226 protein-coding genes, 2 tRNA genes, 3 rRNA genes, 1 other RNA gene and 2 pseudogenes (2 of these 234 only partly in view) are annotated in these 226,291 nt (G+C 62.9%); 122 read left to right on the top strand and 112 right to left on the bottom strand.

Going from position 1 to position 226,291, the window contains the following annotated elements:
* The 3 genes in view from BJP62_RS05745 to BJP62_RS05735 are tightly spaced (each overlapping or abutting the next) and all read right to left on the bottom strand, a layout consistent with a single transcriptional unit that may run on beyond the window.
* Window positions 1–871, bottom strand: the 5' portion of a protein-coding gene (locus BJP62_RS05745) for a StlD/DarB family beta-ketosynthase (protein ID WP_070527639.1). Its footprint begins 1,013 nt before the window's first position; only the first 871 of its 1,884 coding nucleotides appear in the window; its start codon is at window positions 869–871; the stop codon falls past the left edge of the window.
* Complete coding sequence (locus tag BJP62_RS05740; protein WP_205700968.1) at window positions 855–1,754, bottom strand: fatty acid desaturase; 900 nt, start codon at window positions 1,752–1,754, stop codon at window positions 855–857. The genes BJP62_RS05745 and BJP62_RS05740 overlap by 17 nt, the downstream gene beginning before the upstream one ends.
* Entirely contained in the window at window positions 1,717–2,481 is a 765-nt protein-coding gene (locus tag BJP62_RS05735; RefSeq protein WP_070527633.1) for a sterol desaturase family protein, read from the bottom strand. Before BJP62_RS05735 ends, BJP62_RS05740 begins: the two co-directional genes overlap by 38 nt.
* A 172-nt stretch (window positions 2,482–2,653) precedes the next feature.
* On the opposite strand from BJP62_RS05735, the gene BJP62_RS05730 reads away from it, so the two are divergent.
* The 3 genes from BJP62_RS05730 to BJP62_RS05720 are packed head-to-tail and all read left to right on the top strand — an operon-like array spanning window position 2,654 to window position 4,585.
* Window positions 2,654–3,430: a TatD family hydrolase gene (locus BJP62_RS05730; protein WP_070527630.1), complete on the top strand. Its 777-nt coding sequence runs from the start codon at window positions 2,654–2,656 to the stop codon at window positions 3,428–3,430.
* Entirely contained in the window at window positions 3,427–4,218 is a 792-nt protein-coding gene (locus BJP62_RS05725) for an MBL fold metallo-hydrolase (RefSeq protein WP_070527628.1), read from the top strand. The genes BJP62_RS05730 and BJP62_RS05725 overlap by 4 nt, the downstream gene beginning before the upstream one ends.
* On the top strand, window positions 4,211–4,585 hold the full coding sequence (locus BJP62_RS05720; protein WP_070527625.1) for a DUF2237 family protein: 375 nt from the start codon (window positions 4,211–4,213) through the stop codon (window positions 4,583–4,585). Before BJP62_RS05725 ends, BJP62_RS05720 begins: the two co-directional genes overlap by 8 nt.
* 81 nt (window positions 4,586–4,666) lie before the next feature.
* On the opposite strand, the gene BJP62_RS05715 is transcribed toward BJP62_RS05720, so the two are convergent.
* From BJP62_RS05715 to BJP62_RS05685, 7 genes are all read right to left on the bottom strand, one after another.
* Window positions 4,667–5,269 carry a membrane integrity-associated transporter subunit PqiC gene (locus tag BJP62_RS05715; RefSeq protein WP_070527622.1) on the bottom strand — a complete coding sequence of 201 codons (603 nt, stop codon included), beginning with the start codon at window positions 5,267–5,269 and terminating at the stop codon, window positions 4,667–4,669.
* On the bottom strand, window positions 5,266–6,921 hold the full coding sequence (locus BJP62_RS05710) for an intermembrane transport protein PqiB (RefSeq protein WP_070527619.1): 1,656 nt from the start codon (window positions 6,919–6,921) through the stop codon (window positions 5,266–5,268). The genes BJP62_RS05715 and BJP62_RS05710 overlap by 4 nt, the downstream gene beginning before the upstream one ends.
* Window positions 6,905–7,549, bottom strand: coding sequence for a paraquat-inducible protein A (locus BJP62_RS05705; protein WP_070527617.1), 645 nt, complete (start codon window positions 7,547–7,549; stop codon window positions 6,905–6,907). The genes BJP62_RS05710 and BJP62_RS05705 overlap by 17 nt, the downstream gene beginning before the upstream one ends.
* A complete protein-coding gene (locus tag BJP62_RS05700) occupies window positions 7,546–8,172 on the bottom strand; it encodes a paraquat-inducible protein A (RefSeq protein WP_070532364.1) in 627 nt (208 codons plus the stop codon). Before BJP62_RS05700 ends, BJP62_RS05705 begins: the two co-directional genes overlap by 4 nt.
* A gap of 152 nt (window positions 8,173–8,324) precedes the next feature.
* A complete protein-coding gene (locus tag BJP62_RS05695; RefSeq protein WP_070527614.1) occupies window positions 8,325–9,098 on the bottom strand; it encodes a MetQ/NlpA family ABC transporter substrate-binding protein in 774 nt (257 codons plus the stop codon).
* A 64-nt stretch (window positions 9,099–9,162) separates the two neighbouring features.
* Window positions 9,163–9,843: a methionine ABC transporter permease gene (locus BJP62_RS05690; RefSeq protein ID WP_070527611.1), complete on the bottom strand. Its 681-nt coding sequence runs from the start codon at window positions 9,841–9,843 to the stop codon at window positions 9,163–9,165.
* Window positions 9,844–10,854 (bottom strand): methionine ABC transporter ATP-binding protein, encoded by a 1,011-nt coding sequence (locus tag BJP62_RS05685; protein ID WP_205700967.1) that lies wholly within the window; start codon window positions 10,852–10,854, stop codon window positions 9,844–9,846.
* A 270-nt stretch (window positions 10,855–11,124) separates the two neighbouring features.
* On the opposite strand from BJP62_RS05685, the gene guaA reads away from it, so the two are divergent.
* Window positions 11,125–12,693, top strand: a complete 1,569-nt coding sequence (gene guaA, locus BJP62_RS05680; protein ID WP_070527609.1) for a glutamine-hydrolyzing GMP synthase — start codon at window positions 11,125–11,127, stop codon at window positions 12,691–12,693.
* A 148-nt stretch (window positions 12,694–12,841) separates the two neighbouring features.
* Here the strand turns inward: guaA and BJP62_RS05675 are convergent, their stop codons facing one another.
* Entirely contained in the window at window positions 12,842–13,738 is an 897-nt protein-coding gene (locus BJP62_RS05675; RefSeq protein ID WP_070527606.1) for a LysR family transcriptional regulator, read from the bottom strand.
* A gap of 116 nt (window positions 13,739–13,854) precedes the next feature.
* Between BJP62_RS05675 and BJP62_RS05670 the strand changes: the two genes are divergently transcribed.
* Window positions 13,855–15,048: a serine hydrolase gene (locus tag BJP62_RS05670; RefSeq protein WP_070527603.1), complete on the top strand. Its 1,194-nt coding sequence runs from the start codon at window positions 13,855–13,857 to the stop codon at window positions 15,046–15,048.
* Entirely contained in the window at window positions 15,045–16,226 is a 1,182-nt protein-coding gene (locus BJP62_RS05665; protein ID WP_070527600.1) for an MFS transporter, read from the top strand. Before BJP62_RS05670 ends, BJP62_RS05665 begins: the two co-directional genes overlap by 4 nt.
* Before the next feature lie 61 nt (window positions 16,227–16,287).
* Here BJP62_RS05665 and BJP62_RS05660 read toward each other — a convergent pair whose 3' ends face one another.
* Window positions 16,288–17,187: a LysR family transcriptional regulator gene (locus BJP62_RS05660; RefSeq protein WP_205700966.1), complete on the bottom strand. Its 900-nt coding sequence runs from the start codon at window positions 17,185–17,187 to the stop codon at window positions 16,288–16,290.
* 2 nt (window positions 17,188–17,189) lie between these two features.
* Between BJP62_RS05660 and BJP62_RS05655 the strand changes: the two genes are divergently transcribed.
* The 5 genes from BJP62_RS05655 to BJP62_RS05635 all read left to right on the top strand — a co-directional run bounded on the left by BJP62_RS05655 (window position 17,190) and on the right by BJP62_RS05635 (window position 21,215).
* Window positions 17,190–17,780, top strand: coding sequence for a cupin domain-containing protein (locus BJP62_RS05655; RefSeq protein ID WP_205700965.1), 591 nt, complete (start codon window positions 17,190–17,192; stop codon window positions 17,778–17,780).
* A 6-nt stretch (window positions 17,781–17,786) separates the two neighbouring features.
* On the top strand, window positions 17,787–18,080 hold the full coding sequence (locus tag BJP62_RS18825; RefSeq protein ID WP_070527594.1) for a hypothetical protein: 294 nt from the start codon (window positions 17,787–17,789) through the stop codon (window positions 18,078–18,080).
* 178 nt (window positions 18,081–18,258) lie between these two features.
* Window positions 18,259–19,407 (top strand): sigma-54-dependent Fis family transcriptional regulator, encoded by a 1,149-nt coding sequence (locus BJP62_RS05645; protein ID WP_070527592.1) that lies wholly within the window; start codon window positions 18,259–18,261, stop codon window positions 19,405–19,407.
* Between the two features lie 113 nt (window positions 19,408–19,520).
* Window positions 19,521–20,726 carry an MFS transporter gene (locus BJP62_RS05640; protein ID WP_070527589.1) on the top strand — a complete coding sequence of 402 codons (1,206 nt, stop codon included), beginning with the start codon at window positions 19,521–19,523 and terminating at the stop codon, window positions 20,724–20,726.
* A 153-nt stretch (window positions 20,727–20,879) separates the two neighbouring features.
* The gene (locus BJP62_RS05635) at window positions 20,880–21,215 is read left to right on the top strand and encodes a DUF2325 domain-containing protein (RefSeq protein WP_308417869.1); all 336 of its coding nucleotides are present in this window, start codon (window positions 20,880–20,882) and stop codon (window positions 21,213–21,215) included.
* Window positions 21,216–21,259: 44 nt separating this feature from the next.
* Here BJP62_RS05635 and BJP62_RS05630 read toward each other — a convergent pair whose 3' ends face one another.
* On the bottom strand, window positions 21,260–21,652 hold the full coding sequence (locus BJP62_RS05630) for a VOC family protein (RefSeq protein WP_070527586.1): 393 nt from the start codon (window positions 21,650–21,652) through the stop codon (window positions 21,260–21,262).
* A gap of 214 nt (window positions 21,653–21,866) precedes the next feature.
* Here BJP62_RS05630 and BJP62_RS05625 point away from each other — a divergent pair, with 214 nt between their 5' ends.
* Entirely contained in the window at window positions 21,867–22,271 is a 405-nt protein-coding gene (locus BJP62_RS05625; protein WP_070527583.1) for a VOC family protein, read from the top strand.
* A 156-nt stretch (window positions 22,272–22,427) separates the two neighbouring features.
* Here BJP62_RS05625 and BJP62_RS05620 read toward each other — a convergent pair whose 3' ends face one another.
* From BJP62_RS05620 to BJP62_RS05585, 8 genes are all read right to left on the bottom strand, one after another.
* The gene (locus BJP62_RS05620) at window positions 22,428–24,437 is read right to left on the bottom strand and encodes an alkyl/aryl-sulfatase (RefSeq protein WP_070527581.1); all 2,010 of its coding nucleotides are present in this window, start codon (window positions 24,435–24,437) and stop codon (window positions 22,428–22,430) included.
* A 362-nt stretch (window positions 24,438–24,799) separates the two neighbouring features.
* The gene (locus tag BJP62_RS05615) at window positions 24,800–25,903 is read right to left on the bottom strand and encodes an AI-2E family transporter (RefSeq protein WP_070527578.1); all 1,104 of its coding nucleotides are present in this window, start codon (window positions 25,901–25,903) and stop codon (window positions 24,800–24,802) included.
* 254 nt (window positions 25,904–26,157) lie between these two features.
* A complete protein-coding gene (locus BJP62_RS05610) occupies window positions 26,158–26,637 on the bottom strand; it encodes a hypothetical protein (RefSeq protein WP_070527576.1) in 480 nt (159 codons plus the stop codon).
* 15 nt (window positions 26,638–26,652) lie between these two features.
* Window positions 26,653–27,435, bottom strand: a complete 783-nt coding sequence (locus BJP62_RS05605) for a DUF2092 domain-containing protein (protein ID WP_083300728.1) — start codon at window positions 27,433–27,435, stop codon at window positions 26,653–26,655.
* 193 nt (window positions 27,436–27,628) lie between these two features.
* On the bottom strand, window positions 27,629–28,429 hold the full coding sequence (locus BJP62_RS05600) for a hypothetical protein (protein ID WP_145927116.1): 801 nt from the start codon (window positions 28,427–28,429) through the stop codon (window positions 27,629–27,631).
* A 56-nt stretch (window positions 28,430–28,485) separates the two neighbouring features.
* Window positions 28,486–29,679: an OmpP1/FadL family transporter gene (locus tag BJP62_RS05595; protein WP_205700964.1), complete on the bottom strand. Its 1,194-nt coding sequence runs from the start codon at window positions 29,677–29,679 to the stop codon at window positions 28,486–28,488.
* Window positions 29,680–30,707: 1,028 nt separating this feature from the next.
* Window positions 30,708–31,625: a TauD/TfdA family dioxygenase gene (locus tag BJP62_RS05590; protein ID WP_070527574.1), complete on the bottom strand. Its 918-nt coding sequence runs from the start codon at window positions 31,623–31,625 to the stop codon at window positions 30,708–30,710.
* A 214-nt stretch (window positions 31,626–31,839) separates the two neighbouring features.
* Window positions 31,840–32,805: a TauD/TfdA family dioxygenase gene (locus BJP62_RS05585; protein WP_070527572.1), complete on the bottom strand. Its 966-nt coding sequence runs from the start codon at window positions 32,803–32,805 to the stop codon at window positions 31,840–31,842.
* Window positions 32,806–33,148: 343 nt separating this feature from the next.
* Here BJP62_RS05585 and BJP62_RS05580 point away from each other — a divergent pair, with 343 nt between their 5' ends.
* The 19 genes and pseudogenes from BJP62_RS05580 (at window position 33,149) to BJP62_RS05490 (ending at window position 52,114) form a co-directional block, all read left to right on the top strand.
* A complete protein-coding gene (locus BJP62_RS05580) occupies window positions 33,149–34,582 on the top strand; it encodes a hypothetical protein (protein ID WP_145927115.1) in 1,434 nt (477 codons plus the stop codon).
* A gap of 23 nt (window positions 34,583–34,605) precedes the next feature.
* The gene (locus tag BJP62_RS05575) at window positions 34,606–35,667 is read left to right on the top strand and encodes an ABC transporter substrate-binding protein (RefSeq protein WP_070527570.1); all 1,062 of its coding nucleotides are present in this window, start codon (window positions 34,606–34,608) and stop codon (window positions 35,665–35,667) included.
* 18 nt (window positions 35,668–35,685) lie between these two features.
* Window positions 35,686–36,516 carry an ABC transporter permease gene (locus BJP62_RS05570; protein ID WP_070527568.1) on the top strand — a complete coding sequence of 277 codons (831 nt, stop codon included), beginning with the start codon at window positions 35,686–35,688 and terminating at the stop codon, window positions 36,514–36,516.
* Window positions 36,517–36,529: 13 nt separating this feature from the next.
* Complete coding sequence (locus tag BJP62_RS05565; protein WP_205700963.1) at window positions 36,530–37,393, top strand: ABC transporter permease; 864 nt, start codon at window positions 36,530–36,532, stop codon at window positions 37,391–37,393.
* Window positions 37,394–37,419: 26 nt separating this feature from the next.
* A complete protein-coding gene (locus BJP62_RS05560) occupies window positions 37,420–38,226 on the top strand; it encodes an ABC transporter ATP-binding protein (RefSeq protein WP_070527566.1) in 807 nt (268 codons plus the stop codon).
* A 581-nt stretch (window positions 38,227–38,807) separates the two neighbouring features.
* Window positions 38,808–40,342: ribosomal RNA gene (locus BJP62_RS05555) — 16S ribosomal RNA — on the top strand.
* Between the two features lie 61 nt (window positions 40,343–40,403).
* Window positions 40,404–40,480: transfer RNA gene (locus tag BJP62_RS05550), tRNA-Ile, on the top strand.
* Between the two features lie 35 nt (window positions 40,481–40,515).
* A tRNA-Ala gene (locus BJP62_RS05545) sits at window positions 40,516–40,588 on the top strand.
* A gap of 267 nt (window positions 40,589–40,855) precedes the next feature.
* Window positions 40,856–43,747 (top strand): 23S ribosomal RNA (locus BJP62_RS05540).
* A gap of 125 nt (window positions 43,748–43,872) precedes the next feature.
* Window positions 43,873–43,985 (top strand): 5S ribosomal RNA (gene rrf / locus BJP62_RS05535).
* Together the 16S, 23S and 5S rRNA genes with 2 tRNA genes alongside form the textbook arrangement of a ribosomal RNA operon.
* Window positions 43,986–44,260: 275 nt before the next feature.
* Window positions 44,261–45,559 carry a lytic polysaccharide monooxygenase gene (locus BJP62_RS05530; RefSeq protein WP_070527563.1) on the top strand — a complete coding sequence of 433 codons (1,299 nt, stop codon included), beginning with the start codon at window positions 44,261–44,263 and terminating at the stop codon, window positions 45,557–45,559.
* A 140-nt stretch (window positions 45,560–45,699) separates the two neighbouring features.
* Window positions 45,700–46,248 (top strand): GbsR/MarR family transcriptional regulator, encoded by a 549-nt coding sequence (locus tag BJP62_RS05525; protein WP_145927114.1) that lies wholly within the window; start codon window positions 45,700–45,702, stop codon window positions 46,246–46,248.
* Window positions 46,245–46,472 carry a cytochrome oxidase putative small subunit CydP gene (gene cydP, locus BJP62_RS05520; protein ID WP_145927113.1) on the top strand — a complete coding sequence of 76 codons (228 nt, stop codon included), beginning with the start codon at window positions 46,245–46,247 and terminating at the stop codon, window positions 46,470–46,472. Before BJP62_RS05525 ends, cydP begins: the two co-directional genes overlap by 4 nt.
* Entirely contained in the window at window positions 46,456–48,027 is a 1,572-nt protein-coding gene (locus tag BJP62_RS05515) for a cytochrome ubiquinol oxidase subunit I (protein WP_070527559.1), read from the top strand. Before cydP ends, BJP62_RS05515 begins: the two co-directional genes overlap by 17 nt.
* A gap of 10 nt (window positions 48,028–48,037) precedes the next feature.
* A pseudogene (cydB, locus tag BJP62_RS05510) lies at window positions 48,038–49,173 on the top strand (cytochrome d ubiquinol oxidase subunit II).
* A gap of 12 nt (window positions 49,174–49,185) precedes the next feature.
* A complete protein-coding gene (cydX, locus tag BJP62_RS05505; RefSeq protein ID WP_070527556.1) occupies window positions 49,186–49,344 on the top strand; it encodes a cytochrome bd-I oxidase subunit CydX in 159 nt (52 codons plus the stop codon).
* Between the two features lie 89 nt (window positions 49,345–49,433).
* Window positions 49,434–50,207: an alpha/beta hydrolase gene (locus BJP62_RS05500; protein WP_070532333.1), complete on the top strand. Its 774-nt coding sequence runs from the start codon at window positions 49,434–49,436 to the stop codon at window positions 50,205–50,207.
* A 21-nt stretch (window positions 50,208–50,228) separates the two neighbouring features.
* Window positions 50,229–51,374, top strand: a complete 1,146-nt coding sequence (locus tag BJP62_RS05495; protein ID WP_070527555.1) for an HPP family protein — start codon at window positions 50,229–50,231, stop codon at window positions 51,372–51,374.
* Window positions 51,375–51,505: 131 nt separating this feature from the next.
* Window positions 51,506–52,114 (top strand): hypothetical protein, encoded by a 609-nt coding sequence (locus BJP62_RS05490; protein WP_145927112.1) that lies wholly within the window; start codon window positions 51,506–51,508, stop codon window positions 52,112–52,114.
* A gap of 71 nt (window positions 52,115–52,185) precedes the next feature.
* Here BJP62_RS05490 and BJP62_RS05485 read toward each other — a convergent pair whose 3' ends face one another.
* From BJP62_RS05485 to BJP62_RS05460, 6 genes are all read right to left on the bottom strand, one after another.
* A complete protein-coding gene (locus BJP62_RS05485; protein ID WP_070527551.1) occupies window positions 52,186–53,406 on the bottom strand; it encodes an EAL and HDOD domain-containing protein in 1,221 nt (406 codons plus the stop codon).
* Between the two features lie 66 nt (window positions 53,407–53,472).
* Complete coding sequence (locus BJP62_RS05480) at window positions 53,473–55,323, bottom strand: chemotaxis protein CheA (protein WP_070527541.1); 1,851 nt, start codon at window positions 55,321–55,323, stop codon at window positions 53,473–53,475.
* 27 nt (window positions 55,324–55,350) lie between these two features.
* On the bottom strand, window positions 55,351–56,118 hold the full coding sequence (gene cheZ / locus BJP62_RS05475) for a protein phosphatase CheZ (RefSeq protein WP_070527539.1): 768 nt from the start codon (window positions 56,116–56,118) through the stop codon (window positions 55,351–55,353).
* Window positions 56,119–56,161: 43 nt separating this feature from the next.
* Complete coding sequence (gene cheY / locus BJP62_RS05470) at window positions 56,162–56,551, bottom strand: chemotaxis response regulator CheY (protein WP_070527536.1); 390 nt, start codon at window positions 56,549–56,551, stop codon at window positions 56,162–56,164.
* Between the two features lie 47 nt (window positions 56,552–56,598).
* A complete protein-coding gene (locus tag BJP62_RS05465) occupies window positions 56,599–57,522 on the bottom strand; it encodes a chemotaxis protein (protein WP_070527534.1) in 924 nt (307 codons plus the stop codon).
* A gap of 44 nt (window positions 57,523–57,566) precedes the next feature.
* Window positions 57,567–58,517: a chemotaxis protein gene (locus BJP62_RS05460; RefSeq protein WP_070527531.1), complete on the bottom strand. Its 951-nt coding sequence runs from the start codon at window positions 58,515–58,517 to the stop codon at window positions 57,567–57,569.
* A 210-nt stretch (window positions 58,518–58,727) separates the two neighbouring features.
* On the opposite strand from BJP62_RS05460, the gene BJP62_RS05455 reads away from it, so the two are divergent.
* From BJP62_RS05455 to BJP62_RS05400, 12 genes are all read left to right on the top strand, one after another.
* Entirely contained in the window at window positions 58,728–59,900 is a 1,173-nt protein-coding gene (locus tag BJP62_RS05455) for a PAS domain-containing sensor histidine kinase (RefSeq protein ID WP_168163801.1), read from the top strand.
* Window positions 59,901–59,930: 30 nt separating this feature from the next.
* On the top strand, window positions 59,931–60,278 hold the full coding sequence (locus BJP62_RS05450) for an STAS domain-containing protein (protein ID WP_236943671.1): 348 nt from the start codon (window positions 59,931–59,933) through the stop codon (window positions 60,276–60,278).
* Window positions 60,279–60,288: 10 nt separating this feature from the next.
* The gene (locus BJP62_RS05445; RefSeq protein ID WP_070527523.1) at window positions 60,289–61,977 is read left to right on the top strand and encodes a fused response regulator/phosphatase; all 1,689 of its coding nucleotides are present in this window, start codon (window positions 60,289–60,291) and stop codon (window positions 61,975–61,977) included.
* 29 nt (window positions 61,978–62,006) lie between these two features.
* Window positions 62,007–62,621 (top strand): chemotaxis protein CheB, encoded by a 615-nt coding sequence (locus BJP62_RS05440; protein WP_070527521.1) that lies wholly within the window; start codon window positions 62,007–62,009, stop codon window positions 62,619–62,621.
* A gap of 20 nt (window positions 62,622–62,641) precedes the next feature.
* Window positions 62,642–63,973: a sigma-54 dependent transcriptional regulator gene (locus tag BJP62_RS05435; RefSeq protein ID WP_070527517.1), complete on the top strand. Its 1,332-nt coding sequence runs from the start codon at window positions 62,642–62,644 to the stop codon at window positions 63,971–63,973.
* 57 nt (window positions 63,974–64,030) lie between these two features.
* Window positions 64,031–64,351: a flagellar hook-basal body complex protein FliE gene (fliE, locus tag BJP62_RS05430; RefSeq protein ID WP_070527514.1), complete on the top strand. Its 321-nt coding sequence runs from the start codon at window positions 64,031–64,033 to the stop codon at window positions 64,349–64,351.
* A gap of 86 nt (window positions 64,352–64,437) precedes the next feature.
* On the top strand, window positions 64,438–66,150 hold the full coding sequence (fliF, locus tag BJP62_RS05425; protein WP_083300724.1) for a flagellar basal-body MS-ring/collar protein FliF: 1,713 nt from the start codon (window positions 64,438–64,440) through the stop codon (window positions 66,148–66,150).
* 39 nt (window positions 66,151–66,189) lie between these two features.
* Window positions 66,190–67,146: a flagellar motor switch protein FliG gene (gene fliG / locus BJP62_RS05420; protein WP_374749750.1), complete on the top strand. Its 957-nt coding sequence runs from the start codon at window positions 66,190–66,192 to the stop codon at window positions 67,144–67,146.
* A gap of 3 nt (window positions 67,147–67,149) precedes the next feature.
* Window positions 67,150–67,911 carry a FliH/SctL family protein gene (locus tag BJP62_RS05415; protein WP_070527509.1) on the top strand — a complete coding sequence of 254 codons (762 nt, stop codon included), beginning with the start codon at window positions 67,150–67,152 and terminating at the stop codon, window positions 67,909–67,911.
* On the top strand, window positions 67,904–69,301 hold the full coding sequence (gene fliI / locus BJP62_RS05410) for a flagellar protein export ATPase FliI (protein WP_070527507.1): 1,398 nt from the start codon (window positions 67,904–67,906) through the stop codon (window positions 69,299–69,301). The genes BJP62_RS05415 and fliI overlap by 8 nt, the downstream gene beginning before the upstream one ends.
* An 8-nt stretch (window positions 69,302–69,309) precedes the next feature.
* Window positions 69,310–69,735 (top strand): flagellar export protein FliJ, encoded by a 426-nt coding sequence (fliJ, locus tag BJP62_RS05405; RefSeq protein WP_070527505.1) that lies wholly within the window; start codon window positions 69,310–69,312, stop codon window positions 69,733–69,735.
* Between the two features lie 95 nt (window positions 69,736–69,830).
* Window positions 69,831–70,781: an IS481 family transposase gene (locus BJP62_RS05400; RefSeq protein WP_070525350.1), complete on the top strand. Its 951-nt coding sequence runs from the start codon at window positions 69,831–69,833 to the stop codon at window positions 70,779–70,781.
* Window positions 70,782–70,793: 12 nt separating this feature from the next.
* Here the strand turns inward: BJP62_RS05400 and tssE are convergent, their stop codons facing one another.
* From tssE to tssJ, 4 genes are read right to left on the bottom strand one after another with little or no spacing between them, the layout of a single operon-like run.
* Window positions 70,794–71,267: a type VI secretion system baseplate subunit TssE gene (tssE, locus tag BJP62_RS05395; RefSeq protein ID WP_236943670.1), complete on the bottom strand. Its 474-nt coding sequence runs from the start codon at window positions 71,265–71,267 to the stop codon at window positions 70,794–70,796.
* Between the two features lie 8 nt (window positions 71,268–71,275).
* Entirely contained in the window at window positions 71,276–71,971 is a 696-nt protein-coding gene (gene icmH / locus BJP62_RS05390) for a type IVB secretion system protein IcmH/DotU (RefSeq protein ID WP_070527500.1), read from the bottom strand.
* A gap of 22 nt (window positions 71,972–71,993) precedes the next feature.
* Window positions 71,994–73,343 carry a type VI secretion system baseplate subunit TssK gene (gene tssK, locus BJP62_RS05385; RefSeq protein ID WP_070527497.1) on the bottom strand — a complete coding sequence of 450 codons (1,350 nt, stop codon included), beginning with the start codon at window positions 73,341–73,343 and terminating at the stop codon, window positions 71,994–71,996.
* A gap of 46 nt (window positions 73,344–73,389) precedes the next feature.
* Entirely contained in the window at window positions 73,390–73,953 is a 564-nt protein-coding gene (gene tssJ / locus BJP62_RS05380) for a type VI secretion system lipoprotein TssJ (RefSeq protein ID WP_070527494.1), read from the bottom strand.
* A 161-nt stretch (window positions 73,954–74,114) separates the two neighbouring features.
* Between tssJ and BJP62_RS05375 the strand changes: the two genes are divergently transcribed.
* From BJP62_RS05375 to tssH, 15 genes are all read left to right on the top strand, one after another.
* Window positions 74,115–74,927: a M15 family metallopeptidase gene (locus tag BJP62_RS05375; protein WP_236943669.1), complete on the top strand. Its 813-nt coding sequence runs from the start codon at window positions 74,115–74,117 to the stop codon at window positions 74,925–74,927.
* Between the two features lie 34 nt (window positions 74,928–74,961).
* Window positions 74,962–78,711 carry a type VI secretion system membrane subunit TssM gene (tssM, locus tag BJP62_RS05370; RefSeq protein WP_070527493.1) on the top strand — a complete coding sequence of 1,250 codons (3,750 nt, stop codon included), beginning with the start codon at window positions 74,962–74,964 and terminating at the stop codon, window positions 78,709–78,711.
* A gap of 8 nt (window positions 78,712–78,719) precedes the next feature.
* Window positions 78,720–79,736 (top strand): type VI secretion system-associated protein TagF, encoded by a 1,017-nt coding sequence (tagF, locus tag BJP62_RS05365; RefSeq protein ID WP_070527490.1) that lies wholly within the window; start codon window positions 78,720–78,722, stop codon window positions 79,734–79,736.
* A gap of 54 nt (window positions 79,737–79,790) precedes the next feature.
* Window positions 79,791–80,300 carry a type VI secretion system contractile sheath small subunit gene (gene tssB, locus BJP62_RS05360; protein ID WP_070527487.1) on the top strand — a complete coding sequence of 170 codons (510 nt, stop codon included), beginning with the start codon at window positions 79,791–79,793 and terminating at the stop codon, window positions 80,298–80,300.
* A 16-nt stretch (window positions 80,301–80,316) separates the two neighbouring features.
* Window positions 80,317–81,795, top strand: a complete 1,479-nt coding sequence (tssC, locus tag BJP62_RS05355; RefSeq protein WP_070527484.1) for a type VI secretion system contractile sheath large subunit — start codon at window positions 80,317–80,319, stop codon at window positions 81,793–81,795.
* 46 nt (window positions 81,796–81,841) lie between these two features.
* Entirely contained in the window at window positions 81,842–82,339 is a 498-nt protein-coding gene (locus tag BJP62_RS05350) for a type VI secretion system tube protein Hcp (protein WP_070527481.1), read from the top strand.
* A 23-nt stretch (window positions 82,340–82,362) separates the two neighbouring features.
* Window positions 82,363–82,866, top strand: coding sequence for an OmpA family protein (locus tag BJP62_RS05345; protein ID WP_083300722.1), 504 nt, complete (start codon window positions 82,363–82,365; stop codon window positions 82,864–82,866).
* Between the two features lie 4 nt (window positions 82,867–82,870).
* Window positions 82,871–85,501 carry a type VI secretion system Vgr family protein gene (locus BJP62_RS05340; RefSeq protein ID WP_070527475.1) on the top strand — a complete coding sequence of 877 codons (2,631 nt, stop codon included), beginning with the start codon at window positions 82,871–82,873 and terminating at the stop codon, window positions 85,499–85,501.
* Window positions 85,502–86,293 (top strand): DUF4123 domain-containing protein, encoded by a 792-nt coding sequence (locus BJP62_RS05335; protein WP_070527471.1) that lies wholly within the window; start codon window positions 85,502–85,504, stop codon window positions 86,291–86,293.
* A gap of 78 nt (window positions 86,294–86,371) precedes the next feature.
* Window positions 86,372–86,947, top strand: a complete 576-nt coding sequence (locus tag BJP62_RS17915; protein ID WP_168163799.1) for a DUF3304 domain-containing protein — start codon at window positions 86,372–86,374, stop codon at window positions 86,945–86,947.
* A gap of 61 nt (window positions 86,948–87,008) precedes the next feature.
* Complete coding sequence (locus BJP62_RS17910; RefSeq protein ID WP_083300720.1) at window positions 87,009–87,575, top strand: DUF3304 domain-containing protein; 567 nt, start codon at window positions 87,009–87,011, stop codon at window positions 87,573–87,575.
* Complete coding sequence (locus tag BJP62_RS17905; protein ID WP_083300719.1) at window positions 87,566–89,599, top strand: DUF2235 domain-containing protein; 2,034 nt, start codon at window positions 87,566–87,568, stop codon at window positions 89,597–89,599. The genes BJP62_RS17910 and BJP62_RS17905 overlap by 10 nt, the downstream gene beginning before the upstream one ends.
* A gap of 15 nt (window positions 89,600–89,614) precedes the next feature.
* Window positions 89,615–91,474, top strand: a complete 1,860-nt coding sequence (gene tssF / locus BJP62_RS05325; protein WP_070527465.1) for a type VI secretion system baseplate subunit TssF — start codon at window positions 89,615–89,617, stop codon at window positions 91,472–91,474.
* On the top strand, window positions 91,438–92,457 hold the full coding sequence (tssG, locus tag BJP62_RS05320) for a type VI secretion system baseplate subunit TssG (RefSeq protein ID WP_070527462.1): 1,020 nt from the start codon (window positions 91,438–91,440) through the stop codon (window positions 92,455–92,457). The genes tssF and tssG overlap by 37 nt, the downstream gene beginning before the upstream one ends.
* 40 nt (window positions 92,458–92,497) lie before the next feature.
* Window positions 92,498–95,131: a type VI secretion system ATPase TssH gene (gene tssH / locus BJP62_RS05315; protein WP_070527459.1), complete on the top strand. Its 2,634-nt coding sequence runs from the start codon at window positions 92,498–92,500 to the stop codon at window positions 95,129–95,131.
* A 66-nt stretch (window positions 95,132–95,197) separates the two neighbouring features.
* On the opposite strand, the gene tssA is transcribed toward tssH, so the two are convergent.
* The 14 genes from tssA to BJP62_RS05260 form a co-directional block, all read right to left on the bottom strand.
* On the bottom strand, window positions 95,198–96,298 hold the full coding sequence (gene tssA, locus BJP62_RS05310; protein ID WP_070527456.1) for a type VI secretion system protein TssA: 1,101 nt from the start codon (window positions 96,296–96,298) through the stop codon (window positions 95,198–95,200).
* Window positions 96,299–96,305: 7 nt separating this feature from the next.
* Window positions 96,306–96,569 (bottom strand): PAAR domain-containing protein, encoded by a 264-nt coding sequence (locus tag BJP62_RS05305; protein WP_070527453.1) that lies wholly within the window; start codon window positions 96,567–96,569, stop codon window positions 96,306–96,308.
* Window positions 96,566–98,002 carry a hypothetical protein gene (locus tag BJP62_RS05300; RefSeq protein WP_070527450.1) on the bottom strand — a complete coding sequence of 479 codons (1,437 nt, stop codon included), beginning with the start codon at window positions 98,000–98,002 and terminating at the stop codon, window positions 96,566–96,568. Before BJP62_RS05300 ends, BJP62_RS05305 begins: the two co-directional genes overlap by 4 nt.
* A gap of 836 nt (window positions 98,003–98,838) precedes the next feature.
* Complete coding sequence (locus tag BJP62_RS05295; RefSeq protein ID WP_145927111.1) at window positions 98,839–99,402, bottom strand: hypothetical protein; 564 nt, start codon at window positions 99,400–99,402, stop codon at window positions 98,839–98,841.
* Window positions 99,392–101,269, bottom strand: a complete 1,878-nt coding sequence (locus BJP62_RS05290; protein ID WP_083300718.1) for a DUF927 domain-containing protein — start codon at window positions 101,267–101,269, stop codon at window positions 99,392–99,394. Before BJP62_RS05290 ends, BJP62_RS05295 begins: the two co-directional genes overlap by 11 nt.
* Window positions 101,266–102,318, bottom strand: a complete 1,053-nt coding sequence (locus BJP62_RS05285) for a toprim domain-containing protein (RefSeq protein WP_083300717.1) — start codon at window positions 102,316–102,318, stop codon at window positions 101,266–101,268. Before BJP62_RS05285 ends, BJP62_RS05290 begins: the two co-directional genes overlap by 4 nt.
* 19 nt (window positions 102,319–102,337) lie before the next feature.
* Complete coding sequence (locus BJP62_RS18640; RefSeq protein WP_168163798.1) at window positions 102,338–102,481, bottom strand: hypothetical protein; 144 nt, start codon at window positions 102,479–102,481, stop codon at window positions 102,338–102,340.
* Entirely contained in the window at window positions 102,474–102,701 is a 228-nt protein-coding gene (locus tag BJP62_RS05280; protein ID WP_070527441.1) for a hypothetical protein, read from the bottom strand. The genes BJP62_RS18640 and BJP62_RS05280 overlap by 8 nt, the downstream gene beginning before the upstream one ends.
* The gene (locus tag BJP62_RS05275; protein WP_070527438.1) at window positions 102,694–102,939 is read right to left on the bottom strand and encodes a hypothetical protein; all 246 of its coding nucleotides are present in this window, start codon (window positions 102,937–102,939) and stop codon (window positions 102,694–102,696) included. Before BJP62_RS05275 ends, BJP62_RS05280 begins: the two co-directional genes overlap by 8 nt.
* Window positions 102,932–103,087: a hypothetical protein gene (locus BJP62_RS18635; RefSeq protein ID WP_168163797.1), complete on the bottom strand. Its 156-nt coding sequence runs from the start codon at window positions 103,085–103,087 to the stop codon at window positions 102,932–102,934. Before BJP62_RS18635 ends, BJP62_RS05275 begins: the two co-directional genes overlap by 8 nt.
* A 302-nt stretch (window positions 103,088–103,389) precedes the next feature.
* Entirely contained in the window at window positions 103,390–103,602 is a 213-nt protein-coding gene (locus tag BJP62_RS18310; RefSeq protein WP_145927110.1) for a hypothetical protein, read from the bottom strand.
* Window positions 103,589–103,837: an AlpA family transcriptional regulator gene (locus BJP62_RS05270; RefSeq protein WP_070527435.1), complete on the bottom strand. Its 249-nt coding sequence runs from the start codon at window positions 103,835–103,837 to the stop codon at window positions 103,589–103,591. The genes BJP62_RS18310 and BJP62_RS05270 overlap by 14 nt, the downstream gene beginning before the upstream one ends.
* The gene (locus BJP62_RS05265) at window positions 103,834–104,040 is read right to left on the bottom strand and encodes a hypothetical protein (RefSeq protein WP_070527432.1); all 207 of its coding nucleotides are present in this window, start codon (window positions 104,038–104,040) and stop codon (window positions 103,834–103,836) included. Before BJP62_RS05265 ends, BJP62_RS05270 begins: the two co-directional genes overlap by 4 nt.
* Window positions 104,041–104,106: 66 nt before the next feature.
* Window positions 104,107–104,940 (bottom strand): hypothetical protein, encoded by an 834-nt coding sequence (locus BJP62_RS05260; RefSeq protein WP_070527429.1) that lies wholly within the window; start codon window positions 104,938–104,940, stop codon window positions 104,107–104,109.
* A gap of 372 nt (window positions 104,941–105,312) precedes the next feature.
* Between BJP62_RS05260 and BJP62_RS05255 the strand changes: the two genes are divergently transcribed.
* From BJP62_RS05255 to BJP62_RS17885, 7 genes and pseudogenes are all read left to right on the top strand, one after another.
* Entirely contained in the window at window positions 105,313–105,537 is a 225-nt protein-coding gene (locus BJP62_RS05255; RefSeq protein WP_070527426.1) for an RHS repeat domain-containing protein, read from the top strand.
* A 426-nt stretch (window positions 105,538–105,963) separates the two neighbouring features.
* A complete protein-coding gene (locus tag BJP62_RS17900; protein ID WP_168163796.1) occupies window positions 105,964–107,721 on the top strand; it encodes a DUF6531 domain-containing protein in 1,758 nt (585 codons plus the stop codon).
* Between the two features lie 341 nt (window positions 107,722–108,062).
* A complete protein-coding gene (locus BJP62_RS17895; RefSeq protein WP_168163795.1) occupies window positions 108,063–110,036 on the top strand; it encodes a DUF6531 domain-containing protein in 1,974 nt (657 codons plus the stop codon).
* Between the two features lie 33 nt (window positions 110,037–110,069).
* The gene (locus tag BJP62_RS17890) at window positions 110,070–112,454 is read left to right on the top strand and encodes an RHS repeat domain-containing protein (RefSeq protein ID WP_083300713.1); all 2,385 of its coding nucleotides are present in this window, start codon (window positions 110,070–110,072) and stop codon (window positions 112,452–112,454) included.
* 35 nt (window positions 112,455–112,489) lie between these two features.
* Window positions 112,490–112,864, top strand: a pseudogene (locus BJP62_RS19295) (carbohydrate-binding protein); the annotation flags it as partial.
* A gap of 402 nt (window positions 112,865–113,266) precedes the next feature.
* Window positions 113,267–115,447: an RHS repeat-associated core domain-containing protein gene (locus BJP62_RS05230; RefSeq protein ID WP_070527411.1), complete on the top strand. Its 2,181-nt coding sequence runs from the start codon at window positions 113,267–113,269 to the stop codon at window positions 115,445–115,447.
* 6 nt (window positions 115,448–115,453) lie between these two features.
* Window positions 115,454–115,930: a DUF4265 domain-containing protein gene (locus tag BJP62_RS17885; protein ID WP_083300712.1), complete on the top strand. Its 477-nt coding sequence runs from the start codon at window positions 115,454–115,456 to the stop codon at window positions 115,928–115,930.
* A 949-nt stretch (window positions 115,931–116,879) separates the two neighbouring features.
* On the opposite strand, the gene BJP62_RS05225 is transcribed toward BJP62_RS17885, so the two are convergent.
* Window positions 116,880–118,097: an integrase arm-type DNA-binding domain-containing protein gene (locus BJP62_RS05225; RefSeq protein ID WP_205700962.1), complete on the bottom strand. Its 1,218-nt coding sequence runs from the start codon at window positions 118,095–118,097 to the stop codon at window positions 116,880–116,882.
* Between the two features lie 457 nt (window positions 118,098–118,554).
* Here BJP62_RS05225 and BJP62_RS05220 point away from each other — a divergent pair, with 457 nt between their 5' ends.
* The 6 genes from BJP62_RS05220 (at window position 118,555) to BJP62_RS05200 (ending at window position 122,994) form a co-directional block, all read left to right on the top strand.
* Window positions 118,555–119,151 carry a DUF6088 family protein gene (locus BJP62_RS05220; protein WP_070527405.1) on the top strand — a complete coding sequence of 199 codons (597 nt, stop codon included), beginning with the start codon at window positions 118,555–118,557 and terminating at the stop codon, window positions 119,149–119,151.
* Window positions 119,144–120,232: a nucleotidyl transferase AbiEii/AbiGii toxin family protein gene (locus tag BJP62_RS05215; protein WP_070527403.1), complete on the top strand. Its 1,089-nt coding sequence runs from the start codon at window positions 119,144–119,146 to the stop codon at window positions 120,230–120,232. The genes BJP62_RS05220 and BJP62_RS05215 overlap by 8 nt, the downstream gene beginning before the upstream one ends.
* Window positions 120,233–120,354: 122 nt before the next feature.
* Window positions 120,355–120,825 carry a hypothetical protein gene (locus tag BJP62_RS05210; protein WP_070527400.1) on the top strand — a complete coding sequence of 157 codons (471 nt, stop codon included), beginning with the start codon at window positions 120,355–120,357 and terminating at the stop codon, window positions 120,823–120,825.
* A 148-nt stretch (window positions 120,826–120,973) separates the two neighbouring features.
* The gene (locus BJP62_RS05205; protein WP_257785853.1) at window positions 120,974–122,284 is read left to right on the top strand and encodes a recombinase family protein; all 1,311 of its coding nucleotides are present in this window, start codon (window positions 120,974–120,976) and stop codon (window positions 122,282–122,284) included.
* 30 nt (window positions 122,285–122,314) lie between these two features.
* Window positions 122,315–122,539, top strand: a complete 225-nt coding sequence (locus tag BJP62_RS18820; RefSeq protein WP_205700960.1) for a hypothetical protein — start codon at window positions 122,315–122,317, stop codon at window positions 122,537–122,539.
* On the top strand, window positions 122,536–122,994 hold the full coding sequence (locus tag BJP62_RS05200) for a ParB N-terminal domain-containing protein (RefSeq protein WP_205700959.1): 459 nt from the start codon (window positions 122,536–122,538) through the stop codon (window positions 122,992–122,994). Before BJP62_RS18820 ends, BJP62_RS05200 begins: the two co-directional genes overlap by 4 nt.
* 75 nt (window positions 122,995–123,069) lie before the next feature.
* On the opposite strand, the gene tnpA is transcribed toward BJP62_RS05200, so the two are convergent.
* Window positions 123,070–123,501, bottom strand: a complete 432-nt coding sequence (gene tnpA, locus BJP62_RS05195) for an IS200/IS605 family transposase (RefSeq protein WP_070527397.1) — start codon at window positions 123,499–123,501, stop codon at window positions 123,070–123,072.
* Between the two features lie 81 nt (window positions 123,502–123,582).
* Here tnpA and BJP62_RS05190 point away from each other — a divergent pair, with 81 nt between their 5' ends.
* Genes BJP62_RS05190 through BJP62_RS05180 form a run of 3 tightly spaced genes read left to right on the top strand, consistent with a single transcriptional unit; the run spans window position 123,583 to window position 126,338 of the window.
* Window positions 123,583–124,101 carry a plasmid partitioning protein RepB C-terminal domain-containing protein gene (locus BJP62_RS05190; protein ID WP_205701011.1) on the top strand — a complete coding sequence of 173 codons (519 nt, stop codon included), beginning with the start codon at window positions 123,583–123,585 and terminating at the stop codon, window positions 124,099–124,101.
* A complete protein-coding gene (locus BJP62_RS05185; protein WP_070527394.1) occupies window positions 124,098–124,976 on the top strand; it encodes a plasmid partitioning protein RepB C-terminal domain-containing protein in 879 nt (292 codons plus the stop codon). Before BJP62_RS05190 ends, BJP62_RS05185 begins: the two co-directional genes overlap by 4 nt.
* Window positions 124,977–126,338: a hypothetical protein gene (locus tag BJP62_RS05180; protein ID WP_070527392.1), complete on the top strand. Its 1,362-nt coding sequence runs from the start codon at window positions 124,977–124,979 to the stop codon at window positions 126,336–126,338.
* A 104-nt stretch (window positions 126,339–126,442) separates the two neighbouring features.
* Here the strand turns inward: BJP62_RS05180 and BJP62_RS17880 are convergent, their stop codons facing one another.
* Genes BJP62_RS17880 through BJP62_RS05165 form a run of 3 tightly spaced genes read right to left on the bottom strand, consistent with a single transcriptional unit; the run spans window position 126,443 to window position 130,255 of the window.
* Window positions 126,443–127,315: a putative molybdenum carrier protein gene (locus BJP62_RS17880; protein WP_145927108.1), complete on the bottom strand. Its 873-nt coding sequence runs from the start codon at window positions 127,313–127,315 to the stop codon at window positions 126,443–126,445.
* A gap of 55 nt (window positions 127,316–127,370) precedes the next feature.
* Window positions 127,371–128,585: a hypothetical protein gene (locus BJP62_RS05170; RefSeq protein WP_070527390.1), complete on the bottom strand. Its 1,215-nt coding sequence runs from the start codon at window positions 128,583–128,585 to the stop codon at window positions 127,371–127,373.
* Complete coding sequence (locus BJP62_RS05165; protein WP_145927107.1) at window positions 128,582–130,255, bottom strand: hypothetical protein; 1,674 nt, start codon at window positions 130,253–130,255, stop codon at window positions 128,582–128,584. Before BJP62_RS05165 ends, BJP62_RS05170 begins: the two co-directional genes overlap by 4 nt.
* Before the next feature lie 143 nt (window positions 130,256–130,398).
* On the opposite strand from BJP62_RS05165, the gene BJP62_RS05160 reads away from it, so the two are divergent.
* From BJP62_RS05160 to BJP62_RS05125, 8 genes are read left to right on the top strand one after another with little or no spacing between them, the layout of a single operon-like run.
* Entirely contained in the window at window positions 130,399–131,319 is a 921-nt protein-coding gene (locus BJP62_RS05160; protein WP_236943667.1) for a WYL domain-containing protein, read from the top strand.
* A gap of 15 nt (window positions 131,320–131,334) precedes the next feature.
* The gene (locus BJP62_RS05155; protein WP_070527385.1) at window positions 131,335–133,053 is read left to right on the top strand and encodes a DUF262 domain-containing protein; all 1,719 of its coding nucleotides are present in this window, start codon (window positions 131,335–131,337) and stop codon (window positions 133,051–133,053) included.
* 11 nt (window positions 133,054–133,064) lie between these two features.
* Complete coding sequence (locus BJP62_RS05150; protein WP_070527383.1) at window positions 133,065–135,461, top strand: class I SAM-dependent DNA methyltransferase; 2,397 nt, start codon at window positions 133,065–133,067, stop codon at window positions 135,459–135,461.
* The gene (locus tag BJP62_RS05145; RefSeq protein ID WP_070527380.1) at window positions 135,461–136,867 is read left to right on the top strand and encodes a restriction endonuclease subunit S; all 1,407 of its coding nucleotides are present in this window, start codon (window positions 135,461–135,463) and stop codon (window positions 136,865–136,867) included. The genes BJP62_RS05150 and BJP62_RS05145 overlap by 1 nt, the downstream gene beginning before the upstream one ends.
* Window positions 136,854–139,952 carry a type I restriction endonuclease subunit R gene (locus tag BJP62_RS05140; RefSeq protein WP_070527377.1) on the top strand — a complete coding sequence of 1,033 codons (3,099 nt, stop codon included), beginning with the start codon at window positions 136,854–136,856 and terminating at the stop codon, window positions 139,950–139,952. Before BJP62_RS05145 ends, BJP62_RS05140 begins: the two co-directional genes overlap by 14 nt.
* A gap of 10 nt (window positions 139,953–139,962) precedes the next feature.
* Entirely contained in the window at window positions 139,963–140,499 is a 537-nt protein-coding gene (locus tag BJP62_RS05135) for an SLATT domain-containing protein (RefSeq protein ID WP_236943666.1), read from the top strand.
* Between the two features lie 4 nt (window positions 140,500–140,503).
* The gene (locus BJP62_RS05130) at window positions 140,504–141,280 is read left to right on the top strand and encodes a nucleotidyltransferase (RefSeq protein ID WP_070527374.1); all 777 of its coding nucleotides are present in this window, start codon (window positions 140,504–140,506) and stop codon (window positions 141,278–141,280) included.
* A gap of 13 nt (window positions 141,281–141,293) precedes the next feature.
* Window positions 141,294–142,241, top strand: coding sequence for a COG2958 family protein (locus BJP62_RS05125; RefSeq protein ID WP_070527371.1), 948 nt, complete (start codon window positions 141,294–141,296; stop codon window positions 142,239–142,241).
* A 4-nt stretch (window positions 142,242–142,245) separates the two neighbouring features.
* Here BJP62_RS05125 and BJP62_RS05120 read toward each other — a convergent pair whose 3' ends face one another.
* From BJP62_RS05120 to BJP62_RS04985, 29 genes are all read right to left on the bottom strand, one after another.
* Window positions 142,246–142,536: a hypothetical protein gene (locus BJP62_RS05120; protein ID WP_070527369.1), complete on the bottom strand. Its 291-nt coding sequence runs from the start codon at window positions 142,534–142,536 to the stop codon at window positions 142,246–142,248.
* Window positions 142,537–142,615: 79 nt separating this feature from the next.
* Window positions 142,616–143,074 (bottom strand): lysozyme, encoded by a 459-nt coding sequence (locus BJP62_RS05115; protein ID WP_236943696.1) that lies wholly within the window; start codon window positions 143,072–143,074, stop codon window positions 142,616–142,618.
* A 5-nt stretch (window positions 143,075–143,079) separates the two neighbouring features.
* Window positions 143,080–143,556: a hypothetical protein gene (locus tag BJP62_RS05110; protein ID WP_070527364.1), complete on the bottom strand. Its 477-nt coding sequence runs from the start codon at window positions 143,554–143,556 to the stop codon at window positions 143,080–143,082.
* Entirely contained in the window at window positions 143,553–143,858 is a 306-nt protein-coding gene (locus BJP62_RS05105; RefSeq protein ID WP_070527361.1) for a DUF6127 family protein, read from the bottom strand. The genes BJP62_RS05110 and BJP62_RS05105 overlap by 4 nt, the downstream gene beginning before the upstream one ends.
* A gap of 67 nt (window positions 143,859–143,925) precedes the next feature.
* Window positions 143,926–144,276 carry a DUF2793 domain-containing protein gene (locus tag BJP62_RS05100; RefSeq protein ID WP_070527358.1) on the bottom strand — a complete coding sequence of 117 codons (351 nt, stop codon included), beginning with the start codon at window positions 144,274–144,276 and terminating at the stop codon, window positions 143,926–143,928.
* Between the two features lie 3 nt (window positions 144,277–144,279).
* Window positions 144,280–144,900, bottom strand: a complete 621-nt coding sequence (locus BJP62_RS05095; protein WP_236943665.1) for a hypothetical protein — start codon at window positions 144,898–144,900, stop codon at window positions 144,280–144,282.
* Window positions 144,900–147,173 carry a phage tail protein gene (locus BJP62_RS05090; protein ID WP_070527352.1) on the bottom strand — a complete coding sequence of 758 codons (2,274 nt, stop codon included), beginning with the start codon at window positions 147,171–147,173 and terminating at the stop codon, window positions 144,900–144,902. Before BJP62_RS05090 ends, BJP62_RS05095 begins: the two co-directional genes overlap by 1 nt.
* Window positions 147,173–147,388 carry a hypothetical protein gene (locus BJP62_RS05085; protein WP_070527349.1) on the bottom strand — a complete coding sequence of 72 codons (216 nt, stop codon included), beginning with the start codon at window positions 147,386–147,388 and terminating at the stop codon, window positions 147,173–147,175. The genes BJP62_RS05090 and BJP62_RS05085 overlap by 1 nt, the downstream gene beginning before the upstream one ends.
* A complete protein-coding gene (locus BJP62_RS05080; protein ID WP_009521704.1) occupies window positions 147,385–147,612 on the bottom strand; it encodes a hypothetical protein in 228 nt (75 codons plus the stop codon). The genes BJP62_RS05085 and BJP62_RS05080 overlap by 4 nt, the downstream gene beginning before the upstream one ends.
* An 18-nt stretch (window positions 147,613–147,630) precedes the next feature.
* Window positions 147,631–148,419, bottom strand: a complete 789-nt coding sequence (locus BJP62_RS05075; protein WP_070527347.1) for a DUF2163 domain-containing protein — start codon at window positions 148,417–148,419, stop codon at window positions 147,631–147,633.
* A 5-nt stretch (window positions 148,420–148,424) separates the two neighbouring features.
* Window positions 148,425–149,987, bottom strand: a complete 1,563-nt coding sequence (locus tag BJP62_RS05070) for a hypothetical protein (RefSeq protein WP_070527345.1) — start codon at window positions 149,985–149,987, stop codon at window positions 148,425–148,427.
* On the bottom strand, window positions 149,984–151,042 hold the full coding sequence (locus tag BJP62_RS05065) for a hypothetical protein (RefSeq protein ID WP_070527342.1): 1,059 nt from the start codon (window positions 151,040–151,042) through the stop codon (window positions 149,984–149,986). Before BJP62_RS05065 ends, BJP62_RS05070 begins: the two co-directional genes overlap by 4 nt.
* 5 nt (window positions 151,043–151,047) lie before the next feature.
* Entirely contained in the window at window positions 151,048–153,744 is a 2,697-nt protein-coding gene (locus tag BJP62_RS05060; protein WP_070527340.1) for a phage tail protein, read from the bottom strand.
* Complete coding sequence (locus BJP62_RS05055; RefSeq protein WP_070527337.1) at window positions 153,744–154,385, bottom strand: DUF6441 family protein; 642 nt, start codon at window positions 154,383–154,385, stop codon at window positions 153,744–153,746. Before BJP62_RS05055 ends, BJP62_RS05060 begins: the two co-directional genes overlap by 1 nt.
* Window positions 154,386–154,388: 3 nt before the next feature.
* Complete coding sequence (locus BJP62_RS18630) at window positions 154,389–154,544, bottom strand: hypothetical protein (RefSeq protein ID WP_009521710.1); 156 nt, start codon at window positions 154,542–154,544, stop codon at window positions 154,389–154,391.
* A gap of 29 nt (window positions 154,545–154,573) precedes the next feature.
* Window positions 154,574–154,975: a hypothetical protein gene (locus BJP62_RS05050; RefSeq protein ID WP_070527334.1), complete on the bottom strand. Its 402-nt coding sequence runs from the start codon at window positions 154,973–154,975 to the stop codon at window positions 154,574–154,576.
* Window positions 154,975–155,727 (bottom strand): hypothetical protein, encoded by a 753-nt coding sequence (locus BJP62_RS05045; protein ID WP_070527331.1) that lies wholly within the window; start codon window positions 155,725–155,727, stop codon window positions 154,975–154,977. Before BJP62_RS05045 ends, BJP62_RS05050 begins: the two co-directional genes overlap by 1 nt.
* A 2-nt stretch (window positions 155,728–155,729) precedes the next feature.
* The gene (locus BJP62_RS05040) at window positions 155,730–155,933 is read right to left on the bottom strand and encodes a hypothetical protein (RefSeq protein WP_070527327.1); all 204 of its coding nucleotides are present in this window, start codon (window positions 155,931–155,933) and stop codon (window positions 155,730–155,732) included.
* Window positions 155,934–155,937: 4 nt separating this feature from the next.
* Window positions 155,938–156,363 (bottom strand): hypothetical protein, encoded by a 426-nt coding sequence (locus tag BJP62_RS05035; protein ID WP_070527325.1) that lies wholly within the window; start codon window positions 156,361–156,363, stop codon window positions 155,938–155,940.
* A gap of 10 nt (window positions 156,364–156,373) precedes the next feature.
* On the bottom strand, window positions 156,374–156,652 hold the full coding sequence (locus BJP62_RS05030) for a hypothetical protein (protein WP_070527322.1): 279 nt from the start codon (window positions 156,650–156,652) through the stop codon (window positions 156,374–156,376).
* Window positions 156,652–157,656: a major capsid protein gene (locus BJP62_RS05025; protein ID WP_070527319.1), complete on the bottom strand. Its 1,005-nt coding sequence runs from the start codon at window positions 157,654–157,656 to the stop codon at window positions 156,652–156,654. Before BJP62_RS05025 ends, BJP62_RS05030 begins: the two co-directional genes overlap by 1 nt.
* Before the next feature lie 75 nt (window positions 157,657–157,731).
* Window positions 157,732–158,109 carry a head decoration protein gene (locus BJP62_RS05020; protein ID WP_070527316.1) on the bottom strand — a complete coding sequence of 126 codons (378 nt, stop codon included), beginning with the start codon at window positions 158,107–158,109 and terminating at the stop codon, window positions 157,732–157,734.
* Window positions 158,110–158,112: 3 nt separating this feature from the next.
* Window positions 158,113–159,429 carry a S49 family peptidase gene (locus tag BJP62_RS05015; protein WP_070527314.1) on the bottom strand — a complete coding sequence of 439 codons (1,317 nt, stop codon included), beginning with the start codon at window positions 159,427–159,429 and terminating at the stop codon, window positions 158,113–158,115.
* Between the two features lies 1 nt (window position 159,430).
* Window positions 159,431–160,915, bottom strand: a complete 1,485-nt coding sequence (locus BJP62_RS05010) for a phage portal protein (protein ID WP_205700958.1) — start codon at window positions 160,913–160,915, stop codon at window positions 159,431–159,433.
* A gap of 38 nt (window positions 160,916–160,953) precedes the next feature.
* The gene (locus BJP62_RS05005; protein ID WP_009521720.1) at window positions 160,954–161,175 is read right to left on the bottom strand and encodes a phage head-tail joining protein; all 222 of its coding nucleotides are present in this window, start codon (window positions 161,173–161,175) and stop codon (window positions 160,954–160,956) included.
* Window positions 161,175–161,567: a hypothetical protein gene (locus BJP62_RS05000; protein ID WP_070527309.1), complete on the bottom strand. Its 393-nt coding sequence runs from the start codon at window positions 161,565–161,567 to the stop codon at window positions 161,175–161,177. Before BJP62_RS05000 ends, BJP62_RS05005 begins: the two co-directional genes overlap by 1 nt.
* Entirely contained in the window at window positions 161,567–162,058 is a 492-nt protein-coding gene (locus BJP62_RS04995; protein ID WP_070527306.1) for a hypothetical protein, read from the bottom strand. The genes BJP62_RS05000 and BJP62_RS04995 overlap by 1 nt, the downstream gene beginning before the upstream one ends.
* 17 nt (window positions 162,059–162,075) lie before the next feature.
* Window positions 162,076–164,037, bottom strand: a complete 1,962-nt coding sequence (locus BJP62_RS04990; protein WP_070527303.1) for a phage terminase large subunit family protein — start codon at window positions 164,035–164,037, stop codon at window positions 162,076–162,078.
* Window positions 164,037–164,573, bottom strand: a complete 537-nt coding sequence (locus tag BJP62_RS04985; RefSeq protein WP_070527300.1) for an elements of external origin — start codon at window positions 164,571–164,573, stop codon at window positions 164,037–164,039. The genes BJP62_RS04990 and BJP62_RS04985 overlap by 1 nt, the downstream gene beginning before the upstream one ends.
* Before the next feature lie 118 nt (window positions 164,574–164,691).
* Between BJP62_RS04985 and BJP62_RS04980 the strand changes: the two genes are divergently transcribed.
* From BJP62_RS04980 to BJP62_RS17875, 7 genes are all read left to right on the top strand, one after another.
* Window positions 164,692–164,958: a hypothetical protein gene (locus BJP62_RS04980; RefSeq protein ID WP_070532313.1), complete on the top strand. Its 267-nt coding sequence runs from the start codon at window positions 164,692–164,694 to the stop codon at window positions 164,956–164,958.
* A 92-nt stretch (window positions 164,959–165,050) separates the two neighbouring features.
* Window positions 165,051–165,257, top strand: a complete 207-nt coding sequence (locus BJP62_RS04975; RefSeq protein ID WP_070527297.1) for a hypothetical protein — start codon at window positions 165,051–165,053, stop codon at window positions 165,255–165,257.
* A 94-nt stretch (window positions 165,258–165,351) separates the two neighbouring features.
* Window positions 165,352–165,873, top strand: a complete 522-nt coding sequence (locus tag BJP62_RS04970) for a DUF3489 domain-containing protein (RefSeq protein ID WP_070527295.1) — start codon at window positions 165,352–165,354, stop codon at window positions 165,871–165,873.
* Window positions 165,874–165,965: 92 nt separating this feature from the next.
* Window positions 165,966–166,184: a hypothetical protein gene (locus tag BJP62_RS04965; protein ID WP_070527292.1), complete on the top strand. Its 219-nt coding sequence runs from the start codon at window positions 165,966–165,968 to the stop codon at window positions 166,182–166,184.
* Between the two features lie 93 nt (window positions 166,185–166,277).
* A complete protein-coding gene (locus BJP62_RS04960; protein WP_070527289.1) occupies window positions 166,278–166,637 on the top strand; it encodes a hypothetical protein in 360 nt (119 codons plus the stop codon).
* A gap of 100 nt (window positions 166,638–166,737) precedes the next feature.
* Complete coding sequence (locus tag BJP62_RS04955; protein ID WP_070527286.1) at window positions 166,738–167,100, top strand: hypothetical protein; 363 nt, start codon at window positions 166,738–166,740, stop codon at window positions 167,098–167,100.
* A complete protein-coding gene (locus BJP62_RS17875) occupies window positions 167,100–167,324 on the top strand; it encodes a hypothetical protein (RefSeq protein WP_083300710.1) in 225 nt (74 codons plus the stop codon). The genes BJP62_RS04955 and BJP62_RS17875 overlap by 1 nt, the downstream gene beginning before the upstream one ends.
* On the opposite strand, the gene BJP62_RS04950 is transcribed toward BJP62_RS17875, so the two are convergent.
* The 18 genes from BJP62_RS04950 to BJP62_RS04865 all read right to left on the bottom strand — a co-directional run bounded on the left by BJP62_RS04950 (window position 167,284) and on the right by BJP62_RS04865 (window position 181,950).
* The gene (locus BJP62_RS04950) at window positions 167,284–168,525 is read right to left on the bottom strand and encodes a site-specific DNA-methyltransferase (RefSeq protein WP_070527283.1); all 1,242 of its coding nucleotides are present in this window, start codon (window positions 168,523–168,525) and stop codon (window positions 167,284–167,286) included. The two genes, BJP62_RS17875 and BJP62_RS04950, sit on opposite strands and share 41 nt — an antisense overlap.
* Window positions 168,522–169,943: a site-specific DNA-methyltransferase gene (locus BJP62_RS04945; RefSeq protein ID WP_070527280.1), complete on the bottom strand. Its 1,422-nt coding sequence runs from the start codon at window positions 169,941–169,943 to the stop codon at window positions 168,522–168,524. The genes BJP62_RS04950 and BJP62_RS04945 overlap by 4 nt, the downstream gene beginning before the upstream one ends.
* Window positions 169,944–170,319: 376 nt before the next feature.
* Window positions 170,320–170,733: a DUF6362 family protein gene (locus BJP62_RS04940; protein WP_070527277.1), complete on the bottom strand. Its 414-nt coding sequence runs from the start codon at window positions 170,731–170,733 to the stop codon at window positions 170,320–170,322.
* Window positions 170,726–170,935: a hypothetical protein gene (locus BJP62_RS04935; RefSeq protein WP_070527274.1), complete on the bottom strand. Its 210-nt coding sequence runs from the start codon at window positions 170,933–170,935 to the stop codon at window positions 170,726–170,728. The genes BJP62_RS04940 and BJP62_RS04935 overlap by 8 nt, the downstream gene beginning before the upstream one ends.
* Before the next feature lies 1 nt (window position 170,936).
* Window positions 170,937–171,401, bottom strand: a complete 465-nt coding sequence (locus BJP62_RS04930) for a crossover junction endodeoxyribonuclease RuvC (RefSeq protein ID WP_070527272.1) — start codon at window positions 171,399–171,401, stop codon at window positions 170,937–170,939.
* Window positions 171,402–171,526: 125 nt separating this feature from the next.
* On the bottom strand, window positions 171,527–173,818 hold the full coding sequence (locus tag BJP62_RS04925) for a phage/plasmid primase, P4 family (protein ID WP_070527269.1): 2,292 nt from the start codon (window positions 173,816–173,818) through the stop codon (window positions 171,527–171,529).
* Window positions 173,815–174,069 (bottom strand): hypothetical protein, encoded by a 255-nt coding sequence (locus tag BJP62_RS04920; protein WP_070527266.1) that lies wholly within the window; start codon window positions 174,067–174,069, stop codon window positions 173,815–173,817. The genes BJP62_RS04925 and BJP62_RS04920 overlap by 4 nt, the downstream gene beginning before the upstream one ends.
* The gene (locus BJP62_RS04915; protein ID WP_070527263.1) at window positions 174,066–174,803 is read right to left on the bottom strand and encodes a hypothetical protein; all 738 of its coding nucleotides are present in this window, start codon (window positions 174,801–174,803) and stop codon (window positions 174,066–174,068) included. The genes BJP62_RS04920 and BJP62_RS04915 overlap by 4 nt, the downstream gene beginning before the upstream one ends.
* The gene (locus tag BJP62_RS04910; protein ID WP_070527261.1) at window positions 174,800–175,300 is read right to left on the bottom strand and encodes a DUF6511 domain-containing protein; all 501 of its coding nucleotides are present in this window, start codon (window positions 175,298–175,300) and stop codon (window positions 174,800–174,802) included. The genes BJP62_RS04915 and BJP62_RS04910 overlap by 4 nt, the downstream gene beginning before the upstream one ends.
* Window positions 175,301–175,309: 9 nt before the next feature.
* On the bottom strand, window positions 175,310–175,942 hold the full coding sequence (locus BJP62_RS04905; RefSeq protein ID WP_070527258.1) for a hypothetical protein: 633 nt from the start codon (window positions 175,940–175,942) through the stop codon (window positions 175,310–175,312).
* Window positions 175,943–175,947: 5 nt separating this feature from the next.
* A complete protein-coding gene (locus BJP62_RS04900) occupies window positions 175,948–176,787 on the bottom strand; it encodes an ATP-binding protein (protein ID WP_070527255.1) in 840 nt (279 codons plus the stop codon).
* Window positions 176,787–177,548 (bottom strand): BRO family protein, encoded by a 762-nt coding sequence (locus BJP62_RS04895; protein WP_070532311.1) that lies wholly within the window; start codon window positions 177,546–177,548, stop codon window positions 176,787–176,789. Before BJP62_RS04895 ends, BJP62_RS04900 begins: the two co-directional genes overlap by 1 nt.
* A 5-nt stretch (window positions 177,549–177,553) precedes the next feature.
* Window positions 177,554–178,030 (bottom strand): hypothetical protein, encoded by a 477-nt coding sequence (locus BJP62_RS04890; RefSeq protein WP_070527252.1) that lies wholly within the window; start codon window positions 178,028–178,030, stop codon window positions 177,554–177,556.
* Between the two features lie 11 nt (window positions 178,031–178,041).
* Window positions 178,042–178,305: an AlpA family transcriptional regulator gene (locus BJP62_RS04885; protein ID WP_070527249.1), complete on the bottom strand. Its 264-nt coding sequence runs from the start codon at window positions 178,303–178,305 to the stop codon at window positions 178,042–178,044.
* An 85-nt stretch (window positions 178,306–178,390) separates the two neighbouring features.
* A complete protein-coding gene (locus tag BJP62_RS04880) occupies window positions 178,391–179,320 on the bottom strand; it encodes a hypothetical protein (protein ID WP_070527246.1) in 930 nt (309 codons plus the stop codon).
* Between the two features lie 14 nt (window positions 179,321–179,334).
* Window positions 179,335–180,759, bottom strand: coding sequence for a hypothetical protein (locus BJP62_RS04875; protein WP_070527243.1), 1,425 nt, complete (start codon window positions 180,757–180,759; stop codon window positions 179,335–179,337).
* A gap of 99 nt (window positions 180,760–180,858) precedes the next feature.
* Window positions 180,859–181,671, bottom strand: a complete 813-nt coding sequence (locus BJP62_RS04870) for an ImmA/IrrE family metallo-endopeptidase (protein WP_070527240.1) — start codon at window positions 181,669–181,671, stop codon at window positions 180,859–180,861.
* Entirely contained in the window at window positions 181,672–181,950 is a 279-nt protein-coding gene (locus BJP62_RS04865; protein ID WP_070527237.1) for a helix-turn-helix domain-containing protein, read from the bottom strand.
* A 166-nt stretch (window positions 181,951–182,116) separates the two neighbouring features.
* On the opposite strand from BJP62_RS04865, the gene BJP62_RS04860 reads away from it, so the two are divergent.
* From BJP62_RS04860 to modC, 10 genes are all read left to right on the top strand, one after another.
* Window positions 182,117–182,308: a hypothetical protein gene (locus BJP62_RS04860; RefSeq protein ID WP_070527235.1), complete on the top strand. Its 192-nt coding sequence runs from the start codon at window positions 182,117–182,119 to the stop codon at window positions 182,306–182,308.
* Entirely contained in the window at window positions 182,308–182,760 is a 453-nt protein-coding gene (locus tag BJP62_RS04855; RefSeq protein ID WP_070527233.1) for a DUF2924 domain-containing protein, read from the top strand. Before BJP62_RS04860 ends, BJP62_RS04855 begins: the two co-directional genes overlap by 1 nt.
* Window positions 182,757–184,145, top strand: a complete 1,389-nt coding sequence (locus BJP62_RS04850; RefSeq protein WP_070527230.1) for a recombinase family protein — start codon at window positions 182,757–182,759, stop codon at window positions 184,143–184,145. The genes BJP62_RS04855 and BJP62_RS04850 overlap by 4 nt, the downstream gene beginning before the upstream one ends.
* Window positions 184,145–184,516: a site-specific recombinase resolvase gene (locus BJP62_RS04845; RefSeq protein WP_070527228.1), complete on the top strand. Its 372-nt coding sequence runs from the start codon at window positions 184,145–184,147 to the stop codon at window positions 184,514–184,516. The genes BJP62_RS04850 and BJP62_RS04845 overlap by 1 nt, the downstream gene beginning before the upstream one ends.
* Entirely contained in the window at window positions 184,513–184,977 is a 465-nt protein-coding gene (locus BJP62_RS04840; protein ID WP_070527226.1) for a hypothetical protein, read from the top strand. The genes BJP62_RS04845 and BJP62_RS04840 overlap by 4 nt, the downstream gene beginning before the upstream one ends.
* Before the next feature lie 119 nt (window positions 184,978–185,096).
* A complete protein-coding gene (locus BJP62_RS04835; RefSeq protein ID WP_070527224.1) occupies window positions 185,097–185,423 on the top strand; it encodes a winged helix-turn-helix domain-containing protein in 327 nt (108 codons plus the stop codon).
* Window positions 185,424–185,581: 158 nt separating this feature from the next.
* Complete coding sequence (gene modA, locus BJP62_RS04830; protein WP_070527221.1) at window positions 185,582–186,352, top strand: molybdate ABC transporter substrate-binding protein; 771 nt, start codon at window positions 185,582–185,584, stop codon at window positions 186,350–186,352.
* 10 nt (window positions 186,353–186,362) lie between these two features.
* Window positions 186,363–187,166 (top strand): sulfite exporter TauE/SafE family protein, encoded by an 804-nt coding sequence (locus BJP62_RS04825; RefSeq protein ID WP_070527219.1) that lies wholly within the window; start codon window positions 186,363–186,365, stop codon window positions 187,164–187,166.
* Between the two features lie 9 nt (window positions 187,167–187,175).
* Complete coding sequence (gene modB, locus BJP62_RS04820; RefSeq protein WP_070527217.1) at window positions 187,176–187,853, top strand: molybdate ABC transporter permease subunit; 678 nt, start codon at window positions 187,176–187,178, stop codon at window positions 187,851–187,853.
* A 1-nt stretch (window position 187,854) separates the two neighbouring features.
* Window positions 187,855–188,922 (top strand): molybdenum ABC transporter ATP-binding protein, encoded by a 1,068-nt coding sequence (modC, locus tag BJP62_RS04815; protein WP_070527214.1) that lies wholly within the window; start codon window positions 187,855–187,857, stop codon window positions 188,920–188,922.
* A 270-nt stretch (window positions 188,923–189,192) separates the two neighbouring features.
* Here modC and ssrA read toward each other — a convergent pair.
* Window positions 189,193–189,556, bottom strand: a transfer-messenger RNA (tmRNA) gene (gene ssrA / locus BJP62_RS04810).
* Window positions 189,557–189,740: 184 nt separating this feature from the next.
* Here ssrA and BJP62_RS04805 point away from each other — a divergent pair.
* Window positions 189,741–190,721, top strand: coding sequence for an MDR family oxidoreductase (locus BJP62_RS04805; protein WP_070527211.1), 981 nt, complete (start codon window positions 189,741–189,743; stop codon window positions 190,719–190,721).
* A gap of 68 nt (window positions 190,722–190,789) precedes the next feature.
* On the opposite strand, the gene BJP62_RS04800 is transcribed toward BJP62_RS04805, so the two are convergent.
* The 6 genes from BJP62_RS04800 to BJP62_RS04780 form a co-directional block, all read right to left on the bottom strand.
* Window positions 190,790–191,443, bottom strand: a complete 654-nt coding sequence (locus BJP62_RS04800; protein ID WP_070527209.1) for an HAD family hydrolase — start codon at window positions 191,441–191,443, stop codon at window positions 190,790–190,792.
* A 175-nt stretch (window positions 191,444–191,618) separates the two neighbouring features.
* On the bottom strand, window positions 191,619–192,344 hold the full coding sequence (gene ubiG / locus BJP62_RS04795; protein WP_070527206.1) for a bifunctional 2-polyprenyl-6-hydroxyphenol methylase/3-demethylubiquinol 3-O-methyltransferase UbiG: 726 nt from the start codon (window positions 192,342–192,344) through the stop codon (window positions 191,619–191,621).
* A gap of 66 nt (window positions 192,345–192,410) precedes the next feature.
* Window positions 192,411–193,718, bottom strand: a complete 1,308-nt coding sequence (locus BJP62_RS04790) for a TRZ/ATZ family hydrolase (RefSeq protein ID WP_070527204.1) — start codon at window positions 193,716–193,718, stop codon at window positions 192,411–192,413.
* Between the two features lie 78 nt (window positions 193,719–193,796).
* Entirely contained in the window at window positions 193,797–194,003 is a 207-nt protein-coding gene (locus BJP62_RS17870; RefSeq protein WP_083300709.1) for a hypothetical protein, read from the bottom strand.
* Window positions 194,004–194,327: 324 nt separating this feature from the next.
* On the bottom strand, window positions 194,328–194,819 hold the full coding sequence (locus BJP62_RS04785; RefSeq protein ID WP_070527201.1) for a hypothetical protein: 492 nt from the start codon (window positions 194,817–194,819) through the stop codon (window positions 194,328–194,330).
* Window positions 194,794–195,912, bottom strand: coding sequence for a cupin domain-containing protein (locus BJP62_RS04780; RefSeq protein WP_070527199.1), 1,119 nt, complete (start codon window positions 195,910–195,912; stop codon window positions 194,794–194,796). Before BJP62_RS04780 ends, BJP62_RS04785 begins: the two co-directional genes overlap by 26 nt.
* 57 nt (window positions 195,913–195,969) lie before the next feature.
* Between BJP62_RS04780 and BJP62_RS04775 the strand changes: the two genes are divergently transcribed.
* Both BJP62_RS04775 and BJP62_RS04770 read left to right on the top strand, forming a co-directional pair.
* Entirely contained in the window at window positions 195,970–196,437 is a 468-nt protein-coding gene (locus BJP62_RS04775) for a peroxiredoxin (protein ID WP_070527196.1), read from the top strand.
* A 6-nt stretch (window positions 196,438–196,443) separates the two neighbouring features.
* Window positions 196,444–196,923, top strand: a complete 480-nt coding sequence (locus BJP62_RS04770) for a peptidylprolyl isomerase (RefSeq protein WP_070527193.1) — start codon at window positions 196,444–196,446, stop codon at window positions 196,921–196,923.
* Between the two features lie 67 nt (window positions 196,924–196,990).
* On the opposite strand, the gene tatA is transcribed toward BJP62_RS04770, so the two are convergent.
* Both tatA and BJP62_RS04760 read right to left on the bottom strand, forming a co-directional pair.
* Window positions 196,991–197,149: a Sec-independent protein translocase subunit TatA gene (gene tatA, locus BJP62_RS04765; RefSeq protein WP_070527191.1), complete on the bottom strand. Its 159-nt coding sequence runs from the start codon at window positions 197,147–197,149 to the stop codon at window positions 196,991–196,993.
* Window positions 197,150–197,315: 166 nt separating this feature from the next.
* Window positions 197,316–199,565: a PhoX family phosphatase gene (locus tag BJP62_RS04760; RefSeq protein ID WP_070527189.1), complete on the bottom strand. Its 2,250-nt coding sequence runs from the start codon at window positions 199,563–199,565 to the stop codon at window positions 197,316–197,318.
* A 555-nt stretch (window positions 199,566–200,120) separates the two neighbouring features.
* On the opposite strand from BJP62_RS04760, the gene BJP62_RS04755 reads away from it, so the two are divergent.
* The 6 genes from BJP62_RS04755 (at window position 200,121) to BJP62_RS18305 (ending at window position 207,696) form a co-directional block, all read left to right on the top strand.
* A complete protein-coding gene (locus BJP62_RS04755; protein WP_070527186.1) occupies window positions 200,121–202,982 on the top strand; it encodes a ribonucleoside-diphosphate reductase subunit alpha in 2,862 nt (953 codons plus the stop codon).
* 371 nt (window positions 202,983–203,353) lie between these two features.
* Window positions 203,354–203,932 carry a hypothetical protein gene (locus tag BJP62_RS04750; protein ID WP_070527184.1) on the top strand — a complete coding sequence of 193 codons (579 nt, stop codon included), beginning with the start codon at window positions 203,354–203,356 and terminating at the stop codon, window positions 203,930–203,932.
* A gap of 34 nt (window positions 203,933–203,966) precedes the next feature.
* Window positions 203,967–204,560 (top strand): hypothetical protein, encoded by a 594-nt coding sequence (locus BJP62_RS04745; RefSeq protein ID WP_070527181.1) that lies wholly within the window; start codon window positions 203,967–203,969, stop codon window positions 204,558–204,560.
* Window positions 204,561–204,617: 57 nt separating this feature from the next.
* Complete coding sequence (locus tag BJP62_RS04740) at window positions 204,618–205,706, top strand: ribonucleotide-diphosphate reductase subunit beta (RefSeq protein ID WP_070527178.1); 1,089 nt, start codon at window positions 204,618–204,620, stop codon at window positions 205,704–205,706.
* 59 nt (window positions 205,707–205,765) lie between these two features.
* Window positions 205,766–207,244 (top strand): dGTPase, encoded by a 1,479-nt coding sequence (gene dgt / locus BJP62_RS17865; protein ID WP_083300707.1) that lies wholly within the window; start codon window positions 205,766–205,768, stop codon window positions 207,242–207,244.
* On the top strand, window positions 207,241–207,696 hold the full coding sequence (locus tag BJP62_RS18305; protein ID WP_145927105.1) for a hypothetical protein: 456 nt from the start codon (window positions 207,241–207,243) through the stop codon (window positions 207,694–207,696). The genes dgt and BJP62_RS18305 overlap by 4 nt, the downstream gene beginning before the upstream one ends.
* Before the next feature lie 981 nt (window positions 207,697–208,677).
* Here the strand turns inward: BJP62_RS18305 and BJP62_RS04735 are convergent.
* From BJP62_RS04735 to BJP62_RS04725, 3 genes are read right to left on the bottom strand one after another with little or no spacing between them, the layout of a single operon-like run.
* Window positions 208,678–209,067 (bottom strand): helix-turn-helix transcriptional regulator, encoded by a 390-nt coding sequence (locus BJP62_RS04735; protein ID WP_070527176.1) that lies wholly within the window; start codon window positions 209,065–209,067, stop codon window positions 208,678–208,680.
* Complete coding sequence (locus BJP62_RS04730) at window positions 209,054–209,521, bottom strand: SRPBCC family protein (RefSeq protein WP_070527173.1); 468 nt, start codon at window positions 209,519–209,521, stop codon at window positions 209,054–209,056. The genes BJP62_RS04735 and BJP62_RS04730 overlap by 14 nt, the downstream gene beginning before the upstream one ends.
* 11 nt (window positions 209,522–209,532) lie before the next feature.
* Window positions 209,533–210,012 (bottom strand): SRPBCC domain-containing protein, encoded by a 480-nt coding sequence (locus BJP62_RS04725; RefSeq protein WP_070527170.1) that lies wholly within the window; start codon window positions 210,010–210,012, stop codon window positions 209,533–209,535.
* 259 nt (window positions 210,013–210,271) lie between these two features.
* On the opposite strand from BJP62_RS04725, the gene BJP62_RS04720 reads away from it, so the two are divergent.
* The gene (locus BJP62_RS04720; RefSeq protein WP_070527167.1) at window positions 210,272–210,613 is read left to right on the top strand and encodes an FKBP-type peptidyl-prolyl cis-trans isomerase; all 342 of its coding nucleotides are present in this window, start codon (window positions 210,272–210,274) and stop codon (window positions 210,611–210,613) included.
* Window positions 210,614–210,848: 235 nt separating this feature from the next.
* Window positions 210,849–211,331, top strand: a complete 483-nt coding sequence (locus BJP62_RS04715) for a DUF1579 domain-containing protein (RefSeq protein WP_070527164.1) — start codon at window positions 210,849–210,851, stop codon at window positions 211,329–211,331.
* A 49-nt stretch (window positions 211,332–211,380) separates the two neighbouring features.
* Here the strand turns inward: BJP62_RS04715 and BJP62_RS04710 are convergent, their stop codons facing one another.
* The 3 genes from BJP62_RS04710 to BJP62_RS04700 all read right to left on the bottom strand — a co-directional run bounded on the left by BJP62_RS04710 (window position 211,381) and on the right by BJP62_RS04700 (window position 214,598).
* Entirely contained in the window at window positions 211,381–212,589 is a 1,209-nt protein-coding gene (locus tag BJP62_RS04710) for an MFS transporter (protein WP_070527161.1), read from the bottom strand.
* A gap of 107 nt (window positions 212,590–212,696) precedes the next feature.
* Window positions 212,697–212,834 (bottom strand): helix-hairpin-helix domain-containing protein, encoded by a 138-nt coding sequence (locus tag BJP62_RS18975; RefSeq protein ID WP_374749732.1) that lies wholly within the window; start codon window positions 212,832–212,834, stop codon window positions 212,697–212,699.
* A gap of 141 nt (window positions 212,835–212,975) precedes the next feature.
* A complete protein-coding gene (locus BJP62_RS04700) occupies window positions 212,976–214,598 on the bottom strand; it encodes a mechanosensitive ion channel family protein (protein WP_070527159.1) in 1,623 nt (540 codons plus the stop codon).
* Window positions 214,599–214,749: 151 nt separating this feature from the next.
* Here BJP62_RS04700 and BJP62_RS04695 point away from each other — a divergent pair, with 151 nt between their 5' ends.
* From BJP62_RS04695 to flgL, 12 genes are all read left to right on the top strand, one after another.
* The gene (locus BJP62_RS04695; protein WP_070527156.1) at window positions 214,750–215,079 is read left to right on the top strand and encodes a DUF2325 domain-containing protein; all 330 of its coding nucleotides are present in this window, start codon (window positions 214,750–214,752) and stop codon (window positions 215,077–215,079) included.
* A gap of 174 nt (window positions 215,080–215,253) precedes the next feature.
* Complete coding sequence (flgB, locus tag BJP62_RS04690; protein WP_070527153.1) at window positions 215,254–215,658, top strand: flagellar basal body rod protein FlgB; 405 nt, start codon at window positions 215,254–215,256, stop codon at window positions 215,656–215,658.
* 8 nt (window positions 215,659–215,666) lie between these two features.
* Window positions 215,667–216,080 carry a flagellar basal body rod protein FlgC gene (flgC, locus tag BJP62_RS04685; RefSeq protein WP_070527150.1) on the top strand — a complete coding sequence of 138 codons (414 nt, stop codon included), beginning with the start codon at window positions 215,667–215,669 and terminating at the stop codon, window positions 216,078–216,080.
* Window positions 216,081–216,104: 24 nt separating this feature from the next.
* Window positions 216,105–216,776, top strand: coding sequence for a flagellar hook assembly protein FlgD (locus tag BJP62_RS04680; RefSeq protein ID WP_070527147.1), 672 nt, complete (start codon window positions 216,105–216,107; stop codon window positions 216,774–216,776).
* A 109-nt stretch (window positions 216,777–216,885) separates the two neighbouring features.
* Complete coding sequence (gene flgE / locus BJP62_RS04675; protein WP_070527144.1) at window positions 216,886–218,184, top strand: flagellar hook protein FlgE; 1,299 nt, start codon at window positions 216,886–216,888, stop codon at window positions 218,182–218,184.
* Between the two features lie 154 nt (window positions 218,185–218,338).
* The gene (flgF, locus tag BJP62_RS04670; RefSeq protein ID WP_070527141.1) at window positions 218,339–219,076 is read left to right on the top strand and encodes a flagellar basal-body rod protein FlgF; all 738 of its coding nucleotides are present in this window, start codon (window positions 218,339–218,341) and stop codon (window positions 219,074–219,076) included.
* 104 nt (window positions 219,077–219,180) lie between these two features.
* Window positions 219,181–219,966, top strand: a complete 786-nt coding sequence (flgG, locus tag BJP62_RS04665; RefSeq protein ID WP_070527139.1) for a flagellar basal-body rod protein FlgG — start codon at window positions 219,181–219,183, stop codon at window positions 219,964–219,966.
* 342 nt (window positions 219,967–220,308) lie between these two features.
* Window positions 220,309–220,923, top strand: a complete 615-nt coding sequence (locus BJP62_RS04660; protein ID WP_236943663.1) for a flagellar basal body L-ring protein FlgH — start codon at window positions 220,309–220,311, stop codon at window positions 220,921–220,923.
* A 23-nt stretch (window positions 220,924–220,946) separates the two neighbouring features.
* Complete coding sequence (locus BJP62_RS04655; RefSeq protein WP_070527137.1) at window positions 220,947–222,038, top strand: flagellar basal body P-ring protein FlgI; 1,092 nt, start codon at window positions 220,947–220,949, stop codon at window positions 222,036–222,038.
* Window positions 222,039–222,272: 234 nt separating this feature from the next.
* Window positions 222,273–223,187: a flagellar assembly peptidoglycan hydrolase FlgJ gene (gene flgJ / locus BJP62_RS04650; RefSeq protein ID WP_070527134.1), complete on the top strand. Its 915-nt coding sequence runs from the start codon at window positions 222,273–222,275 to the stop codon at window positions 223,185–223,187.
* Between the two features lie 42 nt (window positions 223,188–223,229).
* Window positions 223,230–225,185 (top strand): flagellar hook-associated protein FlgK, encoded by a 1,956-nt coding sequence (gene flgK, locus BJP62_RS04645; RefSeq protein WP_070527131.1) that lies wholly within the window; start codon window positions 223,230–223,232, stop codon window positions 225,183–225,185.
* A gap of 24 nt (window positions 225,186–225,209) precedes the next feature.
* Window positions 225,210–226,291 carry the 5' portion of a flagellar hook-associated protein FlgL gene (gene flgL, locus BJP62_RS04640; protein ID WP_083300705.1) on the top strand. The gene runs 250 nt beyond the window's last position, so the window shows 1,082 of its 1,332 coding nt (coding positions 1–1,082); its start codon is at window positions 225,210–225,212; its stop codon lies off the right edge, out of view.

The following is a 226,291-nucleotide window of genomic DNA, read 5'->3' as shown; positions in this document are numbered from 1 at the left end:
ACAGGAAGTGGTCGATCTCGCCGGATTTCACCCAGCCGGCGTCGACCAGCTTCACGTACTCGTGGATGGCGACGTCGAACAGGTGGGGCAGCAGGCGGATGTCCTGGCGCAGCGACAGTGCGCCGGCGGCTTCGGCTTCGCCGCTCGACGGAAAGTCGAGGAAGGACGTCGAGCGGTCTTCGGTCAGCCCGAGCTGCATGCAGACCGGGTAGTCGCCGGCAAAGCTCTGCTGGTGGATCCACTTGAGCTTGAGGCGTATGCCGCCGCGGCCGCTCGGTGTATCGGTCAGCAGCGCGGCGCCGGCGCCGTCCGAGAGCATCCAGCGCAGGAAGTGGGCGTCGAAGTCGCTGTCGTAGCCGCGCGGCGCGAAGCGGCTGTGCTTGAACATCCGCGACGGCAGTTCGGCGGCGACGACCATGGCCTGCCGGTGCGCGCCGAGCTCGATGCCCTGCGCGGCGTGCGCCAGCGCGGTCACGCCGGCGGCGCAGACGCCCTGGCTCGACAGCGTGCTCATTGGCGGTGCGCCGAGTTCGCCCTGGATCATGCTGGCGAAGCCCGGCATCAGCGCGTCGCCGCCGCTCGAGCCGACGGCGAGCAGCGAGACGTCGGCGAGCGTCGCCTGCGCGTGGTCGAGGCAGTCGTGCACGGCGGCGGCGGCCAGTGCGGCGTGCGACATCGTCGTGCTGCCGTCGGGGGCGATCGCGTAGTGGCGCGTGCGGATGCCGTTCTCGGCGAGGATGCGCGCCTTGATCCGCCCGGAAATGCGGTTGATCGGCGCGATGTAGGCGTCCATCTCGTCATTGCCGACCGGCGCGCCCGGCAGGTGGCTGCCGGCGGCCTCGATGTAGACGCGTTCAAAGCGGGTGGGCATGGGTGTTCTCCGTGGCGTGCATCAGCGGGCGGCTGCGCAGGCGCGGCAGCAGCAGGCTGGCGATGAAGGTGACGAACATGTAGCGGGCCAGCGGCCCGGCGTTCAGGCGGGAATCGATGCGGTCGCGGTACGCGCGGTGCAGCCGGGGCAGCTCGGACCAGTGCGCGCGCGGATGCTCGTGGTGGGCGGTGTGCAGGCCGATGTTGAACAGCAGCGGGTTGACCCAGCCCTCGAAGTTGCGCGCGTAGTTGAGGCGCGAATGGCCGTCGGCGTGCGCGTGCTGCAGGTAGTTGGTCGCCAGCAGCCAGTGCAGGCCGTGCAACTGCGGAATCAGCACCAGGACCAGCCAGCGCTGCCAGTCCAGCCAGGCGAGTCCGCCCCAGAGGGCCAGCACGGCCGCGTACTGCGCCAGGCAGTAGCGCAGCGCACCGCGGTTGCGCCGGCCGAGCTGCCGCAGCCAGCCGATGAACAGCGGGTAAAGCACCCAGGCCGCCTGCAGCGGATGCAGCAGATAGCCGCGCAGATCGTTGCGGTCGCCGCCAAAACGGTAGGTCCGCGCCGCATCCTTCGGGCCGTGCCGGTAACGGTGATGGTTGCCGACGTGCGCCGGGTAGAACACGAAGGTCGGATGGCCCTGCAGCAGCGTGAGCCAGAAGTCGGTGAGCCGGTTGAGCCGGCGGCTGCGCCACATGCGCCGGTGCGTGTGGTTGTGGTGGATGACGCCGGTGCCCAGGGTCAGGAACAGCGTCAGCGCGTAGGCGAGCCAGTGGATGCCCCAAACCCACTGCCCGGCCACCAGGGCCGGCAGGGCGATCAGGTAGGCCAGCGACTGCAGGTCGCGCCGCTTATGCAGCATCGCGGCGGGCCGGGACGATGCGTGCATCGGCCGCATCCGGCGGCAGCGCCGTGCCGAACAGCCGGTCCATGAACGGGAACATGAAGCCGTAGTTGCCGGTAAAACAGGCGTGATGCAGGTGGTGGCGGCGTGCGCCGTTCAGCCACCAGCGGTCGTGATGGGCGTCGGGCAGGAAGTCGTAGTTGGAATGGCCGATGCTGTTGAACAGCAGGCTGAACACCGGAACCGACGCCAGCGCCCAGACCGAGAAATCGTGGGCCAGCATCGGCAGCAGGATGATGTTGCCGAGCATCAGCGCCTCGACCGGATGAAAGCTGTACGTCGACCACGGCGTGGTCACCACCGAGCGGTGGTGCGGCGTATGGAAGCGCCGCAGCCAGCGCGTGTGCAACAGCCGGTGGTTGGCGTAGAAGTGGATCTCGTTCCAGACCACGAGCACGAGGATCTCGATCGCCGTCTGCCACCAAGGCGGATCGGCGGCGAGCCGCGCCCAGCCCAGCTGCAGCAGACCCCAGGGAAAGATCATCCCGCAGCCGAACAGCAGGATCGACATCGCCGACTGCCCGAGTTCGCGGCGCAGCTGGCCCGGCGGAACGGGGCGCGGGTCGAGCACGTTGCCGTAGCGGATGGCGGGCAGCAGATGGCGCGTCAGTGCCAGATTGAGCAGGGCGAAGCCGGCGTAGCTCGCCGCAAAGAAGACGCAGCCGCCGAGCATGATGTCGATTGCGCTGGCGCCAAGGATAAGGTCGCGCATCGCGGGCCCCGGAAAACGAAGCGAGCATCATAACAATGCTGACGCACGGCGAAGAAATTTGTTGATTCTGGGTAAGCAAGGTGTGACGGACGGGCAGCTGCCGAAGCGGTTGAAACTCATTTAAACTTGGGGATTGCCAAGCGCCTCGCCGCTTTGAGAGATGTCGTCCACCATGTTTGTCGATTCGCACTGCCACATCAATTTTCCCGAACTCGCCGAGCGCCGCGTCGAGCTGCTCGCGGCGATGGCGGAAAACCGCGTCAGCCATGCGCTGTGCGTGTCGGTGAACCTGCCCGAGTGGCCGAGCGTGATCGCGATGGCCGAATCGGCGCCCAACCTGTTCGCGTCGGTCGGCGTGCACCCGGACTACGAGGACGTCGACGAACCGACCGTCGAAGGGCTGGTCGAGCTGGCCAGACACCCGAAGGTGATCGCGATCGGCGAAACCGGGCTCGACTACTACCGGCTCGAGGGTGACCTCGAATGGCAGCGCGAGCGCTTTCGCGTGCACATCCGCGCCGCGAAGCAGACCGGTTTGCCGCTGATCATCCACACCCGCTCGGCGTCGGACGACACGATCCGCATCCTCAGGGAAGAGGGCGCCGACGCGGTCGGCGGCGTGATGCACTGCTTCACCGAAAGCTGGCAGGTGGCGCAGGCGGCGATGGCGCTCGGTTTCTACATTTCGTTCTCGGGCATCGTCACGTTCAAGAAGGCCGAGGAGCTGAAGGACGTTGCCCGCCGGGTGCCGCTCGAGCGGATGCTGATCGAGACCGATTCGCCGTATCTGGCGCCGATGCCGTTCCGCGGCAAGATGAACCAGCCGGCGTGGGTCCGGCACGTCGGCGAGCATATCGCCGATCTGCGCGGCATTCCGGTGGCCGAGGTCGCCGAGGCGACGACGGCCAACTTCTTCACGCTGTTCGCCCGGGCGCAGGCCGTCGCATGAGTACCGCGGTCGAGGTCGTCCTGCTCGGGGTCGGCTCCAGCGGCGGTACGCCGGCGCTCGGCTGCAGCTGCCCGACGTGCACCTCGGGCGATCCGCGCAACCGGCGCACCCGCGCGTCGGCGGTATTCCGCGCCGGCGGCCAGACCTTTCTGATCGACACCGGCCCGGACCTGCGATCGCAGGCGCTGCGCGAGAACCTGCTGCGCGTCGACGCTGTGCTCTACACGCATCCGCACGCCGACCACCTGAACGGCATCGACGACCTGCGCGCGTGGTGCTGGCTGCAGAAGGCCGCACTGCCGGTATTCGGCAACCGGCTGATGCTGACGCACATCCGCGAGCGCTTTCCCTACACGCTGTTTGCGCCGAACGAGTACTGGGACAAGCCGGTGCTGCAGTTGCACGAGGTCGGGCACGAAGCGTTCGAGTTCGGCGGCGTCGGGATCACCCCGATTCCGCTCTTGCACGGCAAGTGGCCGATCCTGGGTTTTCGCATCGGCAACGCCGCCTACCTGACCGACGTGTCCGAGATTCCCGAAGCCAGCCTGCCGCTGCTCGAAGGACTGGACGTACTGCTGCTCGACTGCCTGCGCAACACGCCGCACCCGACGCACTTCAGCGTCGACCAGGCGCTCGCCGCTGCGGCGCGGATCGGCGCGCGACGGACGGTGCTGATCCACATGACGCACGAACTCGAATACCACGCGCTGTCGGCCCGGCTGCCGGAGGGGATCGTCGTCGGCTACGATGGCATGACCCTGGTCAGCGAAGGAGAGCGCGTTGGCTGATCGCCGTTTCAACGTGTTCGGTGAACCGCTGCTGCCGTGCAGCGTCGACCCGCTGACCGGTTTCCTGCGCGACGGCTGCTGTGCCGAGCATGCCGACGATCCCGGCCAGCACACCGTGTGTACCCGCGTCACTGCCGACTTCCTGGCGTTCTCGCGCGAGCAGGGCAACGACCTGAGCACGCCGCGGCCCGAGTACGGTTTTCCGGGGCTCAAGCCCGGCGATCAGTGGTGCGTCTGCGCGATGCGCTGGATCGAGGCGCTGCTGGCCGGCCATGCGCCGCCGATCGTGCTGGCGGCGACCGACGAGGCGATCCTCGACGCGGTGTCGCTGGAGACGCTGGTCGCGTACGCGATCGACCGGCCCTAGGCGCGACCGCCGCCAGCCCGTCGCTCGTCCTGCAGTAAAAAAGGCGCCCCGCGGGGCGCCTTTTTTCGGTCCGTTGAGGACTTACTTCGCCGGAGCCGCGACCAGCGGTTTGAGTTCGGCACCGATCTGCTGCGACAGCCGGGTCACGAGTCGCCCGTGCGCGGCGACCAGCGCGTCGTAGCCGCCGTCCCTGGCCGCTTCGCTGGCGCTGAAGCGGCCGTTCTTCACCGCCTTGCCGCCGGCATCGGTGACGCGCCACAGCGCATCGAGCGTTGCGCTGCCGCCGAGCACCGAGTCGAAGCGCTGGATGTCGACGGCGACGCGGTAGCTCGCCTCGCTGGCGGCGAGTTGCGACGGCGTTGCGACCGGTGCGCCGAGCTGGCGGCCGAGCTGCTCGGCGATCGCCGCGGCCAGATCGCTGCGCAGCGGCTGGATCCAGCGGCGCTGGTCGAGGATGCGCAACTCGCCCGATTGCTGGACGACGAGCTGCGGCCGGTCAACCGCTTCGGGGATCGTCACCGCGGCGATGGCGACCGGCACGCTGGCGCTGCCGCCGAGCGCCGGCGCATCGACGAGCGCCGCGCTGCCAAGGCTGTAGAAGTATTCCTTCGGGGCGCTGGCGCAACCGGTGGCGATCAGTGCGGCCACACCGGCGGCGAGCAGGGTACGGGTAAGGCGGGTCATGGTTTTTCCTCCGGTTTGCCGCGCAGCAGCGACTCGGGGTGGCGTTCGAGATAATCGGCGAGATTGCGCAGCGATTCGGCGGCGCGACTGACTTCCTTGAGCGTATTGCCCATGTTCTGCTGCAGCGGCGAGCCGTCGGCGATCACCTGCTGTGCCGTCGCCAGTGTGGCCTTGGCCTGGGCGAGCGTCTTCGCGGCTTCGGTGGCCACGTCGCCGTCGAGGTGGTCGATCAGCTTGTTGGTCCGGTCTATCGTGCTGTCGAGGTTCTGCAGCGCCTTGCGCAGGTCCTGGCTGATGCCGTCGAACGGGATGCTGTCGACCTTCTTGAGGATGCTGGCGGCGGTGTTCTGCATGTCGCCAAAGCTGCCCGGCGTAGTCGGGATAGCCACCGGATCCTCGCTCCAGTTGACCTTGGCCTTGCCGACGTTCGGGAAGAAGTCGAGCGCGATGTAGAGCTGGCCGGTGAGCAGGTTGCCGGTGCGCAGCTGGGCGCGGAAACCGTGGTCGACAAAGGCGTCGATGATCTTGTGGTGCGGGGTGCCGCTGTCTTGCAACGGGTTGCCGCTGCCCTTGCGATAGCGGGCCTTGAGCCGGCTCGGGTAGATCAGCACTTCGACCGGGAACAGCAGGTTCTTGGCCTTGCGGTCGTATTCGAGGTTGATCGACTTGACCTCGCCGATGACGATGCCGCGGAAGTCGATCGGCGCGCCGACCGACAGGCCGCGCAGGCTTTCCTGGAAGTACATCACGAAGGTCTGGGCATCGGCTTCCGGTGTTTTCATCGCCAGCACCTGGTCGGGGAACAGCCGGAAGGCGGAGTTCTCCGGCGCGCGCGCGGTGTCGGTGTTGTCGTTCGGTTCCTGGAAGGCGATGCCGCCGGCGACGATGCTGGCGAGCGATTCGGTCCGCACCCGGAAACCGTTGGCGTCGAGACTGACGTCGAGGCCGCTGGCCTGCCAGAAGCGCGTGTTCAGCGTCACGTACTTGTCGTACGGCGCATTGACGAAGACGTTCATCGTCACGCCCTTGCCGTTCGGATTGAGCTGGTAGCCGGTAACCTGGCCGACGAGGATGCGCCGGTAGTAGATCGGCGAGCCGACGTCGAGCGAGCCGATCTCGGCGGTGTTGAGCACGAACTGCCGGCCCGGCAGGCCCGAGGTGACAATCGGCGGGGTTTCCAGCCCGGCGTAGTGGCGCTGGCTGTCCTTGCTCTTGCCGATGTCCATGCCGATGTAGGCGCCGGACAGCAGCGTATCGAGGCCGGAGACACCGCCGGCACCGACGCGCGGCCGGACTACCCAGAAGCGCGTGTCCTTGACCAGCATGCTGTCGGTGTCCTTGGCCAGCTCGGCGGTGGCGATCACCGACTGGCGATCGGGCGCGAGCACGACGCGTTTGATCAGGCCGATGTCGACGTCCTTGTACTTGAGCTTGGTCTTGCCGGCCTCGATGCCCTCGGCCGAGCGGAAGGTGATGGTGATCTCGGGGCCGCGGTCGAGCACGGCCTTGACCGCCAGCCAGCCGCCGATCAGCGCGGCGACGATCGGGATGACCCACACCAGCTGCAGCGAACGCTTTTTCGGCGGGTCTTCCTTGGCCTCGGGTAAGCGATTGATGGGATCGGGGCCGAGCGGGTCAGTGGCTTGTGTCATGGTTTTCTCCTGAAGCTTCTTGTTCTTCGTCGATCGGATCCCAGATCAGCCGCGGGTCGAAACTCATCGCCGACAACATCGTCAGCACGACGACGATGGCGAAGGCGACCGCGGCCGGGCCGGCGGCGATCGACGCGAGCGACTGCACCTGCACCAGCGCCGCGAGGATGGTGACGACGTAGATGTCGAGCATCGACCAGCGGCCGACGAATTCGACCAGCCGGTACAGTTTGATCCGCTGTTGCGGTTGCCAGCGCGAGCGGCGCTGGCAGGTGATCAGCAGCAGCAGGATGGCGATCATCTTCAGCAGCGGCACCATGATGCTGGCGAAGAACACCAGCGCCGCCAGTGGCCATTCACCGCTGGTCCACAGGTAGACGACGCCGCTCAGAATCGTGTCGGCCTGGGTGCCGACGATCGAGCCGGTGATCATCATCGGCAGCGTGTTGGCGGGAATGTAGAGGATGATTGCCGCGATCAGGTAGGCCCAGGTCTTGGCGAGGCTGGCAGGCTTGCGGAAATGCAGCGCCGCGCCGCAGCGCGGGCAGTGGCCGTGTCCGCCGGGCAGGCGCGAGAGCAGGCCGCAATCGTGGCAGTTCGCCAGACGCATCCGTTGCGCGGTGGTCATTTCAGTTGCTCCAGCCGGCGCCAGATCAGGTCGGTGTGGATCGAGCCGAGCATGGCCGCCATCAGCGGGATCAGCAGCACCAGCGCCCACAGCGAGACGCCGGGAATCACCGCGGCGTAGGCCATCAGCTTGACGACCGAGACGAGGATGCCGAGCAGATAGACCTCGATCATGCCCCACGGGCGCGACAGGTGCAGCAGCCGCAGCAGCTCGGCCGCACCGGGCGGGCGGCGCCCGAGTTGCATCAGCCCGAGCAGGTAGATCAGCAGCAGCAGCGTCAGCGACGGCACGATCAGCGTCGTCAGCGCGACCAGCACGGCGACGATGGGGACATGGGTGGTCCACAGATGCGCAACTGCGCCGAACATGCTCGTCGACAGCACATTGCCCTGCATGTCGATGGCGACGATCGGAAAGGCGTTGGCGACGATGAACAGCAGCAGCGAGGCGACCGTCAGCGCCAGCGTGCGGTTCAGCGCATCCGGATGATAGCGGTAGACTTCGGCGCCGCAGCGGCAGCAGCGGACGACGCGCGCCCTGGGCGGGTAGTGCAGCCGCTGCAGCTGGTCGCACTCGTGGCAGGCGATCAGTTCGACGGCTTCGGTGGCGCTGTCGGTGGGCACGGACAACGGTCGTCTCCAGAAGCGTAAGCGGTCAGGCCTGCTTATGCCGGATGAATCGGTATTTGGCGTAAGCATAACCGATGTGGCGTATTTGCGAGCCAGCAAAAGCCCGGCAGACGCCGGGCTCGTTTTGCGCTAGATGCGGGCGACGATCAGAACGCCGGCACCACGGCGCCCTTGTACTTGTCGAGGATGAACTTCTTGGTGGCCGGGCTGGTCAGCGCGGCGGCAAGCTTCTTCATCGCGGCGCTGTCCTTGTTGTCCGGACGGGCGACGAGGATGTTCACGTACGGCGACTGGCTGCCTTCGATCGCCAGTGCGTCCTTGGTCGGGTTCAGCTTGGCTTCGAGCGCGTAGTTGGTGTTGATCAGGGCGATGTCGACCTGGTTCAGCACGCGCGGCAGCATGGCGGCTTCGAGTTCGCGGATCTTCAGCTTCTTCGGGTTCTGCACGATGTCGCGCTGGGTTGCCGACAGGTTGGCCGAATCCTTCAGCTTGATCAGGCCGGCCTTCTCGAGCAGCAGCAGCGCGCGGCCGCCGTTGGTCGCGTCGTTCGGGATCGCCACGGTGGCGCCTTCCTTCAGCTCGGCGAGCTTCTTGACCTTGCCCGAGTAGATGCCGAACGGCTCGATATGCACGCCGGTCACGGTCACGAGGTTGGTGCCCTTGCCCTTGTTGAACTCATCGAGGTAGGGCTTGTGCTGGAAGAAGTTGGCGTCGAGCTTCTTTTCCGCGACCTGGACGTTCGGCTGCACGTAGTCGGTGAAGACCTTGACGTCGAGCGTCACGCCTTCCTTGGCCAGCGTCGGTTTGACGAACTCGAGGATCTCGGCGTGCGGTACGGCGGTGGCGCCGACGACGAGCTTGTCGGCCGCGGTGGCGTTCAGCGCGACGGCCGCCGCGATCAGAGCGAGGATCTTCTTCATTGCTTTCTCTCCTTGTGGGACTTATCTAAAACCGGCCGCATCCGGGTGGGACGGCCGGCGGGTTTCACTTGCGGGAAAAATGGGTAACGAGGCGATCGCCGGCCATCTGCAGCGCCTGCACCAGCACCAGCAGCAGGATGACGGTGACGACCATCACGTCGGTCTGGAAGCGCTGGTAGCCGTTGCGGACCGCCAGATCGCCGAGACCGCCGCCGCCGACGAGGCCGGACATCGCCGAGTACGACACGAGCGTGATCGCGGTGACCGTCGCCGCGGCGAGGATGCCGGGCAGCGCTTCGGGCAGCAGCGCGCCGAGGACGATCTGCCGCGTCGTCGCGCCCATCGCCTGCGTTGCCTCGATGATGCCGCGGTCGACTTCGCGCAGCGCGGTTTCGACCAGCCGGGCAAAGAACGGCGTCGCGCCGACGACCAGCGGCGGCACCACGCCGGCGACGCCGAACGAGGTGCCGGTGATCAGCGTCGTCAGCGGGATCATCACGATCAGCAGGATCACGAAGGGTACCGAGCGCAGCACGTTGACGACGAAGGACAGCACGCCGTAGACGAGCGGCTGGGCCAGCAGCTGGCGCCTTCCGGTCAGGAACAGCAGTACGCCGAGCGGCAGGCCGAGGACCAGCGTGAACAGCAGCGACCAGCCGAGCATCGAAAACGTGTCTTGGCAGGCTTGCCACAGGTCGATCCAGTCGACGTTCGGCAGCAGGGTGGGGATCAGGGTATCCAGCATTTAGCGCAGCGCCTCGACGGTCAGTCCTTCAGATGCAAATCGGGCCAGCGCCGCATCAACGTCGCCGCCGGTCAGCGCCAGCGTCAACTGGCCGTACGGCGTGTCCTTGATCCGGTCGATGCGGCCGGCGAGGATGGAAAAATCGACGCCGCAGTCGCGCGCGACCTTGCCGAGCACCGGTTCGTACGTCGCCTCGCCACGGAACGTCAGCCGGACGATGCGGCCCGGGACATGGGCGAAATCGTCGTTCTGTTCGTTTTCGTCGACGTGCTCGGACTCCTGCACGAAGCGCCTCGTGGTGACGTGCTTCGGGTGCAGGAACACGTCGGCCACCGGGCCGTGTTCGACGATCTTGCCGCCGTCGAGCACCGCGACGCGGTCGCAGATCGTGCGGATCACGTCCATTTCGTGGGTGATCAGCACGATGGTCAGGCCCAGCTCGCGGTTGATCTCGGCCAGCAGCCGCAGCACCGACTGCGTCGTCTGCGGGTCGAGCGCGCTCGTCGCCTCGTCGCAGAGCAGGATTTTCGGTTCGGTTGCCAGCGCGCGGGCGATGCCGACGCGCTGCTTCTGGCCGCCCGAGAGTTGGCGCGGATACTTGTCGGCATGTTCGGCCAGGCCGACGCGTGCCAGCAGTTCGGTGACGCGGGCGTCGATCTCGGCGCGGCTCTTCGTGCCGGCGAGCCTGAGCGGGAAGGCGACGTTGTCGGCAACGGTCTTGCTCGACAGCAGGTTGAAGTGCTGGAAGATCATGCCGATGCGGCGGCGCAGCGCGCGCAGTGCATCGTCGTCGAAACGGGTGATGTCGTCGCCGTCGATCAGCAGCTCGCCGCCGGTCGGGCGCTCGAGCAGGTTGATCAGCCGGACCAGCGTCGACTTGCCGGCGCCGGAGTGGCCGATCATGCCGAAGATTTCGCCGGGGTTGATCGTCAGGTCGATGCCCGACAGCGCGGGCACATCGCGTCCGCCGACGCGGTAAGACTTGTGGATATTCTTGAACTGGATGGTCACAAAGCAACCTTGTGGGTGCGCGCGGTCTTTGGATGTCTCGGCTCTTGGCCGCAAGGGCGGTATTTTAGCCAAGCGCTATATAACGGCAAAATCTTTCTGGAGATAAACAAATCTCACAAGGGAATTATGCACTTCAAATGTAATCCGCGCGGGTCGCCCGCCAGGGCCGGTCCGGACCGATCGGACGCCTGCGGGCCCGGCAGGCTCGCGGCAAGGGCTTTATCGCGTTAAAATAACAGGTTACTCGTTACCTGAAATCTGGAACCGGCAATGGATCAAGCCCTGGACAAAATCCTCATCCTCGACTTCGGCTCGCAAGTCACCCAGCTGATCGCACGGCGCGTGCGCGAAGCCCATGTCTACTGCGAACTGCATTCGTTCGACATGTCGATCGACGACGTTCGTGCGTTCAACCCGAAGGGGATCATCCTGTCCGGCGGCCCGAACTCGGTGTACGAGAGTGATTACCAGGCCGATCCTGCGCTGTTCGAACTCGGCATCCCGGTGTTCGGCATCTGTTACGGCATGCAGTGGATGGCGCAGTCGCTCGGCGGCCAGGTCGACGCCGGCCATCTGCGCGAGTTCGGTTTTGCCGAAATCCGCGCCCGCAACCACAGCAGGCTGTTCAACGGCATCGAAGACCGCGTTGGCGAGCACGGCGAGGGCTTCCTCGAAGTGTGGATGAGCCACGGCGACAAGGTGACCGCGCTGCCGGACGGCTTCAAGATGATCGCCGAAACCCCGTCGTGCCCGATTGCGGCGATGGCCGATGAGGACAAGGGCTTCTACGGCGTGCAGTTCCACCCCGAGGTGACGCACACGATCAAGGGCCGCGACATGCTCAACCGCTTCGTGCTCGACATCGCCGGCTGCAAGCCGAGCTGGACGATGCCGAACTACGTCGAGCAGGCCGTCGAGCGCATCCGCGAACAGGTCGGCAGCGACGAGGTCATCCTCGGCCTGTCGGGCGGCGTCGATTCGTCGGTCGCCGCGGCGCTGATCCACCGCGCGATCGGCGACCAGCTGACCTGCGTGTTTGTCGACAACGGTCTGCTGCGCCTGAACGAAGGCGAGCAGGTGATGAACATCTTCAACAAGCATCTCGGCGTGAAGGTCATCCACGTCAACGCGACCGCGCAGTTCATGGGCCATCTGGCCGGCGTGAGCGACCCGGAAGCCAAGCGCAAGATCATCGGCCGCGAATTCGTCGAAGTGTTCCAGGCCGAGTCGGCCAAGCTGCCGTCGGCCAAGTGGCTGGCGCAGGGCACGATCTATCCGGACGTGATCGAGTCGGCCGGCGCCAAGACCGGCAAGGCGCACGCGATCAAGAGCCACCACAACGTCGGCGGCCTGCCCGATACGCTGAAGCTGCAGCTGCTCGAACCGCTGCGCGACCTGTTCAAGGACGAAGTGCGCGAACTCGGCGTCGCCCTCGGCCTGCCGCACGAGATGGTCTACCGCCACCCGTTCCCGGGCCCGGGCCTCGGCGTGCGCGTGCTCGGCGAAGTGAAGCAGGAATACTGCGACCTGCTGCGCCGCGCCGATGCGATCTTCATCGACGAGCTGCGCGCCTTCGACTGGTACGACAAGACCAGCCAGGCGTTCGCGGTGTTCCTGCCGGTGAAGTCGGTCGGCGTGATGGGCGACGGCCGTACCTATGAATACGTGGTGGCGCTGCGTGCGGTGCAGACCAGCGACTTCATGACCGCCAAGTGGGCCGAACTGCCGTACGAACTGCTCGGCAAGGTATCGAACCGGATCATCAACGAAGTCCGCGGCATCAACCGCGTCGTCTACGACGTGAGCGGCAAGCCGCCGGCGACGATCGAGTGGGAATGATCCGGCCGCGCTTCACCGGTCGATGGTGAACGCTTAAACCCAAGAAACCCCGGGCCGATGCCCGGGGTTTTGTGTTTCCGGGTTTGACGGGCGATGCACGGAGCAGGAGCTTCCGGTCGGTCGTCCATCCCGGGCAATAGGGCGGGATTCAGCCTGGCGGCGCCGGAAACACCCGCGCGCAGAGGAAGTCGACCAGCGCGCGGACCTTGGGCGAGGGATGCTTGCTGGCGGGCCAGAGCACATGGAAGACGCCGGTGCGTTCGACATGATCGGCCAGTACGACCCGCAAGCGTCCGTTCGCCAGATGCTCCCTGACCGAGAATTCGGGCAGAAAGGCGATACCCAGCCCCTGCAGTGCAAAGCACACGCGCGTCTCGATGTTGTTGCAGATCATCGACGTGGGCAAGGGCAGCTCGGGCTCGCCGGCAGCACGGCGCAACGACCAGGTTTCCAGTTTGCCGCTGTTGGGAACGCGGTAATGCAGGCAGGCGTGCGCCAGCAGATCGGCCGGCACTTCGGGCGTCCCTCGTCGCATCAGGTAGTCGGGCGAGGCCACCAGCATCGAACCGAAGGTACCCAGCCTGCGCGCCGACAGGCGCGAGTCCGTCGGGTTGCCGGTTCTGACCACGGCATCGAAGCCTTCTTCGATCACATCGACCAAGCGGTCGGTGAAGTCCAGATCCAGTTCGATCTCCGGGTAGGCGCGCATGAACTCGCCGAGCACCGGCAGCACCAGCGAGCTGACCAGGGGCAGGCTGACCCGCAGGCGGCCGCGCGGCGCTGCCGTCGCCTGCGACAATTCCAGCTCGGCCGCCTCGATTTCGGCAAGGATGCGCCGGCTGCGTTCCAAGAACAGCGTGCCCTCGGCCGTCAGCGTGACGCTGCGGGTGCTGCGGTGGAACAGGCGCACGCCAAGCTTTTCCTCCAGACGCGCCACGCTCTTGCCGACGGCGGAGGCCGATACGCCCAGCAGCCGGCCGGCCGCGACGAAGCTGCGTGTCTCGGCAACCTGCACGAACACCATGAAGCCGCTCAGGCTGTCCACCGCGCACCTCCATTGCGGACAGAATATTCCGCTTAACGCGGAACTCTACCCCACTTTTTCTTCAATTGCGGGCTTTATATCGTGGCGGGGATGTCCACCGATGAAAGGAACTCCCCGTGTCGATTCCCGCATTTCCGCTGCGTACAGGCGTCCCGCCCGCGCAACTTTCCGCCTGCATCCGGGCTGCCGTTCAGCAGGTGCTGGACGAGCGGCGTCTGGTCGGCGCCGTGGTGCTGGTTGCCCGCGACGGCGAACTGATCCACCGCCAGGCGGCCGGCTGGGCCGACCGCGAAAGCCGCCGGACGATGACCATGGATGCGGTCTTCCGGCTGGCATCGGCGAGCAAGCCCGTCGTTTCGACGGCGGCGCTGGTGCTGGTGGCGCAAGGCCGGCTGGGTCTTGATGACGGTATCGACCGCTGGCTGCCCGGGTTCCGACCACGGCTGGCCGATGGCCGGCCTGCGCGGATTACCGCCCGGCAACTGCTCAGCCATACGGCGGGGCTGGGCTACCGCTTTTTCGAAGCCGATGCGGACGGCCCCTATGCGCGGGCCGGCGTGTCGGACGGCATGGATGCGTCCGGCATCGGCCTGGACGAAAACCTGCGCAGGGTTGCCGGCGTGCCGCTGTTGTACGAGCCGGGCACGGCCTGGGGCTATTCGCTGGCGACCGACGTGCTGGGTGCCCTGATCGAACGGGTGCATGGCGCGCCGCTGGACGCGGCCGTGCGCGCGCTCGTGACCGGGCCGCTGGGCATGGCGGATACCGGCTTTGTCGCACAGGATGCGCGGCGCGTGGCGACCGCCTACGTGAACAACGCCTCGCAGCCGCACCCGCTGGCGGAAGGTGAAACCGTTTCACCGTTCGAGGGGACGGTCGGCATTCGCTACAGCCCGGCGCGCATCTTCGATCCGCACGCGTTTCATTCGGGCGGCGCGGGCATGGCGGGGACGGCCGACGATCTGCTGCGCCTGCTGGAGACCTTGCGGCAGGACAGCGGCACGCTCCTGCCCAAAGCGCTGATCGCGGAAATGGCGCGGGACCAGACGGGGGGACAGGCGCTGCCCAATGCACCGGGCTTCGGTTTCGGACTGGGGTTCTCGGTCTTGCGCGACCCGGCGCAGGCCGCTTCGCCCGAATCGGAAGGGACCTGGCGCTGGGGTGGCGCCTACGGCCATTCCTGGTTCGTGGACCGGGCGCTGGGGCTCAGCGTCGTCGCGTTCACCAACACCTTGTACGAAGGCATGTCGGGGCGTTTCGTCACCGATCTGCGCGATGCGGTCTACGGTGCCCTGGAGGCCGCACGATGAAGCCGGCCCCGCAAAACCGCATGCCGATCGCACCGCTGCTGGCGCTGGCCATGGCGGCCTTCATTACCGTCCTGACCGAGGCGCTGCCGGCGGGGCTGCTGCCCCAGATGGCGCAGGGCCTCGCCGTTTCCGAAGCCTGGGTCGGCCAGACCGTCACCATCTATGCCATCGGCTCCCTGGTGACCGCCATTCCGCTGACGGCGGCCACGCAAGGGCTTCGTCGCCGGCCCCTGCTGTTGGCCGCCATTGCCGGCTTCGCCATCGCCAACACGGTGACGACGCTTTCCACCAGCTACGGCGTGACGATGGTGGCGCGTTTCCTGGCGGGGGTATCGGCGGGCCTGCTGTGGGCGCTGCTGGCCGGCTATGCCGCACGCATGGTGCCCGAACACCAGAAGGGCCGCGCCATCGCGATCGCCATGGTCGGTACGCCGCTGGCGCTTTCGCTGGGTGTACCGGCCGGTGCCTACTTCGGCACGCTGGTGGGCTGGCGTGCCTGCTTCGGCATCATGAGCGTGCTTGCGCTGGTCCTGCTGGTCTGGGTGCGTCTGCAGGTGCCCGACTTCGCCGGGCAGGCCAAGGGCAAGCGGCATTCGCTTGCACAGGTCATCCGGCTACCGGGCGTGCGCTCCGTGCTGTTCGCCGTGCTGGCCTTCGTGCTGGCGCACAACCTGCTCTACACCTATATCGTCCCGTTCTTGGCGACGGCTGGCATGGCCGAGCGGACGGATCTGGTGCTGCTGGTCTTCGGCATCACGTCGCTGGCCGGCATCTGGATCGTCGGAGTGCTGATCGACCGCCATCTACGGGTACTGACCCTGGCCAGCACGGGGCTGTTTGGCCTGGCGGCGTTGGCGCTGGGGGCGGCCAGCGAGACGCCGGGCATCGTCTACACGGCGGTCGGCGTCTGGGGACTGGCGTTTGGTGGTGCGGCGACGCTGTTCCAGACTGCACTCGCTACAAGCACCGGAGAGGCGGCGGACGTCGCCCAGTCCATGCTGGTGACGGCCTGGAACACCGCCATCGCGGGCGGCGGCGTCGTCGGCGGCGTGCTGCTCGAGCGGCTCGGCGTGGGTGCGTTCTCGCCGGCTTTGCTGGTGCTGCTCGGCGTGACGATGGTCGTGGTGTGGACCGCAAAGCGGTACGGCTTTCCGGCGTCCGTGGAGGGGGCCGCCTAGCGCCCGGCCGTACCCGGACAGCAAGCTTGAACGGCGGTCTTCGTGGCCTAGGACCGCTCGTTCATGCCGAGACCCGCAGAAAGCGCGTCGTGGCCTCGACCAGATGCCGGAAGACGACGGCCACGCGCCGTACGTTCCGCAGGCTTTCCGGCATCGCCAGCCACACCGCCAGATCGAAGCCGAAGCGCTCGTCCAGCACCCGGACCAGGCCATCGCGCTGCGCGATCGCATGGTGACAGGGGCCGATGCCCAGGCCCGCCCTGATCGCGGCGAGCTGTGCTAGGTGGTTGTCGGTGCGTATCGCGGTGCGGACGTGGTCGACCGGATAGCCATGCAGGGCCAGTGTTTCCCAGTCCTTCGACGACCGGTCCGGCGTGATCAGCGGCCAGTCGCCCAGCGCATCCAGCGTCGTCGGCAAGCCGTGGCGCGCAATGAGTTCGGGGGTACCGTACAAGCCGACGCGAGTGATGCCGGCACGCTGCGCGACCAGCGAATCGTGATCGGGCCGGACGGTTCGCAATGCAATGTCGGCCTCGTGCTCGATCAGGTCTTCCAGCCGGTCGGACAGCGCCAGCTCGATCCCGATCCCGGCATGGTTTGCGCGCAGCGGCGCCAGCAAGGTCGGCAACACCTCGACCCCGAGCAGCCCGCTGGTCGTCAGTCGCACCTTGCCGGCCAGCGCGCCGGCATCGGCGCTGGCGCCGCGCTGCAAAGCCGCGGCGGCCCGCTCCATCGCCTCGAGGTGGGGGAGCAGGCCGAGCGCGGTCTGCGTCGGCACCACCGCCGCCGTGCCGCGGGTGAACAGGGCCACGCCCAGGGCGGCCTCCAGCGCCTCGATACGGCGCCGGACCGTGGGCTGGCTTACGCCCAGGACGCGTGCGGCACCCAGCAGGCTGCCTTCGCGCAACACCGCAAGCAGCACTCGCTGGTCATCCCATTCGGGGGCGTTTGTGGTCATCATAAATGTTCAGTGACTGGATCAATGACGACAATATTATTCAACAACCGGGTCGGGCACCATGGCCGCTTTCTTCCGGAATCAATGCCGTGTCCCCCATCCTCAATCTTGCGGAAGTCGAACTGGCCCCGCTCCCGGCGCCGTTTGCCCCAACCGGCGCCGCCGCCGCCCATTACGCGCCGCAGCTTGCCCGGCTCGCCAGCCGCCTTGGCAGCGACCGCCTCGGTGCCAACCTGATTGCCCTGGCACCGGGCAAGCGCGCGTTTCCGTTCCACTCGCACCGGGCCAGCGACGAGCTTTTCTATGTCCTCTCCGGCTGTGGCGAGCTGCGCTACGGCACGCAAACCTATCCGATCCGCGCCGGCGACTTCATCGCCTGCCCGGCGGGCGGGCCGGAGACGGCGCACCAGATCCACAACTCGGGCGCGACGGAACTGCGTTACCTCGCCATCGGTACGAACGCGTCGCCCGACATCGTCGAGTATCCGGATGTCCGGCAGTTCAGGGCGCATGCAGGCGGGCCCGGCGAGACGGGGTTCGAGATCGTCGCCAGCCTCGATCGGACGGCAGACTACTGGGCGCTGCCCGAGGAATAAGGAGACATGCATCTGCGGGTGCCGGTCGGCGCACCGGTGCTGCCCGCAAACACCCGCTTCGGACCAAAGGGCAGACTGCCGCTGCGGCTCCGCCGTCGTTCGGCTGGTCTTGAAGCAGTTCAGTTGATTCAGTACCGGTTCGGCAGCGCGGCGCTCGGCGCCGGCCTGCTGCGCGGCAGCCTCGGCGCGTACACCGCAGCAACGTGGATTTCGGGCGGGCTGTGCCTGCTCGGCGCTGTGCTGGTGCTGCGGATCAAGCGCGGCCACCTTGCCGTTTCTCCGGCGGCACAAGCGGCCTGACGGCGGGAGGGGGCGTGCAGGGGGGGCGGGACCGGCCCGCTGACAACTTTCGCCGCATATCCCGTTTGGTGATTTTTATCTGATTTGTAATTCTTTGTTGGAATAAGAAGGGCGGGTTAAATTGCCTGGCACAACAATCGTGCCGCGCCGCAACACCGGGCGGGCCAAGGAGACCGAGATGGATGCCGCCCCGACCTTTTTGTCCTTTGCCGCAAGCGATGCGGCGCCGCTGTCGATCCGCGCCAAGGCCGCCGTGTTTGCCGATCAGGCCTCGCGTGCGCTGCTGCAGCAGCTCGAGCGGATCGCGCCGTCGACGATGCCGGTGCTGGTGATCGGCGAAACCGGCACTGGCAAGGAGCTGATTGCCCGGCACATCCACCAGCTCAGTGGCCGCCAGGGGCCGTTCGTTGCGGTCAATTGCGGCGCGATCAGTGAACAGCTGGCCGAGAGCGAGCTGTTCGGCCACGAGGCCGGCGCCTTCACCGGCGCCGTGGCGCGGCGCGAGGGCTGGTTCGAGGCCGCGCACCACGGCACGCTGTTTCTCGACGAAATCGGCGATCTGCCGCTGGCGCTGCAGGTGAAGCTGCTGCGCGTGCTGCAGGAGGGCGAGGTCGTGCGCGTCGGTGCGCGCAAGCCGATTCCGGTCGATGTGCGACTGCTGGCGGCAACCAACGTCGACCTGGCCGATGCGGTCGCGGCCGGCCATTTCCGTCTCGACCTGCTGTACCGGCTCAACATTGCCCAGCTGCGTCTGCCGCCGCTGCGCGAACGGCGCGGCGACATCCTGCCGCTGGTCGACTACTTCATCGGCCGCTACAGCCAGCGGCTGCAACAGACACCGCCGCATCTGTCCGATGGTGCCGCGCAGGCGCTGTCCGATTACGGCTGGCCCGGCAACATCCGCGAGCTCGAGAACGTCGTGCACTTTGCCTTGCTGGTCGCCAGCGGCGGCGAGATCCGCGCCGAACACCTGAAGCTGGCGGGGGCGCCGACGCGGGCGGCATCGCCGTCGGGCAGTCATTTACAAGCGCCGCTGGCGGGAGGGCATGCCCAGACGCCGCTGCTGGCGGGAGGTCATGTCCAAGCGCCGCCGCTGGCGGCGGTGGGCCAGCAGCTGCGCACGCTGTTCGCGGCCGGCCAGCCGGGGCTGTTCAACGAACTCGAACGGCTGATCCTGAACGAGGCCTACCGCCACAGCGGTTACAACCAAGTCCGCGCGGCGGCGCTGCTGGGGATATCGCGCAATGTGCTGCGCACGCTGCTCAAGCGTCACGGCATGCTGCGCGACAGCGAGCCGGCGTGGCGCGGTGATGCCGTCGCTGCCTGAGTTTGCCGGCCAGAAGATTGTTTTTTTTATTGTTTCATCGGGTAATGTGTCAACCTTGCCCGCTGCGTCGCCGTTAGGCGGGAAGCCCTTCCTGCCTTTCGTCGTCCGAGTCCATGCCAGCCGATTCCCTGCGTCACCACCGTCCCTTCCTCGCCTTCTGGTCCGCGCAGGTCATGACCGCCGGCGGTTTCCAGGTCCTGACCGTCGCCATCGGCTGGCAGATGTACACGCTGACCGGCAGCGCGCTCGACCTGGGCCTGACCGGGCTGTTCGAGTTCCTGCCGCGCGTGCTGTTCATGCTGCAGATCGGCCATGTCGCCGACAAGTACGAGCGCCGGCTGATCTGCGCGCTGACCAAGGCGCTGCAGGTGGCCGGAGCGCTGCTGCTGTTCGCCGGCAGCATCGGCGGCTGGCTCAACCGCGAGACGATCTTCGCCGTCGCCTTCCTGCTCGGCACCGCGCGGGCGTTCGAAATGCCGGCGATGCAGGCGCTGCTGCCGGGCATCGTTCCGGCGCCGTTGCTGCCGACCGCGGTCGCCGCTGCCGCGTCGGCGCGCCAGGCGGCGATCATCATCGCACCGGCGATCGGCGGCTTCCTGTACGCGGTCGGCCCGGACCTGACCTACGGGCTGTCGGCGCTGGCGTACGCGATCGCCACCGGGCTGATGTTCGCGCTGCCGCAGCAGAAGCCGCAGGGCGGGGCGCAGAAGGCGACGCTCGACAATCTGCTGGCCGGCATCCGCTTCATCCGCTCGCGGCCGGACATCCTCGGCGCGATCTCGCTCGACCTGTTCGCGGTGCTGCTCGGCGGGGCGACCGCGCTGCTGCCGATTTTCGCCAAGGACATCCTGCACACCGGGCCGTGGGGGCTGGGGCTGCTGCGCTCGGCGCCGGCGGTCGGGGCGATCGCGATGTCGGTCTGGCTTGCGCACCATCCGCTGCGCCATCGCGTCGGCCGGACGATGTTCGCCGCCGTCGCCGCGTTCGGCGTCGCGACCATCGTCTTCGGCGTGTCGACACAGTTCTGGCTGTCGCTGGCGGCGCTGGTCGTGCTCGGCGCGGCCGACATGGTGTCGATGGTGATCCGCGGCACCTTCGTGCAGCTGGAAACGCCGGACACGATGCGCGGCCGCGTCAGCGCGGTCAACGGCCTGTTCATCGGCGCGTCGAACCAGCTCGGCGAGTTCGAATCCGGCGTGACCGCGGCGCTGTTCGGGCCGATGCTGGCGGTGGTGCTCGGCGGCGTCGGCACGCTGGCGGTGGTCGTGGTCTGGATGCGGCTGTTCCCGACCCTGGCGCAGCGCGACACGCTGCATTGAACCGGCGCGCTTGCCCTGCGGCTGCCTGTACCACCCAGGCTGACAGGCTGGGTGGTTTATATTTCATTTGGAATATTGATCTGAATTGATATTCTTTGTTGTTCTATTTGCGCCCGGCTAATCTGGCCATACAGCCCGCGCAAGGACAACAAGATGACCGCTCATGCCACACAGGCCGCCGCGCGCGCCGACGCGCTGCAGGCCTACATCGTCGGTGCCGACTCGCTCGGCAACATACCCGATGTGCTCGCCGGCTACGGCATCCGCATCGGCCACCATATCACCGGCCGCAACCCGTCGCATCAGCGCCGCCCCAGCGGCATCAAGGGCATGGACATCGTGATCCTGTTCACCGACTTCCTCGGCCACAACGTGATGCGCAACTTCCGTTCGGCCGCGCAGGCCGAGAACGTGCGCTTCGTCGCCTGCCGCCGTTCGACGTGCGCGCTGGCGGCGTCGCTGGAGCGGATCGGCGCGCAGGCGCGCTGAAACGGCCACCCCGGGCGGGAATGTCGTGGCGGCCGGTGCGGGTCTCAGCCGGCCATCGGCGTGCACAGCTCGACCAGGATGCCGTCCGGGCAGCGCACGTAGGACACGGTCTGCCCCCAGGGCTTGTCGGCCGGCGCTGCCAGTTCGGTCGCACCGGCTTTGAGCGCGGCGGCATGGGCGGCGGCAACGTCGTCGGTGACCAGTGCGATCTCGAAGCCCAGCGGCTTGGGCGAATCATGCGCGGCGACGTGGCCGCCGGGGAAGTTCGTGTCGCCGAGCGCGTGGTCGGCAAACGCCAGCGCGGTTTCGCCGGTCTCGAGCTCGCCATAGCAGCCCGATTCGTGCAGGAAGCGGCGGCGCAGTCCGAACGCCGATTCGAAGAACGCCAGCGACGCCGCTACGTCCGGGACGTAGATGATCGTGTAGCCGAGTTTCATGTTGCTGCCTCGTGTTGATGACCGGTATCGGATGGTACGCGGTGGCAACCGTTCACCGTTGCCACAGCTTTCTGGCAGCCTACTCGAATTCATCTTTTAATTGCATCTGGCCTGATCTGATCGCAAGGCTGGGGAATGAAAGCGACATGACATTGTGATAAAAAGGCGCACCGGGCGTCATGGCGGCGCCCGTTCCCACCGAAAGGATGCTTCCATGGCCCAGCAAGTGTTCATCAATCTCGCGGTCGACGACCTCGAGCGGTCCAAAACCTTCTTCGCCGCGCTCGGTTACACCTTCAATCCGCAGTTCACCGACGACAACGCCGCGTGCATGGTCATCAGCGACACGATCTACGCGATGCTGCTGGTCAAGCCGTTCTTCCAGAACTTCACCGAGAAGAAGCTGGTCGACGCGCATACGCAGATCGAGACGCTGACCTGCCTGTCGTGCGACAGCCGCGAAGCGGTCGATGCACAGATCGCCAAGGCCGTCGCCGCCGGGGGCAGGACCCCTCGGCCGCCCCAGGACTACGGCTTCATGTACAGCCACGGCTTCGAAGACCTCGACGGTCACCTGTGGGAACTGATGTATATGGATCCGGCGCACGTGCAGTCGTAGGTCGCCCGCGCCGGACGACGGGTGTCCGGCGCGTTTGCGCTAGCCGTGTTCCGAAAAAAAAAGCCCCAGTCGTTCGCGACCGGGGCTTTTTGCTGCTATGAAACGTATCCCCGCCGGGGCGGGAGCGGTGGCGGTGACGCCACCCCGTTGCATCGCTTACTTGATCCGGTTTTCCGCTTGCAGCGGCAGCACCAGGTTCATGTTGTTCTTGATGCTCAGGTCGAACAGGCCCGGCAGCTTGTCGAGTGCCTTGGCATCGCCGCTCGCCTTGGCCTTGCCGTCCTTGACCAGCGTATCCATCGAGGTCTTGCCGGCGAGGAAGGCGAGCAGGTCCGGCTTGGCGATCTCGAGCGACACGTCGGCGTTCTTGGCCTGGAACTCGCCCAGCGTATTGAACACGCCGTTGTGCAGGTCGACGGTGTACTGCTTGTCGCCCTTCAGGCTCAGGTTGATCACGTGGTTGCCCACCTTCTCGGCCTTGACCTGGTCGATCGTCATGCCCAGATACGGCATCAGGCTGTCTCCCGGCAGCCCGGCGATCACTTCCGGCGACGCGGTCGACAGATTGTTCGGCACGTTGCCACCCATGCGCAGTTCCTGTGCACCGGCGAGGTACCAGTTGCGGGTCAGCGTGGTCTCGTCCTGATAACCCAGCTGCTCAAGCGCATCGGCCATCAGCAGCGCGGCCTTCTGGTTCTTCGGGTTCGAGGCGACGACGTTGTTCAGCAGCTCGGTCGTGAAGCGGTAGTCGCCCTTGTTGAAGCTCTTGAGCGCCGCATCCAGCACCTTCTGTTCGCCGCCGAAGGCTTCGACGTAACGCTTGCCGCGTTCGGCGTCCGGGTAGGTCGCCAGCTTGGCAGCATTGCCGTCATACCAGCCCAGATTGCGGATGTAGGTCGACTTCAGGTTGTTCTTGAGGTTGCCGTAGTACGGACGGTTGTCCCAGTTGTTGAACACCGACTTCGGCAGCTTGGCGTTTTCGGCGATCTCGTCCGGGCCGTAGCCGTAGTTGGCGTAGCGCAGCGTGGTGTCGTAGAGCGACTGGTAGACGTCACGCTGATTCTTGAGGTACTCGACGACGTTCTTGTTGCCCCAGGCCGGCCAGGTGTGCGGGCCGAACTGCACTTCGACCTTGTCGCCCCAGCGACCCAGCGCCTGGTTGATGTACTTGGCCCAAGCGGCGGCGTCACGGATCTGGGCGCCACGCAAAGTGTAGATATTGTGCTGCAGGTGGTTCACGTCTTCGGCCATCGACAGCGCGTTCCACTTCGGAATGTACATGACCATTTCCGACGGTGCTTCGGTGTGCGGCACCAGATAGAACACGAAGTCGACGCCGTCGATCTTGACGGTCTCGCCATCCTTGGTGATGAACTTGTTCGGAATCGGCAGCGACGACTTGTCGTTCGCCAGCGCCGGGCCGAGCGCGCCGGTCACGATGCCCTTCTCGTTGACCTTGAGCACGTTGCCGTACTGGTAGCCGGCGCGGCGGGCCATGATGTTGCCGGCCATGACGTTTTCGCTCACGGCTTCTTCAACGAAGCCTTCCGGCGCGATCACCGGCAGCTTACCGCTCTTGACGTCTTCCGGCGTGGCCAGGCCCGCGGCATAGATGCCTTCGAAGCCGCCGAAGTGGTCGGCGTGGCTGTGCGAGATGATCACGCCGACCAGCGCGCGCTTGCCGCGATTCTTTTCATACAGCTCGATCGACGCCTTGAGCGCCTTGCCCGAGTACTCGACGTCATAGAACACCATGCCCTTGTCGGTCTCGATGATGGTCAGGTTCGAGAGGTCCTGACCCCGCACCTGATAGATGTGGTCGCTGACCTTGTACAGACCGCCGCGGTTCACCAGCTGGGCATGGCGCCACAGGCTGGGGTTGACCGAGTCCGGTGCCTTCTTGTCCTGCATGTAGTTCATTGCAGTGGCGCTGAATACGCCGTCGATGTCGCCCTTGTTCAGCAGCGGCGCGATGAAGCCGCGATCGGCGTCGGCAAATGCGGTCTTGTTGTTGAAGTCGAGCTCCTTGTACACCTGTTCGTTGGCCTGCTTGGTGTACGAGGTTGCGTTCTTCGTTTGGGTATTGAAGTCATAAGCCATGACCATTTGCGAGGCCACGACCATCGAGAACAGGGTGGAATAACCCAGCATTTGCTTCATTTTCATTGATGTTGTCTCCTTTCGAAAGTTACCAACTGCATCTTGCTGCTTGAAATTTGAAGTACTTTATCATGCAAAAGTCATGAACCGAAGAGGGGTTGCTGTTGCTTTATTTCAAGATGTTCCATGCAATATTTATGCAAAATTGCGAGCGAGTAAGTTTTTGTGACTAAAGCGTGCGTTGCCTTTCTGCAACGCAGTAATTCCGTACTGGCGCCTGCCGTCTTAATGAATGTGCACTTTGGGGCACACGGCGCATGGTTGAGTCGTGTTCGGCATTGAGCAATGCGTGACCGAAGCGCTTTTTGTAATGGCCAGTACCCGTTGATCCGCATCCCGGAAGCTGCCGGGATCCGGTGCGCGACGATTTATTGCGCGTTCTCGCCGACATGAACGCCATCTGCCGGTTCTTGCAGCGCAACCCAGCGCATGAAAATGATGTAGCCCAGCGACAGCAACACCGCGCCGACGAACATCCCCAGGATGCTGGCCGCGACCATGCCGCCGAGGGCACCCAACAACACCACCGGCATCGGTGCATCGACTCCGCGTCCCAGCAGGATGGGCTTGAGCACGTTGTCGGCCATGCCGCCGAGGACCAGCAGGATCGAATACACCACCGCCATCACGGTGCCGTAATCACCACTCATCCAGATGTAAGCGATCACCGGCAGGGAAATGAGCAGCACCGGCAGTTGCGCGATCCCCAGGATCAGCACCACAACGGCCAGTACACCGGCGAACGGCACCTTGGCCACCATCAGCACGAGGCCGATGATCAAGGCCTGGATCAGCGCTACGCCAAGCACACCCTGCGCGACGGCACGGATCGTCTTGGTCGACAGCACGACCATGCCGTCGCCATGCTCGGCACCTGCCAGCCGGCGGCCGATGGCGGCCATGCTCTGCGCGCCCGACTCGCCGTAGGCCATCATCACGCCGGCAATGATCAGCGCAAACACGAACTTGAGGATGTCGCCACCGATGCCGGCCACAAACCCCAGCGCCGACTTCGACAGGTCGCCGATCTTGGGTTGCATCGAATGGATCAGCCCCGGCAAGTCCGTCGCGGCCATGTGCCAGACCGAGTAGATCTTTTCGCCAACCAGCGGCCAGGCTGCAATCCGTTCCGGCGGCAACGGCAGGTGCAGGGCGTTGTTCTGCACGGCATGCACGACACCGGTGACCGAATCCGCCAGCGAGCTGGCGAGCAATGCCACCGGAACGATGATCAATGCAAAACCGCCAATCACGATCGCCGTCGAGGCCCGCCCTGCACCCAGCTTGGGGGCCAGCTTCCGATGCAGGGGGTAGAGCGTGACAGCCATGATCAGCGCCCAGAGCATCAGCGTCAGAAAGGGCGAAAAAATGCGGTAGCAAACCACCACCAGAGAAATGATCAACGCGGCCTGAATCAGCACATCAAGCAATTGCCGCGAAAACAGTTTGCTCAATTTGTTTGGATCGAACATGGGTTCTCCCATATTTGTGGCGCTTGGCCCGGTTTCATCTGACTGCCGAATTCCGAACGAACGAGTCCTTGCACATCAGCGGCATCAAACGGGATAGCGCGTGATTGGCGCATTACGGTTAAACAAGAGACGATAATGGCAACCCGGCGGTGACGACGGACTCGAAGACGGGAGTCCTGCGCGCATTGGCATGGCATCCGCAAATCGTGCCGGGCGGAAGGCGGGGGCGCCTTCCGCCGGATCAGGCCAGGCGTTTAGCGCGGCGGGTTCACGACCACATATTGCACGGTCGTTCCGGAATATTGCGGCTGATACCAGGTGTTGCCGCACTGCTGATAGGTGATGCCCGAGTAGGCATAGGGCGCGCAGCTTGGCGGGAGTGTGCGGGTGATCGAACCGATCACCGCCGAGGTCACCGCTACGGTCGCCGTCACGGCGGCCGCGGTCGCGATCGGATGGTAATCGTCGTCGTCATACCAGCCGCCACCATGGTTGTCGACATCGACGTGCACATTGCGGTTGACGTTCACGTTGTTGTTGACGTTGACGTTTCGATTCACGTTGCGGTCACGATTGACGTTCCGGTCGTGGTTGATATTGGCGCCACGCGCATGGTTGTCGTTCACGCGGTTCACGCTGGTCCGGGCCCGGCCGTCCCGCGCCTGGGCCAGTTGCGGCACCACCAGCGATACGGTCATCAGGGCGAACATCAGCGAAGAAAGTGGTCGTTTCATCAGGGGCTCCTGTGCTTACTGCGCATCGGCGGCCGGCGCCGCGTTCAGCACGATCGGATGGGCGTTCTTCGGCGCGGTGAACTTGAACGTCGACGCCGAAAAGCGCGGGTTCAGCTTCCAGTCGTAGGTCATCACGCTTTGCGGCCGGGCCGGGTCGCCGGCGTCGACGATAGCCAGCTTGCATGGCAGGGGGCGGTCGCCCCGGGCGATCCACAGTTGCCAGTCGATCTCGCCCTGGCGGTACGCGTACTGATCGCAGACCTTGCCACCCAGCGCCGATGCGCCGACGTAGCGGGCGGCCTGAATGCGGTCGGCGGGAGCATCGTCGGTCCCCCAGAGGAACAGATCGGCCAGCGGCAGTTCGATGCCATAACGGGTGTCGAGCTGGTCAAGCAGTTCGCCGATGCTGGCCGGTGCCTTGACCGTGGCGTAGTAGTTCAGTTTCTTGCCGTAGAGGGTGAACTGCTGGCCATCGTAGAACATGTCGCGGTCGGCGCGGCCGTTGGTGATGGTGGCGCGCAGCCGGTTCGGCATGTCGACCTTGTAGACAACGTCGTTGCTGAACTTGAGCAGTTGTCCGGCACCATCCAGGCGGTCGATGTCGCTGTGCGAGGTCACCTCGAAGCGATCGAGCGTGCGCAGATTGCGCGACATGCGCTGCAGCGCCTCGATGGCACGGCCTTCCCGCACCGGCGCCGCCGCGACGCCACTTGCCGTGGTTTTTGCCTGATCGGCGTGGGCAGGCAGGGCGCCAATCAGTGCCAGTGCCCCCAAGCCCAACATCTTGCGTACAAGCATGCTTCATGCTCCTTTGAAGAATGGCCAATTGCGCCGGTGATCAAGCGATTTGAAGCACCTTAACATGGTGCCGGCACGACAAACCGTGAAATAGTTGCATTTTGCAACAATATAAGAATTTTCTGTTATTGTGATCCGTCTTCGGCGCAACGAGGCAGCATTGGATCTGAATCGTGCACCACGAGCGGAATAATCAGTTCAGGAACTGCATATTCATCCCGAAGAACACCTGCCATTCGGGCTGGTTGGCGCCCTTGTCGGCCACCGAGAATTGCGGCTCGACGAAGAAGTTGTAAACGGTCTTGCCTTGCTTGATGACCTGGCCGATCCCAAGGCCCAGCGGAATGCTGTAATTGTCGTTCTCCAGGTTGTAGAGCCAGATCGGTGCGGTACGCAGATAGGTGCCACCGCCAAGCTGATAGAAAAGAAAGGGCTGGAAGGTGGCCAGGTTTACGTCCTCGCGATTCTCCTCGCCAGCAAAACTGTGTTGCCACGACGCCAGATAACCGTATTGAAACCTGGGCGAGCTGGCGTCGAACAGGACATTGACCAGACCGGCCGACCACTTCTCGCTGCCCAGACGGTCATCGCCGGCCGTCGGCGTGGTCAGTTGCGGCCCGATCCCGAAGCTCACCGCCGGATTGCCGGTGTCGATCAGGTACGCGGCAAACAGATTCAGGTCGCCGACGGCCGTATGATGTCCGCCGGTCGGGGCAACGGGCATGGTGTTGATCGGTAACGAGGCCCGCAACAACCAGTTGCTTTCACCAATCGAGAACGGTTGGGCGTAACGCAGCCAGGCCTGATTGCCGTCGTCCGGGTTCTCGGACAGATCGCCAATGTAGTAATCCTGAATATTGAAGGCCGTCATATTGGCCAGCGGGTTGTTGGCTTGTGCCGCGCCGCCTGAGGCGTCGTCAGCATGCGCTGGAATTGCCAGGGTCCATGCCAGTCCGGCGAATGGCAAAAGGGCGTACTTGAGTATGGTATTCATGATGAGGGTTCCTGCAGGAATGCGGAATGCCGTTCTGGTTTGAAAGGGGTATCTGCTCAGTCAAAGGTGTATGCGTAATTGGCCGAGAAGAAGTAAAGATGCCCGGTCTCGAATTCGCCCTTGAACAGCGGGTTTTGCACCGAGCTGCCCTGCATGCGCAGGTATTCGAATGCGGCGCCGACCGTGGATCGGGCATCGAGCCTGTATTGGGCGCCCACGCCAAAGCGCCACTCTGCACCTGTCGGAATCGTCAGCGACGTATCGGATTGGCGCTGGTAGATCGAGGTGTCGTAGGCGATGCCGCCGTCGAAGCGCCATTTCTCGTTCGGCCGGTACTGGATGCCCAGTGCCGCATGCCAGGTGTCCTGCAGCTTGTTCCCGCTACTGACCTCGCTGCCGGCTGCCTCGATGGTGCTGTCGCCGAAACGCGACCAGTCTTGCCAGCCGAGGTTGCCCAGCACCGCCCACTGCTCGTTCAGCGCGTGATAGCCGCTGAACATCAGCTGCTGCGGCGAATTGACCATTGCTGCCAGCGGCAGGGTCCACGAGCGCGAGACGGTGACCCCGGCGCCGTCCGGAACGGGCCGGAAGGTGTGGCTGAACGACAGTTGCGGGTCGATGGCGAAATCGTACCGGGTCTCGCTGGTGTACTTGAGGCCGAAGCGCGTGCGCGCGTCGAGGTCGTACAGCACGCCCAGGTGCGCGTTCGCCGCCCAGTCGTAGTCCTTCTCCTTCTGCTCGCCACCGGCCGCATCGCGATTCAGCGAAAAATAGCCATAGCTGATGCCCAGGCCTGCGCCGACCGACCACTTGTCGTTGACGCGATATGCCACCGTCGGCTGGAGGTTGAATGCAATCAGCCCGGCATCCTTGACCAGGCCCGCGCCGGCCCAGTCGCCGTAGTGTGCAGCCAGACCGAAGTTGCCATAGGCACCGACACCGATCTTGAGCCGGTCGTCGATCGAATGGCTGTAGAAAACGCTGGCCGACGGCAGCGGCGACAGCACATTGCCCGGGTTATTCCCGTCAAGCGTCGCGTCGTCGTGCATCGCGTAACGGCTGTTCCCGGCCAGGACCTGAAAGCCGGCGCTGATCTGGTCTCCCGCCAGATGGGTCATCCCCGCCGGGTTGCCGAGAATGGTCGTGGCATCTTGCGCGCGTGCGGCCATCCCCGCGCCTGCCAGGCCGACCTCGGGTCCGCCGGTTTCGTAAAAGGAAAGGCCGCTGGCGCTGGCCGAGGGCGCGCTCAAACCGATGCTGGCCGTAGCAACAATGAGTGCGCAGTTCAGTCGTCCCGGCCATTGCCGCAGGGTGGAGGCGGTCAATCCAGGGCTGGGGAACTTGCGGTCAGGGGCGCGGTGCACGGGCTCATTTCTCCGGTGGTGGTGAATAACGGTTGTAAGCAAATCTGAAAATTCAAATCCAGTAAGGGCCCGAACCTTACCACGAGGCCAAACCCGGAGGCAGGGCAACGCTATTGCGGATTTGCCGGAGTCAGGGGCATGAAGCCGCATGCAGTCAGAAAGGCGTGGAGCAAGGCGTTCGCCCGGGATTGATGCCGCATTCTTTTTGCTGCCTGTGTATGTAAATTGTTGGTGCACATAACGCTTGCCAACGCATCTGCCCGTCCCCCGACTTCGAGTCGGCGACGCCAGCCCATTTTTTGCCGACAGGTGGATGTCATCATTAACTAACGCAAACCATGTCGCTGTCTTGCGATATTAATCTGTCATTCAGGATGATTTCTAGTGGGAGTTTAGAAATAATATTGTTTGTTTATTTCAATTTACTTCCACATTGCTGAATTTATGCGGAATTGATTGTTTGGCTTCGCCAGCGCGCCGCACCACCCGGGGCATCCGCGCCGAAATCCGGGCGGCGCCGGCGCTGCGAGCGGTAGCGGTGCAACTGCGCCGGACGTTCAAACTGGGTCTGGACGAGCAACTGGTGGCGGAGGGGGCTCGTCCCGGCGTTTGCTCGCCGGGCTCGATCGCTGCCCGCGCCGCCCCATGGCGCCGGCAGCCTGCGGGCGTTGGGACCAGGCTGCCGGCGCGCATCACCAGGCCGTTTCGGGACGACGACCCCGTGTCCATGTCGACGTCGAATACTCGCTGCACAGGCCCGACGAATCGAGTCAGCGAGCCCGGTTGTTCCGGTCATGCAGGCGGCTGCAAGGCGCGGCGAAGTGGTGCAGGCGTACGCGGCGCCCCGCAGCGACGCGTCGCCGCCACAACGGGGCAGACGAGTCCGGTAGCACGCAGGGCTTGGTCAGGCGCGCTCAGGCGACTTTTTCGGCGCTGCCGGTATTGGCCGCCGGTGCGAACCTCGGCGCCTTGCTGACGGTGCGGCTGGTCTGGCCGTCGACCGACACCGCCGGCACGCCGGCCACGGTGACCCGGTGCAGCACGCGGTGGGCGTCGCCGTAGTCGTTGATCGCGTAGTGCTGGGTCGCACGGTTGTCCCAGATCGCCACGTCGCCGGCCTGCCAGCGCCAGCGCACGGTGTTCTCGAGCCGGGTCACGTGGCTCTGCAGCACCGCGTAGATGTGCTGCGAGTCGGCGCTGGTCAGATCCTTCAGCTTCTTGAAGAAGTGGCCGAGCAGCAGGTTGCGTTCGCCGGTTTCCGGGTGGACGTGGACGACCGGGTGCTCGGTTTCGTACAGGGTCGAGGTGAACACGTTCTTGTAGCGCTCGATCGCCTCGGGGCTGACGTTCTGGCGATAGCTGGCGTAGTCGTACTCGTTGCTGTGCACGGCCCAGAGCGTGTCGGCGAGTTCGCGCAGCGGCGCCGGCAGATCCAGATACGCGGCATGGGTGTTGGCCCAGACGGTGTCGCCGCCGTGCTCGGGGATCTTGATCGCCCGCAGGATCGACGCCTTCGGATAGGCGTCGACGAAGGTCACGTCGGTGTGCCAGCTGTTGGCGCGGCCGCCGTGGGCCGAGTCGAGTTCGAGTACGTAGTCGGTGCCGGCGACGGTCGGCACGGTCGGATGCGCGACCGGATCGCCGAGCAGGCTGGCGAACGCCTGCTGGCCGGCGTCGTCGAGCGTCTGGCCGCGGAAGAACACGACCTTGTACTTGAGCAGTGCGGCGTTGATTTCGGCGACCGCGTCGGCGGGCAGCGTTCCCGACAGCTGCAGGCCGCGGATTTCGGCGCCGATGCGGCCGGCGACCGGGTGGAGAGTGATCTGGCTCATGACGAACTCCTGGTGGGTGGGGCGGCTAACAAAACCCTGCTGGCTGCGTTGTGCTCGCTTGCCGTACTCGCTTGTACTGTTGCGACTGCAAGGAGTCCCTGTGGGACGCTTCGCACGCCTTGCCAGCACCGCTTCGCTGGGTTTGCGCCCGGAGGAAGTGCCCTTGGGGCATTAGCCGCCCGGTGGGGGATCAGAAAAAAGAATCAGGACCGAATCAGAACGGGCGCGAACCGGCAAGACTGACGCGCTTGAGCACGCGGCGTTCGGTGTCCGGGAAGGCGGTGCGCGAATGCAAGGTGGCGCGGTTGTCCCAGAACACGATGTCGCCGAGCGTCCACTTGTGCTCGTAGCGGTATTGCGGCTGCTGGATGTGCGCGCGCAGCCGGGCGATCAGCGCCTCGCCCTCGGCCGGATCGATGCCGAGGACTTCATCCTCGGTATGCGTCGACAACCACAGCACCTTCTTGCCGCTGTCCGGATGCGTGCGGACCAGCGGCGCGGCAAAGCCCGGGCCGAGCGGTTCGCGATCGGGCGTGCGGTACGCCGGCCACTCGGGCGGCTGGCCGCGCTGGGCGCGACGGGCGTTGTCGACGATGCGCAGGAAGGGGTTGTAGGTGATGTGCTGCAGCCCGGCGATCTGCGCGCGGGTTTCGGCGTCGAGGTCTTCGTACGCCTGGTGGATGTTGTAGAAGCTGGTGTCGCCGCCGGAGCTCGGCAGTTCAACCGCGTACAGCAGCGAGCCGGCGGACGGGATTGGCGTCCACTGGTGGTCGGCGTGCGGCGTCAGCTCGCCGTTGCCGGTGTAGCCGCCCGGGGCGTTCGACACCAGCACCACGTCCGGCGTCCTGCCACCATCGGCCGATGCCAGCACCGGCACGTCCTCCGGCGGGTTGAACACCGAGCCGAAGTAGGTGGCGAAGGTCAGCAGCGCTTCTTCGGACAGCTGCTGGCCCTTGAAGATCAGGATGAAATGCTCGTGCTGCGCCTGCTTGAGCCGGAGGAGGGTTTCGGCCGCTTGCGGGCGGTTGGCGTCGAGGCCTTCGACAATGGCGCCGAGTGCGCCGTCGTTCTTGCGGATGGTGATTTCGCCGGGCGGCTGGATCGCATCGGGGCGGCCGGTGGCGTTGAGCGCGTGGAAGGCGCGTGAGAGCTGGCTGGTCAGCGGCGGTACGGCGGTCATGCTGTTCTCCTGTTGTGGCCCGTCCGGGCTTGCCACTGCCTCAGCGAAAAGCGTGCCAAACGCAACCAATCCAGTGCCGGTGCCGCTTGCACGGTTTTCGCTGCCGGCAGGCCGCCAGCGCACTGTTGAAATCCGTACACCGGTGCCAGCAGTACTGGTGGATTTGCAGCAGTGGTGTGCCGGTGTTGATTTCGCAGCAGGCTGCTGCGCGCCCATGTTGCAAACCGGGCAGTCCGGATTGTTTATTGCCGGTTTTTCTAATGAATTGTGTTGGCATGCATTTCGCTTATATGGATCAACGACGCCCCGGCATAGGGGCGCGCATTCATACCAGGGAGAATTCATGCAACAGCACAGATACTGGCTGGGCGCCGGGCTGCTGGCGCTGGCCAGCGCCGGCCACACCGCCGCACCGAGCAACGAGGAGCTGCAGAAGCAGATTGCCGCGCTGAAGAAGGCGGTCGAGGCGCTGCAGCAGCAGCTCGACCAGAAGACCGCCGCGCCGGCGGTACCGGCCGCGACGGCGGTCGCCGCCAGCGATACCGGGGCACCGGCGACGCGCGAAGACCTGCAGGGCGTGCAGGCCGACCTCGAGAACTTCAAGTATCAGGTCCAGCGCGACCGCGATACCGCGACGGCGACCAGCTCTCGGGCGCTCAATATCAGCGGGACGATCCAGGCGCGCGCCGCCTACTCGTCGCAGGAAACCAATACCAGCTCGAGCACGCCGGCCGGCGTCGTCAACGACCGCAACTCGAGCTTCGACGTGCCGACGGCCATTCTCGCGTTCAGCGGCAATCTATATAAGGACTACGACGAAGGCCGCAACCTCGGCTACCGGCTCTCGGCCGGCGCGTCGCAGCAGACGGCGAGCAACAACAGCTTCCTCAACCTGCTCGACGCCTACCTGACGTACTCGGTGCTGCCGACGATCGACCCGGCCACGCCACGGCTCGACCTCGCCTTCGGCCAGCAACTGCTGCCGTTCGGCCTCGAAGTGCCGGCGACCGAAGACCTGAAGCCGGTCATCCTCAATGCCCAGTTCACCACCCGGCTCGGGCTGGCGCAGCGGCAGATCGGCCTGATCGCCCGTGGCGACTTCGACCCGGTGGTCGACTACGGCTACAACTACCGCGCGCCGCTGCTCACCTACGCGTTCGGCGTCGTCAACGGCAATGGTCCGAACACCTCGGACAACAACAGCGCCAAGGACTGGGTCGGCCGGCTCGCGTTCACCGTGCCGTCCGATTACAACTCGTGGTGGCGATCGCTCACCGTCGGCGGCTCGTTCTACCGCGGCAAGGCCAACCTGTTCGTCCCGGGCAGCAGCACGCTGGTCGGCACCGGCGACCGGGTCCGCTACGGGCTCGACGTTACCTACAACCACGAGCCATTCGGCGTCACCTACGAATACATCCAGGGCCGCGACGACGCCACCAGCGGCACGACGGCGGCGAACACCAGGATTTCGTCGATCAAGAGTGATTCGCATACCGCGACGTTCTTCTACAACTTCGGCGAACAGTTCGTGAAGGGCTTCCGCGCCCAGGGCCGCTACGACGACTGGTGGCCGAAGTCCTACCAGCCCTTCTTCCGCTACGACCGCTTCGACCCGAACACCGACAAGCCGAGCGACGAGTCGACCGTCTACACGGCGGGCCTGAATGTGTTCTTCGCCCAGACGACCAAGTTCCAGCTCAACGTCAATTACACCGACGACAAGGCCAAGAACCTCTCGTACAGCGACTTCCTCGCCCAGTTCCAGTTCGGCTTCTAGTCATCCAGCTCAGGAGAACCAAGATGAAAGCACTGTTCCGTTTTGCCGCCGCCGCACTGGCGTTTGCGCTCGGCGCCGACGCGCTTGCTGCGGCCGCGCCCAAGGTCATTCGCATCGGCGTCTCGCAGGTCGGCACCGGCAACCGGCCGGTCATCGGCGGCAGCACCTTCGGCATCGTCGCCAGCCGTGGCGAGATCGAGGAAGAGTTCCGCAAGGACGGCATCAAGGTCGAGTGGAACTACTTCAAGGGCGCCGGCCCGGCCGCCAACGAGGCGCTGGCCAACAGGCTGCTCGATTTCGTCTTCCAGGGCGACATGGCCTCGCTGGTCGGCCGTGCCAGCGGGCTCAAGTCCCGGATCATCGTCGCGCAGACGCGCAACGGCCCGGGCTACATCGCCGTGCCGACCGGCGGCAGCGAGCAGAGCATCAACGATCTGAAGGGCAAGAAGCTCGCGGTGTTCAAGGGCACGGCGATTCAGCTGCAGCTGGCGCGGCTGTTCGACCAGAAGGGGCTGACCGAGCGCGATTTCCGCACCATCAACATGGATACCGCGACGACGCAGGCGGCGATCGCGACGCGGGACATCGACGGCGGGCTGTTCGGCGCCGACATCTTCCCGCTGGTCGACCGCGGCATCGCCCGGGTGATCCAGAAGACCGCGCCCGAGTTCGGGCTGACCAGCCACGTGTCGGTGACCGACGAGTTCGAGAAGCAGCATCCGGACATCGTCCAGCGCTTCGTCAACGTCATCGTCAGGACGCAGGCGTGGGTCGGCGACGAGAAGAATCGCGACCAGGTGTTCCAGCAGTGGGCCAAGTCGGGCACGCCGTACTCGGCGTTCAAGCGCGACTACGACGGCGCGTCGCTGCGTGAACGCCAGAGCCCGCTGCTCGACGAGAACTTCTACGCCCACTACCGCGATTCGCTGGCGCTGGCGAAGAAGTTCAAGCTGGTGCGCGGCGATATCGACGTCGACCAGTGGATCGAGCCGAAGTACCTCAGGCAGGCGCTCAGGGACCAGAAGCTCGAAGGCTACTGGGTCGAGCTGGACGCCGCCGGCAAGTCCAGGCTGGCGGCCCGGTGAACCGGGGAGGGATGACGGATGGCAATGACCGAAGCGATCGCGGTCCCGGCCGCGCCGGTAGCATGGGGGCCGGCGCTGGCGACGGCGGGCACCCGGCTCTGGCACGGCGCGCTGGCGCTGATCCTGCCGCTGTCGGTGCTGGTGCTGTGGCACTCGGCCACGGCCAACGGCTGGGTCGCGCAGCAGATCCTGCCGGCCCCAAAGCTGGTATGGACGACGCTGCTCGAGCTGTGGGGTACGGGCGAGCTGTGGACCAATCTGGCGATCAGCCTGACCCGCGTCGCCTGGGGTTTTTCGGCCGCGCTGGTGATCGGCCTGGCGCTCGGTGTGGCGATGGGGCTGTCGAAAACCGCCGAGGCGTATCTCTATCCGAGCTTCAAGGCGATTTCCGAAGTGCCGGTGCTCGGCTGGATTCCGCTCCTGATCATGCTCGTCGGCATCGGCGAGGCGATGAAGATCATCGTCATCGCCAAGGCCGCCGCGGTGCCGATCACGATCAACACCCAGCAGGGCATCCGCAACATCCCGCAGCAGTATCTCGAGGTCGCGCGCGTCTACCGCTTCAAGCCGGTCCAGTTGTGGCGGCGGGTGATCTTCCCGTCGACGCTGCCGAGCCTGTTCAACGGCTTCCGCTACGGCCTGACCAACGCCTGGCTCTCCCTGGTGACGGTCGAGCTGCTCGCGTCGAGCGAAGGCATCGGCTACCAGATGGTCTGGGGCCGGCAGCTGTTCCAGCTCGATGTGGTGATGGCGTGCATGGCCGTCATCGGCCTCGTCGGCCTTGCGATCGACCTGTTCCTGCAAATCACCGAAACCCGGCTGCTGCGCTGGCGGCGCACGGCGCTCTGAACGAGGAGACCGCATGACTTATCCGATGATCGAAACCGATCCGGCCGTCGTCCGTGACGAGGTGCCGACCGAGCGCCGCTTCCGGTCCCCCGGCGTGCTGTCGGGACCGTGGCGCTTCATCGCACAACGCGACTGGCGCGGCTTTGCGCTGCCGCTGGCGGTGCTGGCGCTGTGGTGGGGCGTAACCCGCTTCGATCTGGCCAATACCGAGGTGCTGGCCCCGCCACAGGCGGTGCTGGTCGAAGGGGTGAAGCAGATCGCCGGCGGCGGCTTCGTCTGGGACCTGCTCGCCAGCGTCTCGCGCGATCTGGCCGGCTTCACGCTCGGCAGCCTCGCCGGGTTCGCGCTCGGCACGCTGCTCGGTACCTCGCGACTGGCAGAGCGGCTGATCGCGCCGAGCTTCAACGCGGTCAAGCAGATCGCGCTGTTCGCGTGGATTCCGCTGATCTCGGTCTGGTTCGGCATGGGCGAGCCGGCCAAGGTCGTGTTCATTTCGCTGGCGGCGTTCTACCCGGTGGCGATCAATACCTTCGAAGGCATCCGCAGCGTCAACCGCGACTACGCCGAGGTGGCGCGCGTCTACGGCTTTACCCGGCTGCAGCTGTGGCGTCGGGTAATCCTGCCGGCGGCCAGCCCGCAGATCTTCACCGGCCTGCATCTGGCGCTGATCTATGCCTGGCTGGCGACCATCGGCGCCGAGTATTTCCTCAAGTCCGGCTACGGCGTCGGCAACTCGATGATCGACGGCCGCGAGCACTTCAACATGGGCTCGGTACTGTTCGGCCTCGTCGTCGTCGGCAGCATCGGCGCGCTGCTGAACCGGCTCGCCGTTCGCCTCGAACACCGCGCGCTCAAGTGGCGCAACCGCAGCGCCTGAGCGGCGACCGATAACAGGGAGAATCCATGAGCACCCTCAGCTTCAATCACGTCGGCAAGCAGTACCGCGTCAAGGGCGAACCGCTCGACGTGCTCGACGACATCAATCTGCACATCCAGCCCGGCGAGTTCGTCGCCATCGTCGGCAGCTCCGGTTGCGGCAAGTCGACGCTCTTACGGCTGGCGATCGGCCTCGACGACGACTACCGCGGCCAGATCCGCATCGACGGCGAGAAGATCAGCGGCACCAGCCTCGAACGCGGCATCGTGTTCCAGGAGCACCGGCTGTTTCCGTGGCTGACGGTCGAGCAGAACGTCGGTCTGGCACTCGAGAACTCGCCGCTGTCTAACGACCAGAAGAAACGGACGATCGCCGACCACCTCGACCTCGTCGGCCTCAAGGGTTTCGAGACCGCCTATCCTTATCAGTTGTCGGGGGGCATGAGCCAGCGCGTCGCCATCGCCCGCGGCCTCGTCAACCGGCCGGGCGTGCTGTTGCTCGACGAGCCGTTCGGCGCACTCGACGCGCTGACCCGCGCCAACCTGCAGGCCGAGCTGCGGCGCATCTGGCAGCAGGAGGGCATCACGATGATTCTGGTGACCCACGATGTCGAGGAAGCAACTTTCCTCGCCGACCGCATCGTCGTGCTGCAGCCACGTCCGGGGCGGATCAAGCGCATCGTGCCGGTACCGCTGCCGCATCCGCGCAACCGCGCCGACCCGGCCTTCGTCTCGATCAAGGACGACGTGCTGTCCGAGTTCGGCCACGAACCCAGGTCGCAACTGCTTGAACCAGTGTCGCGGCCGTTCGGCGACTACGTGTTCGCCTGGTAGCTCCCCACGGCTGCGGACCGCCAGGGCTGAAGTGGCATTAGCGCTATGTATATATAGAAACGGGCGGCCTTCAGGCCGCCCGTTGTGCTTTCGGGCGCGGCGAAGCGGGGACTGCCGGTACTTGGCGGGCCGGCAGCGGCGTTCGGGCTGGTTTGGGAGATTCGGCGGGGCCGAAACTGACGGATTTCATGCATTTGGCATGAATTTGTCAGCTTTGCCGCAGGGGAGGGCGGGTTGATGCGAATGCGTTGGATTCCGGTGTGCTGAAATTTCGCTGTCCGATCAGGGGTTTATCGGTTGTGCTGCGAAATTGTTGCGGCGGGGTGTTGACGGAAGGCGGGGAAGTGCTTAAAGTTGCGTTCTCTGCTGATGACGCAGCGAAAGAAACGAAGCGAAACCCGCCGAGTTTACCGAGCGAAGTGTCCTGAAGCAAGCGATCTTTAACAAATTACAGCCGATGAGTGTGAGTGCTTGATGAGTGCATCAAGTGCTTGCACTTAAATGATAGAAAGCAGTCTGGCCGCTTCGGTGGTCGGGCGAGTTTTTTTGAGTTAACGCAAGTGCGCAACTATTCAGTGATTAAACGAAAGAGTTTGATCCTGGCTCAGATTGAACGCTGGCGGCATGCTTTACACATGCAAGTCGAACGGGGTTGAGGAGCTTGCTCTTCAATCTAGTGGCGAACGGGTGAGTAATACATCGGAACGTGCCCAGTAATGGGGGATAACCTGCCGAAAGGCAAGCTAATACCGCATACGCCCTGAGGGGGAAAGTGGGGGATCGCAAGACCTCACGTTATTGGAGCGGCCGATGGCTGATTAGCTAGTTGGTGAGGTAAAGGCTCACCAAGGCGACGATCAGTAGCGGGTCTGAGAGGACGACCCGCCACACTGGGACTGAGACACGGCCCAGACTCCTACGGGAGGCAGCAGTGGGGAATCTTGGACAATGGGCGAAAGCCTGATCCAGCAATGCCGCGTGGGTGAAGAAGGCCTTCGGGTTGTAAAGCCCTTTTGTCAGGGAGGAAATTCTGGCCCCTAATACGGGTCGGGGATGACAGTACCTGAAGAATAAGGACCGGCTAACTACGTGCCAGCAGCCGCGGTAATACGTAGGGTCCAAGCGTTAATCGGAATTACTGGGCGTAAAGCGTCCGCAGGTGGCTTGTTAAGAGCGATGTGAAAGCCCCGGGCTCAACCTGGGAACTGCATTGCTGACTGGCTCGCTAGAGTACGGCAGAGGGGGGTGGAATTCCGCGTGTAGCAGTGAAATGCGTAGAGATGCGGAGGAACACCGATGGCGAAGGCAACCCCCTGGGCTGATACTGACACTCATGGACGAAAGCGTGGGGAGCAAACAGGATTAGATACCCTGGTAGTCCACGCCCTAAACGATGTCTACTAGTTGTTGGGCTTTTCGGAGCTTAGTAACGCAGCTAACGCGGGAAGTAGACCGCCTGGGGAGTACGGCCGCAAGGTTAAAACTCAAAGGAATTGACGGGGGCCCGCACAAGCGGTGGATGATGTGGATTAATTCGATGCAACGCGAAAAACCTTACCTGGTCTTGACATGTCTGGAATCCCGAAGAGATTTGGGAGTGCCGTAAGGAGCCAGAACACAGGTGCTGCATGGCTGTCGTCAGCTCGTGTCGTGAGATGTTGGGTTAAGTCCCGCAACGAGCGCAACCCTTGCCATTAGTTGCTACCATTCAGTTGAGCACTTTAATGGGACTGCCGGTGACAAACCGGAGGAAGGTGGGGATGACGTCAAGTCCTCATGGCCCTTATGACCAGGGCTTCACACGTCATACAATGGTTGGTCACAGAGGGTCGCGAAGCCGCGAGGTGGAGCCAATCCCATAAAACCAATCGTAGTCCGGATCGCAGTCTGCAACTCGACTGCGTGAAGTCGGAATCGCTAGTAATCGCGGATCAGCATGTCGCGGTGAATACGTTCCCGGGCCTTGTACACACCGCCCGTCACACCATGGGAGTGGGTTTTACCAGAAGTAGCTAGGCTAACCTTCGGGAGGCCGGTTACCACGGTAGGATTCATGACTGGGGTGAAGTCGTAACAAGGTAGCCGTAGGGGAACCTGCGGCTGGATCACCTCCTTTAAAGATAATGCCTCATTAAGCATTCACACTCATCGGCTGTAGGTTAGAGATACGGAGAACTGGGTCAGTAGCTCAGTCGGTTAGAGCACCGTCTTGATAAGGCGGGGGTCGCTGGTTCGATTCCAGCTTGACCCACCATTTGCTTTGCGGATGGACAAACAGTTTGATCCGATGGGGGCATAGCTCAGTTGGGAGAGCATCTGCTTTGCAAGCAGAGGGTCGTCGGTTCGATCCCGTCTGCCTCCACACCTTGCGGTGAGCCATCACCGTGTTGGTTTAGATCCGGAAGGACTCAGAATCAAGTGCATTCAATCGAGAGATTGCGTGGATTTCATTCTGACTGCTTCAGTTGGACGAGATTTATTCTCTGTATCGCTCTTTAACAAGATAGAAGAAGCAAGACTCAAATTTATTCAGTAATGAATGGGTTTGATTGCATCGAGTTTTGAATTCGAGAGAATTCGAAGTCGCAAACACAGCTTGTAGCCGCAAACCACGTGTTTGAGGTTATAGGATCAAGCGACTAAGTGCATCTGGTGGATGCCTTGGCGATCACAGGCGATGAAGGACGCGGCAGCCTGCGAAAAGCTGCGGGGAGCTGGCAAACAAGCTTTGATCCGCAGATATCCGAATGGGGAAACCCGGCCCTTTTGGGTCATCCATGACTGAATACATAGGTCATGTGAGGCGAACCCGGCGAACTGAAACATCTAAGTAGCCGGAGGAAAAGAAATCAACCGAGATTCCCAAAGTAGTGGCGAGCGAAATGGGAAGAGCCTGTACGTGATAGCGGTAGTCTTAGTAAAACGGCATGGAAAGGCCGGCGATAGTGGGTGATAGCCCCGTATACGAAAAGACCATCGTGGTACTAAGCGTACGACAAGTAAGGCGGGACACGAGAAATCCTGTCCGAAGATGGGGGGACCATCCTCCAAGGCTAAATACTCGTGATCGACCGATAGTGAACCAGTACCGTGAGGGAAAGGCGAAAAGAACCCCGGGAGGGGAGTGAAATAGAACCTGAAACCGGATGCATACAAACAGTGGGAGCCCCCTCGTGGGGTGACTGCGTACCTTTTGTATAATGGGTCAGCGACTTACGTTCAGTAGCGAGCTTAACCGAATAGGGGAGGCGTAGGGAAACCGAGTCCGAATAGGGCGATCAGTTGCTGGGCGTAGACCCGAAACCAGGTGATCTATCCATGGCCAGGATGAAGGTGCGGTAACACGCACTGGAGGTCCGAACCCACTAATGTTGCAAAATTAGGGGATGAGCTGTGGATAGGGGTGAAAGGCTAAACAAACCTGGAAATAGCTGGTTCTCCCCGAAAACTATTTAGGTAGTGCCTCAAGTATCACTAACGGGGGTAAAGCACTGTTATGGCTAGGGGGTCATCGCGACTTACCAAACCATGGCAAACTCTGAATACCGTTAAGTGCGAGCTTGGGAGACAGACATCGGGTGCTAACGTCCGGTGTCAAGAGGGAAACAACCCAGACCGCCGTCTAAGGTCCCAAATGATCAATTAAGTGGAAAACGAGGTGGGAAGGCATAGACAGCCAGGATGTTGGCTTAGAAGCAGCCATCATTTAAAGAAAGCGTAATAGCTCACTGGTCGAGTCGTCCTGCGCGGAAGATGTAACGGGGCTCAAATTGATAACCGAAGACGCGGATATGTACTCTGTACATATGGTAGGGGAGCGTTCCGTAAGCCTGTGAAGGTGACTTGTAAAGGTTGCTGGAGGTATCGGAAGTGCGAATGCTGACATGAGTAGCGTTAAAACGGGTGAAAAGCCCGTTCGCCGAAAGCCCAAGGTTTCCTACGCAACGTTAATCGGCGTAGGGTGAGTCGGCCCCTAAGGCGAGGCTGAAAAGCGTAGTCGATGGGAAACAGGTTAATATTCCTGTACCGATTCTGAGTGCGATGTGGGGACGGAGAAAGGTAGGTCAGCCATCTGTTGGAATAGGTGGTTTAAGCGTGTAGGTGGGGGATTTAGGCAAATCCGGATCCCTGTTAACACTGAGGCGTGACGACGAGGGCCCATTGGGCCTGAAGTGATTGATCCTATGCTTCCAGGAAAAGCCACTAAGCTTCAGCTCAGAATTGACCGTACCGCAAACCGACACTGGTGGGCAGGATGAGAATTCTAAGGCGCTTGAGAGAACTCAGGAGAAGGAACTCGGCAAATTGACACCGTAACTTCGGGAGAAGGTGTGCCTCTGTAGGGTGAAGCGACTTGCTCGTGGAGCTCGAAGAGGTTGCAGTGAAAAGGTGGCTGCGACTGTTTATCAAAAACACAGCACTCTGCTAACACGAAAGTGGACGTATAGGGTGTGACGCCTGCCCGGTGCCGGAAGGTTAATTGATGGGGTGCAAGCTCTTGATCGAAGCCCCGGTAAACGGCGGCCGTAACTATAACGGTCCTAAGGTAGCGAAATTCCTTGTCGGGTAAGTTCCGACCCGCACGAATGGCGTAACGATGGCCACACTGTCTCCTCCTGAGACTCAGCGAAGTTGAAGTGTTTGTGAAGATGCAATCTCCCCGCTGCTAGACGGAAAGACCCCGTGAACCTTTACTGTAGCTTTGCATTGGACTTTGAAGTGGTTTGTGTAGGATAGGTGGGAGGCTTTGAAGCAGAGACGCTAGTTTCTGTGGAGCCGTCCTTGAAATACCACCCTGACCCCTTTGAGGTTCTAACCTTGGTCCGTCATCCGGATCGGGGACCGTGCATGGTAGGCAGTTTGACTGGGGCGGTCTCCTCCCAAAGTGTAACGGAGGAGCTCGAAGGTTACCTAGGTACGGTCGGACATCGTACTGATAGTGTAATGGCACAAGGTAGCTTGACTGCGAGACTGACACGTCGAGCAGGTGCGAAAGCAGGACATAGTGATCCGGTGGTTCTGTATGGAAGGGCCATCGCTCAACGGATAAAAGGTACTCCGGGGATAACAGGCTGATTCCGCCCAAGAGTTCACATCGACGGCGGAGTTTGGCACCTCGATGTCGGCTCATCACATCCTGGGGCTGTAGCCGGTCCCAAGGGTATGGCTGTTCGCCATTTAAAGTGGTACGTGAGCTGGGTTCAAAACGTCGTGAGACAGTTTGGTCCCTATCTGCAGTGGGCGTTGGAAATTTGAGGGGGGCTGCTCCTAGTACGAGAGGACCGGAGTGGACGCATCTCTGGTGTACCGGTTATCACGCCAGTGGTATCGCCGGGTAGCTAAATGCGGAAGAGATAAGCGCTGAAAGCATCTAAGCGCGAAACTTGCCTCAAGATGAGATTTCCCTGGGAACTTGATTCCCCTGAAGGGTCGTGGAAGACCACCACGTTGATAGGTCGGGTGTGGAAGCGCAGTAATGCGTTAAGCTAACCGATACTAATTGCCCGTGCGGCTTGATCCTATAACCTGAACCGCGTGGTTCGGGTGTGTTGCGACAAGCTCGACACAATCAAACCGAGCCTTTGCTTCTTCTATCGAATTCAGAGATATGACTAGTAGTAAACAGTCGTAACTCAACCAGTTACGTCTGGCGACCATAGCGAGTTGGTCCCACGCCTTCCCATCCCGAACAGGACCGTGAAACGACTCAGCGCCGATGATAGTGCGGGTTCCCGTGTGAAAGTAGGTCATCGCCAGACTCCCCATAGAAAACCCCCCATCAGCAAAGCTGGTGGGGGGTTTTGCTTTAGGGGGCTTCTCGAAAGGGGCGCATCACACCCGCAAACATACCGCCCGCCGTTTGACGGTGCCGTACGGCTTTGAATTTCCCCGTTCCCCAGTGCTAGATTGTCTCGCTTTCAAAGTCTAAGTTCATGATTTTGAAAGCCAAACGCATGACATACGAATGCGCGCCGGATGCGCCGCTGCCGGCCCGGTCGGCGTGTCGTGAAATCAAAGCATGGAGGAGACGAGGATGAAGCTGTACTGGAGTGCGCTGTTTTTGCCGTTTTTTTCGCTGGTACCCAATCTGGCCCTTGCACATGGCACGATGGAAGTGCCGGTCAGCCGTGTACTGAACTGCTTCAAGGAAGGTCCTGAAGCGCCCCAGTCGGCCGCATGCCAGGCGGCCGTTGCGGTTTCGGGCCCGCAGATGCTGTATGACTGGAACGGCGTGAACCAGTTGCCCAACGGCAACCATCAGGCCTTCGTGCCGGATGGCCAGTTGTGTGGCGGTGGCAAGTCGAACTATGCGGGGCTGAATCTGGCCCGTACCGACTGGGTGAGCACGCCGATCGCGCCGGACGGCAACGGCAACTTCGAGTTCATCTACAACGCCCCGGCTCCGCATACGACGAAGAACTGGGTGTTCTACGTGACCAAGGATGGCTGGGACCAGACGCAGCCGCTGAAGTGGAGCGATCTGGAGAAGTTCTGCGAACTGGGTAATACCCCCGTGGACAGCACCAAGCGCTATCACCTGACCTGCCCGCTGCCGAAGAACAAGACCGGCGCGCACATCATCTACAACACCTGGCAGCGTTCCGACAGCGCCGAGGCGTTCTACTCGTGCTCCGACGTCCGTTTCTCGGCCGTGGTGTCGACCTACAAGGAACTGGGGCAGATTCGCGCGTCGCAAGACCTCGCTTCGGATACCAAGGTGACGCTGCGCCTGTTTGATGCCAACGGCGGCGACCTCGAGTCGATCAGTGCCGTGATGAGCTGGGACAGCGTGACCGGCGCCGAGATGTTCCGCGCCGCCAACTGGCCGTACTACCTGGCGAAGGCGATCAACAGCGCATCGCGCTACATTGTTGCCGGCGTACTCAACGCCAGCGGTGCCGTCGTTCCGGAAACGAATGCGACGACCAACCGTGTGTATTCGCGTGACGGCAAGTCGTATACCTACGCGATTGATGTCGCCGGCTCCGCGGTACCGAGCCCGACGCCTGCTCCGACTCCGGCACCGACTCCGGCACCGACTCCGGTTCCGACGCCTGCTCCGACGCCTGCTCCGACTCCGGCACCAACGCCGGTTCCGACCCCGGTGCCGACCCCGGCACCAACGCCCGCACCGACGCCCGCACCGACCCCGACTCCGGCACCGTCGTCGAACTGCGCGGCGGCCTGGAGTGCCGGTACGACCTATGCCAACCCCGGCAATACCGTCAGCTACCTCGGCCACAACTACAAGAACAAGTGGTGGACGGTGGGTGACGATCCGACCAAGTCTGGTCAGTGGGGCGTGTGGCAGGACCTTGGTGTCTGCAAGTAAGCCCAGCTGCTCTGCCGAGCCCTCCCGTGTGGAGGGCTTTTTTTCGCCGGTACACCCTCATTTCTGCCGTTTCCGAACTTGTCCGAGATCAACTTTGTTTTATAATTTCAGGAAATTCTGAAAATACAGGAATCACTGGAATGATGTCGCCACTGACCGAACGTTTTGTCTCGCATTTCGGCGAGATGGGCAGCCGCTGGGGCGTGAACCGCACCGTCGGGCAGATCTACGCCTTGTTGTTTCTCTCATCGAAGCCGCTCAACGCCGACGAGATCGGCGAAGCGCTCGGCTTTTCCCGCTCGAACGTCAGCATGGGGCTGAAGGAGCTTCAGGCATGGCGTCTCGTGCGCCTGTTGCATCAGCCCGGAGACCGGCGCGAGTACTTCGAGACACCGAAGGACGTCTGGGAGATCTTCCGCACGCTGGCGGAGGAGAAGCGCCGCCGCGAGGTCGAGCCGACGCTGTCCCTGCTGCGCGACGCCTTGCTCGAGTCCGCGCAGGACGATACCGAGCGTCATGCGCAGGCGCGCATGCGCGAGATGCACGATCTGATCGAGATGACCACCGGCTGGTTCGACGAGGTGCAACGCCTGTCGCCGGAGACGCTGAGAAAGCTGATGCAGCTCGGCACCCGGGTGACCAAGCTGCTGGAAATGGCCGAACGGCTGCGCATGGGCGGCAAGGAATGAACATGAAGCGAAGAACCGGCTTGCCGCTGTGGGCGGAGATCACCGCGATGTTGCTGATCAAGTGCCTGCTGCTCTACGGTGCATGGACGCTGTGGTTTTCCGCGCCGCTGGCCAAGAACATGACCGTGCCCGATGCCGCCATCAGCCAACAGCTGCTGGGCCAGCCCGGGACAGACAAATCCAATTCAACCGCCCCTGGAGAAACCAATGCTACCCGCCGCTGATGTGGTGGAGCTGTCGCGGCTGCAGTTCGGCCTGACCGCGATGTTCCATTTTCTGTTCGTACCGCTCACGCTCGGCCTGTCGTGGATCCTGGTGATCTGCGAATCGGTCTACGTGATGACCGGCCAGCAGGTCTACAAGGACATGACCCGCTTCTGGGGCAAATTGTTCGGCATCAACTTCGCCATGGGCGTGACCACCGGGATCACGCTCGAATTCCAGTTCGGCACCAACTGGGCGTACTACTCGCATTATGTCGGCGACATTTTCGGCGTGCCGCTGGCGATCGAGGGCCTGATGGCGTTTTTCCTCGAATCGACCTTCGTCGGGCTGTTCTTCTTCGGCTGGGACCGGCTCTCGAAAGGCCAGCACCTGTTTGTGACCTTCCTCGTCGCGCTGGGCTCGAACCTGTCGGCGCTGTGGATCCTGATCGCCAACGGCTGGATGCAGAATCCGGTCGGCGCGGTGTTCAACCCCGAGACGATGCGGATGGAGCTCGCCAGCCTGTCCGAGGTGTTCTTCAACCCGGTCGCGCAGGTCAAGTTCGTCCATACCGTTGCCGCCGGTTATGTTGCCGCGTCGATGTTCGTGCTCGGCGTGTCGGCGTGGTATCTGCTCAAGGCGCGCGATACCGGCTTTGCATTGCGCTCGTTCGCGATCGCCGCCGGTTTCGGCCTGGCGTCGACGCTGTCGGTGGCGGTGCTCGGTGACGAATCGGGCTACACCACGGGCGAGGTGCAGAAGGTCAAGCTCGCGGCGATCGAGGCCGAATGGGAAACCCAGCCGGCGCCGGCGGCATTCACGCTGTTCGCGATTCCGGACCAGGAGGCCGAGCGCAACCATTACGAGGTGAAGATTCCGTACGCGCTCGGGCTGATCGCGACGCGTTCGCTCGATAAGCAGGTGACCGGGATCAAGGACCTGAAGATCGAGCACGAGGCGCGCATCCGCAGCGGCATGCTGGCGTACGCGGCGCTGGAGAAGATGAAGGCCGGCGACAAGAGCGAACCGGTCAGGGCGCAGTTCGCCGCGCACGAAAAGGATCTCGGATTCGGCCTGCTGCTGAAGAAGTACACGCCGAACGTCGTTGATGCGACCGATGCGCAGATCAAGGCCGCGGCCAGCGACACGATTCCGCAGGTCGCGCCGCTGTACTGGTCGTTCCGCGTCATGGTCGGCCTCGGCATCTGGTTCCTGTTCATCTTTGCCGCATCGTTCTACTTCCTGGCACGCCGCAACCTGGCACCGCAGCGCTGGCTGCTCAGGCTGGCGGTCTGGTCGATTCCGCTGCCGTGGATCGCGATCGAGGCGGGCTGGTTCGTTGCCGAATACGGCCGCCAGCCGTGGACGATCTCCGGCATCCTGCCGACACGGCTGTCGGCATCGGCGCTCGACGCGAGCCAGCTGCACTTCAGCCTGATCGGCCTGATGGGTATCTATTCGCTGCTGTTCGCCGTCGAGATGTACCTGATGCTCAAGTACATCCGCCTCGGCCCGTCGAGCCTGCATACCGGGCGTTATTTCCGCGAAACCAGCGCACAGCCGCAATCGGCCTGAGGAGAGCACGATGATCGATTATGAAATGCTCAAGCTGATCTGGTGGGGGCTGAACGGCGCCTTGCTGATCGGCTTTGCGCTGACCGGCGGCTTCGACCTCGGCGCCGCGGCCCTGCTGCCCTTCGTCGGCAAGACCGACGAGGAGCGGCGCGTGGCGATCAATGCGATCGGGCCGACGTGGGAAGGCAACCAGACCTGGCTGATCACCGCCGGGGGGCGATCTTCGCTGCGTGGCCGCTGGTCTACGCGGCGGCATTCTCGGTGTTCTACATCGCCTTCATGCTGCTGCTGTTCGCGCTGTTCCTGCGGCCCGTCGGTTTCGACTACCGCAGCAAGGTCGCCGACCCGCGCTGGCGCACGACGTGGGACTGGGGGCTGTTCGTCGGCGGGCTGGTGCCGGCGCTGCTGTGCGGCGTGGCGATCGGCAACCTGTTCGTCGGCCTGTCGTTCCAGTTCGACGACACGATGCGTGTCAGCTACGGTGCCGGTTTCCTTGCGCTGCTCAATCCGTTTGCGCTGTTCTGCGGCGTGGTGTCGCTGGCCATGCTGGTGCTGCACGGCGCGACCTTCCTGCACCTGCGCACCGATGCCGACGTCCAGCGCCGTTCGCGCACTGCCGTGATCGTGTTCGGGCTGATCACGGCGCTGCTGTTTGCGTTCGGGGGCGTCTGGGTCAATCAACTGGCCGGGCTGCACATTGCCGCGATCGGCGACGTCAACGGTGTCGTCACGCCACTGTCGAAGTCGGTGCAGGTGGGCGAGGGCGGCTGGCTGACGAACTACCGCAACTGGCCGCTGGCGTGGCTGGCACCGGTCGCCGGCATCGGCGGTGCCTTGCTGGCGGCGCTGGCCGGTGCGCTGCGCTGGCGCTGGCCGGCCTTTCTCGCCAGCGGGCTGGCGATCATCGGCATCATCCTGACCGCGGGGATTGCGCTGTTCCCGTTCGTGCTGCCGTCGTCGCTCGACATCAATTCCAGCCTGACGGTATGGGATTCGGTATCGAGCCAGAAGACGCTGGCGATCATGCTCGGCGTGGTCATCATCTTCCTGCCGCTGATCTCGATCTACACCACCTGGGTTTACCGGGTGATGCGCGGCACGGTCACCATCGACCGGATCCGCAAAGAAACCCATACGAGCTACTGAGGAGACCGGAGCATGTGGTATTTCGCCTGGATACTGGGCCTGGCCGCGGCGCTGGCCTTCGGCATCATCAACGTGATGTGGCTGGAGAGCCACTTCGTCTTCCGCGAGCGTTACGAGGACAAGGTCACCGACCGGTTCAGGAACGCCCGCGGCAAGCGGCGCAAGCGCTGAACGGCAAGCGCCGGCTGTAACCAAGCGCCGCAGCGGCATCGGCCCGGGCGGGATGCGTCCGGCCGGCACGATCTGGCAAAATGGTGCGGATGACCTCTCCGCTCCTGCATGTCCCGCCGGCGACGCTGCGTCGCGCTGCGCCGCCGCTGCTGTTCATTCATGGCGCCTACGTCGGCGCGTGGTGCTGGCAGAGCCGTTTCCTGCCGTGGTTTGCGGCCCGGGGCTACGATTGCTACGCGCTGGATCTGCCCGGACACGGCAGCCGCGATCGTGCCGGGCTCGATCGTTTCGGCCTCGACGACTATGTCTCGGACATCATCGCGGCGATCGCCACGCTGCCGGCTCCGCCGGTGCTGATCGGCCATTCGCTCGGCGGCTGGCTGGCGCAGGAGGTCGCCGAGCGGACGGCCTTGCCGGGGCTGGCGCTGCTCGCCAGCGTGCCGCCCTACGGCGTGGCGGGGTCGCTGGCGCACATGGGCCTGGCGTCGCCGCGCCTGCTGCTCGGGCTCGGACGCTGGTCGCACCATGAACTCGACCTGCACGGCGTGCGCGAACTGCTGTTTTCGGACGGCGCCGAGGTGGCCGAGCTGCGCCGTTTTGCCGAACTGGTGCAAGCCGAGTCGGCACGGGCGCTGGCCGAGCTGATGCTGCCCAGGCCCTGGCGCTTGTGGCGCGCCGCGCCGGCACAGCGCTGCCTGGTCATCGGCTGTGACGACGATCGGCTGATCTCGCGCCACGACGTCGAGCTGACCGCCGCCCACTGGCGGGTGGCACCGCATTTCGTTTCCGGCGGCCATGCGCTGATGGCCGACGTGGCCTGGCAGCAGACCGCGGCGCTGATCGACCGCTGGCTGTCGTCGTAACCCTTTTCCCCGAATGCAGACATGAGAACGCTGATCGACCCCGCACGCTGGCCCCGCCGCCTGCGCCGCTTTGTTCCGCCGCCACCGCCGATCGGCCATGCCGAGCGCTGGCGCGCCGCCGGCTTTGCCTTGCTGGCGATCCTGATCTGCGGCCTGGTCACGCACGTGGCGGCCGGCCCCGCCTTGCTGCCCTGGCTGGTCGCGTCGATGGGCGCCGCGTCGGTGATCATCTTCGCGATGCCGAACAGCCCCGTCGGCCAGCCCTGGGCCTTGCTCGGCGGGCAGATGGTGTCGGCGCTGGTCGGCGTTGCATCGCTGCGCTGGCTGGGGAGCTGGCTGCCGATCGAATTCGTTGCCGCGGTGGCCGTGGCGCTGTCGATCGCCGCGATGCTCTACCTGCGTTGCCTGCATCCACCCGGCGGCGCGACCGCGCTGACGGCGGTGCTCGGCGGCGACGCGGTCGTGCACCTGGGCTTCGGCTTTGTCTGGATGCCCGTGCTGCTCAATGCGCTGATCCTGCTCGGTGTGGCGCTGATCGCCAACAACAGCGTGCGCGGGCGGCGTTACCCGCTGGCCGGTACTCACGAGAACCCCCACCGGACGCGTGATCCGTTGCCGACTGCGCGCATCGGCATCCGCGAGGAGGATCTCGCCGCGGCGATGCACGAGCGCGGCGAGGTGGTCGACGTCAGTACGCAGGAACTCAGCGACATCGTCCAGCGGGCCGAACGCCATGCCACGTCGCGGGCGCTGGCCGAACTGCGCTGCGGCCAGCTGATGTCGCGCGATGTCGTCACCGTCGCGCTCGGCGCGCCGGCCGCTGATGCGTGGGCCCGCTTGCGCCGCCACCGCATCGGCGCCGTGCCGGTGGTCGATCCGGCGGGCAGGGTGGCCGGCGTCGTCTCGGTGGTCGATTTCCTCAAGGCGATCGAGACCGATCCGCAAGGGCGCTTGCCGCATCAGCACGATCCGGCGCTGTCGGTCGACGTGCTGATGAGCCGGCAGGTGGTAACGGTGACTATCGCGACCGCGGTGACCGAACTGATTCCGCTGATGGCCGACCGCGGGCTGCACCGGCTGCCGGTCGTCGACGACGATGGCCGGCTGGCCGGCATGGTCGCGCAATCGGACCTGATCGCTGCGCTGGCGCGTACCTCGGCGATGTGACCCTGCGCGATACCGACGCTTCATTGCGGCAGGACAATTCGCATGGTGGTGGTTTGTCTGTATCATTCCCTTACATTGTGTAACACGCGCCGGCCGTAAGCGGCAGGCGGCAGAGAGAGGAACGATAGCCAATGCGATATTTGAAGCGGACCGGTCTGGTGCTGTTGATGGCAGCGGGATTGAGTGCATGCGGCAAGGGCGGAGACGGCGACGCCGCGTCGCTCGAAGTCGATCAGGCCGAGATCGTCAGTGCGCTCAACAACGAGCTGCACACCGCCGAGCGCAGCTGCATTCCGATGCCGGTGCGTTTTGCCGAGCCGGTGTCCAAGGACTATGCGAAGGAATCGAACGGCAAGCAGCTTGCCGCGCTGGTCAAGGTCGGCCTGATCAAGGCGGTACCGGCCGATGGCGGCAAGGTCGAGTTCGAGCCGACCGACGCCGGACGCGATGCCTACACCGGTCTTGCGGATCCGGCCGGCCCGGGCTTCTGCAGCGGGACGCTCGAGGTCGACAAGATCGTCGAGGACAAGGCCGAGGAAGAGCGCAGCGACTTCCGCCGTCATCAGGTGCGTTTCACCTACAAGGTCATCTCGCCGGCCCAGTGGCAGAGCGATCCCGATATCCAGGCCAGCTATCCGGACTTTGCCGGCCTGATCGCCGAACAGGGCAAGCGCGAATTCGTCGCCGTGATCGAGAGCCGCGGCCAGGGCTGGCGCGTCGACAAGCTGGACGATCGCTGAGGCCGGTTGCCAGGCATGAAAAAAGCCCGTCTGTGACGGGCTTTTTTCATGCCGGCGATGGCTGACGCGGATTACAGGTCCAGTTCCTCGACCCAGCTCAGCGCGCTCATATGCGAGCGGTTGAGCACGTCGGCGGTGATCTGCAGCTGCTCGGTCAGCCGCGGCACCTCGGACATGTCGGGGTCTTCGCAGGCTTCGGCCAGTTCGAGGAAGGGGCCGTAGATGCCGCTGCGGTTGATCAGCGCATCGCAGATGTTCTCCGGTAGGATCAGCGTCTCGAGCACCTTTTCCATCGGCATGTCGAGCAGCACGTCGAGCAGCGAGAACATGCCGACGATGAACAGGTTGTCCCTTTCCTGACCATCGAGGTAGTGGCTGCCGAGCAGCTCGACCATCCGGCCGCGGGTGACGGCGGTTTTCAGCAGCGCCGGCGGCGAGCCGCTCTCCGCGGCTGCGGTGACCAGCAGCAGCGTCAGCCAGCGGTAGAGCTTCTGGTAGCCGAGAATGGTGACCGCGTGGCGGAACGACTGGATCTCGCACGACAGGCCGAAACCGGCCGAATTGATGTAGCGCAGCAGCTTGAACGACAGCGCGACGTCGCTCTTGAGCGCATTCTCGATGTCGCGGATTTCCGCATTGTTGCGCAACATGTTCAGCAGGTTGAGGATGTTGGCGTAGCTCGGGTGGATGACCTTGGCCGACAGGGTCTCCGGGCGAGCGAAGTAATAGCCCTGGAAGCAGTCGAAACCGATCTCGAGGCACTGCTTGAACTCGGCCTTGGTCTCGACCTTCTCGGCGACCTGCAGCGCCGGATACTTGCGCAACTCGCGCGACAGCGCCGGCACCTGCGGCATGCCGAGCATCTGGATGTCGAGCTTGATGTAGTTGGCGTGCTCGACGAAATGCATGCTGTCCTGCGTCAGCACGAAATCATCCAGCGCCACGCCGAAGCCTTGCGCACGCAGCATCTGCAGCCGCTGCAGCAGCGCCGGCGTCGGCTGGGTCGACTCGACGACCTCGAGCACGACGCGCTGCGGCTGCAGCAGCTCGAGAAAATTGCTCTCGAGCATCGATTCGGCCACGTTGATGAAGGCGAGCTTGCCGCCCACCAGCCAGTCGGTGCCCATATTGGTCAGCGTGTTGACCAGCACATTGGTGCTGGCCTGCATGTCGCTGGTGAATTCGGCGCTCTGGGCTTCCTTGTTCAAACGGAACAGCAGCTCGTATCCGATGATCTGCTGTTGCCGGTTGAGTATCGGTTGGCGGCCAATAAAAGCGTGATCTTGTGTCATCTATCGTGTCCACTTGCTGCGGCGTTGGCGGCCATTGTATCAGCGGAAGCTGATTTTATCGTTCCATCATGCGGTGGCGAGCCAGCGCTCGGCGCTGCGCGCCGCGGTATCCGCCGACGGGGCGGAAAGCAGGTCTTCCATGTCGAGCACCAGCACGACGGAGCCGTCGCCGGACAGCGTCGCGCCGGCGACGCCGAGCGGCCGGATATTCTGCAACGGCTTGATCACCACGTCGTCGCGGCCGATGAAGCTGTCGACGGCGAGGATGAACGAATGCTCGGCACTTTGCATCAGCACGCCGAAATGCGGCACCTGCGTTTCCTGCCAGCCGAGCAGGCCGGCGAGCGACTTGACCGGCAAGATCTCGTCGCGGACGACGATGGTCGCACGGCCGGAGACCTCCTGGATCGAGCGGTTGTCGATCGGGATGATCTCGCGGACCATCGCCAGCGGCACCGCGAAGGCCTGTTCACAGACGCGCACGACGAGAACCGGCAGGATCGCCAGCGTCAGCGGCAGCGAAATCGAGAAGCGCGTGCCTTCGCCGACGATGGACTGGATGTCGATGCGGCCATTGAGCTTCTGGATATTGGTCTTGACCACGTCCATGCCGACGCCGCGGCCGGACACGCTGGAAATCTGGTCCTTGGTCGAGAAGCCAGGCAGGAAGATCAGTTGCAGGCTCTGCTTGTCGTCGAGGCTGTTCGCCATTTCGGCGTCGATCAGTCCCTTGTCGATGGCCTTCTTGCGGATCACGTCCGGGCGCATGCCGTGGCCGTCGTCGGTGATCTCGATCAGGATGTGGTCGCCGACCTGGGTTGCGCTCAGCTGGACGATGGCCTTGGCCGGCTTGCCGACGGCCAGACGCTCCTCGATGGTTTCGACGCCATGGTCGACCGCGTTGCGGACAAGGTGAACCAGCGGGTCGTTCAGGTCCTCGAGCATGGTCTTGTCGAGTTCGGTTTCCTCGCCGCTGATCACGAGCTCGACGTCCTTGCCGAGCTGCCGGGCCAGGTCGCGCGCCAGACGCGGGTACTTCTGGAACTGGCGGCCGATCGGCTGCATCCGCGTTTTCATCACCGCGTTCTGCAGGTCGCCGACCAGCAGGTCGAGCTGGCTGATCGCTTCGTCGAGTGCCTTCAGCGTTGTGCCGTCGATCTTGCCGGACACGACGTCGCTGCGCAGCGTCGTCAGCCTGTTCTTGGTCAGGCCGATTTCGCCCGACAGATTGAGCACCTGGTCGAGCCGGTGCGTGTCGATGCGTATCGTCGTTTCCTGCGTACCGGCCGCGGCGCTGAGGTTGGCCGACTTGACGGGCAGGCGCGGGGCCGGCTCGTTGAGCATGACTTCCGGTTCGGCAATGACCTGTGCCGCCTGCGGCGCCGGCTTGGCGGCCGGCTCGTTGCCGAGCAAGGCGTCGTACAGGTGCTGCCAGTCCGGCTCGCCGCCGGCCGGGTTGGCGACCGCGACGGGGGCCGGTGCGGCCACCGGAGTGGCCGGGGCTGCATGGGCATCGCCAGGCCGTTCGCCGCGCAGCACGGCATCGAGTGCTTCGAGCAGGCTCGGGGCCACCGGCTGCGGCATCCGGCCCTGGGCCATCGCGCCGAACATCTCGCGGACTTCGCCGGTGGCGGCGAGGATCACGTCGAGGTACTCGGGCGACAGCGTCATCTCGCCGTTGCGCAGTTTGTCGAACAGGTTCTCGGTGCGGTGGCACAGGCTGACCATCGCGTCGACATTGAGAAAGCCCGCGCCACCCTTGATGGTGTGGAAACCGCGGAAGATGTCGTTGAGCAGATGGCGGTCATCCGGCCGCTTCTCGAGCTCGACCAGCTTGTTGTCGACTTCCGAAATCAGTTCGGAGGACTCGGTGATGAAGTCCTGCAGCAGGTCGTCCATGCCGGCAAAATCGTTCATTTGGGCGCTCCCGTAAAGAGTGGCGGCTCAGAAGCCAAGACTTTCGAGCAGGTCGTCGACTTGCTGCTGATTGGTGACGACGTCGGTCCGGCCGTCGCTGTTGATGACCGGGCCGTTGAGCAAGCCGCTTTCTTCGAGCTTGCCCTGTTGCTGCGAGAACATCACCAGGAAGTCCAGCAACTGGGCTTCCATATCCTTGGCCATATCGAGCACCTTCTTGATGACCTGGCCGGTGAGGTCCTGGAAATCCTGCGCCATCATGATGTCGAGCATCTGGGCGCTGACCTGCTCGGAATCGCTGCCGGTCTGCGTCAAATGCTGGCGGGTACGCTGGACTAGCGCCTTGAATTCGTCGACGGACAGCTGTTTGGCGAGTAGGCGGTCCCATTCGCCGGCGAGCGACTGCGCGTCGTTGGCGATCCTGTCCTGCAGCGGCTTGGCGGCGTCGAGCGCATTGAGCGTGCGCTCGGCTGCCTGTTCGGTCATCGTCGCGATGTAGGAGAGGCGGTCGCGCGCGTTCGGGATCTGCGACGCGGCCTTCTCCAGCGATTTGTCCAGACCCAGTTCGCGCAGCGTATCGTGCAGCTTTCGGGTCAGTTGGCCGATGTGCGAGAACATGGCCTTGGCCGGTTCGGCGATGGCATCGTCGCCCGCGGGGGCGACCACCGGTGCTGCGGCCGGCACGGCCGCCGGCGCTGGCTGGCTGGCCGGCTCGCTCCAGTTCGACTGCGCAATGCTGTCGAAAAGGGCTTCAAGTTCTGCGTTGTCTGCGTTGTTATTGGCGAGCTCGCTCACGTCGGACTCCTGAATGCGTGTACTCGAAAGGCGCCTGAGCGACTTACTTGTTGAGATTGGCGAAGATTTTCTTGAGCTTTTCGTCGAGCGTGGCCGCGGTAAACGGCTTGACGATGTAGCCCGATGCCCCTGCGGTGGCGGCCTCGATGATGTTTTCCTTCTTGGCCTCGGCGGTCACCATCAGCACCGGCAGGTGTTTCAGCTGCGGGTCGGTGCGAACGGCGCGGAGCAGGTCGATGCCGGTCATGTTCGGCATGTTCCAGTCGGTCACGACGAAGTCGTAGGGCGCGTTCTTGAGCTTCTGCAGCGCGATCTGGCCATCCTCAGCCTCTTCGACATTGGCAAAGCCCAGTTCTTTCAGCAGGTTGCGGACAATGCGGCGCATGGTGGAGAAGTCGTCGACCACCAGGAAACGCAGATTGTTATCGGACATATGGCGTGTACTCACTCATGGATGCGGGCCCGAGCGCTGCGGGCCTGTCAGGCCGTCAGCAGCGGCGCCAGCGTATCGGCCAGCACGATCGGGTCGAATTTAGCGACATAGGCGTCTACACCGACGCTCGTGCCCATGGCACGGTTGGCGTTCGATGATAGCGACGAATGCATAACGACCGGAATTCCGTCGAAGCGGCGGTCGGACTTGATGTGCTTGGTCAGCACATAGCCGTCCATTTCGGGCATCTCGGCGTCGACCAGGATCAGGCGCAGCTTCTGCGACAGCGGTTCGCCGTCATGGCTGGCACGGCTCGCCAGTGCGCCGAGCTTGTCCCAGGCCTCCTTGCCGTTGTTGGCCTGATGGTACTTGACGCGAATCTTGTCGAGTACGCCGACGATTTCGCGGCGGGCCACGACCGAGTCGTCGACGAAGAACAGGAACTGGTCGTGATCGAGGCCGACCTGCTGTAGCTCAGGGATCGCCGGCTCGCCGATCACGCTGGCGAGAATCTGCTCGACATCGAGCACCGATACCAGCTTGCCGTCGGGCAGCTCGGTGATCGCGGTGATCAGCGCCTGGTTGCCGGCGAGCATGTTTTCCGGTGCGCGGACCTTGTCCCAGTCGACGCGGATGATGCGGTCGACTTCGTGGACCAGGAAGGCCTGGGTGTGTTTGGAGAACTCGGTGACGATCATCGTCGCGTTGGCATCGCCGGTCGGCCGATCCTGGGTGGCGACGAACTTCGACAGCGAGATCACCGGAATGATGTTGCCGCGAAGCGAGATCACGCCTTCGACGCCGAACGGCATGTTCGGGGTCTTGGTGATCTTCGGGGTCTGCGATACTTCGCGAACCTTGAAGACGTTGATCCCGAAGGTCTCGCGCGTACCGAGCGAGAACAGCAGGATTTCCATCTTGTTCGAGCCGGCGAGTTTGGTGCGGGCGTCGACGTCGTCGAGCAGATTCATCGGTGTGAGGCTCACGGTAGGCTCCGATCAGATAGTGGCACGGCTCAGGCGCTCAGAAGGTGGTGGGCAACGAGCTCGGACAGCTTGTGCGGTTCGAACTTGGGCACGTAGCCGTCGACGCCGACCGACTGGCCGAGCTTCTGGTTGGAGTTGCCCGACAGCGACGAATGCATGATGACCGGGATGCCGGCGAAGCGCGGGTCGCTCTTGATCATGCGGGTCAGCATGTAGCCGTCCATTTCCGGCATTTCCACGTCGGTGAGGATGAGCTGGACCATTTCGCGCATGGGCTTGCCGCGGATTTCCGCCGACTTGGCGATGCGCTGCAGCTCGTCCCAGGCCCGCTTGCCGTTGATCGACTGCTGATGGCGGATGCCCATCGCGTCGAGCGTCATTTCGATCTGGCGGCGGGCGACGACCGAGTCGTCGGCGAAGAACACCGTCATTTCACCGAATTTCTGGTCCCGGACCACGACGCCGACGTCGATCGCCTGATCGGTCTGCGTGGTTTCGGCGAGCACCTTCTCGACGTCGAGCATCATCACGAGCTTGCCGCTGTCGAGTTCGGTGACCGCGGTCACGAGGCCGCCCATCTGCACCGTGAGCATGTCCGGCGGCACGCGCATCAGCGACCAGTCCAGGCGCAGGATGGTATCGACGGCCTCGACCAGGAAGCCCTGCGTCTGGCCGTTGTACTCGGAGACGATCATGATCTCCGGTTTGCTGCCGGTATTGATCCCGGCATACTTGGCCAGATCGATCACCGGGACCAGCGATCCGCGCAAGCTCACCATGCCTTCGACCGAAGGCGGCATATCCGGTGCCTGGGTGATTTCGGGGGTGCGCATCACCTCGCGCACCTTGAACACGTTGATGCCGAAGTTCTCGCGGCGACCGGTGCGCGAATCGACCCCGAGCGTGAACAGCAGGATCTCCAGCTTGTTCGTGCCTGCAAGCTTGGTTCTGGCATCGATTTTCTTCAGAAGGTCGGACACGGCGGGGACTCCTGGTTAACTGATATTTCTGCCGTCGGATGTAAGTATTTATCCGTATTCAACGGCCGCGGCCACTGCGCCGGCGCATTTGCTGGACCACTATATCGGCAGAAACGACCAAAACCTTAGGGTTTGCTGATAAACAAGGCAGAATGCGGCTTTGCAGGCCATTTATAATTTAAAAATACGCCGGCAACAAGGATGGGTGACGTGGCAGAACCTGGAAACAACATAGACCCGCGTGAGCTGGAGGCCGCCTTTTCGCTGTTTACCGAAGCGTCGGCACAGTTGACCAATGCTTACGCCGATCTGCGTCAGCAGGTCGTGTCGCTCACCGCGCAACTTGAAATCGCCAACGGTCACTTGCGGCGTGAGCTGGACGAGAAGGCGGCACTGTCGCGGCGGTTGGCGATTCTGATGGATCGTCTGCCCGGCGGCGTGGTCGAACTGGACGCGCGGGGCAGTGTCACGATGCTGAATGCCGCTGCGCGTGAACTGCTCGCGCCGCTGGCCGAAGGGCAGGACTGGCAGGTATTCCGGGAGGCGCATGGCGAGCTCGATGACGGCGGCCTGTGGCTCTACCCGAGTGGTCGGGGTCTGAGGCGCCTGCGCATCGACAGTACCAGCGTGCCCGAAGAGGCGTGCCAGATCCTGCTGGTCCAGGACCTGACCGAAACCTGGGCGCTCGAGCAATCGCTGGCGCAGCACAAGCGGCTGGCGGCCATGGGCGAAATGGCCGCCGGGCTGGCGCATCAGCTGCGCACCCCCTTGGCGACGGCCTTGCTCTACGCCGGTCACCTGGCCCGGCCGCAGCTGGCCGACAACGACAGGCGCCGCTTTGCCGACAAGGCGCTGGCGCGGCTGCGCCATCTGGAAGCGCTGATCCAGGGCATGCTGCATTTCGTCCGCGGGCATGCGCTTGCAATGGCGCCGGTCGGTCTCGACGAATGCCTGCTCGAAGCGGTGCAGACGATCGAGCCGCAACTCGAGGCCCGGCATATTCAAATCGATTTCTCGCCGGCAAACCGCGCGGTCCAGATCCTTGCCGATCGCAAGGAGTTGCTCGGCGTGATGTTGAACTTGCTGGAAAATGCGATGCAGGCGAGTGACGATTATGCTTGCATAGTGCTTTCTGTGTCCTTTGACGAGTGTTTCGCTACAATGGTGGTACGGGATCAGGGCTGCGGTGTGGCGCCGGAGGCGCTGGAGCGTCTGTTCGAGCCTTTCTACACGACCCGCAAGGACGGTACAGGTCTGGGGCTGGCGATCGTCCGCAGCATGATCGAAGGCTTCGGTGGCGATGTTTCGGTGCGTTCGGTGTTGGGCGAAGGCACGGAATTCACCGTGCGGTTGCCAGTTCTGAACGACGCCTCTAATGTTTGATGCTGGTAGCGCCGTCCGGTAGGGTGGGGCGTGCTTCCGCTGTTTTATTTTCAAGACAAGGTTATGGGAAATATGTCGCCAACCGTTCAGGTCGAAGGGCAGGTGGGCCGGGTCGTACTCTCGGGTCAGTTCGATTTCAGTGCGCACCGCGAGTTTCGCCAGGTGTGCGAGACGCTGATTGCCGATCCCGCGGTCAAGGAAGTGCTGGTCGATTTTCAGAACGTCAATTACCTCGATAGCTCGGCGCTGGGCATGCTGCTGTTGCTGAAGGAAAAAATCGGCGCGGTCAACAAAAGCCTGGCGCTGGTCAATTGCCGCGACACCGTCAAGCAGGTGCTCGAGATCGCCTGTTTCGGCAAGATTTTCACGATCCGCTAACACCCGCTGAATGCGCATTCTCGTCGTCGACGACACCGAAGCCGTCCTGCTGTTGATCTCGCGGTTTGTCGAGGCGCTGGGCCACGTGGCCATTCCGGCGCGCGACGGCGGCGAGGCGATCCGCGTCTGGCGCGAGGCCAGGCCGGATCTCGTGTTGATGGACATGATGATGCCGGTTGTCTCGGGGCCGGAAGCTGCGGCGACGATCAAGTCCGAGGCAGGCGAAACCTGGGTGCCCATCGTGTTCGTGACCGGCATTGGCGAAGAAAGCAGGCTGGCCGAGGCGATCGAGCAGGGCGCCGACGACTACATCAACAAGCCGGTCAACCTGCGGGTGCTCGAGGCCAAGCTGAAGGCTTTCCAGCGTACGCTCGAGCTCAACCGCAAGGTGCGCGAGCAATCGGCCAAGCTGGCGGACTATTACGCCAGGGCCGAGGAGGAAAAGCGCGTCGTCCAGCATCTGATGGAGCAGATGGTCAACGCGGAGCGGCTGTCCGACGCACAGCTCGAGTACTGGCTGTCGCCGGCCGAGAGCCTGTCCGGCGACATGATCGCCGCCGCGCGCACGCCCGGCCAGGTGCTGCATCTGATGCTGGCCGACGGCATCGGTCACGGCCTGACCGCTGCGCTCAATGTGCTGCCGCTGACGCAACCCTTCTACAGCATGACCGAGAAGGGCTATGCGATTCCCGACATCCTGATCGAAATGAGCAAGAAGGTCCGCCAGGTGTTGCCGGTCGGGCGTTTTGTCGCCGTGGTGCTGATCGCGATTGACGAAGCGGGGGGCTGCGTCGAAGTCTGGAATGGCGGCATGCCGACTGTGCTGGCGGCTGGCGACGACGGCCAGGTCTGTCATCGCTGGCGTTCCCGCCACCTGCCGCTGGGCATTACGCCGACGCAGGATATCGACGTCAGAACCGAGCGCTATTACTTTGCCGCTCCCGGATCGGTCGTGGTCTATTCCGACGGCCTGACCGAGGCGCGCCGGGGCGACGGCCAGTCCTTCGGTATCGACCGACTGCTTGAGGTATTGCAACAGCCGGTGCCTGCGCGCCTGGGCGCGCTGCAGGGGGCGCTGGAAGGCCATATGGCCGGCGCCGCCCATCACGACGACATCTCGCTGGTGCTCGCGCACTTCGGCGCCCGCCTGCGCAAGACCGTGGAGCCTGCCGGGGGGGCGTCATTTGATCTGGCCGCTTTCCTGGGGAATGCCGAGCTGGCTTGGCGCTACGGCCTGCAGCTCGGCGCGGCCGAACTCAAGTACATCAATACCGTGCCGTTCATGATGTCGTTCGTGAACGAAATCGACGCGCTCGCCGCGCACCAGTCCGATGTTTTCCTGATGCTGAGCGAGCTCTTCGCCAACGCGCTCGATCACGGCCTGTTGCACCTCGATCCGGCGCTCAAGCAGCAAGCCGACGGCATGGAGCGCTATCTGGCGGCCCGTCAGGCGGGGCTGGCCGCACTCGAGTCGGGGAGTATCGACATCGAGCTTGCGGGTTTGCGTGCTGACGGGCGGGACGTGCTGCGCGTCCGGGTCCGCGACAGCGGTACCGGATTCGACCGGCCGCGCACGGCCGGTCAGCCCGGTACCGGCCTGGCGCTGGTGCAGGCGCTGTGCGAGCAGTTGATATTCCCGGGTAGCGGGAACGAGGCGATCGCGTATTATTCGCTCAATCCGCTTCCCGTCACCGCCTAGATCCTCGCGATCCGGCGTCGTTCGATCCGATGCACACCGTTCCCCTGACAGTCCGTAATGCCAATGCCGACGGGCGCGTGATCGCCGTCGGTGCGTCGACCGGCGGCACCGAGGCGCTGAAGGCGCTGCTCGTTCCGTTGCCGGCGACCCTGCCGCCGATCGTCATCGTCCAGCACATGCCGGCGATGTTCACCGGCTCGTTCGCGCGCCGGCTCGATGGTTTGTGTGCGCTCACGGTCCGGGAGGCCGAGCACGGCGACGTGCTGCTGCCGGGCCATGCCTATCTGGCACCGGGCCACTCCCATCTGCTGCTGGCGCGCCTGGGGGGGCGCCTGTGCTGCGCGCTGTCGCAGGCCGACGCGGTCAACCGTCACCGGCCGTCGGTCGAGGTGCTGTTCCAGTCGGTCGCAGAACTGGTCGGGGCACGTGCGCTGGGCGTGATGCTGACCGGCATGGGCAAGGACGGCGCAACCGGCATGCGGGCGATGCGCGATGCCGGCGCGTACAATTTTGCCCAGGACGAAGCCAGTGCGACCGTGTTCGGCATGCCGAAGGAAGCGATCGCGCTCGGCGGGGTCGACGAAATTCTGCCGCTGGCCCGCATTCCCGAGCGTTTGCAGGCCAGACTGGCATTGCCGCGCTAGCGGATTGACGGAGAGTGACCGTGGCATTACCGATACTGGTGGTTGAGGACGACGAAGCGCTGCGCGAGGCGCTGTGCGATACGCTCGAACTCGGCGGGCACGCGGTGCTGACCGCCGGCGACGGCAGTGAGGCGCTGGCTCTGCTGTTGTCGGGGCGACGCGTCGGCCTGGTGCTGTCGGACGTACAGATGCAGCCGATGGACGGCGAGAGCTTGCTGCGCGAGGTGAAGACCCGCTACCCGTGGCTGCCGGTGCTGCTGATGACCGCCTACGGCGTCGTCGATCGCGCCGTCGCCGCGCTGCATGCCGGCGCCTGCCATTACCTGCCCAAACCCTTCGAGCCGGACCTGCTGCTGCAGGAGGTCGCCAAGTACCTGCTGCCCGGCGGTGCCGACGAGGTGGTGATCGCCGAGGATCCGGCGATGCGGCGGATTCTCGACGTGGCCGAGCGCGTCGCGCAGTCCGATGCGTCGGTGCTGGTCACCGGCGAGTCGGGCACCGGCAAGGAGGTGCTGGCGCGCTTCCTGCACGACCACAGCCCGCGCGCAAGCAAACCCTTTGTCGCGATCAATTGTGCGGCGATTCCGGAGCAGTTGCTCGAATCGACGCTGTTCGGCCACGAGAAGGGCGCGTTTACCGGCGCGGCCAGCCAGCATATCGGCAAGTTCGAGCAGGCCAACACCGGCACCTTGCTGCTCGACGAGATCACCGAGATGCCGCTGCCGCTACAGGCCAAGCTGCTGCGCGTACTGCAGGAGCGCGAGGTCGAGCGGGTCGGCGGCCTCAGGCCGATCGGCGTCGATATCCGGGTGCTGGCGACGTCGAACCGCGATCCGCAGGCCGAGGTGGCCAATGGCCGCTTCCGCGAGGACCTCTATTACCGGCTCAACGTGTTTCCGCTGCATCTGCCGGCGCTGCGCGAGCGGCCGGACGACATTCTGCCACTGGCGCGTGCGCTGCTTGCGCGCCACGCCGGGCGGCAGCAGCGCCGGTGCCCGGCGCTGGCGCCGGATGCCGTCGCTGCACTGCGTGCGCATCGCTGGGATGGCAATATCCGCGAACTCGACAACGTCGTGCAGCGGGCGCTGATCCTGGCGCCCGGAGATGAAATTGCCGCCGGACACCTGTATTTGCCGCCCGCACAGGCAGACTTTGCCGCTGCGGTCCCGCCACAGGCGCAGGCCGCCCGGCCGGCCGACCTGCGCGAGCTGGAAAAGCAGCATATTCTGGAGACGCTGAAAGCCGTGGCCGGCGTCCGCAAACTGGCGGCTGAGCGGCTCGGCATGAGCGAGCGCACGCTGCGCTACAAGCTGCAACAGTATCGCGAAGCCGGCGATGCGCTGCCGGAATAGCGTGCTGGCGCATATCTTGCTTGTACCTGATCTGAATTAACGAACCGGAATACTGCGATGAGCGTTCAAGGCATCGACCAACTACTCGGACAGCTGCAGGCGATGTCGGCCAAGGCGGCGGGCCAGAGCACGCCTGCTGCAGAGGCGAGCGGTGGCGCCGATTTTGCCGGCCTGCTCAAGTCCTCGCTCGACCAGGTCAGCCAGATGCAGCAGTCGGCACAGGCACAGCAGGCCGACTTCCAGTCGGGCGCGCCCGAAGCCGATCTGCAGGACGTGATGGTGTCGTTGCAGAAGGCCAGCCTGAGCTTCCAGGCGATGGTGCAGGTCCGCAACAAGCTGGTTTCGGCGTATCAGGAAGTGATGAACATGCAGGTATGATGCGCTTCGGTGCTGGCTTACTGTGCTAGGTTGAAAACAGTTAGAATGGCGTGTTGATGATTCCAACTATCCTAGTTTGATTTTCTATGGCTGAAGCGGGCGCGACCAGCGGCAATCGCGGAATTGGGCAGGGGGCCGCAGCGTGGCGTCAGCGCTTTGACGCCATCCCGAACGGCCGCAAGCTCGGCATGATGATCGGCGCAGCCGTGCTGATCGCGGCGGCGGTCGGCGTCTGGCTGCTGGGCAGCGCCCCCAGTTACCGCATCCTCTACACGAATATTCCCGACAAGGACGGCGGCGCCATCGTGCAGGCGCTGCAGCAGATGAACGTGCCGTACAAGCTCGATGCGGGCGGCACGATCTCGGTTCCCGGCGACAAGATCTACGACACGCGTCTCAAGCTCGCTGGCCAGGGGCTGCCGCGGGCCGGCAACGCCGGCTTCGAGATCATGGACAACCAGAAGTTCGGCGTGTCGCAGTTTGCCGAGCAGGTCAATTACCAGCGTGCGGTCGAGGGCGAGCTGTCCCGTTCGATCGAGACGATCTCGGTGGTAGAAAAGGCACGCGTGCATCTGGCGATCCCGAAACAGACCGTCTTCCTGCGCGACCAGCAGAAACCGACCGCGTCGGTGCTGCTGACCCTGCAACCGGGGCGTTCGCTCGACAGCGGCCAGGTCGCCGGCGTCGTCAATCTGGTATCTGCGAGCATTCCCGACCTACCGGCGAAGAACGTCACCGTCGTCGACCAGAACGGCGACCTGCTGTCGCGGCCGCAGGACATGAGCCAGCCCAACCTCGATGCGCGTCAGCTCGTCTACGTGCAGCAGATCGAGAAGAACTACGTCGAACGCATCCAGGCAATCCTCGCGTCGATCGTCGGCAAGGAGAACGTCCGTGCCGAGGTGACCGCGCAGGTCGATTTTTCCGAGGTCGAGCAGACCAGCGAAACCTACAAGCCGAACAGTCCGCCGAATGCCGCGGCGATCCGCAGCCAGCAGACCGCCGAGCAGGAAGGGCGCAATGTCACCGACACCGTCGGCGGCGTCCCCGGCGCATTGTCGAACCAGCCGCCTGGCGCGGCGGTCGCGCCGATCAGCGTGCCGCTGGCGTCGGATGTCGCCGCGACGAGCACGGGCAATTCGAACTCCAGCAAGAACGCCACGACCAATTACGAACTCGACAAGACGATCCAGCACGTCAAGCAGCCGGTCGGCAACGTCAAGCGGCTGTCGGCGGCGGTCGTCGTCAACTACAAGCCCGGTCGCGACAAGAACGGCCAGGCGACCTATGTGCCGTACAGTCCGCAGGAAATGGCGCAGCTGAACGATCTGGTCCGCGAGGCGCTCGGCTTCAACAAGGACCGCGGCGATTCGGTCAACCTCGTCAATGCGGCATTCGCCGATTCGCAGCCGCTGGCCGACAAGCCGCTGCAGGACAAGGCGCTCGATTTCGCCCGCGCCAACCTGACCGACCTGCTCAAGCTGGGGCTGATCGCGCTGGCGGTGCTCTACCTGCTGTTCTTCGTCGTCCGGCCGCTGATGCGCGATCTGTCACGGGCGCGCGAAGCGCCGCAGCCGGTCGACCTGGAGCTGGGCGAGCCGCTCGGCAGCAGCGACGAGGCGCAGACGGTGCAGCGGCAGGAGAAGGCCGAAGAGGACAATGTGCGGCTGTCGGCATTTGCCGACCGGCTGCAGCAGGGCAAGGAAATCGCCAAGAACGATCCGCGCATGGTCGCGACCATCCTGCGCGAATGGATGGCGCGGGAAGAAGAAGCGGCAAATCCGAACAAGGTGGGCTGAGTGAACGAGGAAGGCGTACGCAAGGCGGCGATCCTGCTGATGACGCTGGGCGAGGATGCGGCGGTCGAGGTGTTCAAGTACCTCGGCCCCAAGGAGGTGCAGCGCCTCGGCTTCGCGATGGCCAATATGGAGAACGTCCAGCGCGAGGAGGTCAATGTCGCGCTCGAGGACTTTGTTGCCGCGACCGAGAGCCGTGCCAATCTGGGCGCCGCCGACGAATACATCCGCTCGGTACTGACCAAGGCGCTCGGCTCGGACAAGGCGGCGAACCTGCTCGACCGCATCCTGCAGGGCAACGACAACAACGGCATCGAGTCGCTCAAGTGGATGGATTCGGCCGCGGTGGCCGAGCTGATCCGCAACGAGCATCCGCAGATCATCGCGACGATTCTCGTCCACCTTGAGCCTGACCAGTCGTCCGAAGTCCTCGGCCATTTCGTCGAGCGCGTCCGCAACGACGTGCTGCTGCGGATCGCCACGCTCGAGGGCGTGCAGCCGGCGGCGCTGCGCGAGCTCAACGACGTGCTGACGCAGCTCCTGTCGGGCTCGGACAAGATCAAGAAGAGTGCGATGGGCGGCGTGCACATGGCCGCCGAGATCCTCAACTTCATGGGGGGCGTGATCGAAGCGTCGGCGATCTCGAGTATCCGCGACTACGATCCGGAGCTGGCGCAGAAGATCCAGGACAAGATGTTCACCTTCGACAATCTGCTCGACATCGACGACCGCGGCATCCAGATGCTGTTGCGCGAAATCCAGTCCGATTCGCTGATCGTCGCGCTCAAGGGCACGAGTCAGGCGCTCAAGGACAAGGTGTTCAAGAACATGTCGCAGCGTGCGGCCGAAATGCTCAAGGACGACCTCGAGGCCAAGGGGCCGGTCAAGCTGTCCGAGGTCGAGGCCGAGCAGAAGGAAATCCTCAAGATCGTTCGCCGCCTGGCCGACGAGGGGCAGATCGTGCTCTCCGGCAAGGGCGACGAAGGGCTGGTCGAGTAAGCGATGGCCGGGCCGCATCGGCGCGTGATTCCGCGCGAGGAACTGACCGCCTGGGAGCGCTGGGAGCTTGGTGGCATCGACGAGGAGCGCCGTGCCCGCCAGCCGGCGCCGGTCGCCGCGCCGCAGCTCGAGACGCCGCAGCCACCGGCCGAGCCCGAGCCTGTGGTCACGCCGGTGGCCGAAGTGGTCGTCGATACCCTGCCGCTGGCCGAGGTCAGCCTGCCGACGGCCGAAGAGATCGAAGCGATTGAACAGCAGGCGATGCGCGAAGGCTTCGACGCCGGGCTCGAAGCCGGCCGGCTGGCCGCCGAGGACGAGGTGAACCGGCTCAAGGCATTGCTGCGGACGCTGGACAATATCAGCGCCGGCGCCGAGCAGGCTCTGGCCGAGTCGACGCTCGATCTGGCGCTGGTGCTGGCGCGCGAACTGGTCCGGCGCGAAGTCGCGGCCGATCGAACCGTGCTGCTGCCGGCGATCGTCGAGGCTTTGTCGGGCATTCCGTCGCCGGGCGGGGCGTCGCGGCTGTTTCTGCATCAGGACGATCTGAACGCGCTCGAGCCCATGCTGGCGATCGAGTTGTCGGGCGAGTCGTGGCGGCTGCTTGCCGATCCGCGGCTGAGTCCGGGCGATGCGCGTATCGAAACCGCGTCGACCCAGATCGATCTGGCTTTGCCGGCGCGCTGGCACACGATCCTGCGGGTACTGAACCGGGCGGATCGCGACGAGCTCGGCTGGGCCGCGCACGAGGCCACGGACGGTGAGTGAACGGCTGCAGCTCTGCCGCCGCTATCTTGCCGACTGTGGCGATGCGGTGCGCTGGGTCCGGCCATGGAAGCCGCGCGGCAAGCTGGTCAGGGTGTCCGGGCTGGTACTCGAGGTCGCGGGGCTGAAACTGCCGCTCGGTGCATCGTGCGAAGTGATGACGCCGGGCGGACACCCGGTCGAGGCCGTCGTCGTCGGCTTCAACGACGACCGGCTGTTCCTGATGCCGATCAGCGAGGTCTATGGCGTCGAGCCAGGGGCCGAGGTCGTGCCGCACGAAGACATCGCGGCGTGGATCCCCGAATACGGCAACCCCAAGCCGCCGGCAAGACGGCTCGAGGACCACGGCCGCCAGGTGCCGGTCGGCTGGGGACTGCTCGGGCGCATCCTCGACGGGCTCGGCCGGCCGCTCGACGGTCGTGGCAAGCTGCAGGTCGACGCATATGCGCCGCTGTTCGCGCGCGCCTACAACCCGATGGACCGCGAGCCGGTGCGCGAGGTGATGGACGTCGGCGTCCGCGCAATCAACGCGATGCTGACCGTCGGCCGCGGCCAGCGGCTCGGCCTGTTTGCCGGCTCCGGCGTCGGCAAGTCGGTGCTGCTCGGGATGATGGCGCGGTTCACCAAGGCCGACGTCGTCGTCGTCGGGCTGATCGGCGAGCGCGGTCGCGAGGTCAAGGACTTCATCGAGAACATCCTCGGTGACGAAGGGCTGGCGCGTTCGGTCGTCGTCGCCGCGCCGGCCGACACGCCGCCGCTGCTGCGGCTTTACGGTGCAGCCTATGCGACCAGCGTCGCCGAGTATTTCCGCAACCAGGGCAAGCACGTACTGCTGATCATGGATTCGCTGACGCGCTATGCGATGGCGCAGCGCGAGATCGCGCTGGCGGTCGGCGAGCCGCCGGCGACCAAAGGCTATCCGCCGTCGGTATTCGCGCGGCTGCCGCAACTGGTCGAGCGCGCCGGCAACGGCCGCGACGGCGGCGGCTCGATCACCGCGTTCTACACGGTCCTCTCCGAGGGCGACGACCAGCAGGACCCGATTGCCGACAATGCCCGGGCGATCCTCGACGGCCACTTCGTGCTCAGCCGGCAACTGGCCGAAGCCGGCCATTACCCGGCGATCGACATCGAGGCGTCGATCTCGCGGGTGATGCACGATATCGTCGCGCCCGAGGAGTTCGAACTCGTGCGGCGCTTCAAGTACCTGTATTCGCGCTACCAGCGTTCGCGCGACCTGATCAGCGTCGGTGCCTATGTGCCGGGGTCGGATACGCTGCTCGACGAAGCGATCCGCCGCCACCCGGCTTTCGAGGGCTTCCTGCAGCAGCGCATTCACGAGCAGGAAAGCTACGAGGGCGCGCGGGCCAGACTCGCGGCCCTGTTCGCGTGAGCTAGCCCATGGCCAAGTTCCGCTTCGAATTCCTGCTCGAAATGGCGCAAGAGGCGCGGGAACGCGCGGTGGCGGCGATGAGCGAGGCGCAGGCGGCCGAGCAGGGCGCGCGCGACCGGCTGGCGCAGATCCGGCACTATGCCGATGAATACCGGCAGCGGCTGACCCGGAGCGCGCAGGCCGGCATCACCGTCGTGCAGTTCCGCGATTACCAGCTGTTCCTCGGCAAGCTTGATGATGCGACCAAGCAACAGGCCGCCGAAGTCGCCCGCCTCGCCGGCGAGACCGAAGCGGCGCTGGCGCGCTTTGCCGAGTGCGAGAAAAAGCTCAAGGCCTACGAGGCGCTGAAGACCCGCCATGCCAGCCAGCAGAGCAAGCTCGAACTCGCGCGCGAGCAGAAGCTGCTCGACGAGTTCAACAGCCGGCGGCGCTAGTTGTGAAGGTTCAATAGGTTGTTTCGGGTGTTCACCCGGAGAAGTTCTGCGAGACTGGAAATCGCCAAACCCCCAGTCACAGAACAAGACACCGGATGAACACACATAAGAATGCCCGACTGACGTATCTGCGTCGCCTGGAAATGGTTCAGGACATCACCGAGCATGGTTTGTCGACCGCGGCGGCGGCGGCACGCCATGGCGTAAGCGCGGTCACCACCCGCAAGTGGCTGGGCCGCTATCTGGTCGGCGGCGCGGCTGCCTTGCTCGACAAATCCTCGCGTCCCGAGCGCTCGCCACGTGCCATTGCGCCCAGCGTTGCCCTGACGATCATCGAATTGCGTCGCAAGCTGTTCCTGCAGGCTCGCATCGCAAGCTATATCGGCGTGTCCAAAGCAACCGTCAGTCGCGTGCTGCGACACGCAGGGCTATCGCGGTTAAGCGACCTGCAGCCCGCAGAGCCTGTGCAGCGCTACGAGCGCGAAACGCCCGGCGAACTGCTGCACGTCGACATCAAGAAGCTCGCCCGCTTCGAGCAGGTCGGCCATCGCATCACCGGCGATCGTCGCCAGAACAGCCGAAACAGCGGCTGGGAATATCTGTTCGTGGCGATCGACGACCATAGTCGCATCGCCTTCACCCGACTCTACCCCGACGAGCGCCGCGCCAGCGCCATCGACTTCCTGCGTGCGGCCAACGACTACTTCAAAACGCTGGGCGTACCGCTCCAGCGCCTGATCACCGATAACGGGCCCGCCTTCCGCTCCCATGACTTCGGCCGCGTTTGCGTTGAACTGGGCATTAAGCAGAGGTTCACCCGCGCCTACCGACCGCAAACCAACGGCAAGGCCGAGCGCTTCATCCAGTCCGCGCTGCGCGAATGGGCCTACGGCCAAACCTATCAACACTCGGATGAGCGCGGCGCAGTCCTGAGGTATTGGAATCATTATTACAACTGGCACCGTCCGCATCACGGCATCGGCTGCCACGTGCCCATGTCCCGTCTCTCAGCAACGAAAAACAACGTCTTGACTCTTCACAGCTAGTCCGGACAGCGTCTAACCGTTGGCGCGGATACTGTAGACGTTCGACGACAGCTGCAGCGTCGCATCGAACGACACCGGCGGACGATGCGGGTGGACCTTGAGGATCGCGTCGACGCGGAAGCGCAGCGCGCGTTCGAGCTCGCGCGGCGTTTCCAGCGAGATCCTCACCCGGCTCAGCCGCGGTTCGTGCCGTTCGATCGCCTTGCGGATCCGTTCGCGCAAAAATTCGCGGTCTTCAGGGTCGAGCAGGCTGATGCCGGACAGGTCCGGAATGCCGAAACCGATCATCGACTCGGCAGCGAGCGGATGGGCGTCGAACAGCTCGCTGAAGTCCATCGTCCGGGTGTTGAGCAGGGCCTCCATGTCGCGCGCCAGCGCGCGCTTGAAGTCGGGCAGATCGAACGACAGCCAGCCGCCGCCGCGCGTCTGCTCCGGCTCGTCGTCGAGCAGCCGGTCCAGCACCGAAGGCTGGACCGATGTCGTCATCCGCGCGCTCATCCGCCAAGCAGCGGGTTGAGCTGCTGGCCGAGCAGCACGCGGTAGGCGACGAAGATCGCGACCGCGACGACGGCCAGCACACCGAAGTAGAGCCACAGCGGCAGTTCGTGCCGCACGAAGGCCTGGAAGCGCTGCGGCAGCTTCCAGTTCGGTGCCAGGTCGGCCTTGCCGCCACGGACCTGCTGGATTTCCTGGCCGAGCCGGTGGGCGAGGTAGCCGAGCTTCTCGCCGCCTTCGAGCAGGTACTTGCCCTGGAAGCCGAGCAGCAGGCAGATCTGGAAGACTTCGAGCGCCTCGATGTGCTTGGCCGGATCGAGTCGCAGCATTTCGAGCCGGTCGAAAAAGCCCTCGCCGGCAAGGTGCTCGCCGAACAGGCGCAGCTGCAGCGGCATCCGCTCCCACTCCTCGCGCAGCGGGAAGTCCGACGACAGGATGATCTCGTCCATCAGCGCGCAGAACGCGTACTTGGACTGATCGATCGCGTCGCCGGGCTTGCCGAACTGGCGGGCGTGCCGGTCGAACTGGGCGAGGAAGTGGTCGACGCGGCGGTTGAATTCGGCCGCGCTGTTCGGTGCGTTGCCGTCGCGCAGCAGGAAAAGCAGGTAGGTACCGTCTTCGAGCATGTCGCGCAGCGCGGGTGCGCTCGGCTGCTCGACGCTGAGCGGGTGGGCAATGTCGGTGGGGGCGTTCATACCGGATCCTTGGGGTGGAAGTTCAGCGGAAAACGGCAATCAGCTCGAGCCGGAGCTCGGCCAGGGTCTGCGGCACGTAGATGCAGACCGAGCGCGATTGCAGCATGCGCTGGAAGATGTCGCCGCGCGGTTCGAGCGCGAAATAATGGTTGCCGACGCGGACCGGGATCGCCGACGGCGTCTGGCCGACGTGGGCGAGGCTGACGCCGCGCAGTGCCGAGTTGAGGATCTTCTCGACGTCGTCCGGTGCGCCGACCTTGAACTTGAACGGCACGGACTCGATCACCTGCGCCGCGGGCAGATCGCTCTGCACCGACAGGTAGTAGTCGACGTTGTCGATCAGGCGGTCGCTCTCGAGCCGGCCGATATGGAAAGACGGCTTGGGCTGGGTCAGCGGGATCACGGCGTAACGCGCCGAGATCACTGTTTCGAGCAGTTCGCGGATCTGCGTATCGAGCACCGGCAGCGTCTCGGACAGCGCGTCGTGCCGGTACGGCGGCAGGTCGCCGAGCGAGTAGGTGGTCGAGAACGTCTGCAGCTCGCCGCAGAACTCGGCCAGCGCCAGATACAGCTCTTCCGGATGCAGCGGCTCGCATCGGGCCAGGTGGTTCAGGCGGGCGAAGTTGCGGTTGACGGTGTGCAGCAGCCAGAACGACGCAATGTCGGTCGTCCCATACTCCATGACGTTCTTCGCCCGTTCGCGGTGTGCGCCGGCCAGCGCCTGGCTCTTCACGACGAGGATGTCGAGCAGGCGGCGCAGGATGCGCGCGACCGGCGCCGAGGCGCCGACGGTCACCAGCGGCGGCAGGTAGTCGTCGATGCGCTGCCACTGGCCGGTGGCATTCTTGGCGAGCCGGGCGATCGGAATCGAATCGAAGCCGTCGCGGTTTTCCTCGTCGACCATCAGCCTGACGTCGAGTTCGAGCGTACTCAGATCGGCTTCGAGCGCCTGCGTGTACAGGTCGGCGACCGCATAGGGCTGGCTGCGAAAGCGGGCGGGGCGGTTCAGCGTCTGGGATTCGGCCGCGGTATTGCCGCCGTACGGTGTCAGGTGTGCCAGGCAGGCGTACAGCGTCGTCTCGACGCCGAGTTGCGGGATCTCGGCCAGGTCGCGCGAGCGCGGCAACGGTTCGTGCAGCGGCGCGTTGAACGCCGTGCCGTCGCGGAACAGCAGCGACAGTGCATCGACCCGGACCTGTCCGGTGCGCAAGGCCGCTTCGTCGAGATCCAGCGCCTGCAGGCCCCATGCATGGCGGCGGTGACTGTGGACGGCCTGCGTCAGCAAGTTGGCCTGGTGCAGCGCCTGCTGCTGGAAATGCTGCGGGCGAAGGAACATGCCTTCGCCCCAGAGGATGCGTTTTGCGTTCAGCATGATGGGCGGCTACGCCGTCTCCTTTTTGCAAATCTGGGCGGGACGTTCATCGGCGACCGGTGGTTTTTCCCGGTAAGCCGCAGTCAGGTTTGGCCGTCGCCGGGACACCGGGCAGCGCGATCGGTTTCGGTGTCTGCACCTGCAGGTAGCAGTCCTGGACCTTGAAGGCCAGCCCGTCGCTGCGCACGTCGCCGGCGTCGACCAGCGCACGCCAATAGTGGGGCTCCGGCTTACGGAAGTAGCCGACGATGCCGACAAAGCGCGTTTCCGGCTTGATCTGGTCCTTGATCGTTTGTTTGCTGCCGGGGAGCAGAACCAGTTCGCTTCTGGATATCAATTCATTTCCAAAAAGTTCCGTGTCAGGTTTTCCGCTCGCCGCAGCATCGTAAGTCAGCTTGTTGAATTCGCCGGCGTCCTTGAGCTGATAGACCCGGACCACGACGGACAACGGCTTGCCGCTTGTATCTCGGTTGATGACCGGCGTGGCTTCTCCCTGGATTGCGTAGTCCTTCGGCCCCGAAGCGCAGGCGGTGAGGGCGACGACAGCCAGAACGCTCATCAGATGGCGAACGGGCTTTTTTCTTACAAAAAAGCTGGATTTCATATTCATGCTCGTTCAGACGGCTTTGATGTTGCGGGAAAATTATTATACATTCCCATCGAAATTTTTAACGAGTTGGAAAGATTGGTGTTTGTGTTTTTCCATTTCAGCTTATTAATGACATTCAGAAAACTCTTATATAACCGTTCATTACCTGACGGATGGCGGCGATGACCGAGCCATTGCTGCTGCTTGGCATATTGCTGTTGCTGCTGGCCGGGCTGGCCTGGGTCGGTTGGCGCTTCTTTTACGGCAGCGCCGTGCCGCCCGCGGCCGAGATGCCGGCCCCGGTGCGGGCCGCAGTACCCGTGCCGCCTGCGGCCATTGCCCAGGCCGCGGGTGGCGCGGCGTCACCGGCTTCCCGCTGGCGTGGCGGGTGGCCGTTGCTGGCCTCGGTACTTCTCGTCGCACTGGTCGTGCTGCTGACGCTGCGCCTGAGCGGTCGGCACGTGCTCGGCGATTTCGGCCAGCAGCAATACGCGCTGCAGCACAACATCCAGCTCGCCTTGAGCGAGGAAAAGCTCGTGCCGCCGCCGCCGTTGCCGCCGTCACTGTTCGTCAACAGCGAGCGGCCGTCGCTGGCGGGCGCCAACCGTGACTGGAGCCAGCTCGATCCGGCTTTCGTCCAGCGTGTGCTGGCGCTGATGGCACGGATGGAGGCGCGCGGTTATCCGCTGGCCCTGCTCGAGGGTTACCGCAGCCCCGAGCGCCAGGATGCACTGGCCGGGCAGGAGAACCTGGTGACCAAAGCCAGGGGCGGGCAGAGCAAACACCAGTACGGCATGGCCGTCGATCTGGCGCCGATGCGCGGCGGCAAGATCGTGATTTCCGAGCGCGACCCATGGGCGATGCAGGCATATACCGCGCTCGGCGAAGAGGCCGAAGCCGCACAACTGACCTGGGGCGGACGCTGGAGCTTCAAGGACTACGGCCATATCGAAGTCCCCGGTTCGATCGCATCGCTGACCCGCGCCAAGCGCTGAACTTCCGAATTGAAAGCCAAGAGGTTGTAGAACAATGAAACGCTGGATGAAAAACGCCAAGGTCGCATCGGCCGTCGGCTTTCTGATCCTGATCGCGCTGATCTGGTTCATCGGGCCGTTTTTCGGCCTGACGTCAGCCGAGACGCGCTTCGGCTGGATCTTTGCAGTGATGCTGCTGTGGGTGCTGACGCTGCTGATCGGCCAGATGGTGGCCAATCGTGCCGGCGGGCTCATCGAGAAGATGCTCCAGCGCCAGGCCGATGACGCGGTGATGGGCGCCAGCGCCGACAAGCGCGCCGAGGTCAACCTGCTGCGCCAGCGCATGCTCGGCGCGATCGACACGCTGAAGAGCTCGCGCATCGGCAAGGCGCGCGGCAACGCGGCGCTGTACGAGCTGCCTTGGTACATGATCATCGGCCACCCTGCCGCCGGCAAGAGTACGGCGATCCTGCAGTCGGGCCTGACCTTTCCGTTCAGCGACAAGGCCGGCATCCAGGGCGTCGGCGGGACGCGCAACTGCGACTGGTTCTTCGCGACCGAGGGCGTGCTGCTCGATACCGCCGGCCGCTATGCGACGCAGAGCGAGGATCGTGCCGAATGGCTCGAGTTTCTCAAACTCTTGAAGAAGCATCGGAGCAAGGCGCCGGTCAACGGCATCCTGGTCGCGATCAGCCTGCCTGAGCTGGCGCAGCACAAGTCCGAGGGCTTCGCGATCTACGCGCGGCAGATCCGCGAGCGGATCCACGAGATCGAGGACGTGTTCGGCCTGCAGGTGCCGATCTACCTGGTCTTCACCAAGGTCGACCTGCTGGGCGGCTTCGGCGCGTTCTTCGAGGATGCCGGCGAGGACGAGCGCAACCGGGTCTGGGGGGCGACGCTGACCCATGACCAGGGCGCCGGCTTCAACATCGGCCACGTCGTCGGCCAGCAGTTCGAATTGCTGTATCGCGGCCTGTCGCAGCTGGGGGACGAGAAGCTGCTGCAGCACCGCGGCCCGAACGCCAAGCCGGCGTATTTCGCCTTCCCGGTCGAGTTCCATGCGCTGAAGGAGTCGGTCTGCCGCTTCGTGACGCTGCTGCACGAGGACGACCCGTACCACGCCAAGCCGCTGCTGCGCGGCTTCTATTTCTCCAGTGCGCTGCAGGAAGGCGTACCGCGCATCGCTGCGGCCGCGCGTGTCGCGGGCCAGTTCGATCTGTCGCAGCCGGGCTTCGAGACGCGGCAGTCGCCGGCGTCGTACAGCTACTTCCTGCGCGACCTGTTCCGCGATGTCGTGTTTCCGGACCAGCACCTGATCACCCGGCAGACCCGGCCGAGCGGCAGCCGCTGGCGGCTGGCCGGCCTCGTCGCCGGCCTGTCGGTGCTGGCAGTGATCGCTGGCGGCCTGACATGGTCGTACATCGGCAACCAGAAGCTGATCACCGCCGCGATCGACGAACGCGCGCAGGCCGCCAGGCTGAGCGCGACCGGCCAGGTCTACGACCGGCTCAAGGCGCTCGACCTGCTGCAAAAGCGGATCGAAACGCTGCAGCGTTACCGTCTCGAAGGCCACCCGTGGCAGATCGGCATGGGGCTGTACCGCGGCGCCGAAATCGAGACGGCGCTGCGCAGCGACTACTTCGACGGCGTGCGCAAGCTGATGCTGGCGCCGGTCAAGGCCAATCTTGAAACGGCGCTGGTCAATCTGAAGGTTGCCGCGCCGGCACCGGAAGCGCCGAAACCGGTCGAGGCGGCGCCGAAGCCCGAACCCGCGGCCAAGCCCGAGCCGGCGCCGCGCGCACCGGTCAAGAAGCCGGTGATCAGGAAGCCGGGCCTGCCGGTGATCAATCTGGGCATGGCAACACCGCTGCAGCGCGCGACCGCGGCTTCGGCCGTCGCCGCCGCGCCGCAGGGCGAGGTCAAGCTCGAGCAGGGTTACAACGCGCTCAAGACCTATCTGATGCTGCACGACAAGAACCGGATGGACGAGGCGCACCTGTCCGACCAGCTGCCGCGCTACTGGCGGCCGTGGCTCGAGCAGCAGCGCAGCAACCGTGCGCTCGAGGAAATCAACCCGCTGGCCGAACGCATCGTCGCTTTCTACGTGTCGCAGATCAAGGCGCCCGACCTGCCGACCATCGACAACAATGCGGCAACCGTCCAGAACTCGCGCGAGATCCTGCGCAGCTCGCTGCGCCGGCTGTCGGCGAAAGAACGCGTCTACAACGAGCTCAAGGCGCGCGGTAACACCCGCTTCCAGCCGCTGACCGTCGGCCGCATCCTCGGCGGCAAGGATGGCGACGTCATTGCCGGCAGCCACATGGTGCCGGGGGCGTTTACCCGCGAGGCGTGGGACAAGTACATGCGCGAGGCGATCGCCGAGGCGAGCCGCGGCGAGATCAAGAGCGACGACTGGGTGCTGGCGGCGTCGCTGCAGGACAACCTCGGTCAGGACGGCGACATCGAGAAGAACCGCACCGAGCTCGAGGCGCTGTACCGCGCCGACTATGCGCGCGAGTGGAAGAAGTTCCTCCAGGGCGTGGCCGTCAGCGAGTTTGCCGACGTCAACCAGGCCGCAGCCGGGATCACCCGCCTGGCCGATCCGCAGACGTCGCCGATCAAGCTGATCATCGTCCGTGCGGCGTTCGAGACTGCGTGGGACAACCCGTCCGAGCTGAGCAACAAGCTCGAGAATGCCAAGCAGTCGGTGCTGGAAAAAACGACGTCGCTGATCAGCGGCAGCGGCCAGCCCAAGGCGGCCCAGCCGGGGCAGAAGGGCGAGGTCGGCGGCCAGTTCGTCGCGGTGGCGCGGCTGAACGAAGGCTCGCCGGCGCCGATCAATGCCTACCTCGAGCAGCTCGGCAAGCTCAAGGGCAAGCTGGTTCAGATCGCCGGCAACGACGACCAGGGCGGCAGCGCGCGGCAACTGGTGCAGGCAACGCTGAACGGCAGCGGTTCCGAGCTGGCCGACACGCTGCAGTACGTCGACAACACCATGCTCGGCAGCGCCGACGCCGAAACGCGCGACGTGGTCCGGCCGCTGCTGGTGCGCCCGCTGATCCAGACCTATGCGGTGCTGCTGCCGCCGGTCGAACGCGACCTGAACCAGGCGTGGGACAAGGAGGTGTACGCGCAGTGGAAGACGCTGTCGTCGAAGTACCCGTTCACCGACAGCCAGACCGAAGCGCCGCTCGGCGACATCGCCAAGTTCGTCAAGCCGAACGACGGCACGCTCGACAAGTTCGTCGACAAGTACCTGAACGGCCTGGTGCTGAAGAAGGGCGATGCGCTGGTGCCGCGGACCTGGGCCAACCTGGGGATCCGCTTCCAGCCGGCCTTCCTGTCCGGTGCCAGCCGCCTCGGTGACGCCGGTGCGACGCTGACGCAGGACGGTTCGGACGCCAAGTTCGAGCTGCAGCCGGTGCCGACGCCGGGGCTGTCGGAGATCGTCATCGAGATCGACGGCCAGACCCTGCGCTACCGCAACGGCCCGCAGCCGTGGCAGAGCTTCAACTGGCCGAACCCGGGGGCCGGGCAGGGCGCACGCATCCAGGTCGTCGCGTTCAACGGCGCCAGCGCGGTCGTCGCCAACCAGCAGGGCCGGATGGGCTGGACCAAGCTCCTGAGCCAGGCGCAGGTCGAGCGCGCCGACAGCAACAGCGGCACGCTGAGCTGGAGCATCCGCAAGGGCGCCGCCGGCGACGCCGATACCGTTCGCGTCAACTACCGGATGGTCAGCGGTCCGAACCCGCTGCAGCTCTCCAGCCTGCGCAAGCTCAGCCTGCCGGAACGGATTACCCAGTAAGGACAACGATGGCCATCACGTTTATGCGCAACCCGGTGGTTGCGCCGCAGTACGCAATTTTCGGCAAGCTGCCCAGCCGCGCCGATTTCGTCCGGGTCAATGCCTCGCATCCGGTGGCGATCGAGTTCGATCAGCAACTGGCGGCGAGCCTGACCTGGGCCAGCGCGAACCCCGACTGGCAGGACCGCTACATGGCGGCCGAGGCCAGCGAGTTCTTCTATGTTTCGGCGGATCGCCGCTCGGTGTTCTTCGGCGTGCTGCAGCCGAGCCGCGACGGGGCCGGGCGCTGTTACCCGCTGGTCGCCGGCGCGATCGTGCCCTTCGATCAGGGGGCGCAGAACCTCTCCTTGCTGGTGCTCGCCAACGAGCTGTTCTTTGCCGGCCTGCGCGACCAGCTCGCCAATGCCGTCGACAACTCGGTCGAGATGCTCGCGTGCAAGCAGTTCCTCGAAGCCCAGCTCGCCCTGAACAGCCGCGCCGGCGCCGACATCGATCTGGCCGGCCAGGTGCTCGAGCGCCATCTGCGGCAGACGCCGGCCAGCGTGCTCGACGCTCGCTTGCAGGCAAGCGGCGGCGCATCGCTCGAAGCCACGCTGCTGGCTTTCGCGTTTCACGGTGACTTCGTCCGCCGCTACGACGGCAGCGCGCCGCGCCAGGCGATCCTGCTGCCGCTGCCGGACGGCCCGGGCGAGGAGACGCTGGGGCTGGCGACCTGGCTGGCGCTGTACCAGGCCGCGACCGGCGGGCACGCGGGGCTCGATCCGCACTACCTGACGGTGACCCAGCAGGGCCGCCGCTATCTGGCGATCTCGCCGTCGCGCTTCACCGACAAGTCGCTGGCGCTGCTCTGGGGGCTGCCGCCGGCGCCGATGACGGTGCTCGATGCCGCCGAGAGCGAGGCGCCGTGGGCCAGGCATCAGGCCTATGCCGAGGCGGCCTACATCGTCGGCCGTCAACTGGCCGATCCGGCGCTCAAGCTTGACGCATTGCGTGACATTGTTTTGAAACTTACTTGTAAATTTTAGTTTTGTTATGTTTGAATTAATTTTTTGCAAATTCAACCGGGGTTGGTGAGGAAAATGGGAAAGGAAAGTACACAGAAGAAGCTGTCGCGTGTTCGCCCGCCGCGGGTGCAGATCACTTACGACGTCGAAGTCGGCGATGCAATCGAAACCAAGGAGCTGCCGTTCGTGCTCGGCGTGCTCGGCGACTACTCGGGCCAGAGCAAGGAGCCGCTGCCCAAGCTCAAGGAGCGCAAGTTCGTCCAGATCGACCGCGACAACTTCGACGACGTGCTCAAGGGCATGGCGCCGCGCCTTGCGTACCGTGTCGACAACAAGCTCGCCGACGACGGCAGCCAGCTCGGTGTCGAGCTCAACTTCAACGAACTCGCCGACTTCGAACCGCAGAAGGTCGTCGAGCAGGTCGAGCCGCTGGCCAAGCTGCTCGAGGCCCGCAAGCGCCTGGCAGACCTGAAGAACAAGCTCGTCAGCAACGACAAGCTCGAAGCGCTGCTCGACGACATCGTCCGCGATACCGACAAGCTGCGCGAGATCAGCCAGAGCCGCCCGCAAGACCCGAACGCCTGAGCCCGGAGCCATCAGCATGCAAACTGAACTGCAATCCCAGGGCGGCGCGGCCGTCGCCGAAGCGTCGAGCCTGCTCGACACCATCATCGACCAGAGCCGGGTCGCGACCAATGAACACGAGAAGGGTTACACGCGCGATTTGATCGGCGAACTCGTCGAACAGGTGCTCGCCGGTACCGTGACCCTGTCGAAGGATCTGGCCGCGAGCATCGACGCACGCATCGCCGAAATCGACGGCGTGCTGTCCGAACAGCTGAACGAGATCATGCACCACGAGAGCTTCCAGAAGCTCGAAGCATCGTGGCGCGGCCTGAAGTACCTGATTGCCGAATCCGAAACCAGCACCCAGCTCAAGATCAAGGTGCTGAACGTGTCAAAGAAGGACCTGGTCAAGGACTTCAAGGCTTCGCCGGAGTTCGACCAGAGTGCGCTGTTCAAGAAGATCTACGAAGAGGAGTACGGCACCTTCGGCGGTGCGCCGTACGCCGGCCTGGTCGGTGACTACGAGTTCGGCCGCCATCCGGAAGATTTCTACCTGCTCGACGAGCTGTCGCACGTTGCCGCCTCGGCGCATGCGCCGCTGATCACCGCCGCAAACCCGGGGCTGTTCGGCCTGGAAACCTTCGCCGACATCGGCAAGCCGCGCGATCTGGCCAAGATCTTCGATACGGTCGAATACGCCAAGTGGAAATCGTTCCGTGAGTCGGAAGACTCGCGTTACGTCGGCATGGTGCTGCCGCATGTGCTCGGCCGCATGCCTTATGGCCGTGACACCGTGCCGGTCGAGGACTTCGATTTCGAAGAGAACGTCGACGGCACCGACCACAGCAAGTACCTGTGGACCAACGCGGTCTACAGCTACGCCGCCCGGCTGACCGATGCCTTCGCGCAGTTCGGCTGGCTGGCCGCGATCCGCGGTGTCGAAGGCGGTGGTCTGGTCGAAGGCCTGCCGGCGCATACCTTCAATACCGACGACGGCGAAGTGGCGCTGAAGTGCCCGACCGAAGTCGCGATCACCGACCGGACCGAGAAGGTGCTGTCCGACCTCGGCTTCATTTCGCTGGTCCACTGCAAGAACACCGACTACGCGGCGTTCTTCAGCGGCCAGTCGGTGCAGAAGGCCAAGACCTACAACACCGATTCGGCCAACGCCAACGCGCGGCTGTCGACGCAGCTGCCGTACATCTTCGCCGTGTCGCGGATCGCGCACTACATGAAGTCGATCATGCGCGACAAGATCGGCAGTTTTGCTTCGCGGCAGAACGTGCAGGACTTCCTCAATACCTGGCTGGCGCAGTACGTGCTGCTCGACGATTCGGCTTCGCAGGAAGCCAAGTCGAAGTATCCGTTGCGCGAAGCCCGCGTGGATGTGGTCGAGGTGCCGGGCAAGCCGGGCGTGTATCGCGCCGCCGCTTTCCTGCGCCCGCACTTCCAGCTCGACGAACTCACGATCTCGCTCCGTCTCGTTGCCGAACTGCCCAAAGCAGCGCGCTGAGCGGATTGCCGAGTACTTCACCTCTATCTACCAGGAGAGTTATTAAATGGCATTCGACGCCTTTCTGAAAATCGACGGCATCCCCGGCGAGAGCACCGACGACAAGCACAAGGACTGGATCGAGATCCAGTCGTTCGCCCACAAGATCGAGCAGCCGGCGCAAGCCACCGCCAGCTCGGCCGGCGGTGCGACCGCAGAGCGCGTCAACCACGGCGTGTACGAGATCGAGCACTTCCTCGACAAGGCCAGCCCGAAGATCTACGAAGCGTGCTGCACCGGCAAGCACATCAAGGAAGTGACCATCGAGCTGTGCCGTGCCGGCGGCGACAAGGTCAAGTACATGGAAGTCAAGCTCGAGCAGGTGCTGATCTCCAAGGTCGAGCCGACCGGTTCGGCCAACGACAACGGCTTCCCGCAGGAAAAGGTCAGCTTCAGCTACGGCAAGATCAAGTGGACCTACACCCAGCAGAAGCGTGAAGACGGCTCGGGCGGCGGCAACGTCAGTGCCGGCTGGGATCTGACCGCGAACAAGACGATCGCCTAAGCGGCATCGCAAGGCCCGCCGCAATGGCGGGCCGTTTTCTCTTTTTGTTTTCTGGAGGTTTTATGTCTCGCCTGGCTGTACTGATCGCCGCCATCCTGTTGTCCGCCTGCACGCAAAATCCGCCGGCCAAAGAAGCCGCCGGTGCGTGGGGCAAATCGGCTGCGAACTCGGCGGCGAACAGCGCCACCGACGCGGCCAAGAACAAGGCCGTTGCGACGGCCAAGGATGCCGCGACCAATGTCGCAGATCCTTCGCTGCTGACCTTCTCGACCCAGAGCGTCAAGCTCGACGATCAGGCGCAAGCGCAAGTCAAACTGCTGCTGGCCCAGGCGGCGACGGCCAAGAGCATCACGATTACCGGCTATTGCAACCGCAAGGAAATCGGCAATGCCAAGGCCGCGGCGCTGGCGCGTGCCAACAACACCAAGAAGGAACTGGTGACCCTCGGTGTATCGGCCAAGAAGATCAAGGTGAAGTATGTGACCGACGAGCCGCGTCACGCCGCCAAGATCGACTTCCCGGCATAACGGCATGCTCGACCAACTGCTCGCCGCCTTCGCCTCGGCGTTCTCGCAAGAACGGCGTCTGCTGACGCTGCAGCTCGGCGAAGGGCGCGCGCAGTTGCTGCCGCAAACGGCGATCGGCGACGAAGCTGTTTCGCGCTGTTTCCGCTACGGTGTGACCTGCCTGTCGCCCGATACCGGGATCGAACTCAAGACCCTGCTCGGCCAACCGGCGAGGCTGGGGCTGCTGGATGCGGATGGCGGCGAGGTGGTGCGTTGTGGCATGGTTACGGCCGCCGAGTCGCTCGGTTCCGACGGCGGCTTCGCCCGCTACCAGCTGACGATCGAACCGCCGCTGGCGTTGCTGCGGCACCGTCGCACCAGCCGGGTCTTCCAGGACCTCAGCGTGCCGGACATCGTCAAGATGATCGTCGCCGAACATCAGGCGAACAACCCGGTGTTCGCCCGTGGCCAGCGCCTCGAATCGGCGCTGTCGCAGGCCTATCCGTCACGTTCGTATTGCCTGCAGTACCGCGAGTCCGACCTCGACTTCATCCAGCGGCTGCTGGCCGAGGAGGGCATCGCCTACCGCTTTGCCCACCAGGACGGTGACGAGCCGCAGAGCGTGTTCACGCTGTTCGACGATGCCTATGCGCTGCCTCAGCTGGCGCAGGCCCGGGTCCGCTTCCACCGCGCCGACGCGACCGAGGCAGACGACACGATTACCGGCTGGAGCAGCAATCGCCGGCTCGGCCCCGCTCAGGCCAGCCTCGCCAGCTTCGACTACAAGCCGACCCGGACTGGCGAGGTGGCGGGTTCGAGTGGTGTAGACCAAGGCACCGGTAAATCGGCTGAAGTCAGTCTCGAAGACTACGACCCGCAAACCCTCTACTACGCCAGCGACAGCGAAGACTTGGGCCGCTACGCCCAGTTGCGTCAGCAAGTGCACGACCTGAACAAGAAGGGCTTCAGTGGCGAAGCCACGGTACGCAGCCTGGAGCCCGGTCAGTGGTTCACGCTGCTTGACCACCCGGCGCACGATTTCGACGCACCGGAAGACCGCGAATTTACCGTCACCGGTTTGCGCTTCACCGCCAACAACAACTTGCCGGACGAGCTGACCCGGCTGTTGCCGTCGCTGCAAAGCCCAAAGCGATCCGGCTGCACCGAACCTGCACCGTTTGACGTACAGTTCGACGCCCAGCGCCGCGGCATCCCGCTGACGCCGGACTATGCACCGCACAGCAAACCGACCAGCCGCGGCGTGCAGACCGCGACGGTGGTCGGCCCGGTGCAAGGCGCTTCCGCCGATTCAAGCCAAACCGAGGTCCACACCGACGAACTCGGCCGCATCAAGGTGCAGTTCCACTGGCAACGGACGCAGGAACACCCCGAGTACGGCGCCAGCCTCGACGACAAGTCCTCCTGCTGGCTGCGCGTCGCCATGCCCTCGGCCGGTGCTGGCTGGGGTCACCAGTTCATTCCCCGGGTCGGTCAGGAAGTACTGGTCGACTTCCTCGAAGGCGACATCGACCGGCCGCTGGTCACCGGCGTCGTCTACAACGGCAGCCACCCGGTGCCGGCGTTCAGCGGTGCCGGCTCACTCCCGGCCAACAAGACCCTCTCCGGCATCAAGACCAAGGAACACGGCGGCGGTCAGTACGGCGAACTGCTGTTCGACGACACCCAGGGCGAAGTCCGCACCAAGCTATCGAGCGAACACGGCAAGACCCAGCTCAACCAGGGCTTTTTGATCCACCCCAGAAGCGACGGCAAGGGCACGCCGCGCGGCGAAGGCTTCGAACTCCGGACCGACCGGCACGGCGCGATCCGCGCTGGCCAAGGCCTGCTGATCACTTCTGAGGCCGCCAACGGCGCCGGCGGCAACCAGCTCGACCGGTCACAAGCCCAATCGCAGCTCGACGCCGCGTTCGAGCTCGCCAGCAGCCTCGGCGACGTCGCCACCCACCAGCTTGCCGACACCGTCGAAACCGGCCCCGAAACCATCAAGGACAACGCCAAGGCCGCCAAGACCCAGCAGGGTCACCTGCACCACCTGAAGGAAGCGCTGAAGAGCTGGGCCAATGGCACGAACACGTCAAAAGACGGCAAGGGCGACCAACCGGGCCAACAGCCGCTGATCGTCGTTAGCGCCCCGGCCGGCCTCGCCCAGACCACCCCGCAAAGCCAGGCCATCGCCGCCGGCAGCAACCTCGACCTGATCGCCCAGCGCGACACCCAGCAGACTTCAGGAAGACGCTGGCTGCACAACGTCGGCGAACACATCAGCCTGTTCGTTGCCGGGATGAAGGACCAGATCGCGCTGAAACTGATCGCGGCCAAGGGCAAAGTGCAGGTGCAGGCGCAGAGCGACAGTATTGATATTAACGCAGCCAAGGATATTCAGCAGACGGCCAACCAGAACGTCAACTGGAACGCCAAGCAGGAAATTCTGCTGACCTCGGGTGGTGCCTATATCCGGATCAAGGGCGGCAACATCGAAATCCATGCGCCGGGCAAGATCGATGTCAAAGGCGCCAGTCATAGCTTGGAGGGGCCAGCCAGCATGAATCCACCTTTGCCACAATTTCCCAACTCAGTGTGTAAAACCTGCATGCAGAATGCCTTCAACGAAGGCAATCCTTTGGTGAGCGGTTAAATGATGAAAGCAAGTCTGCTCAGTTCATCCGTAACTCCGGAGTCTTGGGTTGCCGCGCTGTGGCAGCACGCGGTCGCTCTAGACTTGGCGCATGTGCATATCGTACTTGATCAGGCTGGCTTGGATTCAAGCTGGAAAAAGGGGCTGCAAGCAGATGTGCTGATGGGGGAGTTACTGGCCGACACGCAGCATGCAGAAGCGGCATCAGAAGGCGCCGTACTATTCCGGATTCCGGTGATATCCAATGGGCCATCTCCTGCATTGGTCCGATTGTTCGAACGGGTTCATCAGCAATCACGGTTGCTGGTGTTGATGTCGGATTGGCATTTTACCCAGCTGCTTGAGTATTTGAAATTTCATTCTCAGGTGCAATGGGAAGGCGGAAAAAAGCAGGGTGTGCTGCGATTTTGTAATCCATGGCTTTTTCCGGTTGTGTCTACCGTGCTGACCCCGAAGCAACAGGCTGTTCTGCATTCTGCTGCATATGAATGGCACTGGATCGATCGTGACGGAGACTCCATGATGCTGGCGTCGGCGCATGCACCAATTCCAGAGTCCATCGCTGATGGGCCAATTTCGTTGGATCAGGAACAAATCGATATGCTGTCTGCCTGGCACCAAGCCGAGCTCTGGCGACAATCGGATCTGATTGTTCCCGGTGATTGCGGGGTGACGACTCAAGAAGAACTAATGCGTAAGCTAGTGAATGCACAAATCGAGGCGGACAAAATGGAAATGTGGTCACAGGCGCCAAGGCTGGTTTTCTTGCGTCAGCAAGTGGGCCTGCATTGAAATCTGCGCGGTGGCATTGCTGCTGTTTTCAGTGAATAGGTGATGCTGTATCGGTAGAGTTAAGAAATGGATTGTGAGATGTTAATGAAAGGCATTGTTAAAAATTTATTGTGGTGTTATTTGCTTCCATTGTTGTTCCTGTTTGGGGTGTCGGCCTGCCAAAGCACCAGTGGTGTGAAAATGGTCGGTGCTGGCGCGTCAGTTTCCAATGCCGTTGCAAATACCGTTATTGTCAGTGTGTCATACGACGGCCAGTGGCTTTCGGGTGGTGGTGGAGAAATATGCTGCGTGAGCCTGCCTGAGGACTGGCAACCGGGGTCGATGGTAACCATTCGCTGGGTTAAGGATCCGAGTCCCGGGGTGAATTTAGGAGGGGTAAAGTCACCACCATGGAACAAGGATGGAACGACGTCACAAGCCTGGCGAGACTGGATGAAGGTCCATGAATCACAATACACCAAGCACGAGGTAACGATTCCGGTGCCGAAGTATGATGAAATTTCTGAGCTGAATTTGGTCTTTTTGCCTTGTGATCAAGTTGCAATCATCATTGACTCGAAGGAGGCAGGTCGTATATTTGGCTATCTCCCGGGAGGGGACGCTTTTTATCCGGAAATACAGCGCCGGCTTGGGGTAAAACAGCAATGTCAATAATTTCCAGGGTGCCCACGCATATTGCAGCACCGTTTCCGAGGCAGGAAAATCGAGTGTCGAGATGAGTAGGTTGAGGAATATTTTGCGAAATTATCTGTTTCCTATATTGCTGTCGCTCAGCATCTCGGCCTGTCAAAGTACCGGTGGCGTGAAAATGGTCGGCGCTGGCGCATCGGTTTCCAATACCGTTGCAAATACCGCTATTATCAGTGTGTCATATGGCGGCCAGGGGATTACAGCCGGTGGTGGAGAAATGTGCTGCGTCAGCCTGCCGGAGCACTGGCAGCCGGGTTCAATGGCGACGATTAGCTGGGTTAAGGATCCGAGTCCCGGGGTGAATTTAGGGGGGGTAAAGTCGCCACCATGGAACAAGGATGGAACGACGTCACAAGCCTGGCGAGACTGGATGAAGGTCCATGAATCACAATACACCAAGCATGAGATAACGACACCGGTGCCACGGTATGACGAAATATCGGCGTTAAAACTGGTTTTTCTGCCTTGCGATCAGGTGGCTATCGTGATCGATCCGAAAGAGCGAGCGCGGGTATTCGGCCGGCTTCCGGGAGGAGATAAATATTATCCGGAAATGCAACGCCGACTTGGAGCGAAGCAGCAATGTCAATGATTTCTGGCGCTCCCGCACATATTGCCCCATTGTTTCCGGAACACGGTTATTTGCCGAGAGATTTAGGGGGAGTGCTGAATCAGCGCAGATTGCAATTGGTCGAAGTTGGAGAGGATTGTATTGCCAAGCGTTCTCGTGGCGAACCGGCACCATGTGCCCAAGTGCTAAATATCAGTCTTTTTTTCGATGGAACCAATAACCACGAACAGTCTGACAAGGCACAGAATCCTGTGTGTACCAGTAATATTGCACGACTATTTCATGCGACCATTCGGGATGAAAAAGCACAGGCAAGTGGCTATTACAGCTATTACATCAATGGCGTGGGAACGTCGTTTCCGGAAATAGGTGAGGATGGCCCTTCTGACGATGGTTTGAAGTACGCAAGTGGTGGCGAGAAACGGATTCTATGGGGATTGACACGAATTGTTGATGCGATGCGATTGGCATTGAGCGACCAGCAGGATGCAATGAGTGTCGGAAACGCACGTCAACTGATATCGGCGATGGAGTATGTGCGTTACAAGGACGACAAGAATCGGGAGCGGGTAGCAAAAGCGCTTAAACAAGATCGTAAAAAGGCAATGGATGAGGCGATGCAAAGCGTCGTGGGCAGGCTGCCTAGTTACAAGCCGACGATTCTGAAGCTGAAACTCTTTGTTTACGGTTTTTCTCGTGGTGCGGCCGAGGCCAGGGCGTTTGTGGGGCGTTTGCAGGAACTCTGCAGCAAACCCGGCGAGTTTTACGGCGTGCCAATCAGCATCGAATTCCTCGGCCTGCTCGATACCGTGGCGTCGGTCGGATTTGCGCCAGTGCTCGGTGGCGCCGAAGGCCATATGGGCTGGGCTGATGGTTCGATGGCCTTGCCGAACGATACGACCTTGCTCAAACGTTGTGCGCATTTGGTCAGCGCGCATGAACAGCGGCTGTGTTTTGCCCTCGATTCGATCCGTCGCAAGGATGGTAGCTATCCGCCGAGCAGTCTTGGCGAGTGGGTTTATCCCGGTGTGCATAGCGATGTCGGTGGCGGTTACCCACCCGGCGATCAGGGCAAAGCCTTGGGTGGACAGGGTATGTTGCTCTCGCAGTTACCATTACACCATCTCTATGCTCTGGCTTTCGAAGCGGGGGCACCGCTGTGCTACAACAAGAAATTGTTTGCTGAAACGTCTGAAGAAAAATTGGCAGGAATTGAAGAGTGGCGTTGGATGACGGATGAGGCCATCAAAGAATTTGATATTGATGCAAATCTTAGATGTAAATTTAATGAATGGAAAAAAAATGCAGCAAGAAGTGCTCCGATAGAGAATATTTTTTTGCAGCAAACCGCCCAAATCACCGCATGGCGTATCAATCGCTTTGCAGGTGGTCTGGATGGGCGCGGTGAACCAGGACAAAATGGAACGAACTATTACCGCAATGCCAGCGATGACCCGGAGTGGCTGACCAAACAGAAAAAGAAATGCTGGGAAAGACAACGCAGAAAAAAATCGGGCGTCAGTGCCGAGGAACTGGTTAACCCGGATAATAAAGGGGAAAAAAGTGCACCATATACTCCCAATACAGACAAGATGTTCGAGCCAACCCTGGACAAGACGCAGCTCACGGAAGCGGCAACCGATTTCACGGACGACTATCTCGATCGCGGAAACTCAGACAACGCTAATTTCACCGGAAATCTGGCCTCATTCTTCCTCGCATTCAGTCGCCCATTCAGCGAGGATTGTGGTTCTGAGCGTGAACAGATTCGGGGCGCTGCACGAAATTGCTATGAGCAAGTCATGGCTGATTCCGCCTTGGTTTCGCTTTACGACGACCATGTCCACGATTCGCGTGCGTGGTTTATGCATTCCGCACTGAAAAAGCGCGAGCCCGGCGGCAGTTATTTTCGCTATCGGACCATTTTCTTTTCTGATGGAAATAGCAATAAAGAGGAAATTTGTAAGGCGCCCGTCAAAACATCGACTCATCAAGGACGGGACGCGCTCTTCCCGGAAGAAAACGTTCCTGCTTCACAGCATTAAGTAATAGCGATCATCATGCTCGAATCCCTGCTCCCCTATTACGAACGCGAACTCGGCTATCTGCGCGAGTTGTCGGGCGAGTTCGCCCAGCGTTATCCGAAAATTGCCGGTCGTTTGCAGCTCGAAGGCGATCAGTGCGAAGACCCGCATACCGAGCGGCTGGTCGAATCGTTCGCGTTTCTGGCGGCGCGCATCCATCGCAAGCTTGATGACGAATACCCGGAGATCGCGTCGAGCTTTCTCGAGGTGCTGTATCCGCATTACCTGCGACCGATTCCGGCGACGACGATCGTGCAGTTCGAGTGCGATCCGCAGCGGCCCGAGATTGCCAAGCGCTATACGGTGGCGCGGCAGCAGCCGGTGCATGCGCCGGCGATCGGCGGGGTGGTGTGCAAGTTCCGCTCCTGCTATCCGGTCGATCTGTATCCGCTGTCGCTCACCAGCGCTAGGCTCGAGCTGACCAGCGGTTCGGCGCACCTGCGGCGGATGGCGCCCGACGCGGCGGCGGTGCTGACGCTGGAGCTGCAGACGCACGGCGACCTCGACGTCGCGGCGATCGACCTGCAATCGCTGCGCTTCTTCCTCGACGGCGAGCCGGCGCTGATGCACCTGCTGTACGAGTTGCTGCTGTCGAAGGCCCTGCGCGTTCGCGTCGGCGACGGCAGCGACGATCCGTCCAGAACCCGCGAGCTGCCGGGCCGCCGGATTCAGCCGGTCGGCTTCGGCCGCGACGAGGGCGTGCTCGAGTATGACGCGCGCTCCTTCGTCGGCTACCGGCTGCTGACCGAGTACTTCAGCTTTCCGGACAAATTCCTGTTCGTCGATTTCACCGGCCTCGGCGAGGTCGCCACGCGGCTGGTCGGCGGCAAGCTGGTGCTCCAGTGCCTGATCGGCCAGTACCCGGATACCGAGCGCCACGCGCGGCTGCTCAACCATCTGGCACCGGTGCATTTCAAGCTCGGATGCACGCCGGTGGTCAACCTGTTCACCCAGCCGGGCGAGCCGATCCGCGTCACGCACCAGAAGGCGTCGTACCCGGTGCTGGCCGACAGCCGCAAGCAGGCGGCGTACGAGGTGATCCAGGTGTCGCGCGTCGTCCGGGTCGAGAAGACCGGTGCGAGCGAGCGCAGCGAGGAGGTGCTGCCGTTTTATGCGATCCGCCACGGCGGCGAGAAGGGCGGGCCGCGCTTTTACTGGCACGCGAGTCGCGAGGCCTCGCCGCGGCAGGGCGACAAGGGCACCGACCTCGAAATGCATCTGGTCGACCTCGAGTTCAACCCGGTGCGCCCGGCGGCCGAGGTGCTGAGCCTCGAGCTGCTGTGCAGCAACCGCGACCTGCCCGAGCAGATTCCCTTCGGCGGCAGCCAGTCCGGCACGCATACCGATTTCTCGCTGCCCGGCCATTCGGTCGTCAAGCGCGTGAAGCTGCTGCGCAAGCCGACGCAGAGTCTGCGCGCGCCGCTCAAGCGCGGTCTGCAATGGCGGTTGATTTCGCATCTGTCGCTCAACTACCTGTCGATCATCGACGGTGGCAAGAGCACGCTGCAGGAGATGCTGGCGCTGTACAACCTGACCGATTCGCCGGTCACCAACCGGCAGATCCAGGGCTTGCAGGCGATCGGCAGCCAGGCCGCGGTGACCCGCGTTGCCGGACGGGATTTCTCGGGTTTCGTGCGCGGCACCGAGGTGACGCTGACGCTGGACGAGGACTATTACGTCGGCGGCAGCGTCTACCTGTTCGCCAGCGTGCTCGAGCGCTTTTTTGCGCTGTACTGCGCGCCGAACAGTTTCAGCCGTCTGCGCGTGCGCACGGTGCAACAGAACGAGGAGGTGGCGGCATGGCCGGCACGCGCGGGCGAAGCCATCGTGATCTGAGCGGCGAAATCGCCGCCGACGCGACGCAGTACGGATTTTTCCAGGCGGTTCGGCTCTTGTCGCTGGCCGCACCCGGCAAGCGGCGCGGTCCGCTGCCCGAGAAGCTGCGTTTCCGCACGCTGGCGACACTGTCGTTTCCGCCGAGCGAGCTGACGCGCTACCAGCCGGCCGAGGCCGAATCGGGCGCACCGGATGAACTGGGGGTGGCCTTCATGGGGCTGACCGGACCGTCCGGCGTGCTGCCGACCAGCTATACCGAGCTCCTGATCGAGCGCCGCCAGCACTATCGCGATACCGCCCTGCACGGCTTCTTCGACCTGTTCAGCCACCGGGCGGTTTCGCTGTTCTACGGCGCCTGGCGCAAGTACCGCTTCTGGCTGGCGGCCGAGGCCGGCGAAACCGAAGGCTTCTCGCGCAACCTGCTCGATCTGGCCGGGCTGGGGCTGTCACGGCTGCGTGACCGGCTCGGCGGTGACGAGGGGCTCGACGAAACGTTGTTCATCTACTACGCCGGCCTGCTGAGCCAGAAGCCGCTGTCGAGCCAGGCGCTGGTCACCTTGATCGAGGGTTTCTTCGACGTGCGCGCCGAGCTGGGCCAGTTCGCCGGCCAGTGGATGACCGTCCCGCGCGACGAACAGTCACAGCTGGGCCAGAGTGGCTGCGAACTTGGACTGTCGGCATTCGCGGGCAGCCGGATCTGGGACCGCCAGACCAAGGTCGAACTCAGGCTCGGACCGCTGCGCCGCGCGCGCTTCGATGCGCTGCTGCCCGGCGGTGCCGGTGCCGATGCGTTGCAGCAACTGCTGCAGTTCGCGCTCGGCCACGGCCTGGCCTGCGACGTGCGGCTGGTGCTCGACAAGCGCGATACGCCCAAGCCGGTACTTGACGAGGCGGCGCCGTTGCGGCTGGGCGGCAATGCCTGGCTGGTCGCCGCGATGCCGAAGTCCGACCCCGATGAAATGAGCTACACCCTGTTGCACTGACGCGTACCGACCCAAAACGACATCCACAAGAGAAACCACCATGTCCACGCCACTGAAAGCCCTGGTTGCCAAGCTGACGCCGACCGCGCGCGCCGCGGTCGAAGATGCCGCCAACCGCGCGGTGACCCGCACGCATTTCGAGATCGAGATCGAGCACGTCCTGCTGTCGCTGATCGACCAGACCGACAACGCCTTCACCGCCGCACTGCGCGCCGGTGGCGTGCCACTGACGCAGTTCGAGCGCGAGCTCGACGGTACGCTCGAGCAGTTCAAGCGCGGCAATACCCGCAATCCGGTGCTGTCGAGCTGGCTGCCGCGCTGGCTCGAAAAGGCGTGGCTGATTGCCGGCGCCGAGCATGGCGAGCAGGAGATTTCCAGCCTTGACCTGCTGCTGGCGCTGCTCGATGACGACGGGCTGCGTGCGTCGATCAACGGCGCGGCCGCGCCGCTGGCGAAGCTGGATCGTCAGGCGCTGCGTCAGGGTTACGCGGCGTTGCGCCGCCATGGCGAGGAGGGCGGCAACGCGGTCAGCGATTCGGTGCCGGAGGCCAGCGACCCGATCGTCGTGCCGGCCGCCGGCAAGCGTGGTTCGCCCGGGCTCGACAAATACACGATCGACCTGACCGCGCAGGCGCGTGCCGGCAAGATCGACCCGGTGCTCGGCCGCGATGCCGAAATCCGCCTGATGACCGACATCCTGATGCGCCGGCGGCAGAACAATCCGATCCTGACCGGCGAACCCGGCGTCGGCAAGACCGCTGTCGTCGAAGGACTGGCGCTGAAGATCGTCCGCGGCGAGGTGCCGCCGGCGCTGGCCGGCGTCACCCTGCGTACGCTCGACCTCGGCCTGCTGCAGGCCGGCGCGAGTGTCAAGGGCGAGTTCGAGAACCGGCTGAGGCAGGTGATCGACGAGGTCAAGGCCAGCCCGGTACCGATCATCCTGTTCATCGACGAGGCGCACACGATGATCGGCGCCGGCGGCGCGGCGGGACAGAACGATGCCGCCAACCTGCTCAAGCCGGCGCTGGCGCGCGGCGAGCTGCGCACGATCGCGGCGACGACGTGGGCCGAGTACAAGAAGTATTTCGAGAAGGATGCTGCGCTGGCGCGGCGCTTCCAGGTCGTCAAGGTCGACGAACCGGCGCCGGAAATCGCGGTGCAGATGGTGCGCGGCATCGCCGAAGCGATGGCGGGCCACCACAAGGTACAGATCCTCAACGAGGCCGTCGCCGCGGCGGTGATGCTGTCGAGCCGCTACATCGCCGGCCGGCAACTGCCCGACAAGGCGATCAGCGTGCTCGACACCGCCTGCGCCCGCGTCGCGCTGTCGCGTGCCGGACGGCCGGGGCCGGTCGAGGATGTCGAAGCGTTGATCGCGAATGTCGATCGCGAACTGGCCGCCCTCGAAGCCGAAGAAGGCCATGCCGAACGGATCGCCGAACTGAAGACCCAGCGTGAAGGGCTGAGTGCGGACCTCGAGACGCTGCAGCAGAAATGGCAAGCGCAGCAGCAGCTGGTGGCCGAGATTGATGCGCTCAAGGCCGCCACGACCGATGCCAAGCCGGCCAAGGGCAAGAAGGTCAGCCCCTTGCAGGCCAAGCGCAATGAGCTGCGCGAACTGCACAAGGCCTTGCCGCTGGCGTTCGAATGCGTCGACGAGAACGTGATCGCCGACGTGATCAGCGGCTGGACCGGCATTCCGCTCGGCCGCATGGTCAGCAACGAGCTGGCGCAGGTGCAGAAGCTCGCCGGCCTGCTGGCCGAGCGCGTCATCGGTCAGGATCATGCACTCGAGCAGATCGCCGAGCGCGTACAGATCGCCAAGGCCAACCTCGACGATCCGGGCAAGCCGAAGGGCGTATTCATGCTGGTCGGCCCGTCCGGCGTCGGCAAGACCGAAACTGCGCTGGCGCTGGCCGAGGCGCTGTACGGCGGCGAGCGCAACCTGATCACGATCAATATGTCCGAGTACCAGGAGGCGCACAGCGTTTCCGGCCTCAAGGGCTCGCCACCGGGTTATGTCGGCTACGGCGAGGGCGGGGTGCTGACCGAGGCGGTGCGGCGCAAGCCGTATTCGGTGGTGCTGCTCGACGAGGTCGAGAAGGCGCACCCGGACGTACTCGAACTGTTCTTCCAGGTGTTCGACAAGGGCGTGCTCGAGGATTCGGAAGGGCGCGAAGTCGATTTCAAGAACACCATCATCCTGCTCACGTCGAACGCCGGCACCGATCTGGTGATGCGCGCGGTCGAGGGCGGCGTGACCATCGGCGACGAGACCCGAGATCCGGGGGCCGACGATCTGGTCGAAGTGCTGCGGCCGACCCTGCAGAAGGTGTTCAAGCCGGCCTTTCTCGGCCGCCTGACCATCGTGCCGTACTTCCCGGTCAGCGACGAGGTGCTCACGAGGATCGTCGCGCTCAAGCTCGACAAGATTCGCCGCCGGATCGAGGCCAACCACAATGCCAAGGTCGAGTTCCCGGCCGAGCTGGTCGAACTGATCACCTCGCGCTGCTTCGACGTCGACAGCGGCGCGCGCGACGCCGATGCGATCCTGACCCGGACCGTGCTGGCGAAGATCTCCAACGAGCTGCTGGGCCGTCTGGCCGCCGCCAAGCCGGTGAAGAAGATCGCCGTGAGCGTGAAGGGCGACGAGATCAAGGTGAAACTGAGCTGATCGCGGTTCATCAGCAAAACAAAACGGCCCGAGCGGGCCGTTTTGTTTTTGGGGCAGAGGAGGTATTCAGTCGTTTGTGCGGATATCCAGCAATTCCTTCAGCTGGCCGAGCGTCGAATCGTCCTTGATCACCGTCTTCAGCCATTCTTCCAGCGGCATTTCCGCCCATTTGGCGGCGCGCTCGGCGAGCAGCGCCACCGGGCTGTGCGGCTCGTGGGTGCGGAAGTAGCGGGCGACTTCACGCAACTGGCGAACGGCGTCGGCGCGGGTCGTGACCGGGCCGCTGCTGATGGCGGTACTGGCGATCGGAGCATTCATCGTGGGACTCGCAGCGGGCGGAACGAACGGGGCGATTTCAACCGGTGCCGCAGTGGCGGCGGGCGCGGGGACGGTGCCGCCGCACTGTTCGAGCAGCCGGCGTGCAACGTCGCCGATCGCGGCGAGCGCGTCGCGCACTTCGGCCAGGCTCGGCGCGTTGTAGCCGAAGCGCTCGTCGAGCTGTTTGTCGAGCGCGGCATATGCGGCTTGTGCGGTTCCGATCTCGCCGGCCAGCTGCGCAAACCACGCCGCGCCGCTGGCGTTGACCGCCTTGTCGAACACGTCGCCGGCGAGCTTGCCCTCGGCGATGGCGCGGGCGCGGGCATCCTGATCGCGCAGGCCCAGGTTTTCGACCTCGCGTGACTCCTGCCAGCGATACCAGTCGTAGCCACCGTGTTGCGGCGACACCAGCGGCACCTGGCGCAGCGCGAGGCCGAGCTGGGTGTTCAGCCATTCGAGCTTGCCGATCCGTTCGTCGGAATCGTGCGGGTCGAATTCCGGGTAGAGCGTTTCCCAGAACCGCGACAGCAGCCCGCCGATCAGGTCGAGACCGAAGGCGGTGCCTTTGATACCTTCGGTCTTGGTCAGCGCTTCGGTGTACCAGACCGCGAGCTGCAGGTCCTTGCTCTTGCCGGCGAGCGCGTCGTCGCACAACTGGCGGACCTTGCTCCATTCGGCGCTCTTGCGGCTCGACTCCCATTCCCCGAGGTCGAGGCTGGGATCGTCGGCGCGACGGGCTTCGCGGATCGCGTCGAACAGCGGCGAATAGCCGAGGTCCTCGCCGCCGGGAAAATCGCTGGAAATCGGCGCGAGCAGCAGCTCGAGCCGCGCGTTCTGGGTGTTGTCCATGCGTTTATCAGCCCTTGGCGACGTTGGGGACGGTGGAAATCAGCGTGGCGCCACAGCTGGTCTTGTGGCCTTCGAGCGCGACCGGCTTGCCGTCGACCAGCCAGTTGGGATCGCCCTCGACGATGGTGACGCTGCCATGGCCTTTCTCGGGGCAGGTGACCGAATCGCCGAGCCGGGCGATTGCCTTGCCCATCGCCTTGGCATTGGGCGACGCGCTGACGACCGCGCCGCCGTGGCTGGTCGGATCGCCAAGCCGGATGACTTTCTTCATGCGCTTGCTTCCTCGGTTGCGGCGTGGCGGATCACGCTCGCGATCATCTGGTTATGGGCTCCGAACTCGGCGATCAGCACCGGCTTTTGCAGCGCCGCGGCCCGGGTGATGGCGATGGCGTTCAGCAACGCACCGCGGGCACCGCCGACGTCGCCGAACTCGGTGACGACGTTGCTTGCATCGTTGATCGGATTGAGTTCGCTCTGAAAGTAACTCAGCACCGTGGCGACGGCGGCCAGACGCGAGCCACCGACGTCGACGCCGCCGCAGTTGTGCACCAGCCATGCGAGCTCATGGCTCTGATCGTCGCCCGCTTCGGCCGGATCGAACGGCAACGGCCGCAGCGCGGCATTGATCAGTGCTGCCTCGACGGTGCCGCGCAGCTGCTGGCTCAGCTTGTTGCCCTTGGCGAGCCCGTCTTCCTGATAAAGCTCGCGGCTCTGGTGGACACGGGCGATCGGCGCCAGCGCCATCAGGCCGGCCTGCCACTCCGCCGGAACGCGGCCCCAGCCACCGGCGTCGCCGTCGCGCTGCTGCGTACGCTCCCAGTAGGGCTGGTACGGGTCGGCCTGGTCCTGGCTCGTCTCGCCGGCCTCGGCAGCCTGCAAGCCGGGACGGGTGAACAGTTGCAGCACCACCGCCTGCCCGGGCTGGCCGGACCAGCGCTGGTTTTCCGCCTGCTGCGGATCGACCGGGTCGAACTCGTCGGCTTCGGGCTGCGCCGCCAGCGGTGAATCGCAACCGAGCACCAGTAGTCCCGGCTGGGTCGGATCGTTGCGCAGCAGCGCGATGACCCGGTCGTTGATGCTGCCGTTGCCGGGCAGGAACTTGCCCGTCGGCACCGGCAGCTCGAGCCCCGATGCTTCGGCGGCCTCGATCCAGGCGGTTCTGGTCTGTTCTAGCATGGCCCGGCCGTCCTGTGCATGGCCGGCCAGTACGTACAGTGGCAGGTAGGCGAGACCGGGCGCTTCGGCCAGTGCGGCCTCGAATACCTGCGCCAGCGCAGTCGACAGGGCCTGCGCACGTTCTTCCTCGCCGTCAGCCGGCTCGCTCGCCAGCCAGGCGGTTTGCGCCGGTGCATCGTCGCACCACGCCGGCAGCGGGTCGGCAATGACGTCGACCCACACCGCGCGACAGTCGACCGCATGCTGGCGCTCGCACAGCTCGGCGTCGTGGCTGGCGCGGGCCTGCGCGACGCGCTCTGTTTGCGCAGCCGCCTGCGCGGCTGCCTCGGCCTCCTGGTCGGCCTGCTCCTTGGCCGCACGCCAGCGGCGCCACAGGGCAATGCCGAGCGCGAACAGCATGGGCGGCAGCACCAGCAGGCCGAAAAGCCGGGGAGCGGAGATGGCGCTGGCATTGAACGGAATGACAAAGCCGAGCACGCCCAGCCACAGCACGGCGAGCCCGGTCAGAATGGAAAGGTTCAGGATCATGGCTTACTTGTCAATTCCAAGTGCTTTCTTAATGATTTCCTGCCGATTCTAATCCATTGTGAAGAATTTCAGGGAGAGGAAGCTGAAATGGATTGCTCCGGGGGCTGTAGCGGCGTGTGAACGCATGTTGCGGGCAAAGAAAAACCCCCGAAAGCTAGGCTTTACGGGGGTTTTTGGTGTGTCACGACACGTCGTGACACTTCATTTTGTGGGCCGGCGGGAGTCGAAAATTGCCGTGTAAGCGGCATTCATTCTATGCTTTTCCGATGGATTGGCGATTCTGTACCCCTAAATGTACCCCTAAATCATTTTGGTATCCCTCCAGCTTGAGGTCACGCAGGGGTATCGACAGTGGAGGCAGTGACACCCGTTACACCTCTACGGGACTAAGGCGTATTCAATATTCATATGATGTCTGAATGGTGGCTTGGATGCCCGGAAGTGGGGCATTGTGAAACCGCGTAGGCCAGTGTCCCGATTCCCCGGTTGAGCCACCGCATGCCGGCAGCAGACAGGACCGACAGGCCGCGATTGATGGATTGCCCAACTCGAACGTCATCGACCTGCCGTTTTTTCGGTCTCCGGCCCGGTTCAGACCCTCCCCTATGTTTTTTCAGCTCTGTTTCTGAGACGACTGACTACTCGGTCTAGGGGGAGGCGCTCCAACCTTTTGACGTCCCCCCTGTCTTCGGTAACGGCCTGACCATTGCCCGAGCCTATCGGGTTGCGCTGTTAAGTCTGTTAACTGTTAAGCAATGCCCAGTAACCGGAAGGCCGCAGACCTGCGAGGCCACGTTACCCGTGAGGGCCACCCCATCCGGAAGGACCCACGTCCCTCAAGGCATCGGGGACAGGGTGGCGGTGGCCTGATGGTAGAGGAGGGCGCCGGGGCAGTCGGCGGGGAGGGCGATGAAGCCGCTGTGCGTCGGCGTGACGACGCGCAGGAGAGCGTGGCCGGGGCAGGCCAGTTGCCAGAACTCGAAGCGCGCGGTCACCGGCAGGGCATGACGTCGGGCTTCGTCCAGCAACAGGGTCAGGAAGTCCGGATCCTGTCCTGCCAGTTGCTGCATCAGGCCCGCTGTTTCGGTGTCGGTGGCATCGTAATGGTCGGCGACCTGTCCGGTGATCTCCCGCCACAAACCCCAGTCCTCTTTCGTCAAATCGGCGGCGCGAAGGGTGTTCTGCGAGCCTGTCCTCAGCAGGCCTTCCCCCGACTCCGTCGATTTCGTGGTGTCACACGTGTCACAGGTGTCACAACGTTGATTCATAAGGGTTTTTGTCGTGACACCGGGGGTGTCGGCACGTGTCACAGGTGTCACGCCTTCACCAGGGCCGGGCAAGGGTGTAATCGAATCCAACCCTTTGATCCAGTTGAAGAAACTACCTTGTTCAGATGTCATCATCGCCCCCGGTCTGCCACAGTGTCGGCAGCACGACGTAGACCCTTGGCGAGCCCATGCCGGGCAGTCGTTCGGTCTTCGAGGCCTTGTTGCCGTTGCCCGGCAACAGCACGCCCAGTGCGAGCAACAGCCGGTTCGCGCGTTTCAGATCCAGCCCCTTGAGCACTTCGCTGGCCCAGGAATTGGGCAGCACGTAGTAGGTGGTCTCGCTGTGCTGGCTGCCACTGGCCTTGCCGGATTCACAGATCAGTTCGGTCTTGCGGAAGCCGCAACGCGCCAGTGTCTTCGGACCGTGCTCGTCGATGACCGCGTCCTCCCGGTCCCAGCGGGTGAAGCGTGCTTCGCCGTGCTGTTCGAAGAACAGCCGCACCTGCCGCAGGATCTGCCGGTCTTCCTCGTTGCCGGCACCACCGCGCTGCTTTAGCCAAGCCGTATACAACAGCCCGGCCGCTTGCCACGCGGTCTGCGCCGGCCAGCCGGTCAGCCCGGCTGCCGTCGCGGTTTCACCGGCAAAGGCGGCGAGGGCGAAGTAGTTCGCTGCATGCCTCGCCTGACCCGAGGCTCCGGAAGGCACGAACGAAGCAGCAAACGCACTCTGGGCCTTGGCCAGCTGCTGCCGCAACAGGTCGTGATCGAGACCGGCCAGTTGTTCCAGCCACGCCAGCCCGACCACGCCATGATGCTGGTCGGCGGCCTTGGCGATCGCCGAGCACAGTGCCGGGTGATCGGCAAAGCCGTGCAGATCATCAAAGGCCCCGTGTGAGCGTTCGGCACTCACGTGCAGCAAGCGCGCCAACTGGCCGGCATTCACCGGTACCCCGTGCATCTTCAGGTAGTCGGCGACCGAGTGTTCACCGTTCGAGAGCACGAAACAGCGCCAGCGTGTCATCGCCCGTAAACCGCCATCGGCGCGACTGCGGCTTTTGCCCTGACCCTGGCTCAGCATGTACACCACCGCCGCCACATCCGACGCCTTGGCCCGGCCGATCTCGTCGAGGATCAGCGGCAGATCGTTGTGGGCTTCGAGCTGCGCTTCGGCCCCCGACGCCGTGGTCTGCCACGACTTCTCGTAACGCGGTGGCGCACCGAACACCGACGCCGCCGCGCGGCAGGCCACGCTCTTGCCGTTCTTCGACGGCCCGGCCAGATGGAAACCGCCCGAGTCCATGCCGAAGAAGGCCATCAACGGTCCGGCCAGTGCAGCCGATAACGTCAACGCCAGTAAGGGATTGCCGACCGCGAAACGACCAACCCCGTCCTGCCAACCTTCCAGCGTCCCGGCAGAGACCAGCTCGGCACAGGCGCCGCCGTGATAGACCAGCAGCTCGCCGCCGTCACCGATCACCCGCTCCGGCAACACGAAGGCCGGACCCTGCCAGCCGGTGCGCGGCACCAGTCGTGCCCGGGGCGCATCGATGCCGGTCTGCAGGTACTGCAACATCAGTTTCTTCAGATCGGCCGCATACGAGAACCACAGTCCCTTCTCGGCCAGTTCTTCCAGCACCTTGGTTGACTGGTCCGACAACAGCTTCGCTCGGGGGATCAGGTGCGCCTTGGATGTGCCGTCCAGATCGGCCAGCTGCACCAGCACCGCCCAGCCACTGCCGTCCAGATGCCGCACCTGCGCGACGATCTGCAACGGCCCGCACAGCTTGCGCGGTTCGGTGTCCTCGTCCGGCCGGTACCAGACGCCGTCGGTCTTGCTGCGGAAGCGCTCGAAGCCGGCGGCGGGTTTGGTCGCCGTCTTGGCCGAGGGTTTGTCCCTAGCCTTCTTCGTCGGCGATGCGGCGGTTTCAGCATCAGTTGCCGCAGCACCCATCGGGAGAACCAGCGCCGGATCCATCAATAGTGCGAGATCGTCACTCATGCCCGACCTCCGACCAGTACATCCAGCCAGTCCCGCCCGGGTGACGAGGGCAGCAGCACCCGTACGGTACGGCCTTCGGCCAGCAATCGCTCTGCCAACGTTTCGGCCGCGTGCTGACCGGTACCGTTGTCGTCATGGTCGGCAAAGACGAACACCTCGACGGCTTCGGCCGGCAACAGCGCCTGCGCCATGCCGTACGCCGACAGCCCGGCCCACACCGGCAGACCGTTGGCGCAATGCACGGCCAGCGCGGTCTCGATCCCTTCGGTGATCGCCAGCTGCGGCCCGGCCGGATACAGCCTGACCGCTGCACCCCGGGTGGGGCCGCAGGGACTGCTCCACTTCTTCACGCTCGGCACATCGGCCTTGTGGCCGTCGGCGTCGAGGTAGGTCTTGTGCAAAGCCACCGGCGTACCGTCGGTGGCCTGTACCGCTGCGAGCAGCGCCGGGAAGTGTCCGAGCTGCACCGGCTTGCCGTCCTGTGGCTGCCAGTACGGCAAGGCCGGGTGAAACCGCAGGGCCTTGGGGTATTGGTCAAGCACCAGCCCTCGTCCTGCCAGATACACACCGGCCGGCGAATCGGCATCGACCGGCAGCGCTTCCTGCCACAAGGCGGCATTGCGGGCTCGGGCCTTGGCCCACAGCCGTTCCTGTTCGGCCTGTTCCCGCGCCGCACGCCGCGCCAGCTCGGCCGGATCGACCGCTACGGCGACCGATTGGCCGCCGAAGAAATCGGCCACCCAGCGCGCTGCACCGAGGAAGTCGCAGCGCAACCAGTCGGCCAGCAGCTGGAAACCGTCACCGCCATCGGGCCTATGGTGGTTGCAGACGAAGCAGCCGCGGCCATCGCGGTCGGTAAACCGGAAGCGGTCCTTGCCGCCGCAAACCGGGCAGGGCCCATGCTTCTTGCGCAAAAAGGCCGCATCGATCCCGGCCGCCTGTAGCAGTGCCGGCCAGCGATCCCGAGCCAGGGTCTTGAGGTGTTGAAGGTCCAAACGGGTTTTTGGGGCGTAGCCGGGCCTGCCGGCCTCGATCGAGGTCGTTGTCATGATGGGAATCCTGAAGAACTTAGAAGCGGGAAGGGCGGGATGAACGCGCACCGGCGCGTTGCGGCCGGCTCGGGCGGGCCTGTTTCAGGCCGGCCAGTGCCGCGGCAATCCGGTCGCGGGTCGCGCGGCTCAGCAGCACGGTGTTGCGGGTCGGCTTACGCATGGGATCCCCCTTGCGCAGCGAGCGCCGCACGCTGGCAATCCACATCGTTGTGCAGCCCTTGCAACTGGAAGCGGGCGATGCGGGCGAGCGTGCGCATGTGGCGGCCCGCGTGATCGGGAATGGCTTCGAGCGCATGTAACAGCCCGATGGCCTCGTCGAGCGTGCCCAGGGTCAGATCGGTCAGTTCCGTCAGCGCGGTGAACGAGCGGGTCTCAAGCATGCTGGATCCCCTCAACACCAACCGTACCCAGCAAGCCGTCGACCTCGGCATGCATCAGCTGCAGCTCGCAGCGTGCCGAACGCGCAATGCTGCGCATGTGCCGGCCAGCCTCATCGGGCAGTGCTTCAAGGGCCAGCAATAACCCCACCAGTTGATCCATCGTCTCCCTCGCCAGCTCGGATACATCGGTGAACGCACGCAGTTGTGTCAGCGATAAGGGGTTGTGCCGTTCAGTCATGGGCACCTCCGCGATGGGCGATGCCGTAGCAGAGCAGGCCGGCCGAAACGGCTAGCAAAGCCAGCACGGAGCAACGGGCGTAAACAAGAACAGCAGTGAGGGCGGTAAAGGCGTGCGTCGTGAACGCACGCAGGGCGGTCTGGGGCATGGTGGCCTCCTTTGTGAGCTTCAAGCCCACCGTTCGCCGCCAAGCGAAGGGGGTGGGCGCATGGCAAGGTTGGCGGACCGGCACAAAGGAACCGGCGTGCGCACGCGCACCCCTACCAAGGCCCACCACTGAAGGCGTACCAAGGGTAATGACGGACGTAAAAAAACCGCCGGAGCGGCGGTTGTCCGCCTTTGTGTTCGGGCCGCCAAGCCCGGTCGCACTATTGAACACGACCCAGCCATTGTGCGCCGGGACCGGGCAGCCGGCAAGGGTGGTGCGATGGGCAATCCGTCGAACCGGGTTCATCGCAGGTCCTCGCGGTAGGCCGTTCCGGCCACTTCGCCCGGACGCAGAATCGAACAGAGCGACACCAGCCACATCGCCCGCATGTCGTCCCCCTTGGTCAACAGCCGGGCCGCGCGGAAGGCGTACTCCGTCCGGACCAGTGTTTCGAGGGTGGCCATGTCCGGACACGCTGCCGGCGACAGTCGTGACTTCAGTTCATGCGCGTTCACGGGCTACCTCCTGATCGCGTTCCGCAATGCGTTCGGCCACCCATGCCGACACTTCGCTCTGCAGCCAGGCGACGCTGTTGCCACCGAGCCGGACCGGTTTGGGGAAGGTGCCGGCAGCGATCGCGGCGTAGATCGAGCTGCGCGACAGCCCGACCTGTTGACGTAGAGCCTGCAGCCGCAACAGGAAATCAATGGGTGACGCACGCAGGGCCGGTACTTCTACGGGCGTCTTCATTGCTTGCCCCCGTGCTCGGTGGTCCGGGCGGCCACGAACGCCTCCACATCACTGAGGCGGTAAAACACCCTGCCGCAACGCTTGAGGTAGACCGGGCCGTTGCCACGGCAGCGCCAAGTGGCGAGAGTTGCTTCGGCGACCCCGATGCGTGCGCTGGTCGCGGTCGGGTCGAGGAGGGAATCGGTGGTTGCGCTGTTTTGCACAGGCTTGCTCCTGTTTGATTGAAGACAGGCGCAAGTTTAAAAACCGGAACGCAAGCAAACCGACGGTTAGCTTGCGCTTGTTTGCAGGGCGGCCGAGATGATCGAGCGGATGTAGGACGCCGAGCACCCGAACCGCTTCGCCAGCACCGCAGCGGTATTCCGGGCGGGCATGCCGCCGACAATCAGCGTCGCCCGGGTAGCCATGACCGCTTGCGGATCCACGTTGATCTGCCGGCCACGCTTGTTGCCGTGACTGCGTGCGGCATTGTTGCGATTCTGCTGGCGACGCTGCTCGATGACCTGCTGTCGGGCTTCCTCTGCCATCACGGCGGCGACGCCGAGCGCCGCCACCTGCGCAGCGAATGCCATGCATGCCATGGCCCGATCGGTCTGGCCAACATCGCGCCACAGTTCGGCATCGTGCAACGAACACGCCAGGATGATCAGATCGAAATCGCCATCCGAAAGACCGGCCAAGGCCTCCCCGCCCGGCTGGAGGTGCGTCCGCACGTAATCAAGCTGGATCACCCGGCTGAACGAGTCGGTTTCGTCCACATCCAGCCGGCAAATCTGATCTGCAGGCAGATCGTGCTCGGGATCAACATCATCCAGCCAGTCCTGCAACCGGGCCTGTGCGACGGTAAGAGCGGTATCGATGGTTGTCGCATAAGCCTGCAGTTGCGCCAGCCGTGCAGCCCAGGCCGGTTCGAACTTCGCCGGATCCTGCGGCTGCTTGTACTGATCCAGCGGCAGGCCGACCGACTCGACCAGCGCCCGTTTCAGTTTGGCGGCGAGCTGCGGCAAGCCGGAAGCAAAGTCCTCTGCGATCCAGCGATTGAATGGCCCCGGTTCGAGACGAGCGAACGTCTTGTTCAGTGCCTGTGTAAAGGTCGACAGCATGGCGACTCCGGAAATCCCCCGAACGCACAGGCTCGGCCGGACGACGAGGGGGCCGTTCAAGCGGGGTAGGCAGGAGGGATTCTGGTACGGAGGGCGGATCAGGCCAAGGTGATTAGTCGGTGCTGCCATCCCTTGCAAATGCGAATTCCGGCCTAACTGATCGTCTCTGCCGGTTCATGTTGACCACGAGGCCGGTGCCGAACTTGAGCACGACTGTTGAAGAATTCAATATCTTACAAATAACGTACAAAATCTTTCGTTTCTCTTGTGTTTTTCTATGTGGCCGTGGTTGAATCTTCATGTTCGACCTATAAAATTAGCACTTAGCCAGAACACCGCCTCAGCTACCTTTCGACCGACCTGCTGAGACAGGTGAACTTCGCCGATAACTGCACCGTCAGCTACCGCTACGATCCGGCGCACCGGCTGATTGGCATCGACGACAGCCGTGGGAACCGCATCGATTACACCCTGGATGCGATGGGCAATCGCCTGCGCGAAGACCGCCAGGATCCGGCCGACACGCTCGCGGCCAGCCCGCAGCAGGTCGCGGCGCAGCAAACCATCGATTTTACCGTCAGTAGATTAAAAGTATAGAAATTTAGGGGTTGGTAGAAAGTCATGAAGTGGTGTGCATTCTTAATTATGCTGGCTTCTAGTTTGGCCTTTGGTAGTTTGGAAGGCTTATATCAATATACTGCATTGGGCTATAGGGAAAACGGTGGTTGGGTGCCTGTTGGCGCTTCTCCCGATGCTGTATGCGCTAATTATTCCCAAGTATGGGGTTGGAATGAAAACGAATATAGCTCGAAGGTTGAGCAACAAAAACCGGGGCTTTGGTTTTGTCAGCGTTACTACCGAGGAATTAAAGAGTCATCGCAATTTACGAGAATTTACGGACAGTGCCAAATCAAACCAGTGAGTTTATCGTTATTGACTGGGTCTAGTGCATCCCATCCCTATTGGAGCGAGGACTCCGGGGTTTGCTACTGCAATAATTCTAATAAAATCTTTGATCGTGCAATGGAGTGGTGCTTTGACAGACCATTCTCTGGCCCTGAAAAATCCATCGGCGGTTATTGCGGCAGCGAGCAGTGTGGTGATCCTGTCAGCACTGCAACAGGTGAGGTTCTGGAAACAGAGCGCGACGTAGCGGTTGGCGAGAGATCGGAGCTGCAGTTCTCACGGTTTTTCTCCAGCTATAACGCCCGCTCGGTGGGGCTGGGTCGGGCGTGGCGCCATAGCTATTCAGCGCAATTGGAGTTTAGGCCGCTGGAAGCAGGCAGAACCGCAGCATCGACAGCGGCCATCAACCTGATCCGTGCAAACGGCAAGATTTATACCTTCACCTGGCAGAACAACCAATGGCTCGGCGATGCAGAAGTGGGGGGCAGCCTAAGCAGTGAGGTGGTTGATGGTGTGCGCACATGGGCATACCAGCTGCCTGACGGTTCCATTGAGCGCTATAACAGTTTTGGTCGACTTGTGTCCATACGCGTCCCAAGCGGCCGATCCTATGCGCTGTCTTATGACGAGATTGGGCGGCTTTTGACGATTGAGGACCAGTGGGGAAATCGTCTTTCTCTGGCCTACACCGGTAGCTCATTCAACATCGCAAAAATTTCGATCGGTGGCGTGGTACTTGTTCAATACGAGTACGATGATCGCCATCTCCTGAGCCGGGTTGTCTATGGCGATGGGAGTTCACGTCGCTATGCCTATGCATTCGAGGCATCCGCATTCCGGCTCAAGCAAGTGACGGATGAGGCAGGGCAGATTGCTTCCAGCTGGGTGTACGACCAGCAAGGCAGAGCGACGTCGTCGCAGCGGGCAAATGGGGTCGAATACACGCAGTTTGATTACTCGATAGCCAATCAGACGACGGTAAAAGCCGGAGGTGCGAGCATCAACTACCGCTTTACTCCGGTCGCGGGGCTTCCTCGCTGGAGTACAACAATCCGAACTTGCGGTGATCAATGTGCGGGCGGTGAAAGTCGGCGAAGCTATGACCAAAATGCCAATATCACCAGTCAGACTGACTTCAACGGCAACACCACCAGCTACGTCTACGACCTGACCCGCAACCTCGAAACAAGCCGCACCGAAGCTGCCGGCACGCCGCAGGCGCGCACCGTCAGCACCGAATGGCACGCCAGCTTCCGGCTGCCGACCAAGGTCACCGAGCCGGGTCGGGTGACGACGTTCGAGTACGACGCCAGCGGCAACGTGCTGAAGAAGTCGGTCACCGCCGATGGCGCGACGCGGATCTCGAGCTGGACCTACGGCAACTACGGCCTGGTGGCATCAGCCACCGATCCGGCCGGCAAGGTCACCCAGTACAGCTACGACGCGCAGGGCAACTTGAGCACGCTGACCAATCCGCTGGGCCAGATCACCCGGTTCCCGCGCTATGACGCACTGGGCAATGTGCTGGAGATGGTCGAGCCCAACGGCCAGACCACCACCTTCGGCTACGACCTGCGCCAGCGGCTGCTGAGCCGCACCACGGCCGGCGAGACCACCAGCTTCAGCTACCTGCCGCCCGGTCTGCTCAGCCAGGTGCGTTTCGCCGACAACCGCACCGTTAGCTATCGCTACGACCCAGCCCACCGGCTGATCGGCATCGACGACAGCCGTGGCAACCGCATTGATTACACCCTGGATGCGATGGGTAACCGCCTGCGCGAAGACCGCCAAGACCCGGCCGGCACGCTCGCGGCCAGCCTGCAGCAGGTCGCGGCGCAGCAAAGCGCGCCGAACCAGACCACGATGCTGCACTAAATTTCTACAGACTCTGTTTCGATCTAGCCTGCTCAATTTCGTTGACCCGAAAAAAATGAAGAATCTGCTTGTTTTTTTTAGCTTTATGTTTGTGCGGCATGTGCGCGCCATGTGTTGCAGCCCGCACAACAACTGAAATAGTGCCGCGTCATTTTGAAGTGACGGATACATACCAAGATGAAACATCTGCCTATAAAGCTTGTCTCGATTTTGTAATCTGGACAGGCAGCTATTCGAATCCGGCACAATATTGTCTTCGTAGCTCAAGTGACGGCCGTGAGTACATTTTTGCCGGCTGGCTATGGAAGCAAGGTGCTGGGCCTTATGATGGTAGTTTCTATATGGTTAAATTTTTCTATTGCGGTAGCAACCAACTGCTTGGTTTAGTCAGCCGCACTTGTCGCGCCACCTGCCCAGCCGGCAGTTACCTGAGCCGCAGCACCGGCGGCTGCCGGGCCAAGCCCATTTGCGGTAGCAACACCAGTTGTCCGTATCCGGATGATGTCAACCCTGATCAGGGTAATGCTTGCCCGGTTTCGGGTAACCCGATCAATACCGCCACTGGTAACAAGTTCCAGACCGAGTCCGATTTGAATTGGGGGCCGGGGCTGCATTTCAGCTGGTATTACAATAGCACCAGTACCAGCGATTTCGGCTTGGGCACCGGTTGGCGTCACAGCTATGTGCGACGCATCGTTGCCGTGGCTTCTTCCGTACCACCGGCACCTGTCAGCGCATTGGTTGCTGCCGCGCCGGCCAACGCAGCAGCAATGGCTGCCGATCTCGATCCGGATGCAGGCTCCGGCGCATTCAGCCAGCCGGTAGTGCTGCCGTCGATTGATCACTATATGGTCGAACGCGAAGACGGCAAGAGCTTTGCATTCCGTCCCGATGGCCAACCGATTGATGCGCAAAGCCGCAATGGTTACCAACTCAGCATCACCGGTTCCGGTTTTAGCGTATTTGATGGTTTGAACACCGAGCTCTATGACGCTCAAGGCCGTCTGACCAAGGTGACTTCTGCATCTGGCCGGGTTTTGACCCTGCGCTATGACGCCAGCTCGGGTGTGCTGAATCGAGTATTTGATAACTTCGGATACCAGTTGAGTCTTGGCTCAACGGATCGGTTTCATCTCAACAGCATCACCAGCGGAAGTGTGGTGGTGAACTACGCCTACGACAGCAGTGGTCGCTTGAGTGGCGCGACTTATCCTGACAACAGTCAGCGGCAGTATGCCTACGAAGATGGCAGCAATCCCTATTTGCTGACCGGCATCACCGATGAAAACGGAATCCGCTTTGCCAGCTGGAGCTACAACGCCCAAGGCCAAGCGGTCTCGTCGCAGCACGCCGGAGGCGTGGGTCGAATGAGCCTGAGTTTTGGTGGCGATCCTGCCAATGGCACGCGCTGGACGGACGAGACCGATGCCCTCGGTTCGGTCCGCCGATTCAACTTCCAGCAAGTCGCCAAACAGTGGCTGCTGACCGGCAAGAACCAGCCTGGTGGCGCGGGGTGCAGCGCCGCGACCGGCACCCTCGAGTACGACGTCAACGGCAACGTGAAGAACCGTACCGACTTCAACGGTAACACCGCCAACTACGCCTATGATCTGGCCCGCAATCTCGAAACCAGCCGTACCGAAGCTGCCGGCACGCCGCAGGCACGGACCATCAGTACCGAGTGGCATGCCAGCTTCCGGTTGCCGACCAAGGTCACCGAGCCGGGTCGGGTGACGACGTTCGAGTACGACGCCAGCGGCAACCTGCTGAAGAAGTCGGTCACCGCCGATGGCGCGACGCGGATCTCGAGCTGGACCTACGGCAACTACGGTCTGGTGGCTTCGGCGACCGATCCGGCCGGCAAGGTCACCCAGTACAGCTACGACGCCCAGGGCAACCTGAGCACGCTGACCAATCCGCTGGGCCAGATCACCCGCTTCCCGCGTTATGACGCACTGGGCAATGTGCTGGAGATGGTCGAACCCAACGGCCAGACCACCACCTTTGGCTATGACCTGCGCCAGCGGCTGCTGAGCCGCACCACGGCCGGCGAGACCACCAGCTTCAGCTACCTGCCGACCGGTCTGCTCAGCCAAGTGCGCTTCGCCGACAACCGCACCGTCAGCTACCGCTACGACCCGGCACACCGACTGATCGGCATCGACGACAGCCGCGGCAACCGCATCGACTACACCCTGGATGCGATGGGCAACCGGCTGCGCGAAGACCGCCTGGATCCGGCCGGCACGCTCGCGGCCAGCCTGCAGCAGGTTTCGGCGCAGCAAAACGTTCCTAATCAGATTGCCAATCCTTAAGCCACCTAATCAATAAAAAATAAGGAAAGAGTAATGAAGTTCACACCACAAGGTGCGATTTCCATAGCGCTTATGCTGGCTGCCGCACCGGTAGTCAGCCAGGCCGTTGTTGAGGCGACTTGTATTGAAGACGGTGGGCTAGGTGTTTGTGAGCAACCGCGAACAGGCGTTAAGTATGCCCTTTGCGATGATGCTGGGGCATTTGTGGCGAGATATGCGGCGTGGTGCAAAGCTGCCGGTGGGCGTTATGCAGGGGTCTATGCCGATCCGCCCTGCGTCGGGGCATCAATTACGGTTAATGCAGGAAATTTGTTCCAACTATCGAAATCGTTTGCCGAAATACTGCGCAACAACAACGTCACCTGCGAGGGCTCGGATAGTGGGTGGGGGCAAACCGCAAACTCTTATCAATGTTGGAGCGGGTCGCCTGGCGCAACGGTTGATTATAGAAAATTTACTTTTTCTTGCGGTGAAACTGTTTGGGCAATGAAGTTCGTTGATAACAATGAATGCCAAGCGGGAACCTCTTTAATCACACGACCTAACGGTACCAAAGCGTGTTTACGCCAGATTGAAGCACCAGGTTGTTCTGCTTCGGCGAGAGCTACGTCGGAAGAGGTTAGTGGGGAAGGGAACCCGATTTCCCCTGCAACAGCTGCGAAGTTGCACCATGCGATTGACTACGTCGGTCCGGGAGGTCTTTCGTTTGAGAGGTATTACAACTCCCTTGGTTTTGCCGCGCCGCTTAACGGAAATGAGCTGTCCGTGAGTTCCATGGGTAAAGGATGGCGATTTATTTATGAAAGGCGATTGAGCATCATTTCGTCATCTGGGTCTGCTGGCGAAAAGGCGGTGACCGGCACGTTGGTCTATCCAAACGGGAGGCCACAGTACTTCCGGTCCTCTGGTGAAGAAGCGATCAATTACGGCTTGGGTGTGAACAAACTGAATGTCACACCTGATGGATACGAGTATCAATTGACGGATCGCAGTGAGTTTTACAATAAAAATGGTTTGCTTGTGCGGATACGAGAGCGCAATGGGTACGAAAAAACGATCGCTTATGGCGATGGGGTGAATGGGCCATATTTACTTGATGCTAATGGTCAAGAGACGGCCACCCCGGTACCCAAGGATTTGATTGTTGCGATATCAGATCAGTACGGGCGAAGAATAACCTTGCAATACGATGGCAAATTGAATATTGCAAGGATGCAAGATCCCGCTGGCCAAGCTTATAGCTATCAATATAGTCCTGAAGGGGCGTTGAAATCGATTACGTATCCGGATGGAACTTCTGTTCAATATGTGTACGATGAATCTGAAAATATTCAGATTAGGCGTGATTTGCCTTTGCTCACTGGTATTGTTGATGAGGCTAACCAGCGGTATGCCACATATAAATACAATGGTGCTGGGCAAGCAATTGTGACTCAGCATTGGGGTGATAGCAGTCAAACGCTTTCGGTCGATCGTGTATCGTTATCAATCCTTCCGTTGCCAGATCGCGTCCAGGTTGCTGTTACCGATCCGCTGAATACGACTCGAAATAAAGAGTTCATGCCCGTCGCGGGGGTATTAAAACTCACGTCGCAAAACCAGCCTGGTGGTGCAGGGTGCGGAGCGGCAAACAGCACACTCAGCTACGACATCAACGGCAACGTTGCCTCCCGCACTGATTTCAACGGTACGGTGATCAATTATGTCTATGACTTGACCCGCAACCTCGAAACCAGCCGCACCGAAGCCGTCGGCACGCCGCAGGCACGGACCATCAGCACCGAATGGCACGCCAGCTTCCGGCTGCCGACCAAGGTCACCGAGCCGGGCCGGGTCACGATCTACGAGTACGACGCCAGCGGCAACCTGCTGAAGAAGTCGGTGACCGCCGATGGTGCGACCCGGGTATCGAGCTGGACCTATGGCAACTACGGCCTGGTGGCCTCGGCGACCGATCCGGCCGGCAAGGTCACCCAGTACAGCTACGACGCCCAGGGCAACCTGAGCACGCTGACCAATCCGCTGGGCCAGATCACCCGCTTCCCGCGCTATGACGCGCTGGGCAACGTGCTGGAAATGATCGAGCCCAACGGCCAGACCACCACCTTCGGCTACGACCTGCGCCAGCGGCTGCTGAGCCGGACCACGGCCGGCGAGACCACCAGCTTCAGCTATTTGCCGACTGGCTTGTTGAGCCAAGTGCGCTTTGCCGACAACCGCACCGTCAGCTACCGCTACGACCCGGCCCACCGACTGATCGGCATCGACGACAGCCGTGGCAACCGCATCGATTACACCCTGGATGCGATGGGCAACCGCTTGCGCGAAGACCGTCAGGATCCGGCCGGCACGCTGGCGGCCAGCCTGCAGCAGGTCGCGGTGCAGCAAAGCGCGCCGAACCAGGTCGCCAAGCCTTGAGCCATCAATTCAAATAGAATAATCCGGGAACCGAGATGAAATTCACTTCGCTGCATACGATGGCCGGGGCCTTTGCGCTGGCCGGTCTGGTCGCCACGCCGATCTTCAGCCAGGCCGCCGCTGTTGCCGCCTGGCAAGAAGGCGTGACCTATACCGCAGGCGCGCTGGTCAGCTACAACGGCCAGACCTACAAGACACTGGTCACCCATACCGCTTACGTTGGCACCAACTGGACACCGCCAAGCACCCCCAGCTTGTGGCAACTTCAAGGAGGCGCTGGGGCCAACGACACTTGGCAAGAGGGGCTGAGCTATCAGGTTGGCCAAGAGGTGCTGTTTCAAGGAGGGCGGTATCGCGCCCTCACCGCACACACCGCTTTTGCCGGAGCAGGATGGACACCGGCTGCTTCGCCGTCCCTCTGGCTAAGCTTGGGGAGCGATGTAATACCAACTCCCACACCGACGCCTGCGCCGACTCCGGTGCCAACCCCTGCGCCGACTCCAGCACCCACGCCTGAGCCGACACCAGTACCGACGCCAGAGCCCACACCTGCGCCCACTCCCGCGCCCACTCCCGCGCCCACTCCCGCGCCCACTCCCGCGCCAACGCCTGAGCCGACGCCAGCACCGCCTCCGGCGCCCACTCCGGCGCCCACTCCGGCCCCAACCGCAGCGCCGACTCCAGTACCCACGCCTGAGCCGACACCTGAGCCGACACCAGTACCGACGCCAGTACCGACGCCAGCGCCCACACCTGCGCCCACTCCGGCCCCAACCCCAGCGCCCACTCCGGTACCAACGCCCGCGCCGAGCGTGCCCGCACACGTCTCGACCGTCAGCCGCTTCTACAGCTACGACGCACTCGGCCGGCTGGTGCAGGAGATGGACAGCCAAGGGTTCCAGACCACCTACACCTATGACGCCAACGGCAACCGCCTGACCCGCAAGGATGCGCAGGGCCGGACCACGTCGTACCAGTACGACGCCCTGAATCGCCTGACGCAGATGACCGATCCGAACGGCGGCATCACCCAGTTCAGCTACGACGGTCGCGACAACCTGGTCTCGGTGAAGGATCCGGAAGGCTTCAGCACCAGCTACACCTACAACGGCTTCGACGACCTGATCAAACAGGTCAGCCCGGATACCGGCACCACCCAGTACGCGGTGGATGCCAATGGCCGCACGCTGACCAAGACCGATGCCCGCAACAAGAGCGCCCAGTACCAGTACGATGCGCTCGGCCGGGTCACCCGCGTCGACTATGGCGACGAAGTCCAGACGTTGACTTATGACACCGCCACCAACGGCGTCGGCCAGCTCGCCAGCTTCACCGACGGCGTCGGCCAAACCGGCTTCGGCTACGACGCCCAGGGTCGGGTCAGCCAGGTCCAGCGCAGCAACACCAGCGGCAGCGCTTACGGCGTCGGCTACAGCTGGGGCGCTGCCAACCGGCTCAACCGCATCGTCTACCCGTCCGGCCTCAACGTCGACTACACGTGGCAGAACGGCGTCGTCACCAGCGTGCTGCTCAACGGTCAGCCGCTGCTGAGCCAGATGCAGTACAGCGCCGACGGCCGCATCGTCGGCTGGCAATGGGCCAATGGTCAGGCCCGCTACGCCAGCAGCGACTTTGCCGGCCGCCCGAGTACGCTCAGCCTTGCCGACCGGCAATGGCAATACCGCTACGACAGCACCGGTAACCCGATCGGCATCGACGACAGCCAGACCCAGGCAGCCAGCCACAGCTTCGGCTACGACAGCCTCGACCGGCTGATCCAGGCCAGCATCGGTACCACCACCCATGGCTACGGCTACGACAAGAACGGCAACCGCACCGTCGGCAGCACCGGCAGCGCCAGTACCCAGTACAACCATGACCCGGCCAGCAACCGGCTGCTCAACACCACCGGCAGCAACAACCAGACCTACCAGTACGACGCCAGCGGCAGCCGCACCAAGGACGGCAACCTCACCCAGCGCTACAACAACGCCGGCCGGCTGATCCAGAGCCAGATCGGCACCGTCGTCACCAACTACGGCTACAACGCCCTTGGCCAGCGGGTCGGCAAGACCACCGGTGGCCAAACCACCCAGTTCGCCTACGACCTCGAAGGCCGCCTGCTCGGCGAATACCGCGGCACTGGCATACTGCAACAGGAAACCGTCTGGCTCGGCGACACCCCGATCGCCTCGGTCCGCTCCGGTGTCGACGCCCAACACCCGACCGTCTACTACGTCTGGGCCGACCACCTGAACACCCCGCGGCAACTGAGCGAACCGACCAGCCAGAAAGTCGTCTGGCGCTGGCAACAGGTCGAACCATTCGGCAACAGCCTGGCCGAACAGGACCCGGACGGCGACGGCCAGCAGGTGGTGTACAACCTGCGCTTCCCGGGCCAGTATTACGATCAGGAAACCGGCCGGCACTACAACTACTTCCGGGATTACGATCCGGCGACAGGGCGGTATATCGAGAGTGATCCGATTGGACTAGCTGCGGGCCAATGGTCGACTTACGCTTACGTCGACGGTGCTGTGATCGCGTCGTCTGATCCGCTGGGGCTCGCTGAACTTCAACCTATTCCGCAATTTAAATGCGATATACTAGGGGGTGGATGCTCGGGTGATATGCCACCTATTCCCTATCACCCTACGGATGATTGTGTAGATTTAGCAAAATTCAAGGGCGGGAGCACAGCACCAAACATCAAGGCAGGAAGCACAACGGGCGCCACGTCAGGGAAGCAATTTCCTAAATCAGTAAAGGATGCTGCTAAGGCAGAAAATCCAAATAAAGTATGCGTATATTGCCGGATGGAGGGTACGGCCACACAGGTTGATCATGCCATTCCTCGTGCGCGAGGAGGTAACGCTACCTTGGATAATGCACAGCTCGCATGCCCTCATTGCAACGCCTCGAAGGGGGCAAAGGATAAGCCGGTAAGTCCTCCTTCCGGATATCGTGGGCCTTGGCCGCCATCTCATTGGTAAATCGTCATGAAATTTCAGTCTGGTGACTTCGAAGCAGTTCACGCATCTCCAATTTGGAGAGATAGTGCAAATGTAATATTTGCGGCCCACTTGGGAGAGGTCGATGGAAGGAACGAGTGGGAACAGCTTTGGGGGGAAATAATATCGCCTGGGAACGTGAAACTGTGCTGCATTCCATTTTTTGCATATGGCTTGGCATTAGGTGACGTAGTCGAAATAGATGACGACTATGTTGTGAGCCGTGTCGTGCAACGTTCGGACCAACTGACATTTCGAGTTTGGTTTGGTGATGCCTCTGAAAGAGGCAAGCAACTTTGCGTGGAAACTGTTAATAATTTTCCAGCTTTGATTGAGTGGTCATCAGAGAACCTTCTCGCCGTCAGTGTTTCATCGCAGAAGGCGCAGCAATTTGCTGATTATCTTCAGCGGTGTGAGGGTGAAGGTTTCTTGCAATATGAGAGTGGTCAGCAAGAAAGGGCTTGATGTGGTCGGAGCGTGGTAATTTTACGCTCTGATTAGACTAAGAAAGCCATGCTGTGTGGAAGTTCAAACCTGCATGTAGGTCTTGCGGAGAGTGGATAAGCTATTCATGGTGCCTGTGATCGGATCGCACAACCGGTATCAACTGTTGCAGAAATGATTTGCGCCGCTGCGACAAAAAAGCCCTCTGGAGTGGAGGGCTTTTTTATTAGGGATCCTAACCGGCTCTCTCTAGACCGACCATCTGAACGCCCCCGCGTCAATTGAGCGAGCAGATCAGAAAAAAAGTCGGCCGGTGCTGGCAACAGGTCGTAATTTTCGGCCCCAACTCCGGTGAGACCAGAAGCGGAGCGGCTGCCTTTCCTGCAAAAAAATTATTGCAATACATCAGCTACAGGCGGGAAGATCAGCAGGCAATCACAAGACGAATTTACAGCGACAAAGAAAGGATTTACTCAGAACGAAACAAGAGGGTGCTCGTTCCCTATTTGCATCACTGGTATTAAGGTCTTGCCAAGACGCGCTGATCGTTCGGGCAGGGGGATGCACTACTCGCGCACATTTTTTGCCGAGCTGCTAGATGATGTCTGGAGCATGAGTTGAGCAACTATGCGGGCTGCTGCGGCTGCATCACTTCGAGCGCGTGACACCTGTGACACGCAAGGCGCCGCGCGTGTCACAGATAAAAATGTTTCAAATCAACGATGTGACACCTGTGACACGTGTGACACCGCAAAAAACAGGTGGGCGAGTGGCGGGAGAGCACGCAGGGACCAAGTGGTATTAAAGTCCTTCGGCTACCCGCAGGGCGTCGCTTACCGAGTTCGGGACTGGTATTGGGTCAATCTTTTTATGGATACGCCTATGTCCCGTAGTGGTGTCGTAAGTGTCACTGATCTGTTAAATCACCGACATGCATTTATATTGGCTGCCACTTGCCGAGCTTGGCTAGTCAGGCCACGCGCGGTGGAAAAGCAATGAAGTCTGCTCCGATTTTCAGCTTGTCCAAGTAGTCCGCCCACCATTGCATCATTTCGACACGCTCCGGCAGGTGTTCCGCATAGTTGTATGCTGCGCGGACTTCGTCCCGTTCACCATGTGCCAGTTGGCGCTCGATGGCATCACGATGCCAAAGGTGCGACTCGTTGAGCAGGGTGGATGCGATCTTGCGGAAGCCGTGACCGGTAAACTCGTCCTTGCTGTAGCCCAATCGCCGTAGCGCGGCATTAACCGTGTTTTCGCTCATGGGGCGCTCGTTGCTGCGCTCGCCAGGAAAGACGTAACGTCCACGCCCCGTCAGAGGTGCCAACTCGCGCAGGATGGTGGTCGCTTGGCGTGACAGCGGCACCACATGCACCACGCGGCTTTTCATTTTGCTGGGGGGAATGCGCCATTCTGCACGCTCCAGATCGATTTCAGCCCATTCGGCTTGTCGTAGTTCGCCGGGGCGTACGAACACCAATGGGGCCAGACGGCAAGCGCAGCGCACGATCAGGGATGCTTCCAGGGCTTCCAATGCACGCAATAGTTCGCCGACTTTGATCGGGTCGGTGATGGTTGCAAACGCCTTGGGGCTGGGCCGGGTCAGGGCTTCAGTCAGCAGGTCGGCTGGGTCACTGTCGGCCATGCCTGCTGCGATGGCGTAACGAAATACCTTGGAGCATGACCAGCGTACCCGGTGGGCAGTTTCAATCGCGCCGCGTTCCTCGACGCGCCGAAGACAGGCCAGTACCTCCTGTGGCCTGATCTCACCAACAGGGCGTTTGCCGATCCAGGGAAAAATGTCTGATTCAAGGCGGTTGATCGTGCGCTCGCGGTGGCTGGCCGATTTGCCGGTCATGAATTTTGCAAACCATGCCCGGGCGACCGCTTCAAACGAGTTTTCAGCGGCAAGTGCAGCGGCTTCCTTGTCCTGTTGGCGCTGTAGCTGCGGGTCTATGCCTTTGGTGAGCAATGCGCGGGCTTCGTCTCGCAGGGCGCGTGCAGCGGTCAGGGAGAGCTCGGGATAGGCGCCGAACGAGAGCAGCGATTCGGAGCCAGCCGGGCGTGTGTATTTCAGGCGCCAGAGCTTGCTCCCGGTCGGGCGAACCAGAAGGAACAGCCCGCCGCCATCAAACAGTTTTCGGTCTTTATCCGCCGGTTTTGCATTCCTGCATTCGGTATCGGTCAACGGTTTGGTTGGGCGCGCCATGAGGGGTATCGCTTTTAGGGGTACATTTTTCGGGGTACCCCAACGATCAAGGGGTATACCCCTAAATGTACCCCCAAGAATGCTGGCTGCCCATGGACGGAGTTGGATTGCGCTGGAAAGAAAAAACCCCTGAAAGCTAGGCTTTACAGGGGTTTGATGTACTTCCTCGGATGCCCTTGGAAGAGTGTCTGGTGGCGGAACACGGAACCGAACCCGCGTCCGTAATTTGAACCAGAGAGTAACACATCGGCCTTGAGGCCGTGAATTCGATGATCTGGCCGAAACCGCGCTGGCTTTCGGCAAATCCCCTTTTTATGTGCGCGATCCGGGCTCCCTAGTCCCCGGAGGCTCCGTTGCGGCCATTGGCCGGGCACGTCTGCTGCAAATTGCAGTTTGTCAGATACTGATTTATACTTCTGACAAAGGAGCCGCGACCATGAGCCATCTTGCCGAGAACATCTTGTCTGCCGCCCGGGCCATGCCCGAGGGGGGGCTGTTGTCGCCCAAGGAGTTCCTGCATCTGGGATCGCGGGCGGCCATCGACAAAACCCTGTCCCGACTGGCTCAGGAAGGGAAGTTGCTGCGCGTAAGTCGCGGAGCCTATGTCGCGCCCCATCAGGGCCGGTTTGGTGCCCGCCCGCCGTCCACCGAGTCCGTTGTGCAGGCCATCGAGGCCAGCTGCGGTGAAACGGTGGTGGCGAACGGTGCAGCCGAAGCCAACGCGCTGGGCCTGACCACGCAGGTGCCAACCCGCGAGGTGTTCCTCACCTCCGGCGCATCCCGCACTCTGCATCTTGGCAGCCGTTGCGTAGAGCTCAAGCACGGTAACCGCTGGCAATTGCTGCTGGGCAAGCGCCCCGCAGGCAAGGTGATCCGTGCGCTGTCGTGGCTGGGGCCAGAGGCCGCACCAGCGGCGTTAACGCAACTGCGCTCTAAGCTGCCCGAATCCGAATGGGAGGCCGTGCGTGGCGCGCGGGCTGCATTGCCGAGTTGGATGGCCAAAGTGGTCAGCGAGGCAATGGCACATGGCTGAGTCCTGGTTCTCGCTCAGCCGAGAAGATCAGGCTGAAGCCTTGGAGTTTGCTGCGGCCCGTACCGGGCGGCCAGCGCATCTGCTCGAGAAGGACATCTGGGTGGTCTGGGTGCTGTCCGCCATTTACGAATCCGACTTGGCCAGCAAGCTCACCTTCAAGGGCGGCACCTCCCTGTCCAAGGTGTATCGCATCATCGACCGGTTTTCCGAGGACGTGGATCTCACCTATGACATCCGCGAACTGGCCACTGACCTCTTGAAGGAAGGCAACCCCATTCCCGATTCCGCCAGCCAGGAAAAGAAGATCAGCAGCGCGGTACGTCACCGCCTGCCTGACTGGATCGAGGCAACGGTCGAGCCTGTCATTGCTGCAGCGCTGGCGAAAGATGGATTGGACGCGAGCCTGACACCGGCAGGCAAAGATCGGGACAAGCTGATCCTGTCGTATCCGGCAGTCAAAACGGGAACCGGCTATTCCGCACCCACGATCCAGCTGGAGTTTGGTGCCCGAGCCACGGGCGAGCCGCACCATGTTCAACCGGTGGCTTGCGACATTGCGTCGAAAATCGAAGGCGTCACTTTCCCTGTTGCCCAGCCCTTGGTGATGGCGGCAGAGCGCACCTTCTGGGAAAAAGCCACGGCAGCGCACGTGTACTGTCTGCAGGGGCGGCTACGCGGCGAACGCTATTCCCGTCACTGGTACGACTTGGCCGCCATCGCAAAAACGCCGCACTTTGCTGCGGCCTGCGCCGATCAGGCATTGGCTCGGGCCGTTGCAGAACACAAATCGATGTTCTTCGTCGAAAAAGACGCTGCTGGTGCCAAGATCGATTACTTCGCCGCCACCAGTGGTCAGCTGCAGCTTATCCCGACAGGCGAATCGTTGACGGCGCTGGAAAACGACTACGCTGCAATGCTGGAGGATGGCCTGCTGGCGCTGCATCAGCCGAGCTTCGCCGACATCATTGAGCGGTGCCGCGTGATTCAAGACGAGGCCAATCGGCAGGCCATGCTGGGCGAACGCCGCAAGGCACTGGACGAGTTGGCCGCGCAGGCACAAAAACTCGACATGGGTTACTGACACCACCCCCACTGCACGGCCTCAACCATCTGACATTTCCGGATCGTTGCCCGGTGTTGAGCTTCCCGGATTGCCGCTGACGATCAGCCGTTCCCATATGAATTTTCATATGGAGAACTTTGATGTCCAGCACCCTCTGCGCTTGCTGTGGCCAGCCATTCGAGCCGCGCCCACAAGTTCCTGGTCAAGCCTACTGCTCCTCGCCCGACTGCCAACGTGCCCGCAAGCGCCTGTGGCAGCGGGCCAAACTTCAGTCCGATGCCGACTACCGGATCAACCAGCGCGCCGCCCAGCAGGCGTGGTCGCAACGAAATCAAGAATACTGGCGTGACTACCGCGACGCTCGCCCCGAGTACGCGCAACGCAACCGCGAGCAGCAGCGGTCGCGAGATCAAGGCCGAAACGCCGATCTTGCAAAGATGGACGTGTGCGGCCTGCCGACGGGCCTGTATCGAATCGCGCGGCATCCAGCATTTCCAATGGAGAACAGCACCTCATGGATCGTCGAGATCACGCCGGTAAGCCTGACGTGTCCGTGCAAGATGGACGTGTCAAGAGAGGACTTGATCGACACATCAGCGATTCGCCCTTAACTTCTTTCTCCAAATGGGCTCTCGATCATCCTGGATGGCAACAATTTCAACCGCGTGCATCCCGACCGGCGTTTCTCCGGTCGGGCCCATGCCAGTGAGGTGAAAGTCGGACCCGAGAGCAAGTGCACATAACATTGAGATCGGGTCTATGCAGGCAGATGAATTCGCAACGGAGGGAGCGAGCCAGCCTCCGACATTTCGGGCCGCTGAGTACGTGCGGATGTCGACTGAGCATCAGCAATACTCGACGGAAAACCAGGCCGACAAGATCCGCGAGTACGCCGCCCGGCGTAACATCGAGATCGTCCGCACCTACGCCGACGAGGGCAAAAGCGGCCTGCGCATCGATGGTCGGCAGGCACTCCAGCAACTGATCGCGGATGTGCAGGCAGGCAAGGCCGATTTCCAGATCATCCTCGTCTATGACGTCAGTCGCTGGGGGCGATTTCAGGATGCGGATGAGAGCGCCTACTACGAATACATCTGCCGCCGTGCCGGAATCCAAGTTGCCTACTGCGCAGAGCAGTTCGAGAACGACGGATCGCCCGTGTCCACCATCGTCAAGGGCGTCAAGCGCGCGATGGCCGGTGAATATAGCCGGGAGTTGTCGGCAAAGGTGTTCGCCGGGCAATGCCGCCTGATCGAACTGGGTTTTCGGCAAGGCGGGCCCGCCGGTTATGGCCTGCGGCGTGTGCTGATCGATCAGTCTGGTTCCGTGAAGGGGCAGCTTTCTCGTGGCGAGCACAAAAGCCTGCAAACCGACCGCGTGATCTTGCAGCCCGGCCCGGATGCGGAAGTTGCTGTCGTGAATCAGATCTACCGCTGGTTCGTCGAGGACAGCCAGCTCGAATCCGAGATTGCGGATCGACTCAACGCCAAGGGCATCCTCACCGATCTGGGCCGGGCATGGACACGGGCCACGGTGCGCGAGGTGCTCTCCAACGAGAAATACATCGGCAACAACGTCTACAACCGGCGCTCCTTCAAGCTCAAGAAGGTACGGGTGTTGAACCAGCCGGAGATGTGGATCAAGAAGGAAGGCGCGTTCGAGGGAATCGTGCCACCGGATCTGTTCTACACCGCGCAGGGCATCCTGCGCGAACGGGCGCACCGTTTCAGCGACGATGAGCTGATCGAGAAACTTCGGCGCTTGTTCCTGCAGCGCGGCTACCTGTCTGGCCTGATCATCGACGAGGCCGAAGGTATGCCCTCGGCGGCGGCCTACGCGCACCGCTTCGGCAGCCTGATCCGGGCCTACCAGACGGTGGGCTTCACCCCGGATCGGGACTACCAGTACCTGGAGGTCAACCAGTTCCTGCGGCGACTGCATCCCGAGATCGTCGGTCAGACCGAGCGTGTGATCGCCGACGTAGGCGGCGCGGTGGTGCGCGATCCGGCCTCTGACCTGCTCACCGTCAATGGCGAATTCACCGTGTCGCTGGTGCTCTCGCGCTGCTAGTTGCTGGACGATGGTCGCCGCCGCTGGAAAGTGCGTTTCGATACCAGCCTTGCACCGGATATCACGGTTGCCGTTCGGCTTGATGAAACCAATCAGGCCGCGCTGGATTACTACCTGCTGCCCCGACTGGACTTCGGCCAGCCCCGCATCCATCTGGCCGAGCACAACGGCCTCGAATTCGAGAGCTACCGCTTCGACAGCCTGGACTACCTGTACAGCATGGCAGCGCGCAGCCGCATCCGGAGGATTGCATGAACACATCACACAATGCCGCCGATCTGCAGATGATCCCGGTTGAGCAAATCGTCATCCTCAATCCGCGCGACCGCAATGGGCGGGTTTTCGATGAGATCGTTGGCAACATCAAGAGTATCGGCTTGAAGAAGCCCGTCACGGTCACGCCGCGCGACGACTTGGGGGATGGCAAGCACTTCCTGCTGATCTGCGGCGAAGGCAGGCTCAAAGCCTTCAAGGCTCTCGGTGAAAAGCTGATTCCGGCATTGATCGTCACCGTTGATGACGAAGACGCTTTCATCATGAGTCTGACCGAGAACATTGCCCGCAGAAAATACAGTGCACTGGAACTACTGATGAGCATCGTCCAGTTGAACCAACAGGGCTACGACAAGAAGGACATCGCCCAAAAAACCGGCCTGAGCCTCGACTACAGTAACCATCCCCCGGCAAAGCCGGGGGCTTTCGGAATGTGAGCCGCTCGAAGCGGCTGGTAGGGGTCGCTAACGCGGCCCCTCATCGCATGTGCCACCGTGCCGGTGGCGGGCTTGCTACCTCCACAGACCGAGTTGATCCAACCTCTCGTCTTCCTTCTCCTGATTCCGGATGTACTCCCGGATCACGGCTTCATCTCGGCCTACGGTAGACACAAAATACCCTCGCGCCCAAAAGTGCTGCCCAACAAAGTTGCGCTTCTTCTCCCCATACACCCGGGCCAGATGAATCGCGCTCTTCCCTTTGATAAAGCCCACCACCTGCGACACCGCGTGCTTAGGCGGAATCGACAGCATCATGTGCACGTGGTCCAGCATCAGGTGACCCTCTTCGACCTCGCACTCTTTCTGCGCTGCCAACTTCCGGAACACCTCCCCCAAGTGCTGGCGCAGCTGCCTGTACAACGTTCGTCGTCGGCACTTCGGTATGAAGACTACGTGATATTTGCAGTCCCACGTCGTGTGGCTCAAACTTCCAAACTTGTCCATCGTGTCTCTTCCTTTCGTGTGCTTGGCGGCTCACGGCTGGAAGTCTCTACGATGGACAACCCCTGAAAAGTCAAACTTCTACTGTCACCCCGGCAGAGCCGGGGGATTTCCCACCGGATTAAAGGCATTCTGCTTCTGTTCGACAAAGGTGAGGAGCGCCTGCTGGCTGCCGTCGAGGTGGGGCGGATTCCCCTCAATGTAGCCATCACCATTGCGGGCGCAAGCGATGAGGAATCGGTGCAGACCGCGTTGCAGGAGGCCTATGAAAGCGGCCAGCTGCGCGGTGGGCAACTGATGCAGGCTCGCCGTGTGCTGCAGCGGCGCACCGCCTTGGGCAAATCGCTGGCCCACCGCCCCGGGCGCAAGGGCGCGTCCGTGACCACCTCCAGTCTGGTACGCAACTATCAGCATGAGGTCGAGCGTCAGAAATTGATGGTCAAGAAAGCCGAGTTCACCCAGCAGCGTCTGCTGTTCGTGATCGAGGCGTTGCGCCAGCTGCTGGCCGACGAGCATTTTTCCAATCTGCTACGTGCCGAAGGGTTGGACACCTTGCCCAAACAACTGGCCGAACGCGTCTGGGCAGGAGGCCACTCCGCATGAGCATGCCACTGGGTTTTATCCCCGAGCCGCTGACCTTGCCACTGGAACGCATCCTGCCGTCGCGCAAGACACCAGAAGGCATCCTGACCTCGCGCAAGTTCAAGCAGATACTGGCATCGATGGAAGCGGTCGGTCTCATCGAGCCCCTGAGTGTGAGCAAGCCGGACAAGGCGGGGCAGCATGTACTGCTCGACGGTCACATGCGCTTGCTGGCGTTGCAACAACTCGGCCATACCGAAGTGCTGTGTCTGGTCGCTACCGACGACGAAAGCTACACCTACAACAACCGGATCAATCGCATCTCATCCATTCAGGAGCACCACATGTTGCGGCGCGCGGTCGAGCGCGGCGTCACGCCCGACCGGCTGGCCAAGACTTTGAACGTGGACGTCAGCCAGATTCACAAGAAAGTGAGCCTACTGGAAGGCATCTGCGCCGAAGCGGCAGAACTGCTCAAGGATCAGCACTTTTCTGCCAATCTCGGATCGGTTCTGCGCAAGATGAAACCCACGCGCCAAATCGAATGTGTGGAGCTGATGCTGACCGCCAACAACATCACCGTAGCTTACGCCGAAGCCCTGCTTGCGGCCACGCCGCCGCACCTGCTCGTCGGCGAAACAAAGCCTCGCAAGATGCGTGGCATCAGTGCCGACCAGATGGTCAAGATGGAGCGCGAAATGGGTAATCTGCAAGGACAACTGAAGCTGGTCGAAAAGTCCTACGGTCAGGACGTGCTGCTGCTCGTGTTGGCACGCGGCTACCTTGGAAAACTGATCGACAACAAGGCAGTGTTCCGATTCCTGTCACAGCGTCAGCCCGATGTACTGGCCGAGTTCGAACATATCGTCCAGACCGTGGCACTGGATGGAAAATGAATGCGCACAGTCTCCGATGGCAGTGCGTCCACGCCAGCTACGTCACCGCACGGCGATGAGCACGACGAAGCGGACGTGGTCGCACATCGCAACGCGCCGGAGGCTGATCCAGCTTGCCTCTACGGGCTGATTGGCGATATCGCCCGTGCGGGCAGCGATGGCACCGAAACCAATGCGCACGCCATCGCCGTCAATTTTATTGCGTACCTGTCCTGCGCCATCGGGCGCGGTGTGTACCTTCCCATTGGCAACACCCGACACCACGCACGGTTGTTCTGTCTGCACATCGGGCGCTCGGGCCGGGGCCGCAAGGGCGATGCGGTGTCCTTGGTGTTGCGCATCGACCGGGCCTTGCGTGCGATGGACGAAACCTTCGCGCCACAAATTCACCGGGGTGGCCTGTCCACCCGTGAAGGGCTGGCGGCGCTGATCCACGACGGTTACCGGCAAGGCAGGCAAGACGTAGCGGCCATCGAGGACAAACGCCTCTGGGTGGTCGAATCCGAGTTCGCCAACGTGCTGCATCAAGGGCGGCGGGACGGCAATACCCTGTCAGCAGCACTGCGTGATTGCTGGGATGGCGTCGATCTCAAGCCCGCAACCAAGTCGAACCGGCTTTACGCCAGTGATCCGCACGTCTGCTTGAGCGGCGCAATTTCGCCGGGCGAACTGACAGGCCTGATGAGCGCACGAGAGCTCACCAACGGCTTTGCCAATCGCTTCCTGATGATCTGGGCAGAGCGCACGCGGATGTTGCCGTTCCCGAAGGAGACGCCACAGGCCACTGTCGAGCGGTTGGCTGCACGAACGCAAGAGGTGCTGGCGTTCGCCCAAGCCAATCAACACGGACTGCGCGAACACCTGCGGATGGAACTGTCGCCGCAGGCACAGTGGCACTACAGCCAGTTGTACCGGAGCGAACTGAACAGTGATCTCGGCGACAGCATGGTCGGCGCGCTACTGGAACGCCGAGCCCCGATGCTACTGCGGCTGGCGATGCTGATGGCACTCACCGACCTGCAAATCCGCATTGATGCCCAGCACATCGATGCGGCGATGGCCTGGATTCGCCATGCCACGGCGTCTATCCGGTTCGTGTTCGTCAGTGCCGCCGAGGACGCGAAGTTGGCGCAGGTGTTGGAATTGTCGAATCGTGTGCTGGCCTTTCTACGCGAACGAGGCCAAGCCACGCGCAGCCAGATCAGCGCGGAATGCTTCAAGGGCAAGGTATCCAAGGCGCAGATCGATTCCAGCCTCGAGCAATTATTGGCGGCCACGCCGCCCAGAATCAGCGTGCAGTGGATCGAGCGGCCTGCCGACACACCGGGCACACCGACGCGAGTGTACTGGCCCGTTTGGTAGGAAGCTCATTTCGCTCGTTTCGCCGGGTTGGATTGCCCGCAAGTGCTTGTCGGGCCTCTTATTTCGCTGATTTCGCTCATTTCGCCGAGCACACGTGAAAGGCGTCACTTGGGGTGAAGCGTGGCATCGACTGTTTGCAGCAGTTCGACCGTCAAACGGTAGATACCCAGTCGCTTGCTCTCGCGTGGGCCTGCGACGTTCAGGGTTCTGATGGCATGCTCGCGCAGCCATGCAAGCACGCTGGAGGCAACCTCCACCGTGACTCCGGCGTCGAGCTGCACGATGAGACAAGGCTTCCCCATCTGCTCGGCGAAGATTCTAGTTGCCTTCGTCCCGCCATCCAGTTCGCCGAGGTTGATGATCAGGGTGCCGTCGCTATCCTCCACGTTGCGGCGTGTGCGCTGGCGGTAGCCGCCATCAGTCAGTTCGATAAGCTGGTATTTCGCAGGAATGACGCCATCCTCAGCTTCGCGTCCACGCGGTGCCCAACCGCCGTGCGTGTAGCCATGCGTGATGGCAAAATCCAGCGCACCGCGATCCGCGCCAGTCTGTCCACCGGAGACAATGTGCTCACAGAAACGGATCGGGTATCGCAAAGAACTGCGAAACGGGGGCAGCGGCAACAGCAGACCATCTGCAAGGACTTCAGCGCGTTCGCCTATACGGTGATTGGGATCTTCGTAGGCCTTGTCATAGACAACGCGGTACGACTCTCCGACTTCCTCCTTCAGCCAACGCGACAGTTGCAATCCGCGAGCATGGAATTCGATCCAGTCCCAGCTATCCGCATCGAAATTATCGGAATAGAACGCCGTCTGGTCGAACTCAATAGCCCAGTCCGCGAATTTCTGCCACAGATTTTCCGACATCGGAAAAGACTGATCCCAAGCGACGCCGTCACAGAGATTTCCGCCGACACCAACTTCATCTGGGTTGTCGACCAACCACAGAAACGGCGCGTTGCCGTAATCCACCATGACGGTAAGGATGGGTACGAATTGAGTCCTCTCGCTGCAGGTTGTCATCGCACGATCACTTGTCTGTTGCGAGCCACGCATGATTCAGCACACAATCTTTGACCTGGACATAGTCATCCTTGTCTTTGTCATCGAGGTCGTCGCCACTCAAATCCCAATGGCGTGGGTCGAACTCCGTCGTAAAGAAGCGGCGCAGTTCGGATTTCAGTGTTGCGGCCAAGGTGGCGCGCGCCACGATGCCTTCCAATAACACCTCATCCGTGTACTTCCGGGTCACGCGCAGCAGCACCCGCTCCGGATTTTCAGTGCAAAGCACCGTCAGTACGGCTTCCTGTCCTTCCTCATCGATCTCCATTTGGATCGGCAGGTCGCCTTCGTCGATTTCACGGCCCCAGGCGACCATCTCATTGAACGGGTCGAACACTTCGGACAGGTGAATCGTGGCTGTCGTGGTGTCGAGCGTCAGATGCAGCTTCGCCCAGCCGTACTCCTCCATTTCCAGCCGGATTCCGATCTGGGCGTCAGGCAATCCGGGGCGGATCACGAACCACTTGGAGGGTTCCTCGGCTGGCCGGTGCAGGCCCGCACGCGCCCAACGCTCGGTGCTGTATGAATGCAGCGCCCCCGTATTACCGCAGACGAAGAACGGCGTAAGCGCCGACCACGCACCGAGACGATCCGATCCCCGCAAGCCGTGGTACCACTCCATCAGTTCGCCGTAGCTGCTCCATCGGAAGTGCATGGTGTCCGCTATGCGAACCGCGCCAGCCGCGTCGTCCATGACCTCGGTGACGTAATCGAACGACTGATGGAGCGCACTGAAAAGACCGGGGCCGGGCCTGAGCGCGAAGAAGCCATCAAGGCTTTCCTTGTCCGCGACCATCAGATTGCCGCCGAACGCCTCGTCAAGTCTGGCTTGTACGTCGCGCCGTCTGTCCGACATTGTGGTCTGCGGGCTTTGAATCAGAGCAGGGATTCCCTCAAGCGCCACGCGTGCCTTCTCGTCGCGACACAAATGAAGCGGCAGGATCAAACCCACGCGTGGCGCGACGCCGGGGCGATCACCACCCGTACGCGCACCAACGGCGAACAAGCCCGGAGCGGTTTCCGTTTCACGCTCACGTAGTTCTCTCCCAGATGCGCCGTACTGCGCAATGTAGAGACAGGGCAGCAGGTCATCCAGCCGACCGAGCAGTTGCCCGCAGTTACGCCTAATCTCGCGTGACAGTGGCGACCCCGGTTCATCACTCTTGCTCCAGCCCAATTTCATACATTGCCTCCCTTCGCGCGGATGATCTGATCGATGGTCATCCAGCCTTCTGGCCGACGGAGATTGACCGCCACTTCCGAACTCAAGGCCATTTGCAGCTCCGTGGCCAGCTCAAGCACCTCCTGTTCGTGGCGATCCCACCAGGCGTCGTCGCCCATGTCCGGCGGATCTATCGTGTCGTCGTAGTCCCGTTGCCACGTAGCGATGCGTCGCACCAGCGGGAACGGCAAATCCAACAGGTCATAACCCAGCATCTTGCCTTCGGCACTCCACAAACCGCTGCTTCCGAAATCGTTGTCGAGACGGATTTCCTTCAACTGCCGAGTGAATGCCGCGCGTTGCGCTTGCCGTGCCGCCACACGTTCGGGCGCGCCGCTTTTTTGCAGGCAGTCGCCGGGGTTGTACAGCGACATCCGATCAGTGCTGTAGTAATGGACATCAACGCCATTGTTGAGAGCCATCCACAAAAGATCTTCACACGGTTCGGACAGCATGAGGTTGAAGCCGGACTTCGGCCTTGGCTCGTTGGCAATCACGCACAACTCATCGACCGAAGCCAGGATGTCGAGGGGTTCATCCAGCTTGCTGTCGTACACATAGTGCACCGTCCAGTCACGGCAGTAGCGCGTCGCCTGCTTCACCCATTCGCTCGTTGCCAGTTCCTTCGATGCAACGATGAAAGCGTGCGCGCCGATCTGCTGGGCCAGCAGCGACTGCGCAACCTCGCGGGCTTGCGCGGTCAAGAACACGACCCCGGCTGTTTTGTGCATCCCGGTCGGCAGGTAATTGATGCGGCAGGACAAGGCCTCCAGCCCGACGAATGCATCGTTCATCTTGAACAAGTACGTGTAACTGGCCGGATTGATCAGCGCCGCCTTGAGCTCGTCGACGTCCTTGGCCTCGCTAACCTTCAACAGAAAGCGTACGAAGGCCGATTCCGGCCTGTACGTGCAGCACCAGTGCAGAACAAGGAAGCGGTGTACTGCGTCGTCGTCCAGTTCGTCGCCCAATTTCTTGAAGTAATAGACCGGCTCGCCCAGCACTTTTTCCAAATCAAGCGCCACAGGGCGCATTGCCTCGCGCCAGTGCAAAAACGGGTTGTCCTGTGTTTCCCAGTCGAATTCAAAGTCATTCCACGGCGGGCCGGGCACGAATTCGATCATGGCCTTGGGCGGCGGTAGCGCGGGCAGGCTTTCCAGCGACCACGGCTTGTTCCAGTTGTCGGGCCCCCGAAACATCGGCGTATGCGTTGCCACCTCTGCTGCCTGCTCGAAAAAGTCCATGATGTTGGACGGAACCAGCTTCTCGCCACGCAGCCACGTCATGAAGTCAGGCAGCGGCAGGCATTCGGGTGATTCGGGTTCAAGATCGTCAAAGAAGTTGACCCAGCGGGCATCCTCCAAGTCCTTCTTCATTCGAGCCACGGCTTCGCTCGCGCTCACCCGCGCAGCCTCCTGTATGGCACCTTGGTGGCGCAGCAGTTTTTCCAGCGCCTCGACGGGCTCGATGTAAGACACACGCCGGCCTGCGGGTGGCTCCAGCAGAGTGATTCTTCCCTGCCAGTCACGACCATTCGGAACTTCGATGAAGCCGCCAATGGACGCTACCTGATTCGGCTCCAGCGCAGAAACCGGCAGTGCTTTCATTAATGCAGCGATATTGACCATCATCCATCCCTCCACGGCAGCAACCGGGCGTGTCCAAGCGGTTGCCATCTGTTATAGATTAGTGGCATACTATCATCAATTTGATTAGATAACATTGCAAATCATGGTCTTTGAAGTGTCCGCATCTAGAGTGACGATTGCTGCTCGTGGATAAGAAGATGCCCGTCATGCACCCTCAGCGCGTCGAAAGCCTGAGCCACGCCCAGCGCGAACGGCTGGCCTATATCGACTTCCGGCTCTACTTCTTCGGAGAGATCGGGCGGCCTGACCTGACCAGTCGTTTCGGGGTAGCCCCGGCTGGGGCGACCCGCGACTTGGCGCTGTACCGGGAGATCGCGCCGCAGAACATAGAGTTCGATGGCAGCAGCAAGATTTATCGCATCGGCAAGGACTTCGTGCCCTTGTTTGAGCACGGATCGCAGCGTGTGCTGTCGGCGCTCGCATTGGGATTTGGGGATGGCGTAAACGGCGAATCACATCCCCTGCTGCCCTGCGAATCGCCAGCGGTCTTGAGTTGCCCGAGGATGGAGGTTCTTGCGCCGATTTGCCGCGCCATCCACGCCAAGTGCCCGGTGGCAATCCGCTACCACTCGATGAGCAGCGGTGAGTCCGAACGGGTCATCGTGCCTTTCGCCCTGGTGGATACAGGCCTGCGCTGGCACGTCCGGGCCTTTGATCGGAAGAGCGGCGAGTTCCGTGACTTTGTTGTCACGCGCATCGAAGCGCCGACCTTGCTCAATGAGGAAACCAAGGCCAACGAACGTCCGGACAATGACATCCAATGGACCCGCATCGTCGAGCTGGACTTCGTACCGCATCCACGCCTAGCCCGGCCAGAGATCATCAAGATGGACTACGGGATGACCGACGGCTCAATCCGGATGCGTGTACGCGCGGCCGTGGCGGGCTACATGCTGCTGCGCTGGAGCGTCGATGCGTCGCCAGACCATTGCCTGAAAGAAGAACAGTACCGCCTGTGGCTCAGCGACCCGCTGGCCTTGTATGGCGTCGAGAACGCAAAGCTGGCTCCGGGCTACCAAACCCCGGGCAGTCTAAAGAAACGATAGGAACGAAGAAAACCGATGGCCAAGACACTTGAAGCCCACGACAAGCTGATCCGGGAGATTTTCGAAGGCAGCTACCAGTTCGAGGTTCCGGACTACCAGCGCCCATACGCCTGGACAACTGAGCAGGCCACAGAGTTGTTCGATGATCTGTATTCGGCGATGCAGGACGCGCGCGTCTCCGGAGCCAGCAGCCAATACTTCCTCGGTAGCATTGTTCTGATCAAAAATGACCGGGACCCGAAGTCGTCGGTTGTCGATGGCCAGCAGCGCTTGTCCACGCTCACGATGCTTTTTGCTGTGCTGCGCACCGTGATGCCGGATGCGGCAGACGACATCACCGACTTCCTCTATAAAAAGGGCAAGGTCAGTCTGGGCGAGAAGAACGAGTACCGCCTGACAGCTCGCGAGGAGGATGCCGACTTCTTCCGCACCAACATTCAGGAACCGGGTGGCATCGCACAGTTGGTCGCCAGTACCGACAAGCTGAAAGACAGCCGTCTGCGTTACCGCGAAAACGCCACGCTGCTGCTCGAAAAGGCCAAGGCGCTTCCGCCTGCCGAACTGACCGCTCTGTGGCAGTTCCTCGCCAACGACTGCTCGCTGGTTGTCATCTCCACGCCCGACCTCGAAGCCGCGTACCGCATCTTCTCCGTACTCAACAACCGGGGGCTCGACCTCGCGCCTATCGACATCATCAAGGCGCAGGTGCTGGGCCTGATTCGCACCACGGCAGGCGACGTCAAGAGCCGCGCCTACGCCAAAGAGTGGAGTCGGATCGAAAGCTCGCTGGGTCGAGACGCCTTCGGTGACCTGTTTGGTCACATCCGCAGCATCTACGCCAAGAAGAAGCAGAAGTACATCCTGGTCAAGGAGTTCCAGGAGCACGTCACCGAGTACAAGACCCCAATCGACCTCGTCGACAAGGTGATCAAACCCTACGCCGAAGTGTGGGACTTCGTGCGCGATGCCGACTTTGAAGCCACAGAGCACGCCGAGGCCATCAACGAGCACCTGTCTTGGCTCAACCGCGTGGACTTCAAGGACTGGGTGCCCCCAGCACTGGTCTATTTCAAGCGCTTCCGGCAGCAGCCCAAACTGCTTGCAGAATTTTTCCAGTCGCTGGAACGCCTGACCTACTTCCTGCTGGTCACCAAGGTGGGCATCAACGAGCGCATTGAAACCTACGCCGCTCTCACCAAGGAAATCGAACCGGACACCTTCAAGGGGCATCTGGCCGAGCTCACCACTCTGGCCCTGACAGACGCGCAAAAACGCAAGTTCGTCGCGGCACTCGATGGCGACGTTTACGACGATCTGCCCAAGGCACGGATGGCGCTGGTCTTGCGCCTTGAGTCCTTGGTGCGCGCCCCCGGCGTGCAGCTCCAAGATGCCGTGTCGCTGGAGCACGTCCTTCCGCAAACACCGCCCGACGGTTCGGACTGGATCAAGTGGTTCCCGGACGAAGACGAGCGCGATGGTTGGACGCACCGTTTGGCCAATCTGGTTCCGCTGGATAGGAACAAGAACTCGTCTGCCAGCAACTACGACTTTGCCAAGAAGAAGGACGCCTACTTCAGGGGCAAGGGCACGGCGTCGCCCTTCGTGCTGACGCAGGAAGTCAGATCAGAAAACGAGTGGACGCCCACGCTTCTGGCCGAGCGCCAGCAACGCCTTGTGGGCGTACTCAAAGAACATTGGAATCTCGCCGTCGCCACCGGCGCTGCGGCGAACTGAGGAACGTATCGATGCAGAAGAAGCAGCAACAAGACCAAAGCCAGATAAAGTGGATTTCCGACTTCATCTGGAACATCGCCGACGACCGCTTGCGCGACGTCTACGTGCGCGGCAAGTACCGTGACGTGATCCTTCCCTTCACCGTGCTGCGGCGGCTCGACGCCGTGCTCGAATCAACCAAGCAGGCGGTGCTGGAGCGCAAGAAGTTTCTCGACACCCACAAGGTGGCCGAGCAGGACGGCGCGCTGCGAATGGCGGCCGGACAGGCGTTCTACAACGTCTCCGAGTTCACGCTGGCCAAGCTGAAAGCCAGTGCAGCGGGGCAGCGCCTGCGCGATGACTTCATTGCGTATCTGGACGGCTTCTCGCCTAACGTGCAGGAAATTCTCACCAAGTTCAACTTCCGCAACCAAATCCAGAAGCTCGTGGATTCCCATGTGCTGGGCTATCTGATCGAAGACTTCCTCGACCCCGAGGTCAACCTTGCGCCGATGCCGATCAAGGATGCAGACGGACGCATCAAGCTCCCGGCCTTGGACAACCATGGCATGGGCACCGTGTTTGAAGAGCTGATCCGGCGCTTCAACGAAGACAACAATGAAGAGGCAGGCGAGCACTTCACCCCGCGCGACGTGGTGCAGCTCATGGCCAAGCTGCTGTTCCTCCCGGTGGCCGACCGGATCGAGTCCAGCACCTACTCGTTGTACGACGGTAGCTGCGGCACGGGCGGGATGCTGACCGTAGCTGAAGAAGCCTTGCACGAACTGGCGGAGGCGCACGGCAAGGAGGTGTCCATCCACCTGTTCGGCCAGGAAATCAGCGACGAAACCTATGCCATCTGCAAAGCTGACCTGCTCCTGAAAGGCGAAGGCGAAGAGGCCGAGAACATCGTCGGTGGAGCGGACAAATCGACGCTGTCGGCTGACCAGTTCCGTTCGCGCGAATTCGATTTCATGATCTCCAACCCGCCGTATGGCAAGAGTTGGAAAACCGATCTGGAGCGAATGGGCGGCAAGAAGGAGTTCAGCGACCCGCGCTTCATCGTCAATCACGGCGGCAATGCCGAGTTCAAGCTCATCACGCGATCCAGCGATGGCCAGCTCATGTTCCAGGTGAACAAGCTGCAGAAGATGAAGCGCAACACGCCCAACAACAAACTGGGCAGCCGCATCGCGCTTGTCCATAACGGGTCGGCCTTGTTCACCGGCGACGCAGGCCAGGGCGAGAGCAACATCCGGCGCTGGGTGCTGGAGAACGACTGGCTCGAAGCCATCATCGCGCTACCGCTCAACATCTTCTACAACACCGGCATTGCTACCTACATCTGGGTGCTGGCCAACAAGAAAGCCGAAGCGCGCCGTGGCCGCGTGCAGTTGATCGACGCCAGCAAGTGGTTCCAGCCGTTGCGCCGCAACTTGGGCAAGAAGAACTGCGAACTCTCCGAAGTGGACATTCAACGCATCATGGATTTGTACCTCGGCGAGCCGCAGAACGCAGCGCTAGAGGTAAGCGAGTCCAAGTGGTTCGACACCGCCGATTTCGGTTACTGGAAGATCACGGTCGAGCGTCCGCTGCGCCTCAAAAGCCAACTCAAGTCAGACAGCATTGAATCCCTGCGTTTTGCATCGGGTGACGAAGCACTGCGCGCCGAAATCTACGCCACACATGGCGACAAGCTCTACACCGAGTTCGCCAAGCTCAAGCCTGCCATTGACGCCTGGTTGAAAGGTGAAGACGAGAGCGAAGAAGAGGACGACAGCGAAGATGATGAAGGCGACAGCAAGGCCGCCAAGAAGGTAGTGCCTGCCAAACGCCGCAAGAAGCTGCTGGACTCTGCGACGTGGCTGCGCGACAAGGGGCTGGTCGAGCTGGCGCTGCTGGCGCAAAAGGAAATCGGTCAGGCTCTGTTCGATGACCACAACGTGTTCCGCACCCGCTTCGAGGCCGTGATGAAAGCGAACGGCAAGAAGCCGGGCGCGCCGGAGAAGAAGGCGATCTACAAGGCGGTGAGCTGGCGCGACGAAACGGCCCCCCCCGTTATTGCCAAACGCAGCAAACTCAAGGCTGGGGACTTCTTCGAACCCGGCCACGACGGCGCGTATCTGGAAATCATGGGCAAGGATCGCTTCATGGTCGAGTACGAGGCGGACTCGGAGCTGCGCGACACCGAGCAGGTGCCCCTCAAGGAACCGGGTGGCATCGACGCGTTTTTTGCGCGCGAAGTGCTGCCGCACGCAACGGATGCCTGGATCGCGATGGACAAGACCCAGATCGGCTATGAGATTTCGTTTGCCCGCTACTTCTACAAACCGACGCCGCTGCGCACGCTGGATCAGATCCGTGCCGACATCCTGAAGCTGGAGCAGCAGACCGAAGGCTTGCTGCACAAAATTGTGGGGACGGCGTAATGGTGGCGACGAGCTCTTATCCGAACTACCAGCCAGTCCGCTCCCGCTGGGTTCCCCAAGTTCCGGAGCACTGGTCTTTATTGCGGGCCAAAAACTTCCTGCGTGAAATCGACGACCGCACGAAAACAGGTGAAGAAATGCTGCTGTCGATGCGCCAGCATCGAGGCTTGGTTCCGCACAACGATGTTTCGGTTAAGCGCATCGCCCCAGAAAATCTGATTGGCTACAAAAAAGCGCAACCGGACGAACTTGTACTGAACCGCATGCAGGCGGGCAACGCTATGTTCTTCCGGAATCAACTGTCCGGCTTGGTTAGCCCGGACTACGCAGTGTTTCGCTTGCTGCGCGATGACAACCCCGAATATCTCGGCCACCTGTTCCGCTCGTGGCCAATGCGCGGACTGTTTCGTTCTGAATCGAAGGGGCTTGGTACCGGTACCTCGGGCTTCTTGCGCCTCTACTCGGATCGCTTCGCGGGGCTTGAGATTCCTGTCCCCCCGCGCCCCGAGCAAGACCAGATCGTCGCCTACCTGCGCGCGCAGGACGCGCACATTGCTCGCCTCATCAAAGCCAAGCGCGACCTCATCGCGCTGCTGACCGAGCAGAAGCTGCGCATCATCGACCACGCCGTCACGCGCGGCCTTGATGCATCGGTGGCGCTGAAACCCTCAGGCATCGAATGGCTGGGCGAGATTCCAGGGCATTGGGTAGTCAAGCCACTCAAACGCTGGGTATGCCTTAACGCCAGCGCACTCGGAGAGAAAACCGACCCGGATTTTGAATTTCGCTATGTGGACATCGGATCGGTGAAAACAGGCCGCTTGGTAAAGGAGCTTGAGCGAATTCGCTTTGAGTCCGCACCGTCCCGCGCACGGCGAATCCTGAAACGTGGCGACACCATCATTTCGACTGTGCGGACATATCTGAAAGCGATTTGGTATGTCAATGAGGATGCGCATGACCTGATCGCTTCGACCGGTTTCGCGGCGCTGACACCTGGAAGTGGCGTTGAGCCGGAATACCTTGGCTACGTCATTCAGAGCAGTGCTTTCGTTGATCGAGTCACGGCTAATTCCATCGGAATTGCGTACCCCGCCATTGCGGAAACCGTGCTCGGGAGATTCCCTGTGGCAATGCCATCCGCCATTGTCGAGCAGCAGGACATCGTGAGTCATATCAAGTCCGAAGGCGCACCTCTGGACGCTGCCATCGAGCAGGCGATGAATGAAATCAAGCTCATCCGCGAATACCGCGACCGACTGATTGCCGATGTGGTCACTGGGCAGGTGGATGTGCGCGGCTGGCAGCCCGGCCCCGATGACGTCGTGGCAGACGAGGAATTGGCCGCGCTGGGCGATGACCAGGAAGACGTGGCTGAAGAGGAGGATGGCAATGGCGAAGACTGACACCAGCGAGCGTTGGTTCGAGGCGCGCATCGTGCGCGGCCTGACCGGCATTCCGCAGCCCGAGTACAGCCATGCGCTGGCTCCCACGGACTTCGCTGCCACCCACAACGGCTACGTGCAGGGCAAGCCCACGGACTACAACCGCGATGTGGCGCTGGATGTCGTGCAGCTGCTCGCCTTCCTGCAGGCCACCCAACCCGATGCGGTGGAAACGCTGGAGCTGGCCGCCGAGGGCATCAAGCGCACCCAGTTCCTGCACCGCTTGCAGGGAGAAATTACCAAGCGCGGCGTGGTCGATGTGCTGCGCAAGGGTGTGAGTCATGGGCCGGTGCACGTCGATCTGTACAAGCTGCTGCCGACGCCGGGCAACGCGGCGGCGGCAGAGGCCTTCGGCAGGAACATCTTCAGCGTCACCCGGCAGCTGCTCTACAGCAACGACTCCGGCAACGAGCTGGACATGGCGATCTTCATCAACGGCTTGCCGGTGCTGACCTTCGAGTTGAAGAACTCATTGACCAAGCAGACACTGGCCGACGCCATCGTCCAGTACCAAACCACGCGCAGCCCGCAGGAGTTGCTGTTCCAGTTGGGGCGTTGTGTGGCGCACATCGCAGTGGATGACGCGGAGGCCGCGTTCTGCACGGAGCTGAAGGGCAAGGCCTCGTGGTTCCTGCCGTTCAATCAGGGCTGGAACAGCGGCGCGGGCAGCCCGCCCAACCCGAATGGCCTGAAAACCGACTATTTGTGGAAGTCGGTTTTGACGCGCGAGTCGCTGGCCAACATCATCGAGAGCTACGCGCAGGTGGTGGAGGAAGAGGAAGCCGATGCCAATGGCAAGAAACGCAAAAAGCGCAAACAGATCTTCCCGCGCTTCCATCAGCTTCGCACTGTGCGTGCGCTGCTGCATCGTGCCCGTGCCGATGGGGTGGGCAAGCGCTACCTGATCCAGCACTCGGCGGGCAGCGGCAAGAGCAACACAATTGCTTGGCTGGCACATCAGTTGGTGGAGCTGCGCACTGCCGCAGACCCGCTCACGGCGCAATTCGACTCGATCATCGTCATCACCGACCGGCGCGCGCTGGACACGCAGATCGCCCGCACCATCAAAGGCTATGACCACGTCGCGTCCATCCTCGGCCACTCCGACAACGCACAGGAGTTGCGTAGCTTCCTGCAAAAAGGCAAGAAGATCATCGTCACCACAGTGCAGAAGTTCCCGTTCATCCTCGACGAACTGGGTGACCTGTCCGGCAATAAATTCGCGTTGCTGATCGACGAGGCGCATTCCAGTCAGGGCGGCAAGATTACCGGAAAGATGCACGAGGCCCTCGGCGGAAAAACCGCCAACGAATCAGGCAGCGGGCAAACCGAAGAGGAAGATTTTGAAGAGGACGCCACGCAGGATGCCGTGAACGCGGAGATCGAGAAGCGCATTCAGTCACGGAAGCTGCTGTCGAACGCCAGCTACTTCGCCTTCACCGCCACGCCCAAGAACAAGACGCTGGAATTGTTCGGCGAGAAGATCGTCGTTGGTGACAAGGTGCAGTTCCGCTCGCCGGAGGAGCTGACCTACACCACCAAACAGGCCATCCAGGAGAAGTTCATTCTGGATGTGGTGGAGAACTACACCAGCTTTGACAGCTTCTACCAGGTCGCCAAGACAGTCGAAGACGATCCCGAATTCGACAAGGTGAAGGCGCTGAAGAAGATTCGCCACTACGTCGAGTCGCACGACAAGGCCATCCGCCGCAAGGCCGAGATCATGGTCGATCACTTCGTCGCACAGGTGGTGGGCAAACAGAAGATCGGCGGCAAGGCGCGGGCGATGATTGTGTGCAACGGCATCGCGCGGGCCATCGACTACTACCGTGAGGTGTCCGACTACCTCACTCAGATCAAGAGCCCGTACAAGGCCATCGTGGCGTACTCGGGTGACTTCGAGATCGCAGGCGAGAAGAAAACCGAGGCCGATCTGAATGATTTCCCGAGCAAGGACATTCCGGCCAATCTCAAGCAAGACCCGTATCGCTTCCTCATCGTCGCCAACAAATTCGTCACTGGTTTTGATGAGCCCTTGCTGCACACGATGTATGTGGACAAGCCCTTGGCGGGCGTGCTGGCGGTGCAGACGCTGTCGCGCCTTAACCGGGCGCATCCGCAAAAGCACGATACCTTCGTACTCGACTTCGCGGACAACGCCGAGGCCGTAAAGGCTGCATTCCAGGACTACTACCGCGCCACCATCCAGACCGGCGAAACCGACGCCAACAAGCTGCACGACCTGAAAACCGAGCTCGACGGGCAGCAGGTGTATAGCTGGCAACAGGTCGAGGACTTGGTCGCGCTTTACCTTGGCGGTGCTGATCGGGACAAGCTCGACCCGATACTTGACCTGTGCGTGGAGGAGTACAAGGAAAACCTCGACGAAGACGGGCAGGTGAAATTCAAGGGTAAGGCCAAGGCTTTCGTGCGCAGCTATGGCTTCCTCGCGGCGATCCTGAATTACGGTCACCCGGCGTGGGAGAAGCTGTCGATCTTCCTGAATTTTCTCATTCCGAAGTTGCCCGCCCCCAAGGAGGAAGACCTTTCCAAGGGCGTACTGGAATCTGTCGATATGGATAGCTACCGCGTGGAAGCCCAAGCGGCGCTCAAGATGGCGATGGACGATACCGATGCCACGGTTGAGCCCGTTCCTCCGGGCGGTGGTGGTGGCAAGGGCGAGCCCGAAATCGACCGGCTGTCGAACATCATCAAAACCTTCAACGACCTGTTCGGCAATATCCCGTGGAAGGATGAGGACAAGATCCGCAAGGTGATCGCTGAAGAAATTCCAGCACGCGTAGCCCAAGACAAGGCCTATCAGAACGCGCAGGCGAACTCCGACAAGCAAAACGCCAAGCTGGAACACGACAAGGCACTCAACCGCGTCGTGCTGGAACTGCTGTCCGATCACACCGAGCTGTTCAAACAGTTCAGCGACAACTCCAACTTCAAGCGCTGGCTGACGGATATGGTGTTCGATGCGACTTATCAGCAGGGTGCGATGCCGCCAAAGGCACCGCCGCAGACAGGGGCGTCGGTATGAGGAGGATCAGATGGTGGAGGACGTAATGGCTGGAACAACTCCGAACGATCAAGCCAAAATTGCTGCTCTTTGCAGAGAGGCTGAGCGCCTTGAAGAAGACGCCCTGTATTCGAGCAAGGGGCATTTCAACGCAGAAGATACATGGGTTCGTCGCAACTACTGGCTGGGTGTGCCAGCAACCGCTCTGGGCGCGATTGCAGGTGCCGCTCTGGTCAAAAGCCAACCTGAGTGGGCCAGTGCCTTCACCTTGTTGGCGTCGCTACTGACAGGTTTGATGACCTTTCTCAAGCCCAACGAGCGCGCTGCAATGCACCGGGCCGCTGCCGGACAGTTTTTGGCTCTTCGGAATGAAGCCCGCTTTTTCCGCGAGATCGAATTGCTTGAGACTGATCGGCAGGGGGAGCTTCCTGAGAGACTGAAGGCCCTTTCCTCTGCACGCAATGAGCTGAACCAGAAGAGCCCGAGCATTCCAAGGCATGCATTTGTCGCCGCACGCAAAGGCATCGAAGAAGGCGAAGCCACCCACAAAGTGGACAAGGAGAAATAACAGGATGTCGGTATTGAGTTTTCTGACGGACACGGCCAGCAGTGCCGTGCTCTCTACAACCGAGCAGTCGTCGATCACGACTTCGATCACAACGCTTCAATCTCGGATGGCGCTGCACTTTGACAGCGGCGTGATTGCCCAGCATTTCCGATTCGGTTCTTCAACGCGAGGAACGATCCTGCCGCGCTCGATGGACGAACAGTCCGATATCGACTACATAGTGGTCTTCAGTGATGGCAGCGCCACACCGCAGACGTACCTGAATAGATTGAAGACTTTTGTCGAAAAACGGTACGGCTCATCGGAAATCTATCAGTCCAGCCCGACCATTGTTCTCGAGTTGAACCACATCAAGTTCGATTTGGTGCCCGCGACGAAAACGTGGCTCGGCGAGCTTCAGATTCCCAACGGGTCAGGCGGCTGGATGACCACGAATCCGAACGACTTTAACGCCACGCTTGAAGCGAAAAACAAGGAACACAAGTCGTTGATCAAGCCGACCATTCGTCTTTTCAAGTATTGGAACGCGACCGCCGGATTTCCGTTTCAATCCTTCGAAATGGAGAAATGGGTCTGCGGCCTGAGCTTCTGGTTTCTGACAAACCAGAAAGACTATTTCCTTGCGGTTATCGAAAACCTGAACACCAATTCGTCGTACTCGCAGTGGGTGAACGATGAAATCACGCGCGCAAAGAACATCGTGGCCAAGGTCAGGCAATGCGAGAAAGACCAGATGCAGGTAACGGCAGAGAATGAGATCAAGAAGTTGTTCAGGCTTTGAGGGGAGGATTGAAATGGCATTGAACCTGGCAAAAGCCGTCATTGGCTACCTGAAGGAACGTCCCGAGGAAAAGTTCACTGCTCGGCAAGTCGCCGAATGGGTTTTTGCCACCTACCCTGATGAGTGCCAGGAAAAGCGGGCCAATAGTCGTGGCGATTACATCAAGTCTGATGCGGACTTGGTTCAGCAGCTCGTCGCAGAAATCAGCTCACAGCGCCCGCGCATGCAAACGAAGCACCCAGAGCTGAAAACGACAGAGGGACGGCCGCGCAAGTACTACTACTCGGAGCGCTCGGACAGCGCCGAAGTGGCGGCAGTCGAAAGCGAGGGTACGTCAGCGGCTGCGGATTTGAGTGCTTTAAAGATTGACGAGCACGCGCTGTACCCACTGCTGTCGCAATACCTGTGGGAGGAATTCGGCGTGTTCTCCAAGCGCGTCGACGAGAAGCGCTCGTCCAACAAGCGCGGACCCAACGGCAACCGCTGGCTGTACCCGGACGTGGTCGGCATGGAGGACTTGGGCGCAGACTGGCACCAGGAGGTGCGCGACTGCGTTAACCAGTATTCGGATAAACGCACAAAGCTGTGGTCGTTCGAGGCCAAGCTGCTGATCAACCGCTCGAACGTGCGCGAGTGCTTTTTTCAGGCCGTTTCAAACTCGTCGTGGGCCAACTTCGGCTATTTGGTCGCGGCGGAAATCGGCGGCACCGACACGTTGAAGGAGCTACGAATGCTCTTCGCTGCCCACGGCATCGGCTTCATCAAGCTGGACGTGGACAACCCTGCCGACAGCCAGGTACTGATTCCGGCGCGTGAGCGCGACGAGATCGATTGGGACATGGCCAATCGGCTGGCCACGGAGAACCGGGATTTTCTGGAGTACGTGAAGCTGGTGAAGCAGTTCTACCAGACCGGTGAGGCGCGGCTGGCGGACTGGGATGTTCCCGCGACGGAGGACTGACGATTTATTCCAGATGGCCGATCACGTCGAGGCGTTCATCGCCACGCTGAAACGCCCCGAACCAGCCGTCGCGCGAGTCGGCGCGCGTGCGGCTCACCAGCAGCGTGAACCCCTCGCAGCCGCGCCCCTTGGCGGTGGCGAAGTCGGTGGTGTCGAATTTGGCCTCACGCACCAGTGTCGTGGCCACCGACTTCATGGCCGACTCAAACAGGTCAAGCAGGTTGTCTTGTAGGCTGGCGTCAATGTTGCGTGAGGTGACGTCGTCAATGACGGCGTGCTTGAATCGGTTACTCATGGTTGATACTCCGTGTTGGCATGGATGACATGAACGCGCTGTTCGGCAGCGAAGCCAAGCACTTCTGCGCGGTTTGAAATCACACGTTGCGTAGCAGCCAAGCGGCCTCAGCCTCTCGCCGCGTAACGAGTCCCGGCAACACTTTCCCGCCGCCATAGACCCAGCGTCGCAGCTCCGTTGCGGCGGCAGCCCAGTCCCGCTGGTTGATGCGCCGTCGCAGTGTCGACGTCTGCAACCGCCCGGCGCCAAGGTTGAACGTGAAGTCCACGATGGCGGCGAGCCTGTTCTCGGGCTCGGTGGCCAGTACCGGGCAGTAGCGCAATGTGGCGGTGAGCGCCGATTGGAGGTCGCGCACCAGATAGACCTCGGCTTCTGCCTCCGTGATCGGCGGATGCTTGGGATCACAGAGATGGCCATAGCCAATCGTCCAGAAGCCTGCGGGGCAGACGTAGGGAACGGCGGTGATTTTGATTCCGCGCTTCACCTTGCGCTCGAACCCCTCGAAGTGCTTGGCCAGCTCGATGGCCGCACTCGGCATCTCGATCACGGCCGCCCCCGGTCGAACACGCGCCCGAGGAACCAGAAGTTCAGCACCCCAGCCCAGAGCGCCTGATCGGCCTCCGTCCATGCATACAGGATGGCAACTCCCCAGCCAGCCCCACCTGTCACGGCGGCTGTGACTGTTGCCGTCTTGGCGGCGCAGTACAGTGCCATGAACCAGTAGGTGATGACTGGGCGAACGCTGGAGCTCAGTGCATCGGCCCAGCGCACGCCAGTTTTCTCGCCCTGCGTGCGAACGGCTTCGCGCAGGGTTTCGATGGCTCCGACATTCCACGCGGCGTCGGCACCCGCGTCGATTTCCGACATCCGTTGCGCACCGCGAATCTTCTCGAACTCCAGCGCCTTGTCCTGCATCGCCAGTTCATGGCCGCGCTCACCCTTGCGGTCGAGCCACTTGAGGATTTCAGGCGCGAGACGGAAGGCCCCGCCAAGGAGGCCACCAAGTAGAGTTTCGATCATTGCGGGCCTCCCATCAGTTTGAGCTTGATGGCGGCACCAACCAGCAGCGCGGCCAGGATGCCGGTGGTGATGACCTTGACGGTGGTCTGCCACGCCGTGCGACGGGCATCGCGCCAGGCTTCCAGCAGGTCGCGCAGTTCGCGGATGTCACGGGCGGCGTGGCCGTTTTCCAGCCCAAGGTGGGCCAGAACTCGTTCGGCTCCGCGCTCAGCGGCGTGGGCCAGTAGTTCGTCGAAGTCCTCGCGGCGCAGGAGCAGCATGTTCTCCACGTGCGCGGGCTGTTGTTGTTCAGGTTCGGTCATTGGTGTTCTCCAGAAATGCGAAACCCGCCTCGGGGGCGGGTTTCTGGTGGGTGCGAAGGAAGGGAAATCAGATGGCGAGGCCTGCGCTCCAGCCGGTGGACTTGAAGGCCGAGAGCTTGGCCTCGTCCTCGATGTAGCAAAGCCAGCCGATCTTGGGCGTGTGGTACTCCCAGGCATCGGCGATGCGAGCGGCGATTTGGTTGGTCTTGCCTGCCCACACGCCGGTGGCGGCGGCAGGAATGAGGTAGCGGTCGCCGTTGGCGGGACTGGCCGGTGGTGTGGTCAGGTCGCGGTCTTTCACGGACAGGCCGACCACCGCGCCGAGGCGCTTGAGGTTGGCGTCCATGCCGGTATCCCAGCCGCTCTCGCCAAGCGTCCAGCCATAGTTGAGTCCAAGGTTCGGGTCGATTGATGACATGGTCTATCTCCAGAGATTCGATGCTTGGCGAATGCGCCGGACTGCTTCCGGGTCGCCAGTTCGGTGGCTCTGCTGCGGGTGCTGTCGCCAGTGACGCCCGACGATGGGCAGGTACAGCACGCCGCCACGCTTGGCCACCAGCAGGGTCAGCAGCCAATCGGCAAAGTTGTTGAGGTCGGCGGTTTCCTTGAGCACGGCATCCACGACCGAGCGCCGCATCACGATCAGGCCGTGAACGTGACTGGCGCTGTTGGCGTGCTGCCAGCGGCTGTAGGCCAGACGCCGCACCGCGATGTCGTGGCCGTTCTCGTCGGTCAGCGCCTCATCGGTGTAGGCCATCACTGCCTGCGGGCAGGCATCCAGCGCATCCGCCAGTTGCGTGAAGGCGCTGGTTTCGTACAGATCGTCGGGATCGACGAAGGACACCAGCGGCAAGGTGCCTTGTGCATAGCCAGCGGCGCGTGCTTCGCCAATGCGACCCGGAATGCCCGGCAAAACGTGCAACTGGATCGGTGCGCCTTCGAGGCTGGCAATACAGGCTTCACGCCATTCGGCAGGTTCGTTCAGGGTGAGCAGATGAACATCGATGCGTGGTTCCACACGTACATCCAATCGCGCTTCCATCACACACCTCCCCAATACTGGCCCCAGCGCAGGCCGTAGCCCGTCCGATCCATGACTCGCGCCTGCGGCTGCCAGCTGCTCAAGCCATCGCGCTCGGCGCTGATCTCGACCGTGATCCGGTCGCCCAGCGCACCGGCCTCGGGCGTGGCGACTGCGGCAGTCCAGACAAAGGAAGTTCCGATCAGACCCGATTCGGTGTGCGCCAGAACGCCATTTCGATTACGGATGCGCACCGTGTAAGTCACACCCAGTTCCGGCCCGATATCGCCCTCGTCCTGCTGCACGAGGTAGGCGGTTTGCTGCGTGCGGTCGCGGTGTGCCCACGCGACGGTCAGGTCACCGGCCACCACGGCAGGTTCGGTCTGGCCATTGAGTCGGATGCGACCGGGTGGATACGGCAAGGACTGCCGACCGGCCAGCACGATTGGCTGGCCATTGGTGGCCAGTGCCGGATCGCCTTGGTCGGTCGACGTGCGCGGGATCGCGCCCACGAACACCGATTCACCCGGTGCGCGCTCAGCGCCCTCCGAGGCAAGCCATTCACCCACGCCGATCAGCCGTGTGCCCAGAGCATGGGATTGCGGCGTGGTGTCGAGCACGCCGCGCGCAAGGTCGACAGTTGCATTGGCCGTGTCGAAGGCCAGAATGGCGACCACTTCCCGAATGGCCCCTCCGGCGTCCACCAGATAGGCGTAATCGTCCACGGCCAATCTTTCCGGCTGACTGACAGCGGTCACCGGCACTGTCAGCGCATCGACTTCGGATGCAGGCAAGGCGGCATCGAGGGTGAGCAGTGGCGCGTAGTCCTCGCCAACGACGGCAGCGAGATCGCCGCTCGAGGCACCAGTGGCCAGCTGCCAGTTCAGTTGCCCGGTACCGCCTGCGGCCGCCAGTGCGCCGAGATAGGTGTCGGTGTCTGTCAGGTACGCGAGATCGGCCCGTGATAGCCGCCGGGCCAGCTCCCAATAGGGAACCTCGACGGCCAGCACCAGTGATGGCGGTAGCGGCTCGATGATCGGTTCATCGACGCGCGGCGGTGGGGGCGAGAGCACGGTGTTGCTCATGCCGAACACATCCTCCATGGCCTCGATGCGCCAATCGCCTGCACCCAAGGTGCCGGTATCGATGCCGGTGACGCGCACCACCATCTGATCGACACTCAAGCGTGGCCAGTTCAACAGGAACACATCACCCGGCAGCGGCGCGCGTTCCAATGTGTCGCGTGCCACCGTCATACTCATTCGAGCCAGTGGCGAGCCCAAAGCCCGCAGATCACGCAGCGCCAGCCTCGCGGCCAGCGGCCCGTGGTTGACGCCGGGATAGTCACGACGCTGGTTGATCACGCCGCCCTGCAACTGGATGGCGGCGAGGTTTTCCACGGTGACGGTGGTGTCGCCGCCGGTTTGCCAGTCGGTGTAGACCACGGTCAGTTCGTTGGGCAGTTCGCCCCACTGGGCGCGTTCGAAGCGTTCGAGGCGCACGATCTCGTCGGGCCCCAACTGCGGCAGGCTATCGATCCAGTAGTCGTCGCGCAGCAGCTTGAGCTCAAACGTGCCTTGCTCCGGGTCGGTGTAGAGGATGCCACCGATGTGGTCGATGACCTGGCCGATGAAGCTCTCGATGGGCTGTTGGCGTGTCCAGATCAGATTGAGGCCGAAGCCTTCGCTCGACAAAGCCCACGCCGCATTCCAGAAACTCCAGCCGATGGTGCTCTGCGGATAGCCCATGCCCCAATGCGGATCGGTGAGGCACTGCACCAGGATGTGGGCCGGATTCATTCCTACGCTGATCTCGCGGCCCTCGTCCTCATCCCAGGTTCGGACTTCGGCATTCCATTCCATCCACGGCGCTTCAAACCAGCCTGCCGTGAAGCGGCGCACCCGTACCGCCCACGGTTTGATGTAGGGGTTGTTGGCCGCGAACAGGATCTTGCGGGCCACCAGCGACAACACGCCCCGGAAGGCCGGAATGGCGCTACCGAGGCGGCTCATCAGGTAGTCGTTACGACCTTGGCCCGCGTGGCCAGACAGCACATCGATGTTGCCGACCACTCCGCCTTCATGCGAGTCGCCGCCGAACAGATCGGGCTTGTTGATACTGATGCTGGTCAAGCCATGCCCAGAGGACAGCGGTGCGCGGTCGGCATCGCCCCACGCGGTACGGTCGCCCATCTGGATTTCCTGCACAGCATCGACGGGCCCTTGGCACAGGGCCAGATGCAGACCCATCCGGTAGCGGTAGCCGACGGTTTGCTTTTTGCTGCTGCCACCCATCAGTGTTGCCCCTGCTGGCGTGCGTGCGCTTCTGCATAACTCACCACGCGCTGGGCCATCGCATCGCCGGTGGCCAGCAAGGTTTCGGCATCACAGCCATCGCGCAGGAACGCGCGAAAATCCAGATCGTGACGGGCGAACCACGTGCGTGTACCGTTCACGCACAGGCCAACGGCGCGCACGTGATCGATGGTGATGACAGTCGATGTGTTCACTTCTTGCCACCTTTCTTCTTTATCGGATCGGCTTCGAGATCGCCGTACCAGACGACGTTGGAGCCGCGCAGCAGCACCGTGCCGAACACGACGGGAATCGGTCGGCCTTCTTCAGCGGTGGGTGCATCGACATCTGAGAGCGACGCAGGTTTGGGCTCGGGCGGTTTCGGGGCAAGCGCGACCGAAACCAGCGCCGCCACCACGATGACGACGAGGTACCACATGGCAATTTCTCCAGGGATTCAGAACACGCCCGTCGAAAACGGGTTCTTGCTCGGGATGGCGGGAAAGCCGCCGTAGTTGTCGAGGTTGCCGAAGCGGGATGCGCACGTTTGCGTGCTGTGATCGCAACCAACCGTCAACAGCACCTCGGTGCCAACTTCAATGGCCACCGGATAGAGCAACTCCACGCCGCTGCCGTAGTCGCTGACGATCATGTGGCGAGCGCCTTCGGGCGTTTGCAGCCAGCCACCGGCAACACCGCCACTCACGCTGCCCGGCACGCCGCCGTCGAGTTCCACGTTGCGGCCGGAACTGTTGCTCACGAAGGCGCTGGCGGTGATGGGTGATGCACCGCAGGCGCTCGAATACAGGACGTGCGAGCACTTGCGGCTGTAGAGGCGACGCAGGCCGATGCGTTTCAAACTGATCTGCGCGCTTTCGCAGCGAACGCGAGCAACGTCGTCGGCAATCTCGACGCCCAGAACCCGGCCCATCCAGCGCGTTCCCGACAACCACCAGTAGTCGTCCCAGGTGTCGCGCCGTGCGATGCGCAGCGTGATCGCGGTGGTCTCCCCGGTGAGCGACGTAGCCAACAGATGGCGCACGAGATCGACGTCGGGTGGCAGCTTGAGCTCCAGCGCTGATTTGGCCGCCTCGGCACCCAGTGCCAGTTCGTTGCGCTCGATGGAAAGGCTTGTGTACAGATTGCCGTCGAGGTCGACGTCGAACTCGTGAGGCGTCAGCAGGAACTCGCCGCTGGCGCTAGTGAAGGCGTATAGCTCGACTTCCATCAGAGGGTTTTGACTCATGGGCTTCACTCTCCCTCGTAAGTTTGGCGGTCGTTGCCACGCGGTTCGGGTAACTGCCGCGCCGTCAGCGTAATCTCAACCAGCGCTGGGCTGTGCCAGTACAGCTCGACAGCGTCGTGGTCGAGACGGCAGCGAGCGAGTCGGATCACCCGGCTGCCTTCAGGCACCCATTCATTGAGGGCGGAGCGCAGCACCAGCACATCGCCTTGATCCAGATGGCAGGTCGCCGTCAGGGCGTATTGGCGGGTGCCGTCCGGATGCACGATCAGGCAGGCGGCGGGGCGATGCCAGAAAGCAGAGACGTCATCACCGGTCACGCGCAGGAAGCCGTCCTCGGGATCAGCCTCGGCAGTTACCCACAGCACTGGTGCCACGCCATCTGGCAGCCAGAAGGCTTCCAGTCGCCCCTGTGTGCGCCACAGCCGCGCCCGCCAGATATCGATCTCCTCTGGTGTGCTGGCCAGATAGCGGCGCTGGAAGGTGGTGGCAGGCCAAGGATCGTCGCGGCGCACCCAAGGATCGGCAGGCGAGAAATCCTGGCGCGTGATGACTCCGGTCACCGTAGCGGCAGGGTCGTCACGCCAGTTGCCATCGGGCCAGACCGGAATCTCATCGATCCACGGGTCGTCGAGGGCATCCATATCTGGCGTTTGCGCGGGGGCGATGGTTGCCGTGGCACGGCCACCGACCATCCCCGGCACCCACTGGGTCAGATCCGCCGGATCGACTGCATTCCCCCACACCAATGGCATCAAGCAGCTACCGGCCCCGGCAGCACGCGCCAAGGGCTCGGTCAGCCACAACAGATCGCTTTCCACGTCGCTGAGTCGGGCGACCTGCCAGCCATCGGCCGCGACGATCAAGGCCCAGCGATCACTATCCTGCCAGCCTTGCACGCCATCGTTGGTCAGGCGCAATGCGGCGGATGGCGGGCCAAAATGTCTCCAGTCCGCATCCGACACATCGAGCGCCAGCGCGCCACGTTCGGCGGATTGGGTGAGGTGAACGGCGTACTGTGGCAGCGGCCACCACGCCGTCTTGCCCAGATGGTCGGCCAGCCAGTCGGCCACCAGCGCGTCGGACTGTCGTGCGTTGCCGACCTTGTAGGTGAGCGAACGCCGAGGGATGCGGCGGCGGGCCTGACGCGATTCGTTGCCGCTGGCCAGCCGCGTGACGCTGGTCTGCCACTCCAGCCTTTCGACAAGCGGTTCGGCCCAGTCGTGGCGGAAGGCGAACACGCCGCGTTGTGCGTCGGGCCACGGTTGGTCGCCGAATGCGTCCATACCGGTCGCAACGATGGCGCTTGATGCCGTGTCCCGGCGCAGCACTTCAACCAGAAACATCGGCGCATCGATGGGCGGCCACGGGTACGCCAGAGACTCGGCGATCCAGTTCGCGGCCAAGTTGGGCGCAACCGGTGCAATGGCGGTCTCGGGCGTGAAGGTGACCGCGCTGGCTCCGAAGGATGCGCGCGACAGCACTTCGCCCTGAAATTCAGGCAGTTCACTTCCAGGCGTCGGCTTGCTGGCAGTCTCCGCGATGTCCTGAACGACGACGCGCTCGGTCATGCCGACTCCGCCCCGAACTCAGCAGCGTTGAAGGCAGCTTCCGTCCACTGCACGTTGCCGTTCGGGTTGCGCTCGAACAACGTGCTCTGCCACGCCAGTTGCTCTTGCAGAATGATGTCGGTGCTGACGGCGCTCTGCGCGCCACTGACCACGAGGCCTTTGACCTTGCCCAGACCGGCGTCGGTCTTGCGTGCCAGCATCGTAAGCTGCACACCGTAGATGGCAGGTGTGGCCATTACCGGCAGCGGTTCGACATCGAAGGACTGGCGCAGCCCAGCGCTGAGCGCACTGATCTCCGTTGCTTCATCTTCATCGCTCACGGCTTCCCATGCGGTGATACCGACTGGGCTGGCAGTCCACTGATTCAGGCTGCCATCGGCCTGCGCCTGCAGTGCGTCGACGCGCACATCACCAAGGAAGGTGTTGTTGATCGTGCCGGTAGTGTCAGCGATGTAGAAGTCGTCGACGTCGATGGTGAGCGGACAGTTCTGGCCGGGTACCGCACCCACGAATGCCGTGAGCAGTTGGCCACCGCCTTGAGTGGTGTTCTGCGCGGTCATCTGAATGGCCAAGATGCCGTTGAGGCGCACCGACAGCACACCGTTGCTGGTGCCTTGCGTGACCTGCAGTTCGATGTAGTGCCAGCCGCGAGCGGGAGCGCTCGCCACCGACACAGAGATCAGCTGGTCATAGCCATACTGCCAGCGGTATAGCTTGAGCCGACCGTCCTCGCCGATTTTCACGAGGTGGGCGACTTGCGAGTTGGCGTCGCGCACGCCAAGCAGCAAGGGCTCGGTGTAAGTGTTCTGGTACGACACCACGCGAATGGCCGCACCGACGATCAAGCTGGTCTTGGTGGCGTCGAGGTTCTTGACGTAGCCGCCGCCTGAACCTTCCGGCAAACGCAGGGCGTAGGACGATGGGCGACGACCATTGATGCGCGTGGCCTGAGGCGACAGATACGCCGCCTTGCCGCGCGCCAGCCACGGATCGCCAAAGCTGTCCACGGCCTGTGGGTCGTAGTGGTCAAAGCCGTCGATGAACAGAAGTGCCATTTGATTTACCCTTGCAGCGCCGCACGGATGGCCCGTGCATTGCGCCCGATGATGTTGACGATGACTTTCTCTCCAGCAGGCGACTGCAGGTGGTCGTGGGTGACGCCCGGATCAACCGCGTTGACGATGCGCACGGCCTGACTGACCTGCGGCTGCGCGGGCGGCACTTTCGCCTCCGGCACCAGCCCACCTGCTGCGAAAGCCAGCTCGCCACCCTTGAAGCGCGGGCCTGCTGACAAACCGTTGATCGAGTCGAGGAAGGCCACGCCGACTTGGCGCACTGCGGTTGCCCGCACGACGTACTCGCCAGCTGACAGGCGGGCCGGGATCGAGTCCGAGGTGGCACTGCCCGGGCCTGAGACGAAACCACCGCCAGCGAACTTCTTGATGCCACCCATGAGCGCCATCACTGCGGCGACCATTGCCACCATCGCGGCCACCGCGAGTGCCGGGCCAACGTAGGGAATGGAGGCCTGCGACGCGGCGGCTCCTGCGCCAGCCTTGGCCGCATCCATCGACACCACGGTCGTGGTCTCGGCGGACTTCTGCGCGACCTTGGCGGCGCTGGCGGAAGCGTCTGCCACCTGTTCCTGCTGGATGAAACCGAGCTTGAGCGCCAGCATCCGCGCCTGCATGGCGATCCACTGCTGAAAGGGCTGGATCACGATCTGCTGCAGGAAAGCATCGGCCACCTGCTGGAAGATGCTCGCCAAGGCACTGCGCCAGGTCTGCGCGCCGGTGATCATCCCGTTGAGCGCGCCGCCAAAACTCTCGCCGATGCGATTCCATAGCGGAGCCATTTCATCGACCGTGAGCCGGGTGCGATCCAGCTCGTTGCGCCACGCCTGCACGCGAATCACCGCATCCGGCCCGATGGCCTGCGCCGCCTGCTGCATGGTCGGCAGCAAGTGTTCCATCTCGGTGGCCGATTGCTGTTGCAGGGTCACGATCTGCTGGCGAGCCTGCGCTTCGGTCAGCAATCCGGCCTGTTGCTGGGTCTGGATCGCCTCCTGCGCATTGCGCATCCGTTCGGTGACTTGTCGCCATTGCGCCTCCAGTGCCGCCAGATTGGCTTGTGCCGCCTTCACATTGATCAACCGGTCAACGAGCGACACACCGTCGGCATCGCTTTCTGCCGCCAGCCGTGCCCGCAGATCACGGTAGCTGCGCTCGATGGCGGCTTGCCGGTCGGTATCCGTGGCTGTGCCGGTGATCTGTGCCAGTTCCTCACGCGCCTGCGCCAAGGCATCGGCCAGCTCACGCTCGGCTTGCGCCGCCTTGCGGGCGTTGGCCTGCTCGATGTCCGTGCGCCGATTGTTGAGCGTGATCAGGTCGGCTTCCGCCTTGGCGACCTCGGCCTTGGCTTTCAGGCGGTCGTTTTCCGATTTGCCGGTGGTGGCGACTTGCTGACTACGGGCCAGCTCCTGTTGCTTGCGCGCGATCTCGGCATCGACCTCGCGCTGCTCGATGGCCGTTTTCTGCGTGTAGTAACCGCGCACCGACACCAGACGGTCTTCCAATGCGGCATCCAGCGCAGTCTGTTGCCGGGTCAAACCGTCCTTGAGCAGCGCGAACTCGGCGTCCAGTTGTGCCTTCATCAAGGTGGTCTGTGCGCCGGTGGTGTCCTGCACGGGCTTGGGTTTGGTCAGCCGCTGCAGCAGTTCAGGATCGGCCTGGATCTTGGGAGCCTTGACCTCGATGGGCTTGGGATCGAACAGGCTGTCGCGGAAGGCGGCCAGATCATCCAATCGTTTGACCAGATTGCCCTTGAGGTCGGCGATGATGGCCTTGGCTCCCTCGGTATTGCCCTTGAGGGCTTCGACCGCCGCCGCGACACCGGCACCAATCGCTTCGCCCAAGGCGACGAAGGCCTTGCCGACCGTGGCGGCACCGAGTGCCAGGGTCTTGAGTACCAGCACCACGCCGTCCAGGATCGCGCGCAGCGTACCGCCTTGCTTGGCCGACTCGACCATGCCACCGGCCATGTCGTTCAGGGCGGGCAGCAAGGACGCGATGATCTGGTTGCCGATGCTCTGGGTGGCCAGGTGCAGTTTGTCGAGCGCATCGTTGAAGTTGCCCGCCTGCGCCGCTGTTTCGCTGTTCATCTGCACACCGAGCGCCTGCATCTCGGCAGCCAGCTCGTTGATGCCATCGCGGCCCTGATTCAGGAACGGGATCAGCTCCGCCCCGGATTTGCCGAACAATTGCACTGCCAGCGCGGTTTTTTCCGCGCCGTCGGGCATGGCTTTGAAGCGTTCGGCCAGATCGAGCAGTACCTGATCGGTGGCGCGCAGCGTGCCGTCCTGGTTCTTGAACTCGACACCCACCGCCGCGAAATTGCGGGCTGCGTCCTCCGATCCGGTCGCGGCCTCCAGCATCGTGGTGGAGAGTTTGCGCAGACCCTTCTCGAACGATTCGCCCGAAACACCGGACTGCTCGGCTGCCGGTTTCCACACCGACAGGGTCTCGACGCTGACGCCCACACGCTGCGACATCTCGTCGAGTGCGTCGCCGGTGTTGATGGCCGATTTCACCATCGCGGTCAGGCCCGCCACCGACACTGCCACGCCGAGATTGGCCAGCACGCCATTGACGCTCTTGGCCGTATCGGTGAGTCCGCCCAGGCCCCGCTTGATCGAGTCGAAGGCGGCCTTGGTCTGGTCGACGGCACTGATCAGGATTTGGGCACGATTGCTTGCCATCAGACTTTGTCCAGTTCTTGTTGAATCGCGCGAGCCAAGGCTGGCAATGCACGCTGCACCCCGCCCGCCAGATTCAGCCGCCGCTTGAGATCGACGCGCTTGACCAGTACGGCTATGGGAATCTCCTGACCGCGCTTGATCTGTTTCGCGCCAGTACGACCACGTTCGGCGCGCTTGAAACGGCCTAGCTGCGATGCGTTCTCTTTGATGTTCTCGGCCATCAGCAGCACGCGACCGTTCTTCTCGATGAAGAAGGCATTGCCCGACCGCATCAGGCCATCGATGACCGCCTTGAAACGTTTGGGGCCGATGCGTCCGGGCAGTAGCGGAATCAGCAGATTGCCGCTCACCGTGCCGCCTTTCTCGTGCAGACCGAGCCACGGAATCTTGCTGCCCACCAGCAAGGCGGGCAGTTGTTCGGGCTTCTTGTCGCACACCTTCACGCCCATTGAGGAGATGAAGCTGTTGCGTTTGACGGTGAAGGCGCTGCGCATCTCGGAACGCGCCGCGTCACGCACCTCACGCCCACCCGATTGCATACCCTTGGCGACGGCAGCGTGGATGACACGACGTTGCTCGGTACTCCACGCCGCCAACTGGCGCGGGTCCAGCAAGCCGGTGGTGGTGAGTGAGAGGCGCACGTTTCAGTCCTTCAGAAGATCGCGTTGCAGTTGTTCGATGCCACGCTTCTCGCCCTGTGCCGCCACGGCATGAATGCCGAGCAACTGGGCAAGTTGCTGCCGTTCGATCTGGCCGTCGGCATCCAGAAAGGCTTGCGCTTGCGTGAGCGTGTAGGCCATCACGTCGCCAAGACGGTGTCCGGCGCGGATCAGGCGGGCGACGGCACTGTCCCAGCCGAGTTCGTCAGTGAGCGCAGCGTCGGGGCGAGTCGCTGGGCCGCGCCCTGAACCGCCGGAACGACGTGCGCCACGAAAAAATCCGCGTTGACCTCGAACACGGCGGCGGCCAACTGCACGGCGTCCTCCAGCGAAAGATCGTTGATCCACGCGCGTTCGCGCCGGGTGGTGATCGCCAGCAGATCGAGCACGGCATCGCCGTGTCGCCCCAGCAGCGCCATCCAGTCCGGATCGCTGCTGATCTCCTCGGCCAGTGGGCACACCACAGCCAGCAGCCGTGGCAACTCGCCCAACCGGATCGGCGTCAGTTCCAGCGCGGTACCGGACAGCGTCACGACGACAGGTTCAGGGGGGAAGGTTTTGAAGCCGCCCATCACAGCAGTACCAGACGACCGAACTGCCCGAGATCACCGCCGACCGGTTTGGTCAGATCGGCCAGCACTTGGCCCGACAATTCGAACTTCAACAGTTCGTCGGTGATGATGGAGAGTTCCTTGGCCGGGTTGATGGCCACGCGGTACAGGTCGATCACCACCTCGCGGTTGCCGTCGGCGGTGTTGAGTCCCTCGAAGCGAATCCAGCGCTCGGGCAGCGGTTGGGTGAACATCGCAGTGCTCTGCGCCGCGCCATAGGCGTAATCGACGGTGAACGGCTCGGTATACGGGCCGCCCGACGTGGCATCCAGCACCACCAGCGAGCCGTGCTTGGCATTGACGCTGTACTGGCTGGCGGGGAGCGTCTTGGGCGTGGCATCCGAATCTTGGATCTGCACGGCGGACACGTTCTGCATAGCCAGCGGGTAGAGACTGCCCGGCGTAACCGGGTTGGGCAGCAGCTCGCCGGTCACGGTGCCGGGGGTGATGGTGGTCGTGGTGCCGTAGAGCGCGAGCGCCAGATTGGTGGCGATCAGCTCTTCCAGCGTGCAGGCGAATTCGCCTTTCTTGGTCTTGATGAGCTGCAGGTCGGTCAGGCGCTGGCCCGACTGCGCTTCCTGGTGCTCGATGGTGTCCACCGACAGCGACACCTTCAGCTCGGGCACGTTGCCGACGAAGGTCAGTCCTGCTGGATTGCCGAGGTCATCGCGTGCGCCGATGTAGACGCGGCCTTGTCCGGAAAAGTAAGCCATGTTCAGTCTCCTTGGGTGGTGGTGCCGGGCGTAGCATCACGGCGGGCGGGTTTGGAATCAGTGGTGGGGGTGGCGGACGCCGTAGCGGCCTTGGCAACACCCTGCGCGATCAACCAGCGGGCGCTGGCGTCGTTCAGGTCGATGCGATCACCCACGGCGAGGCGCTTGCCTGCGTGGGTGTGGGGTTTCAGAAGTTCGATTTGCATGGGTTCATCCTGTTTGGGTGAGATCGGTGGCGTGGGTGCGGTAGCGGATTTCGTATCGGGCTGGGAGCGCGGTGGCACCGGCGTCGGCGTCATCGAATTCCCATTCGCAATCGATCTCGCGCACGGCGATGGCCAGCCCACCCAGATTCGGGTCGGCCAGCAAGGCCGCGTGGGCCGCGACCAGTGCGAGATCGGCCACGTCGAAGGCATCCGCGCCGCGTGCCACGACGGCGAACCGGAGGATCAGCAGCCGGTCGACGAGGTGGTTGGCGTGGGCGGTGATGCTGTCGCCGTCGGCGAACAGCAACAGCGCGGGACTGGCCTCACGGGTGACCGGCACGGCGGGCATGCGTAGCACCGGAGTCGGTGCAATCGCAGAAGACAGGCGTGCGATGACCTCCCGCAAGATGCGCTCGCGGACAGAGTTCATGTCAGTAACCTCAAAGTTGGGAGAGCGAGGCGCGACGTTCGGAGCCGTCACCGATGGCGCGCACGTCGCGCACCTGATAGGTCACGCCCGCGATCTCGACCGTGTTCCCGGCAACCAACGTCAGCCATGAGACTGGGTAGTCGAGCTGGTAGTCGCGAGAGAGCGCGAAGCCATCGAGCACGGTTTCGTCCGGAGCGCGGAAGGCGCAATGCACCGTGGTGCCCGCAACCGTGACGGCGGTGAGCAGCCCTGCGTTGCGGGCGGCTTCGTACAACGTCGCAACGTCCATCAGGCGGAGGTCAGCTTGATCAGCACGCCCGGGCGATGGCACATCGGCAGCGGGTTCGATTGCGTGTGCAGATCGGTGCCCCGGTCGAACTTGCGCGGCTCCTGTTTGGCATACAGCGGCTGCCCCAGCGTGTTCACCGTTTCATTGAAATCGGCAGGCGCGAAGTAGGTGGCGAAGGTGTCCACCGTGCCCAGCGGGAACGCGTGGGCCTCACCTGCGGCGATGAAGCGGCGCGTGTTGCCATTGGCATCGGTGGCTTGCCCTCGGTACTCCTCGAAGGTGACGCCGCCGTAGGTGAATCCGGCGCGCACGTCGTTGATCAGGATCGCGCCGTTCTGCCAGTTCTCGAAGGCCTTCTCGACCTTGGCGTGGCCAGTCAGCGAGGCGAAGAATTCGGGCGAGCACAGGCAGTGCACGCCGTTCATGAATTCGCCCTTGAGGTTGTCCTCGATCTTGGCCAGCACAGCGGAGCATTTGGCCTTGACGTTGGTGCCCGCAGTGCCGAGTTCGAAGGAAACCGTCTCTGGGGTGATCTCGAACGCGTCAAACAGATCGATCAGTTCGCTGCCATCGGCGTCGAGGATCTGCCCCTTGAGCGCCCCCATGCGCAGGTGCTCCAAGGTAATGGCGTGCTTGTTGCGCATGGTTTCCAGATGCCGGGCCATGACGCCACCAATGGCCTCCATCTCGGTTTCCGAACCAAAGGCGCGCAGACCTTGAACCTCCTCGGGCAGAACCACATCGTCATGCGGGATGTGCGGAATCACGAAGGAGCGCAGCTTGCGCTGGCCGCGTTCACCTACCGTGCCGGGCGAGCCCGGCGCGCGGGTAGGCAGAAGGTTCAGGCGACCGGCGTACTCCTCGACGATGATCTGTCGGGTGCGCACCGGCTTGGCCGGGAGCAGGTTCAAGGCCTCCAGCCGACCATAGCGGTTGGGGATCAGATTGATGGCGGCCGTCAGGCTGGCCATCGAGAAGCCGGGGTTTTCAAAAGGGTTCTGCATTTTGGATCTCCAAAAATGACGAAACCCGCCAGCGGCGGGTTTTCAGGGGGAGTGAAGTGGCGGTATCGGGCTGGATCAGGCGCTATCGCGGGTCAGGATGCCCAGTGCCTCGAGCTGCTCGATGGCAGCAGCCCTTTGCGCGTTGCTGATGCCGGTCGGCCAGATCAATGCGCCATGCGCGACGATGGCGTGACGGGCAATCAGGATGGCGTCCTCGCGGTCGATCAAGGTTGCATCGACGTCGTTGCCGAGCACGCCGACGGTGGTTTCAGTGCCGTCGGTGGCGGTTGGGTCGATGGCCTTGAGTTTGGCAGTGGCCGTTTCGCGGCCCACCACGGTGCCCAGAAGCAAGTTCTGCGCGGCAGCGACGGTGTCCTGGTCGCGCGAGTACAGGTTCGGCGCTTCGTACTTCAGCAGGTCGCCGAGATTCTTCGGTTGTGCGATGGCGGTCATGGCTTACTCCTTGGCGGTGAGTTTTTTGACGGCAGCTACCACTGGGCTGTCTTCAGGACGTGCGGTGGTGCCGGTGTCGGCGGTGATACGGGAGGCGATTTCGGGCTGGTCGGCCCGGGCATCGAGCAAGGCGCGGCGCACCTGCGCTTCGGAAAAGCCCGCAGACAAGAATTCCGCCGTGCGTTGCGACTGACCTGCGATCAGGCACAGCTCCGCGATGGCCTGCGCCTGACCTCGCCCGCTGGCGAAGGACTGCGCCAGTGCCGCATGGGCCGCAGGCGTCGGTTGCGGATCGCCGTCGGGCTGCGGCTGATCGTCCTGCGGGTCGGTGTCGGTCGGATCGCTCGGTTGGTCGTGGCGGTCGTGATCGTCTTGGGGTTCTTTCATGATGTTCTCCAGGGTGAAAGGTTTAGGTCGGGGCGAGGTTGAGAGAGGCTGCGTGGACAATCTGCGCGGTGAGGCGCGGGCCGTTCCCGGCTGCGCAAGCCTCTGCTTTGCGGCCAGCGCATCGGTGAATTCGGTCATCACCTGTTCGAGCGGCATGACTGCGTCGGCGAGTCCTACTGCCACCGCCTGTTCGCCATAAAACACACCTGCCTCGGTGGCACGCACGGCATCCGGGGCGAGGCCGCGCATTTGTCCGACCTGATTCACGAAGATGTCGTAGAGCCGATCCACCTCGCTCTGTAGCGCAGTGGTGGCCTGCGGGCTGAGTGGCTCGTGCGGTGAGAAATCGTTCTTGTGGCTGCCCGCGAAGACGGCGGTGTAGTTCAGTCCGTCCTTGGCATCCTTCACTGACTGATCGACGTGCAGCGCAATCACACCAATCGACCCGACGCCAGCGGTTTGTGACAGCGTCAGGCGCTGGCATGCCGCCGCGATGGCAAAGGCCGCCGAGTACGCGGCATCGTTGGCGTGCGCCCAGACCGGTTTGATCTGGCTGGCGGCGCGAATGCGCTCGGCCAACTCGAACACGCCCGAGGCCTCACCGCCGGGAGAATCGAGATCGAGCAGGATGCCCGTCACCTGCGGGTCGGCCAAGGCAGCATCCAGACGGGCTTCGATCTCGCCGTAGGACATCAGCCCGGAGGCGGCCTCGATGCCCATCGAACGCTTGACCAGCGTGCCGACCACTGGGATGACCGCAATTCCGGCAGGGCTGGCTGCGGTGATCTGCCGAGGGACGGATAGCGGCATCGCCATGTCCAGATCGGGCAAGCCGATGCGGGAACCCAGCACCGAGAGGATCACGTCGAGTTTGGGGCGCGCAATGAGGAGCGGCGTCCCGTAGAGGCGGGACGCCAGATGAACGAGTTGCATGTCAGTTGTCCTGATGGTCTTGCGGCACTGCCACCGTGGCGGCCGCATTCATGGGAGCGCTCAGAGGCGCTTTGTCGTGGCGTGGGTCGGAGTCGAAGACCAGACCGAGTTCGTCCGCCCGCTGGTTGTCGGCTGCGATCTCGCGGTCGATGTCTTCGGCGTCGTAGCCGAAAGCCGAGATGGCTTCCGAGCGAGACAGCAGCCCGGCGCGAATGGCGGTCAGCATCGCGTCGAATTCCTTCTTGGGATCGACCCACTGCCAACCCTGTGGAATCCATTTGGCCGCGAAGTAGTCGCGCTTCTTCTCGGTGAACTGCGGCAGCGCCAGCGCGCCTTCAAGTAGCGCTTGCTCCATCCAGGCACGCCAGATTGGGCGGCACAGCTGGTGGACGATCACGCCGTGCTGGATGGCCTCACAGCGGCGGCGAAACTCCAGCAGCCCGGCCCGGATCGACGAATAGTTCACTTGCGTCAGGTCGCCGGTCAGCATCTCGTAGGTGATGCCCATCGCCGCTGCCACCGCCCGGAACTGCATGCGCAGGAATTCGGCGTAGCTCGCGCCAACGTCGGCGGGTTGGCTGAACTTCACATCCTCGCCGGGCTCCAGGATCTGCATCGTGCCCGGCTCCAGCCCGGCCAATGCTGCACCACTGGCATCCGGCAGTCCCTCACCCATCAGGTTGTCCTCAGGTGACAGGCGCGTGATGAAGCCCGCGAACATCGCGGCGGTTTTCTTGCGCACGAGCTCGGCGTCGTCGTACTGGTCGAGTTCGTTGAGCTTGACCAGTGCGCGCGCCAGCCACGGTTCGCCCCGGATCTGTCCGGGCCGCAAGGGACGAAACAGGTGAATGATTTCGCTGGCCGGGACACGCACTGTGTCGAGACCGCCCACCACGCCACCAGTGCCCGACATCGGAGCCAGTGAGCCATCACCCGGGTGTGAGCGATACAGGTGGTAAGCCACCCGCCTTCCGAGCTTGTCGAATTCGATGCCCGCACGGATCACATTTCCCGAAGCCAATTCCTGATTCAGCGTGGATGGCAGGTGTTCGGGTTCGAGCAACTGCAATTGCAGGCCCACCGGCAGGCCATCCTCCGGGCGGCGATAGCGAAGCCGCACCAGACATTCCCCGCCTTCGAGCATGGCGCGACAGGCCAAGGCCTGCAGTCCGTAGAAATCGGTCAGTCCGGCGGCATCGGCCTCCTCGCACCAGTCCCACCACAGGCTGTGGATCGCTTCGCGCAAGGACTGATCGGCCAACATGCTCTGCGGCTTGATGCCGGTGCCAATGGCGTTCGAGACAAAGGCTTCAACGCCTGCCGCAGCCCAGGCATTGCGGCGTACCAGATCGCGGCTCTTGGCGCGCAATTCGTTCTGGGTGAACGCCAGTGCTGCGACTGCACCGGGATTGCCGACCTGCCACGCCAATGCGCGACGGCCGCCACCGATACCGTCATAGAACGGGGAGCCGCCAAGCAGACTCATGCCGACGCGTCTACGCATTCGGTCAAACCATTGCATGTTCAGAACCCTTTGCCGGTGGTGACCCGAATCTGGCGTGGCGCGCCAGGCCACAGTCCGGTGTCCACGGCCTGCTCGAAGAGGTCGCGCTTGACCGCCGCAATGGCGGCCTGGAGTTCATCGACGCTGCGGTACTCGACGGTCTTGTCGCCAAAAGTCACGCGCTTTTCGCCCTTGACCAGCGCCGCTTCCAGTGCGTCGAGGTGTGCTTGTGTGTAGGCCATCAGCGGAACACCGTAAGGTTGATTTCGGAGGAGTCGTCGAACGATGCGGACGTGGTGGCGCAACTGACGTCGACGTGCTGGGCGGTCTTCTGGTCGGCGCTGGATCGCACGATGGCAATGCGCTGCGTGCCGCTGTTGGTGCTGCTGCGGGCAAGCGCCGTCCAGCAGTAGTTGGAATCCGTCATGGCAGTGGCGAAGGTCACCCGGTAGCGACCCGCCGCCGTCCGGGTCACGCTGGCCACGTTGTGCGATGCGCGCACGACGACCTGCGTGCCGACATAGCCGAAACACACCCACGCCCGGGCCACGCCGGGGTGGGTGGCGTCGATCTTGGTCTTAACCTCGAGCCCGACACGATTGGCCAGCGCACTGATGCGCGATGCGAGGCTCATCAGACCAGCGCACCCACAAAGACCGCGACGAAGTCTGTGTCGGTATTGCCGACATCGGTGGCTGCGACGGCTCCGATGTTGCTGCGTGCCTGAAGTTGCTCGGCCACGGTCAGCGACTGCGCCGCATCGAAGCGCACACGGTTGTTGACGGCGGCGAGCAAGGCATCCAGACCGCTGGTTCCGTTCTGCAGCAGTTGCTGGATTTCCACCAGCGTGTCGTAGGCGGCATCGGCACCGCCCAATATCTCGGTCTTGAGCGCATCGAGCAGCGAGACGATTTTGTTCGACGAGTAGGTGCTCGTGGCCGCGACGTGCGCATCGTCGATCACCGCCGAGGACACCACGGCGGCCTTCAGTTCGTTGATGGCCGCGACCAGATTCGATTTGTCGGTGGTGGTGAGGTTGGCCAGATTGCCTGCCTTGGCGCGGACGTCGTTGAACTCCTGCGCGACGCGGATGACCAGGCTTTCGATACGGGTAGCAAGACTCATGTTTTTTCCTTGAGGTGTCAGGACAGCCAGCGGCTTTTGATCACGCGCCGACCGGTGTTGCGGTTGCCAGAAGCAGCGAGGCCACCGCGTTGTGTGGCCTCGTTGATCGATTCAGTTGGTGTTTCGGGAGCTGGCGGACTGACCAGCCCCAGTTGTCGCTCCAGTTCCCGCCAGTGGCGTTCCTCGAAGCGATCCAGTCCCGCCGCCGATGCGGCCGCGCGGGCGTAGACGTAGCAGTCAAGCGCTTCATTGCGCTCACGCATCTTTTGCCACTCGCGCACCGGGAAACCGTTGCGGTCACGACGGGTGATCAGTTGCTCCGCGCAGAGTTGCTGGATGAACTCGGCGTCGATCTTGGGCAGATGGACGAACCCGGCTGGAAACACCGGGGTCGATCCGTCCTCGCCGACATCGGCGCTCTTGCGCAGGTTGTTGTAGAACTCCAGCTTGGCGATGCTCACCGCCACCGAATACACCTTGATGCCCCGGCGCAGCTTCTTGCCGCCCTGCGACATATCGACGGCAGTTGGCGTCCCGATCAGGGCTGCACCACGTGGCACACCCTTGACCGCCATCACGCGAGGATCGCGGCAGGCCCGCACAAAGGCGTAGGCTTCCTGCGTGGCAAAGCCGGTATCCAGCGCAAAGCGCGCCAACGGCATCGCCGCGCCCGAGGTGTGCGTCCACGATTCAGAGAGCATCTCTGCAAGGCGCTTCCATACCGTGTCGCGGGCGGTGTCGCCCATCAGCACGCGGTGCTCGACCAGCCACGACTCCTTGCCACGCCCGAAAGCCCAGACGGAGGCCTCGATACGATCCTTTTGCACGTCGGCAGCGCCCACCACGAGTAGACCGCCTTGCGGCACGGTGCCGACGCGGTAGTCCTCGCGGCGCTCGACCAGCCGTTGCCAGTCCGGCGCTTCACCTTCTTCGACCCAGGTCTCGCCCAGCTCGGTGTTCTTGAAGGTCTTGATGGCAGCGGCCGATCCTGATTCCTTGCTGATTGCACTCTCCCACGCAGCGGCGATCTCACGCCACGCACGCCAGCCGACTGGGCTGTACAGCGACGACAGGTGAAAGCCCGCCGTCTTCCCCGCGCCATCGGTGATCATCGCGCGCCACTCGCCGTGCTCCAGCATCCACGTCTTGTGGTGCTCGGCAATCGCGGTGTCACACGACTCGCAGATGTAGGAAGCGGTCTCCGGTTGCCCTTTGTCCCAGCGCAGCTGCTCGAAACGCAGCCACTGCCGGTGCGAGCAATGTGGGCACGGCACGAAATAGCGGCGCTGGTCGCTGGCCTCGTACTCGCGCTCAATGGCGCTCGCCCCCGAGATCGTCGGTGTCGAGACGATGAAGATCTTGCGCCGCGCGAAGGTGCGTGTACGGGCTTCGGCCAGCGAGATTGCGTCGCCTTCACCCTCGACGTCCAACGGATAACCGTCGACCTCATCGAGGAACAGATAGCGCACCGGCATCGAACGCAGACCGACCGCGCTGTTGGCCCCGGTCATCACCAACACGCCCCCACGGAACTCCTTGGCCAGAATGGTGTTGCCCGAGTCGCGCGAACGCGCCGGTGCAATCAACTCGGCCAACGCCGCCGATTCCTCGATCAGCGGGTCGATCCGCTGTTTGGAGTTGCGCTTGGCCATCTCCACCGTCGGCCACACCGCCATCATCGGCCCGGGCGCGTGATGGATCACATAGCCGATCCAGTTCGATCCCATCTCGGTCGCGCCGAGCTGGGCGGCCTTCATGAACACCACGCGCTCGACCGGTGAGGTCGGCGACAGGCAATCCATGATCGCTTTCAGGTACGGCGTACGACTGGTGCGCCAGCGCCCGGGCTCGGCGGATGCCTTGCTGGAAAGCATCCGGTGGCGATCCGACCATTCAGACACGGTGAGCAGCGGGTCGGGCGTCAGTCCTTCACGCCATGCGCGTTCGATCTCGGCAGCGCCTTCGTAGTCCATGTCCATCAATCCACCCTTGGGCGCATCTCGCCCAGTTCCTGCAGGTGCTCGCGCACCGCCGCCTCCAGGGCGATGTGCATCGTGTGCGGATCGACGCCAAGCTTGGCCGCCATCTGCGCCGAGATGCGCGCAGGCCAGTTGAGCCAGGCATCGCGTTCGGAGCGAGCCAGTTTGAAAACGTGGGCGATGGCCTGCGGCCGATCCACCAGCTCGCCTTTGAGGCGGGCCAGACGCACCTTGTTGGTTTGCGCCTTAACCACTTCGTTGACCGTGCGCGCCTGAAGCAAGGACGTGCCACCTGCTGGCAACGCTGCTGGCCCATCACTCGTTGTGCTGCCGGATTCCGGCACGGCGACCTTGACCGCACGGGCGGCGGTTCCATTGCGCGGCGCATCGGAGTTGCGCGCCCATTCGCGGTCGACACGCTCGGCATCAATCGTTCCGTCTGCCTCCGGCGTGATCCGTCCCGCAGCGATGGCCTTGCGCACCGCTGCATCGGACACCCCTCGGTGGCGTGCGTAGGCACGAATCGAAATACCCATATTTCCCCTTCGGGGCACCTTCAATCATTCGTTCGTCATTCCTGCGGATTGATCTTGGCTTCCATCGGGAACAGCGCGTTCATCACGTCATCGCAATCACATCTGGAAAGGACGAATGATGGACATCAGCAACCTCGACACCCTGGCCAAAAAACTCGCAGACGCAGCACTCACAGTGCTGGTGCGCACCTGCCGCGAGGAAGTGTCCACCGCCAACCGAGACGATCTTGAAATCGCTTGTGCCGCCATGCGTGCCAAAAGCGCCACCGTCATTGACCAGATGCTTGAGGACGTGCGCATCGCGCCCTGGGCTGCGGAAAACGCATTTCGCTGTGCTGCTTTGGATCTGGCGCAGGTAGGAATTGCCGCATTGCGCAGCCGCTGAAACCCGATGTGAAACCAAGCAGGAGCAGCTTGGCTTCAATCCAAGACAGCGCGTTCATACGTTCGTCATCAACACCATCGAAGGACACGGACATGAGCCAGATCGAAACTATTCTCACCCTGATCGCGCAGAAGCACCTCGGCATCGAGACGCTGGAAACGCGCAGATCAGACAGCCTCGATTTCCACGACACGGCGGTCTGGTGCATCAAGGACGCACTGGAGGCCGCCTTCAAGGCGGGCGTTGAACTTGGCGCATCGATGCCCAAGGCCACGGAATCGGAAATCGCCAAGGACTGATCGAAAGCGCAGCAAGCCAAGCAGGAAACGCTTGGCTTCATTGCCGAACAGCGCGTTCATCACATCGTCATCAACCACCCCGAAGGAGCAGATCATGACCACCACACAACTGACCCTTTCCCAACATTCCGTCCTGGCCTACGCCATCCACAACACAAGCGGCAAGATCGATTGGTTCCCCGACAACCTCAAAGGCGGCGCACGCAAGAAAGTGCTCGACGGCCTGTTCAACCGCGCCCTGATTACCACCGACGGCACCAACTGGTTCGTTGCCGCCGAGGGTTACGACGCAATGGGGTGCGCTCGTCCCGCACCTGCGCCTCTGGAGGCCGACCCCGAGATCGAGGTAGCCGTGACGGCAGCCGAGGCCACGTGGGCCAAGGACAGCGCAGCGGAGCCAAGCAAACCGCGCACCCGCGAGAACAGCAAGCAGGCCGAAGTGATCCGGATGCTGCAACGCCCAGAGGGAGCGACCATTGGCCAGATCTGCATGACCACCGGCTGGCAGGCGCACACCGTGCGCGGCACCTTTGCCGGAGCCTTCAAGAAAAAGCTCGGCCTGACCATCACGTCCGACAAGCCGCAGGGTGGCGAGCGGGTCTACCGCATCGCCTGAAAACTGATGGCGAGGGTGGCCATGAATAGCTTGGCTTCTCTCGCCACCAGCGCGTTCATACGGGTGTCGAAACGATCAACCCGGAGAACACCATGACCACCATCGAGAGCATCAAACACACTCTCAAGAAAGGCGACCGCGTCGCTTACTACATCAGCCGCAACATCAGCACAGGCCACCACAGCACCCGCATCGAGCAGGTGCGCCGCACCGGCATCGTCCGGGGCTGGCGCGACGGCAAGGTGCTCGTGTTGCACAAGGCGGGTTACACCGAGGAATTGGACGAGGCAAATCTCTACCTCGTCGAATGATCGATAAAGAGGCCAAGCCTCGCTTGGCTTCCTGCTTGAACAGCGCGTTCATGCTGGTGTCGTGATTGACGACGCCACGCAAGGAAAACCGCCATGAGCACCATGACCATCACCATCGAACGCACCCCGCGCACCCTGCAGTTTGGAGGCCAGAGCCTCCAGGTCGAGGAGTTGAGCATCCGCCTGCCGTTTGCACGCAAGCCTGCCGACCTCGGCGAACTGGGCGGGAGCGACCAGCACAAGGTCTTCGTCACTGAAACCAAGGAGCTCACCACCACCGAATTCGACGACTTTGCGCGCAGCCTGCTGGTGTCTCGCGACTGGCTGCGCGGCAAGGGCGGTGGCACTGGCGACGGGTATCTCTGCGTCGAGGTCACCGCACCCGGGCGTCCCTACCTTTACGTCAATCCCGAGGGCGGTGATTACGCCCGCTACGTGGCCCGTCTCGGGTGATCGACATTGATCGAGAAAGAAGCCAGGAACAGCTTGGCTTCTCAATCGAACAGCGCGTTACTACAGGTGTCGCAACGATCAACCTGAAGGAGAAAGCGCCATGACCACCAACCAGATCCCCGCCACCCAGAACACTGACTGGGGCTTTTGGGGCACGATGAACGAACACGCCAGCGCCGCATGGCCATTGGCGATGACCGCCATCTCGGATGCCACCAGCCAGCCCCTCGAATCGGTGCGGATTTTCCTCGACAGCCGTCACGGACGCCACTTTGCCGACGATGTCCAGAGCGGCTTGTACCAAGGCCACGCATTGCTGGATGCGATCAACGCCGCCACCCAACGTTGGATGGGCTGGACGATTGGCCGCCAGACCAGCAAGCAGTACGGCATCCCGCGCGGTCTGCCTTACCTGACGGGCTTTGTGATCCACTGCGAAATCTGCGACGAGCTGGCCGCCTGATGAAAACGCCCGCCGCCGAACGGGAGCAGGCACTGCGTTGGCTGATTGCCAATCGGCGTCCAGACGTCTCCATCGAACAGGCTGTGCGCGTGATGTGCACAGCGTTGCCCCGCGATCTCGCCACGATGCAAATCCTGCGGCGCATTGCGGAGGAAGAAGAGGCCACGCAGCCCGGTCAGCCATTCAACTGGCGCACACCTCCTGGTCTGCTGCCGCGCGGATAGCCGTCTGGCCGGTGAAGTCTTCCCACCGGCGCACGATCACGTCCACATACTTCGGATCGAGTTCGATCAGCCGTGCGACGCGCCCAGATTTCTCTGCAGCAATCAGCGTCGTGCCAGAACCGCCGAACGGATCGAGCACTACGTTACCCGGGCGGCTCGAATTGCGGATCGCCCGCTCGACCAGCTCCACCGGCTTCATCGTCGGATGAAGATCGTTCTTCTGCGGCTTCTTGATATTCCACACATCGCCCTGATCGCGGTCACCGCACCAGTGGCGCTGCGCACCCTCGGGCCAGCCGTACAGAATCGGTTCGTACTGGCGCTGGTAGTCAGCACGTCCCAGCGTGAAGGTGTTCTTGGCCCAGATGATGAAGGTCGACCACTTGCCGCCGGCGGCGCGGAAGGCCGCCTGCAGCACATCCAGTTCGCTGGACGACATCGCCACGTAGATGCCGCCCCGGCAGTGCGCGACTGTCGGCGTCAGCGCTGCCAGCAGGAAATCGTAGAAGCCATCACCCAAGTTGTCGTTGAGGATCGCGCGATCCTTGCCGCGCATCTTGTCGCGGGCAGAGTTGGCGTAGTTCACGTTGTATGGCGGGTCGGTGAATACCATGTCTGCCACTTCGCCTTGCATCAGCCGGTCGTAGCTTTCTGCCACGGTCGAGTCACCACAAAGCAATCGGTGCTTGCCCATGATCCAGACATCGCCCGGGCGCGAGATCGGTATCTCGCCAACCATCGGTACCGCATCCTCGTCGGTCTGGCCTTGGTTGTCCGGCTCGTCGCCCGCGATCAGTTCGGCCAGCGCGTCGGCGTCGAAGCCGGTCAGGTCGATGTCAAAGCCATCGAGCTGAAGGGACTCCAGTTCGATGCGCAGCATCGCGTCATCCCAGCCTGCGTTTTCGGCGATCCGGTTGTCTGCGATGACCAAGGCGCGGCGCTGAGTCGGATTCAGGTGATCGAGCACGACCACGGGCACGATCTCCAGCCCGAGCTTCTGCGCAGCGGCCAAGCGTCCGTGCCCGGCAACGATGATGCCGTCGCTTCCGGCCAGGATCGGATTGGTGAATCCGAACTCGGCAATCGACGCGGCGATCAGCGCCACCTGATCATCCGAGTGCGTCCGCGCATTGCGGGCATAGGGCAGCAGTTTGGCGGTTGGCCACTGCTCGATCTTGTCTGCCAACCAGGAGGCGTTCATTGTTCTGCCTCCGTGGTGGTGGCCAGACGGTCTTGAGCAACGTCGTCGAAGGACTGGCCCGTGGCAAACAGCGTGACCGGCACGCCCGGGTGGTTCTGCTGGAAGCGCTTGATGGCGACATCCACATACTCCGGCGCGATCTCGACGCTGCAACAGATACGACCAGTGCGCTGCGCGGCCAGCATCGTGGAACCACTGCCGCCAAACGGCTCGAACACGATGTCGCCCGAATCCGTGTAGGACTCGATGGCGAACTCAGGCAACGCCACCGGGAAGACGGCGGGGTGATCGATGTCCTGACCAATCTTGCCCTTGTGGCGCATCACGCGGATCACCGAGTCGGGGATGCGGGTGTCCTGCGTCGGCTGGCCCTTGTGCGTCCAGCCGCCGACCTCTCCATCCTTGCCGCGCATCGCCGTGGACGACCCGTCAGCGCGCAGGTGCGATTCCTGACCTGCATGCTTGCAGGGCACAATCTTGTTGGGTTTGCGGGTGCTGCGATTGAAGTGAAAAACGAACTCGAAGCTCGGGGCCAGTCGGCCTTGCCAATCGCCGGGCATGCCCGGCCCCTGATCCCAGACGTACCACGCGAAACGCCGCCAGCCCTCTGCGCGCATCCATCCGAGCCACGCATCCCAATACGGGATGACTTCATTGTCGCGATGGATCAGCCCGAGATTGACCAATACCTGGCCGTCATCGGCCATCGGCAGATGGCCGAACACCCCGCGCATCAGTGCATCCCAGTCGCCGATGCCGCCGGAGATGTAGTCGCGTTGATTGCCATACGGCGGCGAGGTGAAGCACAGACGCGCGGTGTCACCCTGCATCAGCGTAGCGACCGCCGTCCGGTCGGTGGCGTCGCCGCAAATCAATCGGTGCGATCCGATGGCCCAAACATCACCCACGCGCGACACCGGTACCACCGGCGTATCAGGCACGTCGTCTGCCGCATCGGGTTCGTCAGCGTCTGCTTCATCCTGCGCTGCCGGTTCCTCTTCAGGGGAGACGGCATCTGCCAGCAGTGCGTCGATCTCGATGTTTTCGAAGCCGGTCAGCGCCAGCTCGTAACCAGCTTCCGAAAGCTCCGCCAGTTCCAGCGCCAGCATCTCTTCGTCCCAACCCGCATCAAGCGCCAGCCGGTTGTCGGCGATGACGAGGGCTCGCTTTTGTGCGGTGGTGAGGTGGGTCAATTCGATCACCGGCACCTGATCCAGCCCCAGCTTGCGTGCAGCAGCCAGACGACCGTGGCCCGCGATGATGCCGTTGTCGCCATCGACCAAGACCGGGTTCGTCCAGCCGTATTCGACGATGCTGGCGGCGATCTTGGCAATCTGCGCTTCGGAATGCGTGCGCGGATTGCGGGCGTAGGGAATCAGCGCCTTGACCTCGCGGTACTCGACGTTGAGCGTATTCAAAGGTGGTGTCCTGAAAATAGAAAACCCGCCGACGGAAACCGTGGGCGGGTTTGGGGGTTGGTGCGAACTGGCGGGGTGCGAACTGCGAACCGTGCGAACCTTGGTTCGCACCCTGACGCTAAAAAAGCGCCGCGCTGTCGCCCCCCGCATTGGCTTTTGGCCAGGAAGGACCCGTTGATTTCCGGGTGGCTCCCTCTGCCGTCACCTCTGTCCAGAAGATAGCTGAAATACTACCCCCGACCGGCCCGTTTTGTTGCAGGGCTGCGGAGCCTCGAAACGGACAAACAAGGCAAGGCGAGGACAAACACGGCAAGCATTACCCTAAATTGCCCACGTTTTTGGAGCGCACCTCGTCGTCTCGCTGCGCGGAGCGTGTTCACTGTGCGCGTAGCGTGACACCGACGTGCGCGGCATTGAGGTGGTCGGCGACCGTCTGCAATGCCCGCTGCCAATGCCGCCATGCCGTCGTGCGGTCGCAGGCGAAGCGGATCGTGATGTCTCGCCACCCGTAGCGCTTGGCCCGCATCCAGACCAAGTGCCTGTGTTCTTCCTCCAGCCATTGAACCCAGCGCATGACCTCCAGCATCCGCTCGATGGCGGCAGGGTCAGGAGGAAAGCGGTAGACCGCCGGTTCCGCGCCGAGGTTTTCCCAGGACATGCGTTTGATCGCAGGCCAGCAGTTGAAGTAGCCCTGCACCCGCACGGGTGGCAAACGGCGTGCAGTGCTGGCCGCCTCTTCGAAGCGAGCGGCTACGTCCTCGATTGTCCACGCGTTGCGACGGTCAGCCATGGTGTCGTCCTCCCGCACCGTAGAGGCGCTCGCCGATCTGGCGCACCAGTTCGCGCTCCATCCAGTCGAGGCGTTCGTCGTCAGCGGAGACGACCAAGATGCGCTGGTCATGCCAGCCACGTTCCTTGATCGCATTCAGATCCGTGGCTTGAGGTTGCAGACGACCGAGGGGGCAGCGGTATTGGGGTGTCGGAACCTTCACGTCACACCTCCTGCGTCTCGACCGCCCAGTGCAATAGCGCTAGGGCATCGGCTTCGTTGTCGTCGGTCGGGGCATAGCCGCGCGATTGAACGGACGCGATCATTTCGTCCTTGCCCGCGTTTCCCTTGCCGGTCGCGTGCTTCTTGATCGTGCCGACCGGAACGCCTTGGTATGGGATGTTGTGATGCTCACACCACGCAGTCAGGTGCCCCATGAAACCGCCGTAGGCGTGTGCCGCATCAACGCCCGCGTGCCGTCGAACTTCCTCGAAGAACACCGCGTTGATGTGGTTGCTGGCCGAGAGCAGTTCATTGAGCCAGCGCTTGAAGCGAAGGAAGCGCATTCCGCCACCCTCGAATCGTTGCGGTTTGAAGTGCTCGGTGCCACTGGTGATGGTGCCGTCCAGGTGCTGCAGAGCCCACCCGGTGTGTGTGCCCAGATCAAGGGCCAGGATCGTTGTGTTCATCGTCGTGCTCCAGTTCGGGGGCGAGTGACGGATGCGACGGGTTCTTGGGATAACAGCCTTTACGTGCGCGCACGCGTAGCGCGTCAATCAGGAAACCCGTCAAATCCGTCACTCGCCCGGATTGCTCAGTCATCTCGGTAGGGGAAGCCATGGCCACTTTGTGGGTGATAGGGCTTGGGTCTGAGGGCGATGCCTGTGATGCCGCGAGCGCCCCCGGTCAGCCGACATTTCTCGAACTTGCGGGTTGCCATCAGTTCGGAGAAACGCTTGACCGAGCCCACGTACTCGCCTGCGCGCTCAGCCCATTCGCGCCAGTCGGCGAACAGTTCGGAAACGCCTTCGCGGTGGGACTTGGCCAGCAGACAGCGCTCTTCGATCCACTGCCCGAGCGCGTCCTCGGCTTCGAAATACTCCTCGGTTGCCGACACCACGCTGGCGGGCGGCTTCAGACCCTGGCGTTGCCAAAGACTGCAGCCCTCGACTGCCCACGCCAGAATGCCGTCCCGTTCCTTGAGCAGTTTCTCGGTCAGCCTGCCGTCGCGGCGCTCGGGCGGGATCGTCACCGTGAAAGGGATCAGGTGCAGTCGCCGCTTCATCGCCTCGTCTACGTTACGGATCGAGGGCTTGTGATTGCCCGCGATCACCAACTTGAACTGCGGCACGTACTCGAAGAAGTCCTGGCGCATGAAGCGCGCAGACACCTTGTCGCCACCGGTGATGGCCTTGACCTTGGATTCGTTCCAGCGTCGACCCTGCTCGGTTTCGATGGATGACACGAAGCGTGCGCCACGCAGGCCCGCCAGATCGGTCGGGTGCCGGTCGGTGCGCGCCTCCATGAACGTGTCCATCGGTGCGTTGGCCGCGTAGTCGCCCAAGATGGTGGTCAGCACGTTGACGAACACCGACTTGCCGTTCGCGCCCGTGCCGTAAAGAAAGAACAGCGCGTGCTCGCTGGTCACGCCCGTCAGGCAGTAGCCGACCATCAGTTGCAGGTAGGCCATCAGCTCGGCGTCACCGCCAGTGACGTCAGCCAGGAATGTGCGCCACGTCTGGCTGTCGCCCTGCGGTGTGGCGGTGGCCACCTTGGTCATCCGGTCATCGCGCCGGTGCGGTCGCATCCTGCCCGTGCGCAGATCAATCACGCCGCCCGGGGTGTTGAGCGCCCAGACGTCGGCATCCCACTCCTCGGCGGTGGATGCGTGCTTGGGATCGGAGCGTGCGATTTTCTCGACGGACGAAATCGTGGCGGAGCTGGCCAGCTTGCCCGTGAGCCGGGGGCTATCCGCCTTGAGCGAAGCCATCCGGCAGATGCCGCGTGCGAGGTGAGACACGTAGAGCACCTGATCGGGATTCCAGCGCACGCCCGTCCAGACCAGCCATTTGCCCCACAGCGCGCAGTAGCGCCAGTCTTCGCCATAGCGGCGGGTGAAGGCCGAGGACAGACCGTCTTCCGTCGTCCAGTCGACGCCGGTCAGAAGATCGGGAGGCGGTGTTTCCTCGACCGAGCGCATCACCGGCATCCGTTCGCCGACGGCGAGGAAGCCACCGACGTCGAAGCCCTCGGGGATGGCATCGGCTGCGTCCCAGCCATCCAGCTTGTCGTCGGGCGGCACCAGGATGGCGACCGTGGTCGCGCCCGCGTTCAGGATCGCCTGCGATGCACGGTCGGCGTAATCCCAGCCCGGCGCATCCCGGTCGGGCCAGATCAGCACCGACTTGCCCGCCAGAGGCGACCAGTCGGTCTTGTCGACCGGGGCGTTCGCACCATGCATCGCCGTGGTTGCCACCACGCCGATGGCGATCAAGGCCTGCGCGCACTTCTCGCCCTCGACCAGCACGACGTGGCCAGCAGCAGCCAGCCCAGGCTGGTTGTACAGCGGGCGCGGATCGGGTGGAGCCATCTTGCGCCGCTTGGCATCCCAAGGCCGGAACTCCTTCTTGCGCCCGGGCGGGTCGTAGCGGTACACGACTGCGATCAGTTTGCCGGTGGTATCGAAGTAGTCCCACTTCGCCGTGGCCGGGCCGAGATCGTCGACCGGGGCTTCCATCTTGGCTTTGCGCACCGGCACCGACCGAGCACGCCCGAGCAGATCGGCGGCCTCGTCGAGCACCCGGAGGAAGTCGGTGTGGACATTGGCCCCAAGGTAAGCGGCGATCAGTGCAAAGATGTCTCCGCCGTCGCCGGTGGCACGATCCATCCACAGTCCTGCCTTCTCGCCCTCGAGCACCACCTCGAGGCTGTCGCCCGGGCTGCCAAGGGTGTCGCCAATGAGGAACTTGCCCCGGCGCTTCTTGCCTGCCGGAAACATCGTGGTCAGCACCGAGTCCAGTCGCGCGATCAATTCGGCACGGATCTCGTCGCGCTGAGATTCCCGGTCGTGCTCCGCAGTTTGAGTGGTGTCGTTGAAGTCGATCATTCGGCCCCCTCGACAGGTGCGTCCGCATCCTGAGCATCACGGTCTTGTACGGCAGTGCTGCGCGTGGCCCACGCTGAGAGTTCAGACAAACGGTAGCGCACCAGACCGCCCATCAAGTAGTGCGGAATCCGGTACTTGCTGCGCATGGCGTGGTCGGCGAACCAGTAGTACGGCAGGCGCAGTGCGGCGGCGGCCTGCTTGGCGTCGATCATCGGTTCGATGGCATTCGCCGGAGTGTTGTTGTCGGTCATGCTGGTGTCCTCCAGCAGCGGTCTTGCCACGCGCACATCCGGCATTCGAAATGGGTCGGGTCATTGAAGGCGCGCGGCAGGAGTTCTCCCGCCTCGGTCGCCGTGATGACCTTCACCGCCCGATCCGACATGCGCTGGGCAAGGGCTGCGTCAAAGGGCACGGCCTCGGTGTAGATCTCCATCGTGTCGGCGTTGAGCGCCGTGAAGATTGCCGGGTGCTCGTGCAGTTCGAGATAGGCTTGGTAGATCGCCACTTGCGCGGCGTAGATGGGCTTGGAGATGGCCAGGCCTTTCTTCTCCAGATCGCTCCAGGATTTGTTGCCCAAGCATTTGCATTCCCAGAGCGCGGGATAGGCGAAGCCCTCCGGGCCACCGACGATGACGCCGTCGATGTGGCCCTGCAGGCGGCCATCGGCCACGGAGAAACCGAATTGCTCACCATCGGCCTTGCGGGTGCGCAGGTCGAAACCTGCGTCCCGCAGCCACGCGACCATGCAATCCTCCATGACATGGCCGCGCTCGAAGATGCGCAGCATCCGGCCCGGTGTGCCGCGCCCGTGGTCGATAGGAGCCTTGGCGTACTCGAACTGCAGCGCGCGCTCGCAGGTCACGCCCAGACGCGAGGCCCCGAGGTACTGGCGTTCGGACTGGCGGGCGCGGGCCTGCTGCATGCCCGTGTCCACCAAGCTGGTGACCTGACCCGAGATGCTCGATGAGGAGTTGAAGTCGATCATGGCTTCTTCCCCTTCGGTTCATCCCAAGGCAGGTCGTCCTCCAGATCGGCGAACGGGTTGGCAGCACTCGCGGTCATGGGATCGGGCATGGGCGTCATGCCGCGCACCGGCGGGTACTTGCTCTCCTCGTGGTGCTCGATCATTGCTTCGGTGTAGCAAGTGACGATGGCGTCGATCACCTGCAGCGCCTCGGCTTCGGAGTAGTCGCCCAGTGGTTTGGCGAAGCCGATCCCGCCCGCTGCCTCGCCGAAGGCTTTGAGGCATTTCTTCATCGCAGCCAGTTCGACGTCAGATGGATCGATCATGGCGACCTCCTTGGTGTCTGTGCGGCCATCCTTGACCCGCAGCCAGTTGCCGTACAGCGCGTGAAACGCGTTCTGGCAACGCTGCGAGCAGAACACCCAGTCGATGGGATAGCGCCGGGGATTGCCGACACCGTGACGGTTGTCGGTGTGGCCGAATCCCCGAGCCTGTCGTTTGCAGACCCAGCATTTCATTCGCCCCCCTTACTGAGCCCATGACGGTTTGCCCGTCACGGGTGCGCGTTGAGGGGTGGATGCCTGATACGCAGGGGCTGCCTGCGCTGGCGTGCCGGAGGTGCCACCGCCGGAGCTGCCCTTGGAGGGCACGCCCATCAACTTGGCGTAGTCGGGGTGATCGGGTTCGACCGCCAGCTTGACCACGTTGCGGTCTTGGCCCTTGGCGTCCTTCTCGATGTCCACGCGGGCCAGGAACTCCAGACCATCCAGTTCGTGGAAGCCTTGGATGCGGCGGGCGGCAGCGGCCTGCTGGCTGTTGTCCTGCGGGTTGACGTTGCGGGCGCTGTTGAGCGCGGCGCGAAGGAAGCTGCGCCCCATCTGCCCCCAGGTCGGCCCCTTTGGGGAGTGCAGGCCGATGTTGCTCCACATCTTGCGTTTGGCATGATCGCCAGCAGTGACCACGAATTCGGCGGCGAGGTAGATGGAGCCAGTGTCGAAGGATTCGGTGGCGTAACCGCCGCCCCAGCCCTGCGACGGGTCGTCATAACCTCCGGGCTTGAGGGTCATGCGCACCGGGACGGCGGTGCCTTTTGGGATCAGTTCGAAACCGGACTGCTGTGATTCGGCGTCGTTGAAGTCATTCCAGTTGTTGGTGGTCATGGCGATTACTCCTGAGATTCGATGTGTGCGGCGGCGCTGGCGGGCGTGGTGGATGTACCCGCGCACTTGGCGATCAGCGCGCCGAGATGCGGCGGCTCCAGCAGGTCGAGACGACCGCTGCGGTCTTTGGCCGGGAAGCCGTAGGGGTTGACGGTGTGCGTGATGAAGGCTCGGTAAGAACTGCCGTCGTCGGCCTTGATCTCGGCCAGCGTCACGACCTCATCGACGATGCCGGGCAGCTCCAGACTGGTCTTGCTGCCTTCGATCTGTGGCACGAACACCTTGCGGTTGTAGTCATCGAGCCGTTCGTCGAGGATGGCGACGAACACCACGTTCTTGCCCCGGGCGTGCTGCAAGTGGGTCAGTGCGCCGATCATTTCCTGGCCGAGCAGGCCATAGGCGGCGCGCAGATCCGGCTTGCCGGAGCGGTCGCTGGTGGCACCGGGCTGCGTCTTGCACCACGCGAAGCACTGCCGGGACAGCTGCGTGATCGAGTCGAGAAAGAAGGTCTGATAGCGGTCGAGCTGCGTCGGGTCGCCGAACTTCTCGATGACGTGGTCGTAGTGAGCCTGCGAAAACGCGCTCTCCGGCGGCAGCGACTTGTCCGGGCCCGCGAGGAACACGAAGAAGTCGCGGCTCTCGGGCCACGATGCCGGACGGATGGTGTCGCCCGGCCAGTCGGCCACGGCGAGATCACCCGCCTCGATGTCGAGGAACAAGGTGGTGGCCGGGTCGAGGTCTTTGAGCCGGGTGGTCTTGCCGATGCCGGATTTGCCCAACATCAGCAGCTTCACGCCCTTGCGTTCAGCAAGTCGCTGTTGGGCAGAGATGATTGGAAGTGACATCACGCCACCTCCTTCAACTGCTCGGCGACGGCGGGATTCCAGAGGATCTGATAGCCGCTGTGGCCATTGCGCGAGTACGGCATGGCCTCGGCCCACGCTTCACCGGCCTCGGTCAGCTCCCACTCGTCGCGGTCGTTGCGGAACTGAAAACCGTGCGATGCCAGCATCTGGTTCGTGGCCTTGGCCGAACGGCTCAGCAGCTTGCCGAGTTGGGTGGCATTGAGCGCGCAGATCGGCTCATTGGTCGACGGCAGCGCGCGGCGCAACACCTCGGTGGTGATGCCAGTGTTCTCCTGAATGCAGGTCAAGGTTGCCGCTGCCGCGATGCCAGGCTTAACGCCCGGCACCTTCGCTATAGCCTCGCCGATCAGCAGAATCGCGGACACGCGGTCGTGAGTCGGTGTTGGCAGAGCCGCCAGCGCACTGGGGGCGGCGTAGCTGCCGGTCTTGCGGATCGCAGGCAATACCTCGCTGGTGACCCAACGCTTGAACCGCTTGGCGGCATCCTTGGTACTGCCGAGGATCAGGGCGTAGAGGCCCGACTCGTTGACATGGTTGGCGCGCTGCGTGCGTCCGAGGTTGTCGATGACCTCCAATTTCTGGAGATCATCGACATCGACGTGGGATTTGATCGCCTGAGACGGATTGCCCATCTCCAACGCATCGCAAACGTCGCTGGCGTTAAACCACGGCAGGCCAGCACCATCGACCTGGACACGCACGGCATGTGCTTCGAACTGAAATGGAATGATTGCACTCATGGCCATTACTCCGAATCAAGGGAAAGGGTGAAAGATGGCTTGCCGGAATCCACGGTGCGGGCGGCGGCGAACTGCTGTTGCAGCGCCGGGGGCCAGTTCGTGTAGCGGGACTCGGAGACGGACAACTTGATGTCGAGATAGCCCTCGACCTTCTCGCCAGAAGCCACGATGCGCTCGGCGATTTCGGCCAGTTGCTGCTGGTTCCAACTGACCTTCTTGGGCAGCTCGAACTTCAGATGCAGCGGGCCATCGCTGATGTGAGCGGTGCCAAAATCGCGGCCAGATTCACGCAGCGCGGCGCGGGCCAGCTCGCCGTAGCACTGATCAAGCGCAGCATCGAACTTGGTGCGGGCCTTCTTGAGCCAGTCGATGGCCGCGTCGAGGTTCTTGTCGATCTCGGCTTTCTGCGCGGGCGGCAGTGCGGCCAGTTGGCTGACGGACATCTCGGCGATGTCGGCGGGGAAGATGGTCAGATCGTTCATGGCCATCCTCCTCACTGGTACGCACGAGTGAAGCTGGAGTAACGCGAGACGCGTCGCTCGAAGGCTTCGATTTCGTGCAGGAGGTAGGTGACGCGGCGGCCGAGCTTGCAGTAGATCGGCCCGAGTTGTTCCTGACGCCAGCGGCGCAGGGTCTTGACGGAGAGCCCCCAGCGGATGGCGAGCTCGTTTTCGTCGAGGGCGATGCAGGTGACATCGCCAGGGTTGGGGCGGATGGGATTCCGACCGGTTTGGATTGCTGGTGCTTGGGTTTGCATTTCGATGTGCCTCCTAGATGAAATGGGCACATCGAAGTCTCCGCACAGGTTTATGGCCCGTGTCTGGTTCGATTTATGGGCGGGTTTATGGGTTGCGTCGTATCCGGTATTTGCCGCGCTTGACCAGGGCGATAACGTCCTCGCGCTCGGCCTTGCCACCGAAGGCATCGTCGAAGGATTGATAGCCGGTGTTGGCGATCCTGTTGACCTCTGCCCAAGAAACCTCAGGTGCGGCCTTACCGTCGGCACTCCACATCTGCTTGATGATCTTGGCCCGCTCCGCCGACAGCTCGCGCGATTCGGGGAAGTGAGGCAGCTTCAGTCGATTACCCTGGAAGAACTCCACCGGCTCCGGCGCACCACTGGGCGTGACATAGCCGTGCAGCACCCTGTCGAATGCGCTCGCGTCGAAAACGACTTGCCCGCAGTCCACGCGAACGAACTCGTCGAGCGCCCGGATCACATGGTCACGCGGCAACACGGCATGCGTTCGGCATGCCTGTAAAACCACGCCACTGCGTGGCCACACCGGGTCAGCCAGAACAGAAGATGTATCGGTGTCCGGTGCATGTGCCCACGCCCGCCCGACAAACACCGGGGCAAAATCATGCGTCCCGGCGACGCGCAGGTCGCCGAGATGCCAGAGATGATGTGGCGTGCGGCATGGGTGACTGGCGCGCCGCCGATCCTCGATGCCGATCAGTGATGCCAGCTCGGCCAGCCACGGCTCGATCTGGATGCCGCACAGCGCGATCTCGTTCAAGGGCTGCACGACAGTGCGCCCGTTCAAGGGGCTGCGATAGCGATAGCAGCCCGCATCCGGATCAGCCTCGATTTCGACCTCGCATTCGGAGTCGAGGAACGGGGCCATCACATGCGTGAGATAGCCCTCGTCGGTGATCCAGCCCCGTTGCAGGAACTGGGGCCAGTCACGACCGAGCGCGGTGGCCAGCACTGGTGTATCCAGGCTCGGCAGCCTGTCGATGGCTGCGAAGAAGCGCAGATGGAGTGACATCGTCGGCTTCTCCCTCAGAATTCGCTCAGTACGCCGATGCGGATCAGTTGCTCCAGCACGCGTTTGCGGTCGTCCTCCGTTTTGCTCTTGTCATTCAGACCGTTGGGGGCGGTGATCTGGACGGCAACGTTGTGGGCCTTGCGGTGGGGCTGCTTGGCCATGCGCATCACCAGCTTCACCTGCACCAGCGCGTACTGGCTCAGATCCTCGGCGCTGTAATCCTCGTAGGCGACCTGATAGATGTTGCGCCCATCGCGCCGGTCGCGGGTGATTTCCATCTTGCTTGCCAGTTGCCGGGCAACGGGTTTTCCACCCAGTTCCAGCAGCTGCTCAAAGGGCTTGGCCACCTTGACCTGCAGGATCGCGATGCTCTCGATGTCTGCGATGCGATCCTGTTCCAGCCGTTTGAGCATGGCCGATGTCGAGAACCCGAGCAGATCGAACTGGCGAATCGGCATGTCGTCAATCGCGCCTTCGTGCGCCAGCACCACATCACGGAAGATGGTGGCGAGTTCACGTCGCGCTTCACGGCTTTCGCAGAACACGGTCAGTGCACCGGTGGCCGGTTCCCAGGAAAAGCGCGCCGACATGGCTGCAGGCTCCTCGTGATCGACCACCTGACCATCTTCCACCTGCCGGTAATGCGCGGTGGAACCATTGAAGGTGGCGCACAGGGTATGCAGCTGCGTCAGAGATTCACCGTCTGCATCGGCGTCCTCGTCATGCTGTGCATGTGACAGGCCGTGCCGCACAAATTGCTCGATCAGGATTTGTTCCTTCGGCACATGTGGGAACAGCTCGGCAATCCGTGTACGCAGCGTTTCCTGGACGTCGTCGGCTTTCTGCGGCTCCACGCCCTTGGGGCCAAGGTAGTGGCTGGAGAAATGGTCGCTTTTCCACTGGCGGTGCATCACCTGTTCATGTTCGGCCTGATCGAATCGGGCTTCGCGACGAGCCCCGGCCTCGGGGAACTCTTGCAGGATGCACAGGTGCAGTGCGCGGCTGTGACGGTCGCTGGGCATTCCAAGAACTGCGGCATCGTCTTCGCGCCGCTCATCGAGCACCGACTGAACCGCCTGTGCGCCATAGTCATCACCGAGCAGGAGCACCCGCTCCACGACATTTTCGATGTGCTGGCGAATGGCAGCGTCCAGCTTGGCCGTGCAATGGAAAAATGCCTGCCGTGATTCGACTGGCAATTTGCCCTCGGCGGCATCGGCCAGCGCCTGCAGTTCCGGCAACTGTTCACCGCTGGCGCGTTCGAGCAGGCGCACCACCAACGCCGGACGCTTTACCTTGCGCAGCACATCGACGAAATGCTCCATCCCGGGCAGGATGGCGGGGCCGTCATCTGACCGATGCTCGCGCACTCGTTTCGAGGACGGTTGCTGATTGACCACTTTCTCCGGCTGAGCGGCGGTGGTTTGACCGGTAGGCATAGGCAAGCTCCTTCAACAAAGTGCGCGATTGCGCGAACAGTTAACTTCGGGATTCAAAAAATGCCGACGCGGAGTCGGCGTGGTGGGATGGATGAATGATCAGCGCAAGACGGCCTCCGGTCGGATCAAGCCGTAGCGCTGTAGGCGCACCTGCACAAAGCGCGGGTTGACGCCGAAATGCGTGGCCAGTGCTTTCTCCAGAAATTCCATATCGACTACGTCGGTGGCGGTGAGATGCAGGCTGATGCCGGGGATCTCCGGATCGAGCGAAGGGCCACGGTGGATGCTGACGTTGTATTGCGGGGCAAGTTCCTCCGCGGCTGCGCTCAAGAGCTGGCGCGGCACCAGTAAGGAGCCCATGAACTCATTGGCGCGCAGTTCTGCGAAATGAACGTCCGAGGTCTGGGCGGCCTTACCGACGGCTGGTGATTTCGCCAAATGTTCGCTGTCCGGTGTCGTGGTGCGGTAGGCGCGCTGCCCACAGGGTTCAAAGGCGTCGAACAGCCCTGGCCCTTTGCTGCCATCCATGATCCAGCCCGGCGCATCGAATACCGCATGGCCCAGTTCGTGGGCCAGCGTGCTGAGCGCCAACAGTCCACTGAGTTTTTCGCCGATGGGTGAGACGCACACCATTGCGGTGTCCGGGACGCCGGGGTCGTACTCGCAAATGCCGAAGACGTGGTTGCCTTGCTCGTCATGCACCTCGCACTCAGTGCTGACTTCGAGCGAGAAGTCGATACCGTTGATCTTCAGGCGGTCGATCTGGCGCAGCGTGTCGAAGGCAATGGCATCAACACCGCTCGCCACCAGTTGTTGGCGAGCCTGCGCGGCGAGGCCTTCGATTTCAACGTGCTTGATGAATTTGGGGCGCTTGCGGTCGCAATGCCGGTAGTCGAGGGTCAAAACCGGCATTCACTTCTTCTCCGTTACTTCCCGGCGGTACATCCGCACAACGTTACCCACATCCTCGCGCATGTCGGGCGGCAGACGGCTGGCCTCAACGAAAGCGTCGTCCGGATCGATGCCCAGGATCTCGGCTGCCTTGCGTATCAGTTCATCCTTGGGCGGTTTTTCCATATCGCGCTCGATACGTGACCAGTAGGCAGGCGAAATCTCGAGCTGACGCGCAAACTCGTTCATCTGGATGTTCTTCTCTTCGCGCTGCTTGCGAATGAAGGCTCCGAAAGGCATTGGTGTTTCCTAATTGCGTGATTGGTTAATGGAGTGATCGTACTGCTCCACCTCAAGGTCGTCAACTGTTTAGTTAACGCGAAACTGGCTCGATTGCCCGGAATTGCCATCCGCTTCGGAAGATCAGGCTCACTATCCATGACGGTTGCAATTCCTCGGAGCCGTCATGAAGAACCTCGAACTTGCATCTCCCTCGGAGATGTCCGCCAGTGCCCGCGCTGGTGAAATCACTGCCATCCTTGCGGCCGCCGTCGTCCGCACCGCTGTCGCAGAAGCGCCAAAACAGAGAGAAGTTGGCCTTGGCTTCCTGCCCAACCAGCGCGTTCATACAACCCCCTATCAACAGGAGAAGTTGTAATGAACGAGAAACAAGCATCCGTCGCCGCGCAGATCGCGGAGCTGTCCAGTCTGCCCATCGGGGAGCTTTGGCTAGTGTGGGATCGGTACTTCAGCAGCCGTCCCATCAACCCCAACCGTGCTTTTATCGAGTCGCGCATCGCCTACAAGATGCAGGAGGAGGCATTCGGCGGTTTGTCGAACAACACCCGCCAGCGGCTGGAAGCCATCGGTGCCAAGCATTCCAAGATCAAGCTGCGGGCGCGGCCACGCGACATCAACTTTGCGCCCGGCACTGTCCTGCTGCGTGAATGGGGCGAGCGTGAGCACAAGGTGGTGGTCACCGCCGACGGCCTGTTCGAGTACGAGGGCAGCACCTTCAAGAGTCTGACCGCCGTGGCTCGGCAGATCACCGGCACGCACTGGTCGGGACCGCTGTTCTTCGGCCTGAACGGCAAGGCAGGTGCGCAATGAGCGACGTCAGCCAGATTGCCTCTCCCAAAGCGCGCAAACGCTGCGCGGTCTACTGCCGGGTGTCGTCGGATGAGCGCCTCGATCAGGAATTCAACTCCATCGATGCGCAGAAGGAGGCGGGCCACGCCTACGTCGCCAGCCAGCGCGCCGAGGGTTGGATTCCGGTGGCCGACGACTACGACGACCCTGGGTTTTCCGGCGGTAACACGGATCGGCCCGGGCTGAAGCGCCTGATGGCCGATATCGAACGCGGCCAGATTGACATCGTGGTGGTCTACAAGATCGACCGCCTGACGCGCAGCCTGGCTGACTTCTCCAAGATGGTCGAGGTATTCGAGCGCCACGGCGTGTCGTTCGTGTCAGTCACGCAGCAGTTCAATACCACCACATCGATGGGGCGGCTGATGCTGAACGTGCTGTTGTCCTTCGCCCAGTTCGAACGCGAGGTCACCGGCGAGCGCATCCGCGACAAGATTGCGGCGGCCAAGCGTAAAGGCATGTGGATGGGCGGCGTGCCCACCCTGGGATACGACGTCGAGAACCGCCTGCTGGTCATCAATGAAACCGAGGCGGCGGTGGTGCGGCGTATTTTCGAGGAAATGCTCACCATAGGTTCACCGACAAAGATCGCCGCCAACCTGACCGCCGAGGGCATCACCACCAAGGCCTGGATAACGCAGGATGGCCAGATGCGCAAGGGCGCGCAGATCGACAAGAAATATCTGCACAAGATATTGCGCAACCGCATTTTCCTTGGCGAAATCTCCCACAAGGGCAAATGGTTCCCCGGCGTGCATGCGGCCATCATCGACCCCGGCCTGTGGGGCCGCGTCCACGAGGTGCTGGCCAAGGATTCGCATGGGCGTGCGGTGGAAACAAAAATCCGGTCGCGCACCGACGCATTGCTGCGCGGGCTGTTATACGCGCCATCGGGCGAGCGGATGTACCCGACCTATTCGCGCAAGAATGGGCGCAAGTATCACTACTACGTGTCCAAATCGGAAAACCGCTTCGGCGCACCGGGCAAGAACTACGAACGTCTGCCAGCGCCAGAGATCGAGGGCGCAGTGGTGGCCCAGATCCGCACGGTGCTGACCAGCCCGGAGTCTGTCGCATCGGTGGTGCGGCATATCCAGCGCAACGGTGCTCAGATCGACGAAGCCGCCACGGTAATGGCGATGGGGCGGCTCAACAACGTGTGGGATCAACTGTTCCCGGTCGAACGCCACCGCATCACCAACCTGATGATCGAACGCATCGACCTCGTCCACGCGGGCGAGGTACAGGGCATCAAGGTGAAATGGCGCGAGATCGGCTGGAACGCACTGATCGAGGAATTCGCCCCTGACAGCATCGGTGCCGAGCTTCTTGAGGTGGAAGCCTGATGGACGACTCGATGGAAACCTTCGTGCCTCTGACGTTTCGTCGTCGGGGCGTCCAGCGCGTGGTCACCGACAAGCGCAGTGTCCATGACGTCACGCTGATCGACGGGCTGGCCCGCGCCTTTTACTGGCAACACCTGTTGGACACTGGGGCAATGCAAAGCGGTGCCGCCATCGCACGCGCCGAAAAATTGCACCACTCGGTGGTCAACGAACTGCTGCGTATGACACTGCTGGCTCCCGACATCATCGAACGGTTCATGGCTGGCCAGCAGCCACGGCGGCTGACGTTGATGTGGTTCCAGCGAAACCGCCTGATGGTCGATTGGCACGCCCAGCGCCAGCTCATGGCTAGTTTCGAGGAGGACGTATGAGCAAAAAACATCGCGGCCAAGTAAAGGGCGACCCGGTCACGTACCAGACGCCGTTGCCCGCTGGTGGCGTGCAGATGGAAACCTTCCTGCCCTGGACGCTGGTGCGCCGGGGTCTGAAGAAGCAGGTCATCACGCCATTGGATGCGCCACAGGAATTTCTGGACGAAGCCCTCCGCGAGCAACAGGTGCGCGAAATCAACCAGGACACTCCCTTGATGCGGGCCTTGGGCCTCGCGCACCACTGGCTACGCCTGCTGGACGAAGGGCGAGCCGCGTCGGTGACTGATATCGCCGAAGCCGAGGGCATGGACGTGACGCAGGTGCGCCGGATCATGCGATTGACTCTATTGGCTCCAACGGTTGTTGAGCGACTGGTAGGCTCGCATAGTATTGTGTTGGAGCAAATAGTGCGTCGTTCGTGGCCATCTAGCTGGCATGATCAGATTCGAAATCTGGTGTAGTACGGATGATTTTTCAAACTTGGCAACAATGTGTGGTGGCTAGCAAAATCGCGTAGGTTGTCGGATTTAATACACAACTACAAACGGAGGCTTCTACGAAACCAAAAGCTGCCATTCTCGTGCGCCCCCGCATCTATATTGGAGATGGTATCGCCATTGGCCCGGGCAAGATTGACCTGCTGCGCCAGATTGGCGAGACACGCTCCATTTCAGCTGCTGCCCGGGCGCTTGGCTTGCCCTACAAACGGGCTTGGTTGCTCATCGAATCACTCAATCAGGGCTTCGGGCATCCGGTTGTCGAAACCGCGACAGGCGGAAAGGGTGGCGGCGGCGCATTGCTGACAATGCTCGGGCAGCAACTTATAGAGCGGTACGACACCCTTGAAGCCCGTCTAAACGCCAATGCAGGCAAAGAGCTACAGGCTCTTTGTGACTTGGCTGATTAATACTTTCTTGATTTTGGGCATGGCTTGGCATGAGTAATGCTGTATGCTTTTCGTTATGTCATTTTTGACTTAACGGTGTAGCAAACCCGACAAAGCGAATGCGACGGGTTGCATTTCAGACTTGAGACTGCCCAACCAAACAAGAAGGAAGCCTGCCCATGAAACTCTTGCGCCCCTTGCTGCTCGCCTGCTCATTGTTGTTCATGGCGACCGCCCATGCAGAGAAAACCACCATCGCGGCGGCGGCTGACCTCAAGTTCGCGATGGACGAGATCGTCGCCACCTTCAAGAAGGCGAACCCGGCCGATGAAGTGGAGGTCATCTACGGATCGTCGGGCAAGTTCCACACCCAGATTCAACAGGGCGCGCCCTACGACCTGTACTTCTCGGCAGACATCGGCTTTCCTCGTGAATTGGCCAAGGCAGGCCTCGCTGCCTCCGAGGTTAGGCCCTATGCATTCGGTCGCATCGTGTTGTGGAGTGCAAGCTTGGACGCAACCAAGATGACACTGGCGAGCCTGGCCGACCCAAAGATCACGCGCATTGCCATCGCCAATCCCAAGCACGCACCCTATGGCAAACGGGCCGAAGAGGCGCTACGAGCTTCCGGACTGTGGGAGAAGATCGAGCCCAAGCTGGTCTACGGTGAGAACATCGCCCATACCGCCCAGTTCGTGCAGACCGGCAATGCGCAGGTCGGCATTGTTGCGCTGGCCTTGGCGATCAGCCCTGAACTCGCGAACAAAGGGGGCTACTGGCTGATCCCGGATAATCTGCACGAGCCGCTGGAGCAGGGCTTTGTCATCACCAAGCGCGCCGAGGGAAATGCCTTGGCCCGCCGTTTCGCCGACTACATGAGCAGTAAGCCTGCTCGCGCAGTAATGACCAAGTATGGTTTCGTCCTCCCGGGCGAAGTTGCCAGCAAGTAAGGCGTAGTCCATGCGTGCACCGACTCGCAACGGCAAAAGCTTCGTGGCCGGATCGTTGATCGGTACGCTGGGTGGCCTGATCGGACTGGGTGGTGCTGAGTTCCGCCTTCCGGTGCTGATCGGGGCCTTCCGGCTCGGTACCCTCGAAGCTGTCATTCTCAACAAGGCCATGAGCCTCGTCGTGGTCACAGCCGCATTGTTGTTTCGCGGAGGCACGATTTCCCCCAGCATCCTGGCCGTTCACCTCGATGTCGTGCTGAACCTGCTTGCAGGCAGTATGGTCGGTGCGTGGTGGGCGGCAGGCCACGCAATTACGCTGCCCCGGCACTGGCTCAATCGCATCATCATGGTGCTGCTGGTCGGCTTGTCGCTTGTGCTGCTTTCGGAGGCATGGGCCGGTGTACATGACGGCAGCGCGCCGTTGTTCGAGGCTGAACCGCTGCGCTGGCTGGCCGGGTTAGTCGCTGGGTTGGGAATCGGAATGGTGGCCGCGCTGCTTGGTGTGGCGGGAGGCGAGCTGCTGATCCCGACCATCGTTCTGCTCTACGGCCTGGACATCAAACTCGCAGGCAGCCTGTCATTGATGGTGAGCCTGCCCACCATGATCGTCGGCTTCACCCGCTACGCCCGTGCCGATGCCTTCGCTGTATTACGCCAGGAGCGAGCATTGATGGTGTGGATGGTGACGGGATCGATTCTCGGGGCCGCCATCGGTGGCATGCTGCTTGGTTTGGTGCCGACGGGTTTGCTGATGGGCCTGCTCGGGGTTGTCTTGCTGGTGTCTGCCGTCAAGACTTTCCAGCACGCGCATTGAGGGGGCTGGATGCTGACATCGAATGACTGGCAAGCACTTTGGTTGACCGTTCGTCTAGCCGGGATCGTGACGGCCATCCTGCTGGTAGTTGGCACACCCATCGCTTGGTGGCTCGCACGTACAAAAGCCTGGTGGAAGGGGCCTGTTGGCGCTGTGGTCGCGCTACCTCTGGTGCTGCCACCCTCGGTGCTAGGCTTTTATTTGTTGCTGGCGATGGGGCCGAACGGGCCTATCGGTCAGCTGACTCAGGCGCTGGGGCTGGGGCCTTTGCCCTTTACCTTCTGGGGACTGGTCTTGGCCTCGGTCTTCTATTCGATGCCTTTCATGGTGCAGCCGTTGCAAACGGCCTTCGAGGCGGTCGGCGACCGCCCCTTGGAAGTAGCGGCAACTTTGCGCGCCTCGCCACTCAATGCCTTTTTCACTGTCGCCGTTCCTTTGGCCGCGCCGGGTTTTCTGACGGCATCGATCCTCACCTTCGCACACACCGTCGGCGAGTTCGGCGTGGTGCTAATGATCGGCGGCAACCTACCCGGCGTGACCCGCGTGGCCTCGGTGCAAATCTACGATCACGTGGAGGCTCTGGAGTACATGCAGGCGCACCGTCTCGCGGCGGTGATGCTGATCTTCTCTTTCCTCGTGCTGCTGGCCTTATACGCTTGGCGGCCAAGTCCGAAGAAAGGTGGGTGACGTGTCAAGCATCGAAGCGCGTTTTCGACTCGACTGGCCGGGTTTTTCACTCGACGTGGATCTCAATCTGCCTGGACGGGGAGTGACCGCGCTATTCGGACATTCCGGGTCGGGCAAGACAACGCTGCTACGCTGCATTGCGGGCTTGGAGCGTGCTTCGCAGGGGCGGCTTATCGTAGATGGCGAGGTGTGGCAGGACGCAGGACTCTGGGTGCCAACACACAAGCGGCCTATCGGTTATGTGTTCCAAGAGGCCAGCCTGTTCTCACACTTGTCGGTGCTGGGCAACTTGCGCTACGGCCTGAATCGCATTAACGACGAACAGCGCGTCAGTCTGGATCAGGCCATCGAGCTGCTGGGTATCGGCTATCTGCTAGAGCGCAAGCCGGATCGTTTGTCCGGTGGTGAGCGCCAGCGGGTCGGCATCGCCCGTGCGCTAGCTGTCAGTCCACGCCTACTGCTGATGGACGAGCCGCTGGCCGCGCTGGATCTGAAGCGCAAGCGGGAAATCCTGCCCTACCTAGAGCGATTGCACGACGAGTTGGATGTCCCGATCTTTTATGTCAGCCATTCCCCAGACGAGGTGGCGCGACTGGCCGATCATCTGGTGGCGATGGAAGGCGGGAGGGTGCAGGCCAGCGGGTCGCTGGCTGAAACGCTGGCTCGCCTCGATTTGCCGATCCGGTTGGGCGAGGATGCTGGAGCAATCCTCAATGCTACCGTGGGCGCAGTAGACAAGGAATGGCACTTGGCGCGAGTGGACTTTACTGGCGGCAGTTTGTGGGCGCGCGATCACGGTCTGGCTATCGGTCGACACGTCCGGGTGCGCATCTTGGCGCGTGACGTGAGTCTTGCCGAACAGCCTGGAGACAGCAGTATTCAGAACGTACTGCGTGGGCAAATCGATGCTGTGGGTGATGACGAGCATCCTGGCGTGGCATTGGTGCGTGTCCGGATTGGTGCAGAAATCATTCTGGCGAGGCTAACCAAGAGAGCGGTCAATGCTCTGAACGTGATTCCAGGGCGAGAGCTCTGGGTACAGGTGAAATCGGTAGCGCTACTGGAATAGCTACCCCCAAAGCGGCTGCGCTCTCGGTCGTCACCACTACAGGAGTTGCCGACAACAACCGACAGCTTCTAAACCCGCGCCAATAGTGGAAGTGGCCTCAAGAACGCTCGCGTGATGACCAGAGAAAACGGAGAACAGAGAGGCATTGGCGGGCGCGAAAACGCGGGGGGTTGGGCGATGGCGCTCGCGAGGGTTGGGCCGGAAGCCGCGCCAACACAGGCGTTTCGGGCAAAAAAAATCCCAACCGATAAGGGTTGGGATTTTGGTAAATGGTGGAGCCGGCGGGAGTCGAACCCGCGTCCGAAAGCCCTCCACGAAGAGTTCTACATGCGTAGTCTGGCTCATTTAAGTACTTTTGACCGGTGACACGCCAACCGACGGGCTTGGCACCAGCGAGTTACCTTAGGTTTAACCCCGTCCCAAGTAACCCGAGCCGAGGCGATCCCATCTAAATGACTCTGCTACCGGTTGCCCGGCCTACCCGATGGGAGGGAATAGTGCAGAGTCCGGCTTAAGCAGCCAGAGCGTAGTCTTGGTCGTTTGCGACTAAGAATTTTCAGCGTTTTACGGGGTGACTGAAATCCCGGCATGCCCTCATCCGCTTTGTAACCCCCGTCGAAACCATGGCGGCCCCAGATGTAGCAAGCCGAGTATACCGCGTTTGGCGCTGAAGGGCATCGGCCGTGGCGGCTTCGATGACGAGGCCGATCGGCGACAAGCGCCGGTGCGACCAAAGTTTGTGCAGGATGGAGGCGGCTTGTCCCGCTTCGGTTTATCGTGGGGCACTGGCCCGGTCCGGGCGATGCAGGAGAGTGTGAATGTTCAAGGCGGTATATCTGACACGGGATGACGGGTTCAGGGCGCAGCTTGCGGAGCTCGACGAGGCGTCGTTGCCGGCGGAGGGCGTGAGCCTGCGCGTCGAGTATTCGACGCTCAACTACAAGGATGCGCAGGCGCTGACCGACAGCGGACCGGTGGTGCGGCAGTTTCCGATGGTTGCCGGCGTTGATGCGGTCGGGACGGTGCTCGAGTCGGATTCGCTCGATTTCGCGCCGGGCGAGAAGGTGATCCTCAACGGCTGGGGCTGCGGCGAGACGACCTGGGGCGCGCTGGCACAACGCGCCCGGGTGCCGGCCGAGGGGCTGGTGCGGCTGCCGGCAGGGCTGGCCGCGCATGATGCGATGGCACTCGGCACCGCCGGCTATACGGCGATGCTGTGCGTGCAGGCGCTGAAGACGCACGGCCTGACGCCCGGGGGCGGGCCGGTGCTGGTGACTGGCGCGACCGGCGGGGTCGGTTCGGTGGCGGTGATGCTGCTGGCCAAGCTGGGCTTCGAGGTCGTTGCGGTGACCGGCAAGCCGGATGCGGCCGATTACCTTCGCACGCTCGGCGCCGCCGAGATCGTCGACCGGGCCGGCTTGTCGGGCGCCGGCAAGCCGCTGCAGAAGGAGCGCTGGGCCGGCGTCGTCGATTCGGTCGGCAGTCATGTACTGGCGAACGCTTGCGCGCAGGTGCGGCGCGACGGCGCGGTGGCGGCGTGCGGCCTGGCCGGCGGGATGGATTTTCCGGCGACGGTGGCGCCATTCATTCTGCGGGGCGTGACGCTGTACGGGGTCGACAGCGTGTATGCCCCAAGGGCGCAGCGCCAGGCGGCGTGGGACTTGCTCGCCGGGCTGATCGATCCGGTCTTGCTTGCAAGTACCAGCACCGAGATCGGCCTGGCCGAGACCTTTGCTGCGGCGGCCGACATCATCGCCGGCCGCCATCGTGGCCGGTTCATTGTCGACGTCCATCGCTGAGATGCGGTCTCATTGAAAATGCCCCGGCGTGCCGGGGCGTTTTGACGGGGACGTGTCGACCGAAGGGCTCAGTCAGGCAGATGCGCGAGCAGGTCGAGCGGGTGGGCAATGCGCAGGTCGGCGCCCCAGGTGGTCGGCCGGTCGTCGACGCTGATGTAGCCGTAGTCGGCAATCACCGTTTTCATGCCGACGCGGCGGCCGGCCTCGATGTCGCGTTCGGCATCGCCGATGTAGATGCAGCTTTCCGCCGGCACGCCGAGCTGTTCGGCTGCGTGCAGCATGGGCCTCGGATCGGGCTTGGCGACGCCGACGGTGTCGCCCGAGACGATGCAGCCTGGCTGCACCGGCAGCGGCAGTTCGCGCACCAGCGGATCGGTGAAGCGGCCGGGCTTGTTGGTGACGATGCCCCAGGGCAGGCCGCGCGCGCCGATCGCGGCGATCAGTTCGGCAATGCCGTCGAACAGCACCGTGTGTTCGCACAATGCCGCCGCGTAGCGGGCGAGGAAGCGCTCGCGCAAGCCGTTGAACGAGGCGTCGTCCGGGCCGACACCGAAGCCGAGGCCGATCAGTCCGCGGGCGCCGTGCGAGGCCAGCGGCCGGATCGCATCATACGGCTGCTCGGGCCGGCCTTCCTCGGCCAGAAGCCGGTTCAGCGCGGCGCCGAGGTCGGGCGCGGTGTCGGCGAGCGTGCCGTCGAGATCGAACAAAATGGCGCGGATCATGGCTGTGTCCATTGAAAATGAGGCCGGGCAGCAGATACCCCAGGGGCGCGTCCTGCGAGGGGCAAATCCGGCGCAGCGGTGCTGGCAAGGGGCCCTTCAGGGGCCGAAGTGCAGACCGTACAAGCAAGTACGGCAAGCGAGCACGACGCCGCCAGCAGGGTTTTGTCAGTTGCGATCACAGCGGCTTGCGGCAGGCGACGAGGTAATTGACGTCGGCATCGTCGGACAGGGTTGCGATGCCGGAGATCGGGTTGTACTGCATGCCGCTGACGGTGACCGTTTCAAGCCCGGCGGCGCGTGTCATGCGCGCCAGCTCGGACGGCTTGATGAACTTGGCGTAGTCGTGCGTACCGCGTGGCAGCAGCCCCATCAGGTACTCGGCGCCGATCACCGCCAGCGCGTAGGCCTTCGGGTTGCGGTTCAGCGTCGAGAAGAACACCCAGCCGCCCGGTTTGGCCAGCTGGGCGCAGGCGGCGACGATGCTCGCCGGCGACGGCACGTGTTCGAGCATTTCCATGCAGGTGACGACGTCGAAGCTTTCCGGCGTTTCCGCCGCCAGTGCTTCGACCGCGACGCAGCGGTAGTCGACCGAGACGTTCGATTCGAACAGGTGCAGCTTGGCGACCTTGAGCGATTTTTCGGCCAGGTCGATGCCGGTGACTTGTGCGCCGGCCTGCGCCAGTGCTTCGCTGAGGATGCCGCCGCCGCAACCGACGTCGAGCGCCTGCTGCGCGGTCAGTACCGCATGGTCGGCGATGAACTGCAGCCGCAGCGGGTTGATCTGGTGCAGCGGCTTGAATTCGCCGTCCTTGTCCCACCACTTGTGGGCGAGGGCGGAGAACTTGGCGATCTCGGCTTGATCGGCATTGATGGGGGCGGCAGTCGGCGGCGTTTCGGTCATGGCATGGGTTCGGTGCGGTCAGGCTGCCAGTTTACCCCGAGCGCTGCCGCTGCTGAACCGTAATGCTCAGCGCGGCGCGATCCGCGCCTGCCAGCGCCGGGCATTGGCGGCGAGTTGCGCCGGCTTGAAGCGCGTCAGCTCGCCGCCCGCAAGCTGCGGCACGCCGGCGATCCAGACGTGGCTGACCTGGCTGCGATCCAGTGCGTAGACCAGATGCGAGACCGGGTCGTAGGCCGGCTGCGTGCCGATGTTCGACAGGTCGACCGCAATCACGTCGGCCTGCTTGCCCACCGCCAGGCTGCCGATCCGCTCGTCCCAGCCGAGCGCCCTGGCGCCGTTGATCGTTGCCATCTCCAGCGCCTGCCAGGCCGGCAGCGCGGTCGGGCTGCCGCTCTGGCCCTTGGCAAGCAGCGCGGTGAGGCGCAGTTCGGCAAACAGGTCGAGCTTGTTGTTGCTGGCCGCACCGTCGGTGCCGATGCCGACGTTGATGCCGGCGGCGAGCTGGTCGGCGATGCGGGCGAAACCCGACGCCAGCTTGAGGTTGGATGCCGGGTTGTGCGCGACGTGGACGCCGCGTTGCGCCAGCAGCGCGATCTCGGCGTCGGTCGTGTGCACCATGTGCGCGGCGATCAGCGGGCTGTCGAGCAGGCCCAGCCTGGCGAGCCGTTCGAGCGGCCGCACGCCGTGCTGGCGCAGGCTGTCGTCGATCTCGTCCTGCGTTTCGTGGATGTGGCAGTGGATGCCGACACCGAGTTCGTCGGCCAGCGTGATCACCCGGCCGAAAGTCGCGTCGCTGACGCTGTACGGCGCGTGCGGTGCCAGCGTGAAGCCGACCAGCGATTCGCCCTGGAATTCGTCGATGCACGCAAGCGCCCGGCGGAGGTACTGGTCGGCGTCGGCGGCGTAGGGCGTCGGGAACTCGAGGACCGAGCAGCCGACCATCATCCGGAAGCCGCTGGCCAGCGCTGCACGGGCGACCGCGCCGTGGTGGAAATACATGTCGTTGGCGCAGGTCGTGCCGCCACGGATCATCTCGGCGATCGCCAGCTGGGTGCCGTCGAAGACGAATTCGTCCGAAACGTGGGCGCCTTCGGCCGGCCAGATGTGGTCGTTGAGCCAGTCCATCAGTGCCAGATCGTCGGCGTAGCCGCGCAGCAGCGTCATCGCCGAATGCGCGTGCAGATTGATCAGGCCCGGCAGCAGTGCATGCTCGGGCAGCTCGACGCGTTCGGCGTCGGGATAGCGGGCGAGGGCGTCGGCGGCGGGCAGGATCGCGATGATGCGGTCCTGCTTGATGACTAGCGCATGGCCGGTCAGCACTTCGCGCGGTTCAATCGGGATCAGCCAGCGGGGCAGCAGAATCTGGGTGGGCATGAAACGGGATCGCAGGAAAGACGACAGAAATGCAAAAAGCCGACCTTACGGTCGGCTTTTTGTTGCAGCTTGCCTGAATTACTTGGCAGCCGAAGCAACATCCGAAGCAGCAGCTTCAACAGCCGAAGCAACTTCCGAAGCAGCAGCTTCAACAGCCGAAGCAGCAGCTTCAACCGGAGCCGAAGCTTCAACAACAGCCGAAGCGGCAGCCGGAGCTTCTTCTTTCTTGCCGCAAGCGGTCAGGGCAACGGCGAGCAGAGCAGCAACGAGCAGAGACTGTTTCATTTTTTTCAAACCTTTGAATTAAAGACGAGTTGGACAAAAAACCACTAGGGCTATCGACCGTAGATCGATGGCTCCGAAAAGCAGTTAGGCATCATTGACGACCGACAGGACCGGATTCTAACAACGTTTTTGGTAAAAAGGTAGGCAAGGGGCGGCCCCGGATGCATCGTATTGCCTGCCAATTGCAACGACTTGTACAAATCGGCGGGCGTCTCCCGGCGCCGGGAGGGTGTGACGGGCGTGGCCGTCCGGCTCCGGAGGCTGACCGCCAGTCGCCACGCGGTCTGGCACGATGCTGACGACATGATGCCGGCGAGATGCCGGCTAAATATACAAACGGCTCCAGCCCGGCTCCGGCCTCGCCGTCGTCCAGATTTCGTCAAATTGCTGTTGCAGTAAGGCAACAGTGTTGCCATGACTGCCCAGTTCGGCATGCGGCCAGTCGGCGTGACGCCGTTTTAGATAATGCAGGCCGTCGGCAATCGCCAGCCCCTGCGCGGCCGGTCCGCCATCGTCGGCGACGCGCAGCAATTGCATCCGGTGGCCGAAACGGTCGCGCAGTTGCATGAAGCGCGGCGCGTCGCTGGCGAGATAGCCGCTGCGCCACGCCAGCAGCCTCAGCTCGCCGCCGTGGACGAAGAACGTCCACAGCGTGTCGCAGACCGCGCGGCTGCCGAGGTCGGCAATGCGGAAGTCGTCCTCGGCCAGCCACAAGCTGCGGCGGGCCGACGCGACCAGTGCGGCGAAGGCGTCGGCGTAGTCGCGATGCCGGTCGATGGCGCGAGGCGGATCAGCCGGCAGGGTGAAGGAAGCCACAGTCGTAGCACGCGTACAGCGCTTCGAGCACCGCGTCGTCGTAGTCGCCGGCCGGCAGCGCGCGATCGTCGGCGAGCTGCTGCAGCGCGGCGAGCGCGGCCGGCTCGGCGGCGATCTCGTCACCATTGATATAGATATGGTCGCGCTCGAACAGCATCTGGCTTTTCAGGTCGAGTACGACCCCGTGTTGTGCGACCGCGGCGGCGAAGTCGTCGAAATCGAGCGGCTCGTCCGGCGCGTCGAAGAACACGTGCGGCTTCGGTTCGGTGAAGTAGCGGCCGACGAAGCGGCGCACCGTGTCGTCGTTCCATTCGATCTGCTTGAGCATGGCGGCCATGCTGGCGATGAATTCGTCGTCGATCTCGCCGGGGTGCTTGCGGGTCTGCCGGTCCGGATCGGCGTACATGCCGTCCAGGCACAGTTCGTCCTGGACGAACTCGAGAAACTTGCCGGCGATTTCCTGCGTCTTCGGTGCGCGGAAACCGATCGAATACGTCATGCCCGGCTCGAGCGCGACGCCGTAGTGCGCGTATTTCGGCGGCAGGTAGAGCATGTCGCCGTGTTCGAGCACCCATTCCTGTTCGGGGGCGAAATCCCTGAGCACGCGGATCGGCGCGTCCTCGACGAAGTTGCCCGCGTCGTCGCTGGAGATCTGCCAGCGCTTGCTGCCGCCGACCTGCAGCAGGAACACGTCGTACGAGTCGTAGTGTGGGCCGACGGTGCCGCCCGGCGGTGCGTACGAGATCATCAGGTCGTCGAGCCGGTAGTAGGGCAGGAAGTTGAAGCGGTACAGGAGCTTGCCGACGTGGTCGACATGGTGGTTGACGTTGCTGACCAGCAAGGTCCAGTCGGTCTCGGGCAGGCGCGCGAGCCGGCGTTCGCTGATCGGGCCGTGCTCGAGCAGCCACTGGCCGTTGCGGTACTCGAGCAGCCGCGATTCGGCATCGTCGCTGCCGGCGAGCTCGGTGAGCCGGGCCAGGTCGATCAGTTCGGGGAAGTCGGTCCACGCCTGACGGATCAGCAGCGGTTTTTTCTGCCAGTATTCGGCGAGGAATTGTTCGGGCGTGAGGCCGCCGAGAAGTTGCATGGTCATGGCTGGGCACTATAACGACTGTGAGAATGACGCGATTATCGCACCGGGGGAGACGGCATGCTGAATCCAGGCGAAGTGGCGCCCGATTTCGAACTGCCCGATGCCGGCATGGACTCGGTCAGGCTGTCGGATTTCCGCGGCCGGCAGAACGTGGTGCTGTATTTCTTCAACAAGGACCACACGCCCGGCGGCATCACCGAAGCGATCGAATTCAGCGAGCGTGTCGCCGCGCTGGCGCAGTGCGATGCGGTCGTGCTCGGCGTCAGCATGGACGACTGCATGGCGCATGAATTGTTCATCGACGAGGAGGGGATCGAGTTCGACCTCCTGTCGGACCCGGAAGGCGACGTGAGCCGCCGCTACCATGCGCTGCGCGAGTGGCAGGTGGGCGACGTGGTACGATACGGCATTGAGCGCTCGACTTTCGTCATCGACAAGGCGGGGCTGATCCGCCACGCCTTCTACCATGTCACGCCGAAAGGCCACGCAGCCGAAATACTCTCCCTTGTTCAATCGCTAGGATAAGCCCGAATGCAAATCGCCAAGAATTCCGTCGTCACCCTGAACTACGAAATGTTCGATCTCGAAGGCAAGCAGCTCGACAAGACCGAAGAGCCGATCGCCTACCTGCACGGCGGTTATGACAACATCCTGCCGCTGGTGGAAGAAGCGCTGGAAGGCAAGACCGTCGGCGACAGCATCGACGTGGTGATGGAAGCCGACGACGCCTTTGGCGAGCACGAGCCGGAGCTGATCCGCTCGGAAGACAAGGACGTGTTCCCGCAGGAAGTCGAAGTCGGCATGATGTTCGAAGCCGATGATCCGCAGACCGGCGACGTGCTGCTGTTCCGCGTCGTCGAAATCGCCGGCAACAAGGTCACCGTCGACGCGAACCACCCGTTCGCAGGCATCAAGATCCGCTTCGTCGGCAAGGTGGTCGACGTGCGCGAAGCCACCGGCGAGGAAATCGCCCATGGTCATGTGCACGGCGAGCACGGCCACCAGCACTGAGCCGGCAGGCCGGAATGAAGAACGGGGCGACCAAGGTCGCCCCGTTTTTTTTGCTATTCCGCCGCACCTACTGTTGTGACGGGTCGTCCTTGCCGTTCACGCCGTCCTTGAAACCGCGGATTGCGGCGCCCAGGTCGCCGCCGGCGTTGCGCAGCCGGCGGGTGCCGAAGACCAGCACGACGACCAGCAGCACCAGTGCCCAGTGCCAGAGGCTGAATGAACCCATGAGATTCTCCTGAAGGGGCCGGGCCGGCGGGCCCGGCGCAGTACATTTTAAAGAGCGGTTAACAAAATTTAGTGAAACGGTGCTGGCAAGGCGCGCGAAACGCAGGCAGTACTAAGCAGTACGACAAGTGAGCGCAACGCAGCCAGCAGGGTTTTGTTAGCTGCTCCTAGAGCGTGAGGCCGATGGTGCCGCCGTCATCCTTGGTGATGACGACCGTTGCCGAGCGCGGGCGGGCGGTGCCGCCGGCCGGCCAGTGGCTGGTGAACTTGGACGGATCGCCCAGATCGGCCACCTTGGTGTCTTCGCCCGGGTGCTGGATGTTGACGAACAGCGTCTTGCCGTCCGGCGTTTCGGCGATGCCGGTGATCTCGCAGTCCTTCGGACCGACCAGGAAGCGGCGCAGCGTTTCGCCGTCCGGATTCTTGCCCTTCTGCGTGGTCACTTCGAGCGCGGTGCCGCCGACGCTGTTGGCGACCTTGATCGCGCCGCCGTCGCCGACCTTGCCGGGAAGCGCTGCCAGCATCATGCAGTTCGTGGTGTCGGTGTAGGCGCCGTCGTCGGTCTGGATCCACAGGATGCCGCTCTTCGGGCTGAACCAGATGCCGTCCGGGCTCGACATGTCGTTGTCGTCGGTCAGCGACGACAGGTTGACCGCGGCACCGGCCTTGGCTTCGGCGGCGAACACGTAGACGTCCCACTTGAAGCTGGTCGCGGCCGGGTCGGCACCGGCTTCGGCGGTGCGGATGATGTGACCGTTGACGTTGCCGGTCTGCTTGGTGCTGCCCTTCATGTCTTCGTACGCGCGCGGGTTGGCGGCGTCGGGCAGGAGTTTGCTGCCCGAGGCGCCGGTGGTCACGCGGTTGGAGTTGTTGGTCAGCGTGTAGTAGACCTCGCCGTTCTTCGGGTTGACCGAGCACCATTCCGGGCGGTCCATCTTGGTCGCGCCGGCGGCGTCGGCGGCGATCCGGGTGTTGACGCAGATGTCGGCCACGGTCTTGAAGCTGAAGCCGGCGTAGCCGCTGATCGCGGTATTGGCCAACGTCAGCGGCAGCCAGGTGCCCGAGCCGTCGGCGTTGAACTTGGCGACATAGAGCGTGCCCTCGTCGAGATACTTGTCGCCGGCGGCGAGGCCACGGCCGGCGTCGGCCGGATCCCAGACCGCCTTCGACACATACTTGTAGATGTATTCGTTGCGCGAGTCGTCGCCCATGTAGAACACCACCGGCTTGCCGGCGGCCACCGGCGCATACACGGCGCACTCGTGCGCGAAGCGGCCGAGGTGGGTGCGCTTGCGCGGGGTCGAGCTGGCGCTGTACGGGTCGATTTCGACCACATAGCCGAAGGTGTTGGCCTCGTTGCGGAAGTCGGCGGCGGCGCTGGCGCCGCTGGCGGCGACGTTCCAGCGCTTGTAGACGTCGGCGGCGCCGGCGGTGTCCCACCGCTTGCCCGACGCGGCGCTCGGCACGCCGTAGCGGGTGAACGAGGCGAGCTCGGCGGCGCTGCGGTTGGCGCTGACGTCGCCGGTGCGCGAGAAATAGCCGGCCCAGTTTTCCTCGCAGGTCAGGAAGGTGCCCCACGGGGTGTCGCCGGTGGCGCAATTATTCACGGTGCCGCGGCCTTGGGTGCCCGCGGTCGAATAGGCGGTCTTCATGTAGTCGCTGCCGCGTGCCGGGCCGTTCAGCTCCATCGGCGTCTGCGCGGTGATCCGGCGGTTGTAGCTCGAGCCGCGGTTGAGCTGGAACTTGCCGGCCGTCTTCTGCACTTCGATCACCGCGACGCCGTGGGCGCGGATCTCCTTGTCGACCTCGGCCTGTGGGCGAATGCCGCCGGGGGCGGTGGCGCCGGCCACGTGCAGGAAGGCGTCGGTGATGTGCTCGTGGTTCATCGCGATCAGCCCGCGCTCGCTGCCGTTCGGGTCACGCGCGGTGCCGGCGGCGTTCAGGCCGAAGTAGTTCATGCCGTCGTGATGGTCGCCGGCGCGGAAATCGAAGCTCAGTGCGTCGTCGCTGCCGTCGTTCTTGTAGGCCGCGGTCGCGTTGTTGATCGGATCGCCGAGCGCGAACAGCACGGCGGCGCTGTAGCCGGCGGGAATGGTCAGCGCGTCGAGGACGTTCTTGGCGACCGGATTGAAGTTGAAACGGGCGGCCGGTGCCGGCGTCGGGGTGGGCGCCGGGGTCGGGGCGGGCGTCGGCGCGGCGCTGTCGCTGCTGCCTCCGCCGCCACAGGCGGTCAGCGCGCCACCGAGCGCGACGCCGCCGAACATCATCGCCGCCGCACCGCCGAGGCCGCCGCGCAGGATGCTGCGGCGGCTGATGCGCGCTTCGAGCACGCTGTCGAAGCTGGCGTTGCCGCTCTGGTTGTTGCCGATGTCGTCCGGGTCGGCGCTGGTGATCTGGGTGTTGTTCTGCTTGTTCATCGCTGGGCTCCCTGTGCTTGTCGTTGAGGCGATGGCGGCAAGCCTAGTGGGCGTCGATGACAGCGGCGTTAAGGGGCGGCCGGCAAAACCCTGCCGGCGGCCTTGTGCCCGCTGGCCGTACTTGCGCGTACCGCATGACCGGCGGGAACCCTCGCGGTGCGCCGCGTGCACCTTGCCGGCGCTGCCGTGCCGGGTTTTGCCGGCCGCTTGCCGGGCGCCCGGATCGGCGGCGAGGGCACGCATCCATCGGTGCTGGCCCTGTTTTTGCTTTCTGGGTACTTGTATTTTTCTTGCAACGCAGCCGTCATAACGCCGGTGCCGGCGGGATGGCGGCCCGGCGGGTGCCGGGGAAGCCGGCCGTCGTTTATCACAGGACGGCGCTGTTGCACTAGCCGATGCTCTTCCACTAGTATTTGTGTTAATCCAAGTTTGCAGACACAAGATATTGTGTTTCTTCACAAAGTGTTCACAGACTTGTGCACATCATAGAATCCCCCCTACCCAGAAGGAACAGAGCGCATGTACGCCCCGCTGGATAGCACCACTGGAAGCCGAATGACCGATACCCTCGATACCGCCGCGCAGCACGACAACAGCGCCTACGCCAGCTACAAGATCATCCGCCGCAACGGTGCCGTGGTGCCGTTCGAGCCGCTGAAGATCTCGGTGGCCGTGACCAAGGCCTTCATCGCCGTGCAGGGCAGCCAGGCCGCATCGTCGGCCTCGGTGCGCGAGCGCGTTGCCGGCCTGACCGACTCGGTCGTGCGCGCGCTGATGCGCCGCAAGCCCGAAGGCGGCGCGATCCATATCGAGGAAATCCAGGATCAGGTCGAGCTGGCGCTGATGCGTACCGGCGAGCACGACGTCGCGCGTGCCTACGTGATCTACCGAGAACAGCGCTCGCAGGAGCGCCACCACGCCAAGGTCGAGCATGAAGTCGAGCACCACGACAGCATCAACGTCGTCTTCGAGGACGGCAGCCGTCGTCCGCTTGACCTTGGCCGCCTCAAGGCGCTGATCGCGTCGGCATGCACCGGTTTCGACAGCGAGACCGACCAGGCCGCGATCCTGAACGAAGCGCTGAAGAACATCTATGACGGCGTGCCGGCCGAGGAAGTACGCAAGTCGGTGATCATGGCCGCGCGCCAGCTGATCGAGAAGGATCCGTCGTATTCGCAAGTCACCGCGCGCCTGCTGCTCGACAGCCTGCGCCGCGAAGTGCTCGGCGAGGAAACCAGCCACGAAGAGATGGTGAACGCCTACGCGCGTTACTTCCCCGATTTCATCAAGCGCGGCATCGACGCCGAGCTGCTCGACGAAAAGCTGGCCCAGTACGACCTGGCCCGCCTTGGCGCGGCGCTGAACCACGACCGCGACTACCAGTTCGGCTACCTCGGCCTGCAGACGCTGTACGACCGCTACTTCCTGCATATCGACGGCGAGCGCATCGAGCTGCCGCAGGCGTTCTACATGCGCGTGGCCATGGGGCTGGCGCTGAACGAAATCAACCGCGAAGAGCGTGCGATCGAGTTCTACAACGTGCTGTCGACCTTCGACTTCATGTCGTCGACGCCGACGCTGTTCAACTCGGGCACCCGCCGCTCGCAACTGTCGAGCTGCTACCTGACGACGATCGCCGACGACCTCGACGGCATCTACGAGGGCATCAAGGAAAACGCGCTGCTGTCGAAGTTTGCCGGCGGCCTCGGCAACGACTGGACCCCGGTCCGCTCGCTCGGTTCGCACATCAAGGGCACCAACGGCAAGTCGCAGGGCGTCGTGCCTTTCCTCAAGGTGGTGAACGACACCGCCGTCGCGGTCAACCAGGGCGGCAAGCGCAAGGGCGCGGTCTGCGCCTACCTGGAAACCTGGCATGCCGACATCGAGGAATTCCTCGAGCTGCGCAAGAACACCGGTGACGACCGCCGCCGCACCCACGACATGAACACCGCCAACTGGGTGCCGGACCTATTCATGCAGCGCGTGATCGAAGGCGCCGACTGGACGCTGTTCAGCCCGGCCGAAGCGCCGGACCTGCACGACAAGTACGGCAAGGACTTCGCCGAGGCATATGCCGGCTACGAAGCCAAGGCCGCGCGCGGCGAAATGCGCGTGGTCAAGAAGCTGCCGGCGCTGACCCTGTGGCGCAAGATGCTGACGATGCTGTTCGAAACGGGCCACCCGTGGATCACCTTCAAGGACCCGTGCAACATCCGCAGCCCGCAGCAGCACGTCGGCGTGGTCCACAGCTCGAACCTGTGCACCGAAATCACGCTGAACACCAACGACCACGAAATCGCCGTCTGCAACCTCGGCTCGGTCAACCTGGTGAACCACCTGAAGAACGTCGACGGCCGGATCGTGCTCGATCAGGACAAGATCGCCCGCACCGTGAAGACCGCGATGCGCATGCTCGACAACGTCATCGACATCAACTTCTACCCGGTGGCCAAGGCGCGCAATTCCAACCTCAAGCACCGTCCGGTCGGCATGGGCATCATGGGCTTCCAGGATGCACTGCTGGCGCAGCGGATTCCGTACGCGTCGAACGCCGCGGTCGAGTTCGCCGATGCGTCGATGGAAATGGTCTGCTACCACGCCTACTGGGCGTCGACCGAGCTGGCCGAAGAGCGCGGCACCTACCCGAGCTTCAAGGGCAGCCTGTGGGACCGCGGCATCCTGCCGCACGACTCGCTCAAGCTCCTGGCCGAAGAACGCGGCGGCTACCTCGAGGTCGACACCACCGAACGCCTGGACTGGAACGCGCTGCGCGAGCGCGTCGCCAAGGTCGGCATGCGCAACTCGAACTGCGTCGCCATCGCCCCGACCGCGACCATCGCCAACATCATCGGCGTGTCGGCGTCGATCGAGCCGACCTACCAGAACCTGTTCGTCAAATCGAACCTGTCGGGCGAGTTCACCGTGGTCAACGACTACCTGGTGCGCGACCTGAAGGCCCGCGGCCTGTGGGACGAAGTGATGATCTCGGACCTCAAGTACTTCGACGGTTCGGTGGCGCGCATCGACCGCATTCCGCAAGACCTGCGCGACATCTACGCGACCGCGTTCGAAATGGATCCGAAGTGGCTGGTCGAAGCCGCGTCGCGCCGCCAGAAGTGGATCGACCAGGCGCAGAGCCTGAACATCTACATGGCCGGCGCGTCGGGCAAGAAGCTGGACGAGCTGTACAAGCATGCGTGGATTCGTGGCCTCAAGACCACCTACTACCTGCGCACGCTGGCGGCATCGAACGCCGAGAAGTCGACCGGCCGTGGCGGCGAGCTGAACGCCGTGCCGGTGGACGGCGGCTACAGCGCCCCGGTGGCAGCGGCACCGGCGGTCGAAGCGGCGATGGAACCGGCGACCGACATGAAGTTCTGCTCGATCGATAATCCCGACTGCGAAGCGTGCCAGTAAGGCACGCGTAGCTGGCCGGGAAGCGGCGCAAGCCACACGGGCCGGTGGAGGCGCGCCGGGAGTGCCGAAGGCGCACTGCGAAGCCTGCCAATAAGCCCGGTTCCCTCCCTCCTTGCAGGGGGAGGGCTAGGGTGGGGGTAAGGTCGGCCATGTGCCAACCCCCATCCCGACCTTCCCCCTGAGAGGGGGAAGGGGCTGGTCATGGGGGCTGCACTTAGGATGGGTTAGCCCCATCGGGGCGTAACCCACCCTCATCGGCCCGGTTCGCGGGGCCCGATCCCTGAGCCGCCTGCCTGCAGGCGGTTCACGAATCGGTTTCAACAAGAAAGCCAACAAGGCCGCCGACGAGCAGGCCGGGGGAGAGAAGGGACATGAAGACGCTTCTGGCAGGCCTGGGTCTGGCCCTGGCACTGACGGGCTGCGCGCAGGTGCAGCAGGCATTCACCAGCAACGAGCCGAAAAAGCTCGAAGCGCCGGCCGGTCAGGCAACGGTGCTGCTGACGCTGACGTGGAACGCGGCCGAGCCCGATGATGCGCGCGTCTCGCTGGTGCTGCGCGGCCCGCATGGCGAGCAGGTGCTGACCGGCGAGGAGGGCGACGAGGTGCGCTCGCCGAACGGCCCGAACGTGCCCGGCAAGCGCTTCCTGCTGAACCTGACGCCGGGACGCTACCAGCTGATGCACGTGCAGGGCAGCTGGCATACCGAGGAAGGCGGCCGCGGGCGCACCCAGCCGGTGTGGCTGCCGCTGGGGCAGACGTTCAGCGTTGCCGCCGGCGAGGTCGTCTACGTCGGCAACGTCAATGTCGCGCTGGATTTCAACCCGGTGGCGTCGGTCAGCAATCAGGCCGGCCGCGATTTTTATGATCTGGTAATGAGTAAAACGGCAAACGAGCTGTCCAACATCCAGGTAAGGCTGCCGCAGGCCGGCAGCCTGCCGTACGGCAGTTGATGTGATCCCGCCCGAAGGCGGACTGGAGGACGCAATGCGTATCCATGGATGGTACAAACGGGCCGGCGCGCTCGGCCTGCTGATCCTGCTGGCCGGCTGCGCGTCGCTCAAGCCGCAGACGGATGCCGGCAAGCTCGTGCCGCCGCCGGGACAGGGTTATGCGGTGCTGGCGTTCACGCTGAACAGCCTGGAACCCGATAGCGGCGACGCCAATCTGGTGTTCAACGGCGGCGGCGTCAGCGGCAACCTGTACGCCAGCGAGAACACCGACTACATCCGCGCGCCGGGCAACGTGCCGGACGACAAGGGCCGGCTGACCTTCGCCGCGCTGCCGCCGGGCGATTACACGATCACCCACGTCTACGGCTACTGGGGCATGCCCGATACGCTGGGCCAGGCCGGCATGCGCAACGTGATCAGCCTGCCGCGGCAGGACCGCTTTACGGTCAGGGCCGGCGAAGTGGTGTATCTGGGGGACTTCCACCTGAACATGAACTTCAAGCCCGACGTCGTGCTGAGCAACCAGCAGGCGCGGGATTTCAACCACATGAAGGTCATGTGGGGCGTCAGCGATTTTTCCAACGTCCAGACCCGTCTGTTGAGCGGCGGCGTGGACGTCAAACAATAAACCCGGCGCGGCACCAGCCGCGCCATTGCAATCATTTGATCGAAAAGGATTAGCACTATGTTGAGCTTCGAAGACTCCGCCCCATCCACCACCACCCATGGCGCCGGCAGCGTGCACGCCGCTTCCGAAGGGCGGGTCAACGTCGTCGACAAGCGCGTCATCAACGGCACCACCGACGTCAACCAGCTCGTGCCGTTCAAGCACAAGTGGGCGTGGGAAAAGTATCTGGCCCAGTGCGCCAACCACTGGATGCCGCAGGAAGTGAACATGCAGCGCGACATCGAGCTGTGGAAAGACCCGAACGGCCTGACCGAAGACGAGCGCCGCCTGGTCAAGCGCAACCTCGGCTTCTTCGTCACCGCCGACTCGCTCGCCGCCAACAACATCGTCCTTGGCACCTACCGCCAGATCACCAGCCCGGAATGCCGCCAGTTCCTGCTGCGCCAGGCCTTCGACGAAGCGATCCACACCCACGCCTACCAGTACATCGTCGAATCGCTCGGCCTTGATGAAGGCGAAATCTTCAATGCCTATCACGAAGTCGATTCGATCCGTAACAAGGACGAATTCCTCATCCCGTTCATCGACGTACTGACCGACCCGGAATTCAAGAGCGGCACGCTGGAAACCGACCAGCAACTGCTGCGCTCGATCATCGTCTTCGCCTGCATCATGGAAGGGCTGTTCTTCTACGTCGGCTTCGTCCAGATCCTCGCGCTCGGCCGCCAGAACAAGATGACCGGCGCCGCCGAGCAGTACCAGTACATCCTGCGCGACGAGTCGATGCACTGCAATTTCGGCATCGACCTGATCAACACCATCAAGCTGGAAAACCCGCAACTCTGGACCGAACCGTTCAAGGCCGAGATCACCGAACTGTTCAAGAAAGCCGTCGAACTCGAATACGCCTACGCCGAAGACACCATGCCGCGCGGCGTACTGGGCCTGAATGCCAGCCAGTTCAAGGAATACCTGCGCTTCATCGCCAACCGCCGCATGCAGCAAATCGGCCTCGACCAGCTCTTCCCGGGCGTAACCAACCCGTTCCCGTGGATGAGCGAAATGATCGATTTGAAGAAAGAGAAGAATTTCTTTGAGACGCGGGTGACTGAGTATCAGACTGGTGGGGCGTTGAGCTGGGATTGATAAACAAAACCTCGCAATTGCGAGGTTTTGTTTATGTTTAAAATGCTAACGAGGGTGGAATGAATACACAATCGCAAATACGACAATATTTACGTGATTTTCTGAAGGTTGAGCGGATCCGACCTTCGGAAGTTCGTGGCTCCTCGCTTGTTGAAAATGCAGAGAGTGATAGAGGAAGGGTATTGTTTTCTGCCGCATTTCGGCGTCTTCAGCAAAAGGCGCAAGTTTTTTCACTTGAACCGAACGCTGCTGTACGTAGTCGACTCACTCATTCCCTTGAGGTCTCACAGATAGGTCGCTATATCTGCGATAGGATTATTGATAAATTGGGTTCTGATTGTTCAGATTCAGATCTTGATAGATCGTTGTCTATTTTTGTCGAAACGGCATGCTTAATGCACGATATAGGAAATCCTCCTTTTGGGCATTTTGGCGAGGCTGCTATACAAGATTGGTTTGAAAAAAATGGCGAGGCTTGTTTTGTAAGGGCAACGTCTTTGGGTAGTGATTTTTCGAAAAAATATCTTGATGATTTTATTGAGTTTGATGGAAACCCTCAGGGTCTTCGAATTATTTCTAAGCTGCAATGGAATAACGATGAATTTGGATTGAATCTTACGACCGTAACGATGCTTGCATGTCTGAAGTATTTACGTATGGCAGGTGAGATTAAAGATGATAAACTGAAGAAAAAGGCAGGGTATTTTCTCTCCGAAAAGGCTCTTGTTTGTGAACTTTGGAAGCGACATGCCATTCAAATAAACGCGCCTGTACGATTTCCTCTGACTTCCATAATGGAAGCTGCGGATGATATTGCCTATTGCATTAGCGACCTAGAGGATTCTATCGAAAAGGAGTTGGTTTCGCTGAATCATGCCGCTACATGGATAGGTGATGAATGGGCGAGTAGAACTAAATTAATTGGTCGTGATTCAATATTTTGCCAGCTTAATGAACTTGTTCAAAAGACGAAGACTGAATGGGCGCAGGATGTATTCGCACAGTCACAGTATACGTTCACGGATTTTAGAACAGGTACTACCCGGGTCATGGTGGAGTTTGCCGCTGAGGAGTTTCTCCGAGAGGCTGCCAATAGAGATGTTTCCAGCTTGCTGCCGATAGACTCACCAGCATGCATATTGCTGGAGATATTGAAAGATTATTGCAAGAAGTATGTGTATTGCAATGATGGCGTTCAGTTGGTTGAATATGCGGGTTATACCGCAATTTCTGGATTGCTAGATATATTCAAACCGATTTTGGAGGCTAGTAAAGATAGATTTGAATGTGCGTTGAGGTTTGAGAACAAGGATGGGCAAGGTAAGAAAATAGTTTTGGAAAAGAAACTATTAAAAATATTTCCAGAGAAACATAAGAAGGCATATCAGGCTGCTTTGGAAAAGGTTGGCGGTGATAGTGATGTAAATGCTTTGGAGTGGCATGCTAGAACTCATTTGGTTTTGGATTTTTTGTCTGGCATGACTGATGATTACGCTATTGAGTTGTATCGAAATTTGTCTGGAATTAAAGTGATATGAATTCTGTGCCTGCTGATCATCCTTATTGGATGGTTAGGGAGCTTGTTGTGCAAAGACTCGATGTTTGTGTATTGAGTTTTAGCTTTTATACGTACATCCCTAATTCTGTCTCTGATTTTCGTCGTACGATCTCGTTGAGCCGTGATGACTTATTAAATGAAGGGTTGGTCGCCAAGTTGATGGCATCAACTGGTCCTGATGAGGATTTTGCGATTCATTCCAGTGTGACATTAAGTGATGGGTCTTGCGTGCATATGCCTATGGTAGATATGGATACTAAGTCGCCTGCGCAGTTGGATAAGATTCGGAGCTACATAGGAGATTATTTGTTTCATAAGTTGGTTTGGTATAGAAGTGGTCGATCTTTTCATGGTTATGGTTGCTGTCTTATTGATGAAAAGGAATGGGTTGGGTTTATGGGGGATTGTTGTTGTGTAATCAGAAAAGCATGAGCCCCACGGTAGATCCGCGTTGGATTGGTCATCGTTTGGTTGCTGGATATGCGGCGTTACGTTGGACAAATAATTCAGACCAATACTTGATTTCCCCATCAAGGCTGACTAACTAACTGGCGTATTTGTGTTTGAGCACGTAGGTTAGGCTGAATGCAATGAAGACCAACATCCACCGGTGCAATGTTGGGCTTCGCGGGCGCTCAACCCAACCTACGGCGGATTTATGTTGGCGGTTTTGTTTTATGTGGCTTCGCCACGTGGTTTTGATGCGCGTTCCGCCGCGCCCACGTGTTCATTTCTTTTGCGTCGCCAAAAGAAACGAACCAAAGAAAAGGCGACCCCGCATCCGCGCCCCTTCGGGGTGCCCTCACTGCGGACAATCGGGGCGGCGGCTGCGCAACTCGCTTCGCTCAGACAGTGCTCGCCGAAACCCCGCCCCGCTTGTTCCTCGCTCGGCGCTGCTGAGGGGACTGGGCGGTGTGCCGTTGGCAGCGCTGTTTCGTGGCGTTTTTGAAAGTTTTAGCAAGTACCGTGATACGTCGTTAGTTTGACCGCGCCGGCAATCGGCGGATTGTCGCTGTGCTCCGAATCCGCTCTATGTTGCTCATACAGCAGGGTGGATTCGGCGAAGCCAATCCACCGTTATGCTTGCTCTGACCTTTGCATACCGCCCCCAATCCCGTTCAAGGCAGCCGAGGAGTGGAGCGAGACGAGTCGGCTTTATGACTTGGCTCGCGACCGACGCAGGGTAGCGCGGAGCGCCTGCCGCCTCGGGTCGCCTTTCTTTGGTTACTTTCTTTGGCGAAGCAAAGAAAGTAACCCGCCAGCCGGGCGGGACCGGCGGTTTGGTTTTTGAAGTAAAGCTTTGATTTGCGACTTTGATCTGACGAGTTGCCCACTACCGCAGTACGTCGGATCAGTTTGATCGCGTCGGCAATCGGCGGATTGTCGCTGCGCGCCGAATCCGCCCTACGTCGCTTATGAATTGCCCACCAGAGCAAACGCGTAATCACCCCCCTCCACAAACCCCTTCAACTTGCCCAACGCCACCTCCCATTCCCGCCCGATCACTTCCAGCGTCTGCCGCGCCATCTCGACCTGCGCCGGCTCAAGCTGCCACAACCGCTCCCGCCCCAGCTTCACATCCCGCACCACGCCGGCCTCGGCCAGCACCTGCAAATGCTTGGTGACGCCCTGACGGCTGATGTCGGTGTTGGCGGTGAGCTGGGCGATCGAGAACGCGCCGCCGGCGCAGAGCACGGCGACGAGTTTCAGCCGGGTCGGGTCGCCCAGCGCGGCGAACACCCGCGCCGTGCCAGTGTCGATGACGCCGGCGACGGCGTGGGGAGCGGGCTTAGGCGCTGGCATGGCGGGCGATGTTCTCCAGCTGTGCGGCCCAGCCGTGGTCGTTCATCCGGAACGCTTCGAGCCGGCGGTTCGGCGGGACGTGGTCGAAGCCCGATTCGACCACTTTCAGCAGCGTGGCGTTGTCCGGCGCGTCGTGCAGCGTGAAGACCACGCGGGTCGGCGTTTCCAGTTCGTAGTCGACCGTCGGGTCGACCGGGTACGGGTGCCAGTGGTAGGACAGCAACTGCTGCGGCTCGATCCTTTCGATCACCACGTCGAAATGGATGTGCTCGAAGCCCTGGATGGTGATCGGCCCGCGCGTGCGCTGCCCCGGCGCAAAGGTCTGGCCCTTGAGGTCGGCGCCGAACCAGGTGCCGAAGGTTTCGGCATGCGAAAGTGCCTGCCACACCCGCTCGCGCGGGGCGTGGATGACGATGCTGCGTTCGATCCGGTCGGTATTGCTGACAGTGCTCATGGTGTCGTCCTTCAGGCGGCGATGGGTACGGCAGGGTGCGGTTCGGCCGGGCGGTACGGCGTGCCGGTGCCGGTGGCCACGTACTGCTGCAGGCTGGCGAGGAAGTGCTGCCAGCCGTTCCGGCATAAATCGTAGCACTCGAATTCCGGCACCAGCCCGATGTGGACGAAGTCCAGCCGGGTCTGGCCGTCGCCGGTGGCGGTGAGCCGGAACGCCAGCCGCGTGCCGACCCATTCGTCCTTGCGGGTAAAGGCATCGATATCGGTATGCGCGGCAGTGCACAGCCAGCGCACCTCGGCCGGCGGCGCCAGCGCTTCGATGCGCATGTGCATATAGTGCGGCCCGAAGCGGAACTGCAGGCTGCCGCCGACATGGGTGTCGACATCGCAACCCTGCGTCCACCAGCCGCGCAGGCCGGCGGCGGTGGTGAGGGCGGCGTAGGCGCGCGTCGGCGGTGCGGCGAGCACGAGGCTTTGGCTGTAGTCGTTCATGGTACGGCTCCTTTTCGACTGCATTCATGCAACTTTATGGTTGCATTTTGCAGTATGCGAGTCCGTCTATAAATTGCAACCAATGGGTTGCCTTATGAGGTGGCGACGTTCGGGAGTCCGGCGCGGCAGCCCGGCCTGAAGCGGCGCCGCTGCTGGAACCGGGCCGGGGCGGCGGCACGGCGGCGGGCCGATGGACGGGGGCGATGGCCGCGGTGGTAAAATCCGCCGCTTCTTAATCCTGACCGTTTCGAGGCCCACCATGAGCAATGAACTCCGGATCGAAGACCTGGCCATTGGCGACGGCAAGGAAGCCGTCAAGGGCGCGCTGATCCGCACCCATTACACCGGCTGGCTGGAAGACGGGACGAAGTTCGATTCGTCGCACGACCGCGGCCAGCCGTTCCAGTGCGTGATCGGCACCGGACGGGTGATCAAGGGCTGGGATCAGGGGATGATGGGGATGAAGGTCGGCGGCAAGCGCAGGCTGTACGTGCCGGCGCATCTGGCCTACGGCGAGCGGCAGATTGGCGCGCTGATCAAGCCCAACTCGAACCTGGTCTTCGAGATCGAATTGCTGGAAGTGCTGACCCGCGACGATTGAGAACGGCGAGTACCCCAAGGGCGCATCCTGCGGGGCGCAAACCCTGCTGGCCGTGCGCGCCTGCGCTGTTGCGACCGAAGGAAGCCCCCGCGGGACGCGTTGCACGCCTTGCTGGCACCGTTGCACTGGGTTTTGTTCGCCGTTCTAACGTCCTGCCTGCCATTCGGCAGCTGACGGCCTTGCTGCACCGCTTTGCCGACTAGGCTGGCAGCTTCAGTACATGAAGGAGCCGGCCATGAAAACCGAAGTCCTGCAGCAGCACCGCTGGCTGCAACAACTGCTGGGCGACTGGACGTTCGAGTGCGAGATGCAGGGGCCGCCGGGGCAGCCGGCAGAGAAAAGCAGCGGCAGCGAATCGGTCCGCGCGCTCGGCGACATCTGGGTGCTGTGCGAGGGGCAGGGGACGATGCCCGACGGCGATCCGTGCACGATGCTGATGACGCTGGGGTTCAACGCCGAGCGGCAGCGCTTCACCGGCAGCTGGGTCGGGTCGATGATGACGCATCTATGGGTCTACGACGGCGAGCTTGACGCCGGTGGCCGCATCCTGACGCTGTCGTCGTCCGGCCCCGACTGCATGAACCCGGGCCAGACGGGCAATTACCACGACGTGATCGAAATCGTCGACGCCGACCACCGGGTGATGCGTTCGGAAGGACAGGGCGCCGACGGCAAGTGGACGCCGTTCATGACCGCGCGCTACGCGCGCAAGCGCTGATGATCAGACCCGCAAGCGCGGACGACCAGACCCGCAAGCGCTGACCGGTTCAGGCGGCCGCCGGCCGCAGCAGCCGGCGGCCGCACAGCATCAGCAGCGCCAGCGCGGCGAAGAGCGCGCCGGCGTGGAAGGTCGTCGCCGAGCCGTGGCTTTCCCACAGCCAGCCGGCGACGATGCTGGCCAGCAGCATCGCCACGCCGCAGACCAGATTGAACACGCCGAAGGCGGTGCCCTTGAGCGTCTGCGGCGTGGTGTCGGCGACCATGGTCGCCAGCACGCCCTGGCTGAAACCCATGTGCAGCCCCCACAGCGCGACGCCGAACATCAGCCCGCCGATCGACGCCAGCCGTGCCAGCACCAGGTCGGCGAGCACCAGCAGCAGCAGGCCGACGGCGAGCAGGGTCGTCCGGTTCATCCGGTCCGACAGCCTGCCGACCGGGTAGGCCGACAGGGTGTAGGCGAGCGCCATCACGACCATCGCCAGCGGCACCCAGGTGGCCGACAGGCCGAGTTCCTGTGCGCGCAGCACCAGGAAGGCTTCGCTGAAGCGCGCGAGGGTGAACACCGCGCCGATCAGCACGACCCACCAGTACGCGGGCGAGAACGCGCGCAGCGCCCGCCAGTGGATCGGCGAGCTAAAGCGCCGGCGCGGCGCGGCGGACTCGGGCTCCTGCACGCCGGTGATGATCAGCGCGACGGCAATGAAGGCCGGGATCACCGCAAACCACAGCACCCACTGGATCTGGCCGCCGAGCACGAGCATCAGCGCGATCGCGAGCAGCGGGCCGAGGAAGGCGCCGATGGTGTCCATCGACTGGCGCAGTCCGAAGCACGCGCCGCGGATTTCGGCCGGCGCGACATCGGCGACCAGCGCGTCGCGCGGTGCACCGCGTATGCCCTTGCCGATCCGGTCGAGAAAGCGCGCGGTGAACACGGTGTCGATCGACGTCGCCAGCGGGAACAGCGGCTTGGTCAGCGCCGCCAGCCCGTAGCCGAGCAGCAGCAGCCCCTTGCGCCGGCCGATGAAATCGCTGATCGCACCCGAGAACACCTTGACCGCCAGCGCGGTCGCCTCGGCAATGCCCTCGATGATCCCGACCGTCAGCGCGCTCGCGCCGAGCGTGCCGACGAGGAACAGCGGCAGCAGCGCGTGGGTCAGCTCGGACGAGAGGTCCATGAACAGGCTGACGAGGCCGAGCGCCCAGACCGTGCGTGGAATGGCGGGCCGGGCGGCGGTGGCGGACGGGAGGCGGTGCATGGTCGGCGGGCAGGCGGGAGATGGGCCGAATCTAGCACCGAAAACGGCGGCCTGCGTTTGCCGCAGCCCTCATTCGCCGGCGCGGGCCGGTGGCCGGTGCAAAGGGTTCAGCACGGGCCGGACAGGCGGCGCTTGCGCTCGGCCGTGTAGTGCCACCACGGCCGCGGCGCTTCGCCGTCGGCAAAGCGGACGATCGGGATGAAGACATCGAGCATGCACGGATCCTGCCGGGTTGCGGTGGCCATGCCAGCAGCTCGTACAGCGCGTACGGATCGCGCCCGGCCAGCTGGCCGGGCTCGGTGATGCCGATCAGCCGCAGGTCGGCCGCGCATGCCTTGGCAGGTCCTCAAAGACGCGGCCCCTGGTGCGGTCGACCCTGGCCGGGTTCACGGCCGGGCGCCTTCGGGCCGCTGCGCCGGCGCGAGGTAGAAGTCTTCCGGTTTGACCATCTTCGGCGTCTCCGGGTCGGCTTCGTAGTTCGGCGACATGATCTGCACGCCGTATTCGTTGAATACGTCCTGCACATTGCCGTGCAGTTCGGACAGGATCTGCAGCCGCAGGCGCGGTTCGTCGAGCGCGAAGCGCAGGTGGTATTCGACGTAGAAGTCCGACAGCGCGGTCTGGTAGACCACCGACGACGGATCCTGCCGCAGCCCCGCGGTGCGGCGGGCGGCTTCGAGCAGCATCGCGTGGACCTGGCGCCACGGCGTGTCGTAGCCGATGGTGACGGCGATCTTGCAGATCACGCCGCCGCCGCGCGCCAGTCGCGAGAAGTTCTTCACGCTCTGGCTGACCAGCACCGAGTTCGGGATGCTGACCTCCTCGCGCAGATTGGTGTGGACCTTGGTCGCGAACATGCCGATCTCCATCACCGTGCCTTCCTCGTCGCCGATCTGCACGTATTCGCCGACCTTGATCGAGCGCGAATAGATCAGGATCAGCCCCGATGCGAACTGGCCGACGACGCTCGACGCGCCGAGCGAGACCATCAGGCCGACGATGACGCTCAGCCCCTTGAACGCGTCGGTGTTCGCGCCGGGCAGGTAGGGGTAGATCATCGCGACGGCGAACAGCCACGCGGCAACCGACAGCAGCTTGCGCGTCGTCGCGGCGGTGTCGGCGTCGAAGAAGCCGAGCTGGACCCGGCCCGATTCGACCTGGACGAACAGGTAGTTGATGCCGCGGACGGTCCAGCGCGTCAGCAGCAGGATCAGCACGACGACGGCCAGGCTCGGCAGCGCCGAGAGGATGGCGACGGCGAACTGGCTCAAGAGCTTGAGCACCGCCGCATCGAGCTGCTCGCCCCAGATCCGCGTATACGGAAACTGGCGCAGCACGTACGACATCCACACATAGCCGAGCGCCAGCGCGCTCGGCCAGAACACCAGGTAGCCGACCAGACGCAGGCTGAGCTTGATCAGCCGGATCGGCACGACGTTGCGCACGTCGCGCAGCTTGTGGATCAGCTTGGCAAGCACGAAGCGCAGCAACTGGTTCCACAGCAGCCACAGCCGGTTCAGCAGCCACAGCGACAGCGCGAACAGCAGCGTTGCCGCGGCCGCCTTGGCGATCGCGAACAGCCATTGCTGCGGCTGGTTGAAGCCGCGGGCGTCGTTGAACAACTCGGTCAGCGCCGCCTTCGAGTGCTCGAGGTTGCCGTTCAGCGTTTCGCCGGACAGCGTGTCGACGTCGGCGCTGCTGACGAAGAACAGCGGGTTGCCGTCGTACAGCAGCGCGCCGCCTTCGACGTTGGTCCGCGTTTCGAGCTTCAGCGGCGTGGCGTCGCCGAGCAGCCGGCGGATGCGCTTGTCGGCGGCCTCGAGGCGCTGCTGCGGCGTCGAGCCGAGCAGATTGCTGCGGAAGGTGGCGATGTTGCGGTTGTTGATCGTCAGCGTGGCTTCGGCCGTGGCGACGGTCGATGCCGCGGGGGTCGAGATTGCCGGGGCCGACGCATCGTCGGCGTGGGCGAACAGGGACAGGCAGAGCAGGAGGAGGGCAAGGAGGCGCATGGGAGTCGGGTTCAGTGGTGGTTTGCCATTCGTCGGGCGGGCGGCCGAGGGCGTCCCATTTCTTTATTGATAATGAATCTCATTTATGTTTGAATGCACTGCACCGGCGGCACAAGCCGGAACAATCTCATCATACATAGGAAGAAAACCGATGAACGCTTACCTTGTGGGCGCCGACGTGCTCGGCAACATCCCCGACCTGCTGGGCCGCTACGGCATTACCATCCACAAGCACGTCTCCGGCCGCCACGCCGCGCACCAGCGCAAGCCGGCCAGCCTCAAGGGGGTCGACCTGATCATCCTGTTCACCGACTTCCTCGGCCACAACGTGATGCGCCACTACCGCGAGTTGGCCAACGAGGAGAACATCCGCTTCGTCGCCTGCCGCCGCTCGGTGTGCTCGCTGTCGCAAACGCTCGACAAGCTCGGCCACTGTGCGACCAACCCGTGCGACACCTGCCCGCAGCGCAAGCTGCACTAGGTGGCATGCACCACCGGTAATGGATACCCCCGGCAGCAGGGCGGCAAAACTTGCCGCCGTACCGTTGCTAGCAGGCCCGGCCCTCGAAGCCGGGCCTTGTTTTTTCTCGCGGCAACCGGTGGCACGCTTCCTGCTTATATGAGAACTCTCTGATTCATTGCCGGGATTTTTCCGATGCTCGGACGCCTCGACGATTACTTCAAACCGCAGGAAACCGCGCTCAAGCTCCGCAGCGAGCGGCAGCAGGTGCTGGCGGCGAACATCGCCAACGCCGACACGCCGAACTACAAGGCGCGCGATTTCGACTTCGGCGCCGCGTTCAAGGCCGCGATGGGTGGCATTGCGCAGCCTGCGATGAAGCAGACCGATCCGCGCCACCTGCAGCCGGTTGCCGCGTTCGACCTGCTGGCGCCGCAACTCGGTTACCGGGTGCCGGCACAGGGCGCGATCGACGGCAACACCGTCGAGATGGACACCGAGATGAGCCAGTTCGCCGACAACACCATGCGTTACCAGGCCGCGCTGACCTTCATGCAGGGCCGGATCTCGTCGCTGAAGAACGCCCTGAGCAATCAATAAGGCCCGCCATGTCCCTGTTCCAGGTATTCGATATCGCCGCCTCGTCGATGCGGGCGCAATCGCAGCGCCTCAACGCCGTCGCCAGCAACCTTGCCAACGCCGAATCGGCAACGAGCTCGAACGGCCAGCCCTACCGCGCCCGTCAGGTCGTGTTCCAGGTTGCGCCGCTGCCCGGTGGCAGCGCCGCCACGCCGGGCGTGCGCGTCGCCGGCGTGATCGAGGACCAGGCGCCGCCGCGGCTGGTGTACGAGCCGGCCAACCCGCTGGCCGACGCCAACGGCTACGTGGCGATGCCCAACGTCAACGTCGTCGAGGAAATGACCAACATGATCTCGGCGTCGCGCTCGTACCAGACCAGCGCCGACGTGATGAACACCGCCAAGACCCTGCTGCAGCGCACCTTGCAGCTGGGCCAGATCTAATCCCGGCGCGAACAGGAGCACACCATGACTGCCGTCAACGCCACCAGCGGTTTCGACTACACCACGCTCAATGCCAAGGCCGACAAGGCCAAGGACCAGGCTGCCGACATGCAGCAGAGCTTCCTGAAGCTGCTGATCACGCAGATGCAGAACCAGGACCCGATGAACCCGATGGACAACGCCCAGACCACGTCGCAGATGGCGCAGATCAACACGGTCACCGGCATCCAGCAGCTGAACGCGACGATGACGCAGATGATGGCGGGCATGGCCGGCACGCAGGGGCTGCAGGCGGCGGCCGTCGTCGGCAAGGACGTGATGGCGCCGGTCAAGGGGCTCGAGTACCCCGGCAAGGACGGCGTCGACCTCGGCGTCGAGCTGCCGGCCGGCCACAAGGGCACCCAGCTGGCGATCGTCGATGCGGCCGGCAACGTGATCGAGAAGGTCGACATCCCCGCGTCGCAGACCGGCTACATCAACGTCAAGTGGGACGGCAAGCTCGCCGACGGCACGCAGGCACCGGCCGGCTCCTACCACGTGCTCGCGGCCAGCATCAACGCCGCGGGCAAGGAGCAGTCGATCGACGTGTTCGGCTGGCAGAAGGCCGCCAGCGTCACGCTCGCCGCCAACGGCACCAAGGTCCAGCTGGCCGACGGCAGCATCGTCGACTTCACCAAGATCAAGCAGCTGCGCTAAGCGCGATTGCACTGGGTTTGCGCCCGCAGGAAGTGCCCTTGGGGCATTAACCGCTTTGTGCGTTGAATTCGAATGAGAATGGCCGGCTTGCCGGCCAACGGAGGCAGTAATGGGTTTCCAGCAGGGTTTGAGCGGTCTGAACGCGTCGTCCAAGAGCCTGGACGTGATCGGCAACAACATCGCCAACGCCAGCACCGTCGGTTTCAAGGGCTCGCGCGCCGAGTTCGCCGACATCTACGCGGCGACGTTCGCCAATTCGGGCACGCTCGCCGGCATCGGCACGCGGCTCGACAACGTCGCGCAGCAGTTCGGCCAGGGCAACATCAGCAGCTCGAGCAATCCGCTCGATCTGGCGATCACCGGCAACGGCTTCTATCGCGTCGTCGATCAGGCCGGCAACGTCAGCTACACCCGCAACGGCCAGTTCCAGCTCGACCGCAGCGGCTACATCGTCAACGGCAGCCAGCGGCTGACCGGCTGGCCGGTCGACCCGCGCAGCGGCCTGCTGAACAAGGGTGGCGTGCCGCAACCGTTGCAGCTGACCGTCGGCAACGTCGGTGCCGCCGCCACCGGCGCGTCGGGGCTCTCGAACGCCGGGCTGGCGATGATCACCAACCTCGACGGCAGCAAGCCCATCATCAATCGCGCCGCACCGCCGACCGGCGTCGGCCCGCTCAACGTCCAGGACCCGACCACCTACACCGACGCGACGACCGCGAGCGTCTACGACGCGCAGGGTGTGCGCCACAACCTGACCTTCTATTTCACCAAGACCGCGACCAACCAGTGGGAAGTGCAGACCTCGTTCGACGGTGCCAACCCGGTGCCGGCAACCGGCACCGCCGGTACGCAGGCTTATCTGTACTTCGACGGCAACGGCAAGCTCGACACCGTCTCGAACCCGACGACCAATGCAGCCGGCTTCACGTTCACGACCGCACTGGCGGCGCCGAACGGCGCGACCAGCCCGTTCACCTTCCCGGTGACCTTCGCCAAGAGCACGCAGTTCGGCAGCGCCTTCGGTGCCACGTACACGCAGGACGGCTATGCCGACGGCACGCTGACCGGCATCAGCGTCGACAAGTCCGGTGTCATCGTCGGCTCGTATTCGAACAGCCAGACCAAGGTGATCGGCCAGGTCGTGCTGGCGAACTTTGCCAACGTCCAGGGGCTGCAGCCGCTCGGCGACAACCGCTGGGCCGAGACCTTCGGCTCGGGTTCGGCCAACGTCGGCGATCCGGGCTCGAGCAACCTCGGCTCGCTGCAGTCGTCGGCGCTCGAGGATTCCAACGTCGACCTGACCGCCGAACTCGTCAACCTGATCACCGCACAGCGCAGCTATCAGGCCAACGCCAAGACGATCTCGGCGCAGGACACCATCCTGCAAACCCTCGTGAACCTGGGCTAAGCCGTATTAGACGGCTGCGCCTGCGCATCTTGTGCCCGTCCGATGCTCGAAATCCTCATGGACTACACGTCCATTCCGGTTTCTGCGCTTCGGGCGTTCACAAGCTGCATTGGCTCGCTCGCCTACTGCGACTCATCCCAATCGGAATTGAAAGATGGACCGGCTGATCTACACCGCGATGTCCGGCGCCAAGCACACGATGCTGCGCCAGGGCACGATCTCGAACAATCTGGCCAATGCGCAGACGCCGGGCTTCCGCTCGGAGCTGGCGGCGTTCCGCGCGCTGCCGGTGCTCGGCGGCGGCCTGCCGACGCGCGCCTTTGTCGCCGAACAGACGACCGGCGCCGACTTCACCCCGGCACCGCTGATGCAGACCGGCCGCGAGCTCGACGCCGCGATCGACGGCAACGGCTGGTTCGCCGTGCAGACCGGCAGCGGCGAGGCGTACACGCGCAACGGCAGTTTCGAGATCGACGCCGCCGGCCTGCTCAAGACGCGCAGCGGCGCCGTCGTGCTCGGCGAGAACGGCCCGATCACCATTCCCGAGAACACCCGCGTGACGATCGGCCCGGACGGCACGGTCAGCGGCGTGTCGCTCGACGATGTCACGCAGAACAACGAGCTGGGCCGGCTCAAGCTCGTCGACCCGAACGTCGCCGAACTCGAGCGCGGCAGCGACGGCCTGTTCCGGCTGCGCTCGGGCGAGAACGCGGCGGTATCGGCCGACGTCAGGCTTGCCGGCGGCATGCTCGAGGGCAGCAACGTCAATCCGGTGTCCGAGCTCGTCAACATGATTTCGGCGCAGCGCCAGTACGACGTGCAGATGCAGCTGCTGCAAAAAGCCAATGAAAACGCCCGCGCCGCGTCGCAGGTGATGGCGTTCAACGCCTGACCGGCCGCATTACCGCAAACAGCGGCCGCGCCTAGCGCGTCGCAGATCACGGTACCCGGTACCGGATCACCATAACAACGAACAGTTTTTCTCTCGGGATAGCCATGATTCGCTCGCTCTGGACCGCCAAGACCGGCATGGACGCCATGCAGATGAACGTCGACGTCATCTCGAACAACCTGGCGAACGTCAACACCAACGGCTTCAAGCGCCAGCGCGCGGTGTTCGAAGACCTGCTCTACGTGAACCTGCGCCAGCCCGGCGCGTCGACCAGCCAGCAGACGCAGCTGCCGACGGGCCTGCAGCTCGGTACCGGCGTCAAGCCGGTCGGCACTGCGCGCATCTTCACCCAGGGCAACCTGCAGCTCACCGACGGCAACCTGGACATGGCGATCAACGGCCAGGGCTTCTTCCAGATCTCGCTGCCCGACGGCAATACCGCCTACACGCGCGACGGCTCGTTCCAGGTCGACAACCAGGGCAATGTCGTCACCGCCAGCGGCTACCAGATCCAGCCGGCGCTGCAGGTGCCGCAGGGCACGACCAGCCTGACGATCGGCAAGGACGGCACCGTGTCGGCCGTCATCAACAATGCGACGTCGGCGCCGGTCCAGCTCGGCACGATCCAGCTGGCGAGCTTCATCAACCAGGGCGGGCTGCAGTCGGTCGGTGATAACCTGATGCTCGAAACCGCCGCATCGGGTCCGCCGAACGTCGGCCAGCCGGGCTCCAACGGGCTGGGCGCGATCAACCAGGGCTATGTCGAAACCTCGAACGTCAACGTGACCGAAGAACTCGTCAGCCTGATCGAGGCACAGCGTGCGTACGAGATCAACTCGCGCGCGGTGAAAACGTCGGACGAGATGCTGCAGCGTCTGTCGAATCTGTAAGAACCTGTTTACGGTCTTTTCGCGACCGCGCCGGGCCGGAAAAAACGCAGGCGCAAGGCGTGCGACGCGGGTAAGAACGAGTTATTGGCAAGGAACACAACACAGTGAATGCTTTTTTTCCGGCCCGGCCCTTCGGGTTTCGGGCATTGCCGGCGGCGGGCCGCGTTGCCAACCGCTTGCGGTACCCGTACCGCGGCGCGCTTGGCGCCTTGCCTGCCATCCGGCACTGCCCGGAACGCGGCCGTGCAAAGATCGTAAACAGGTTCTAAAGGAAAGGTCGTGAAGGTTCTAGCGCGTGTACTGGTTCTGATCATGGCGGCGTTGTTGTCGGCATGCGCATCGATGCAACCGCAGATCGTCTCGGCGCCGACGACGGCCCGGCCGCTGCCGCCGGTGGCGACGCAGCAGAATCCGGGAGCGATCTTCCAGACGACGTCGTCGCGGATGCTGTTCGAGGAGCGCGTCGCGCGCTATGTCGGCGATACGCTGACGATCCAGATCGAGGAAAATCTCAGCGCCAGCAACTCGTCGACCAGCAGCGCCAACCGCGACGGCAGCGCCAAGGTCGGCGGCTCGGGCGACCTGCCTTACTTCCCGGGGGCGCTGAGCAAGTTCTTCGACGCCAATGCCAGCATGTCGAGCGGCAATACTTTTGCGGGCAAGGGCGCGACCAACAACAGCAACACCTTGCGCGGCATTCTGGCGGTGACGGTGATCGAGGTCCTGCCCAACGGCAACCTGATCGTCGGTGGCGAGAAGCAGATCGCCGTCAACGGCTACCAGAACGCCTGGCGCTTCACCGGCGTCGTCAACCCGTTCGACATCAAGGCCGGCAACATCGTGTCGTCGACGCGCGTCGCCGATGCGCGGATCGAGCAGGTCGGGCAGGGCGCGATCGCCGATGCCAACACGGTCGGCTGGCTGCAGCGGCTGTTCCTCAACGTGATGCCGTTCTGATGGGGTTCATGATGGGAATCAGCATGAAGAAATGGATCGCGGCCTTCGTGCTGCTCGGCCTCCTGGCGCCGGCACAGGCGCAGAAGCTGCGCGAACTCGCATCGGTCGCCGGCGTGCGCGACAACCAGCTCGTCGGCTACGGCCTTGTCGTCGGCCTCGACGGCAGCGGCGACCAGACGACGCAGACGCCGTTCACCGTGCAGTCGGTGATCAATATGCTCAACAACCTCGGCATCCAGGTGCCGAGCGGCGGCAATCTGCAGCTGAAGAACGTCGCCGCGGTGACGGTGACGGCGACCTTGCCGGCGTTCGCGCGCCCCGGCCAGCCGCTCGACGTCACCGTGTCGTCGATCGGCAACGCCAAGAGCCTGCGCGGCGGCACGCTGGTGCTGACGCCGCTCAAGGGCGCCGACGGCCAGATCTACGGCATGGCACAGGGCAACGTCGTCATTCCGGGCGCCGGGGCCGCCGCGGCCGGCAGCAGCGTGCAGATCAACTCGCTCGCGGCCGGGCGGATTCCGAGCGGCGCGACGGTCGAGCGTGCGGTGCCGAGCGCGATGAGCAACAGCGAGTTCGTCCAGCTCGAGCTGCTGACGACCGATTTCACCACCGCGAGCCGGATGGTCGAGGCGATCAACCGCAACTTCGGCCCGGTCGCCGCTGCGCTCGACGGCCGCGTCGTCCAGGTGCGGGCGCCGCAGGACGCCAACCAGCGCGTGTCCTTCCTCTCCAGGCTCGAGAACATCGACGTCAACGCCGCACCGGCCGTCGCCAAGGTCATCATCAATGCGCGGACCGGTTCGATCGTGATGAACCAGTCGGTCGAGATCGACCCGTGCGCCGTTTCGCACGGCAACCTGACGGTGACGATTGCCGCCGACAACCAGGTCGTCCAGCCCAACCCGCTCGCCGGCGGCCGCACCCAGACCGTGACCAACGCCGACATCCAGATCCAGTCCGATTCGGGCGGCGTCGTCCGGCTGCCGAAGGCGGCCAACCTGCGCGACGTCGTTCGCGCGCTCAACGCTGTCGGCGCGACGCCGCAGGACTTGCTGGCGATCCTGCAGGCGATGAAGGCGGCGGGCAGCCTGAAGGCCGAGCTCGAAGTCATCTGATCGGCAGGCGGCTGCGCCTGCGCATCTAGCATCCGTCTCGCGCCCGTCCGATGCTCCTCACACCCCAAGGGTGCTTCCTTCGGGCGTCCTCATGGACCACATGTCCATTCCGGTTTCTGCGCTTCGGGCGGACACGACCTGCTTTGGCTCGCTCGCCTGCCAACCGTTGCGGCAGGTCGAAATGCAGGCACAACAATTGCTTATAAACCGCGGTAGCCTTGCCGCGGTTTTTTCATGATCACCACCAAACCCGTTCTGACCTCCCAAGACTTCGCCGCCGACGTGCGCGGCGTGGCGTCGCTGCGCCAGACCATCAAGTCGTCGCCAAAGGCCGCGGCGCATGCGGTCGCGCAGCAGTTCGAATCGCTGCTGATGCAGCAACTGGTCAAGTCGATGCGTGACGCTTCGCCGCGTTACGACGAATTGCAGTCGTCGGCGACCGACCTGTACCGCGGCCTGTACGACCAGCAGATGTCGCTGGTGCTGGCCAAGCGCGGCGGTGTCGGGCTGACCGGCGCGATCGAGCGGCAGATCGAGGTGATGCAGAATCCGGCGCTGCTCAAGACCGTGCAGCGCCACCGCTCGCTGCAGCAGACCGAGGTTGCGCCGGTCAGCGGCGGCAGCGCGGCGGCAAATTCTGCCGCCTTGGCAGCCGGCCGCGCCGGAACGACCGACAACGCCCCGGCGGCGGGCGGCGGTTTCGTCGACCAGGTGCTGACGGCGGCGAAAAGCGTCGCGCCGACGCTCGGCGTCGCCCCGCACCTGCTGCTGGCGCACGCGGCGCTCGAAACCGGCTGGGGCAAGAAGCCGATCCGCGACGCGGCCGGCGGCGACAGCCACAACCTGTTCGGCATCAAGGCCAGCCGTGACTGGCAGGGCAAGACCGTTGACGTGATGACGACCGAATACGTCGACGGCGTCGCGCAGAAGCGCGTCGAAACCTTCCGCGCCTACGGCTCGTACACCGAGGCGCTCGCCGACTATGCCGGGCTGATCCGCCGCCGCTTCGGCGACGCGATCGGCAAGGGCGACGATGCCACCGGCTTTGCCAGGGCGCTGCAGGCCAAGGGCTACGCCACCGATCCGGCCTACGTCGACAAGTTCGCGTCGGTCGCACGGAAAATCGGCAGGCAACTGGGCTCAAGTTAAGCGGGAAACGGCCGATAAGGTCTTGAATACGGAGTAAACAGCATGGCATCGAGCATCTTCGGGATTGGCGTTTCCGGCCTCAACGCCGCCAACCTCGGCCTGACGGTCACCGGCCACAACATCGTCAATGGCAGCACCCCGGGCTACTCGCGCCAGAATATCGTCCAGAGCGCGCCGTATCCGCAGATGACCGGCAACGGCTTCGTCGGCCTCGGCGTACGCGTCGACGACATCCGCCGCTCCTACGACCAGTTCCTCACCCGCAACGTGCAGACCGCGCAGGCGCAGGCGAGCTACTACAACGAGCTGCTGTCGCATCTCTCCGAAGTCGACAACATCGTCGCCGATCCGACCGCCGGCGTGACGCCGGCGCTGCAGGACTTCTTCAGCGCGATCCAGAACGTCGCGACCAAGCCGTCCGACGTGCCGTCGCGCCAGGCGCTGCTGTCGTCGGCGCAGAGCCTCGTCAACCGTTTCCAGGTGTTCGAACAGCGGCTGACCGAGCTGCGCGACAACCTCAACGGCGAACTGACCAACGCGACGAGCAGCATCAACGCGATCTCCAAGCAGATCGCCGAACTCAACAACCAGATCGCCGTACAGGGCGGTGCCGGCCATCCGCCCAACGACCTGCTCGACCAGCGCGACGAGCTGGTCAAGCAGCTCAATACCTATGTGAAAGCGACGGCGACGACGCAGCAGGACGGCTCGATCAATGTCTTTATCGGTAATGGCCAGAGCCTCGTCGTCGGCAACCAGCCGTTCGAGCTCGGCGTTGCCCCATCGCCGAGCGATCCGCGCCGCCTGTCCGTCGTCTACCAGCAGAACAACAGCACGGTCTTCCTGCCCGAGAGCCAGTTGACCGGCGGCAAGCTGCAGGGCCTGCTCGATTTCCGCAGCAAGACGCTCGATACCGCACAGTCGTCGCTGAACCAGATCGCCATGGCGACGGCGCAGTCGATCAACACGCAGCAACGCGCCGGTGTCGACCTGACCGGTGCGCTCGGCACGTCGATGTTCGGCTTCAAGCTCGACCCGGCATCCGGCGCGCCGGCGCTCGGTGCCGTGTTCGCCAACAGCGTCAACACCGGCAATGCGCAGATCGGCGGCTATGTCGCCGACGTCGGTAAACTGACAGCGAGCAATTACGAGCTGGCCTTCGACGGCAGCGACTACGTGCTTACCAGGCAGTCGGACAAGCAGAAAACCGTGTTCACGGCGGCGCAGATGGCCGCCGGCCCGGTCGTCGACGGCATCAAGTTGTCGATCTCCAGCGGCACGATGAACGCCGGCGACCGTTTCAATATCGTGCCGACCGACGGCTTCATCCGCGGGCTGTCGGTCGGCATGACCGATCCGAACCGCGTTGCCGCCGCCGGCCCGGTCGTCGCTGCGGCGCCGAAAACCAATACCGGTTCGCTGACGTACACCCAGCCGACGGCGACGGTGCCGGTCACCGACGCGACCTGGAAGCCCGGTGCGACGCTGCAGAACCCGGTGACGATCAACTTCACCTCGCCGACCAGCTTCACGATCACCGATACCGTTGCCGGTACCACCAGCGCGCCGCAGGCGTACACGCCGGGGATGACGGTGTCGACCAACGGCTGGACGATGAAACTCGACGGCACGCCGGCCGCCGGCGATGTCGTCAATATCGGTCCGAACCCCAAGGGCGACGCCGACGGCCGCAACGCACTGGCGATGGCCGCACTGCAGACGCAGAAGCTGATGAACAACGGCTCGGTCAGCTTCCAGGACGCGTACGGCCAGATGGTTTCCAGGGTCGGCGTGCAGACCAACGACGCCAAGATCATGGCCGGCGCACAGGACACCGTGCTCAGCCAGGCCGAGGATGCGCGGGCGTCGGTGTCCGGCGTCAACCTCGACGAGGAGGCGGCCAACCTGCTGCGTTACCAGCAGGCCTACCAGGCCGCCAGCAAAGTCATCCAGATTGCGCAGGAGGCTTTTCAGAGCATCCTGCAGATCGCCAATTAGGCGAAGAAGGCGAGGTAGAACAAGATGGCCATTCGTGTCGCAACCAGCACGCTTTATGCCCTGAGCAACCGCGGCATGCAGACGCAGCAGTCGCAGCAGGCCCGGCTGCAGAGCCAGCTCTCGACCGGCCGGCGCATCCTGACGCCGTCGGACGACCCGATCGGCGCGGCACGCGCGCTGTCGGTCAACCAGGCGCAGTCGGTCAATGCGCAGTACAGCGTCAACAGCAAGGCGGTCGATTCGGCGCTGGGGCTGACCGAATCGACGCTGCAGCAGGTCGTCGAACTGGTGCAGAACGTCCAGCAACTGGCGATCCAGGCCGGCAACCCCGCCTTGAGCCCGGCCGACCTCCAGTCGGTCAATGTCGAGCTGAAGTCGCGCTACGAAGAGCTGATGGGGCTTGCCAACACCACCGACGGCACCGGCCAGTACCTGTTCTCCGGTTTCAGCGGCAGCACCAAGCCGTTCTCGGAATCGAGCTTCGGCAACGTCCAGTATCTCGGCGACGAGGGCCAGCGGCTGGTGCAGATTTCCTCGTCGCGCAACCTGCCGATTTCCGACTCGGGCAGCGCGATCTTCGGCTCGGTCAAGAACGGCAACGGCACGTTCCAGACCGGCGCCGCCGCGGGCAATACCGGCTCGGGGACGATCGACATCGGCTCGGTGACCAACCTGCAGCAATGGGCGGCCGCCAGCCAGGACTACAAGGTGTCGTTCAGCGTTGCCGCAGGCGGCGCGACGACGTACGACATCGTCGACAACCGTGCGACGCTGGCCAATGGTTCGCCTAACGCCAACTACAACCGGTCGATGATCGACGGCTACGACTACGCCGGCGGCGCCCGCACCGGGCCGCGCGCGTACAACGCCGGCGGCACGATCGAGTTCAAGCGCCTGCCGACCGATCCGGCCGGCGCAGCCTGGGACGCCGGCGTGTCGATCTCGGTCAAGGGCGTGCCGGCCAACGGCGACAGCTTCAGCGTCAAGCCGTCGGTCAATCAGGACATGTTCTCGATGCTCGCGGATTTCTCCAACATACTCGGCGCGCCGCAGTTCGACGAGAACTCGAAGGCCACCTACCAGACCGGGCTCGGCCGGGTGATCGG

The organism is Jeongeupia sp. USM3 (assembly GCF_001808185.1).
Classification (GTDB): Bacteria; Pseudomonadota; Gammaproteobacteria; order Burkholderiales; family Chitinibacteraceae; genus Jeongeupia.
The sequence above is the reverse complement of the archived record's forward strand: the minus strand, read 5'-3'. Positions and strand labels throughout refer to the sequence as shown.

Coding starts and splice junctions, on each gene's coding strand:
- BJP62_RS05585 (WP_070527572.1), bottom strand. CDS start 32,805: ATGACCGCCGTACCGCCGCTGACCAGCCAGCTCTCACGCGCCTTCCAC.
- BJP62_RS05130 (WP_070527374.1), top strand. CDS start 140,504: ATGTCGGTATTGAGTTTTCTGACGGACACGGCCAGCAGTGCCGTGCTC.
- BJP62_RS17885 (WP_083300712.1), top strand. CDS start 115,454: ATGAAATTTCAGTCTGGTGACTTCGAAGCAGTTCACGCATCTCCAATT.
- BJP62_RS05040 (WP_070527327.1), bottom strand. CDS start 155,933: ATGCAAATCGAACTTCTGAAACCCCACACCCACGCAGGCAAGCGCCTC.
- BJP62_RS04680 (WP_070527147.1), top strand. CDS start 216,105: ATGACTGCCGTCAACGCCACCAGCGGTTTCGACTACACCACGCTCAAT.
- BJP62_RS05480 (WP_070527541.1), bottom strand. CDS start 55,323: ATGAACGATTTTGCCGGCATGGACGACCTGCTGCAGGACTTCATCACC.
- BJP62_RS05705 (WP_070527617.1), bottom strand. CDS start 7,549: ATGACCACCGCGCAACGGATGCGTCTGGCGAACTGCCACGATTGCGGC.
- BJP62_RS05625 (WP_070527583.1), top strand. CDS start 21,867: ATGGCCCAGCAAGTGTTCATCAATCTCGCGGTCGACGACCTCGAGCGG.
- BJP62_RS05105 (WP_070527361.1), bottom strand. CDS start 143,858: ATGACCGAACCTGAACAACAACAGCCCGCGCACGTGGAGAACATGCTG.
- BJP62_RS04735 (WP_070527176.1), bottom strand. CDS start 209,067: ATGCCAGCGCCTAAGCCCGCTCCCCACGCCGTCGCCGGCGTCATCGAC.
- BJP62_RS04655 (WP_070527137.1), top strand. CDS start 220,947: ATGAAGAAATGGATCGCGGCCTTCGTGCTGCTCGGCCTCCTGGCGCCG.
- BJP62_RS04695 (WP_070527156.1), top strand. CDS start 214,750: ATGAACGCTTACCTTGTGGGCGCCGACGTGCTCGGCAACATCCCCGAC.
- BJP62_RS04715 (WP_070527164.1), top strand. CDS start 210,849: ATGAAAACCGAAGTCCTGCAGCAGCACCGCTGGCTGCAACAACTGCTG.
- modA (WP_070527221.1), top strand. CDS start 185,582: ATGAAACTCTTGCGCCCCTTGCTGCTCGCCTGCTCATTGTTGTTCATG.
- BJP62_RS17895 (WP_168163795.1), top strand. CDS start 108,063: ATGGTTAAATTTTTCTATTGCGGTAGCAACCAACTGCTTGGTTTAGTC.
- BJP62_RS05120 (WP_070527369.1), bottom strand. CDS start 142,536: ATGAGTAACCGATTCAAGCACGCCGTCATTGACGACGTCACCTCACGC.
- BJP62_RS17870 (WP_083300709.1), bottom strand. CDS start 194,003: ATGAAACAGTCTCTGCTCGTTGCTGCTCTGCTCGCCGTTGCCCTGACC.
- BJP62_RS18825 (WP_070527594.1), top strand. CDS start 17,787: ATGCATCTGCGGGTGCCGGTCGGCGCACCGGTGCTGCCCGCAAACACC.
- BJP62_RS04870 (WP_070527240.1), bottom strand. CDS start 181,671: ATGCCGGTTTTGACCCTCGACTACCGGCATTGCGACCGCAAGCGCCCC.
- BJP62_RS04915 (WP_070527263.1), bottom strand. CDS start 174,803: ATGATCGACTTCAACTCCTCATCGAGCATCTCGGGTCAGGTCACCAGC.
- BJP62_RS05110 (WP_070527364.1), bottom strand. CDS start 143,556: ATGATCGAAACTCTACTTGGTGGCCTCCTTGGCGGGGCCTTCCGTCTC.
- BJP62_RS05660 (WP_205700966.1), bottom strand. CDS start 17,187: ATGATGACCACAAACGCCCCCGAATGGGATGACCAGCGAGTGCTGCTT.
- BJP62_RS05645 (WP_070527592.1), top strand. CDS start 18,259: ATGGATGCCGCCCCGACCTTTTTGTCCTTTGCCGCAAGCGATGCGGCG.
- BJP62_RS04825 (WP_070527219.1), top strand. CDS start 186,363: ATGCGTGCACCGACTCGCAACGGCAAAAGCTTCGTGGCCGGATCGTTG.
- BJP62_RS04930 (WP_070527272.1), bottom strand. CDS start 171,401: ATGAACACAACGATCCTGGCCCTTGATCTGGGCACACACACCGGGTGG.
- BJP62_RS05300 (WP_070527450.1), bottom strand. CDS start 98,002: ATGATCCTGAACCTTTCCATTCTGACCGGGCTCGCCGTGCTGTGGCTG.
- BJP62_RS18635 (WP_168163797.1), bottom strand. CDS start 103,087: ATGCCCCAGACCGCCCTGCGTGCGTTCACGACGCACGCCTTTACCGCC.
- BJP62_RS05530 (WP_070527563.1), top strand. CDS start 44,261: ATGAAGCTGTACTGGAGTGCGCTGTTTTTGCCGTTTTTTTCGCTGGTA.
- BJP62_RS04900 (WP_070527255.1), bottom strand. CDS start 176,787: ATGTCACTTCCAATCATCTCTGCCCAACAGCGACTTGCTGAACGCAAG.
- BJP62_RS18975 (WP_374749732.1), bottom strand. CDS start 212,834: ATGGCCACCGCAACCCGGCAGGATCCGTGCATGCTCGATGTCTTCATC.
- BJP62_RS05400 (WP_070525350.1), top strand. CDS start 69,831: ATGAACACACATAAGAATGCCCGACTGACGTATCTGCGTCGCCTGGAA.
- BJP62_RS04880 (WP_070527246.1), bottom strand. CDS start 179,320: ATGTCACTCCATCTGCGCTTCTTCGCAGCCATCGACAGGCTGCCGAGC.
- BJP62_RS04925 (WP_070527269.1), bottom strand. CDS start 173,818: ATGATCGACTTCAACGACACCACTCAAACTGCGGAGCACGACCGGGAA.
- BJP62_RS05045 (WP_070527331.1), bottom strand. CDS start 155,727: ATGGCTTACTTTTCCGGACAAGGCCGCGTCTACATCGGCGCACGCGAT.
- BJP62_RS05600 (WP_145927116.1), bottom strand. CDS start 28,429: ATGAATACCATACTCAAGTACGCCCTTTTGCCATTCGCCGGACTGGCA.
- BJP62_RS18640 (WP_168163798.1), bottom strand. CDS start 102,481: ATGCGTAAGCCGACCCGCAACACCGTGCTGCTGAGCCGCGCGACCCGC.
- BJP62_RS04745 (WP_070527181.1), top strand. CDS start 203,967: ATGCGTATCCATGGATGGTACAAACGGGCCGGCGCGCTCGGCCTGCTG.
- BJP62_RS05165 (WP_145927107.1), bottom strand. CDS start 130,255: ATGATGGTCAATATCGCTGCATTAATGAAAGCACTGCCGGTTTCTGCG.
- tagF (WP_070527490.1), top strand. CDS start 78,720: ATGGCCATCACGTTTATGCGCAACCCGGTGGTTGCGCCGCAGTACGCA.
- BJP62_RS05495 (WP_070527555.1), top strand. CDS start 50,229: ATGAGAACGCTGATCGACCCCGCACGCTGGCCCCGCCGCCTGCGCCGC.
- BJP62_RS05525 (WP_145927114.1), top strand. CDS start 45,700: ATGATGTCGCCACTGACCGAACGTTTTGTCTCGCATTTCGGCGAGATG.
- flgJ (WP_070527134.1), top strand. CDS start 222,273: ATGATCACCACCAAACCCGTTCTGACCTCCCAAGACTTCGCCGCCGAC.
- tssK (WP_070527497.1), bottom strand. CDS start 73,343: ATGCTGAACGCAAAACGCATCCTCTGGGGCGAAGGCATGTTCCTTCGC.
- BJP62_RS05295 (WP_145927111.1), bottom strand. CDS start 99,402: ATGACATCTGAACAAGGTAGTTTCTTCAACTGGATCAAAGGGTTGGAT.
- BJP62_RS05340 (WP_070527475.1), top strand. CDS start 82,871: ATGCTCGACCAACTGCTCGCCGCCTTCGCCTCGGCGTTCTCGCAAGAA.
- BJP62_RS05490 (WP_145927112.1), top strand. CDS start 51,506: ATGCGATATTTGAAGCGGACCGGTCTGGTGCTGTTGATGGCAGCGGGA.
- BJP62_RS17905 (WP_083300719.1), top strand. CDS start 87,566: ATGTCAATGATTTCTGGCGCTCCCGCACATATTGCCCCATTGTTTCCG.
- fliF (WP_083300724.1), top strand. CDS start 64,438: ATGGCTGAAGCGGGCGCGACCAGCGGCAATCGCGGAATTGGGCAGGGG.
- BJP62_RS17890 (WP_083300713.1), top strand. CDS start 110,070: ATGAAGTTCACACCACAAGGTGCGATTTCCATAGCGCTTATGCTGGCT.
- BJP62_RS04720 (WP_070527167.1), top strand. CDS start 210,272: ATGAGCAATGAACTCCGGATCGAAGACCTGGCCATTGGCGACGGCAAG.
- BJP62_RS05070 (WP_070527345.1), bottom strand. CDS start 149,987: ATGACCGAGCGCGTCGTCGTTCAGGACATCGCGGAGACTGCCAGCAAG.
- icmH (WP_070527500.1), bottom strand. CDS start 71,971: ATGAACGCCCCCACCGACATTGCCCACCCGCTCAGCGTCGAGCAGCCG.
- modB (WP_070527217.1), top strand. CDS start 187,176: ATGCTGACATCGAATGACTGGCAAGCACTTTGGTTGACCGTTCGTCTA.
- BJP62_RS04920 (WP_070527266.1), bottom strand. CDS start 174,069: ATGACCGACAACAACACTCCGGCGAATGCCATCGAACCGATGATCGAC.
- BJP62_RS04700 (WP_070527159.1), bottom strand. CDS start 214,598: ATGCGCCTCCTTGCCCTCCTCCTGCTCTGCCTGTCCCTGTTCGCCCAC.
- BJP62_RS05035 (WP_070527325.1), bottom strand. CDS start 156,363: ATGAACTCTGTCCGCGAGCGCATCTTGCGGGAGGTCATCGCACGCCTG.
- BJP62_RS05185 (WP_070527394.1), top strand. CDS start 124,098: ATGAGCATGCCACTGGGTTTTATCCCCGAGCCGCTGACCTTGCCACTG.
- fliJ (WP_070527505.1), top strand. CDS start 69,310: ATGGCCAAGTTCCGCTTCGAATTCCTGCTCGAAATGGCGCAAGAGGCG.
- BJP62_RS05090 (WP_070527352.1), bottom strand. CDS start 147,173: ATGGGTGGCAGCAGCAAAAAGCAAACCGTCGGCTACCGCTACCGGATG.
- BJP62_RS04725 (WP_070527170.1), bottom strand. CDS start 210,012: ATGAACGACTACAGCCAAAGCCTCGTGCTCGCCGCACCGCCGACGCGC.
- BJP62_RS05345 (WP_083300722.1), top strand. CDS start 82,363: ATGGCGGGCCGTTTTCTCTTTTTGTTTTCTGGAGGTTTTATGTCTCGC.
- BJP62_RS05335 (WP_070527471.1), top strand. CDS start 85,502: ATGATGAAAGCAAGTCTGCTCAGTTCATCCGTAACTCCGGAGTCTTGG.
- BJP62_RS04865 (WP_070527237.1), bottom strand. CDS start 181,950: ATGCCTTTCGGAGCCTTCATTCGCAAGCAGCGCGAAGAGAAGAACATC.
- BJP62_RS05275 (WP_070527438.1), bottom strand. CDS start 102,939: ATGACTGAACGGCACAACCCCTTATCGCTGACACAACTGCGTGCGTTC.
- flgG (WP_070527139.1), top strand. CDS start 219,181: ATGATTCGCTCGCTCTGGACCGCCAAGACCGGCATGGACGCCATGCAG.
- BJP62_RS05075 (WP_070527347.1), bottom strand. CDS start 148,419: ATGAGTCAAAACCCTCTGATGGAAGTCGAGCTATACGCCTTCACTAGC.
- ubiG (WP_070527206.1), bottom strand. CDS start 192,344: ATGACCGAAACGCCGCCGACTGCCGCCCCCATCAATGCCGATCAAGCC.
- tssG (WP_070527462.1), top strand. CDS start 91,438: ATGGCCGGCACGCGCGGGCGAAGCCATCGTGATCTGAGCGGCGAAATC.
- BJP62_RS05180 (WP_070527392.1), top strand. CDS start 124,977: ATGCGCACAGTCTCCGATGGCAGTGCGTCCACGCCAGCTACGTCACCG.
- fliG (WP_374749750.1), top strand. CDS start 66,190: ATGACGCTGGGCGAGGATGCGGCGGTCGAGGTGTTCAAGTACCTCGGC.
- BJP62_RS05580 (WP_145927115.1), top strand. CDS start 33,149: ATGCAACAGCACAGATACTGGCTGGGCGCCGGGCTGCTGGCGCTGGCC.
- BJP62_RS04790 (WP_070527204.1), bottom strand. CDS start 193,718: ATGCCCACCCAGATTCTGCTGCCCCGCTGGCTGATCCCGATTGAACCG.
- BJP62_RS05150 (WP_070527383.1), top strand. CDS start 133,065: ATGCAGAAGAAGCAGCAACAAGACCAAAGCCAGATAAAGTGGATTTCC.
- BJP62_RS05440 (WP_070527521.1), top strand. CDS start 62,007: ATGCACACCGTTCCCCTGACAGTCCGTAATGCCAATGCCGACGGGCGC.
- BJP62_RS05170 (WP_070527390.1), bottom strand. CDS start 128,585: ATGAAATTGGGCTGGAGCAAGAGTGATGAACCGGGGTCGCCACTGTCA.
- BJP62_RS05015 (WP_070527314.1), bottom strand. CDS start 159,429: ATGCAACTCGTTCATCTGGCGTCCCGCCTCTACGGGACGCCGCTCCTC.
- cydX (WP_070527556.1), top strand. CDS start 49,186: ATGTGGTATTTCGCCTGGATACTGGGCCTGGCCGCGGCGCTGGCCTTC.
- dgt (WP_083300707.1), top strand. CDS start 205,766: ATGAATACACAATCGCAAATACGACAATATTTACGTGATTTTCTGAAG.
- BJP62_RS05350 (WP_070527481.1), top strand. CDS start 81,842: ATGGCATTCGACGCCTTTCTGAAAATCGACGGCATCCCCGGCGAGAGC.
- BJP62_RS05210 (WP_070527400.1), top strand. CDS start 120,355: ATGTCCAGCACCCTCTGCGCTTGCTGTGGCCAGCCATTCGAGCCGCGC.
- BJP62_RS04770 (WP_070527193.1), top strand. CDS start 196,444: ATGCAAATCGCCAAGAATTCCGTCGTCACCCTGAACTACGAAATGTTC.
- BJP62_RS04750 (WP_070527184.1), top strand. CDS start 203,354: ATGAAGACGCTTCTGGCAGGCCTGGGTCTGGCCCTGGCACTGACGGGC.
- BJP62_RS05290 (WP_083300718.1), bottom strand. CDS start 101,269: ATGAGTGACGATCTCGCACTATTGATGGATCCGGCGCTGGTTCTCCCG.
- BJP62_RS04980 (WP_070532313.1), top strand. CDS start 164,692: ATGGACATCAGCAACCTCGACACCCTGGCCAAAAAACTCGCAGACGCA.
- BJP62_RS05515 (WP_070527559.1), top strand. CDS start 46,456: ATGCTACCCGCCGCTGATGTGGTGGAGCTGTCGCGGCTGCAGTTCGGC.
- tssB (WP_070527487.1), top strand. CDS start 79,791: ATGGGAAAGGAAAGTACACAGAAGAAGCTGTCGCGTGTTCGCCCGCCG.
- BJP62_RS05560 (WP_070527566.1), top strand. CDS start 37,420: ATGAGCACCCTCAGCTTCAATCACGTCGGCAAGCAGTACCGCGTCAAG.
- BJP62_RS05415 (WP_070527509.1), top strand. CDS start 67,150: ATGGCCGGGCCGCATCGGCGCGTGATTCCGCGCGAGGAACTGACCGCC.
- flgB (WP_070527153.1), top strand. CDS start 215,254: ATGCTCGGACGCCTCGACGATTACTTCAAACCGCAGGAAACCGCGCTC.
- BJP62_RS04885 (WP_070527249.1), bottom strand. CDS start 178,305: ATGCAAACCCAAGCACCAGCAATCCAAACCGGTCGGAATCCCATCCGC.
- BJP62_RS05500 (WP_070532333.1), top strand. CDS start 49,434: ATGACCTCTCCGCTCCTGCATGTCCCGCCGGCGACGCTGCGTCGCGCT.
- BJP62_RS17915 (WP_168163799.1), top strand. CDS start 86,372: ATGTTAATGAAAGGCATTGTTAAAAATTTATTGTGGTGTTATTTGCTT.
- flgC (WP_070527150.1), top strand. CDS start 215,667: ATGTCCCTGTTCCAGGTATTCGATATCGCCGCCTCGTCGATGCGGGCG.
- BJP62_RS05205 (WP_257785853.1), top strand. CDS start 120,974: ATGCAGGCAGATGAATTCGCAACGGAGGGAGCGAGCCAGCCTCCGACA.
- BJP62_RS05155 (WP_070527385.1), top strand. CDS start 131,335: ATGGCCAAGACACTTGAAGCCCACGACAAGCTGATCCGGGAGATTTTC.
- BJP62_RS05270 (WP_070527435.1), bottom strand. CDS start 103,837: ATGAAGACGCCCGTAGAAGTACCGGCCCTGCGTGCGTCACCCATTGAT.
- BJP62_RS04875 (WP_070527243.1), bottom strand. CDS start 180,759: ATGCCTACCGGTCAAACCACCGCCGCTCAGCCGGAGAAAGTGGTCAAT.
- BJP62_RS05640 (WP_070527589.1), top strand. CDS start 19,521: ATGCCAGCCGATTCCCTGCGTCACCACCGTCCCTTCCTCGCCTTCTGG.
- BJP62_RS05575 (WP_070527570.1), top strand. CDS start 34,606: ATGAAAGCACTGTTCCGTTTTGCCGCCGCCGCACTGGCGTTTGCGCTC.
- BJP62_RS04905 (WP_070527258.1), bottom strand. CDS start 175,942: ATGACCACCAACAACTGGAATGACTTCAACGACGCCGAATCACAGCAG.
- BJP62_RS05140 (WP_070527377.1), top strand. CDS start 136,854: ATGGCGAAGACTGACACCAGCGAGCGTTGGTTCGAGGCGCGCATCGTG.
- tssH (WP_070527459.1), top strand. CDS start 92,498: ATGTCCACGCCACTGAAAGCCCTGGTTGCCAAGCTGACGCCGACCGCG.
- BJP62_RS05620 (WP_070527581.1), bottom strand. CDS start 24,437: ATGAAAATGAAGCAAATGCTGGGTTATTCCACCCTGTTCTCGATGGTC.
- BJP62_RS04800 (WP_070527209.1), bottom strand. CDS start 191,443: ATGATCCGCGCCATTTTGTTCGATCTCGACGGCACGCTCGCCGACACC.
- BJP62_RS05610 (WP_070527576.1), bottom strand. CDS start 26,637: ATGAAACGACCACTTTCTTCGCTGATGTTCGCCCTGATGACCGTATCG.
- BJP62_RS04990 (WP_070527303.1), bottom strand. CDS start 164,037: ATGGACATGGACTACGAAGGCGCTGCCGAGATCGAACGCGCATGGCGT.
- BJP62_RS04950 (WP_070527283.1), bottom strand. CDS start 168,525: ATGAACGCCTCCTGGTTGGCAGACAAGATCGAGCAGTGGCCAACCGCC.
- BJP62_RS05710 (WP_070527619.1), bottom strand. CDS start 6,921: ATGACACAAGCCACTGACCCGCTCGGCCCCGATCCCATCAATCGCTTA.
- BJP62_RS04780 (WP_070527199.1), bottom strand. CDS start 195,912: ATGACCATGCAACTTCTCGGCGGCCTCACGCCCGAACAATTCCTCGCC.
- BJP62_RS05565 (WP_205700963.1), top strand. CDS start 36,530: ATGACTTATCCGATGATCGAAACCGATCCGGCCGTCGTCCGTGACGAG.
- flgK (WP_070527131.1), top strand. CDS start 223,230: ATGGCATCGAGCATCTTCGGGATTGGCGTTTCCGGCCTCAACGCCGCC.
- BJP62_RS04910 (WP_070527261.1), bottom strand. CDS start 175,300: ATGAAATGCTGGGTCTGCAAACGACAGGCTCGGGGATTCGGCCACACC.
- BJP62_RS05145 (WP_070527380.1), top strand. CDS start 135,461: ATGGTGGCGACGAGCTCTTATCCGAACTACCAGCCAGTCCGCTCCCGC.
- BJP62_RS05665 (WP_070527600.1), top strand. CDS start 15,045: ATGAAGCCGGCCCCGCAAAACCGCATGCCGATCGCACCGCTGCTGGCG.
- BJP62_RS05485 (WP_070527551.1), bottom strand. CDS start 53,406: ATGACACAAGATCACGCTTTTATTGGCCGCCAACCGATACTCAACCGG.
- guaA (WP_070527609.1), top strand. CDS start 11,125: ATGGATCAAGCCCTGGACAAAATCCTCATCCTCGACTTCGGCTCGCAA.
- flgF (WP_070527141.1), top strand. CDS start 218,339: ATGGACCGGCTGATCTACACCGCGATGTCCGGCGCCAAGCACACGATG.
- tatA (WP_070527191.1), bottom strand. CDS start 197,149: ATGGGTTCATTCAGCCTCTGGCACTGGGCACTGGTGCTGCTGGTCGTC.
- BJP62_RS05725 (WP_070527628.1), top strand. CDS start 3,427: ATGAGTACCGCGGTCGAGGTCGTCCTGCTCGGGGTCGGCTCCAGCGGC.
- BJP62_RS04740 (WP_070527178.1), top strand. CDS start 204,618: ATGTTGAGCTTCGAAGACTCCGCCCCATCCACCACCACCCATGGCGCC.
- BJP62_RS05065 (WP_070527342.1), bottom strand. CDS start 151,042: ATGGCACTTCTGTTCATCGACGGCTTTGACCACTACGACCCACAGGCC.
- BJP62_RS05375 (WP_236943669.1), top strand. CDS start 74,115: ATGACCGAGCCATTGCTGCTGCTTGGCATATTGCTGTTGCTGCTGGCC.
- BJP62_RS17910 (WP_083300720.1), top strand. CDS start 87,009: ATGAGTAGGTTGAGGAATATTTTGCGAAATTATCTGTTTCCTATATTG.
- BJP62_RS05220 (WP_070527405.1), top strand. CDS start 118,555: ATGAGCCATCTTGCCGAGAACATCTTGTCTGCCGCCCGGGCCATGCCC.
- BJP62_RS05630 (WP_070527586.1), bottom strand. CDS start 21,652: ATGAAACTCGGCTACACGATCATCTACGTCCCGGACGTAGCGGCGTCG.
- tssE (WP_236943670.1), bottom strand. CDS start 71,267: ATGACGACATCGGTCCAGCCTTCGGTGCTGGACCGGCTGCTCGACGAC.
- BJP62_RS05635 (WP_308417869.1), top strand. CDS start 20,880: ATGACCGCTCATGCCACACAGGCCGCCGCGCGCGCCGACGCGCTGCAG.
- BJP62_RS05465 (WP_070527534.1), bottom strand. CDS start 57,522: ATGAATCTGCTCGACGACGTCGACGCCCGCACCAAACTCGCCGGCTCG.
- BJP62_RS04895 (WP_070532311.1), bottom strand. CDS start 177,548: ATGAGTGCAATCATTCCATTTCAGTTCGAAGCACATGCCGTGCGTGTC.
- BJP62_RS04755 (WP_070527186.1), top strand. CDS start 200,121: ATGACCGATACCCTCGATACCGCCGCGCAGCACGACAACAGCGCCTAC.
- BJP62_RS05125 (WP_070527371.1), top strand. CDS start 141,294: ATGGCATTGAACCTGGCAAAAGCCGTCATTGGCTACCTGAAGGAACGT.
- cydP (WP_145927113.1), top strand. CDS start 46,245: ATGAACATGAAGCGAAGAACCGGCTTGCCGCTGTGGGCGGAGATCACC.
- BJP62_RS04860 (WP_070527235.1), top strand. CDS start 182,117: ATGAAGAACCTCGAACTTGCATCTCCCTCGGAGATGTCCGCCAGTGCC.
- BJP62_RS05605 (WP_083300728.1), bottom strand. CDS start 27,435: ATGCTTGTACGCAAGATGTTGGGCTTGGGGGCACTGGCACTGATTGGC.
- BJP62_RS05115 (WP_236943696.1), bottom strand. CDS start 143,074: ATGCCGAGTGCGGCCATCGAGCTGGCCAAGCACTTCGAGGGGTTCGAG.
- BJP62_RS05020 (WP_070527316.1), bottom strand. CDS start 158,109: ATGACCGCCATCGCACAACCGAAGAATCTCGGCGACCTGCTGAAGTAC.
- tssA (WP_070527456.1), bottom strand. CDS start 96,298: ATGGACAACACCCAGAACGCGCGGCTCGAGCTGCTGCTCGCGCCGATT.
- BJP62_RS05695 (WP_070527614.1), bottom strand. CDS start 9,098: ATGAAGAAGATCCTCGCTCTGATCGCGGCGGCCGTCGCGCTGAACGCC.
- BJP62_RS05570 (WP_070527568.1), top strand. CDS start 35,686: ATGGCAATGACCGAAGCGATCGCGGTCCCGGCCGCGCCGGTAGCATGG.
- BJP62_RS04995 (WP_070527306.1), bottom strand. CDS start 162,058: ATGAGTCTTGCTACCCGTATCGAAAGCCTGGTCATCCGCGTCGCGCAG.
- BJP62_RS04955 (WP_070527286.1), top strand. CDS start 166,738: ATGACCACCAACCAGATCCCCGCCACCCAGAACACTGACTGGGGCTTT.
- BJP62_RS05740 (WP_205700968.1), bottom strand. CDS start 1,754: ATGCACGCATCGTCCCGGCCCGCCGCGATGCTGCATAAGCGGCGCGAC.
- BJP62_RS05260 (WP_070527429.1), bottom strand. CDS start 104,940: ATGCTGTCGACCTTTACACAGGCACTGAACAAGACGTTCGCTCGTCTC.
- BJP62_RS04775 (WP_070527196.1), top strand. CDS start 195,970: ATGCTGAATCCAGGCGAAGTGGCGCCCGATTTCGAACTGCCCGATGCC.
- BJP62_RS04965 (WP_070527292.1), top strand. CDS start 165,966: ATGACCACCATCGAGAGCATCAAACACACTCTCAAGAAAGGCGACCGC.
- BJP62_RS04890 (WP_070527252.1), bottom strand. CDS start 178,030: ATGAACGATCTGACCATCTTCCCCGCCGACATCGCCGAGATGTCCGTC.
- BJP62_RS05000 (WP_070527309.1), bottom strand. CDS start 161,567: ATGAGCCTCGCATCGCGCATCAGTGCGCTGGCCAATCGTGTCGGGCTC.
- BJP62_RS05005 (WP_009521720.1), bottom strand. CDS start 161,175: ATGGCCTACACACAAGCACACCTCGACGCACTGGAAGCGGCGCTGGTC.
- BJP62_RS05690 (WP_070527611.1), bottom strand. CDS start 9,843: ATGCTGGATACCCTGATCCCCACCCTGCTGCCGAACGTCGACTGGATC.
- BJP62_RS04960 (WP_070527289.1), top strand. CDS start 166,278: ATGAGCACCATGACCATCACCATCGAACGCACCCCGCGCACCCTGCAG.
- BJP62_RS04855 (WP_070527233.1), top strand. CDS start 182,308: ATGAACGAGAAACAAGCATCCGTCGCCGCGCAGATCGCGGAGCTGTCC.
- BJP62_RS04985 (WP_070527300.1), bottom strand. CDS start 164,573: ATGGGTATTTCGATTCGTGCCTACGCACGCCACCGAGGGGTGTCCGAT.
- BJP62_RS05025 (WP_070527319.1), bottom strand. CDS start 157,656: ATGCAGAACCCTTTTGAAAACCCCGGCTTCTCGATGGCCAGCCTGACG.
- fliE (WP_070527514.1), top strand. CDS start 64,031: ATGAGCGTTCAAGGCATCGACCAACTACTCGGACAGCTGCAGGCGATG.
- BJP62_RS17875 (WP_083300710.1), top strand. CDS start 167,100: ATGAAAACGCCCGCCGCCGAACGGGAGCAGGCACTGCGTTGGCTGATT.
- BJP62_RS04975 (WP_070527297.1), top strand. CDS start 165,051: ATGAGCCAGATCGAAACTATTCTCACCCTGATCGCGCAGAAGCACCTC.
- BJP62_RS05285 (WP_083300717.1), bottom strand. CDS start 102,318: ATGACAACGACCTCGATCGAGGCCGGCAGGCCCGGCTACGCCCCAAAA.
- BJP62_RS05030 (WP_070527322.1), bottom strand. CDS start 156,652: ATGGACGTTGCGACGTTGTACGAAGCCGCCCGCAACGCAGGGCTGCTC.
- tnpA (WP_070527397.1), bottom strand. CDS start 123,501: ATGGACAAGTTTGGAAGTTTGAGCCACACGACGTGGGACTGCAAATAT.
- BJP62_RS04850 (WP_070527230.1), top strand. CDS start 182,757: ATGAGCGACGTCAGCCAGATTGCCTCTCCCAAAGCGCGCAAACGCTGC.
- BJP62_RS04970 (WP_070527295.1), top strand. CDS start 165,352: ATGACCACCACACAACTGACCCTTTCCCAACATTCCGTCCTGGCCTAC.
- BJP62_RS05655 (WP_205700965.1), top strand. CDS start 17,190: ATGTTCAGTGACTGGATCAATGACGACAATATTATTCAACAACCGGGT.
- BJP62_RS18305 (WP_145927105.1), top strand. CDS start 207,241: ATGAATTCTGTGCCTGCTGATCATCCTTATTGGATGGTTAGGGAGCTT.
- BJP62_RS04840 (WP_070527226.1), top strand. CDS start 184,513: ATGAGCAAAAAACATCGCGGCCAAGTAAAGGGCGACCCGGTCACGTAC.
- BJP62_RS18630 (WP_009521710.1), bottom strand. CDS start 154,544: ATGGCCTACACGCTCACGCAAGCGCAAGCCTTTCTGGATGCCGACGGC.
- BJP62_RS04805 (WP_070527211.1), top strand. CDS start 189,741: ATGTTCAAGGCGGTATATCTGACACGGGATGACGGGTTCAGGGCGCAG.
- BJP62_RS04845 (WP_070527228.1), top strand. CDS start 184,145: ATGGACGACTCGATGGAAACCTTCGTGCCTCTGACGTTTCGTCGTCGG.
- BJP62_RS05050 (WP_070527334.1), bottom strand. CDS start 154,975: ATGGGCGGCTTCAAAACCTTCCCCCCTGAACCTGTCGTCGTGACGCTG.
- BJP62_RS04710 (WP_070527161.1), bottom strand. CDS start 212,589: ATGCACCGCCTCCCGTCCGCCACCGCCGCCCGGCCCGCCATTCCACGC.
- tssC (WP_070527484.1), top strand. CDS start 80,317: ATGCAAACTGAACTGCAATCCCAGGGCGGCGCGGCCGTCGCCGAAGCG.
- BJP62_RS05730 (WP_070527630.1), top strand. CDS start 2,654: ATGTTTGTCGATTCGCACTGCCACATCAATTTTCCCGAACTCGCCGAG.
- BJP62_RS05135 (WP_236943666.1), top strand. CDS start 139,963: ATGGTGGAGGACGTAATGGCTGGAACAACTCCGAACGATCAAGCCAAA.
- BJP62_RS17900 (WP_168163796.1), top strand. CDS start 105,964: ATGGAGTGGTGCTTTGACAGACCATTCTCTGGCCCTGAAAAATCCATC.
- BJP62_RS05010 (WP_205700958.1), bottom strand. CDS start 160,915: ATGAGTCTGCTTGGCGGCTCCCCGTTCTATGACGGTATCGGTGGCGGC.
- BJP62_RS17880 (WP_145927108.1), bottom strand. CDS start 127,315: ATGGTGGATTACGGCAACGCGCCGTTTCTGTGGTTGGTCGACAACCCA.
- BJP62_RS05445 (WP_070527523.1), top strand. CDS start 60,289: ATGCGCATTCTCGTCGTCGACGACACCGAAGCCGTCCTGCTGTTGATC.
- BJP62_RS05735 (WP_070527633.1), bottom strand. CDS start 2,481: ATGCGCGACCTTATCCTTGGCGCCAGCGCAATCGACATCATGCTCGGC.
- BJP62_RS05100 (WP_070527358.1), bottom strand. CDS start 144,276: ATGTCATCAATCGACCCGAACCTTGGACTCAACTATGGCTGGACGCTT.
- BJP62_RS05590 (WP_070527574.1), bottom strand. CDS start 31,625: ATGAGCCAGATCACTCTCCACCCGGTCGCCGGCCGCATCGGCGCCGAA.
- BJP62_RS05095 (WP_236943665.1), bottom strand. CDS start 144,900: ATGGAAGCGCGATTGGATGTACGTGTGGAACCACGCATCGATGTTCAT.
- BJP62_RS05615 (WP_070527578.1), bottom strand. CDS start 25,903: ATGTTCGATCCAAACAAATTGAGCAAACTGTTTTCGCGGCAATTGCTT.
- BJP62_RS05215 (WP_070527403.1), top strand. CDS start 119,144: ATGGCTGAGTCCTGGTTCTCGCTCAGCCGAGAAGATCAGGCTGAAGCC.
- BJP62_RS04940 (WP_070527277.1), bottom strand. CDS start 170,733: ATGGCTGACCGTCGCAACGCGTGGACAATCGAGGACGTAGCCGCTCGC.
- BJP62_RS04730 (WP_070527173.1), bottom strand. CDS start 209,521: ATGAGCACTGTCAGCAATACCGACCGGATCGAACGCAGCATCGTCATC.
- BJP62_RS05080 (WP_009521704.1), bottom strand. CDS start 147,612: ATGTGGTACCTCGTCGTCATCGTGGTGGCGGCGCTGGTTTCGGTCGCG.
- BJP62_RS04660 (WP_236943663.1), top strand. CDS start 220,309: ATGCAACCGCAGATCGTCTCGGCGCCGACGACGGCCCGGCCGCTGCCG.
- BJP62_RS05715 (WP_070527622.1), bottom strand. CDS start 5,269: ATGACCCGCCTTACCCGTACCCTGCTCGCCGCCGGTGTGGCCGCACTG.
- tssM (WP_070527493.1), top strand. CDS start 74,962: ATGAAACGCTGGATGAAAAACGCCAAGGTCGCATCGGCCGTCGGCTTT.
- BJP62_RS05305 (WP_070527453.1), bottom strand. CDS start 96,569: ATGAAGAAAGTCATCCGGCTTGGCGATCCGACCAGCCACGGCGGCGCG.
- BJP62_RS05200 (WP_205700959.1), top strand. CDS start 122,536: ATGAACACATCACACAATGCCGCCGATCTGCAGATGATCCCGGTTGAG.
- BJP62_RS05060 (WP_070527340.1), bottom strand. CDS start 153,744: ATGGCAAGCAATCGTGCCCAAATCCTGATCAGTGCCGTCGACCAGACC.
- tssF (WP_070527465.1), top strand. CDS start 89,615: ATGCTCGAATCCCTGCTCCCCTATTACGAACGCGAACTCGGCTATCTG.
- flgE (WP_070527144.1), top strand. CDS start 216,886: ATGGGTTTCCAGCAGGGTTTGAGCGGTCTGAACGCGTCGTCCAAGAGC.
- cheY (WP_070527536.1), bottom strand. CDS start 56,551: ATGTCCGATAACAATCTGCGTTTCCTGGTGGTCGACGACTTCTCCACC.
- tssJ (WP_070527494.1), bottom strand. CDS start 73,953: ATGAATATGAAATCCAGCTTTTTTGTAAGAAAAAAGCCCGTTCGCCAT.
- BJP62_RS04760 (WP_070527189.1), bottom strand. CDS start 199,565: ATGAACAAGCAGAACAACACCCAGATCACCAGCGCCGACCCGGACGAC.
- BJP62_RS05280 (WP_070527441.1), bottom strand. CDS start 102,701: ATGCTTGAGACCCGCTCGTTCACCGCGCTGACGGAACTGACCGATCTG.